This is a genomic window from Bacillus sp. SRB3LM, from assembly GCF_015712745.1.
GTDB classification, from domain to species: Bacteria; Bacillota; Bacilli; order Bacillales; family Bacillaceae_G; genus Bacillus_A; species Bacillus_A thuringiensis_K.
Genome location: NZ_VWVQ01000078.1, coordinates 57672 through 288357, shown reverse-complemented (window position 1 = coordinate 288357; position 230686 = coordinate 57672). Strand labels below are relative to the sequence as shown.

The following is a 230686-nucleotide window of genomic DNA, read 5'->3' as shown; positions in this document are numbered from 1 at the left end:
TATGAGCTGATTAAATCATTTAAAATAATATTTTGTGACCATCCATCTGTGAGGATATGATGCATTACTAATATCCAAATATATTCTTGCTCTGCTATTTTAAATAATTTTGTGCGAAAGAGAAGCTCATTGCTTAAATCAAATGGTTCTTGAACATATTCATTTAAAAGTTGTATTATTTTTATTTCTTTTTCTGCAGTTTTGCAAGTAGTTACATCAACTACTTGTAGATTTACTTCAATATCATTTTTTATTTCTTGACGGAGATCTGAATCTAGATGAAAAGTAGTTCTAAATGATGGATGTCTATTTACTAGGATGTTTAGGGCTTTCTTGAACGATGGGACATGTAAAGGTCCTTTTAGTTTTTTCGTTATATTAACGTGATAGGCTGTAGTGACAATATCATATTGTGATGCAATCCACATGCGTTCTTGAGAAAATGATACAGGATAATCTTTTGATTCTTTTATGTTTTGAAGTGGTGATAAAATTTCTTTTTTTATTTGCTTTGCATTAGATTTAATAAACTTTGCCATCTGTTCAATGGTTGGGAATTCGAATATGTGCCGTAACTCTAAATCGATTGTAAATGCGGCGTTGATTTTACTAATAATTCGTGTGGCTTTTAAAGAATGACCACCTAAAGAAAAAAAGTTATCCGTTATACTAATCTTTTTTATATCCAGTATACCTTCCCATATTTCAGAAAGTTTACTTTCCCATTTATCTCTCGGTGAAATATATTCAATAGATTCTGAAGTACTCATGCTTACGACTTTTTTAAGAGAAGAAATATCTACCTTTCCATTAGGAGTTAGTGGTATGCTATCTACAATAAAATATCTTGTGGGTATCATATAAGACGGCAATTCAGATTGTAAAAATCCTTTAAAATACATAGAAATAGAATGTTGTTCTCTAAGCATTCCTTTATTGGCAACAATATACGCTACTAACGTTTTATCACCAATGCTGTCTTCGGTAACTACAACAGCGCACTGCTGGACTGCAAGGTGTTCGTTAAGAGCAAATTCAATTTCACTTAATTCAATTCGATGACCACGTACTTTAACTTGCGAATCAATTCTTCCTCTGAATTCTATGTTCCCATTTGCAAGACATCTTGCGAAATCACCAGTTTTATATAAAATCTCATCAGAATTTGAGTTAAATACACTTCTAATAAACCTTTCTGAAGTTAAATCTTCTTGATTCAGATATCCGTTCGCAATTCCATCTCCTCCAACATATAATTCACCAATTACGCCTGTTGGAACAGGTTTTAAATTTTCATCTAAGATATATACTGTAGAGTTGGAAATAGGTTGTCCGATAGGTATATTGCCTCTTTTAGTATCGATATCATGAATTTCATAATAACAAGAAAATGTAGTGTTTTCGGTTGGACCATATCCGTTAATAAGTTTGCAATACTTGGTGTTTTTAATAAACTTCTCAACATGAGATAGCGATAAGCTTTCTCCACCAATTATTAAATATTTTAAACCTACAATATCATTTAATCTGTTTTCAACCATTTGATTAAACAGACTAGATGTTAACCATAATGTAGTTATATGATGTGAACGGATTGTTTCGCCTATTTTACCAAGTGTAGGTGTTTCCGGAGGCATAATGACTAATTTCCCCCCATTTAGTAAGCTTCCCCATATTTCAAATGTAGAAGCATCAAAAGAAATAGGTGCTAACTGTAACATAACTTCTTGTTTATCAAACTGCATATAATTAGTGTTTTTAACTAAGCGAATAACATTTCGATGGTTAATTAAAACTCCTTTAGGCATTCCAGTAGAACCAGACGTGTAAATGACATGGGATATATCAGTTGGATTGACTGTTACACGTAAAGAATTTGTAGGTTGCGATAAAATATCTTCTTGTTTTTGATCAATTGTAATAACTGTTGGATACCCAGTTTTAAATATATTATTTTTAGATTTTTGGGTAATAATCCATTTCATACGACTATCTTGAATCATAAATTCTAATCTTTTTTGTGGATAATTGGCATCTAATGGGACATATATAGCACCTATTTTTAGAATTCCTAAAAGGGTTGTAATAAGTTCATTGGATCTTTCGATACAAACACCTACAAAATCTCCTTTTGCTATCCCTAAATTTCTAAAAAGGTGTGCATATTGATTGGCTTTTTCATTAAGCTCTCGGTAGGTGATCTCCTTCTCTTTAAATGACAGAGCAATATGATTTGGTGTTTTTTGAACTTGCTCCTCAAAAACCTGATAAATAGCTTTTTCTTTAGGATAATCTGTTGTAGTTTGATTTAAAGAGCAAAGAATTTTCCGATCTGTTTCACTTAGCATTAAAAAATCGGATATATTTTGGTCAGGATTCTGTACGATTTCCCTTAAAAGAGAATGGAATTGTTGTGCCATCATAGACACAGAAGAGTGATGGAATATTTCACTAGAATAGATCCAGCGTGCTGTTAGTGCGTTATCATCTTCTAATATTTCAAGAATGATATCAAATTCAGTTCCGGATTCTTCAAATTCAATGCTATTTACTTTTAAATTAGGCAAACTAAAAGAATGATACGGATTTTTTTGATAACCCATTAATATCTGTACCACAGAATTCGAAACAGCTGCATTCTCTTTTGTAATAGCTTCAACAATCTTTTGATAAGGTACTGCTTTTCTTTTAAAAGCTTCTAAATTTGTAAGTTTTACTCGTTCTATTAATTCATTGAAGCTTGGATTATCCCATAAATTTACTCGTATAGGTAACGTATTGATAAAGCACCCAATAAGTGGTCTAGTGTCTCGACGATCACGTAAGGTAATAGGAACACCTATAATCAAGTCCTCTTGTTGGGTATAGCGATGTAAAAAAACAAAAAAAGCAGCTAATAAAGTAGTAAATGGAGTAGTACGATTTTTTCGACTGAAATTGCGTATTTGGTCAAATAATTCTTTTTCAAACTTAAAATTTAAACTCGTTCCTTTTAAAGAAGGGGCTATAGAGCGAGTATAATCAATAGGTAAATTAATACCGTCATATTTATCTGAAAATGTATTTTTCCAATAGTTTAAATTGTTTTCAAACTCAGCCGTGTTAAATTCTTTAGTGGTATCAACTACAATATCATAATGTTGCACTTTTAATTTAGGCAGCTGTATTGAATCATGTGCTATTTTCGCTGTATAGATTTGAATCAATTCTTTAATTAATATCTCCACTGAAGGGCCATCAGCAATAATGTGATGCATACTCATAATTACAGCATGTTCTTGAATATCAAATTTTAGAAAATGGACTGTAAGTAAAGGTCCATTTTCTAAATCGAATTTCTTTGATGATTGTCCTTTTGCAAATTCGATAATTTTTCTATCCCGATTTTCTCTTGCTATTTTGGTGAAATCAATTTCTTCAAATGAAATCAATACTTCATCAACTATTTCTTGATAGGGTACATGATCTTGATCATAAGAAAATTTAGTTCGGAAGGCATGTTGCCTTTGACCTAACTTCAAAAAAGACTCTTTGAGTAAAGGTATATTTAACTCACCGTGGAAATACAATCCGAATTGTATAAGGTAAGAAGGAGTGTTTGGATTTAATTTATTCATATACCACATAGATTCTTGCATAGGCGAAAGTGGATATTTTCTTGTTTTTTTAGTAGGTGCCGTATTTAATAATTTAGATTTATCTTCAGAATGCGATATATTTTTTGAATTTTTCGGTCCTCTTTCAAGCATTGTATTCCCTCCAATATAGTGAATTTAGATGTACGAAAATGATGTGGAAAATGCCTTAATATATTTCGGGATATAAAAGTTACTCTCTACCGTATTTGGTAAAGCATAAATCGCATAAATCTCCAATGGTATTGATATCAAATGTTTCTTCACTAGTTAAAAAGATCTGACCATCTGTTTCCTCTTCAATTTCTACAAGGAAATCAATTAAAGCTATAGAATCTCCACCCACTGCATAAAAATCATCATTTCTTTTCAAACTAGAAACTCCCAATAATCTTTCTAATATTTTTATTATTTTCTTTTCAAGATCAAAAAAAGCATCTTCTTTATCACAAGAGGATGAGCAAGATGTACAAGAATCTATCTCATCTTTTGATTGTTGTTCCAAGTCAAGCGCTTGTTCTCCTTTCCAATAAGATACACGCTTGAAAGGATATGATGGAAGTGGCGTTTTATAATATTTTTTCATTTTATATAATTGATTCCAATCGATGTTATTTCCATCAAGCCATTTGTGTAAAAACCGATTTAAAATTTCATCATGTTGATTTATATTGGATGGTTCTTGAATATGTGATTCATCTAAATGATTAATTAATTCTTCTATATTAGAGGCAATAGTTGCCCATCTGTATTCAAAAGCTTTCCTTCCAACATTTAAGGTATAAGAGATATCAGCTAAATTTAGATTTGTGTTTTGGATTAAATATTCTTTAAGATGTTTTTTAATTTGAATTAACTGTTCATTTGTTCTAGCTGAAAGCGTAATTAACTCAGCATTTTGTATATGATTTTTTTCCTTTTCTATATCTGGAGCTTCTTCTACGATAAGGTGTGCATTTGTACCGCCAAAACCAAATGAACTTACTGCACCACGTCTTGGACTCAATTCAGTATTTCTCCATTCAAGGGCTTCTTGAGGTACATAAAAAGGACTATTTTCAAAATCGATGTACGGATTTGGCTTGCTAAAATTAAATTGAGCAGGTAGTACTTTATTTTTTAAACACAAAACTAATTTAATTAATCCTGCAATTCCCGCTGCATGTGTTAAATGACCAATGTTACTTTTTACTGAGCCAATTGCACAATAATTTTTGTCCGATGTATATAATTGATATGCAGATTTTAATGCTTCCATTTCAATAGGGTCACCTAAAATAGTTCCTGTTCCATGAGTTTCCACATAAGATATTGTTCGAGGATCTATTTTGGATTTTTCAAGTGCACTTAAAATCACTTTTGTTTGTCCTAATTGACTAGGAGCAGTATAACTTGCTTTATCACTGCCATCATTATTTATGGCACTTCCTTTAATAACTGCATGAATAAAATCTTTATCTCTTATTGCATTTTCTAATTTTTTTAATACAACTACACCTGCACCGTTACCTTCAACAGTTCCAGTTGCTTCTGCATCAAAAGGTTTACATTCTCCATTCGAAGAATAGATTAATCCTTCCTGATAGATATATCCTTTAAACTCTGGAACATTTATGGAAACCCCTCCTGCGATAGCAATGTCGCTACTTTGATTTAACAAACTTTGACAGGCCATATGTACAGACACTAATGATGAAGAGCAGGCGGTTCCAACAGAAATACATTCTCCACGTAAGTTAAGTTTATGCCCCACTCTCGTAGCTAAAAATTCAGGAGCATTATTAATATAATTTTGAAGTGTTGTAGAGGCTGTTTGCTTTGAATCAGATTCAATAGGTTTATATTTGCTTGGACTGCAGCCAGCATATAATGAAATAATTCCTTCATAGTTAAATGGATTATACCCTGAATTTTCCAGAGATTCCCATACAACTTCTAAAAATATTCGATGTTGAGGATCTAGTGATGCAGCTTCTGTTGGTGAAATATTAAAAAATTCAGCATCAAATTTATCAATATTCCCAAGGATTCCACGTGCATTCACTAATTTTTGTTTAGAATATATTTTATTATCCGTTTGAGTGAAGTTAAAGTAAGTAATTCCATTTAATTTGTTTCGAAGTAGTTCCCAATAATGTTCTAAAGTAGGACTTTTAGGAAAGCGTCCGCCTATACCAATTATTGCAATATCTTTAGAGTCCATATAATTAGCTCCTTTATAAGTAAAATATATCTTTTTAAACAATGTTAATACTTGGTTGTATAAACCTTTTTTTATGCGATTATTAAAAAATATTTGCTTTAACAACCTATTTTATACACTTGCTAAAAATATTTTTTCAATGAATTATGCTGTAGAGTTCGAACTGCTGCTTATTGAAATAATAATCATTCAAATATTTTTCGCTTTATCTAACGATTAAAAAATATTTATAAAATGAACTTTGTTGTAATCAAATTGAAGACACGAGATTTGAATTTCATAATGCAGATTAACACTCTGAATGTATATGTATAAGAACATATGAGTTTTTTGAAAAAGTAATTGTATAAGAATTTTTCAGATTTTTATAATTTACATTAATTGAGATGTATATTTTGTACACAATGTTATAAATATAAGTGTATAGCTAGAACGCATTCTCTTAACTTAAACCATTATAAATCAAGCAAGCTAATTTTTTAGTAAGCATGTAAAATTTATGTTTAAAGTTATCATTATTAATAAAGAAATATAAAAAAATGGAGGCGTAAATTATGATAAACCTAGATTTATTTCAGGAAAAATTTAATGTACAAATTATTAAAGGCTCTTTATTAGTTCTCAAACCGAGAAAGGAGAATACTCATATACTGCAGTGGATAGAGGATCACAAAAAAGAGCTAAATAACGCATTATTACATTTTGGCGGGGTATTATTTCGTAATTGTAATATAGATTCAATTGAAACTTTTAATAATTTCATTTGTATATTCTCTGAAAATTTAGAGGAATATACAAATGCATCAACCCCAAGAAATAAAGTTAGTGGAAATATATATACCTCTACAGACTATCCAGCAGATCAAAAAATCCCACATCATTCTGAAATGTCATACACTTCTACTTGGCCAATGAAAATATGGTTTTATTGCATGACCCCGTCAAAAGAAGGAGGAGAAACTCCTATTGCTGATAATCGAGAAATTTTAAAACATATTGATTCTACTATAAAAATGAATTTTAAGGAAAAGGGTGTAAAATATGTTAGAAATTTTTACGAAGATGGTATGGGGATAAATTGGGAAAAAGCGTTTAATACGAATGATAAATCAAAAATAGAAAAGTTTTGTAGAGATAAAGGAATTAAATTTAACTGGTTTGAGGGGGGATTAACTACCGAGGAAAAAGGACCTGGTATTTATACACATCCTATAACTCGTGAGGAAATTTGGTTTAACCAAGCACATTTATTTCATATTTCTGATTTTGATTTGACCACACAAGAATTTTTATTAGAACAGTATACAGAAAAAGGGTTACCAAGAAATTCCTATTATGGAGATGGAATGAAGTTTGATGCTGCAGTGTTATCGCACATTCAAAATGCATATGCAAAATGTGAAATATCCTTTCCATGGGAGAAAGGGGACGTGTTGATGCTTGATAATATGTTAATGTCTCATTCTCGAAATCCTTTTAAAGGCGAACGAAAAGTAGTGGTAGGTATGGCAGATATGTACACTACTAAAAGATAAATAAATATTTTTGGGGGTTAAATAAATGATCGTTAATGTTACAGATTTAAGTAAAAGTTATAAGGTAAAAAGGAAGTTACCAGGATTACAAGCGAGTATTCGTAATTTAATTCATCCAAACTTTGAAACAGTAAGTGCTGTAAACAACGTTTCATTTACCATTTCAAAAGGCGAAATTGTCGCTTTTATAGGTCCTAATGGTGCTGGAAAATCTACTATTATAAAGATGTTAACAGGATTATTGTATCCAACCAGTGGGAAAATAGAAATAATGTCACTTAATCCTTGGGAAAAGAGACAAGAATTTTCATTTAAAGTAGGAACAGTTTTTGGACAAAAATCACAACTTTGGTATCACCTACCTCCGATAGAGGCATTTTCCCTTCTGTCAAAAATTTATGAGCTAGACGAAGCATCTTATCTAAAACAACTCAATAATTTAGTAGAACTGTTTAATTTGGAAAGCTTTCTCTATACTCCTGTAAGAAAACTTAGTTTGGGACAACGTATGAGATGTGAAATTGCAGCTTCTTTAATTCATCAGCCAGAACTATTGTTTCTTGATGAACCCACAATAGGTTTAGATATTGTTGGCAAAAGGAAAATTAGAGAGGCATTACTAGCGATGAATAGAGAATTTAAGACAACTATTATCCTTACCAGTCATGATTCTGGTGATATCGAACGGTTATGTAACAGAGCAGTTGTCATAAATAAAGGGAATATTATGTTTAATGATAATTTAGCTACTTTGCATTCAAATTTTTTTACACATAAAAAAATGTATGTAAGATTTTCCGATGATAACATTCCTACTTTGAATCAAGCAGGGATAGAGATAATAAAGAAGAATTTGAATGAAGTTGAATTTAAGGTGGATATAAAAAAGAATTCATGCACCCAAATCATGCGAGATATTATGGGGAAGTTTAATGTTGAGGATTTTACAATTTTTAATCCTACTATGGACGAGATTATTCATCAAATTTTCACACTTGAAAATGAAAAGATGAAAAAGGAGTGAACGCATGAAAAATCTTGAAAATGTCTTAACTAAATATTATTCCATTTTTATAACTTCAGTCAAAAGTAATTTAGCTTATGTGAAAGAAACATTGTATGGAACAACGTTTATGCTAGTGATTATGTATATTTTTATTAATTTGTGGGAAGTAGCTTTTGCTTCCAAAAGTACTAGTCTTAGTATGGATTTTGTTCAAACAGTTTGGTATCTGCTAATAGCAGAAGCAATTGTCCTAAGCTTAAACCCGGTTTATATAACGATTGGTGAGGAAGTTCAATCGGGTTCTTTGGCATATACAATAAATCGACCATATAACTATTTAGCGTATCATTTCTTCAATGGTTTAGGAGAAAGTTTACTTCGTTTTATTATTAATTTATTTTCCGGTGCGATATTGGTGTTAATACTGGTAGGGCCAATTCATGTAGAGGTCCTAAATTTAGTACCAGTCGGAATTATTATTTTTTTAGCTTTTTTGTTAAATTATTGTTTAAGTGCATTAATTGGTTTTAGTGCCTTTTTTACTGAGGATACTTCGGGGATTGCTTTTATTTATCAAAAATTTTTATTTATCCTAGGTGGAGTATTGATTCCCTTGGATTTCTTTCCCGGCTTCATGAAACAAATAACTAATTACCTTCCTTTTGCTTTTATTACATTTGCTCCATCAAAATTAGTTATTGATTTTAGTTTATTAAATTTTTATCACACGCTTAGTGGACAAGTTTTATGGATAGTCTTATTTATGCTTATTTTAAATATTGTATTTAAGATAGGAAAACGAAAACTTACAATTAATGGAGGGTAGCCTATGAACAGAGTTAAAGTGGAACTAAAATTTTTAAAGGCATTATTTTTTGTAAATTTATCATCAAACATGGAGTACCGTTTTAATTTTATATTGCAAGTTATTTTTATGTGTATTAACAATTTAGTTTATATCATATTTTGGAAATTATTTTTTGGTAATTTTAATAATATAAATGGATGGAATATGTCAGATATGTATTTACTTTTCTCCATAGTTACAACAGGCTTCGGAATAGGCATGGTTGTTTGTGGAAATTCAACACAACTTGCTAATATTATTTCTATGGGGAAATTAGATAGTTATTTGATTTTACCTAAAAATGTATTGTTACATGTGTTATGTTCGAGAATGTCAATTAAAGCCGTGGGGGATGTAATATTTGGAGTCTTAATTTTTGCTGTAAGTGGTTTTAGTAATGTTGTCTCTATGGGACTATGGATTCTATCAATAATTTGTGTGGCTATAATTTTTGTCTCGTTTACTACTCTTTTTGGCACTTTAGCCTTTTGGATTGGAAAAGCAAACATTATCCAACAACAGGTCAACAATGCTTTACTAACCTTTGCATTATACCCGCAAACCATATATAAAGGTTTTTCAAAATTGATTATTTTCACAATAATGCCAGCAGGGATTATTGGATTTATTCCAGTAGAATTAATTAAAGAATTTGATTTAACAAAATTATTATTATTAATTGGATTTTGTATTTTTATCGCTTATATATCTACTTTAATCTTCCGGTTAGGTTTAAAAAAATATGAATCAAACAATATTTTTACCTTTCGGGATTGATTGTGTATGAGGATATTTTAAAATTTCAAGAACGCTATCCTTTGACACTAGCCCCTAAAGGGGCTAGCTGACCAACTTCAGTGGGATTCTTGCTACCAAAGGCGATGTTCATTTCTGGTATTGCTGACATGCAAGAGTGCGGTGTGCCATCATCATTCCCACAACAGATTATATAGGTTCGTGGGCTAAGGTACTGTGACCACACCGTACGGATTGTTGGTTCTCAAATGGTTTTACGTCTTTTGCATGATTAGAAATAAAGTATACCATGTTTTACTATGCAAAAACGATGCTTTCATCCCAGGTCTAAAGAGGGGCTAAAGTCCTGGGTGTGCTTTCACGTATCGTAAATTCTGTAAGGAGGAACGTATAGGATATGTATACTCATAATCATATTAAAGTATCATTGGTTAAATATACGATTAAATCATGAAAAATAATTTTAAATTAGATATTGTCATAGGATCGATGTTATTCGCATTATTTTTAGGAGCTGGAAATTTAATTTTCCCTCCCCTGTTAGGACAACAAGCAGGAGATAAATTTCTGATTGCAATAAGTGGTTTTTTGGTAACAGGAGTTGGTTTACCGGTATTAGCAATAATTGTTATATCTAGTGTAGAAGGAGATTTGAAAAAATTATCCGATAGGGTCCATCCTGTTTTTTCATTTCTATTTCCAATGATTAGTTACTTATCAATTGGACCTTGTTATGCTATTCCGCGTACGGGCGTAGTTTCATTTGAAGTAGGGATCAATCCTTTTTTATCCGAAATAGGACAGACAGAGTGGTATATGTTATGTATATACACATTATTATTTTTTGGAGTTACTTTATATTTATCCTTACATCCATCTAAAATGATAGATTTATTCGGGAAAATTTTAACCCCACTATTAGTCATAATGGTTGTAATAATAGTTGTGAAGTCTATAATCAGTCCAATTGGTCCACTTAATGTATCGAATAGTTTATATGAAAACCACGCTTTTGCAGAAGGAATAATCCAAGGATATTTAACTATGGATGCGATAGGTGCATTTGTCTTTGGTATTGTTATTGTACAAGCTATTCGAGCAAAAGATGTTACAGAACCTACTCATATCAAAAAAATCACCATGGTATCAGGAATTATAGCGGCTGTAGGGTTAATATTTATTTATTTATCCCTTGCATATATCGGTGCAACCAGTGCTAAATTAGGCATTTCTAATACTGGTGCTCTTATTCTAACAAATGTTGTGAAACATCTTTTTGGTACAAGTGGACAAATTTTACTAGGATTTATTATTACATTAGCATGTTTGACAACTTCAATTGGATTGACATCAGCTTGTGCAACTTTTTTTTCAAAACAATTTACATCTATTTCATATAAAAGTGCCGTGAAAATTATATGTTTATTCAGTTTTATGATATCTAATTTAGGATTAGAACAATTGCTTAATGTCTCTTTGCCGATATTAATGATAATTTACCCTATTACCATTACACTTATTATTTTGTCTTGTTTTCATGCTTGGATTGGAAATCGTAATATGGTTTATATTTGCTCCATTATCGGTACATTGATGATAAGTCTATTGAGTAATCTTGATAGGGTGAATTTTATTGATTTATCACATATTCTAGAGCTTATTCCGCTATATAAAGAAGGGCTAGGGTGGTTAATTCCTTCATGTATTGGAGGAGTAATAGGTCTCTTTATTCATAAAACGCAAATGTGAAAATAAACAGGATAGAAATTAAAAATATCTTTCAACACAATAATCAAATATTAATTCGAATTCACTAAATTCGTCAAGGAATGAGAAGCAAGGTTTAAATTAACTCGAAGGTGCTTAAATAAATCGAAAACGTCCATCATGAAAGAAATCAGATTTATAAAGGAGTGAGAAAAATGATTCATAACATTGCTGTCATCGGTTTAGGTACAATGGGAATAGGAATTGTTCAGGCATTGGCGATGGGTGGGAAATATATAAAAATGTATAGTTCATCAGAAAAAAGTATACAAAAAGCTCACCAAACGATAGAAACCAATTTATCTCAATTAGTAAAAGCCCAACGTCTAAATACAGAACAGAAAGAATGTATTTTATCCAATCTTTGTCCTGTATATACATTAGAAGAAGCATGTAAAAATGTAGAATTAGTAATCGAAGCAATCCCTGAAAATTTACAGTTAAAAAAAGAAATGTTTAAAAAAATAGATAGATATACATCTGCATCTACAATCTTAGCAACAAATACATCTGAGCTAAGTGTTACCGCTATTGCAAGTGTTACCAATCGACCGGATAAGGTTATAGGAACACATTGGTTTAACCCAGCACATATTATGAAGCTGGTTGAAATTATTCAGGGAATAGAAACATCAGAAAAAACCATACAATTAGTAAAGGAGGTTGTACAATCTATCGGTAAGGAAAGTATTATCGTTAAAGATAAACAAGGGTTCGTTACTTCTAGAGCTATTATTATTCATTTATTAGAATGTATACGTATGTATGATGAAGGGGTCAGCAGTAAAGAAGATATTGATAAAGCTATCAAACTGGGATTAAATTATCCTATGGGACCTTTGAGATTGGCTGATTATGTTGGATTAGATACAATATTATTTGCAAGTCAAGGATTAACAGAAGCTTGGGGAGATAGATTTCGTGCCCCTCAAGCACTTGTAAAACTTGTGGAAGCAGGGCATCTGGGGCGTAAATCTGGAAAGGGATTTTATAATTATATAAGAAAGAGTTAAATAATTAAGTACCCCTATCCCTTAGAGCCTGTTTATAGTCTTATAAATATGTTAGAATGTATGCAAAAACAGGAGGTAAGTGTATGTCTTATCCAAGTGATATCAGCCGTGAAAAATTCGAGATCATTCGTGAAGAACTAGAGACATTTAGCAAATGCACGAGTCCGCGAAAGTATGACCTTTATGATGTGTTCAATGCACTACTCTATGTTCTGAGTACAGGCTGCCAGTGGCGTGCTTTACCAAGAGATTATCCCAAATGGCAAAATATTTACCGCTACTATGCAAAATGGAGTAAATCTAATGCCGAAGGCAGCAGTCTATTAGAGACCTTATAAAAAATTGTTGTGCAAATAAGGGAAGCAGTGAATCGTCCCAAAAGATTTAGCTTTAATATTGTCGATGCCCAAAGTGTTAAGAATGCAGCTACGGCTGAACAAAAAGGTTATGATGATGGTAAGAAAGTTTCTTGTATTAAACGACATATCAGTGTAGATATTCTTGGATTTCCCCATGGAAGCCATCCTCACGGATGGTGGGTACACAGGAGAAAAGTTTCAAAAAGAAATTCAAAAGCTATTGAATGCTGAAGCACAAGTTGCTAAGCGGTCAGAATTGCATCAATTTCAAATGATCCCCAAAAGATGGATTATAGAGCGCTCGTTTGCTTGGTTAGAAAAATACAGACGATTGTTCAAAAATGTAGAGAGAAAATTAGAGAAAAGTAAAAAACTGATTTTAATTATATTTATTTACTTTTTAAATAAAAGATAAGACTATAAACAGGCTCTTAACAATTGATACTCCCAAAACGGACCCTATATGTTCGTAGGCTAAGGTACTGTGACCATACCGTACAGATTGTTCGTTCTCAAATGTTGTTACATCTTTTGTATGAATATGAATAAACTGTACCATGTGTTGCTACGTAACAACGATACTTTTTCATCTCACGTCTAAAGACGGACTAAAGTCCTGCGTGGGCTTTCCCATATCGTCAATTCTGTAATAAAATTGAAGCAATATTTCCAGTTCTAAATTTTTATTTTTAGAACAGCATCATGTGTGAACTTTTCTATATGGATTCTGAATAATTAAGAAACAAGGAGGATTATATGATATTTCAGGAATTTAAAAGCGCACTTGAACAAAAAAAACTTGAATACGCGCAATGTATTTGGGAGAAAATCAAACTATTGGGAACGCCTTTAATTGAAATAATAAGTAAAGAATTTTCTCGAATAATATTTATATTTGAAGCAACTTATTCAGTAGAAAATGTATTGCTATTAACCTCAATAGGAGACTTAAATATTGAAAGTAGTACCATGAAAAATATACAAAACAGTAATTTTTGGTATCAAGAAATGATATTGAGAAATGAATTAATAATGGTGTATCAATTTTTCCCTAATGGTTTGCATGTTGAATGGAGTGAAAAAAATCGATATTCGCAGTTAGATGTAAATAATACACAGCAATATGACAAACAGTGGTCTATTTTAATTTTATCACAGTATCAACAAGATCCGTTGACAATTTCAAACTATGATGAACAAGTTATGATCGAAAAAAATATAACGGATCACCATATCTATAGTAATGCTCTTAAAGAAGACCGATTCTTTTCAGTATATACAAATAATTCTCGGATAGATAGTATATGGTTTATATTAGATGGTCATGTGTATCTGTCGTCCATTCCCGTGCCAATCATTATTGAAAATTTACACAAACAAGGAAAACCCATCAATCCATTAATAGTATTTATAGAACAAGTAGATAGACGTAGAGAATTGGGATGTTCTAAACGGTTTAGCCGATTTCTTTGTGAAGAGCTTTTCCCATGGATAGTGAAAAACTATAATATAAAGAGTTTTAACAGAAATCAATGTATGATTGCTGGGTCTAGTTTAGGTGGACTTTCCTCTATTTACACAGCTCTAACTTATCCTGAAATAATAGGAAAAGTTTTATCACAGTCAGGTGCATTTTGGTGGAAACCAGATACATCTGATGAATGGGAATGGCTAACTCATCAATCGTTTCATAAACATGAGTCTCTCCCACAAGAATTTTATTTAAGTGTGGGGTCTTATGAAGATAAACCCATAGGGGATAGTGAAGTAACAATGATTACAAGTAATCGAAAGATGGAACATAAGCTATCAGCTTCAGGATATAAGACCTTTTGGGAGGTTTTTATAGGCGGACATCATACTATCAATTGGGCAAATAATTTTAGTTCAGGAGTAAAAAAGCTTTTTGTCACTTAATATTGATTTTAAGTCTTATAAAGAGGGATCAATACTAATTTTAAATATAACGATGATCTTGATATTGTTAGGGAGATTTTTAAAATGATACATATCTATGCAATTCAACATAAAGGTTTAAATCATATCATGTTTCATCAATTACTCAAATATGTTTCTTGGAATAAAAGAGAGAAAATCAACAGATTTGCAAATATAGATGATGGAAAAAGAAGCCTTTTAGGAGAAATAGTAGTGAGAGCATTTATTAAAAAACGGTTTAATATTTCTAATGAACGAATAAAAATGGGCCATAACACATATGGAAAACCACATATATTAGGCATGCCTGATTTTCATTATAATATTTCTCACTCAAAAGATTGGATCATTGTCGGAATAAGTTCATCTTTAATAGGTGTTGATATTGAATATATGGAACCATGTAACGTTCAAATTGCTAAACGTTTTTTTTCAAAAGATGAATATCAAGCAATTCAAAAGAAAAAACATGAGGAAAGAATTAAACTTTTTTATGAGTTATGGACTGCAAAAGAATCCTATATAAAAGCTATAGGAAAAGGACTATCTGTACCTTTAAATTCATTTTCTATTCAAAATTTAGGTAGGACTCTTCGTCTACTAAACAGCACAGAACATTTTTATTTTAAAAAATATCATATTGATGATAACTATAAGTGTGTAGTATGCTCAAAACATGTAAATCATATATCAAAGCCTGTTCTTTTAGATATAAATAACATATATGAAAATATCGTAAATATAGGATCATGATGAACAATTTTATTGGAAGTTTTTAAGTATGGCTAGCACTAACGATAAGAATGGCTGAAGAAAATAAATAAAAAATATCATTGTACTTACAGAGTATTAGATAAAAACATTATTTATCTAGAAATTTTTGGATTTTGTATAAATGGGATTGATAAACACATGAGGGCCTTTTATACTAAAAGTACATTCTTTGAAAACCGCATATAAAAATGCTAGGAGAGGGAAGAGTATAACATGAAACGTTTTCAGAGAGGAGAATCATTAGCTGGGAGATTCTCTAGATAGTTATGTTAGAAGGTAGCCCTGGAGCATCTTTTCTGAACGGAATAGTTCTTATTAGGAAAAGACGGATTTATCCGTTATCAAATTAAGAGTATAAGCAAATTCTGAATTTGTTTGTAAATAAAGGTGGTACCGCGATGTCCCTCGCCCTTTTTTGGATGAGGGGCATTTTTTATTTTAAGGAGGGAAAATAATGTCAAACACGGAAAAGAATTTACCAACTAAATATGATCATATGTCCGTTGAAGAAGGCCTTTATCAATGGTGGCTTGAAGGGAAATATTTTGAAACAACAGGAGATGAGGAGAAGGAATCGTATACAATTGTACTTCCACCTCCCAATGTAACCGCTAAATTACACTTAGGTCATGCCTGGGATACGACGCTTCAAGATATTTTAACTCGCACAAAGCGTATGCAAGGATACGATGTATTATGGCTTCCAGGAATGGATCATGCCGGTATTGCAACGCAAGTAAAAGTGGAGATGAAACTTCATGAAAAAGGGGTTTCACGTTACGATCTTGGGCGTGAGAAATTCCTTGAAAAAACTTGGGAATGGAAAGAAGAGTATGCTTCTCATATTCGGCAACAATGGGAAAATATTGGCTTAGGGTTAGACTATTCTCGAGAATGTTTTACGCTTGATAAAGATGTCTCCGATGCAGTTAACAAAGTATTTGTTCAATTATACGAAAAAGGCTTAATTTACCGTGGTGAATATATTATCAACTGGGATCCAGCAACACGCACAGCTCTTTCTGATATTGAAGTAATTCATAAAGAAGTTCAAGGTGCATTCTACCATATGAACTATCCGTTAACAGACGGTTCAGGTCACATTCGCCTTGCTACTACTCGTCCAGAAACGATGCTTGGTGATACAGCGGTAGCAGTTCATCCAGAAGATGATCGTTACAAACATTTAATCGGAAAAACAGTTACACTTCCAATCGTAGGCCGTGAGATTCCGATTATTGCTGATGAGTACGTAGAAAAAGACTTCGGAACAGGCGTTGTAAAAATTACACCAGCTCATGACCCGAACGACTTTGAAGTAGGTAACCGTCATGACTTACCACACATTTTAGTAATGAACGAAGATGGATCGATGAACGAAAAAGCTGGTAAATATAACGGTATGGATCGTTTCGAATGCCGTAAAGAATTAGTGAAAGACTTACAAGAAGCTGGCGTATTAGTAGAAATCGAGCCACATATGCATTCAGTAGGTCATAGTGAGCGTAGCGGTGCAGTTGTTGAGCCTTACTTATCAACACAATGGTTCGTAAAAATGGCTCCACTTGCTGAAAAAGCAGTAGCGCTTCAACAAAAAGAAGAAGAAAAAGTAACGTTCGTACCAGAGCGTTTTGAAAACACATATTTACGATGGATGGAAAATATTCATGACTGGTGTATTTCTCGTCAATTATGGTGGGGACACCGTATTCCAGCTTGGTACCATAAAGAAACTGGTGAAGTATACGTAGGTACAGAAGCACCAGCAGATATTGAAAACTGGAATCAAGATAACGACGTACTTGATACATGGTTCAGTTCAGCATTATGGCCATTCTCAACACTTGGTTGGCCAAATGAAGATTCAGCAGACTTCAAACGTTACTATTCAACAGATGCACTAGTAACGGGTTATGACATCATCTTCTTCTGGGTATCTCGTATGATTTTCCAAGGTTTAGAGTTTACAGGCGAGCGTCCATTTAAAGATGTATTAATTCACGGTTTAGTTCGTGATGAGCAAGGTCGTAAGATGAGTAAATCTCTTGGTAACGGTATTGACCCAATGGATGTTATCGAGAAGTACGGTGCAGATGCAATGCGTTTCTTCTTATCAACAGGAAGTGCACCAGGTCAAGATTTACGTTTCAGCATGGAAAAAGTAGAATCTACTTGGAACTTCATTAATAAAATTTGGAACGCATCACGTTTCGTATTAATGAACATGGATGATATGAAGTATGAAGAAATCGATTTAACTGGTGAAAAATCAGTAGCAGATAAGTGGATCTTAACTCGCTTAAACGAAACAATCGAAAGCGTAACACGTAACATGGATAAATATGAGTTTGGTGAAGCTGGTCGTTCATTATACAACTTCATTTGGGACGATTTCTGTGATTGGTATATTGAAATGGCGAAACTTCCACTATACGGTGAAGATGAAGCAGCTAAGAAAACAACTCGTTCTATTTTAGCTTACGTATTAGATCAAACAATGCGTCTATTACACCCATTCATGCCATTCGTAACAGAGAAAATTTGGCAACATTTACCGCATGAAGGCGAGTCTATTACAGTAGCTGCGTGGCCAACAGTTCGCGAAGATTTACAAGATACGGAGGCTGCGGCAGAAATGCACCTTCTAGTTGATATCATTCGCTCTGTTCGTAACATCCGTGCAGAAGTAAATACGCCAATGAGCAAAAAAGTTCAAATGCAAATTAAAGCAAAAGATGAGGCTGTACTTGCTCAACTTACGAAAAATAGCTCTTACATTGAGCGTTTCTGTAACCCAAGCGAATTAACAATTCAAACGGACTTACAAGCGCCAGAAAAAGCAATGACTGCAATCGTAACAGGTGCAGAGTTATTCTTACCGTTAGCTGATCTTATCAATCTTGATGAAGAGAGAGCTCGTCTTGAGAAAGAACTTGAGAAGTTCGATAAAGAAGTAGAACGTGTACAGAAGAAACTTTCTAACCAAGGTTTCGTAGCGAAAGCTCCTGCAGCAGTTATTGACGGAGAGCGTGCGAAAGAGCAAGACTACCTAGAAAAACGCGAAGCAATTCGTCAACGTCTAGCTGCTCTTGAAAAATAAGGTTATAGTTTAAGCAGTTCTAAATAATTTCTGTAATTCATTGTACGTCGAAAAAGAGAAGTCTGGAATCTGACTTCTCTTTTGTTTGTATATAGCATGAATCGTCTCGATTCCTTTTAATGTACGTGAAGCATGGCGGAGATTTTGAAATCCTGCGGATGTAACAAAACGTCTCTTGATATGTCTATGATCTTGTTCGATGAGGTTATTGAGATGCTTAACGGTGCAATGTTTCGTATGCACATAAAAACCGTTCTTTTTCAGTTTTTTGAACGCACAAAGTAAGGCTGGAGCCTTGTCTGTTGTAAGAACTGTTGGTTCTCCAAAAGCTTTCACTAACCTTTTCATAAACATATAAGCGGCTTGATGATCCCTTGTTTTACGAAGTTGAATATCCAAGGTGTATCCTTCTCGATCAATCGCACGATAAAGATACCACCACTCTCCTTTGATTTTGATGTAGGTTTCATCTAAATGCCACGCTCTTATCGTACAAGTCGCTCAAACAAATCTGCGAAACTCATCCCGACATTATTCTTTCGTTTCATGTGCTTCTCAAGATAGATTTTCGTCGTTTGAACCTGTTCATGGCCAAGTGTCTGCATTAAATGGTATAAATCAGCGTTTCCTTGTTCCACAGCCATAATCGCAAACGCATGACGGAATGTATGCGCTGTTACAGGGTTTTCGCGATATTGTAGAAATTCTAAATTTGTCTTTTTTATCATATCTGTTACCTGGTTTGATAACGTTTTGGGATTATAAAAGTTTCCTCTTTGATTAATAAATACAGGACTTTCATCTCCCTGGTCCAATACAGTTTGCAATCCTCTTCTCCGTCTCATCTCACATATACATTGGAATAAATGTTCAGAAATGAAAAGTTCACGTACTTTATCCCCTTTTCCTGTGACTTTTAACCAATACTTTCCGTCATAATGTAAGTCTTTCACTCTCGCGGTGCACAATTCTTGCATTCTTGCACCGGTACTTGCTAGAGCTAGTAAAATGGTATAGTTTACTACATGCCCTTGTTCTTTATAAAACCCTAAAATTTTCATCACTTCATCATAGGATAGGTCTCGATTTGGCCGATCCTGTTCATTTACATTCGCGCGCTGCAGTTCTTCATGAAGAGGCTTTTCGATGTAAGAAAATACATGAAGATGTTTTAGAAAAGAACGAATGAGCACTGTTTTCTTTGCAAGTGTTGCAACCGCGTACGTATCCCCATTTCTACCGTTCTCTACCTGCTTCAACCAAGCATTATATTTACGAATATGCCAAGGTTGTAATGTTTTTAATAAAGAATCCTTTTTCTGTACCTCTTCCCCATTCAATTCGAATTCTTCTGCATGCTGCACCATGCACTGACAAAATGATAAGATTTCGGAAACATAACTCTTTTTCGTATCCTCTTTTCTATTCTTCTTCTCATCCATATCTTTTTGTAAATGTACGAAATGATAAATGACTTCCAGATCACTTAAATACGTATATTTACTCTTCCCCTCTTTTTCTGCAACCTCCATCTTCTCTTCTAATTTATCTACATAACGACTATCATGCAGAAATAGAACCATATCTCTTATATTTTCTACATATGTATCTATATCTTCACTTTGATTCATTGTTATAGTTAAGTTCTCTTTTTTATTTTGTTTATCCATACTTGGCATTCACCTTTCCTATTGATGATTATGAATATAACACTCTTTATTATCCTTATTTATCATTTTATTTTACTTCTATACATTATACAAATGATAATTCATATTCTTTCTGTAAGAATCCTACATTCTTCTTTATTTACTTATAATTATATTTTTTTATAATTTATTAACAAATAGATATTATTTAATAGTTAATTATTTAAAATTAATAGTGATTTTATAATAAAAATCACTATTAATTTTAATTTATATATAAATTAAATGAAAAAGGTTTTCAAACCATAATAATGAATACGATATTTAATAAAATCTATTTCTTATTTTAAATATAAATCAGATTCTGATATGATATATACATACCTAAAATATTAACAAACTATAGTTATGGAGGTGTCCTTTCATGACACAAGATTTATTGTTCATTACAAAACCTACTGTAAAGACAAAAGAAGCAGCCGACTTATTAGGAGTAACGGTACAAACAATTTTAAAAAAAGAAAAAGATGGATTAATAGAATGTGTATATAAAGATAACTGGAAGCAATTCGGTAGTAAGATTTTCTATTTAGAGGATATTGAACGTTTAAAAAATAAAAATGAGGTTAAAGGCCTTAGCACGAAAGAAGTAGCTGAAATTTTGAATGTTGCACCATCTACTATCTTTACATATATCAAATCTGGAAAATTACCTGCAACAATGGTAGAAAAAAGAGGAAAACAAGTATATCTTATCGATGAGGAAGAACTAGAGATTTTTATGCTTGATTATGAAAAAACCAAAACAAAAGAGCGAAAAACATTTATTACGAAGATTCAAGATGAAGATATATATTTATATCAATTATTAAAACATCTACACATTGGAAAAACCGCTAGGGTAATAGAGATTAATGGAGAAGACGGCAAGATTCTTACAGAGGACGAAGAAATTTTCCCTCTATCCACTTATAAGGAACATGATTACTCCTTTGAACCTTTCAATAAAAAAGCGGTAATTACTAAACGAGGGTATTTATCTTTTTCATTTAAAAAACCTCAATTATTTCATTCCATCACTTATAATCTCATAAACTTATTTTATAAAGAACTAGGTGTCACAAATATGCGATTAGATATTTCATCAGATACTATCAAATTAGAAATTAAGCCTTTCGTATTACAAGTAGATCCACTGCAATTTCAAGAAGAGGTTAAATACTTACATTCTCATATGAAATCCGGCACGATACTTCCTCATGTAGAAGGTATTTACTTTAAAAGTAATGTAGAGCCATTAACTTTTCATGCCGATCATGAATTCAAGCAAAGAGTCGTACAAATGGCAGCAGATGCGGGGCTAGGACAAGAGGAGTTTCTCTTGCAAGCTGTTCAATCTTATATAGAAGAGCGGGAACAGACGGACAATAGAACCCCATTTTCACCTATACAACAAAATAGTTTTATTCACTAGCTTCCATTACTTCAAACGGTGTTTGTTTATCATCCAACGGTAGCCTAAATCTACCATTACCGCGATCATATACATACCGATAATTTATTGACTCTATCCAAGCCTTTTCTTCATTTTTTCCTTTATATTCATCAAAAAAGCACTTCATCCAATTTAGATTACTTAGATCTAACACATTTCTAAACATTCCAATGCCTATGGAATTATCTTCAGAGGATCCATAGATGACATGATCTGCGCGGTTACTATAATTCAAATAAATAGAATTTAACAAAGGATCATAAGCCCAATAGTTCATACCAGGTTTAGTGGCATTAGTGAATTTTATTCTTATTTCATCGGTAGATTCGATGCACCCGTCTTTTCCATCTCTATGCTCAAAAATAATAGATGTTCCATTATCCATTACAGAATCCGCAAACAGAACGAAATCACCCAAGAAGCCCCAAGGTTCGAATGTGACACCACCTTTACCTGATAAATTTTTATCCTTTACATAATACGGTGTATTATATTTCAATCGTTCTCCATTTTTTGTGACAGGATCGGAATTATCTGCAGCTAACGCTGTTACTGGCAGGGAGGCTGCAGCGATTACTACAGCAAGTACACCCGTTAAACAGTTTTTCATTTTTTTACACGTTCCTTTCGTTTTTTACTCCTAAGCACTCTTACGGCTAAAATCGTAAGCTGACTAACTTTTTATTTACTACACATATATTTTTACGCAAGAATTACAGGAACATTTGGCGGATTATACATACTAGCAAACATCTGCAGAACTTTTTTTACTTTACTAAACATTCCCCTATACAGCAGAACACTTTTATTCATTAGCTTCCATTACTTCAAACGGTGTTTGTTTGTCATCTAAAGGTAGCTTAAAGTTCTCCTTATCTTGGTCATATACATGCCGAAAACTTGTAGACTCCATCCAAGATTTTTCCGCATGTTTCCCGTTGTATTCACTAAAATCAAACACTGCCGCAGCTCTCTCATTTATTACAGTCATTCCTTTTTTAAAGCTTCCTAGACCTATAGAATTATCTTCGGATGATCCATAAACAATATGGTCTGTCGTATTGTCATAATTTAAATAAACAGAGTCTAACAATTTATCACGAGCCCAATAGTGTACGCCGGGCTCATTCGATTTCGTTGATTTTATTCGTATCTTATCCATAGATTCGATGAACCCCTCTGATCCATCTCTATTCTCAAAAATAATTGGTGTTCCATTATCCGTTGCAGAATCAGCAAAAAGAACAAAATCATCTAGACCCCAACCTTCAAATGTGACACCACCTTTATCTGATAAATTTTTATCTTTTACATAATACGGTGTATTATATTTCAATCGTTCTCCATTTTTTGTGACAGGATCAGAATGATCTGCAGCTAACGCTGTTACTGGCAGAGAGGCTGCTGCAATTGTTACAATAAGTATGCTAGTTAAAGTTTTTTTCATATTTCCACACATTCTTTCTTATATATCTAAGCATAAAATAATAAACTTATACCTCTTGTTAAAAAAACTCTAGTGTAAAGTCCTCTCAAATACAAGAATCATTTATTTCACAATTAAAAGAGGGAGAAGAAATTTTGCCACTAAGCAAATCAATTCCCCTTTTAGCTTGTTCATCCCAACTTACATCAGAAACCATGAAACCGAACGATAAGGTTAAAAATGCACATATTGAAACTGTAGTAGTGACTTTTAAACGCATTAATTTGTCTCCTTTATTCTTTTTTACTACGTAACACAGGTAATTTATTATTTTATCCATAATTTATTTTATCGCATATAAAGATTAACTGTTGCGCAATATTTGTATGTTGACAAAAGACAATATACATTTTGAAATTATAAATAACCGTTGAGTTACCCTCGTTCTAATGTAAATAAAGGATATACTCTAAAAGACAATGAGGATTCCTAGCGGCATCGTTTTTTCTTTCTTTGAATTTGTGATAGCAATTGGATAAGACGGATTTTTATCAACTGTAATTACAAGAGACTTTGAAACATGAAAAGACTGCAAAGCCTTCTTGAAGAATTGCTCTTATCCCTGTCAAGCGAACAGATTCCGAGCCATATTTAGCACGTCTGCAAGAACAAATTAATAAATTTGGCTTTCAAGTAGAAGCGGTTGTTTTAGATGTAGGGGATTTTACCAATTACATTTGTAAAAAGCTAACGGAACAACGGATTTTTATGGTGATGGGCTATCGACGTTTCAGAAAATCCAAACAAGAAGTACCTAGAAGTTTTTTTCAATATGTCAAACAAATCGATAAATTTGTTTGACCAATGGGGTGTATCCTCACATATTGTACAACGGATTGTAAAGGGCAAAGGTAATACAAATCAAATCCAGCAGTCTGTTCAATTCGTTCAGGTTGTTTTTCAGCAAATCAAACATGTCGAAGAATCAATCGATATGTTTGGGAAGAATACAAAGAAATCGCTCTTGTGAATAAACGAACGAGTGCTGGAACACGTTTATATAAATTACGCAGTTCAACCATTGAACGAAGCTTTGCGGATGCTACAGAACTACATGGTTACCGGTATGCTCATTTTCGAGGGCGGGAGTCTGTCCAAATGCAGGCGTATCTTTACAGCAGCTTGCTAAAATAGGAAAAAATTGCTCTTCACCTAGCTAAAAAGAACTGGGTAAAGAGCGATTTTTTTGATATTAAATTCATACATGTAATATTTTGTCATGCATCCTATAAAAAATCATGTGTTCAGGTTTTTTTCAATACTCTGTGTACCTTAGGTACCAACGTACTGTTAGTAAAATGATATCTGGCTGGTAATGCTTCCATTTGAACATATTTTTTTATACTGATCAAGCACCTTTTATAAAGTAATCATATCAATATGTCCGAAATTTTAAGATTCATTGCACAAGTTTTATAGTTTTTGCATCAGAACCAATCTACTCAAATTAACTGTTATAGTTTTGTTAATTGTCTTCTCATATCTTTTATCACCAATTTTTTCATCGTATCTAAAATAGGAAGACTTAAGATCTATTTTCGCAAACTTAGCAATAACATTTCGAATATGCGCTTCATATCGTGAGCTATTTTCTCTTTTAAACTAATAGGTCTTTTAATTGACTGTTTATATTTTTCAACACTAACTCAATATATTGTCTGTAATTAGTATAAGGGAATAGTGGTTTCACATGATCTTCCCAACCTAAGTAAGCTAAATAGATATTTTCTCCATGCAATAATTCTTTGTGAAATATACGATTGTACATATAAACTTCCTTTTTTATGAAGCTAACCAATTGTAAAATGGGACTTTCCCTGTATATTCATGTTCGGAAAGTGTACGAGTAATTATATTTCGATCTAGCTTGTCTTTTTGTAACTGTTTTTTTGCATTCTCTTTTATTCTACGAAGCTCTAAATCTTCGATTTTATTAACTAATGCCGTAATCAAATAATCCCTAAAATTAGAGATTTTTCTTTGGTTGTATTTATCCATTACTTTTTTTAATACAGATTTAAAGCTACGATCTGTTAACTCGTCTTTTGTTGCGTCCCGAAGAGTATTTACAATTATATTTAATTGTTCTTCATTTAGGGAAAGAGAAGAGAAGCTTCGCTTATCATCATCAATTTTCGCTATATTATTTATATATATTTTGGTATTTTCTTTTTTGATATTTTTTCTTTGGTTATTTATATTGTACTGAATTTCCGAATCTTCGGAAACCATTTCCTGATTTTTAGAAATTGGTTTACCGAATTCGACCCGAACTAAATATCCTTCTGAAATTTGCTCCTGAATTGTTTCCTCTAACATCGCGGCAACATCTTCTTTAACTTGTCCGTAAATGTAAATCTGTTGTATGAACTTACCTTTTTCCAATACTTTTATACGCGCTGCATATTTGTTATATATTAATTCTTTAAGTGCGTTATAGTGTGCGTCACGTCCGTTTTTAGAACGTTGAATAATATCAGGCATGTTAACCTTCCAGGCTCCGTCACGATGTGAACAGAACTGAATTAAAAGATATTTCGCCATCCCTGTAAGATTACAATCATCAAGTAGAGTGTTCTCTACAACACTATGCCCACGTTTCCGAGCATGTTTAAAAACATCGTTAGCCATAATAAAAAATCCTCCATTTATTGCCCCGACAAAATTTAGGTACAGCGAATAGAGGATTTGTAGTTTACGTTTTTTAAAAATTATGATACTATTTAGGTATCAACTTAATTGACGTATATACAAAACCTCTGTTTCGGGTTTTTAAATGGTGTCTTGGCGACCAACCTTTCGACCATCTAAAAACTTCTGTCTGTCGGGGGTTTTTTATTTTATATAAAAGTTAGTTATTTAACAATCTATGTATCTACTCTCCATCTTAGCAGAATATTGAAGAAAATAGAAGAGTAATCGGGAATCTTAACGATTCTCGTCATAATTTAATGGTTCACAAGTGCAAAATCACATATAGCCCACTTACGGAAATAGGTAGACTATCAAAAAGACACCATAAGATGTCTTCCTCCGGCTTGAACTACTTTAATTTTAATAATATATATTAGACTCCCATCCAAATATTATTTTATCTTGTTAAATAATGTTGGTCATTAGGAAGACAACAGCTTAATAGATTGTGGAACAATGCACAATAGTGTGGTGGAGGCTATGTTAATGCGCGATGTTCCTTTATTTAACAACGGGATAGTAAAATTTCACGTATCTTATGTAACAGTAAATAGACAAATTTAGAAATAGGGAAATTCCTTCATGGCTCGATAGTTATCTTTATTATCAGCTATCGATAGGGAGACAGAAAAACAAGTTCAGAAAGAAGTAGTGAAAATACGGTTCTGTTGCAAAGTTAAAAAATCATTCGAATTTATGAATGAATCGTACAATTTTGTGTAAATCACTGAGCATGTATTCTGAATGAGTGCATGTTAATTCGTATTTTTTAAGAAATTAAAACTTTGCAACAGAACCTATTTTGTATATGGTAGCTACCTATGTATGATCTCTATCATACACAATTTGTACAATAAATAAGGACAAATTATCACTATCTAAATATAACGATAAAAGTTAAAATAGCTTTACAGATCATCTACAGGAGATAACGTACACATTTTTCTTTTGTGGTGCAGTTAAATTTCAGATTAATCTATCTAGTAGATATGCTAGTGATTTTGAGATCGTATGATAGGGAGGTGAATGACCATGAAAACAGGTGATTTTGTCCGGCATTTTCCAGAACTTGCTGAAGTCATTATTATATTACAGCAAGGGTGCTGAGTACATATGGCTAGGCGGTTCTGTAATTTTAGTATAGGCTGTACCAACCCGAAAGGAATGATTTGGAATTTTCCTCTTTCGCTCATCCATCCATATATAATCCGCTCTTTTTTTACAACGTATTCTTGTTTATGCAATACAGGCTACCCTTGTTTTTATACAGTTTGAAGGAGTCTTCTTGTTAGGAAAAAGATGCGTGTAGACGTAAGAGCCAGCAGTCACCGGTTGTAGCCATGAGAATGTCCAAAATAAAGAAAGGACAATATAAAATATGAAAAAATCTTTAGCAAGCATACTTAGTTTAGCAATTGCTGCAGATCATTCCAATCCTGTTACAAAAAATGGAGAACGATTGAAATATAATACGCCATACTATATAAAAGATAAAAATTTGCCTGATAAAGGTGGCGTCACATTCGAACGTTGGGGCTTAGATGATTTCTTACTTTTTGCGAATGCTGCAACGGATAATGGAACGCCTATTATTTTTGAACATAAATATGGAATAGATGGGTTCATCGAATCTACTAATGAAGTAAGAATAAAATCAGCTAAAGCCAATAAACCAGGTTTATACTATTGGGCTTATGATCCTTTATTCAATTCTATTTATTTGAATTATAGCAACAGCGCAGATCATGTCATTTATGGATCATCCGAAGATAATTCTATAGGTCTAGGAAGCGCTGTGAAAGGAGTCCATGAGAGTGCTACGGGGTGGTCTGATTTTAATGGATATTACGGAAACAATGTGGAAAAAGCTTGGATGGAGTCAACAAATTATCCGCATTCATACGACCCTGGTAAGGACAGATTCGCGTTACGTTTGAGTGAGTTACAAACACCTTTTGAAGTGATAGAAGCTAGCGAACAAAACGCTTCTGCCGAAAAGTTGCTGAATAAAAATCTAGTAAACAAAATGGAGTCTGTGAGGAGAACATTGGTACGATGAACAAATTTAAATATCTATTCTTAGTATTTCCTTTGGTAGGTGGGTTCAGTATGGGTACAATCTCAGCTACCACATCGTTTGCTGATTCTTACCAATCAAAAAAGAGGGTATCATCAGAGAATCCGTTTCAAGGATACCTTGTAAAAAATGGGGGCAAAACGCTTCTTCCCGAGGAACAAAATAACGTAGCCATGAACCAGGAGCAAATTCCCGTTCCTCAGCTTTCCGCTAATCCCTATGACCCTATTCCTAAGCAGGGAACGACAGTCAATGAATTTGGAAATATAGGTGATGTGCTGTATTTTAATGATGGTACCTATATGGAAAAAAGTGAGCATGGTCTCATTATCATCGGAAAATATTCTCAGACAAACACCTATAGAATGTTAGATTTAGGGAAAACTATTTCTTTCACGGCGAAATGCAATCAGGATCCAGAATTTGCGAAGCAAGTGCAATCCTTTTGGACAGAAACAAAAGTAAAACGGGCGACAAAATTTAAGCGTGTGGTATACAGTACGCAACCTGTTACAACTCTATATACTTTTAACCAAGCAGTTCAATCTGGATTATCCATAGAGAATGCCTTACATTTTGCGTTCACAATGGGGTGGAAAACTGACATGAAAGCGCTTCTCGACGGAGCGATAGCTACGTTGAGTGAATTATTGACTGCAACGTATCATCATCCCATTACTGTAACAGAAGAGGTTAGCCATACACAAAACATCCCGATAGGAGTAGATAATTCATCCTATGGGTATACAGAATATACAGCCGCAGTCTATCAAATACATTCTGTGTATACAGTAGAACCAGGTGCGGCACTTCAAAAATATTTACAAGATAATCATCTAGCTTTACAACAAACACAGTTCGAATATTTGAATTCATCTATTTTGATTATCCAGACACCAGGAAGCTATAAAACGGATTCTTGAGTTTGTAGTAGTATCGCAGTGCCGTATGTACAGAGAAAGACATTGAAATGATTCCAGTTTTTACATAAACAAAAGAGAAGTCTGGAATATGACTTCTCTTTTGTTTGTATATGGCATGAACCGTTTCGATTCCTTTCAATGTACGTGAAGCATGGCGAAGATTTTGAAATCCTGCGGATTTAACAAAACGTCTCTTGATATGTCTATGGTCTTGTTCGATGAGATTATTGAAATGCTGAACAGTACAATGTTTCGTATGCACATAAAAGCCATTATGTTTTAGTTTTTTGAACGCACAAAGTAAAGCAGGAGCCTTGTCTGTTGTGAGAACCGTTGGTTCTCCAAAAGCTTTCACTAACCTTTTCATAAACATATAGGCTGCTTGATGATCTCGCTTTTTGCGAAGTTGAATATCCAACGTGTAACCTTCCTTATCAATCGCACGATACAGATAACGCCACTCTCCCTTGACTTTGGATATAGGTTTCATCTAAATGCCATAAGGAATGTGCTGATTTATTTTTCTTCTTCCACATTTGATAAATGATATTTCCATATTCATGGACCCAACGCATAATAGTTGTAGGATGAACTGAAACACCACGCTCTCTCAAAAGTTCAGATACGTCGCGATAGCTTAAAGAAAAACGACAATAGTAGCCGACGGCTACCAAAATAATATCTTTCTTGAATTGTTTTCCTTTAAAATATCCCATATGTTATGCTCCTCATCTCATTTTTTTACAGTCTAGCTCAGCTCCAAAAACTTTGCAACAGAACCTCATTGAGCAAGATCATCGATTTATCAAAAAACGGATTCAGAATATGCTGGGATTGAAATCCTTGCAAACAGCTACAAAAATGATCGCTGGAATAGAAGCTATGCATATGATCAAAAAAGGACAAACCCTCCAAGGGGAGAAGTCTGTCCAAAAGCAAATGTATCTTATCAATGAAATCTTTGGTTTAACAGCATAAAGTTCCATTCCGCTAGGAATCTTTTTCTTTTTTTCATATCTAACTGTATTTGCACCAGAACCTATAAAACATTCATGAGTTTTGATCGTTTTTTAATTTTGTAACAGAAGGATCTGCTGTTGTATTATTTGAATAATTCGAATCAAACGTAATATGAGAGGATTTCAATGACTCTTGCATCCACCAATACGTAATAAAGCTTATTGCAATACAACCCGTTACATAATAGTAAAATAGTGACTCAGCCCCGATCTTCTTTAGCCACAATGCGATAAATTCTGCTGTTCCACCAAATATCGAAACTGTAAGTGCGTATGGAAACCCTATGCCTAGTGCACGAATTTCAGCTGGAAAAAGTTCCGCTTTTACAATTGCATTAATAGAAGTGTAACCAGTAATGATAATGAGCCCAGTCATCATCATTAGAAATGCTACGATTGGCGATGTCGTTTTTTCCATAAAGTAGAATATTGGTGCTGTTAGTAAAGTTCCAAGAATGCCGAAGGTCATTAATAGTGGACGACGTCCAATTCGGTCAGATAATAGGCCAGCAACCGGTTGAAGTAGTACGAATATAAATAGTGCGACAAAGTTAATCCAGCTTACTACTTCTTTTGGTAGACCAACTGTATTTACCATGAATTTCTGTAAATATGTTGTGTACGTATAGAATGCAACAGTACCGCCTAGTGTTAATCCGATCACAGTTAATACAGCTTTCGGATGCTTCATAAGTGTTTGAATGGTTCCTGGATTTTCACGGTTTTCGGATTTCATGTTTGAGAACTGTTCAGATTCATCCATAGTACGGCGAAGCCATAACACAGCTGTTGCTCCCATTGATCCAATAATGAATGGTATACGCCATCCCCACACTTTCATGTCTGGTTCGCTTAATATCTGTTGCAGAGCAATTTGAACGCCTAAGGCAATCATCTGCCCTGCTACGAGAGTTACATATTGAAAACTTGAATAAAAACCACGGCGATCACTACTAGCCATTTCAGATAAATAAGTTGCTGAAGTTCCATATTCTCCGCCTATTGATAATCCTTGAATCAAACGAGCAATAACTAAAATAATAGGAGCCATAATTCTGATACTATTATAACTAGGCGTACAGGCGATAATAAGAGAACCCCCAGCCATAATTGTAATAGAAAGGGTTAATGCTGTTCGACGTCCGTGGCGATCCGCATAACGTCCTATTAATAAGCTTCCAATAGGACGCATTAAAAATCCAACTGCGAAAATAGCCGCTGTATTCAGTAGTTGACTAGTTGAATCGCCTTTCGGGAAGAACTCTGCTGAAAAATAGACAGCAAAAGCAGAATAGACGTACCAGTCATACCATTCAATTAGATTACCGACAGAACCTTTAAAGATATTTTTAGTAATTTGGCTTGAGCGGGCTTGAGTTATAATAATCCCCTCCTACTAGGAATAAAAGGAAATTCTGAAAAAACATTCTTACACCAACCTTCCGAAACAAAATTCTTTATTTTCTGAATCTTTTAATATTGTTATCATTAGGACCATTAATAAATTTTACTAAAGAATGTATAGTTGGATGAGAAAATATAGCTGTTACTGGAATATCATGTTTTAATTTGTGATGTACCCGTTCTTTTAACTCCATCACTTGTAGAGAATCTCCACCTAAATCAAAAAAGTTGTCCTCCAAATGAATATTAGTTACACCTAATAATTCCTCCCAAATAAGGGTTAAAGCATGAACTAGATCAACCGGTTTTGTTTGTTCGATTCGTTCAGAGTTGTGATTAAAATATTTTGAATGAGCAATAGATGTTAATGTTTTGGTGTCTAATTTTCCATTTTCTTGAACAGGTAAATTATTCATTTGTATAAATTGATTTGGAATCATATACTCTGGAAGGCTTTTTTTCAAAAGTTCTTTAAGTTCTGAAGTGCGTATTATCTGAGATGAGACATAAAATGCGACTAACTTTTTATTACCAGAAAGATCTTTTATATCCATAACTACACATTCTGTTATAAAAGATAGATTTAACATCACTGTCTCAATTTCCCCTGGTTCTATACGAAAACCTCGAATTTTTATTTGGCGGTCTTTTCTTCCTAAGTATTCAATATTTCCATCTGGTAACCAGCGACCTAAATCTCCTGTTTTATAAAGTGTTTTTCCGAATTTTTGAAATGGGTGTTCTTGAATAAATGCTTCTTGAGTAAGCTCTTTATTATGCAGATAACCTATAGCTACCCCTTTTCCCCCTAAATAAATTTCTCCAATCGCTCCAATAGGTAATGGAGAAAGATTTTCATCTAAAATGAAAACGGATGAGTTGGTGAGAGGAGTACCAATCAAAATAGAATTTAACTTTTTATGTTTCTGGTTCATAAAATAGTAGGTTGAAAACGTTGTATTTTCAGTCGGTCCATAACCATTTATCAAATACCCTTCTTCATTAAGATATTGAAGTGCTAAGTTGGCATGTGTTAAATTTAATGCTTCTCCTCCTACAATTAAATATTTAAGTGTTGAAAGTGCTTGGGGATTTTTTTCTACAAATTTATGAAATAATGCTGTTGTAAAAAACATAATAGTAATTTCTTTATCTAAGATAAACTGACACAGTTTTTCATTATCTAGAGCTATATCTTTGGACACAATCTCTAACCTTAAACCATTTAAAAGAGCTGTCCATATTTCAAAAGTAGCTGCATCAAAACTAATAGAAGACATTTGTGTCAAAATATCTGTGTTTGTAAATTTAAAATGATCTTTATCACAGGCTAAACGTATAATGCCTCTATGTGGAACCATGATCCCTTTCGGTGTTCCAGTGGAACCTGAAGAATAAATAACATACGCTACATCCTCTGTAGTACAAGTGTGATTAGGATTTGTATTATGCACATTGGATTCCAATATTTTTGAGATTGTTTGAATAGTTCCCGCATAGGTGGACGGAAGTATATGTTGAAACGATTCATGAGTAATGACCATCGCAGGATTACTATTTTTTAACATAAATACTAATCGTTCTTGGGGGTATGTGGCATCTAAGGGAACATAAGTACATCCTGATTTTAAAATTCCTATTATAGAGACAATAGCTTCAATTGAACGTTCTAACATGATGCCAATATGAGAACCTGTTTGAACACCCCTAGATAATAAATAATTAGCGACTCTATTTGCTTGTGCATTAACCTCTCTATACGTTAAGTTTTTTCCATTATAGCTTACAGCAATATGTGAGGGAGTATTTACAACTTGTTCTTCAAAAATTTTATGAACACATTTACATTGTTGTTTTGAATAACTTTGAGGAGTATCATTAAATATTTCAGTCACTGTGTTTTGTTCTGACGGACTAGTAATATTTATATCTAAAGGTGTCAATTCTGACTTAGTTTCAAAAGTATCTAAAAAAATCTTTAAATTATTTAACAGGTTTTCAAGAATTCCTATATGATAAGTAGAAGAATTAAAATAGGCTTGAATATTAAATTCATCGTTTAAATGATTTTCTTCAAAGGAAATAAAAACTACATCTTTAGAAAAAGTATGAAAAAACGACTCAATATGCGCTACATTACCATTAGAATTTACCAGTGCCGTATCATATTGCAGTTTATCGTTATATGACACCATGGTTGGTGGTTGCATATAAATATCGTGTAACAGAGTTTTTACTGTAGCATTTTTTTGAATTTTTATATTATAATTATCTATATTGTTTTTTTGAAGATTATAAAATCCGAAACCAACTTCTGTTTCTGCACTGTATTTATATAAAATAATTGTCCAAGCACACTTAAAAAGTGTACATAGATCAACGTCAAATTTTTGAGCAATGTCTTTTAACATGGATAACTTCTGTTTCATTGTAATTGTAATATATTTTTGGTCTATGTTCATATTTTTTTGTTTGGGAAGAAAGTCTTTATTTAACATAATCCTAAATATACCTCCTCATACTAAAGTGTGCCATACTGCTCTCTTATAGAACGGTATTGATAACTACATACTTCTTCAGTTAATGCTTCTTTATCATATTGAAATTGGAATTTTTTATTTTCTAATATGATATCTGTTTCTTTAATTAGTTCTTCTGCTATTCTAATGTTCGGTTTTCGCATTATTTCTAGCATCAGTTGTTTTGTCATACTATTGAAATAATCTAAATCATTTAAATTTTGGCTACTCCAATGTATTACTGGTACCCATTGATTTTGTAATACAAAGAATAACTTAATAAGTATCTGTAGAGATTTTGCTACACATAGACGAGTATTTAATTCATCTCCACGAAGTAATAATTTTCTAGTTCGTTGTATACAAAATAAAAATTCGAAATAATGTAATTTAGCTCTTTGATCTCCTAGCATAGGAGGCATATGTTTGATCTGTGCTATTTCTTGATACAAAATTCTATTGGGATCATAAAGTATTTCACAAAATTCATATGGCCAATGGTCAATATCTGCGGGAGAATCTTTTTTAGCTTTAAAGTCGGATTCGGGTAGCAATAAGATTTCAATCTTGCCGTCCATTGATCTCTCGAAAAGATTATTTGTTGCAAGGGAATTATAGTAAGAATCCGTTACAATTACTTCTACATCAAAATCAGATAACGTATCTTGATAACCCCGTGAACTAGAACCTACTAGTACAATCCCTATTGTATCTTTGTTCTTTTTAAATTGAGATATAAGATCATTTAATAGAGTTTTCATTCATGCTCCACCTTTCGTTTCGAAGTTTTAATAGCCATATAAATTTAGATCTTATCCTGAGTTAATTGCCGTATGAATTCGGAAACATCTGTCACCTCTGTTAATATGAGTTTTGTTAAATGAGTTATAGTAGGATTGATAAGAAAGGATCGAATGGAAATGGGAACGTTTAATTCTTTTCTTACCCAGTTCATTAAAGATATAATTTGCAAAGAGGATCCTCCTATATCAAAAAAGTTATCATCCTTCTGTACATCTTGTATACGTAATACTTGCGCCCATTTTTTTTGTAAATATTTAGAAATAATTTCACTTGTGTCTTCATTTTGATATTTTACATTTTCTTTTTCGAACATTCGCTCAGCCGTTGTTAATACATTTTGCTTAGATTCATGATTGATCATAAAGTGGTACAATGTATCGACAGTAGGATTAGCCAAAAAGGATCGAATGGAAATAGGAATATGGAAGGTATCTCTGATCCAAGAAATCAATTGAATAGCTTGAAGAGAGCTACCACCTATATCAAAAAAATTGTCCGTAATGGTTATATGTTTGTTATTTATTAATGTTCCTAAATAATTAAGAAGTACTTGATGGAGCTTTGAATATTGAGCTTGCTTTTTCTCAGGTAATGCTGTTAAAAATTTATTTAATATTTTTTTGTTCACTTTCCCATTTGCATCCAAAGGAATAGCATCCACAATAATAATGCTAGGAATCATATAGGAAGGAAGAGTTTCTTTTAAAAAATTTTTCAAGTTGCTTTCATCAATTGGAGCATTTTTTACAGAAACAAAGGCAATTATTTCTTTTTCTACATTATTTTTATCATTAACGTGGACATATACATTTTGAACATTAGTGTAATGGAAAATAGCTTTTTCAATTTCTGCTAATTCTACTCTATATCCTCTTATTTGTATTTGGTCATCAATTCGACCTATTATTTCAATACTATCGTCGGATAAATATCGCCCAATATCACCCGTTTGATAAGCCTTTTTCCCATTTATAGATAAATATCCTGATTTTTGAGGGCCAGTGACTTTTTCGAGATAGCCTCTCCCTACGTTTTCACCTATAACGCATAATTCTCCAATCGTACCTTGTTTGCTCAGGTTTTTATCTTTATCAAATATGACGATTTGATTATTACGAATCGCCTTTCCAATGGGAACACTTTTGGTTTCTGTTTCAAGGTTATCGTCTATATCTACATTCATTGCAACACCAATTGTAGTTTCAGTCGGCCCATAATGATTTACTATTTTACAGGCTCCTGCCCGTTTTTTTATTTCTTGATAGATTTCCCATTTTAACAATTCGCCTCCCAGTATCAAATACTGTTTTGGAAAGATATTTTCTTCTGCAGAATGTAGTAAAGTATAGAAATGGGAAGGCGTAATTTTCAAACAATCTACTGAATGCGTAGAAAAATAATTCGAAAATTCGTCAGGTTGTAACATTTGTTCTTTAGATAAAATATGCAATGTTCCAGCTGAAGCTAGAGCTCCAAAGATAGATGTATTCCCTAAGTCTGCTGATAATGTAGATACACTCGCAAAGTTTGTTTTATCATTTATATTTAAACACTCCATAAGAGATACAATATAATTTGTTACATTTTTATGTTCGATTAGTACTCCTTTTGGATTTCCGGTAGACCCTGAGGTGAACATGACGTACATCAGTTGATGTAAAGGAATTGAAATATTTAAATTTTCAATTCCATATGTTTTTGTCTTAGGGTCATCTACTGTAATGATAGGTCGATCTACCAAAGGATAAGTTGATTTTGATTTTTTTGAGCTGAGTATCAAACTACAGTTAGCAGAGTTTACTATATATTCTATTCGGTCTTTAGGAAGTTCGGTTTCTAAGGGGACATAAGTGGCACCCGATTTTAAAATTCCCAATAACCCAATAATCATTTCAACAGATCGCTCAATATATAGACCTATAAAATCTCCGATACCTCTCCCTTGTTCTTTTAACAGATTAGCTACTTGATTTGCAGATACATTCAATTCTTTATATGTTAGTTGTTTATCATCAGCTATCACAACTATTTGTTCGGGCGTATGATCTGCATGAAATTCAACAATTTGGTGTAAGCACATGTGAGCCAGTTGTTCTAACGTTAACTTTCTTATAGAGCTTGTCTTTTTGTGATTTAAATTCATGATGTACCATCCTCAATAGTAATAGTTTTTTAGTTAATCTGTTCATCAATAATAGTAGCTAATGTTTGCTCAGGTTTAGTAATTACGCTTTCTAATAATGTTTTATATACCTTTAGCATGGAAAGAACTGTATCGTGTTTGAATAATGCAGTATTGTATTCTAAAAAACCTGTGACTTGAGAGTTTTTAGTGAAAAACCCCATATTTAAATCAAATTTAGCACTTTGTGTATCAGAAAAAATATCTTCCATTATTATATCGTTCATTTCGATAGCGCTATTACTGACATCATTTAATGAGAACCATACGTCAAATAAGTTGTCTTGGGTTAAATTTTTATGTTCTCTTATTTTAGAAATGAGTAGATCAAAAGGATATTCTTGGTTACTGTCAGCTTCCAGGACCATAGATTCGGTTTCTTTTAAAAATTGTAAGAATGTACTTTCTAAATTTAATGAACTTGTTAATGTTAATGTATTGACAAAACAGCCTACGATATTTTGCACGTCTAAATTCTTACGATTAGCTGTTGGTGTTCCAATTACAATTTGTCGACTCTTTGAATATTTGGATAAAAATAATATATAGACTGACAATAATGTTAAATACGATGTACTACTGTATAATCCATTAAATTCTTGTAGCTTTTTCTGAAGTTCATCATTAAAATTAAATTTAATAGATGCCCCTTTTTGCGTCTCTAAGTTAGATCGTTTAAAGTCTAATGGTAACGTTCCTTTATTTTGAATATTTTCTAATTTGTTTAACCAATATTGTAATTGAGAATCTAGGAACCCTTTATTTACAATTGCTCTCTGCCAAATTGAATAGTCAACATAAGTAAATTTAATATTAGATAAAAGAGGTGACTCTCCTTGTGAAATCGCATTATATGAGCTGATTAAATCATTTAAAATAATATTTTGTGACCATCCATCTGTGAGGATATGATGCATTACTAATATCCAAATATATTCTTGCTCTGCTATTTTAAATAATTTTGTGCGAAAGAGAAGCTCATTGCTTAAATCAAATGGTTCTTGAACATATTCATTTAAAAGTTGTATTATTTTTATTTCTTTTTCTGCAGTTTTGCAAGTAGTTACATCAACTACTTGTAGATTTACTTCAATATCATTTTTTATTTCTTGACGGAGATCTGAATCTAGATGAAAAGTAGTTCTAAATGATGGATGTCTATTTACTAGGATGTTTAGGGCTTTCTTGAACGATGGGACATGTAAAGGTCCTTTTAGTTTTTTCGTTATATTAACGTGATAGGCTGTAGTGACAATATCATATTGTGATGCAATCCACATGCGTTCTTGAGAAAATGATACAGGATAATCTTTTGATTCTTTTATGTTTTGAAGTGGTGATAAAATTTCTTTTTTTATTTGCTTTGCATTAGATTTAATAAACTTTGCCATCTGTTCAATGGTTGGGAATTCGAATATGTGCCGTAACTCTAAATCGATTGTAAATGCGGCGTTGATTTTACTAATAATTCGTGTGGCTTTTAAAGAATGACCACCTAAAGAAAAAAAGTTATCCGTTATACTAATCTTTTTTATATCCAGTATACCTTCCCATATTTCAGAAAGTTTACTTTCCCATTTATCTCTCGGTGAAATATATTCAATAGATTCTGAAGTACTCATGCTTACGACTTTTTTAAGAGAAGAAATATCTACCTTTCCATTAGGAGTTAGTGGTATGCTATCTACAATAAAATATCTTGTGGGTATCATATAAGACGGCAATTCAGATTGTAAAAATCCTTTAAAATACATAGAAATAGAATGTTGTTCTCTAAGCATTCCTTTATTGGCAACAATATACGCTACTAACGTTTTATCACCAATGCTGTCTTCGGTAACTACAACAGCGCACTGCTGGACTGCAAGGTGTTCGTTAAGAGCAAATTCAATTTCACTTAATTCAATTCGATGACCACGTACTTTAACTTGCGAATCAATTCTTCCTCTGAATTCTATGTTCCCATTTGCAAGACATCTTGCGAAATCACCAGTTTTATATAAAATCTCATCAGAATTTGAGTTAAATACACTTCTAATAAACCTTTCTGAAGTTAAATCTTCTTGATTCAGATATCCGTTCGCAATTCCATCTCCTCCAACATATAATTCACCAATTACGCCTGTTGGAACAGGTTTTAAATTTTCATCTAAGATATATACTGTAGAGTTGGAAATAGGTTGTCCGATAGGTATATTGCCTCTTTTAGTATCGATATCATGAATTTCATAATAACAAGAAAATGTAGTGTTTTCGGTTGGACCATATCCGTTAATAAGTTTGCAATACTTGGTGTTTTTAATAAACTTCTCAACATGAGATAGCGATAAGCTTTCTCCACCAATTATTAAATATTTTAAACCTACAATATCATTTAATCTGTTTTCAACCATTTGATTAAACAGACTAGATGTTAACCATAATGTAGTTATATGATGTGAACGGATTGTTTCGCCTATTTTACCAAGTGTAGGTGTTTCCGGAGGCATAATGACTAATTTCCCCCCATTTAGTAAGCTTCCCCATATTTCAAATGTAGAAGCATCAAAAGAAATAGGTGCTAACTGTAACATAACTTCTTGTTTATCAAACTGCATATAATTAGTGTTTTTAACTAAGCGAATAACATTTCGATGGTTAATTAAAACTCCTTTAGGCATTCCAGTAGAACCAGACGTGTAAATGACATGGGATATATCAGTTGGATTGACTGTTACACGTAAAGAATTTGTAGGTTGCGATAAAATATCTTCTTGTTTTTGATCAATTGTAATAACTGTTGGATACCCAGTTTTAAATATATTATTTTTAGATTTTTGGGTAATAATCCATTTCATACGACTATCTTGAATCATAAATTCTAATCTTTTTTGTGGATAATTGGCATCTAATGGGACATATATAGCACCTATTTTTAGAATTCCTAAAAGGGTTGTAATAAGTTCATTGGATCTTTCGATACAAACACCTACAAAATCTCCTTTTGCTATCCCTAAATTTCTAAAAAGGTGTGCATATTGATTGGCTTTTTCATTAAGCTCTCGGTAGGTGATCTCCTTCTCTTTAAATGACAGAGCAATATGATTTGGTGTTTTTTGAACTTGCTCCTCAAAAACCTGATAAATAGCTTTTTCTTTAGGATAATCTGTTGTAGTTTGATTTAAAGAGCAAAGAATTTTCCGATCTGTTTCACTTAGCATTAAAAAATCGGATATATTTTGGTCAGGATTCTGTACGATTTCCCTTAAAAGAGAATGGAATTGTTGTGCCATCATAGACACAGAAGAGTGATGGAATATTTCACTAGAATAGATCCAGCGTGCTGTTAGTGCGTTATCATCTTCTAATATTTCAAGAATGATATCAAATTCAGTTCCGGATTCTTCAAATTCAATGCTATTTACTTTTAAATTAGGCAAACTAAAAGAATGATACGGATTTTTTTGATAACCCATTAATATCTGTACCACAGAATTCGAAACAGCTGCATTCTCTTTTGTAATAGCTTCAACAATCTTTTGATAAGGTACTGCTTTTCTTTTAAAAGCTTCTAAATTTGTAAGTTTTACTCGTTCTATTAATTCATTGAAGCTTGGATTATCCCATAAATTTACTCGTATAGGTAACGTATTGATAAAGCACCCAATAAGTGGTCTAGTGTCTCGACGATCACGTAAGGTAATAGGAACACCTATAATCAAGTCCTCTTGTTGGGTATAGCGATGTAAAAAAACAAAAAAAGCAGCTAATAAAGTAGTAAATGGAGTAGTACGATTTTTTCGACTGAAATTGCGTATTTGGTCAAATAATTCTTTTTCAAACTTAAAATTTAAACTCGTTCCTTTTAAAGAAGGGGCTATAGAGCGAGTATAATCAATAGGTAAATTAATACCGTCATATTTATCTGAAAATGTATTTTTCCAATAGTTTAAATTGTTTTCAAACTCAGCCGTGTTAAATTCTTTAGTGGTATCAACTACAATATCATAATGTTGCACTTTTAATTTAGGCAGCTGTATTGAATCATGTGCTATTTTCGCTGTATAGATTTGAATCAATTCTTTAATTAATATCTCCACTGAAGGGCCATCAGCAATAATGTGATGCATACTCATAATTACAGCATGTTCTTGAATATCAAATTTTAGAAAATGGACTGTAAGTAAAGGTCCATTTTCTAAATCGAATTTCTTTGATGATTGTCCTTTTGCAAATTCGATAATTTTTCTATCCCGATTTTCTCTTGCTATTTTGGTGAAATCAATTTCTTCAAATGAAATCAATACTTCATCAACTATTTCTTGATAGGGTACATGATCTTGATCATAAGAAAATTTAGTTCGGAAGGCATGTTGCCTTTGACCTAACTTCAAAAAAGACTCTTTGAGTAAAGGTATATTTAACTCACCGTGGAAATACAATCCGAATTGTATAAGGTAAGAAGGAGTGTTTGGATTTAATTTATTCATATACCACATAGATTCTTGCATAGGCGAAAGTGGATATTTTCTTGTTTTTTTAGTAGGTGCCGTATTTAATAATTTAGATTTATCTTCAGAATGCGATATATTTTTTGAATTTTTCGGTCCTCTTTCAAGCATTGTATTCCCTCCAATATAGTGAATTTAGATGTACGAAAATGATGTGGAAAATGCCTTAATATATTTCGGGATATAAAAGTTACTCTCTACCGTATTTGGTAAAGCATAAATCGCATAAATCTCCAATGGTATTGATATCAAATGTTTCTTCACTAGTTAAAAAGATCTGACCATCTGTTTCCTCTTCAATTTCTACAAGGAAATCAATTAAAGCTATAGAATCTCCACCCACTGCATAAAAATCATCATTTCTTTTCAAACTAGAAACTCCCAATAATCTTTCTAATATTTTTATTATTTTCTTTTCAAGATCAAAAAAAGCATCTTCTTTATCACAAGAGGATGAGCAAGATGTACAAGAATCTATCTCATCTTTTGATTGTTGTTCCAAGTCAAGCGCTTGTTCTCCTTTCCAATAAGATACACGCTTGAAAGGATATGATGGAAGTGGCGTTTTATAATATTTTTTCATTTTATATAATTGATTCCAATCGATGTTATTTCCATCAAGCCATTTGTGTAAAAACCGATTTAAAATTTCATCATGTTGATTTATATTGGATGGTTCTTGAATATGTGATTCATCTAAATGATTAATTAATTCTTCTATATTAGAGGCAATAGTTGCCCATCTGTATTCAAAAGCTTTCCTTCCAACATTTAAGGTATAAGAGATATCAGCTAAATTTAGATTTGTGTTTTGGATTAAATATTCTTTAAGATGTTTTTTAATTTGAATTAACTGTTCATTTGTTCTAGCTGAAAGCGTAATTAACTCAGCATTTTGTATATGATTTTTTTCCTTTTCTATATCTGGAGCTTCTTCTACGATAAGGTGTGCATTTGTACCGCCAAAACCAAATGAACTTACTGCACCACGTCTTGGACTCAATTCAGTATTTCTCCATTCAAGGGCTTCTTGAGGTACATAAAAAGGACTATTTTCAAAATCGATGTACGGATTTGGCTTGCTAAAATTAAATTGAGCAGGTAGTACTTTATTTTTTAAACACAAAACTAATTTAATTAATCCTGCAATTCCCGCTGCATGTGTTAAATGACCAATGTTACTTTTTACTGAGCCAATTGCACAATAATTTTTGTCCGATGTATATAATTGATATGCAGATTTTAATGCTTCCATTTCAATAGGGTCACCTAAAATAGTTCCTGTTCCATGAGTTTCCACATAAGATATTGTTCGAGGATCTATTTTGGATTTTTCAAGTGCACTTAAAATCACTTTTGTTTGTCCTAATTGACTAGGAGCAGTATAACTTGCTTTATCACTGCCATCATTATTTATGGCACTTCCTTTAATAACTGCATGAATAAAATCTTTATCTCTTATTGCATTTTCTAATTTTTTTAATACAACTACACCTGCACCGTTACCTTCAACAGTTCCAGTTGCTTCTGCATCAAAAGGTTTACATTCTCCATTCGAAGAATAGATTAATCCTTCCTGATAGATATATCCTTTAAACTCTGGAACATTTATGGAAACCCCTCCTGCGATAGCAATGTCGCTACTTTGATTTAACAAACTTTGACAGGCCATATGTACAGACACTAATGATGAAGAGCAGGCGGTTCCAACAGAAATACATTCTCCACGTAAGTTAAGTTTATGCCCCACTCTCGTAGCTAAAAATTCAGGAGCATTATTAATATAATTTTGAAGTGTTGTAGAGGCTGTTTGCTTTGAATCAGATTCAATAGGTTTATATTTGCTTGGACTGCAGCCAGCATATAATGAAATAATTCCTTCATAGTTAAATGGATTATACCCTGAATTTTCCAGAGATTCCCATACAACTTCTAAAAATATTCGATGTTGAGGATCTAGTGATGCAGCTTCTGTTGGTGAAATATTAAAAAATTCAGCATCAAATTTATCAATATTCCCAAGGATTCCACGTGCATTCACTAATTTTTGTTTAGAATATATTTTATTATCCGTTTGAGTGAAGTTAAAGTAAGTAATTCCATTTAATTTGTTTCGAAGTAGTTCCCAATAATGTTCTAAAGTAGGACTTTTAGGAAAGCGTCCGCCTATACCAATTATTGCAATATCTTTAGAGTCCATATAATTAGCTCCTTTATAAGTAAAATATATCTTTTTAAACAATGTTAATACTTGGTTGTATAAACCTTTTTTTATGCGATTATTAAAAAATATTTGCTTTAACAACCTATTTTATACACTTGCTAAAAATATTTTTTCAATGAATTATGCTGTAGAGTTCGAACTGCTGCTTATTGAAATAATAATCATTCAAATATTTTTCGCTTTATCTAACGATTAAAAAATATTTATAAAATGAACTTTGTTGTAATCAAATTGAAGACACGAGATTTGAATTTCATAATGCAGATTAACACTCTGAATGTATATGTATAAGAACATATGAGTTTTTTGAAAAAGTAATTGTATAAGAATTTTTCAGATTTTTATAATTTACATTAATTGAGATGTATATTTTGTACACAATGTTATAAATATAAGTGTATAGCTAGAACGCATTCTCTTAACTTAAACCATTATAAATCAAGCAAGCTAATTTTTTAGTAAGCATGTAAAATTTATGTTTAAAGTTATCATTATTAATAAAGAAATATAAAAAAATGGAGGCGTAAATTATGATAAACCTAGATTTATTTCAGGAAAAATTTAATGTACAAATTATTAAAGGCTCTTTATTAGTTCTCAAACCGAGAAAGGAGAATACTCATATACTGCAGTGGATAGAGGATCACAAAAAAGAGCTAAATAACGCATTATTACATTTTGGCGGGGTATTATTTCGTAATTGTAATATAGATTCAATTGAAACTTTTAATAATTTCATTTGTATATTCTCTGAAAATTTAGAGGAATATACAAATGCATCAACCCCAAGAAATAAAGTTAGTGGAAATATATATACCTCTACAGACTATCCAGCAGATCAAAAAATCCCACATCATTCTGAAATGTCATACACTTCTACTTGGCCAATGAAAATATGGTTTTATTGCATGACCCCGTCAAAAGAAGGAGGAGAAACTCCTATTGCTGATAATCGAGAAATTTTAAAACATATTGATTCTACTATAAAAATGAATTTTAAGGAAAAGGGTGTAAAATATGTTAGAAATTTTTACGAAGATGGTATGGGGATAAATTGGGAAAAAGCGTTTAATACGAATGATAAATCAAAAATAGAAAAGTTTTGTAGAGATAAAGGAATTAAATTTAACTGGTTTGAGGGGGGATTAACTACCGAGGAAAAAGGACCTGGTATTTATACACATCCTATAACTCGTGAGGAAATTTGGTTTAACCAAGCACATTTATTTCATATTTCTGATTTTGATTTGACCACACAAGAATTTTTATTAGAACAGTATACAGAAAAAGGGTTACCAAGAAATTCCTATTATGGAGATGGAATGAAGTTTGATGCTGCAGTGTTATCGCACATTCAAAATGCATATGCAAAATGTGAAATATCCTTTCCATGGGAGAAAGGGGACGTGTTGATGCTTGATAATATGTTAATGTCTCATTCTCGAAATCCTTTTAAAGGCGAACGAAAAGTAGTGGTAGGTATGGCAGATATGTACACTACTAAAAGATAAATAAATATTTTTGGGGGTTAAATAAATGATCGTTAATGTTACAGATTTAAGTAAAAGTTATAAGGTAAAAAGGAAGTTACCAGGATTACAAGCGAGTATTCGTAATTTAATTCATCCAAACTTTGAAACAGTAAGTGCTGTAAACAACGTTTCATTTACCATTTCAAAAGGCGAAATTGTCGCTTTTATAGGTCCTAATGGTGCTGGAAAATCTACTATTATAAAGATGTTAACAGGATTATTGTATCCAACCAGTGGGAAAATAGAAATAATGTCACTTAATCCTTGGGAAAAGAGACAAGAATTTTCATTTAAAGTAGGAACAGTTTTTGGACAAAAATCACAACTTTGGTATCACCTACCTCCGATAGAGGCATTTTCCCTTCTGTCAAAAATTTATGAGCTAGACGAAGCATCTTATCTAAAACAACTCAATAATTTAGTAGAACTGTTTAATTTGGAAAGCTTTCTCTATACTCCTGTAAGAAAACTTAGTTTGGGACAACGTATGAGATGTGAAATTGCAGCTTCTTTAATTCATCAGCCAGAACTATTGTTTCTTGATGAACCCACAATAGGTTTAGATATTGTTGGCAAAAGGAAAATTAGAGAGGCATTACTAGCGATGAATAGAGAATTTAAGACAACTATTATCCTTACCAGTCATGATTCTGGTGATATCGAACGGTTATGTAACAGAGCAGTTGTCATAAATAAAGGGAATATTATGTTTAATGATAATTTAGCTACTTTGCATTCAAATTTTTTTACACATAAAAAAATGTATGTAAGATTTTCCGATGATAACATTCCTACTTTGAATCAAGCAGGGATAGAGATAATAAAGAAGAATTTGAATGAAGTTGAATTTAAGGTGGATATAAAAAAGAATTCATGCACCCAAATCATGCGAGATATTATGGGGAAGTTTAATGTTGAGGATTTTACAATTTTTAATCCTACTATGGACGAGATTATTCATCAAATTTTCACACTTGAAAATGAAAAGATGAAAAAGGAGTGAACGCATGAAAAATCTTGAAAATGTCTTAACTAAATATTATTCCATTTTTATAACTTCAGTCAAAAGTAATTTAGCTTATGTGAAAGAAACATTGTATGGAACAACGTTTATGCTAGTGATTATGTATATTTTTATTAATTTGTGGGAAGTAGCTTTTGCTTCCAAAAGTACTAGTCTTAGTATGGATTTTGTTCAAACAGTTTGGTATCTGCTAATAGCAGAAGCAATTGTCCTAAGCTTAAACCCGGTTTATATAACGATTGGTGAGGAAGTTCAATCGGGTTCTTTGGCATATACAATAAATCGACCATATAACTATTTAGCGTATCATTTCTTCAATGGTTTAGGAGAAAGTTTACTTCGTTTTATTATTAATTTATTTTCCGGTGCGATATTGGTGTTAATACTGGTAGGGCCAATTCATGTAGAGGTCCTAAATTTAGTACCAGTCGGAATTATTATTTTTTTAGCTTTTTTGTTAAATTATTGTTTAAGTGCATTAATTGGTTTTAGTGCCTTTTTTACTGAGGATACTTCGGGGATTGCTTTTATTTATCAAAAATTTTTATTTATCCTAGGTGGAGTATTGATTCCCTTGGATTTCTTTCCCGGCTTCATGAAACAAATAACTAATTACCTTCCTTTTGCTTTTATTACATTTGCTCCATCAAAATTAGTTATTGATTTTAGTTTATTAAATTTTTATCACACGCTTAGTGGACAAGTTTTATGGATAGTCTTATTTATGCTTATTTTAAATATTGTATTTAAGATAGGAAAACGAAAACTTACAATTAATGGAGGGTAGCCTATGAACAGAGTTAAAGTGGAACTAAAATTTTTAAAGGCATTATTTTTTGTAAATTTATCATCAAACATGGAGTACCGTTTTAATTTTATATTGCAAGTTATTTTTATGTGTATTAACAATTTAGTTTATATCATATTTTGGAAATTATTTTTTGGTAATTTTAATAATATAAATGGATGGAATATGTCAGATATGTATTTACTTTTCTCCATAGTTACAACAGGCTTCGGAATAGGCATGGTTGTTTGTGGAAATTCAACACAACTTGCTAATATTATTTCTATGGGGAAATTAGATAGTTATTTGATTTTACCTAAAAATGTATTGTTACATGTGTTATGTTCGAGAATGTCAATTAAAGCCGTGGGGGATGTAATATTTGGAGTCTTAATTTTTGCTGTAAGTGGTTTTAGTAATGTTGTCTCTATGGGACTATGGATTCTATCAATAATTTGTGTGGCTATAATTTTTGTCTCGTTTACTACTCTTTTTGGCACTTTAGCCTTTTGGATTGGAAAAGCAAACATTATCCAACAACAGGTCAACAATGCTTTACTAACCTTTGCATTATACCCGCAAACCATATATAAAGGTTTTTCAAAATTGATTATTTTCACAATAATGCCAGCAGGGATTATTGGATTTATTCCAGTAGAATTAATTAAAGAATTTGATTTAACAAAATTATTATTATTAATTGGATTTTGTATTTTTATCGCTTATATATCTACTTTAATCTTCCGGTTAGGTTTAAAAAAATATGAATCAAACAATATTTTTACCTTTCGGGATTGATTGTGTATGAGGATATTTTAAAATTTCAAGAACGCTATCCTTTGACACTAGCCCCTAAAGGGGCTAGCTGACCAACTTCAGTGGGATTCTTGCTACCAAAGGCGATGTTCATTTCTGGTATTGCTGACATGCAAGAGTGCGGTGTGCCATCATCATTCCCACAACAGATTATATAGGTTCGTGGGCTAAGGTACTGTGACCACACCGTACGGATTGTTGGTTCTCAAATGGTTTTACGTCTTTTGCATGATTAGAAATAAAGTATACCATGTTTTACTATGCAAAAACGATGCTTTCATCCCAGGTCTAAAGAGGGGCTAAAGTCCTGGGTGTGCTTTCACGTATCGTAAATTCTGTAAGGAGGAACGTATAGGATATGTATACTCATAATCATATTAAAGTATCATTGGTTAAATATACGATTAAATCATGAAAAATAATTTTAAATTAGATATTGTCATAGGATCGATGTTATTCGCATTATTTTTAGGAGCTGGAAATTTAATTTTCCCTCCCCTGTTAGGACAACAAGCAGGAGATAAATTTCTGATTGCAATAAGTGGTTTTTTGGTAACAGGAGTTGGTTTACCGGTATTAGCAATAATTGTTATATCTAGTGTAGAAGGAGATTTGAAAAAATTATCCGATAGGGTCCATCCTGTTTTTTCATTTCTATTTCCAATGATTAGTTACTTATCAATTGGACCTTGTTATGCTATTCCGCGTACGGGCGTAGTTTCATTTGAAGTAGGGATCAATCCTTTTTTATCCGAAATAGGACAGACAGAGTGGTATATGTTATGTATATACACATTATTATTTTTTGGAGTTACTTTATATTTATCCTTACATCCATCTAAAATGATAGATTTATTCGGGAAAATTTTAACCCCACTATTAGTCATAATGGTTGTAATAATAGTTGTGAAGTCTATAATCAGTCCAATTGGTCCACTTAATGTATCGAATAGTTTATATGAAAACCACGCTTTTGCAGAAGGAATAATCCAAGGATATTTAACTATGGATGCGATAGGTGCATTTGTCTTTGGTATTGTTATTGTACAAGCTATTCGAGCAAAAGATGTTACAGAACCTACTCATATCAAAAAAATCACCATGGTATCAGGAATTATAGCGGCTGTAGGGTTAATATTTATTTATTTATCCCTTGCATATATCGGTGCAACCAGTGCTAAATTAGGCATTTCTAATACTGGTGCTCTTATTCTAACAAATGTTGTGAAACATCTTTTTGGTACAAGTGGACAAATTTTACTAGGATTTATTATTACATTAGCATGTTTGACAACTTCAATTGGATTGACATCAGCTTGTGCAACTTTTTTTTCAAAACAATTTACATCTATTTCATATAAAAGTGCCGTGAAAATTATATGTTTATTCAGTTTTATGATATCTAATTTAGGATTAGAACAATTGCTTAATGTCTCTTTGCCGATATTAATGATAATTTACCCTATTACCATTACACTTATTATTTTGTCTTGTTTTCATGCTTGGATTGGAAATCGTAATATGGTTTATATTTGCTCCATTATCGGTACATTGATGATAAGTCTATTGAGTAATCTTGATAGGGTGAATTTTATTGATTTATCACATATTCTAGAGCTTATTCCGCTATATAAAGAAGGGCTAGGGTGGTTAATTCCTTCATGTATTGGAGGAGTAATAGGTCTCTTTATTCATAAAACGCAAATGTGAAAATAAACAGGATAGAAATTAAAAATATCTTTCAACACAATAATCAAATATTAATTCGAATTCACTAAATTCGTCAAGGAATGAGAAGCAAGGTTTAAATTAACTCGAAGGTGCTTAAATAAATCGAAAACGTCCATCATGAAAGAAATCAGATTTATAAAGGAGTGAGAAAAATGATTCATAACATTGCTGTCATCGGTTTAGGTACAATGGGAATAGGAATTGTTCAGGCATTGGCGATGGGTGGGAAATATATAAAAATGTATAGTTCATCAGAAAAAAGTATACAAAAAGCTCACCAAACGATAGAAACCAATTTATCTCAATTAGTAAAAGCCCAACGTCTAAATACAGAACAGAAAGAATGTATTTTATCCAATCTTTGTCCTGTATATACATTAGAAGAAGCATGTAAAAATGTAGAATTAGTAATCGAAGCAATCCCTGAAAATTTACAGTTAAAAAAAGAAATGTTTAAAAAAATAGATAGATATACATCTGCATCTACAATCTTAGCAACAAATACATCTGAGCTAAGTGTTACCGCTATTGCAAGTGTTACCAATCGACCGGATAAGGTTATAGGAACACATTGGTTTAACCCAGCACATATTATGAAGCTGGTTGAAATTATTCAGGGAATAGAAACATCAGAAAAAACCATACAATTAGTAAAGGAGGTTGTACAATCTATCGGTAAGGAAAGTATTATCGTTAAAGATAAACAAGGGTTCGTTACTTCTAGAGCTATTATTATTCATTTATTAGAATGTATACGTATGTATGATGAAGGGGTCAGCAGTAAAGAAGATATTGATAAAGCTATCAAACTGGGATTAAATTATCCTATGGGACCTTTGAGATTGGCTGATTATGTTGGATTAGATACAATATTATTTGCAAGTCAAGGATTAACAGAAGCTTGGGGAGATAGATTTCGTGCCCCTCAAGCACTTGTAAAACTTGTGGAAGCAGGGCATCTGGGGCGTAAATCTGGAAAGGGATTTTATAATTATATAAGAAAGAGTTAAATAATTAAGTACCCCTATCCCTTAGAGCCTGTTTATAGTCTTATAAATATGTTAGAATGTATGCAAAAACAGGAGGTAAGTGTATGTCTTATCCAAGTGATATCAGCCGTGAAAAATTCGAGATCATTCGTGAAGAACTAGAGACATTTAGCAAATGCACGAGTCCGCGAAAGTATGACCTTTATGATGTGTTCAATGCACTACTCTATGTTCTGAGTACAGGCTGCCAGTGGCGTGCTTTACCAAGAGATTATCCCAAATGGCAAAATATTTACCGCTACTATGCAAAATGGAGTAAATCTAATGCCGAAGGCAGCAGTCTATTAGAGACCTTATAAAAAATTGTTGTGCAAATAAGGGAAGCAGTGAATCGTCCCAAAAGATTTAGCTTTAATATTGTCGATGCCCAAAGTGTTAAGAATGCAGCTACGGCTGAACAAAAAGGTTATGATGATGGTAAGAAAGTTTCTTGTATTAAACGACATATCAGTGTAGATATTCTTGGATTTCCCCATGGAAGCCATCCTCACGGATGGTGGGTACACAGGAGAAAAGTTTCAAAAAGAAATTCAAAAGCTATTGAATGCTGAAGCACAAGTTGCTAAGCGGTCAGAATTGCATCAATTTCAAATGATCCCCAAAAGATGGATTATAGAGCGCTCGTTTGCTTGGTTAGAAAAATACAGACGATTGTTCAAAAATGTAGAGAGAAAATTAGAGAAAAGTAAAAAACTGATTTTAATTATATTTATTTACTTTTTAAATAAAAGATAAGACTATAAACAGGCTCTTAACAATTGATACTCCCAAAACGGACCCTATATGTTCGTAGGCTAAGGTACTGTGACCATACCGTACAGATTGTTCGTTCTCAAATGTTGTTACATCTTTTGTATGAATATGAATAAACTGTACCATGTGTTGCTACGTAACAACGATACTTTTTCATCTCACGTCTAAAGACGGACTAAAGTCCTGCGTGGGCTTTCCCATATCGTCAATTCTGTAATAAAATTGAAGCAATATTTCCAGTTCTAAATTTTTATTTTTAGAACAGCATCATGTGTGAACTTTTCTATATGGATTCTGAATAATTAAGAAACAAGGAGGATTATATGATATTTCAGGAATTTAAAAGCGCACTTGAACAAAAAAAACTTGAATACGCGCAATGTATTTGGGAGAAAATCAAACTATTGGGAACGCCTTTAATTGAAATAATAAGTAAAGAATTTTCTCGAATAATATTTATATTTGAAGCAACTTATTCAGTAGAAAATGTATTGCTATTAACCTCAATAGGAGACTTAAATATTGAAAGTAGTACCATGAAAAATATACAAAACAGTAATTTTTGGTATCAAGAAATGATATTGAGAAATGAATTAATAATGGTGTATCAATTTTTCCCTAATGGTTTGCATGTTGAATGGAGTGAAAAAAATCGATATTCGCAGTTAGATGTAAATAATACACAGCAATATGACAAACAGTGGTCTATTTTAATTTTATCACAGTATCAACAAGATCCGTTGACAATTTCAAACTATGATGAACAAGTTATGATCGAAAAAAATATAACGGATCACCATATCTATAGTAATGCTCTTAAAGAAGACCGATTCTTTTCAGTATATACAAATAATTCTCGGATAGATAGTATATGGTTTATATTAGATGGTCATGTGTATCTGTCGTCCATTCCCGTGCCAATCATTATTGAAAATTTACACAAACAAGGAAAACCCATCAATCCATTAATAGTATTTATAGAACAAGTAGATAGACGTAGAGAATTGGGATGTTCTAAACGGTTTAGCCGATTTCTTTGTGAAGAGCTTTTCCCATGGATAGTGAAAAACTATAATATAAAGAGTTTTAACAGAAATCAATGTATGATTGCTGGGTCTAGTTTAGGTGGACTTTCCTCTATTTACACAGCTCTAACTTATCCTGAAATAATAGGAAAAGTTTTATCACAGTCAGGTGCATTTTGGTGGAAACCAGATACATCTGATGAATGGGAATGGCTAACTCATCAATCGTTTCATAAACATGAGTCTCTCCCACAAGAATTTTATTTAAGTGTGGGGTCTTATGAAGATAAACCCATAGGGGATAGTGAAGTAACAATGATTACAAGTAATCGAAAGATGGAACATAAGCTATCAGCTTCAGGATATAAGACCTTTTGGGAGGTTTTTATAGGCGGACATCATACTATCAATTGGGCAAATAATTTTAGTTCAGGAGTAAAAAAGCTTTTTGTCACTTAATATTGATTTTAAGTCTTATAAAGAGGGATCAATACTAATTTTAAATATAACGATGATCTTGATATTGTTAGGGAGATTTTTAAAATGATACATATCTATGCAATTCAACATAAAGGTTTAAATCATATCATGTTTCATCAATTACTCAAATATGTTTCTTGGAATAAAAGAGAGAAAATCAACAGATTTGCAAATATAGATGATGGAAAAAGAAGCCTTTTAGGAGAAATAGTAGTGAGAGCATTTATTAAAAAACGGTTTAATATTTCTAATGAACGAATAAAAATGGGCCATAACACATATGGAAAACCACATATATTAGGCATGCCTGATTTTCATTATAATATTTCTCACTCAAAAGATTGGATCATTGTCGGAATAAGTTCATCTTTAATAGGTGTTGATATTGAATATATGGAACCATGTAACGTTCAAATTGCTAAACGTTTTTTTTCAAAAGATGAATATCAAGCAATTCAAAAGAAAAAACATGAGGAAAGAATTAAACTTTTTTATGAGTTATGGACTGCAAAAGAATCCTATATAAAAGCTATAGGAAAAGGACTATCTGTACCTTTAAATTCATTTTCTATTCAAAATTTAGGTAGGACTCTTCGTCTACTAAACAGCACAGAACATTTTTATTTTAAAAAATATCATATTGATGATAACTATAAGTGTGTAGTATGCTCAAAACATGTAAATCATATATCAAAGCCTGTTCTTTTAGATATAAATAACATATATGAAAATATCGTAAATATAGGATCATGATGAACAATTTTATTGGAAGTTTTTAAGTATGGCTAGCACTAACGATAAGAATGGCTGAAGAAAATAAATAAAAAATATCATTGTACTTACAGAGTATTAGATAAAAACATTATTTATCTAGAAATTTTTGGATTTTGTATAAATGGGATTGATAAACACATGAGGGCCTTTTATACTAAAAGTACATTCTTTGAAAACCGCATATAAAAATGCTAGGAGAGGGAAGAGTATAACATGAAACGTTTTCAGAGAGGAGAATCATTAGCTGGGAGATTCTCTAGATAGTTATGTTAGAAGGTAGCCCTGGAGCATCTTTTCTGAACGGAATAGTTCTTATTAGGAAAAGACGGATTTATCCGTTATCAAATTAAGAGTATAAGCAAATTCTGAATTTGTTTGTAAATAAAGGTGGTACCGCGATGTCCCTCGCCCTTTTTTGGATGAGGGGCATTTTTTATTTTAAGGAGGGAAAATAATGTCAAACACGGAAAAGAATTTACCAACTAAATATGATCATATGTCCGTTGAAGAAGGCCTTTATCAATGGTGGCTTGAAGGGAAATATTTTGAAACAACAGGAGATGAGGAGAAGGAATCGTATACAATTGTACTTCCACCTCCCAATGTAACCGCTAAATTACACTTAGGTCATGCCTGGGATACGACGCTTCAAGATATTTTAACTCGCACAAAGCGTATGCAAGGATACGATGTATTATGGCTTCCAGGAATGGATCATGCCGGTATTGCAACGCAAGTAAAAGTGGAGATGAAACTTCATGAAAAAGGGGTTTCACGTTACGATCTTGGGCGTGAGAAATTCCTTGAAAAAACTTGGGAATGGAAAGAAGAGTATGCTTCTCATATTCGGCAACAATGGGAAAATATTGGCTTAGGGTTAGACTATTCTCGAGAATGTTTTACGCTTGATAAAGATGTCTCCGATGCAGTTAACAAAGTATTTGTTCAATTATACGAAAAAGGCTTAATTTACCGTGGTGAATATATTATCAACTGGGATCCAGCAACACGCACAGCTCTTTCTGATATTGAAGTAATTCATAAAGAAGTTCAAGGTGCATTCTACCATATGAACTATCCGTTAACAGACGGTTCAGGTCACATTCGCCTTGCTACTACTCGTCCAGAAACGATGCTTGGTGATACAGCGGTAGCAGTTCATCCAGAAGATGATCGTTACAAACATTTAATCGGAAAAACAGTTACACTTCCAATCGTAGGCCGTGAGATTCCGATTATTGCTGATGAGTACGTAGAAAAAGACTTCGGAACAGGCGTTGTAAAAATTACACCAGCTCATGACCCGAACGACTTTGAAGTAGGTAACCGTCATGACTTACCACACATTTTAGTAATGAACGAAGATGGATCGATGAACGAAAAAGCTGGTAAATATAACGGTATGGATCGTTTCGAATGCCGTAAAGAATTAGTGAAAGACTTACAAGAAGCTGGCGTATTAGTAGAAATCGAGCCACATATGCATTCAGTAGGTCATAGTGAGCGTAGCGGTGCAGTTGTTGAGCCTTACTTATCAACACAATGGTTCGTAAAAATGGCTCCACTTGCTGAAAAAGCAGTAGCGCTTCAACAAAAAGAAGAAGAAAAAGTAACGTTCGTACCAGAGCGTTTTGAAAACACATATTTACGATGGATGGAAAATATTCATGACTGGTGTATTTCTCGTCAATTATGGTGGGGACACCGTATTCCAGCTTGGTACCATAAAGAAACTGGTGAAGTATACGTAGGTACAGAAGCACCAGCAGATATTGAAAACTGGAATCAAGATAACGACGTACTTGATACATGGTTCAGTTCAGCATTATGGCCATTCTCAACACTTGGTTGGCCAAATGAAGATTCAGCAGACTTCAAACGTTACTATTCAACAGATGCACTAGTAACGGGTTATGACATCATCTTCTTCTGGGTATCTCGTATGATTTTCCAAGGTTTAGAGTTTACAGGCGAGCGTCCATTTAAAGATGTATTAATTCACGGTTTAGTTCGTGATGAGCAAGGTCGTAAGATGAGTAAATCTCTTGGTAACGGTATTGACCCAATGGATGTTATCGAGAAGTACGGTGCAGATGCAATGCGTTTCTTCTTATCAACAGGAAGTGCACCAGGTCAAGATTTACGTTTCAGCATGGAAAAAGTAGAATCTACTTGGAACTTCATTAATAAAATTTGGAACGCATCACGTTTCGTATTAATGAACATGGATGACATGAAGTATGAAGAAATCGATTTAACTGGTGAAAAATCAGTTGCAGATAAGTGGATCTTAACTCGCTTAAACGAAACAATCGAAAGTGTAACACGTAACATGGATAAATATGAGTTCGGTGAAGCTGGACGTTCATTATACAACTTCATTTGGGACGATTTCTGTGACTGGTACATTGAAATGGCGAAGCTTCCACTATACGGTGAAGATGAAGCAGCTAAGAAAACAACTCGTTCAATTTTAGCTTACGTATTAGATCAAACAATGCGTCTATTACACCCATTCATGCCATTCGTAACAGAGAAGATTTGGCAACATTTACCGCATGAAGGTGAATCTATTACAGTAGCTGCGTGGCCAACAGTTCGCGAAGATTTACAAGATACGGAAGCTGCGGCAGAAATGCACCTTCTAGTTGATATCATTCGCTCTGTTCGTAACATCCGTGCAGAAGTAAATACACCAATGAGCAAAAAAGTTCAAATGCAAATTAAAGCAAAAGATGAGGCTGTACTTGCTCAACTTACGAAAAATAGCTCTTACATTGAGCGTTTCTGTAACCCAAGCGAATTAACAATTCAAACGGACTTACAAGCGCCAGAAAAAGCAATGACTGCAATCGTAACAGGTGCAGAGTTATTCTTACCGTTAGCTGATCTTATCAATCTTGATGAAGAGAGAGCTCGTCTTGAGAAAGAACTTGAGAAGTTCGATAAAGAAGTAGAACGTGTACAGAAGAAACTTTCTAACCAAGGTTTCGTAGCGAAAGCTCCTGCAGCGGTTATTGAAGGAGAGCGTGCGAAAGAGCAAGATTACCTAGAAAAACGCGAAGCAGTTCGTCAACGTCTAGCAGATCTTGAAAAGTAAAAATGTTTTTAGAGACTCACTATATTGGTGAGTCTCTTTTCTTTGCGTATAATAGAACTATGAAAGTTGTCTTTTGAAAGGGGAAAAGCATACGTGATACATACATACGAAGAAGCGATAGGGTGGATTCATAGCCGATTGAAATTTGGAATTAAGCCAGGATTAGAAAGAATGAGATGGATGCTAGAAGAACTTGGAAATCCAGAGCGTCATATAAAATGTGTTCATCTTGCTGGTACAAATGGAAAAGGTTCAACTTTAACATATATGCGTTACATGTTAGAAGGCGCGAAATATAAGGTAGGAACGTTTACCTCTCCTTATATAGAAACATTTAATGAGCGCATTAGTGTGAATGGAACACCAATTGCAGATGAAGAGATTATTGAACTTGTAAAAATGGTAAAACCAGTCGTTGAAAAACTAGACGAGACAGATTTAGGGGAAGCAACGGAGTTTGAAATTATTACTGTTATGGCGATTTGCTATTTCGGTAAAGTCAATTTCTGTGATGTTGTATTATTTGAAACAGGGCTTGGTGGACGTTTTGATTCTACCAATGTTATACACCCTGTTCTCACAATTATTACGAATATCGGTCACGATCATATGCATATTTTAGGAAATACACTAGGAGAAATTGCATATGAAAAGGCGGGGATTATTAAGTCTGGCGTGCCTGTAATTACTGGTGTACAAGATGAAGAAGCTTTGCAAGTCATTCAAAATGTTGCAAAGGAAAACCATGCAAACTTATACGAACTTGGCAAGCATTTTACAGCGCTACATAAACAGTCTAACGAAGATGGAGAACAGTTTGATTTTACTTGTCCTTTTTCCACATTTGAAGATTTGCAAATCTCAATGAAAGGCATTCATCAAGTAGGAAATGCAGCGCTAGCACTTATGGCAGTAATGTATGTAAAAACATATGTATCATTTTTAATTGAGGAAGAGGAAATAAGAACGGGATTACAGGAAGCATATTGGATTGGGCGCTTTGAAAAGCTACAAAGTAACCCGGATATTATTATAGATGGTGCTCATAATCCAGAAGGTATCGAAAGCCTTGTGAAGACAGTAGAAGCGCATTACAAAGCTAAAAATGTAATAGTATTATTTACTGCTCTTGGTGATAAACAATTGCATAACATGGTAGGCCAATTAGAAACCATTGCAGATGAAATTATTTTTACAACATTCGCCTTTGATCGTGCTATTTCTGCTGATAAGCTTGCATCATATTCACAGAAAGAATCAAAATTAGTTTTTGAAAATTGGAAAGAGGCAATTGATACAAAAGTTGAAATGATAGCAGAAAATGATGTTTTTATCACAACAGGTTCTCTTTATTTCATTTCTGAAGTACGAAAATATATTTGCGAGAAAAACTAGATAGTCTTTGCTATCTAGTTTTTTGTTCTACAAATGAAGTCAAATGCATACATATAAGATAAATATATAGGGTTATTTGGCGAATTCCTCTGACAAATATCTCGTTTTTTTGTGAAATGAATATGATATGATGCGGACAACGATAAGAGGTGAGGTGTGAGTGTATGGACAAGCAATCACGAACGATCTCAGTGAAAGTGAATGGAACAGAAGCGAAGTATGAGGAAAAGAAGAAAGATGAATTTGAATGGATGGTAGTAGAAAGTGAACGACCGAAAAATGTTGTTCCGTTTCAAAAAGCGAAATCAATGTCTGTGGAAAAATACAGAAAGAAGTGGAGTAATACATTAATTGTAATCGTTGCAACCGCAATTATTATCGGTACGGCGTTTGGAATGGGGATGCTTCATTTACTTACTGGACAAGGAACGACAGGAGGAAGTGAAGTAACTGCTTCAAGGCCGACTGGAAATGGAGAATCAAAGGTGGGTGGAACGGCAGAACAAACACCAGCACCGAAAGAAGAAAAACAACAGGCGCAGGCAGGAACGTCATTGGATCCGATGAAATTATTTTTTGTTCAAGGGGGGCTTTATTCTTCTGAAGAAAAGGGACAGGCAGCTCTTGAAGAATGGAAAGGCAATGGGGGTATTGGTGCTTTGAGACCGAGCGGTGATAAGTATGCAATAGTTTTTGGTATTGCTAGCGATGAACAGTCTATAAATCAATTAATGACTAAGTATAAAAATGATGGTGTCTCCGTTTTAAAAAAGAACTGGGATATAACAGATAAAGCATTGCTGAAAGATGATAAAGAAGTAGGAATATTTTTAACAAAAGTGCAGCCATTATACACTTATTTAGCAAAATATGCTTCTAGCGTACAAGTTGGTGGAAAAAGCAGCGCAAAAGATATAGAAGTAATTGAAAAAGAATGGAAAAAGGTTGAAAAAGAAGGGAAAAGTATGAAACAAGAAGAAGCAAAGAAACTGTATATGTATACGTCGGTAGCTGTACAAACAGTAAAAGATGGGAAGATGGATAAGGAATCTTTGGCGAAATTAAATCAAGTTATTATTGATGGTTTACTCTCGTATGAAAAAATTGTTTCGTAGAAAGTGAAATGATAGGATAATAAAATGAGTAAGAAAGAAGTACATGTACTTCTTTCTTTTCTTTTGAATTTAGAGCAAAGTGCTTTCTCTATGACAGGAATATAATCGTATGCAATAAAGAAGTGTTATTTTAGTTAGAGAAATTAATATTTCTTTCATTTGTGGACAAACTATTCCTTTGATACGATTAATATAAATTGTTCTGCTTCATGTGAGAAAGGAAGGAGAAAATATGAGAAAAATAATTTTAGCTTCAGGGTCACCTCGGAGGAAGGAATTGCTTGAGTTAGCTAGTGTGCCATTTGAAATCGTTGTAAGTGAAGTAGAGGAAACAATTGGTGCATATTCATCGCCTTCTGATATTGTAATGTCGCTTGCCTTGCAAAAAGCATCAGCGGTGGCAGAAAATAATAGTGATTACATTGTGTTAGGTGCAGATACAATTGTTACATATGAGTCGCGTATTCTTGGTAAGCCTTCTAATGAGGATGAGGCGAAAGAGATGTTGCAATTACTATCAGGGAAAACACATGAAGTGTATACAGGTGTTGCAATTATAGCAAAAGAAAAAACGGTTACTTTTTATGAGCGTACAGAAGTTACATTTTGGGAGTTAACAGAAGAGGAAATTGATACATACGTCGCGTCGAAAGAACCTCTTGATAAAGCCGGTAGTTATGGGATTCAAGGTAAAGGATCTATTTTCGTTCAAAATATTCAAGGGGACTACTATAGTGTAGTTGGCTTACCAATTGCACGTCTCGTTCGGGAATTAAAACAATTTGATATTGATGTAACCCATGCGTAAAATTGCATGGGGTTTTCTTTGAGAGAACAAATAAAGGGGTGGAGAGATGAACGGTATTCGTGATGTTGTAAGAGAAGAACAGCCACGGGAGCGTTTATTGTTAGAAGGTGCTGGAAGTTTATCAAATCGAGAGCTTCTCGCAGTGTTACTCAGAACAGGTTCTAAAGAAGAAACAGTTTTAAAGTTGTCAGATAAAATTTTACATCAATTTGATGGCTTACGTATGTTGAAAGATGCAACATTAGAAGAGCTAATTAGTATACATGGTATTGGGATTTCAAAGGCATCGCAACTTATGGCAGCCTTTGAACTAGGCAGAAGAATGGTACGTTTAGAATATCAAAATAGATATAGTATTCGAAGTCCAGAAGATTGTGCGAAATACATGATGGAAGAAATGCGTTTTTTACAACAAGAGCATTTTGTTTGTTTATATTTAAATACAAAAAATCAAGTTATACATAGGCAAACGATCTTTATTGGAAGTTTAAACACGTCAATTGTACACCCGAGGGAAGTTTTTAAAGAAGCCTTCCGTCGTGCAGCAGCCTCTATCATATGTCTTCATAACCATCCCTCAGGAGATCCCACGCCGAGCCGTGAAGATATTGCAGTAACAAAACGCTTAGTAGAATGCGGCCAGATTATCGGAATTGAAGTGCTTGATCATATTATAATAGGTGACCATAAATTCGTGAGTTTAAAGGAAAAAGGTCATATTTAAGACTATGCTTTTTACTTATTTTGTTTTATAATGTGATTTATGAGTTTTTTGTAGAAATTTATCTACAAAAAGGATAAAGATATAAAAAACGTACTGTTTTTATAATATAAAGTAAGAAAAAATGAGTCCGTGAAAACAAGAAAGGAAGATAAATAATATGTTTGGATTTGGTGGATTTACTCGCGATCTTGGAATAGACTTAGGAACTGCGAACACGCTTGTATATGTAAAAGGAAAAGGTGTAGTTTTACGTGAACCTTCAGTAGTTGCGTTACAAACTGATACGAAACAAATCGTTGCTGTAGGTAGCGATGCAAAACAAATGATTGGTCGTACACCAGGGAACGTTGTGGCACTTCGCCCGATGAAAGACGGTGTAATTGCTGATTATGAAACAACTGCAACAATGATGAAATATTACATTCAACAAGCTCAAAAATCAAACGGTTTCTTCTCACGTAAGCCGTATGTAATGGTATGTGTACCATCTGGTATTACAGCTGTAGAAAGACGTGCAGTAATCGATGCGACTCGTCAAGCGGGTGCTCGTGATGCTTATCCTATCGAAGAGCCATTTGCAGCAGCAATTGGTGCAAACTTACCTGTTTGGGAACCAACTGGTAGTATGGTTGTTGATATCGGTGGTGGTACAACAGAAGTTGCAATTATTTCTCTAGGTGGTATTGTAACAAGCCAGTCAGTCCGTGTTGCTGGTGATGATATGGACGATTCAATCATTCAGTACATTAAGAAAAGCTATAACTTAATGATCGGTGAAAGAACAGCTGAAGCATTAAAATTAGAAATTGGTTCTGCAGGCGAGCCAGAAGGTATCGAGCCTATGGAAATTCGCGGTCGTGATTTAGTAAGTGGTTTACCAAAAACAGTACTAATTCAGCCAGAAGAAATTGCAGATGCATTAAAAGATACAGTAGATGCGATTGTAGAATCAGTTAAAAATACGTTAGAAAAAACTCCACCTGAATTAGCGGCTGATATTATGGACCGCGGTATCGTATTAACAGGTGGCGGGGCATTACTACGTAATTTAGATAAAGTAATTAGTGAAGAAACGAAAATGCCAGTTCTTGTTGCAGAAGATCCATTAGATTGCGTAGCAATTGGAACAGGTAAAGCATTAGACAATATCGATCTTTTCAAAACTGCTGCTCGATAATATTGCAAAATAAAAATCAGTGAAATTAAGAGGGTGTGAACGTGCCACAGTTTTTCTTAAACAAAAGATTAATTGTTTTGTTGGTTAGTATTATTCTTCTCGTGGCATTGATTGGAATCTCATTGAAAGAACGGAACAGTTTAACATGGCCAGAGCAGTTTGTTAAAGATACTGTCGGTGTTGTAGAACGTGTATTCCAAAAGCCAGCGAAATACGTAGCTGGATTCTTCGAAAATGTAGAGGATGTAAAGCGCACGTATGAAGAGAATAAAGAATTAAAAGCAAAATTAGATAATTATGCAGGTCTATCAGGGAAAGTAAAACAATTAGAAGATGATAACAAGAAGCTACAAGAGCTAACTGGTAAAAAAGAGTTAAATAGTGGGTATACTGAAATTCCAGCTACTGTTGTTTCTCGTAATCCAGATAAATGGTACGATTTAATTGGAATTGATAAAGGGGCACAGCAAGGAATTAAGAAAGATATGGCGGTAGTAACTTCACAAGGGTTAGTTGGAAGAGTGAAAAGTGTATCTCAGTTTACATCATCAGTAGAATTACTAAGTTCTATGAGCCGAACAAATCGCGTTTCTGCTATTGTACAAGGGCAAGAGAAAATCTTTGGATTGATTGAAGGTTATGACAAAGAAAAGCAATTACTTCTTTTCACAAAGATTGGCTCTGATGCACCGGTAGAGAAAGATCAACTAGTTGTAACATCTGGACTGGGTGATATTTTCCCGAAAGGTCTTGTAATTGGAAAAATCGTTGAAGTTCAGCCGGATGCATATGGCTTAACAAAAACAGCTTATGTAAAACCTTCCGCTGATTTAAATGACGTAGAGCATATTACGGTTGCTAAACGTGCAACACCTTCAGCGCCATTAGAATAGGAGGAGAAGAAGAGATGATGAAGATATTAAAAAGAGCAGCTCTTCCTCTTTTGCTCCTTTTTGTGTTTCTATTTGAAAATATGTTTGCTACTTTTGTTCCAACGGATGTGTTTTGGAAAGACAGCATAGTAGCACCGCATTTCTTTATAATCGTCTTATGTTTTATTACAGTGTATTATAGTCCGGTTCAAGGGATTTATTACGGACTATTATTTGGCTTCTTATTTGATACCGTATACACAGAGCTTGTCGGGATATATATTTTTGCTTATCCGATTTTAGCCTATTTAGTTTATAGTGTGATGAAAGTACTACAATTGAATTTATTTATTGTTGTTTCTATCATATTAGCTAGCGTTGTAGCACTAGAGTATTATGTGTATGGATTCTTAACTTTGTTAGGACGTACTCATATGCCAGCGTATGTCTTTTTCACAGATCGTCTCCTTTCTACTTTATTGTTAAATGCTATTTTCTTATTGATAGTTTGTTTCCCACTGAGACGATATATAGTGCGTCTTTCAAAAGCGATGGAAGAAAAAGAAAAAAGGATTTTCTAATTTTATGTCGAATTGAATCGGTGGGGTGAACTTTAGTGGAAGAAAAAAAGCAACAAAATGTAACGATAAAAGGGACAAAAGATGGGATAACGCTTCATTTAGATGATTGTTGTTCATTCTCAGAATTATTGATGGAATTAGAAGAAAAACTTTCTACACATTACTACGATGGTGATGGGCGCTCTTTAATTGAAGTGCATGTGAAAGTAGGAAATCGTTATTTAACAGAAGTCCAACAAGAAGAGATTCGTACGTTAATTCGTAATAAAAAGAATCTTGTTGTGGATTCAATTGAAAGTGATGTTATCACTAAAGCAGAAGCAATAGCTTGGAAAGAAGAAACAGAAATTGTCCCTATTTCCAAAATTGTTCGCTCTGGACAAGTTTTACATGTAAAAGGAAATTTGTTGTTAATTGGTGATGTTAATCCAGGCGGAACGGTTATCGCTGGGGGGAATATTTTTGTCGTAGGATCATTAAGAGGAATTGCACATGCTGGGTATTATGGGGATTCGGATGCTGTAATTGCTGCATCTGTTATGAACCCGATGCAACTTCGAATTAGTGATGTGGCAATGCGGGCTCCGGAAGAGAAAGAAGACGGAGCGGAGGCGGCAGAATGTGCGTATATTAATGAGAACAATCACATTGTTGTCGATCGCCTGCAACTTCTCACTCATCTTAGACCTAATTTAACAAAGTTAGAAAGGGGAATTGTATAGCTGTGGGAGAGGCAATAGTAATTACATCTGGAAAAGGCGGAGTAGGTAAAACTACTACATCTGCGAACATTGGTACGGCCCTAGCGTTATCTGGAAAGAAAGTGTGCTTAATTGACACAGATATCGGTCTTCGAAATTTAGACGTAGTAATGGGGCTGGAAAATCGTATTGTATTTGATCTTGTTGATGTCGTTGAAGGGCGTTGCCGTTTACCTCAGGCTCTTATTAAAGACAAACGTTTTGATGATCTTTATTTATTACCTGCAGCACAAACGAGTGATAAATCAGCGGTAACACCTGAACAAATGGATGAATTAATACAAGTATTACGTCAAGATTATGATTACATATTAATCGATTGTCCTGCGGGGATTGAGCAGGGATTTAAAAATGCGGTAGCTGGTGCGGATAAAGCAATCGTTGTTACGACTCCAGAAGTATCCTCAATGCGCGATGCGGATCGTATTATTGGGCTTTTAGAAAAAGAGGATATTGAACCACCGAAACTTGTTATTAACCGTGTACGTAGTCATATGCTTCATGAACAGGATATGTTAGATGTTGATGAAATTGTACGTACATTGTCAATCGAGCTTCTTGGTGTTGTCGAAGATGACGATGAAGTTATTCGAGCTACAAATACAGGTGAACCTGTGGCGTTGCAACCAAGCGGAAAAGCAGCGTTGGCTTATCGTAATATTGCAAGACGCTTGTTAGGTGAGAATGTACCATTACAAGCATTTGAACAAGAAAAGGTATCGGTATTTGCAAAGGTGAAAAACTTCTTTGGAATCCGTTAAGAGCACTTCGCACATATGCGAAGTGCTTTCTTTTTTCTTCATACGAATATCTTTCTTTCTTAGCTCATACATATGTACAAACTGTATACAACTGTTTCTATTGAAATTAGCTTAACGAAAGAAAGGAGACAGTATGAAGAATAGACGCGTAGAAGAAATTAAAAAGCGGATTGCAAAAAGGAAGGCCGAGCAAGAAAGGATGGAGGAAGAGCAGTATTTTAACGGAGGGAATTTTGATAGTGAAGCGGTATTTATTGAAGATGGAGAAAAGGAAATGCATCCTTTATTTCGAAAGGAAGTCTTTTTCTTCAAAGTTTTATTATCAGCAATATTAGTTCTTTCGGTTGCTATTTTATATAAGAATGCTCCTTCTTCATTTAATGGAGCTAAAGCTGTTACGGAAAAAGTGATGAAAGAGGAATTTCAGTTTGCTACTGTAGCGAAATGGTACGAAAAGCAATTTGGAAAACCGCTTGTATTCTATTCGCCGAACGAGAAAAAAGAAGGAAGTATTCAGCAAAAAGATTATGCAATTCCTGCTTCTGGAAAGGTAATGCAAGGGTTTCAAAAAAATGGCCAAGGTGTATTTGTCCAAACAGCTACAAATGCAAAAGTGGAATCAGTGAATGAAGGGTTAGTTGTTTTTGCAGGCAAGAAAGAGGAACTTGGAAATACAGTTCAAATTCAACATGCAGATGGTACGGAGTCATGGTATGCAAACTTAAATGATATGTCAGTGAAATTATATGATTACGTTTCAAAGAAACAAAAAATTGGAACGGTGAGTAATGATACAAATGATAAAAATGGAAAGTTTTATTTCGCGATAAAAAAGAATGAAAAATTTATTGATCCGATCCAGGTGATCTCATTTGATTAAATATAGGGACGTTTTAACGAAAATTTCCGTGCATCCATTATTTTGGGTTATTATTGTCATTGGTATTTTTACTGCGCGTTTTAAAGAGTTACTACTGTTATTTTGTATTGTTCTTATTCATGAACTTGGGCATGCTTTTGCAGCAGCACACTATAATTGGCGTATAAAAAGAATTCAGCTTTTGCCGTTTGGTGGCGTTGCCGAGCTTGAGGAACATGGTAATAAGTCATTGAAAGAGGAACTTGTTGTCGTAATTGCAGGACCGATTCAACATGTTTGGATGATGCTGGTAGGTTATATGTTGTTCGAAGCCGGTTGGCTGAATGCAGATTTATATTATTTCTTTATGTGGAATAATATAATTATTTTAGCATTTAATTTACTCCCTATTTGGCCGTTAGATGGCGGGAAAGTATTGTTTAATGTATTATCATATCGTTTCCCTTATTTACAAGCACATGAAAAGATGATGAAATTGTCATGTGTTTTTTTTGGTGTAATATTAGGATGGCAGTTACTCTGGAATAGTAACAATATTATGATGTGGGTACTACTCGTATTTTTAGCAGTGTCATTATATCGAGAGTGGAAACAAAGACGGTATGCATTTATGCGTTTTTTATTAGAACGTTATTATGGAAACAAAAGAGGAATCGAAAAGATTGCACCTATTGAAGTGCAAACGGAAGATCGTTTATATACGATATTCACAAAATTTCGTAGAGGATATAAGCATTCTATTATCGTCCGTGGAAAATATAAAGAGCATTACACATTGGATGAAAATGAATTGCTCTATGCATATTTTACTGAAAAACGAACAACTTCATCAGTTGAAGAATTAATCGGTTAGTGTTGACGATAGCACTAACCTTTTATTATTGTAAAAGCAAAGAAGATTATAAAGTGAGGAAATAATTTTGAAAACGTTATATGTAAATTACGCTGGTTCGGAAAAGCGCGTTGCAATTGAAGAGAAGAAAAAGATTGTTGAATTTTTATGGAAACGTAATGAAGAGCAAGAGATTGTTGGGCATATTTATGTTGGGCGTGTCGTAAGAACAATTGCTGGAATGAATGCAGCTTTTGTAAACATCGGTTTAGAAAAGCATGCTTACCTTTCGTACGATGATGTACCATCTTCTTATCGTATACATGAAGGGCAAGCGATACTCGTACAAGTTGTGAAAGAGGCAATTGATACGAAAGGGCCTAAATTGACAGCGAATATAGAATTTACCGGGAAATATGTCGTTTATATGCCGTTTGATGAGATGCGCGCTGTTTCTCGAAAAATAAAAAATAATAAAAGAAGACAACAGTTACTCCAAATTGAAATAGAGGGAACGGGGGGATACATTTTCCGCTCTGCTTCTGAAAAAGGAGAAATTGAAGAAATACAAGCTGAAATGCAAAGGTTACAGCAGTTATATGAAGAGTTAAAAAGAAAAGAGAGCCAAGGAAAGGCACCGTTACTACTTCATCGACCGGCAACTTTTTTAGATCGTGTATTTCAAGAAAATCCGATTGAGACGATTGAAAAAGTAGTTGTAGATACAAGGAGTATAGTAAAAGAATTAGAAGAAAAGGTCGGTAAAGAGAAAGTATCTTTTTATAATGAAAAGTCTTCGATGTTTAACCATTTTGGAATAGAGCGTGAAATTGAGAAAGCACTCCAAAAAATTGTTTGGCTTCCAAATGGTGCTTATTTAATTGTAGAACAAATGGAGACGATGACTGTAATTGATGTGAATACGGGCAAGTTTACGGGAAAACAAAGTTTACAAGATACAGTACTTCGCACAAATGAGATGGCAGCTGAAGAAATTGCACGCCAATTAAGACTTCGTGATATTGGTGGTATGATATTAATTGATTTTATTAATATGAAAAAAAGAGAAGATAAAGAAAAGGTAAGAGAATGTCTCATAGCTGCTATGCAAGATGACCGCACATATACAAGGGTGCTCGGCTTTACGGAGCTAGGGATTTTGGAAATGACACGTAAACGTAAAAAGCATTCTTTACGGGACGTATTATTAAAAGAGTGTGTACCTTGCAAAGCGACGGGTTATGTGATGTCGTATGAAACAATTGCATATGAGTTAGAGAGAGAACTAATCACATATGGCAATATAGAAGATGAAGCAGTATTAATCGCTGCGCCTAAAGAACTGCAAAAACAGTTTTTGCAAAAAGAATTACAAAAAAATATTCCATTTGAAATTTATTTCAAAGATGATAATATCGAAAAGTATGCTATCGTTCGTTTTGGAAGTAAAAAAGAAATTGTAGAACGGAAAAAATAGTTAGCAGAACATTTATTGACAACTGTCTATGATTCATGATAACATCTTTATGTTATAGTTTATAGCACCTAAACGGCTATATGCTACAACCGCACAAGACAGGTTCCCTAAAGGCATTTATGTCTACCTCGTTTTTGGCGAGTCTTAGTAATTAAGAGGAGGTGCAAGTATGTACGCAATTATCGAAACAGGTGGAAAACAAATTAAAGTTGAAGCTGGTCAAGCAATCTACATTGAAAAATTAGATGTTGAAGCTGGTGAAACTGTTACTTTTGACAAAGTTCTTTTCGTTGGTGGCGAAAACGTTAAAGTTGGTAGCCCAGTTGTAGAAGGTGCAACAGTTACTGCGAAAGTTGAAAAACAAGGTCGCGCTAAGAAAATTATCGTTTTCAAATACAAAGCGAAAAAGAACAATCGTAAGAAACAAGGTCATCGTCAACCTTACACTAAGCTAGTTGTTGAAGCTATCAACGCTTAATTCTGGTTAACATGATTAAAATTACGATAAGTCGCACGAAATTAGGAAGTATCCAATCATTTAAAATGACTGGACATGCCGATTATGCGCCACATGGACAAGACCTTGTCTGTGCTGGAACTACAGCGGTTGTGTTTGGTTCTATAAATGCAGTGGAACAACTTTGTAATGTGCAAGCAACTATTGAACTCGGAAGTGATGGCGGATTCTTAACGTATGAATTGCCTAATGATTTAGACGTTCATGCAGCAGAAAAAGCACAAACGCTTTTAGAAGGATTAGTTGTTTCGCTTAAGACGATCGAACTTGATTACGGAAAGTATATCCGTTTAATAGAAAAAGTGCAGGAGGTGTAACGTATGTTAAGATTAGATCTTCAGTTTTTCGCATCTAAGAAAGGTGTAGGTAGTACAAAGAACGGTCGTGACTCTCAGTCAAAACGTCTTGGTGCTAAACGCGCAGATGGTCAAACGGTTACAGGTGGTTCAATTCTTTACCGTCAACGCGGTACAAAAATTTATCCAGGTGTTAACGTTGGTCGTGGTGGCGATGACACTTTATACGCGAAAGTTGACGGCGTAGTACGCTTTGAGCGTCTTGGCCGTGACCGCAAACAAGTGAGCGTATATCCTGTTGCTCAAGAAGCATAAGAACTCACGGAAAACTCTAACCTGAGTGCAGGTTAGAGTTTTTCTATATTAAGGGGTATCTAAATGAATGAAAAATGGACAATTATAGATGCATTGCGCCATTCAAGACATGATTGGCTCAATCGTATGCAGATGGTGAAAGGAAACCTTTCCCTTGGAAAAGTGGAAGAAATTCATAGTCTCATCGATCGTTTTGTCCAAGAAGCGAGACAAGAATCCAATCTGATGGGGCTATCAATGCCTTTATTTTCAGAGTGGATTTTAACATATAATTGGAAACAGCAGCCGTGCTTATTGGAGTACGAAGTATTAGGGAAATTACATAACTTATCTCACTTAGATGAGACTGTATGTACATGGACGAACCAATTTTTCTCGATGCTTCAGCATAGTTTAGACGTATATGTTGAAAATTATGTTTGTATCACAATTGAATGTGACGCGGATAATGCTCGTTTCTTTTTTGATTTTCGTGGTAAGCTAACGAGTGTAGAAGAACTACAGAATTGGCTTGCGACCCAAAACAATAAATGGTATTCCATTTCTTATACAGTGCGAGACGAAGAAGTCTCAGTTATATTACAACCAATTGAAAAAAGTGTGGTGAAATAATGTTTGTAGATCAGGTCAAGATATATGTAAAAGGCGGCGACGGTGGTAACGGTATGGTTGCGTATCGTCGTGAGAAGTATGTACCAAAAGGTGGCCCAGCAGGTGGCGACGGCGGTAAAGGTGCAGATGTTGTTTTCGTAGTTGAGGAAGGCTTACGTACATTAATGGACTTCCGCTACCAACGTCATTTCAAAGCTGATCGCGGTCAGCACGGAATGAGTAAAGGTCAGCACGGACGTAAATCTGAAGATTTACTTGTAAAGGTTCCGCCAGGAACAGTAGTAAAAGATGAAAAAACTGGTCAAATTCTTGCCGATTTAGTAACGCATGGACAAACTGCTGTAATTGCAAAAGGTGGCCGCGGTGGCCGTGGTAACTCACGTTTCGCAACAGCTACGAACCCAGCGCCAGAAATCGCTGAGAACGGGGAACCAGGTCAAGAGCGTGATGTTATTCTAGAACTTAAAGTACTAGCAGACGTTGGACTCGTTGGATTCCCAAGTGTAGGTAAATCTACATTATTATCTGTTGTATCATCAGCGCGTCCGAAAATTGCAGAGTATCACTTCACAACAATCGTTCCAAATCTTGGTGTTGTTGAAACTGGTGATAACCGCAGCTTCGTTATGGCTGACCTTCCAGGACTAATTGAAGGCGCACATGCTGGCGTCGGACTTGGACACCAATTCTTACGTCATATTGAGCGTACACGTGTAATCGTGCATGTTATTGATATGTCTGGTTTAGAAGGCCGTGATCCATATGAAGATTACGTAACGATTAATAATGAATTAAAAGAATACAATCTTCGCTTAACTGAGCGTCCACAAGTTGTTGTTGCAAACAAAATGGATATGCCAGATGCAGAAGAAAACTTACAAGCATTTAAAGAGAAAGTGGGAGACGAAGTAAAAATCTTCCCAATCTCAGCTGTAACAAGACAAGGTGTTCGTGACTTACTGTTTGAAGTAGCGAACTTAATAGAAACAACACCAGAATTCCCAATACATGAAGTTGCGGATGAGTCTGATACAAGTGTAATGTATAAATTTGATACTGAAGGTGTTAAATTTGAAATTACACGTGAAAGTGATGGCACGTTTGTTATCTCTGGTTACGATATCGAGAAAACATTCAAGATGACAGACTTCTCACGTGATGAATCTGTACGTCGTTTCGCTCGTCAAATGCGCGGAATGGGTATTGATGAAGCGCTTCGTGCACGTGGCGCGAAAGACGGAGATATTGTAAAAATTCTTGAATATGAATTTGAATTTATCGATTAAGACTGCCGAAATACGGCAGTCTTTTTTATATCGCAAAAATCGGATTTGTACAGGAAAAAATCCCCACTAATTAAATTTTCAATTTATAATAAAAAGGGGAGTGGTTTTAGAAGAATTTTTTTATGGGGAGAAAACGAACATGTATAAAATATTAATTGTAGAAGATGATGAGAAAATCGCGGGAATATTAGAAGAGCATTTAGAAAGGTATGGCTATCAATCATTTAGAGCAAGTGATTTACGTCAAATAAAAGATGAGTTTGTAAAAGTGAATCCTCATCTCGTGTTACTTGATATTAATTTACCGTACTTTGACGGTTTTTATTGGTGTCGTCAAATTCGTACTGTATCGAATGCGCCAATTATTTTTGTTTCTGCAAGAACAGGAGAAATGGATCAAGTAATGGCGATTGAAAATGGCGGCGATGATTATATTACAAAGCCATTCCATTTAGATATCGTAATGGCAAAGGTGAAGAGTGCACTTCGCCGTGGTTATGGAGAGTATGCTTCTGCTGCTGAGAATGATTGTTTAGGTGTAAATGGACTGTTGTTATTCCCGTCTCAGCATATTGTTGAGTGGCAGGGACAACAAACTGAACTGACAAAAAATGAGTTCTACTTATTAGAGTGTTTAATGAAACAAGTGAATCAATATGTAACGCGCGAAGAACTGTTAGAAGCTCTATGGGATGAAGTAGCATTTGTGGATGATAATACATTAACCGTAAATGTAAAACGTGTAAGGAAGAAACTAGAGGAGTTAGGCATTAAAAATGCAATTGTAACGAAACGTGGATATGGTTATGCGCTTCTTACGGAGTGGGGCGAAGGGCATGAAGGTTAAAAATTACTTCATGGACCGCTTTTCTTTAATTCTTTCTTATATTGTTAGCCTTTGTTTATTTGGGCTCGTTTTGCAGTTGCAAAGTCTTTTAGAAAAGGAATCCATTGATTGGAGTACGTGGTTATATGGACTTTTATTAGGAACTGTTGTATTTACTGTATACCTCATTTACGATTACCGAAAACGGAGTGTGTTTTTAAAGAGGATCGAAAAGTACGTTACTGGCGGAAATACATTACATGACTCTTTACTTATTGATGAATCTTATACATCAGAGCAAGAAATGGTCGTTGAATCTTTTACGTTATTAAGACAGCAATATATGAATGAAGTTCATAAACAGCATGCGAAAGAGCAACAGCAAATGATATTTATGAACCAATGGATTCACCAAATGAAAACACCAGTATCTGTTATTGAATTATTGTTGCAGAAGTTTGGCAAAGAGCATCGTGAGGCAAGAGTAACAGTTGAAAGTATCCGTGAAGAAAATAACCGCATACTAAATGGTTTAGATTTAGCGTTACATATGGCAAGACTAGAACAGTTTGCGAAAGATTATAAGGTAGAAGTAGTAAATGTTATAGATGTAGTGCGAGGTATTATTAATGAAAATCGAAAATCCTTCATTCAATCGTCTGTATTTCCGAAAGTGATGTTTCAAGAAGATACTTGTATGGTTGCATCTGATAGAAAATGGCTCAGTATTGCTATAGGTCAAATCGTTGTAAATGCAATTAAGTATACGAAAATTTCAGAAGCAGAGAAAAAGGAAATTCAATTTCAAATTGAAGAGAAAGATCAAAAAGTGTTATTACATATTAAGGACAATGGAATCGGTATTCCAGAGCAAGATGTAAAGCGTATATTTGATCCATTCTTTACGGGGATAAATGGCCGTAAAACGAGAGAAGCGACTGGGATGGGTTTATATATTACGAAGGAAATTTGCGATAATTTACATCACGGTATTTATGTGCAATCGGTTGAAGGAGAAGGGACGACATTTACGTTCCAATTTGCAAAAGATGAAGAATATCATACATTAATGAGAAAAATGACAAAACTGTAAGATAACAAAACGTTTTGTAAGGGAAATCACTCGTTTCTTTTTCTTATTTTTCTTATAGTAAATGTAAGAAGAAAACACATAGGGGGATTAGAAATGAGTGTTCTTGAAGTAAAAGGATTAACGAAGGTGTACCAATCAAAAGGTTCAGTAGCGACGACTGCTTTAAATGATATAAATTTTAAAATAGAAGAAGGCGAATTTGTAGGGATTATGGGTCCTTCGGGAAGCGGGAAAACAACGCTTTTAAATTTATTGGCGACAATTGATAAGCAAACTTCAGGTCATGTGCTTGTAAATGGGGAAGAAATTAATCAAATGCGTGCTGCAAAATTAGCGGAGTTTCGCCGTACACATTTAGGGTTCATCTTCCAAGATTTTAACTTACTTGATACGTTATCCATTAAAGAAAACATTATTTTACCACTTGTAATGGCGAAGAAATCTGTAAATGAAATCGATGCGAAAGTACTGGAAATTGCGAAGTTTTTAAACATCGAAGAAATTTTAAATAAAAAAGTATACGAAGTATCAGGCGGACAACAGCAACGTGCAGCAGCTGCGAGAGCGATCATTCATGAGCCTACGTTAATTTTAGCAGATGAGCCGACTGGAAACTTAGATTCGAAGTCAGCAAAATCATTAATGAGCGCGTTGCAAGACTTACATGAACAAAAGAAAGTGACAATTGCAATGGTAACGCATGATCCAGTAGCAGCGAGTTATTGCGAACGTATTCTATTCATTCGCGACGGAGAAATTTTCTCAGAAATACATAAAGGAAGAACGAAACAAGCCTTTTTCCAAGAAATTCTGGACGTACTTGCGATGCTAGGAGGAGAATATCATGAACTTTCGCCAGCTCGCGCTTAATAACGTAAAAGGAAATTGGCGTAACTATAAAGCGTTTCTTATAAGTAGTTGTTTATCGATTGTCGTATTTTTCATGTATGCTTCTTTTATTTATCATCCAGATGTCGTAAGCGGTAATATTAGTATGAGAAAGATGATCACAAAAGGATTAGAATCGATGAATTATATTGTGGTCATCTTCTCGGCACTCTTTATTTTATATGCAAATTCAACGTTTTTACGAGCAAGAAAAAAAGAGTTTGGCCTACTAACATTAATAGGCGGAACGAAATCGCAGCTCGGCCGAATGATTATATTAGAGCAACTGATGTTAGGTAGTATTGCAATTGTAGTTGGTATTGGGGTTGGAATGCTTTGTTCAAAATTATTTTTCCAAGCGTTAAGCGTATTATTAAAAATAGATAAGACACTTCCACTCGTTTGGAATAGTAAAGCAGTTCTTATTACAGCTGGTGTATACTTTATTCTATTTTTAATCCTGTCATTGTTTAGTGTTTGGACAGTAGGACGCTTGCAAATTATTGATTTATTAAGAGAGGCAAGAAAGCAAAAAGTAGAGCCGTTTGCATTTACATGGTTAAGTATAGTTGGTATAGGATGTATTATTGCTGCATATGTACTTAGCTTCCAAGTAACGTTTCTGAATTTCCTCATCCTCTTTTTACCGGTGGTAGGACTGACAATTGGCGGAACGTATTTACTATTTACACAAGGTAGTACAGTTGTATTAAAAGCATTACAAAAAAGAAAGCAATCTTTCTATACATATCCAAATATGTTTGTTCTTAGCAACCTTATTTATAAAATGAAAGATAATGCTCGTTTTCTATTTGTAATTTCTATTATTACGGCGATTGTATCCTCGGCCGTTGGCACGCTTTACGTATATTTTGAGGATATGAGTTATAAAACGGTAGTCAAAACTCCACATGCTATTTCATATGAGGAAAAGGGGTTAAATACGCATAGCCTTATTAATGAAGAAAAGGTACAGGAGCTTGTGAAGAGACACGGGTTTGAAGATGCGCGAAAAGTAACATACATAAAACTACCGGCAACACAGAAAGTAACTTTTTTTAACGGTGAACATGAAGTGCCGATCACGATTATTTCAGAAAAAGAATATAATGCAGAAGTGCGCAAACAAAAGAGAGAGCAAGTTACAGAAGTTCATAATGTACCAGGTAGTGCAACGATGGTTATGGTCGATATGGCAAATGAACTGATGAAGATAGATCGTACGAAACCGTATGAATTTACAATGAACGGACAAAAGCAGTCTGTTCAGCTAAATAGCCCAACTTCATTTTCTGTTTTTAATGATAGTGAATATCTCGTTGTAAATGATCAAGATTTTGAGAAATATGCAAAACTCGTACCAGATGAAGAAAAGACGAAATATTATGGTTATTATATTGAGGATTGGAAAAGTACAGAAGATCTTGTATTAGATTTGAAAAATGAAATTGCACCAGAAAAGCAAGGGGAATTGAGAAATTCAGTGTTTGCGTATAAGGATATAAGAGAAGGTGGAGCAATTACAATGTTCATCGGTTTCTTCGTAGCGGTACTGTTCTTCTTCTTCGCTTGTAGTATGACATACTTTAAATGGTTTAACGATAAAGAACAAGATCGTATTCAATTTAAATCGTTAAAGAGAATCGGTATGACAGATAAAGAAATTCGCAAAATTGCGATTCGACAAATGGGAGTTATCTTCTTTATCCCAATTTTAATCGGTTCCATTCATAGTGGAGTTGCTCTTCATACGTTAGGGAAAATGCTTTATATTGATTTGTGGAAATCAGGTGCGCTTGTAATTGGAGCATACATTTTAGCTTCTGCCATTTACTTTATGATCGCGCAAAGAGGATATTTAAAACACGTAAAAAGCTAGGGGAATCTCTAGCTTTTTGCCTATGTAGTAAGTTACAGGAGGACGATAGATGAACATTCGGCAACTAGCGCTGCAAAATATAAAAGGAAATTGGCGTAATTATAAAGTGTTTTTCTTAAGTAGTTGTTTTGCAATATTTGCTTCTTACGCATATATGTCTGTCATTGTGCATCCATATATGCAAGAGACGATGTGGTATCAAAACGTACGCTGGGGACTTATCATATGTAATGTTATAATCATTTCTTTTTTCGTCATATTTATTTTGTACTCTACTTCTATTTTCATAGAAGCACGTAAGAAAGAATTAGGGTTATATATGTTAATGGGAGCAACGAAGTCTAACGTAATAGGAGTGATTATGACCGAGCAAATTTTAATCGGGGTCTTCGCGAATATTTTCGGTATTGGGCTTGGTATGATATTTTTAAAACTCTTTTTTATGGTATTTAGTATGTTACTGGGGCTTCCGAAAGAACTACCTGTTATATTTGACGTAAGGGCGATTGGTGTAACATTTATTACATATATGGTCGTTTTTATTTTGTTATCTTTTATAAGTGCTTTACGTATATGGAATATAAAAATCATTCGGTTATTGAAAGAATTTCGAACAGATAAAAAAGAGAAAAAAACATCAAAGTGGCTTTGTTTATTCGGTTTTGCTTGTTTAGTGGGCGGGTATGCGTTGGCGCTACAAGTGACGATGGCTACGATAGTGATATACTTTTTCCCTGTGTCTATACTTGTCTTTTTTGGAACGTACTTTTCTTTCGCGCATGGAGCTACCCAAGTGTTAGAAATGATAAAGCGAAATAAAAAGATTATGTATACATATCCATATTTATTTATAGTGAATCAATTGTCACATCGAATGAAGGAAAATGGTCGCTTTTTCTTTCTGATGTCTATGGCAACGACGTTTGTAGTTACAGCAACAGGTACGGTGTTTTTATATTTTTCTAGCATGCAAGATATGTGGCGAACTGGAGGGGTACACTCGTTTTCGTACATAGAAAAAGGTATTTCTACTCATGAGGTCTTTGAGGAAGGTGCGGTTGAAAAATTACTGCATCAATATGAGTATGACGATTTTCAATATATGAGTTTTGTTGGAGTGTATGCATCCTTTCAGTCTAATAAGGGAGAAACAACAATAGTACCGCTTATAAAAGAAAGTGAATATAACCAAGAAGCGAGGAAACAAAAACAGAAAACGTATCGGCCTAAAAAAGGTACAGTGACACTCGTTTATTATAATAAATACAATAATTCGAATGTATATAATCAAAAAGAGATTCAATTGCAAGTAATGAATCAACCATATCAATTCGTATTTAACGGTCAGAAAGAAGGGATTCAATTTAACTATCATCCTTCGTACATTAATGGTCTGTTCTTCGTTATGAATGATGAAGATTTTGATAGTATAGCAAATCAGGTTCCTGATTCTGAAAAAATGATATATAGAGGCTATACATTACCAAATATCGAAAATACGAAGAAATTAAATGAAGATTTACGGAAACATATGAAACAAGATAATAATGCATTTCGAAGCAATATGGAGTTATATGTAAATATGAAAGAAGGCGGCGATATTACTCTATTTGTAGGCTCATTTATTAGTATATTGTTCTTTCTTACTTCATGTAGTATCGTGTATTTTAAATGGTTCCATAATATTGCATCGGACCGAAAGCAGTATGGTGCACTCTCTAAACTTGGAATGACGAAGGAAGAAGTGTGGAAAATTTCTCGTTGGCAATTATGTATGTTATTTTTTGCGCCAATTCTAGTTGGGAGTATGCATAGTGCAGTTGCGTTATATACGTTTCATAATACGCTTTTTATGGATGGATCATTAAGAAAAGTAGGTTTGTTCATTCTGTTTTATATCATAGCATGTATCATTTATTTCTTCTTCGCTCAAAGAGAATATAAGAAACATTTAGACTAGCGAATGCTAGTCTTTTTTTAATATTCGAAATTCACATAGAAGAATATAAAAAAGTATGGTATAACAGTAAGAAAACGAAAAAGAGGGGAAAAGACGATGATTCGAGTAGGATATTTAGGACCAGAAGCAACATTTACAAATATGGCGGTGAGTCGTTTTTTTCCGGAAGCAGAGCATGTACCGTATCGAACGATTCCAGATTGTATAGATGCAGCTGCAAATGAAAATGTAGACTTCGCAGTTGTACCGTTAGAAAATGCAATAGAAGGTTCAGTGAATATAACGGTTGATTACCTTGTACATGAGCAGCCGCTTTCCATTGTAGGAGAAATTACAGTACCAATTCAGCAGCATTTACTTGTACATCCGGAGTATGCAGAAGTGTGGGATGAAGTATATGCAGTGCATTCTCATCCGCATGCCATTGCACAGTGCCATAAATTTTTAAATGAAGAATTAAAAGGAGTAACTGTTCGAGATATGACATCTACAAGTGCTGCTGCGCAATATGTGAAAGAACATCCTGAAGAGAAAATTGCCGCTATTGCAAATGAAGCGGCTGCAGAAAAATACGGATTAACAATTGTGAGACGTAGTATTCATACGCATAAAAATAATCACACACGTTTCCTAGTACTCCATAAGAAAAAGAAAGCAGTACTCCCGAATAACGGAGAGAACCGCGGAGAGAAAACGACGCTTATGATAACGTTACCTGCAGATTATGCAGGTGCCCTATATCAAGTGTTATCAGCTTTCGCATGGAGAAAATTAAACTTATCAAAAATCGAATCGCGTCCGATGAAAACAGGTCTTGGAAATTACTTTTTCTTAATCGATGTCGATAAAGCATATGATGACGTATTATTGCCAGGCGTAACGATGGAACTTGAAGCACTCGGTTTTTCTGTTACTGTGTTGGGGAGTTATTCTTCTTATTGGTTGTAGAGGGGAGCTGTTGTTAAAGTTGTTTGAAATGAAAAGCTGTTTCTCGGTTTGAGGCAGAGTAAGCTATCGATTCTATTGAAGTAAGTGATTAATTAAGCTAGCAAAATAAAGAAGCCGTCCTAAAAGATATTTAGGACGGCTTCTGTTAGGAATAGATAACTCTTTTGTCGGGTTTTTAGTACGCATCATTACAACTATTATAATAATAGGATTCATCATTGTTCGAATTACTGCAGCAAATACAATTCGTTTGTTGTATGAATAGATTGAGTGTAGATGGAGCTACAGTATCTGAGAAAGTAATACTCTCAACATCTTCTACTAAAAATGTTTTAATATCTCCTGGTGTTAAGGTAAATGTAAGTGGAGAGCGATGGTTTAATCTTGCAATTGTTAATCTAATCGTTGTTGCAAATGCAGGACTGAAACTAAATTTAATAAGTGTCTTATTATGATTTTTAGTGAAGTTTTCAAATACAGTTCGAGGAATTCCAGTTGTTATATCAAGATCTTGAGGGGTATTTCCCGTACCGAAAATAGTATAGTTCTGTATAAAACAGTTATTTGAATCTGAATTTGAAGAATTACATGGGCGATCATTTTTCTTATAATATTTTTTTCCATTTTTTAAGAAGTAATCCGCCATAATTAATCACTCCCTTCACATATAAGAATTAAAGGTTGTCCATATATAATATGAAATATATTTTTATATGTTTGGACGTGAAGGAAGAGAAAATAAAAACAGTCCATCTGGTATGATGGACTCAATACTGTTTTACATGGTGTGATTCTTTATTTTAACTTCGCAAGACGATCTTCTAACTGACCACGCCAAATATCAGCTAGTTCTGGAACGGCAAGAATTTTTTCAATGCCATCTTTATCTTTTCTATTATGAAAATAAATTTCGTTAGAGAACAAAACAGAAACATTGCTCGGTTGACGTTCTAGTAATGTAATTTTAGAATCTTTACGTACAGTACCTTCTTGAAGAACGCGGCATAGGTAGCCAGTAAATCCAGTTGCTACAATGCGCGGCAAAATGCCAGGAATACCGAGGCGTTTTGAAATAGTGCTACAAGGTACTCTTGCTTGTGTTACTTGAATGATTGCTGCACCTAGTTGATATGTATCTCCGATGCAAACATCACGCTCTAACATATTTGTTACGGTAATGTTTTCGCCAAATGTGGAAGCTGGAAGCGTAGTTTGAAACTCCTCTTCCCATAGTGCGTAATGCTCGTGTGGGTATACACAAACAGCGCGATCAGGACCGCCGTGATGTTTTAAATCCGCTACGTCATCACCACGAAATCCGTCTTTTGAGAGAAAGGCCTCTTCTGTAGGGTCTTTACATATACCTGTTATCATTTCTTTATCTTCGCTATATTTCATTTGTTTCGGCTTGCCAATGCTAAAGTGAACGAGTTCAATTCCCATATTTGATCTCCTTTACGATTGATTACAATATTATAGCATTAAAAAAGCACAGAGAATGATAAAAACTCTGTGCTTTACATTAATAAACGAGAAATCCTGCTTTATCTAACGCCTCACAAGCAGCATCTAACTTTTCTTTAGAATCTGCCTCAATTGTATGTAAGTGAATACCATCTGTTAGTTGTGAAAGATAGGAAGCATTTGTGTTTTCGATTTTTTGTAAATATTGCTCTACATCAAAGCGATTGCTTACCATGATGGATGCTGTTAAGTCACCGTATACAGGATGCTCAACTTTTACATCTTTAATCGTAACGCCGTGGTCAACAAGCATTGTAAGTTCTTGACGTACTTCTGCTGGTTTGTGCTGGCATACGATTACGCGTTCAAAAGCTTGTTGTTTCTCTTGTGGTTTTAGATATAAATAGCCTTGGGCAGTCGCAATAATTGGTTCGTTTCGTGCTTTAAGCAAGGAAATATCTTGCACGATAACTTGCCTACTTACGTTTGTCTTCTTCGATAGTTCATTCCCAGATAACGGCTCATTTGCAGCGAGAAGCCACTGAAGGATAAGCTGTCGTCTTTCTTCACCTAAAATCTTTTTTTGGTCATTTTGTTTCATTATGATTTAACACCTCTATAAAATTGATTTCCAATTGTGTGTAGTGCATGAATAGTAGTATCAATTTGATCTTTCGTTGTTTGTTGTCCGAAAGAGAAGCGGACATATTGTTTGGCCTCTTCATACGTTTTTCCAATTGCAAGCATAGTTTTCGAAGGTTCTTGTTTACCGACTTGGCAAGCACTTCCGGTGGAAATGGCGATACCATGGCGATTACATTCTAGCATAGTATATTGACCTTCTATTCCTTTTATTGTAACCCCAACAATATGTGGTAAACAAGAAGTAGAATGACCTTCTACTTCAATTTCTAGCGGAAGGGTTTGTATTTGCCCTAAAAAGTAGGAGCGTAACTCTTTAAAACGTAAACTTTCTTCCCATTGAGTTTTTAATATATTTTCAGCAGCTGTTAAAAAAGATGCGATGCCGGGAACGTTCACTGTACCTGGGCGAAATCCCTTTTCGTGAGAAGTTCCCGGAAATACTTGCTCCCAGCGAGATTGCGGATTTATGTAGCAAGCGCCGACACCTTTTGGTCCGTATATTTTATGTGCTGAAACAGAAAGACTATCAATGCCCATCTCAAAAACATGGATAGGCAGTTTACCAAACGTTTGCACACAATCTGTATGAAATAAAACATTATATTTTTTAAAAAGTGCCCCGATTTCTGTAATGTTTTGAACGGTTCCGATTTCAGAGTTTCCATGCTGTATACTTGCTAGCACAGTATCTTCTGTAATAGCTGCCTCTAAATCTACTAAACAAAGGAGTCCGCTTTTATCAACAGGAATTTCAGTGATCGTATAGCCTTTTGATTTTAGAGATTGAAAATAACTTCGAATGGATGCATGTTCCATAGGTGTCGTAATAATATGCTTCTTAGTTTGGGCATTTAGAAGTGATTGAATCGCAAGATAGTTTGATTCCGATCCGCCACTTGTGAAAAATACTCCTTGTTCTTTTCCTCCAATCATTTCCGCAAATGTTTTTCGGCAAACTTGTAATAAAGAAGCAGCTGTTCCTCCAATATCATGTAAACTTTGTTCATTTCCGAAGTATTGCGACGCTGCTTTCATATATGTTTGTAACGCTTCCTCGCTCATAGGTGTAGTAGCTGCATAGTCAAGATATATCATCATGTAAGTTCCTCTCTCTAGTAAGAGTTACAGTTCTTTTACTTTTTAAATGGTAGTGAAAATAAGAATTATAAAAAAACTCTTGTCATTATTTTAAAACTATGTAAATATAGGTGTCAAGACAGTTGAAAAGTGTAAAGTAGGAGGCAACAATTATGCCAAGTGCAGATGTCTTAATTATTGGAAGTGGTGTTGCGGCACTTCGTGTAGCAAAAGAGATTTGTCACGAAAAGAATGTGATTATTATCACAAAGGAGACGAAACGTAATAATAATACACATTTAGCTCAAGGTGGAATTGCCGCAGCAGTAGCTACATACGACAATCCTAATGATCATTTTGAAGATACGTTAGTAGCAGGGTGTCATTATAACAATGAAGAAGTGGTCCGTTATTTAGTTGAGGAAGGACCGAAAGAAATTAATAACCTTATTGAAAATGGGATGAAATTTGATGGAGATGAAACAGGTCCTCATCTTGGAAAAGAAGGAGCGCATCGAAAACGTCGTATTGTACATGCAGGTGGCGATGCAACAGGAAAGAATTTATTAGAGCATCTTATTCAAGAAGTAGCTCCATATGTTACGGTAGTGGAACAGGAAATGGTGCTCGATTTTATTATAGAAAAAGATAAATGTGTTGGGGCTTTAACTCGCAACAATAAAGGCGAATTGAAACGTTACAATGCAGATTATACGGTGTTAGCTTCAGGTGGTATTGGCAGTTTATACGCCTTTACTTCTAATGATGAGACGATTACAGGCGATGGACTTGCAATGGTGTACCGTGCAGGTGGAGAGCTTGTAGATTTAGAGTTTATACAATTTCATCCGACGATGTTATACGCGGGTGGGCGTTGTTCTGGTCTTGTGTCCGAAGCTGTTCGCGGAGAAGGAGCTGTCCTTATAAATGGAAAAGGGCAGCGTTTTATGATGGATATACATTCCGAACAGGATTTAGCGCCTCGTGATGTAGTCGCAAGGGCTATTCATGAACAGCTACTTGCGGGTGAAAAAGTGTACTTAAACATCGAAATGATTCAAAACTTTGAACAACGCTTTCCGACCGTGTCATCGATATGTAAAACAAATGGAGTCGATATAAATAAAAAACTTATTCCAGTCGTGCCTGGTACTCATTTTCACATGGGCGGCGTGAAAACGAACTGTGATGGAGAGACGTCTATTTCGAACTTATACGCAGTCGGTGAAGTAGCTTGTAACGGGGTTCATGGTGCAAATAGATTAGCGAGTAATTCATTATTAGAAGGTCTTGTGTTTGGAAAAAGAATCGGACGACATATTTTATCTAGAGAGACAAAAGAAAAGGTGAATATGCTAGCCGAAAAGGAAGCAACGTTTATCGTTCTGAATCATTTACCGACGAAAGAAGAAATACAAAAATGCATGATGAAATATGTTGGGATTGTGCGAACAGAGCAAAGTTTATCTTATGCGAAGAGATGGCTTAGTAAGTATGGTGTTCGAAATATGATATTACAACATGATGTTCTTACGAATGAAGAGATAACGCTTATTAATATGTTAACGGTTTGTGAGCTTATAGTTGTGTCAGCCTTGCAAAGAGAAGAAAGTATTGGCGGGCATTACCGGAGTGATTATCCAGATAGAAATATAGGAAAGAAAGAGATTGTTCGAGTAAAGAGAAAACGACAACTTGTGTGATGAGGGGAAGAGGGGCTTTATGAACACGATAAAAGTTAAAGAAGCATTAAATCGATTTTTTTTAGAAGATATAGGGGAAAGAGATGTAACATCTCAGGTTATTTTTCCAGATAATTTGCTTTCGAAAGGAACGTTTCTTGCGAAGGATACAGGGGTCTTTGCAGGACGTTTAGTAATTGAATCAGGATTTAAATTAATTGATGAGAGAATTGAAGTAGAGCTTCATAAAAAAGATGGGGACCTTGTAGAAAAAGGCGAAATCATTGCAACTGTGCAAGGTCCAATTGCATCGTTATTAACAGCAGAGCGCGTTATATTAAACGTTATTCAGCGTATGAGCGGAATAGCGACGATGACGCATAAAGCGGTTCTTGCTTTAGATAGTAGTCATACTCGCATTTGTGATACGCGAAAAACGATGCCAGGACTACGTATGTTTGATAAGCATGCAGTCGTGTGCGGCGGTGGATTTAATCATCGCTTCGGTTTATATGATGGGGTCATGATTAAAGACAATCATATTGCGTTTGCTAGTTCTATTACAAAAGCTGTTACATCAGTGAAAGAAAAGTTAGGACATATGGTGAAAGTAGAAGTAGAAACAGAAACTGAGGAACAGGTGAGAGAGGCTGTTGCTGCTGGTGCGGATATTATTATGTTCGATAATCGTACGCCAGATGAAATTCGGGAGTTTTCAAAAATTGTACCAAGCGCTATCGTTACAGAAGCTTCAGGTGGCATCACAATTGAAGATTTATCGAAATACGGAAAAACAGGGGTAGATTATATTTCACTTGGAGCGTTAACACATTCAGTGAAAGCACTTGATATTAGTTTCAATATTGAAGGGTAAGGAAAGTGGCTTAGAGGGGGAGAAACGTATATGAGTATTTTAGAACAAGTACAGCCAATTGAAACGATGTTACCAGAGCGTTATTACACGATGTCAACGGAAGATATGGAAAATCGGGTTCGTGAAATTAAAGAGAAAATGGGGAAAATGTTATTCATTCCAGGGCATCATTATCAAAAAGATGAAGTGGTACAATTTTCAGATGCAGCAGGGGATTCACTTCAGCTTGCGCAAGTTGCAGCGAGCAATAAAGACGCAAAATATATTGTGTTTTGCGGGGTGCACTTTATGGCGGAAACAGCAGATATGTTAACGACAGATGATCAAGTTGTCATCTTACCAGATATGCGTGCAGGTTGTTCGATGGCGGATATGGCAGATATTGAACAAACAGAAAGAGCGTGGAAAGAGCTCACAAAATTATTTGGAGATACGATGATTCCGTTAACGTATGTTAACTCTACAGCTGCAATTAAAGCGTTTTGCGGTCGTAATGGCGGAGCAACAGTAACTTCTTCTAATGCAAAGCAAATGGTATCTTGGGCGTTTACTCAAAAAGAACGTCTCGTCTTTTTACCAGACCAACATTTAGGGAGAAATACAGCGTACGATTTAGGTATCCCGTTAGATAAAATGGCAGTATGGGACCCACACACAGATTCATTAGAGTACGATGGAGATATAGAAGAAATTCAAGTGATTTTATGGAAAGGACATTGTTCTGTTCATCAAAACTTTACAGTGAAAAACATTGAGAACGTACGGAAAAATCATCCGGACATGAACATTATTGTACATCCAGAATGTTGCTACGAAGTTGTAGCTGCTTCGGATTATGCAGGTTCAACGAAATATATTATTGATATGATTGAAGCGGCTCCATCTGGAAGTAAATGGGCGATTGGTACAGAAATGAATTTAGTGAATCGAATTATTAAGCAACATCCAGATAAAGAAATTGTTTCACTTAATCCATTTATGTGTCCGTGTTTAACGATGAACCGAATTGATTTGCCGCACTTATTATGGGCACTTGAAATGATAGAAAGAGGAGAAGTAATTAACGTTATTAGCGTAGATAAACAAGTGACTGAAGAGGCAGTTCTTGCATTAAATCGTATGTTAGAGCGTGTGTAAAGCAGCGGATTCCCGTTGCTTTTTTTCGTACATATAATCATAACGAGAACAAAATGGGCATACATTGTTTTGAAGAAATCATTGTGGTTCTTTATGCTTATTCCGCTTCTAATGATATTGAAAATCGAAGAAGTGATAAAAGTGAAAAGAAGTTAATGTTATTTAGAAAAAGAGTTACTTCATGAGATTTGTTACTTATAGATAAGTTATACAGGAGGGGGAAAATTTGAAAATTCATATCGTGCAAAAAGGGGATACCCTTTGGAAAATTGCGAAAAAGTACGGAGTGGATTTTGACACGTTGAAAAAAACAAATACACAACTTAGTAATCCAGATTTAATCATGCCAGGTATGAAAATTAAAGTGCCATCAAAGAGTGTTCACATGAAACAACAGGCTGGAGCAGGTTCAGCGCCTCCAAAGCAATACGTAAAAGAAGTGCAGCAAAAAGAATTTGCAGCAACACCAACTCCGCTTGGAATAGAAGATGAGGAAGAAGTTACGTATCAATCAGCACCAATTACACAGCAGCCAGCTATGCAACAAACACAAAAAGAAGTGCAAGTAAAATCGCAGAAGGAGATGCAGGTAAAGCCGCAAAAAGAAGTACAGGTGAAACCGCAAAAAGAGGTACAGGTGAAACCGCAAAAAGAAGTGCAAAAAGAACAGCCAATTCAAAAAGAAAAACCAGTTGAAAAACCGTCTGTTATTCAAAAACCACCTGTGATAGAAAAACAAAAACCGGCGGAAAAAGAAAACACGAAGTTTTCGGTAAATGTATTACCGCAGCCGCCACAACCACCAATAAAACCGAAAAAAGAATATAAAATTTCAGATGTAATAAAAAAAGGAAGCGAGTTAATTGCTCCTCAAATTAGTAAAATGAAACCTAACAATATCATTTCTCCGCAAACGAAAAAAAACAATATAGTATCGCCACAAGTGAAGAAAGAAAATGTAGGAAATATAGTATCGCCGCAAGTGAAGAAAGAAAATGTAGGAAATATAGTATCGCCGCAAGTGAAGAAAGAAAATGTAGGAAATATAGTATCGCCGCAAGTGAAGAAAGAAAATGTAGGAAATATAGTATCGCCGCAAGTAAAGAAAGAAAATGTAGGGAATATAGTATCACCACAAGTAAAGAAAGAAAATGTAGGGAATATAGTATTACCACAAGTGAAGAAAGAAAACATAGGAAATATAGTATCACCACAAGTGAAGAAAGAAAACGTAGGAAATATAGTATCACCGCAAGTAAAGAAAGAAAACGTAGGAAACATAGTATCACCGCAAGTGAAGAAAGAAAACGTAGGAAACATAGTGTCGCCAAATGTATCGAAAGAAAATGTAGTGATTCCGCAAGTAATACCGCCAAATATTCAAGTGCCAAACATTATGCCGATTATGGATAACAATCAACCACCAAACATTATGCCGATCATGGATAACAATCAAATGCCAAATATGATGCCGATCATGGATAACAATCAACCACCAAATATGATGCCGATCATGGATAATAATCAACCACCAAATATGATGCCGATCATGGATAATAATCAACCACCAAATATGATGCCGATCATGGATAACAATCAATCACCAAATATGATGCCAATTATGGATAACAATCAACCACCAAATATGATGCCGATCATGGATAATAATCAACCACCAAATATGATGCCGATTATGGATAACAATCAAATGCCGAATATGATGCCGAATATGATGCCGATTATGGATAACAATCAACCACCAAATATGATGCCCTATCAAATGCCGTATCAACAGCCCATGATGCCGCCGAATCCGTATTATCAACAACCAAATCCATATCAAATGCCATATCAGCAAGGAGCGCCGTTTGGACCGCAATATACGTCTATGCCAAACCCGAATATGATGCCAATGGATAATAATATGCCGCCGCTTGTGCAGGGTGAGGAAGATTGTGGATGCGGAGGAGAAAGTAGACTATATAGTCCACAACCAGGCGGTCCGCAATATGCGAATCCTTTATATTACCAACCAACTCAGTCTGCATATGCACCACAGCCAGGAACGATGTATTATCAACCAGATCCACCGAATGTATTTGGAGAGCCCGTTTCAGAAGAAGAGGACGAAGAAGAAGTTTAAAAAGGCGGGAGTATTCCCGCCTTTTTTACATTCCTGTTAATTAAGAAAATGAAGTTTTTTTATGAAGTGCTAGAAAATTCCCAGTGAAATATTAACAGTGTAAAAACCTTCTCGGTTACTCATCATAAGAGGGAGCTTTTCAGTAGAGAAGCTCATTCTAACAGAGGGGGTTTTTGTATTGAATACGAAAGTAAAAGTGATTGCTGCTTCTTTGTTAGTTACCAGTGCATTAGCTGCATGTGGTACACCGAAAGATAACAATGCAATGGATGGACGTAACTACAATTACGAGCGTACATCTTATAATGATACACACCAGTATCGTGATAATGTGACACGTAATGATCGTTATACAGATTATGTAACATATAGAAATGGTCGTAACGATACAGGATACAATTATTATCGAGATGTAAATTACAATGGACAAATTGCTAATCCGCATCCAACTCGTAATATTACAATGAACAATTCATACATTAACAATGATGGTAAAACAGCTGAAAGAATAACAAATCGTGTGAAACGTATGAATAACGTAGACCGTGTGTCTACAGTTGTATATGGAAACGATGTAGCGATTGCGGTAAAACCACGTAACACAGTGACAAATGAAACGGCGATGGCTAACGAAATTCGTCAAGCTGTTGCAAATGAAGTTGGAAACAGAAACGTATATGTTTCTGTAAGAAATGATATGTTTACTCGTGTCGATGCAATGAGTACGCGTCTACGTAACGGTACAGTTACAAACGATTTTAATCGTGACATAGTGAATATGTTCCGAGACATTCGTTACGGTTTAACTGGTACAGTGCGATAACAAAACAAAAGAGGAAGGGATAGCCCTTCCTCTTTATTCATCGTTGTCTTGTAAGCGACGTTTTTTAATAAAATAACTAACGGAATAAGAAACTAAAAAGCATATGAAAAGAATACTACCTGTTGAAATAGCTTCAAATAGAGGTCTTTCTGGACTGAAAATAATATAAATAATAGCCGTAACGATTCCTACAATAAGGGAGTGGAAGACAAGTTTGTAATAAGGAGTTAACTGTATTTCCTTTTCGCCTTCTTCTACATCGATTGAAACACTTAACTGTAAATAAGCAAGTAAAATACTTGTAAACATAAATAATAGCCACAATGGAGATTTCGTAATTTGATCAATGCCTTCAGTGAATCCGATATAGCCTAAAATTCCAACTACGCCAATGTATTGAAAAAGAAAGACAATACGTATGTTTTTTAACATTTGAAGAATGAGGCGTTCATCCTTTATTTTTTTCATAATATTCATCCCCTGCTTATTATGATTTCGCTGTCACATTAATTGTAACATATATATTGCAATTATCAATTTATAATTTACATAAAATAATTTGGATGAAAGAGGAAATAAAATATTTTTATAAACATGTTGCACTTATACTTTATTAATGTTATATTAGCAAAGCGATGAGCTAATTTACGTAAGACGAGAGATATGCTTAAGTGCTAAACACGCGAATGTGGTCGCCTGGTCTCTCGCCGTAAACGCATCAAGACGCCTGCTTTGCAGGCGTCTTTCATTTTATATAAAAGTAAATGATACATGCAGATGAGGTAAACCCTTATCTGCATTTTTTATTTTTCGAAAGAAATGTAATATGGATAAAACCCCCATTTCCGGAAAAACTACTAATGAAAGTATGATCTTGCCTAAAAGAGGTGAACGGAAATGAAATGGATACTGATTGCGATGCAAGCTTTCGTTATGATGTTTTGTTTCGTTTATGGAACGAATGTGAAGGCGGAAGGGCCAGTACCAGAAGTAACGAAAAAAGAACCTGAGGTTACAATTTTATTAGAGCGTATGTATGTTGATGGCGAAGTAAGCGAAGAAATACTTACAGAAAAAGTGACGGATTTAGAAAAGTTTTTACAGCAGTATAAAGAATGGCAGCTCGTTGATCGTGATGATGTACAAATTGTATTGCAAAAGAAAGTTGATGATATTTCTCCGTTATTGAAAACGAGCGGGTATTTTGGTGTTTCAGAGGAAGGGATATTACAAATTTTCAAAGGTGTACCGAAAAGTGATAATGCGATCCATTCTTTCTTTCAAATTGATATGAAAAAGCTTGAGAGCTATGAACGTGCGAAATTGAAACGTGGCATTCGTATTAAATCAAAAGAAGGTTTTGTGAAGACGATTGAAAAAATGAAGCAATACGCAGTTCAGAGTAAGAAAAAAAGCAGCTCATGGTGAGCTGCTTTTTTTCTTATTTGTTTTTAGCTAAAATTTCTTTTGCGATTTCATCAATTAGCATATCTTTTCCGATTGGATTGAATGCTTTCGTATTGAAGACTTCATTTGATACTTCATATACGTGATTATTTTTAACTGCTTTATTGTCTTTCCAAACGGCACTGTTTTTGTAGTCTTCGTAAACTTTATCAGCTTCGCCGCCGAAGTTTACAATAAACATTTGGTCAGGCTGGAATGCAACTAGACCTTCTAGTGATACTTGCGCCATCGTTTGTTTTAAATCCGTACCTTTTGTTGCTGGAAGTTTTAAGTCATTAAAGATGATGTCACCGTATCCGAAGCTACCGTATACACGGAAGTTTTGTGGTGTAACTGCAACGAACATAAAGTTCTCATCTTTTGTTTTCTCTTTAATTTTTTTAGATAAAGAGTCTGCTTTCTTATCGTAGTCTGCAATCCATTTGTCTGCTTTCTTCTCTTCGTCAAATAGCTTACCTACTTCTTTAAACTTACCACGCCAGTCTTCTAAGTTTGTTTCTAGAACAACTGTAGGTGCAACCTTTTCTAGTTGATCATAAATTTTTAATTGACGGTTGTTTAAAATAATTAAGTCTGGTTTTAAAGCAGTAACAGCTTCTAAATCAACTTTAGGTGCCCAGTACCAACCTACTGCTTTTACTCCATCTAACTTGTCTGTTAAGTGAGTTTGGATTTTATCTTTATATGTATTTGCTGTACCAACAGGTTTGTGTCCAAGAAGTAATAGTTCTTCTGTTGATCCAGATAAGTCAACAATTCTCTTTGGATTTACTGGAATTGTAGCTTCACCTTTAGCATGTTTTACAACTTTTGTTTTCGGTTGTTCTTTTGCCTTCGATTCTTCTTTTTGAGAAGAACAGCCAACGATAGAAAGAACAACGAGCATAATAGTAAATAAAATAAATAGCTTACGTTTCATCCTGATGCAACCCCTTTAATTAGTATTGATAATCATTATCGACTTCTGTATATTAAGGTGCTTTAACCTTTCTGTCAATGGAAAATAACAGAAGTTTCAAGTGGAGAACATTTGTTGGGGCAGTCTCGCTTTTCTATCATTAAATATGTTAAAATGGAATACATGATTTAAGAGGGAGAGATCGTATTTTGTTTGAATATGTTACAGGTTACGTGGAGTATGTAGGGCCGGAATATGTCGTAATTGATCATAATGGAATTGGTTATCAAATTTTCACACCAAATCCGTATGTATTTCAAAGAAGTAAGCAAGAAATCCGTGTCTATACATATCATTATGTGAGAGAAGATATTATGGCACTTTACGGGTTTAAAACACGTGAAGAGCGTTTATTATTTACAAAGTTGTTAGGCGTGTCTGGCATTGGGCCAAAAGGAGCTCTTGCAATTTTAGCTTCTGGTCAAACAGGACAGGTCGTTCAAGCGATTGAGCATGAAGATGAGAAGTTTTTAGTGAAATTCCCAGGCGTCGGAAAGAAAACAGCACGCCAAATGATTTTAGATTTAAAAGGAAAACTAGCAGATGTCGTACCAGATGCATTTGTTGATTTATTCTCAGACACAGAACGTTTTGATGAGAATAAAGGTTCATCAGCTGAGCTTGATGAGGCACTGGAAGCTCTCCGCGCACTTGGATACGCAGAACGCGAAGTTTCTCGTGTTGTACCAGAGTTATTAAAAGAATCATTAACGACGGATCAGTATATTAAAAAGGCACTTAGTCTTTTACTAAATGGTAAGAGGTGAGTATAATGGACGAACGTCTCCTTTCAGGGGAATCTGCATATGAAGATGCGGATTTAGAATATTCATTACGGCCACAGACGCTCCGTCAGTATATTGGCCAAGATAAAGCAAAACATAATTTAGAAGTATTTATTGAAGCGGCGAAAATGCGTGAAGAAACGTTAGATCACGTGCTTTTATATGGACCACCAGGTCTTGGTAAAACGACGCTTGCGAATATTATTGCCAATGAGATGGGCGTTAATGTTAGAACAACTTCAGGTCCCGCAATTGAAAGACCAGGAGATTTAGCTGCTGTATTAACAGCGCTTCAGCCAGGGGATGTATTATTTATTGATGAAATTCATCGTTTGCATAGATCAATTGAAGAAGTATTGTATCCTGCGATGGAAGACTTTTGCCTTGATATTGTAATTGGAAAAGGGCCTTCAGCACGTTCTGTACGCCTAGATTTACCGCCATTTACATTAGTTGGAGCAACAACACGTGCTGGAGCATTATCGGCACCGCTTCGTGACCGCTTCGGTGTACTTTCAAGGTTAGAGTACTACACAGTAGATCAGCTTTCTGCGATTGTTGAACGTACAGCAGAAGTATTTGAAGTTGAAATCGATTCGTTAGCTGCATTAGAAATTGCAAGACGTGCTCGTGGTACACCTCGTATTGCGAATCGTCTTTTAAGACGTGTACGTGATTTCGCGCAAGTTCGTGGTAACGGAACGGTTACGATGGAAATTACACAAATGGCATTAGAGCTACTGCAAGTAGATAAATTAGGTCTAGATCATATTGATCATAAATTACTGCTTGGTATTATTGAGAAATTCCGTGGCGGTCCAGTTGGATTAGAAACGGTTTCAGCAACAATTGGAGAAGAATCTCATACGATTGAAGATGTGTATGAGCCGTATTTATTACAAATTGGCTTTTTACAACGAACGCCAAGGGGCCGAATTGTAACGCCGCTTGCGTATGAACATTTCGGAATGGAGATACCAAAAGTATGACGGAGATGCCAAAGCTGCTTATTACAGCCGGGATCTTACTCATCGTTGTTGGATTAGCTTGGAAGTTCATTGGAAGGCTTCCAGGCGATATTTTTGTGAAAAAAGGAAACGTTACCTTTTATTTTCCTATCATTACATGTATTGTGTTAAGTATTGTATTATCTTTTATTATGTATATAATAAATCGATTTAAATAAGAAATAGGTGGATATAGCTATGGATATAAATCTGTTTGATTTTCATTTACCAGAAGAACTTATTGCACAAGTCCCGTTAGAAGATCGTGAAACATCAAGATTAATGGTGTTAGACCGTGAAACAGGTGATATTGAGCATAAACATTTTACGGATATTCTTTCTTACTTACATGAGGGGGATTGCTTAGTTTTAAATGAAACGAAAGTTATGCCTGCTCGTTTGCACGGTGTGAAAGAAGATACAGGCGCGCACATTGAAGTACTTCTTTTAAAACAAGAAGAAGGTGATAAGTGGGAAACGCTTGTAAAGCCAGCGAAACGTGTAAAAGAAGGAACTGTTATCTCTTTTGGCGAAGGGAAATTAAAAGCAACTTGCACAGGAACTGCAGATCAAGGTGGACGCCAGCTTGAATTTTCATATGACGGCATCTTCTATGAAATTTTAGATGAACTTGGGGAAATGCCACTTCCTCCATATATTAAAGAGACGCTAGAAGATCGCGATCGCTATCAAACAGTATATGCGAAAGAAATCGGTTCAGCAGCAGCGCCGACTGCGGGACTTCACTTTACAGAAGAGTTACTGGAGAAGTTAAAACAAAAAGGCGTTCAGTTAGCATTTATTACACTTCACGTAGGGCTTGGAACATTTAGACCAGTTTCTGCTGATACGATTGAAGAACACCATATGCACGCAGAATATTACCATATGTCTGAAGAGACAGCGGCATTATTAAATCGTGTGAAAGAGAATGGTGGACGTATTATTACTGTAGGTACGACATCAACTCGTACGTTAGAAACAATTGCAACAGATCATGAAGGTAAGCTTTGCGCCGCTTCTGGATGGACAGATATTTTCATGTATCCGGGATATGAATTTAAAGCAATTGATGGTTTAATTACAAACTTCCATTTACCGAAATCAACATTAATTATGCTTGTAAGTGCATTTGCAAATAGAGATAATGTACTTCATGCTTATAATGAAGCAGTAAAAGAAAAATATCGTTTCTTTAGCTTCGGTGATGCAATGTTCGTTGCATCTCACGCTAAAATGAGAAACAAATAAAAGGAGTAAGTTATGACAGCAATTCGTTATGAATTTATTAAGACATGTAAACAAACGGGTGCCCGTTTAGGTCGTGTGCATACGCCGCACGGTTCATTTGATACACCAACATTTATGCCAGTTGGTACACTTGCAACAGTTAAGACAATGTCACCAGAAGAATTAAAAGCAATGGATTCTGGCATTATTTTAAGTAATACGTATCATTTATGGCTACGTCCAGGTCATGAAATTATTCGTGAAGCAGGCGGCTTGCATAAATTTATGAACTGGGATCGTGCAATCTTAACAGACTCTGGTGGTTTCCAAGTATTCAGTTTAAGTGACTTCCGTCGTATTGAAGAGGAAGGCGTTCACTTCCGTAATCACTTAAATGGAGATAAATTATTCTTATCACCAGAAAAAGCGATGGAAATCCAAAATGCATTAGGTTCAGATATTATGATGGCATTTGATGAGTGTCCACCATTCCCGGCTACTTTTGAATATATGAAGAAATCTGTAGAGCGTACGAGCCGCTGGGCAGAACGTTGCTTAAAAGCGCATGAACGTCCGCAAGATCAAGGTTTATTCGGTATTGTACAGGGCGGGGAGTACGAAGAGCTTCGTCGTCAAAGTGCGAAAGACCTTGTTTCAATGGACTTCCCTGGTTACGCTGTAGGTGGTTTATCTGTTGGTGAACCGAAAGATATTATGAACCGTGTTCTTGAGTTTACAACACCACTTCTTCCAGATAATAAGCCTCGTTACTTAATGGGTGTAGGTTCTCCTGACTCGTTAATCGATGGCGCAATTCGTGGTATTGATATGTTTGACTGCGTACTTCCAACTCGTATCGCTCGAAATGGTACATGTATGACAAGTGAAGGTCGCCTCGTTGTAAAAAATGCGAAATTCGCAAGAGACTTCGGTCCGCTTGATCCAAACTGTGATTGCTACACATGTAAAAACTACTCACGTGCGTACATTCGTCACTTAATGAAATGTGATGAAACGTTCGGAATTCGTTTAACGTCTTATCACAACCTTCATTTTCTGTTAAACTTAATGGAGCAGGTGAGACAAGCTATTCGTGAAGACCGTCTTGGCGATTTCCGCGAAGAGTTCTTTGAACAGTATGGCTTTAATAAACCGAATGCTAAAAACTTCTAATACATAATTTAAAAGGAGGAACAAAAGATGAATGCAGGTATGATGAATATCGTTATGATCGTTGCGATGTTTGCGATTTTCTATTTCTTATTAATTCGCCCGCAACAAAAACGTCAAAAAGCAGTTGCTCAAATGCAAAGTGAGTTAGCAAAAGGTGATGCTATCGTAACAATCGGTGGTTTACACGGTACAATCGAATCAGTAGATGAGACGAAAATCGTTATTAAATCTGGTGGTTCACACTTAACTTTCGATCGCAATGCGATTCGTGAAGTTGTGAAAAACTAATGTGGAAGGCCCTGCATGAAATGTGCAGGGCCTTTTTTAGTTACTTTGCTTTGACATATTTACACCGAAAATACCACCGAGTGTACTCGCCCCCATTAATGCTAATTGATATAGTAATTGTGAGTTCGATAAGGTTTGAGAAAAGCCTAAATAGTTAACTAGAAAGACGAGTATAGTGAACGTGAGCCCTGTTGTGAAACCTACTAGCCAACCTTTTCCTTGAGCCTTTTTGCCGGCAGTAAATCCAGACATAAGCATAGATAAAAGAGCGAGTATAAAAATAGTAACGGTTAATGTCCCTTCATTTATATTCGTAAACTTTAATAAAAGAGCCATAATCATACTAGTAATAGATGCGAGAATTAGTAGCGTAACAATACCGAAGCCAATTGCAGTTGATAATTTTTTCGTTCCATCCATTTATGCATTCCCCCTTTTTAATACAAGCATATTTTCCTTTTGCTCAAGTTAGACTAGTTTCTTTTTTATAGGGGAGTCTATACGTAAAAAAGGAGATGTAGAAGTGGAATGGATATCGGTAATTGGACGGACAATGCTTTTGTATATCATCATCTTAATTATTTTTCGTCTTATGGGTAAACGTGAGATAGGAGAGCTAAGTGTATTAGATTTAGTCGTATTTATTATGCTTGGAGAAATGGCTGTAGTAGCAATTGAAAATACTGATAAATCACTTTGGCATCAATTAGTTCCGATGACTTTTCTTATGTGCATACAAATCATTTTGTCAGTCATTTCATTAAAGTTTCAACGATTTCGGCATTTAATAGAAGGTGAACCAGCAATTATTATTAATGCGGGAAAGATTGATGAAAAAAAGATGAGAAACCAACGATATAATATTGATGATTTAATGATGCAATTAAGGGAACAAGGAGTTGGAGATATTCGGGATGTAGAATATGCTATTTTGGAACCGTCTGGGAAGTTATCTGTCTTTCAAAAACAAAAAAATAAACAAGATACATTGCAGTTTACGCTTCCTCTTATTATTGATGGAGAAATTCAATCTAGTCATTTACAAATGATTGAGCATACAGATGAATGGCTTATTGAGAAATTAAAAAACTTAGGTTATAACGATATAACACAAATTTTATACTGTAGTTTTCAAAATGGACAATTTTTTGTTGATGTAAAAGAAAATTAGAGACTTATCCTTTGGAAGAGTAAGAATGATTAGTATAACTAATAATCAGTGGAGATTACCCCACTGATTAAAGTTTCACCTTATTTCAAAAATGAAAGCTTACGAATGATAGGGAGACGACTTAACTCTTCTTTTCGAATGAGTTTGAAAGTGAAGAGAAGTACGATATAAACAATTGTTGTTAAAGTGATTTCCCATAATGTTTGTATGCCAAGGGAATGAGAGAAAATAATATATTTATGAAGATAAAAACCGAAGGCGCCTGCGATACCGATGGCAAGTCCGCCGAAAATATAGTCTTTTGCGTAAATGGTAAATGTAATCTTTTTTAAAACAGTAGCGTAGTGAAGAAATGTTACTGTTACAATATTTGCAGCAATAGCAAGTGCAACCCCCATCATTTGAAACTCTGGCCTTGAGGCTAGTACAAAAATAACGATTAATTTCACGATGGCACCAATAAATGTATTCATCATTGCAGCTCTTGCTAAGTTTAAAGCTTGCAAAACAGAGGTAAGTGGACTTTGGAAATAATGAAATAAAAAGCAAGGCGCAAGAAGTTGAATGAATGCTGTTGCGCTGTCTGATCCATACATAAGAGTTAAAACAGGAGAAGCGAATACGTATAATATAACGACAGACCATCCGCCGGTAATTAATGAAATTCGAAGTGCTTGTTGTAAACGGTGCTCCACTAATTTATGTTGTCTTTTTGCCATTGCTTCACTAATAGAAGGGACGAGCGCTGTAGAGAGAGCGTATGTAATAAAGGCGGGTAGTGATAGGAGCGGGAATGCATAACCGTTTAATATACCGTATTGCTGGGTTGCAACAGAAGCAGCGACACCAGCGATTGCTAAGCTTTGCATAACGACAATAGGTTCAAAAAAATATGAAACGGAGCCGATTAAACGACTTCCTGTAGTTGGAAGGGCAATATCCATCAGAGAATAAAATGTCCCTTTGCTTTCCTTTACAGTAGTGAAAAATCCAGAGCGTATTGATAAATGTTTTTCTCGCTGAAATAACGTGAGTAAAAATAATAACGATGCAACTTCACCGAGAACAGCTGATAACATAGCGCCGGCTGCAGCATATTCTATGCCGTAAGGTAAAAATAATTGAATGCATATAGCAATAATGGTAATGCGGACGACTTGTTCTAGAACTTGCGCATAAGCGCTAGGTTTCATGTTTTGTTTCCCTTGAAAGTAACCACGCAAAACAGAAGAAACAGCAATAACAGGAACAACGGGCAAAATGGCCATTAATGGGTAGTACGTTCTTTCGTCGGTTAATAATGTTTTTGCTAAAATAGGTGTGAGGAACATAATTCCGATTGTTAAAATGATACTAATAACGGATGTAACAGCTAGTGATACGGTTAATATTTTTTTAACTCTTTGTTTATCGTTCACAGCTTCCGCTTCTGCTACAAATTTTGCGATTGCGACAGGAAGACCAATTTGTGTCAATGTAATTGCTAAAATGAATGTAGGAACGGCCATCATATAAAGACCAACGCCTTCTTCTCCTAAAATACGTGCCATTACTATGCGGTTGATAAAGCCGAGTATTTTTGTAATAAAGCCGGCTATCATTAAAATAAATGCGCCTTTTAAAAAGCTTTGTCTCGTCATGTTCTTCTCCTACCTTCTCAAAATCAATGGAATGATTTACAATAATTTATATGCACGTACGAGACAAGAATGACAAGCATTTAAGAGAGTGAAGTATGATAGTGCTCTTGAAAGTAGTTATTGCTGTCCATTAGAGCGGGATTAAAGCGACTTTTTCGTGCTGAAATAAGAAGGAGATGTTTATAGATGTTAGATAGAGAGGCTTTGGTAGAATCATACCGCGGACAGTTACAAGTCGTTTTAGAAAGTAAAGTAGAAGAGTTTCAAATGTTCGGTTACGACCGAGTGACAGATGATGACATTTGGAAGTTTCTTAAAGTGAAAAAGTGGAAGAAGATAGACAGCGATGTTAGATTGTATGAATTAGTTAATGACGTATTAACAGTAAGTGCTAATGAATATATGACATATTTAACTGTTGAAGCTTACCAAGCGCCACTTTGGTCATTTGATGAGTACGAAAATAAATAACCGACTGCAATTGGTTTGTTCTTCCTTTTGCAGTATAATGATATGTATTGATAAAGAGGAAATAATTATGTCTAAGATTATATATAAAGGAGGTAGTGAAGAGGAAAATAAATGATGGAAGTGTAGGTAGTGTAAAAGCTTACCTATAGAGCTAGTGATGAACTAGCAAAAATTATAGAAAGGAAGTCTACTAACTAGGCGTATGCACACGTATAGCAGTGAATCGTAAGAGATTTATTGAAAGTGTTAGTAGCAGAAAGAGGGTACATATGGCAAAGCGTGGTACGAGAATTGCCGCCTTTTTCCTCATCGTCTTATTAATCGGTGGAGTAATTGGTGCGGCAGGAAAAGACATAGCAAAAGGAATTAGTCTAGGACTAGACCTTCGCGGTGGTTTTGAAATTCTGTATGAAGTAAAACCAGCCAAAAAAGGTGATAAAATCGATCGAGATGTACTTGTAAGTACAGTAGGTGCTCTTGAAAATCGTGTCAATGTTCTCGGTGTAAGTGAGCCGAACATTCAAATCGAAGGGCAAGATCGAATTCGTGTACAGCTTGCTGGTGTACAAGATCAGCAAAAAGCACGTGAAATGTTATCAACACAAGCGAAATTAACATTCCGTGATGTAGATGATAATCTTCTTATGGACGGAACGGATTTAAAAGGCGGCGGAGCGAAGCAAACATTTGATGAGCAAGGCCGTGCGAGCGTAGGTCTTACACTAAAGAGCGCTGAAAAATTCCGTGAAGTAACTGAAAAAATTTCAAAAATGCCACCACCAACGAATTTAATGGTAATTTGGCTTGATTTTGAAGAAGGAAAAGATTCGTACAAAGCAGAATCTGCAAAACCGAATCCGAAGTTCTTATCAGCAGCAACAGTAAACCAAGTATTTAACCAAGCTGAAGTATCTATCGTAGGTGGAAACTTCACAGTTGAAAGTGCGAAACAACTTTCATCTTTATTAAATGCAGGTGCACTTCCTGTTGATTTAAAAGAAATGTATTCAACATCTGTTGGAGCGAAGTTTGGTCAACAAGCGTTAGAGCAAACGATTTTCGCTAGTGCGATTGGTATCGCTCTTATTTTCTTATTTATGCTTGTATTCTACCGTTTACCAGGACTTGTAGCGGTTATTATGTTAGGTTTATACATTTTCGTTACGTTACTTGTCTTTAACTGGATGCATGCAGTTCTTACGCTGCCGGGTATTGCGGCGTTAGTGCTCGGGGTAGGTATCGCTGTTGATGCGAATATTATTACGTACGAGAGACTGAAAGAAGAGCTGAAAATTGGTAAGTCAATGATGTCAGCATTCCGTGCTGGTAACCATCGTTCATTAGCAACAATTTTAGATGCAAACGTTACAACACTTGCAGCAGCTGGTGTGTTATTCGTGTATGGTAATAGCTCTGTAAAAGGATTCGCAACAAGTTTAATCGTAAGTATTTTAGTTGGTTTTATTACGAACGTATTCGGTACTCGTTTCTTATTAGGTTTACTTGTAAAGAGCCGTTACTTTGATAAAAAACCAGGATATTTTGGTGTGAAACAAAAGGATATTATTCCATTAACAAAAGGTGTAGTACATCCACCGACAAGATTTGATCGTATTAACTTCGTAAATATCGGTCATAAATTCCTTATTTTCTCGATTGTAGTTGTAATTGCAGGAGCAATTATTTTACCAATTTTCAAATTGAATCTTGGTATTGACTTTGCGAGTGGTACACGTATTGACTTGCAATCAAAACAAGCCGTTACTGTGTCTGATGTTCATAAAGATTTTAAAGAATTGAACATTGATGTGAAGGAAGAAAATATTGTACCGACTGGAGATGACAATAAAGGTTTCGCAGTTCGTACATTAGGTGTTTTATCAAAAGATGAAATTGCGAAAACAAAAACATTCTTCCACGATAAATATGGTACAGATCCAAACGTAAGTACAGTTTCACCGACAATCGGTAAAGAAATTGCACGAAATGCATTTATCGCTGTACTGATTGCTTCTGCGGTTATCATTTTATACGTAAGTATTCGTTTCCGATTTACGTATGCGTTATCTGCAGTACTTGCATTATTACATGACGCATTCGTTATGATTGTTATGTTTAGTATTTTCCAACTAGAGGTAGACTTGACGTTTATCGCTGCAGTATTAACAATCATCGGTTATTCTATTAATGACTCGATTGTTACATTTGATAGAAACCGTGAATTATACAAACAGAAAAAACGAGTGCGCGATATAAAAGACCTAGAAGAAATCGTAAATGCAAGTATTCGCCAAACGCTTGGTCGTTCGATTAACACCGTATTAACAGTGTTATTCCCAGTAATTGCACTGCTTATCTTCGGTAGTGAGTCACTACGTAACTTCTCGTTTGCGTTACTTGTTGGATTAATTGTAGGTACGTACTCTTCTGTTTTCGTTGCCTCTCAAATTTGGTTAATGCTTGAAAACCGTCGTTTGAAAAAGGGAAGAAACAAGAAGAAGGTTGAGAAAGTAGAATCTGAACCGCAAGTATAGAAAAGATGATGTCTCTTTATGAGGCATCTCTTTTTTCGTTTGTGGATACAATAAGATAGCAACTTTTTTACAGAAAGAAGATGGAAGAAAGTGGTGGTGTTATCACTGTATTTGTTAAAATAAAAAGATAGGTTAAGAAAAGAAGGGATTTTAATTATGGAAAAAGATGAACGTTTTAAACAGGCCGAGTTTGGTGCTATTGTCGGGATCGTTGGTAATATTATATTAGCGATTGTAAAGGCGGTAATTGGTTATATTGGGAACAGTAAAGCACTGTTAGCGGATGCTGTGCATTCTGCATCAGATGTAATTGGTTCGCTAGCTGTACTTTTTGGATTGCGAGCGGCAAAGCAGCCACCTGATGAAGATCATCCGTATGGTCATGGTAAAGCGGAATCGATTTCAGCGATTATTGTTGCGGTATTATTATTTATTGTGGGACTCGAGATAGCGATTTCGTCTATAAAAGCTTTTTCGCAAGAACTAGAACCGCCAAAAGGAATTACGATTTTTGCTGTTGTTCTTTCAATCGTCGTGAAAGAAGGAATGTTTCAATATAAATTCCGATTAGGGAAAAGAGTAAACAGTGATGCAATTATTGCAAATGCATATGAGCACCGTTCGGATGTATTTTCTTCAATTGCAGCTTTAATCGGTATTTGTGCAGCTATAATCGGTGGTAAGCTTGGTATAGACTGGCTTGTATATGCCGATCCGATTGCGGGATTAGTTGTTTCACTTCTTGTTGTAAAAATGGCATGGAGCATTGGAGCGGAAGCAATTCATGCAACGCTTGACCATGTTCTTCATGAGGAGGATGTTATTCCGCTTAGGGAAGCAGTTCTTCAAGTAGATGGTGTGAAAAAAATTGGTTCTTTATATGCACGGGAGCATGGTCATTATGTTATTGTCGATATTAAAGTGTCTGTAGACCCATACATTACCGTAGAAGAAGGACACCGTATTGGAAAACATGTGAAAGAAATACTTATGAAACAAGATAATGTACAAAATGTATTCGTACATATAAATCCGTATTCTCCAAATTAAACATCATTAACATTTTAGTATATAGATATTGCATCGTAGTTTGCATTATATTGTCACCCCTTAATCTGTCTTGTATAATGAACAGGTTAAGGGGTGATTTCGTGTTACAACCGAAGACGCGTTGGAAAGAAAAAGAATATAATGACGAGCGAGTGAGTGAATTAGCAAGTAAATTACAGTTATCGCCACTTGTCGTTTCATTATTCCTCGGTAGAGGACTAGATACAGAAGATAAGATTTTAGATTTTTTAAATACAGAAAATCAAGAATTTCATGATCCATTTTTATTAGAAGGAATGGATAGAACGGTAGAACGTGTAAATAAGGCGATTCAAAATGGAGAGCAAATATTAATATTTGGTGATTACGATGCGGACGGAGTAAGTAGTACGACGGTTTTATATCTTGCTCTTCAAGAATTAGGTGCAGAAGTAGAATTTTACATTCCAAATCGTTTTACAGAAGGGTATGGACCGAACGAAGAAGCGTTTCGTTGGGCGCATAGCGCAGGGTTCTCACTGATTATTACGGTCGACACGGGCATCGCAGCAGTACATGAAGCGAATGTAGCGAAGGAGCTTGGAATAGATCTAATTATTACAGATCACCATGAGCCACCGCCAGAATTGCCAGAAGCACTTGCGATTATACATCCGAAATTAGAAGGTGGCGTATATCCGTTTCACTATTTAGCTGGTGTAGGTGTTGCGTTTAAAGTTGCGCATGCATTATTAGGCCGTGTACCAGAACATTTATTAGAGATTGCAGTAATCGGTACAGTAGCCGATTTAGTATCACTTCATGGTGAAAATAGGTTGCTAGTGAAACGTGGTTTAAAACATATGCGTATGACGAGAAATATTGGTTTGAAGGCATTGTTTAAAGTTGCTAACGTTTCGCAAAGTGAAATTACAGAAGAGAGTATTGGCTTCTCAATTGCACCGCGTATTAATGCGGTCGGGCGTTTAGAAGATGCAGCGCCGGCTGTACACCTTTTATTATCAGATGATCCAGAGGAAGCGAAGGAGCTAGCTGAAGAAATTGATGAGCTGAACAAACTGCGAAAAGATATTGTAAAGCAAATTACAGAAGAGGCTATCGCTGAAGTTGAAAATAACTTCCCGCCAGAAGAAAACAAAGTATTAGTACTTGCAAAAGAAGGCTGGAACCCAGGGGTAATTGGAATTGTTGCTTCTAAATTAGTTGAACGTTTTTATCGTCCGACGATTGTATTAAGCATTGATCCTATAAAAGAAACAGCAAAAGGCTCAGCACGTAGTATTGCAGGATTTGATTTGTTTGCAAATTTATCAGATTGTAGAGAGTTATTACCACACTTCGGAGGGCATCCGATGGCAGCGGGAATGACGCTACATATGAATGATGTAGATGAATTACGTCGCCGCTTAAATGAACAAGCAGATGCAATTTTAACAGAAGAAGATTTTATTCCAATTACAGCAGTTGATGTTTTTTGTAAAGTAGAGGATGTAACGCTAGCGGCAATTGAAGATATGCAAAAACTAGCTCCATTTGGTGTTGGAAATCCGAAACCACGTATTGCAGTAAAAGATGCAGAGTTAGAAAGCATTCGCGCAATCGGATCAGATGGCTCTCATTTAAAAATGGCTCTTCGTGATGGACAAGCAACACTGGATACAATTGGATTTGGTTTTGGTGCATATGCGAAAGAAATCTCTCCAGTTGCAAAAGTATCTGTAATAGGAGAAGCGTCCATTAATGAATGGAATAATTTTAAGAAGCCACAACTAATGGTACAAGATATTGCTGTAGAGGCGTGGCAATTATTTGATTGGCGTAGTATGCGTAATGCAGAAGCAAATTTAGCAGAACTTCCGAAAGAAAAAATAACAATGGTGTATTTTTCTGAAGAGGTATTGAATAAATTTTCTTTAGAGAGCTATAAAGAAAAGCTCATGCATGCTTCAGAAGTAACGCATTTAGATGATCAATATATCGTGTTACTTGATTTACCAAAAGGAACAGATGAATTACGTGAGCTATTTAAGGTAGGATTCCCAGCGCGAATTTATACGCTATTTTATCAAGAGAATAACCATTTATTTAGTACAGTTCCGACGAGAGAACACTTTAAATGGTACTATTCTTTCTTAAGCCAAAAAACACCATTTTCTTTAAGACAATATGGAGAACAACTATGTCGTCATAAAGGTTGGTCAAAAGATACAGTAAATTTTATGACACAGGTGTTTTTTGAGTTAGAATTTGTTACAATAAAAGATGGCGTCATTTTTATGGCAGACAAAAAACAAAAGCGTGATTTAATTGAATCGAACACATATCGTGAGAAAATGAACCACTTACAATTAGAAAAAGAATTGGTTTATAGCACATATCAGCAACTATATACATGGTTTGAAACGATTCGTAATCATAAAGAAGTAGAACAGTTAGGGTAAAGGATTTGTATTTACAAACCTTTTAGATCTGAGGAGGATTCAGAAATATGGATTTCAAGCAACATATCGCAATTGTACCGGATTATCCGAAAGAAGGTATTGTGTTTAAAGACATTACACCTTTAATGAATGACGGTAAAGCATACAAAGCAGCAACAGATGCAATCGTTGAGTACGCAAAAGAAAGAGATATCGATGTTGTAGTAGGACCAGAAGCTCGTGGTTTCATTATCGGTTGCCCAGTTTCTTATGCGTTAGAAGTAGGATTTGCACCAGTTCGTAAATTAGGAAAATTACCACGTGAAGTAATTACAGTTGACTACGGTAAAGAATACGGTAAAGATGTTTTAACAATCCATAAAGATGCAATTAAGCCAGGTCAACGCGTATTAATTACAGATGATCTATTAGCTACAGGTGGAACAATCGAAGCGACAATTAAGTTAGTTGAAGAACTTGGCGGAGTTGTAGCAGGGATTGCATTCTTAGTAGAACTTACTTACTTAGATGGTCGTAAAATGTTAGATGGTTACGATGTATTAGTATTAGAAAAATACTAATCACTATATAGGTAAAACTACGGTGATAAAAAGTACCCGTGAATCTCTTGGAGAGGAGCGGGTACTTTTGTATAATTGAACAAAAAATCATGGTGAAATGTCAGTAAAATCTTTTCCTTTTCACAATTCACAATCATTGGGTTATAATGATAGAATATAATTTATTCTATTAAATAAAGATAAAGTCAATTTTCAATAAAAGGTGATTCGATGGCAAATGAGCAGGTACTAACAGCTGAACAGGTACTCGAGAAAGCAAGTCAATATTTAGCGGATGAAGATATTGAGCTAGTGGCACGTGCCTATGAATATGCACGTGATGCGCATAGCGAACAATATAGAAAATCGGGTGAACCGTATATTATTCATCCGATTCAAGTTGCAGGTATTTTAGTTGATTTACACATGGATCCAGCTACGGTATCAGCAGGTTTCTTACATGATGTAGTGGAAGATACAGAGATTACGTTAGAAGATATTGAACGGGAATTTAACAAAGAAATTGCTATGCTTGTTGATGGTGTTACAAAGCTTGGGAAGATTAAATATAAATCTCACGAACAACAACAAGCAGAAAACCATCGCAAAATGTTTATTGCAATGGCTCAAGATATTCGAGTTATTTTAATTAAACTAGCTGATCGTCTTCATAACATGCGTACATTGAAACATTTGCCTCAAGAGAAGCAGCGTCGCATAGCGAATGAAACGTTAGAAATCTTTGCACCTTTAGCACATAGACTCGGAATTAGTACTATTAAGTGGGAGCTAGAGGATACGTCACTTCGCTATTTAAATCCACAACAATATTATCGTATTGTAAATTTAATGAAGCGTAAACGTGCAGAACGTGAAGAATATTTAGAGGAAGTAATGACTGGTATTCGTGAGAAATTAGACGAAGTTGCGATACAACCTGAGATTTCTGGAAGACCGAAACATATTTACAGTATTTATCGTAAAATGGCACTGCAAAATAAGCAGTTCAATGAAATTTACGATTTATTAGCTGTACGTGTCGTTGTAAATAGTATTAAAGATTGTTATGCGGTGCTTGGAATTATTCATACGTGCTGGAAGCCGATGCCAGGTCGTTTTAAAGATTATATTGCAATGCCAAAAGCAAATCTATATCAATCTCTTCATACGACTGTAATTGGACCGAAAGGTGATCCACTTGAAGTGCAAATTCGAACGAAAGAAATGCACGAAATTGCAGAATTCGGGATCGCGGCACACTGGGCGTACAAAGAAGGAAAAACCGCAGAAACAACAGGTACATTAGAGAAGAAACTCACATGGTTCCGTCAAATATTAGAATGGCAAAATGAAGCTTCTAATGCAGAAGAATTTATGGAGTCATTAAAAATTGATTTATTCTCTGACATGGTGTTCGTCTTTACACCGAAAGGCGATGTAATGGAATTACCACTTGGATCGGTTCCGATTGATTTCGCGTATCGTGTCCATTCGGAAATTGGGAATAAAACAATTGGTGCAAAAGTAAACGGGAAAATGGTGACGCTGGATTATAAATTAAAAACAGGCGACATCATTGAAATTTTAACGTCGAAACATTCATATGGCCCAAGTCAAGATTGGGTAAAACTTGCTCAAACATCTCATGCGAAAAATAAAATTCGTCAATTTTTTAAGAAACAACGTAGAGACGAAAATATTGAAAAAGGCCGTGAACTTGTTGAAAAGGAAGTACGTGGTCTAGAGTATGAGATGAAAGAAGTATTAGCGCCTGATAACTTAAAACGCGTCGCTGAAAAATTTAACTTTGCAAATGAAGAAGATATGTTTGCAGCAGTTGGATATAGTGGAATTACAGCTTCGCAAATTGTTACGCGACTAACGGACAAGTTCCGCAAACAACGCGAAGAAGAAGAAATTGTTGAAGTTAAAGAAGTTCGTAAACCGATGAAAATTCGAAAATGGGATTCTGGTGTAAAGGTAAGCGGTGCTGATAATTTATTAATCCGTTTATCGAAATGCTGTAACCCAGTTCCAGGTGATGATATCGTTGGGTATATTACGAAAGGTCGAGGTGTATCGATTCACCGCCGTGATTGTGTAAACGTTCATACAGAAGAAGCTGTAGAACGATTATTAGAAGTAGAGTGGGAAGGTAGCCCTGAAAAAGAAATTGAGTATAACGTTGATATTGAAATTTCAGGTTACGATCGCCGTGGTTTATTAAATGAAGTACTGCAAGCTGTTACAGAGACGAAAACGTACATTTCAGCTGTTTCTGGTAGAAGTGACCGTAATAAGATGGCAACAATTAATATGTCAATCTCGATTCGTAACTTACAACACTTGAAAAAAGTAGTAGAACGCATTAAACGCGTTCCAGAAATTTATGCAGTACGACGCATGATGCATTAATAGGGAGTGTAGAAAGATGAGAGTTGTTTTACAACGATCAAAGAAAGCGTCTGTCACAGTAGACGGTGAGATCGTAGGACAAATTCCGTTCGGTTTAACATTACTAGTTGGCATTACGCATGAAGATACAGAAAAAGATGCAACTTACATTGCAGAAAAAATTGCGAACTTACGTATTTTTGAAGATGAGAGCGGAAAGATGAATCATTCTGTACTTGATGTAGAAGGACAAGTTCTATCTATTTCGCAATTCACATTATACGGAGATTGCCGCAAGGGAAGACGTCCAAACTTTATGGATGCTGCGAAACCTGACTATGCAGAGCGTTTATACGATTTCTTTAATGAAGAAGTTCGTAAACAAGGATTACATGTGGAAACAGGAAAGTTCGGAGCAATGATGGATGTTTCTTTGATCAATGATGGTCCGGTGACCTTAATTGTAGAAAGTAAATAGTGTTGATAAAAAAGAGAGGGTTATATAATCCTCTCTTTTTTATACATTGTTGTATGTTTTGTTCATTTATCATAGGATTAATTTAAAGGGGAATAAAAGGAAAAGAAGGTGTAGTATGCTTCAAGAATTTAATATAGCTTTACGTTTTATGCTAGAGTTATGTATTCTTGGGATTGTTGGATACTGGGGGTTTCGAGTAGGAACAACAATGGCTATAAAAATTACACTTGCTATTATAATTCCAATTGTTTTTGCTGTCATTTGGGGGCTATTTGGAGCTCCACATGCAGAATGGGAAGTACAAGGTATATTACATGTATTACTAGAAATTATCGTATTTGGAGTAGGTATTGTAGCGTTATATCATTTGAAGCATCATATGCTAGCAAGTGGACTGGCTATTGTTATTGTTGTAAATCGAATACTAATGTTTATTTGGAATCAATAGCAGTTTCGGTTATGTATAACTCTCTCATCAATATGGAACAATAAAAAGTAAAACATCCATATTGAATGTGAGGGATATACGTATGCGTATGAATGAAAAAGGGCATTCTGTTACAAATGGTGCAAATCAGCTATTTAACGTGAATTTTCATGATTTTATTTCAAAAGAGCAAAACAATACTTCAATGGAGCTTGCTTCCGAGTTTGGGATTTCTCTTCAAGATGTAAAGCGTTTAAAGAAGCAGATTGAACGCTCTTAGAGCACTTGACAATCCTACTGAACAAACGTATAGTAATTTTATATTTACATATGAATATAACCGTTGATAGAGAAGAGTAAATGAGACACACATGGAAAGAGAAGAAATGTCTTAGGCTGAAAACATTTCTACATGATGACTGATTGAATGACACTCTAGAGGTTTCAACTTGAACGGCATATACGCTTAGTAGGGATGAACGCACATTTAAGCGTTATTAAAAAAGTGGAAGCATACGTGCTTCAATTAGGGTGGCACCACGGGTATAATACTCTCGTCCCTACTGTTCAAACAGTAGAGGCGGGAGTTTTTTTATTTTTATTAAGATTAAAACAATTTGAGGAGGAACTGAATATGTCTATTCAAATCCCACGGGGAACGCAAGATATTCTTCCAGGCACTGTTGAGTTATGGCAGTATATCGAAGGGCAAGCACGCGAAATTTGCCGTCGTTACAATTATAAAGAAATTCGTACACCGATTTTTGAACACACTGAGTTATTTTTACGTGGTGTTGGTGATACGACAGATATCGTACAAAAAGAAATGTACTCATTCCAAGATCGTGGAGAGCGCAGCTTAACATTACGTCCAGAAGGCACTGCACCTGTTGTACGTTCTTACGTTGAAAATAAAATGTTCGGTGACGCAACACAACCAACGAAATTATATTATATCGGTCAAATGTTCCGTTATGAAAGACCACAAGCGGGTCGCTATCGTCAATTCGTACAATTCGGTATCGAAGCAATCGGCAGTAATGACCCTGCAATTGATGCAGAAGTAATTGCACTTGCTGTTGAATTTTACCGCGGCATGGGCTTAAAAAATATTAAAGTTGTATTAAACAGTTTAGGTGACACAGCAAGCCGTCAAGCACACCGTGATGCATTAATCGCACACTTTGAGCCACGTATCGGTGAGTTCTGTTCTGACTGTCAATCTCGTTTAGAAAAGAACCCTCTTCGTATTTTAGATTGTAAGAAGGACCGTAACCATGAATTAATGGGAACAGCACCATCTATTACAGAATACTTAAACGAAGATTCAGCAGTATACTACGACAAAGTTCAAGAACTATTAACGATGATGGATGTTCCATTTGAAAAAGATCCGAACTTAGTACGTGGTTTAGACTACTACCAACACACTGTATTTGAAATTATGAGTGAGGCAGAAGGTTTCGGTGCTATCACTACATTAAGTGGTGGTGGACGTTACAACGGACTTGTACAAGAAATCGGTGGACCAGAAATGCCAGGTATCGGTTTTGCGATGAGTATTGAACGTTTAATTATGGCGCTAAAAGCTGAAAATATTGAATTACCAATTGAACATAGCATTGATTGTTACGTTGTAGCGCTTGGTGAAAAAGCAAAAGATCATGCTGCAAAAGTTGCGTTTGATCTTCGAAAAGCTGGATTATCAGTTGAGAAAGATTATTTAGACCGCAAAATGAAAGCACAATTTAAATCAGCAGATCGTCTAAAAGCGAAATTTGTAGCTGTATTAGGGGAAGATGAGCTAGATAAAGGCATCATTAACTTAAAAGATATGGCAACGGGCGAACAAGAAGAAGTAGCATTAGATGTATTTGCTTCATACGTAGCAGAGAAATTAATATAGGGGGAACTTACAGTGGCTGAAAGAACACATTCATGTGGAAAAGTAACAGTAGAAGCAGTTGGACAGACGGTTCAATTAAAAGGTTGGGTACAAAAACGCCGTGACTTAGGTGGATTAATCTTTATCGATTTACGTGACCGTACAGGTATCGTACAAGTTGTATTTAACCCAGAAACATCAAAAGAAGCGTTAGAAGTAGCAGAAACAATCCGTAGCGAATACGTATTACACGTAGAAGGTACAGTTGTTGAACGTGGTGAAGGCGCAATTAATGACAATATGGCGACTGGTCGTATTGAAGTACAAGCAATAAAAGTAAATGTACTAAATGCAGCGAAAACAACGCCAATTATCATTGCTGATGATACAGATGCATCAGAAGATGTGCGTTTAAAATATCGTTATTTAGATTTACGTCGTCCCGTAATGTTCAACACATTCAAAATGCGTCACGACGTAACAAAAACAATTCGTAACTTCCTAGATACAGAAGAGTTCTTAGAAGTAGAAACACCAATTTTAACGAAAAGCACGCCAGAAGGAGCTCGTGACTATTTAGTACCAAGTCGTGTACATGATGGTGAATTTTATGCGTTACCACAGTCTCCACAGCTATTTAAACAGCTTCTTATGGTCGGCGGATTTGAGCGCTACTATCAAGTAGCACGCTGTTTCCGTGACGAAGATTTACGTGCAGACCGTCAACCTGAATTCACGCAAATCGATATCGAAGCTTCATTCTTAACACAAGATGAAATTTTAGATATGATGGAGCGTATGATGACGAAAGTTATGAAGGATGCAAAGGGTGTAGAAGTTAGTGCACCATTCCCTCGTATGAAATATGCTGATGCAATGGCTCGCTACGGTTCTGATAAGCCAGATACACGCTTTGAAATGGAACTAACAGACTTATCTGAGTTTGCAGCAGGTTGTGGCTTTAAAGTGTTTACAAGTGCTGTAGAAAGCGGCGGACAAGTAAAAGCAATTAATGCAAAAGGCGCTGCGAGCAAATACTCTCGCAAAGACATCGATGCATTAACTGAATTCGTGAAAGTATACGGTGCGAAAGGTTTAGCTTGGCTTAAAGTGGAAGAAGACGGCCTAAAAGGACCGATTGCGAAATTCTTCAGTGAAGAAGATGCAAATGTGTTAATGAGCACATTAGAAGCTACTGCTGGCGACTTATTACTATTCGTAGCAGATAAGAAGAGCGTTGTTGCAGATAGCTTAGGCGCACTTCGTTTACGTCTAGGTAAAGAGCTTGAGCTAATTGACGAAAGTAAATTTAACTTCCTATGGGTAACGGATTGGCCACTTCTTGAGTACGATGAAGATGCAGATCGTTACTTCGCAGCTCACCACCCATTCACAATGCCATTCCGTGAAGACGTTGAGTTACTAGAAACAGCACCAGAAAAAGCACGTGCACAAGCATATGACCTTGTATTAAACGGTTATGAGCTTGGTGGTGGATCACTTCGTATTTACGAGCGTGACGTACAAGAAAAAATGTTCAAAGCACTTGGATTCTCACAAGGAGAAGCGCAAGAGCAATTCGGATTCTTATTAGAAGCATTCGAATACGGTACACCACCACACGGCGGAATCGCATTAGGTTTAGATCGTCTCGTTATGTTACTTGCAGGCCGTACGAACCTTCGTGATACAATTGCATTCCCGAAAACAGCAAGCGCAAGCTGCTTATTAACAGAAGCTCCAAGCCCAGTTGCAGAAGCGCAGCTTGAAGAGTTAAACTTAAAATTAAAATTAAGCTTAAAAGAAGAGAAGTAAGAATAGGGTCTAGATGGTTATACTAATACCATCTAGACTTTTTTTTGGAAGGAAGTTAAAAAAGTCCGGTTCAGATAACTGTCGCATCTCATCGTTATGTATGCTAGTCCGGTGCTCGAGTAGTAACTCTACACTACGCTTCTCCTATCATACGTGCCTCGATCTGTTCGGTTCTCTGAATCAAACGTGTATTTAGGAAGAAAGAAAATTCTGGTCTATGTTTTCATTCTCGAAATATGTATTTTTAGGAATTCTATAACTTTTTCTATACAAATAGTCGGAAAAACGCTAGAATACATGGTAGACCATTTTTGTAATAGGAGTGTAGAGCTGAATGTTACATCAATTTTCACGTAATGAATTAGCCTTCGGTAAAGAAGGACTTGAAATATTAAAAAATAGTACAGTCGGTATTTTAGGAATTGGCGGCGTAGGTTCTTTTGCAGCTGAAGCGTTAGCACGTTCTGGCGTAGGACGTCTCGTATTAGTTGATAAAGACGTTGTAGATATTACAAACGTAAACCGTCAAATTCACGCTTTAGTATCTACTGTAGGACGTTCAAAAGTAGAATTAATGAAAGAGCGTATCGCAGACATTAACCCAGAGTGTGAAGTAATTGGACTAGAAATGTTTTATACAGATAAAACATATGAAGAGTTCTTTAAGCACGGTTTGGACTTCGTAGTGGATGCATCTGATACGATTACGTTCAAAATTCATTTAATTAAACAGTGCTTACGTCGCAAAATTAAAATTATCTCAAGTATGGGTGCTGCAAATAAAATGGACCCAACTCGTTTCCGTATTGCAGATATCTCTAAAACACATACAGATCCAATTGCGAAAGTCATTCGTACGAAGCTTCGTAAAGAGGGTATTAAAAAAGGTGTAAAAGTTGTCTTTTCTGACGAAAACCCAATCGTAATTCGTGAAGAGGTACGTAAAGAAATTGTACCAGACGAAAATGCAAAAATTCGTAAAGCGAAATTACCGCCTTCATCAAATGCATTCGTACCATCAGTGGCAGGCCTAATTATGGCAAGTCACGTTGTACGTGAACGTATTAAAAACGTAGAAGTGAAGCGTGTAGGGCAAGAATAAAGTGAAAGCATATATCCATTTCGGATATATGCTTTTTTATATGTATTAAAGAAATATGGATATTTGCATCACTACTAGTTCAAATGTAAGTAAGGTTAGTAAGTAATAATCATATTTATCTGATTTATAGGCGGACGTCTTGTGTAGACTTTTAATGGTGAAAAGAGCTAAAGTCAGGATGAGAAGGCCAAGAGTTATTTTGAAGATTATGAATGAAATAGCAACCATCTCCCTTTAAAGATATATGTTTACAATAACATTTTAGTAAAAATTATCTAATAAACATTAGGAGTTTCCTTGTATGACAGGGAGGAGTGTTATTGTCAATCTTTGTCGAATCGTTGATATATTGCAAGTTGTGATAGAAATATTTGAAAAATCGTTAATATAATTTCATTTACCGACACGCGCATATATATGTACGCTTCACCAAAAACAAACAGGGATGTCACTCAGTTAAAAAAGTGACATCCCTGTTTTTAATTCTCTGCAGAATAAATAATATCTAAATTCCCGTTTTGATCAGTTTTGAAAATCGGGGCAATTTGCTCTTCTTGCTCTTCGACTGAAACAAGTTTTCGAGCACGATCCATAATTCGAACAAGCATCGCGTAATCTTCTTCGATTGCTTGTTGTTTTTTTGTGAGTACCGCTAATTTCGTTTCAAGTTCATGATTCGTTTTTTGCAGAGAAGTGAGCTGAGCTTGTAATACATCATTTTCAGTTTGCAACTTTGCAAGTGAAGGATTGTTATGTTCTAAATTTTGTAAAAATGAGATGACATTTTGCATTGTAAGATCTTGTTTACTTGGCGTAATATCTTCAGAAAACTCAGCATCGATTACGAGTTGTTTCGTTTTCGTGAACTGATTTTTTTCTATTTTAGCTTCAGAGCGCTTTAATTCTTTACGTTGTTTCTTCGCAAGCTGCACAGCATCTTCGTAATTCGGTCTTACTTCAGCATTCCATCTAAAGCCGCAAGCTGCTGAAGTCCGGTTCAACGTATCGCCGACTTCATCAAATGCTTTTATTTGTGTACTTCCACTGCGAATATGTCGTAAAACAGTTTCTGCTAAAAGGAGATCATCTTCTTTTGTCCATGCATCTTGACGTGTTTTCATAAGCGAAGCCTCCATAATGGTGACGTTTTCGTTTATGTTACCCTTTATTTTTCGTTTTATTCGAAGTTTGTAATCTTTCATAAACAGTAGAAAGTGCTTGCTCAAATTTCCCTGTCGTTTTCGGTTTATAATATTGCTTGCTTTTTATTTTATCAGGTAAGTATTGTTGCCTTACCCAGCCGTTTGGATGGTCGTGTGGATATAAATATCCAATGCCTCTTCCAAGTGATTCTGCGCCTTTGTAATGACTATCTTTTAAATGGCTTGGAATGTCACCTGTTTGACCGTTGCGTAAATCGTGTAATGCAGCATCCAGTGCTTTATAAGCTGAATTTGATTTTGGTGATAAGCATAGCTCGATAACGGCATTTGCAAGTGGGATGCGTGCTTCTGGGAATCCAACTCGTTCAGCTGATTCAATTGCAGCTAGTGTACGTGGTCCAGCTTGTGGGCTAGCAAGTCCAATATCTTCATAAGCCATAATAAGAAGGCGTCTGCCAATACTTTGTAAATCACCTGCTTCAATAAGGCGTGCTAAATAATGGAGCGCTGCATTTACATCACTTCCGCGCACTGATTTTTGAAATGCTGATAATACGTCATAATGAGCATCGCCGCCTTTGTCGTGAACGAAGCTCTTCTTTTGTAAGCATTCTTCCGCAATCTCGAGTGTGATTTCAGCCGCTTGATCGTCTGTAGTAAAGCTAGATAATACAGCAAGCTCAAGTGCGTTATAAGCGGAACGCATATCACCACCAGAGGCGTTTGCAAAGTGATGTAGTGCTTCATCTGTTACCGTTACAGCATATTCTCCAAGGCCTTTTTCTTTATCTTCTAAAGCTCTTTTTAACCCAATTAAAATATCATCTTCTGTTAGTGCGTGTAATTCGAAAATTTGACACCTGCTTCGAATAGCGGAGTTTATTGCATGGAATGGATTACTTGTCGTTGCACCAATTAAAGTAAGAAGTCCGCTTTCTAAGTGAGGTAATAGAAAGTCTTGCTTTGCTTTATCTAGACGGTGAACTTCATCTAAAATTAAAACGAGGTGTCGATGCATCTTCGCTTCTTGCACGACAACTTCCATATCTTTTTTATTGTGAGTAACAGCGTTCAATAGACGAAACGGGGTACCGGTACTTCCAGCAATTGCACTGGCAATGGATGTTTTTCCTGTACCTGGAGGACCGTATAAAATCATAGATTGAAAATGATTGGCTTGGACCATTCGCCATAAAATCTTTCCTTCACCAACTAAATGTTGTTGCCCAATAATTTCTTGAATATTTGTAGGGCGCATTCGATGTGCGAGTGGTTGTTTCATTTGGACCGTCTCCCTTAATATATAATCTCGTTCTATCGTATCATTTTTTTCTACGAAATTTGAAATAGGATGCTGTTTTATGGGAAAAATGAAGGATAATATTTTCATTTTTCTTTCAATTGTAATAATTTCCGAGTTTTTCAATGTGATTTTATGTTATCATTTTGATACACAAGTTGAAATTTCTTATAATACTATATTATGCTATAATTTCATAGGATTTTAAATTGTGTTCTTTTTATAAATAAGATATAACCAATAGAAGTGAAAATTTGAAACGAGGTGCAAAATAGATGAAGATTTCAACAAAAGGCCGCTATGGCTTAACAATTATGATTGATCTTGCAAAAAAGTTTGGTGAAGGTCCGATTTCATTAAAATCAATTGCGCAGGCGCATGACTTATCCGAGCATTACTTAGAGCAATTAATTTCACCGCTTCGTAACGCTCGTCTTGTAAAGAGTACGCGCGGGGCATATGGCGGATATGTATTATCTGATCAACCGGCTAACATTACAGCTGGTGATGTAATACGTGTATTAGAGGGACCGATTAGTGTTGTAGAAATGATAGAAGAAGAAGAGCCAGCACAGCGCCAGTTATGGATGCGTGTTCGTGATGCGGTGCAAGAAGTGTTAGATAGTACAACGTTAGAAGATTTAGTACGTTATGAGGAAGAAAATCACGGGGGCTATATGTTTTACATTTAATTCCTTGTGAAACGATTTGGAAAGAAGGAGATTTAATGGAACGCATTTACTTAGATCATGCTGCGACATCTCCGACTCACCCAGAAGTGGTCGAAAAGATGATTCCATATATGACAGAAATATTCGGGAACCCGTCTAGTATTCACTTTTATGGACGTCAAACTCGTCACACAGTAGATGAGGCGAGACGAGTGTGTGCACGCAGCATTCATGCGAATCCGAATGAAATTATATTTACGAGCGGTGGTACAGAAGCTGATAATTTAGCGCTTATAGGTGTAGCACGTGCGAATCGTCATAAAGGTAACCACATAATAACGACGCAAATTGAACATCATGCGATTTTGCATACGTGCGAATTGTTAGAGCGTGAAGGGTTTGAAGTGACATATTTACCTGTCGATGAAACAGGGCGCATTCAAGTTTCTGACATACAAAAGGCATTAACAGAAAAGACGATTCTTGTATCTGTTATGTTTGGGAATAATGAAGTAGGGACGATGCAACCGATTGTGGAAATAGGAAAGCTGTTAAAAGAGCATCAAGCGTATTTCCATACAGATGCGGTACAAGCTTACGGTTTAGTAGAAATTAATGTGAAAGAGTTTGGTATTGATTTATTATCAATTTCAGCTCATAAAATTAATGGGCCAAAAGGTATAGGTTTCTTATACGCTGGTGCAAATGTGAAATTTGAACCGTTATTAATAGGCGGAGAGCAAGAAAGAAAACGCCGTGCTGGTACGGAAAATGTTCCTAGTATTGCTGGGCTTCAGCATGCAATTCTTATAGCTGAAAAAACTCGTGAGCAAAAAAATGCCCAATATGAAGAGTTTAAAGATATAATGGTATCTGTCTTCAAAAATGAAGGCATTACTTTCGAGGTAAACGGAAACTTAGAACATCGCTTACCGCATGTACTTAATATAAGTTTTACAGGAATGAACATTGAACCGTTTCTTGTGAACTTAGACCTAGCTGGCATTTCAGTATCAAGTGGTTCTGCTTGTACAGCTGGTTCGATTGATCCATCACATGTATTAGTAGCGATGTTTGGGAAAGACTCCGATCAAATACGTTCATCCGTACGCTTTAGTTTTGGACTTGGAAATACGAAAGAGCAAATTGAAAAAGCGGCGTACGAAACAGTGAAAATCGTGAAGCGATTAACACAAAATTAGCATGGGAGGTGACATGATGAACAAACTACCTCACGAAACACGCGTTGTCATCGGAATGTCCGGTGGCGTCGATTCATCTGTAGCAGCACTTTTATTAAAAGAGCAAGGTTATGATGTAATCGGAATTTTTATGAAAAACTGGGATGATACAGATGAGAATGGTGTCTGCACAGCAACAGAAGATTACAATGATGTAATTGAAGTGTGTAACCAAATTGGTATTCCGTATTATGCAGTAAACTTTGAAAAACAATACTGGGATAAAGTATTTACGTACTTCTTAGATGAGTACCGAGCTGGTCGTACACCAAACCCAGATGTAATGTGTAATAAAGAAATTAAATTTAAAGCATTTTTAGAGCATGCAATTGCGCTTGGTGCGGATTATGTGGCAACAGGCCATTATGCACGCGTTGCTTATATGGACGGCGAATATAAAATGCTTCGCGGTGTTGATGATAATAAAGATCAAACATATTTCTTAAATCAATTAAGCCAAGAGCAATTATCAAAAACAATGTTCCCGTTAGGTGAATTAAAGAAACCGCAAATTCGTGAAATGGCGAAAGAAGCTGGTTTAGCGACAGCGGCGAAAAAAGATAGTACAGGTATTTGCTTCATTGGTGAGCGTAACTTTAAAGATTTCTTAAGTAACTACTTACCGGCACAACCAGGTGTAATGCAAACATTATCTGGTGAAGTGAAAGGGAAGCATGACGGTTTAATGTATTATACAATTGGACAACGTCATGGCCTTGGAATTGGTGGTAATGGTGATCCATGGTTTGCTGTTGGGAAAAACCTAAAAGAAAACATTTTATATGTTGATCAAGGATTCCATAACGAACTTCTATATGGTGATGAAGTTATTGCCACCAATGTAGGATGGGTAAGTAACAAAGAAAAAGAAACAGAATTTAAGTGCACGGCGAAATTCCGTTATCGTCAAGAAGACAATAAAGTAACGGTTCAAATCGTTGATGAAAATACAGTTCGTATTCTTTGTGATGAGCCAATTCGTGCAATTACACCAGGACAAGCAGTCGTTTTCTATGATGGAGATGAGTGCTTAGGCGGTGCTACAATTGATGAAGTATACCGTAGCGGTAAGAAATTGGATTATTTAGGATAAACGAGAAGCCTCTGCCGATTAGCGGTTAGAGGTTTCTTTTACATAAAGCGAATTTTCGTTCGCTTGGAAAATACATTCTTTGTTATAATTTGTTGTAGAGGTGAAGGACATGTCAAACAAACTTGAAACAGGTATTCAATATATGCAAGAAGGAAATTGGGAAGAAGCAGCTAAAAATTTTACAGAAGCAATCGAAGAAAATCCGAAAGATGCGCTGGGATACATTAATTTTGCAAATTTATTAGACGTATTAGGTGATAGTGAGCGAGCGATTTTATTTTATAAACGTGCACTAGAGTTAGATGATAAATCTGCAGCTGCCTATTATGGTTTAGGAAACGTATATTACGGCCAAGAGCAATTTAATGAGGCGAAAGCTGTATTTGAACAAGCAATGCAAGCTGGGTTACAATCAGCTGATGTAACATTTATGGTAGGTATCACACATGTGCAGCTTGGAAATGATCGTCTTGCACTACCATTCTTACAAAGAGCAACAGAATTAGATGAAAACGATGTAGAAGCTGTATTCCAGTGTGGACTTTGCTTCGCGCGACTAGAACACATTCAAGAGGCGAAACCTTATTTTGAAAAGGTATTAGAAATGGATGAAGAGCATGCAGATGCGTATTACAATTTAGGTGTTGCGTACGTATTTGAGGAAGATAATGAGAAGGCTCTCGCTTTATTTAAGAAAGCAACTGAAATTCAGCCAGATCACTTTTTAGCGGGGAATGGCATTCGTTTATTAGAGCAAGAAGCTGAATAAGATAAAAATATAGTTTAATGGGTAGTTATCCCTCATCTAAAAAGGTGGGGGATGTACTGCTCATTAAAGTGAAAATATCGGAAAGGAGAGGAAAGATGGGAAATCAACATGCAATGGATTTGTTTGAGGAAGAGAAAAAGTTTATAAAAGCGCAAGTTCTTCATACCATTTTCCACAACGAAGAAAACCTCTATTCCGTTGTCAGTATGAAAGTCATTGAAACGAATGAAACATATGACGAAAAGAAAGTAATGATAAACGGTCATTTTCCCCGCATGCATGAAGATGAAGTGTTTACATTAACAGGTCACTTTAAGGACCATCCAAAGTATGGAAAACAATATATGGTTGAAACATTTAAAAAAGAATTGCCGCAAACAAAAGCAGGTATGGTGCAATATTTAGCGAGTGATTTATTTAAAGGGATAGGAAAGCGTACAGCTGAAAAAATTGTGGACCATCTCGGAGAACATGCTATTTCGAAAATTATGGATGACCCTGAGGCATTAAATGGTGTTGTTAATAAACAAAAGGCTCAGGAAATATATGAGACAATTGTTGAACATCAAGGGCTAGAGAAAGTAATGAGCTTTTTAAATGGCTACGGTTTTGGAACGAAACTTTCTATTAAGATTTACCAGCAATATAAAGAGATGACATTAGAAGTGATTCGTAATAATCCGTATCAACTTATCGAAGAAGTGGATGGGATTGGTTTTGGAAGAGCAGATGATATAGGGCGTGCGTTAGGGATATCGGGTAATCATGACGACCGTGTACGCGCAGGATGTTTTTACACATTAGAGAATGTCTCATTACAACTTGGTCACGTTTATATGAGGAAAGATCAACTTGTAAGAGAAACGATGTCACTTTTAAACAATCAAGAAGGAAGAGTGACTGAGGAAGATATTATAGGTTGTATTGAAACGATGCAAAGCGAAGGGAAAGTCATCATAGAAGAAGAACGAGTGTATTTAGCAACGTTATTCTACTCTGAGAAAGGTGTTGTAAAGTCTATTCGCAGGCTTATGAATCAAGAAGAAACACCTTCATTTCCAGAAGCAGAAGTGTTAAAAACGTTAGGTGAAATTGAAGAACAACTGAACGTACAATATGCACCGTTTCAGCAAGAAGCAATTCAAATGGCACTTCATAAACCGATGATGTTATTGACAGGTGGACCAGGAACAGGGAAAACAACAGTTATTAAAGGGATTGTTGAAATGTATGCATCACTACACGGGTTATCGTTAAATCCGAATGAATACAGTGATGATAATCCATTTCCAATACTATTAACAGCTCCAACAGGAAGAGCAGCGAAGCGAATGAGTGAATCAACAGGACTTCCAGCTTGCACAATTCACCGTTTACTTGGTTGGACGCCAGAAGGATCGTTCCAGCGTAATGAAACGGATCCTGTCCAAGGTAAGCTCCTTATTATCGATGAATTTTCAATGGTTGATATTTGGCTTGCAAATCAGCTATTTAAGTCGTTGCCGACGAACATTCAAGTTATCGTTGTAGGTGATGAAGATCAGTTGCCATCTGTAGGACCTGGACAAGTATTAAAAGATTTATTAAATGCAGGCGCAGTTCCGACAGTGAAGCTTACTGAAATTTATCGTCAAGCGGAAGGCTCATCAGTGATTCAACTTGCCCATGCGATAAAAAATGGAACTCTACCACCAGATTTAGCACAAAATCAAAAAGATCGTTCATTTATCGGCTGTACAGGAGCTCAAATTGTTGAGGTTGTGAAAAAAGTTTGTGAAAATGCTAAAACAAAAGGCTTTAGCGCAAGAGATGTACAAGTATTAGCACCGATGTACCGCGGGCCTGCTGGTATTAATGTATTAAACGAAGCGCTGCAACAAGTATTTAATCCGAAGAGGGAAAAGAGTAAAGAAATTGCTTACGGTGATGTTGTGTACCGAAGAGGCGATAAAGTACTGCAACTCGTGAATCAGCCGGAGAGCCAAGTGTTTAATGGTGATATTGGGGAAATTGTTTCGGTGTTTTATGCGAAAGAAAACGTTGAGCAACAAGATATGATTATCGTTTCGTTTGATGGAATTGAGGTAACGTATACGAAGCCCGATTTAAATCAAATTACGCATGCATATTGTTGTTCCATTCATAAATCACAAGGTAGTGAATTTCCGATTGTTATTATGCCAATCGTGAGGAGTTACAACCGTATGTTACGTCGTAATTTAATTTACACGGGCATTACAAGAAGTAAGAAGTTCCTTATTATTTGCGGAGAGGAAGCAGCTTTCCAATCTGGTGTAAATCGCCTTGATGATGCAATGCGTCAAACAACCTTAGCTAGTCGCTTGCAAGAATCACAAGGAGAAGTACAGATGGTCACAGTTAATGGCGAGGAAATGGACGTGGAAAACATTTCACCGTATGATTTCATGTAACAAGGTGAAATTATATAGTGAAACTTTCAAACGCATAGCGTTGAAAGGCTCCAGCAATGTATAAATGAATGCAGTTTGGACATAATGGCGAATAGAATCTGGGAGACTGTAAGGAGATGAAAGCCATATGTTCATTTGTCCAAATTGCAAAGGGAAAGACATTGGAAAAATAGGTGTCAACCAATTTTATTGCTGGAATTGTTATATCGAATTATCGGTTTCAAAGGGGAAAATCCATACACATCAAGTTGAGGAAGACGGTTCATTAAGCTCTCTTGATGATTTATTTGATGAGAATGAAAGAACGATCGGATAACGAAAAGGGGGATTTACTTTGAATCTACGCAATTCATTAATCGCATTAGGTGTTGGAGCTGCAGCATATCAATATGCTCGTAAACAAGATGTATTTTCAAAACGCAATATGAAAAAAGCACGTAAGATGATTAAGTCTTACTTATAATCATTTCGATAAAGTGAAAAACTCCCTTATAGACAAGGGAGTTTTTTTATGCACTCATATGTAAATAAAAAAGTCCGATTTCTGAGAAAAGATAAGATAGACCGTAGCAGCCAACGCCAAGTATTCCATACTGCCATAATTGCTTCGCTTTTTCTTTACGTGAGGAATGAATAAAGAACCCCTTCCAAATACCGAACCCGATACAAATCCATTCAAGAATCATAAAAAGTGCTGATAATCCAAGCATAAACAAAACCATAATTAGCCCTCCTGATTATATTAATTCATGCTGTATTCTCAGGGTGGTTGTCCTTGTTATGTTATTTATATGTACGTCTTTAAAAAACAGTATGGTCCGTATGAAAAGATTTTAAAAGTTTCGCACATAACCTACCCCATTTATTTTCAAAATAAAGGTGGAGGAGGTTTTTCATGTGAAGAATCTTAAAATCATTTGGATATATCGTTTAGGATTATTGTTACTTGTTTTTCTTTGTCTGCTCGTCTTTTTAAAAATTAAGCCGCTATGGGCACCGATTATTTTTGTATTTAAAGTAGCAATCACGCCGTTTCTTATCGCGTGTTTTATTGCGTATTTATTGCACCCTTTAATTGAAAAAATTCATAAGGAAGGGATGCCCCGTACACTTGCTATTTTGCTCATTTATATCCTTTTCTTTGGCGGAATTGGTTATGGGATTTATAAAGGAACACCAGTCGTTATTAAACAGTTACAAGAGATTAATGAACAATTTCCCCAGTTTACAAAGATGTACGATTCGTGGATGGATGGCGTTACAGAACAAACAGCGAATTTCCCTTCGTTCATTCATGAAAAGGTGAAACAACTTTTTGTAGGTGTGGAAACGAAGATTCAAGCGCTTTTAAATAAAGTGATGAGTACAGCTCGTGGTGTACTCGATTCATTGCTCATTATTTTCTTAATACCGTTCATTGTATTTTACATATTAAAAGATTATGGTGAGTTTTATCATATCTTTTGGAAACTAGTCCCAAGTAAATGGCGAGGTACGGGGCAAATGCTTGCGAAAGAAATTGATAAGTCACTTGGAAGTTATATTCGAGGACAGTTATTTGTTTGTTTAGTATTAGGGGGAGTATCAGCTCTTTCTTTTTGGTTTATCGGTATGAAATATCCATTATTGCTTGGCATTATTATTGGGGTAACGGATATAATCCCATACTTCGGTCCTATTTTAGGAGCGATCCCGACGTTAATGATTGCAGCAACAGTATCAACGAGTTTACTTATTAAGGCGGGGATCACGATTGCGATTTTGCAATTTGTGGAGAGTAACATTTTATCGCCTTACATCGTTGGTAAGTCACTTCGTATGCATCCCGTTATTATTATGCTTGCCTTACTAGTTGGGGGAGAGGTAGCTGGGATTGTAGGATTGCTAATATCGGTTCCGATTTTAGCAGTTATTCGCACTGTCATTGTTCATGTGAGACCGCTCTTGAAAAAAGAAGATGTGTAAGTATAGAAGCCCTCTATGTAAGAAATAGAGGGCTAATCATATATTTATTTAGAAAGTTGCTCGTGTATTTTTTGAATGAGGGAGCTCACATCATTTGTTTGAATATGTTTTATTTTTTTCCATTCGTTATCATACATAAATATAATTTGATTGTTGAAAAGACGCTTTTGTTCTTTTAGATTAGAAATTTTTGCGAAAGAGTACTCTTCAAATATTGGATTCTTACTTACATCTGGCCCATAAAAGAATAGTCTTTTGTTCGTTAAAATTAGCAATCCTGGCCTTGCGACGGAAGGATAAATAAATATGTCTAATGAACATGCTGCGTAAAATAATATCGTTTCGTCAGTCGCTAATATGTTTTTAGCTTTGTTAAGTAAGGTTGTCATTGTGATCGCTCCTTTATTTTATTAACAATAATTTAATTGTAGCAAAAAAAGTAATATTTAGAAATTTTTATAAATCATTCTTATAAGGAGATTCCGATTTGTTAATAAACGCATAATATATGAAAAGGCTGTTAAGAATGAATAGTAGAATACCTATGATTAATAAGCAATTAATACAATATAAATGATTATCTACATTGACAAACTTAAGAGAATTCTATTATATTTAGTCATATAATACATTAAATCAATGACGGAACAAGTACGTTACAGTCCATTTATAGAGAGAAGCTTCCATATGGCTGAAAGAAGCTTTAAATGAAGGGTAACAGAAAGCTAATCCTGAGAGCAGCTAATCACTGCCGTCTTGCCACGTTACGGCACCATGAGGTGATGAATTGATTGTTATTGTAATCAATTCATAATTAGGGTGGTATCGCGAGTTAACTCTCGTCCCTTTTATAGGGACGGGAGTTTTTTATATTTAAGGAGGAAAATACAATGAAACAACTAACAGGCGCACAAATTCGTCAAATGTTTTTAGACTTTTTCCAAGAAAAAGGACATGCAGTAGAACCTAGTGCATCACTAGTTCCACATGAAGATCCATCTCTTCTATGGATTAATAGTGGTGTAGCTACATTAAAAAAATATTTTGATGGACGTGTAATCCCACAAAATCCACGTATTACAAATGCTCAAAAATCAATTCGTACAAACGATATTGAAAACGTAGGGAAAACAGCTCGTCACCATACATTCTTTGAAATGTTAGGAAACTTCTCAATTGGTGATTACTTCAAAGAAGAAGCAATTACATGGGCTTGGGAATTCTTAACGAGCGACAAATGGATCGGATTCGATAAAGAATTACTATCAGTTACAATCCATCCAGAAGATGAAGAAGCATTCACAATTTGGAATGAGAAAATGGGCGTTCCAAAAGAGCGTATTATCCGCTTAGAAGAAAACTTCTGGGATATCGGTGAAGGGCCAAGTGGACCGAATACAGAGATTTTCTATGACCGCGGAGAAGCTTACGGTAATGACTTTAGTGACCCAGAATTATATCCAGGCGGAGAAAACGAGCGTTACTTAGAAGTATGGAACCTTGTATTCTCTCAATTTAACCATAATCCAGACGGTTCATATACACCACTTCCTAAGAAAAACATTGATACAGGGATGGGTCTAGAGCGTATGACATCTATCGTTCAAGATGTACCTACGAACTTTGATACAGACCTATTCATGCCGATGATTGGTGCAACAGAAACAATTTCTGGTGAAAAATATCGTAATGGCGATTTAGAAAAAGATATGGCATTCAAAGTAATTGCTGACCATATCCGTACAGTAACATTCGCTGTTGGTGACGGTGCTCTTCCATCTAACGAAGGCCGTGGTTATGTATTACGTCGTTTATTACGCCGTGCGGTTCGTTATTCGAAGAAATTAAACATCAACCGTCCATTCATGTTTGAATTAGTAACGGTTGTTGGAGAAGTAATGAAAGACTTCTATCCAGAAGTACTTGAAAAGAAAGATTTCATCGCAAAAGTTGTGAAAAATGAAGAAGAGCGTTTCCACGAAACACTTCATGATGGTGAAGCAATTTTAGCTGAAGTTATCGCAAAAGCTAAAGAAGAAAAAACAACTGTTATTTCTGGAGTAGATGCGTTCCGTCTATATGACACATACGGTTTCCCAATTGAATTAACAGAAGAATATGCAGAAGAAGCTGGTATGACTGTTGATCATGAAGGCTTTGAAAATGAAATGGAAAAACAACGTGAGCGCGCACGTGCTGCTCGTCAAGATGTTGATTCTATGCAAGTTCAAGGCGGTGTCCTTGGAGAAGTGAAAGTAGCGAGTGAATTCGTTGGTTACGGTACAGTTGCAACAGAAAGTAACGTTGTTGCACTTGTGAAAAATGGCGAATACACAGACAGCTTACAAACAGGTGAAGAAGGACAATTAATGCTTGATGTAACACCATTCTATGCTGAGAGCGGTGGACAAATTGCAGACCGTGGTTACCTTCTTGCTGATGGCGTGAAAGTTCTTGTAAAAGATGTACAAAAAGCACCAAACGGACAAAACTTGCACAAAGTTGTTGTTGAAGAAGGTACATTAACGAAAGATGCAGCTGTGAAAGCTATTATCGATACGAAAAACCGTAGTAGCGTTGTGAAGAACCATACAGCAACTCACTTACTACACCAAGCATTAAAAGACGTACTTGGAACACACGTTAACCAAGCAGGTTCTCTTGTAACTTCTGAACGTCTACGCTTTGACTTCTCTCACTTCGGTCAAGTACAAGCTGACGAATTAGAAAAAATTGAGCGTATGGTAAACGAAAAAATTTGGGAAAGTATTGATGTTGAGATTTCTCAAAAAGCAATCGAAGAAGCGAAAGAAATGGGCGCAATGGCATTATTCGGTGAAAAATACGGAGATGTTGTACGCGTTGTACAAGTTGGCGATTACAGCTTAGAGCTTTGTGGTGGTTGTCACGTTGATAATACAGCTTCTATCGGTATTTTCAAAATCGTTGCTGAGTCTGGTATTGGTGCAGGAACTCGTCGTATTGAAGCAGTAACTGGTAAGTCTGCATACGAATTAATGAACGATCAAGTAGGTTTATTAAAAGAAGCAGCAGGAAAAATGAAAACAAATCCGAAAGATATTTTAACAAGAGTTGATGGTCTATTTGCTGAAGTGAAACAACTGCAAAAAGAAAATGAATCTCTTGCTGCGAAATTAAGCAATATCGAAGCTGGAAACTTAACTGATTCTGTAATGACAGTTGATGGCGTAAACGTATTAGCGGCAAAAGTAAATGTTGCAGATATGAACAACTTACGTACGATGATGGATGACCTAAAAAATAAATTACAATCTGCAGTTGTCGTATTAGCGTCTGTAAATGATGACAAAGTAAACATCTTAGCTGGCGTAACGAAAGATTTAATTAGCCAAGGATACCATGCTGGTAAACTTGTGAAAGAAGTAGCTTCTCGTTGTGGCGGTGGCGGTGGTGGTCGTCCTGATATGGCACAAGCGGGCGGTAAAAACCCAGCGCAAGTTGAGGAAGCTTTAGCATTTGTACAAGAGTACGTTAAATCTGTTTCAAAATAAAGAGATAGTAGTGTACAATGGTAGGGAGAGGAGAAGTTCTTCTCCCTATACTTACTATATAAGTGAGGTGCTTGAAATGGACGGTTTTGATAAAACAATGAAGTTTAGCATTCAAGATGAAAAACAGAGTGTCCATGTAAATGATGTACTTTTAACTGTGTATGATGCACTTCAAGAAAAAGGCTATAATCCGATTAACCAAATCGTCGGTTATTTATTAAGTGGAGACCCAGCATACATACCTCGCCATAAAGATGCACGTAGCATCATTCGCAAGCTTGAACGTGATGAGTTAATTGAAGAGCTTGTGAAGTCTTACTTGAAACATCATCGTGAGGAGTAGTTTATGCGGATATTAGGTTTAGATGTAGGTACAAAAACAGTCGGAGTTGCAATTAGCGACGAAATGGGCTGGACAGCACAAGGATTAGAAACAATTAAGATTAACGAAGAACGAGGTCACTTTGGTTTTGATCGTATTTCTGAGTTAGTAAAGCAGTACAATGTGGACAAAATAGTAGTAGGTTTACCTAAAAATATGAATGGTACAATTGGCCCACGTGGCGAAGCGTGCCAACAATTTGCAGAAAACCTACGAGAGCTGTTACAATTAGACGTTGTAATGTGGGACGAGCGTTTGTCAACAATGGCAGCGGAACGTCTACTCATTTCAGCTGATGTAAGTCGTAAGAAGCGAAAACAAGTAATCGATAAGATGGCTGCAGTCGTAATCTTACAAGGATTTTTAGATAGAAAATAAGAGGTGACCAAAATGGAAGAACGTCAAATTACAATTGTAGACGAAAAAGGTAACGAACATTTATGTGAAATTATTTTCACTTTTGATGCTGACAAATTTGGTAAAAAATCATACGTAATCTTCTCTCCAATCGGTGAAGTAGATGAAGATGGAGACCCAATTTATGATGCAATGGCCTATGAGCAAAATGAAGAAGAGGGCGGAGTTTTACTTCCAATCGAATCAGAAGAAGAGTGGGAAATGGTACAAGAAACGTTTAACACTATTGCTGATGAGCAAGAAGCTGAATAATAAGTACTGAAAAGATGGACGACATACAGTCCATCTTTTTTTGTATTTATATGTAAAATGAAAGATTTTTTGTCGAAACTGTGTAAGTCTTTGTAGTATAATGAGACGGATTGTAGAAAAATAAAGTGTCAATTAAAAAAGATAAGTGAATTTGTTGCGTTTTTACATCGTGCTGTATAGAAAGGTGTACATACGGTTTACAATTAAGTAAGGAGGAAATGTTTTGATAGAGAATCAAGTGAAAAAGAAGCGTAGACGCATCTTTTTATTTTCGATTATTGCACTGCTTTTAGTTTGTGGTTCAGTCTATGCGTATATTTCATCCGCATTAGGACCAGTTGATAGCGGGAATAAAAAAGAGATTGAAGTAGAAATTCCGAAAGGATCATCTACAAGTAAAATTGGAGAAATTTTAGAAGAAAAAGGCGCTGTAAAAAACGGTACAGTTTTTAGTTTTTATACAAAGGCTAAATCGAAAAGTTTACAAGCAGGTACATATTTATTAAATCCTTCAATGAATGCTGAAGATGTGATCGAACAAATGTCATCTGGCAACGTGCATCGTCCAGCTCTTTATAAAGTGACGATTAAAGAAGGGGCGCAAGTAACTGAAATTGCAGAAACGATTGCGACAGAACTAAAGTGGAATAAAGATGATGTTACGCGTCAATTAAACGATAAAGCATTTATTCAAAAAATGCAGCAAAAGTATCCGAAGTTATTAACGGATAAAATCTTTGATAGTAATATTAAATACCCATTAGAAGGTTATTTATATCCTGCAACGTATTCGTTTTATAAGAAAGATACAACGTTAGAAGAAATTGTAATTCCAATGCTTGAGAAAACAAATGCAATCATTGTTCAAAATGAGGCGAAAATGAAAGCGAAGAATTGGGATGTTCATCAGCTTTTAACATTATCTTCACTTATTGAAGAAGAGGCAACTGGTTTTACAGATCGTCAAAAGATCTCTAGTGTCTTTTATAATCGTTTAGCAAAAGGTATGCCGCTTCAAACGGATCCAACGGTATTATATGCACTTGGAAAGCATAAACAACGTGTATTATACGAAGATTTAAAGGTCAACTCACCGTACAATACGTATGTTGTAAAAGGATTGCCGGTAGGGCCAATCGCAAACTCTGGTAAACATTCAGTAGAAGCTGCGTTAGAACCTGCGCAAACAGATTATTATTATTTCTTAGCCGCACCAAGTGGTGAAGTGTACTATGCGAAAACATTAGAAGAGCATAATGCATTAAAGCAAAAATACATTACGAAAAAATAGTGAAATGGGGAGGGATAGCGAAAAAAGTCGCACATCCCTCTTTTTTGTGGTAAAATATATCGGGTTAAAAACTGGCAGAAGAATCGTTTTTAATATCAAAACGGGACGTACAAGCTAAGGATAAAGCTGGCTTGTATTTTTATTGCATTCTATGTGTGAAAAGACGTCATAGAGGCACTTCTCCATGTAAATAAGGAGGACCATTTATGGAGGATGCAGTTAACGAGTACCTATTATCATTTATTGATCCGAAAGATAAATTAATTCTTGAAATGGAAGAATATGCAACAGAAAATCATGTGCCGATTATGGATCGACTTGGAATGGAATTTATGCTGCAATTTTTACGTTTAATTGGACCGAAAAGCATTTTAGAACTTGGAACAGCAATCGGTTATTCTAGTATTCGTATGATGCAAGCTATTCCAAATTCACGTATTGTGACAGTTGAGCGCAATCGTGAGCGATATGAAAAAGCACTTGAATATATAGAACGTTCCCCAGTAACAGATCGTATTTCAGTTATTTACGGTGATGCGTTAGAGACAGGTGAACAAGTAAAAGAACACGGGACATTTGACGTTATTTTTATTGATGCAGCAAAAGGACAGTATCGTCGCTTTTTTGACTTATATGAACCGTTATTAAATCCTGGTGGCGTAATTATTTCAGATAATGTTATGTATCACGGTCTTGTAACGACAAAAGAGAAAATTGAAAACAGACGTACACGAGGTTTAATCCGTCGTATTAAGACGTACAATGAGTGGCTTATGAACCATGAAGGATACGATACAACGATTTTCCCAATTGGTGATGGAGTAGCTGTTAGTAAAAAGAGAGGGTGACCAAGGTATGAAGAAACCTGAATTGTTAGTAACGCCAAGAGCGGTGGCGGATATCGAACAACTTGCGAAAGCAGGAGCAGATGCGGTAATGATCGGTGAGCAAAAGTTTGGTTTACGTTTAGCAGGGGAGTTTTCACGTGAAGATGTAAAACAAACTGTGAAGATTGCACATGAAAATGGTGTGAAAGTATACGTAGCCATGAACGCTATGTTCCACAACGATAAAGTAGAAGAATTAACAGATTACGTTTCATTTTTAAACGAAGTAAATGTAGATGCAATTGTTTTCGGAGATCCAGCGGTATTAATGGCTGTTCGCGAAGTAGCGCCAAATATGCAGTTGCACTGGAATACAGAAACGACAGCAACAAACTGGTTCACTTGTAATTACTGGGGACAAAGAGGAGCGAAGCGTGCTGTATTAGCTCGTGAGCTGAGCTTAGATGAAATTGTTGATTTAAAAGAAAATGCTGAAGTGGAACTGGAAGTACAAATTCACGGTATGACTTGTATGTTCCAATCGAAGCGTTCATTAGTAGGAAACTACTTTGAGTATCAAGGACGTAATCTAGACATTGAAAAGAAAAAATATGAAGAGAATATGTTCTTATATGACCCAGAGCGTAACAATAAATATCCAATTTATGAAGATGAAAATGGTACTCACATTATGAGTCCGAACGATATTTGTTTCATCGATGAATTAGAGGAACTAATCGAAGCTGAAGTTGATAGCTTAAAAATCGACGGAGTACTAAAAACCTCTGAATACATTATTGAAGTAACGAAAAAATATCGTAAAGCAATTGATTTATGCGTAGAAGATCGTGATGCATATTATGACGTGAAAGATGATCTATATAAAGAAATAGAAGAAATGCAACCAGTAAATCGTCCGTTAGATACAGGATTCTTCTTTAAAGAAACGGTTTACTAAACGAGGAGGGTGTAGGAAATGACTGTACAAGAAATTTCACGAGTAATCGATGGCAAACGTGTTATTGTGAAGAAACCTGAACTGTTAATCCCTGCGGGTAACTTAGAAAAATTAAAAGTAGCTATCCATTACGGGGCAGATGCTGTATATTTAGGTGGACAAGAATTTGGTCTTCGTTCGAATGCAGGTAACTTTACGCTAGAAGAAATGGCAGAAGGCGTTGAGTTTGCAAAGAAGTATGGAGCAAAAATATACGTAACAACAAATATCTTTGCACATAATGAAAATATGGACGGGCTAGAGGAATATTTAAAAGGGATTGAAAAAGCTGGCGTAACGGGAATTATCGTTGCTGATCCGCTTATCATTGAGACTTGTAAACGCGTAGCGCCTTCTGTTGAGGTGCATTTAAGCACACAGCAATCACTATCCAACTGGAAAGCAGCACAGTATTGGAAAGAAGAAGGTTTACATCGTCTTGTATTAGCTCGTGAAGCAAGCTATGAAGAAATGAAAGAAATTAAAGAAAAAGTGGATATTGAAATTGAAGCATTCGTACATGGTGCAATGTGTATCGCATATTCAGGAAGATGTACATTAAGTAACCATATGACAGCGCGTGATTCTAATCGTGGTGGTTGTTGCCAATCTTGCCGCTGGGATTATGATTTAGTTCAAACAGTATCACAACATAAAGATGCAAAAGAGCTTCCTCTATTCCAAGAAGGAGATGCTCACTTTGCGATGAGTCCAAAAGATTTAAATTTAATTTTATCAATTCCGAAAATGATTGAAATCGGAATCGATAGCTTAAAGGTAGAAGGACGTATGAAATCAATCCATTACGTAGCGACTGTAGCAACTGTATATCGTAAAGTAATTGATGCTTATTGTGCTGATCCAGATAACTTTGAGTTTAAACAAGAATGGTTAGATGAGCTTGATAAATGTGCAAATCGTGATACAGCTCCTGCATTCTTTGAAGGGGTTCCAGGACATCAAGAGCAAATGTTTGGAAATCATAGTAAGAAAACAACGTATGATTTTGCTGGTTTAGTGTTAGATTATAATGAAGAAACGGGCATCGTAACGATTGAGCAACGTAATCATTTCAAACCAGGACATGAAGTGGAGTTCTTTGGACCAGAAATAGAAAACTTTACGCAAACGGTGGAGAAAATTTGGGATGAGGATGGAAACGAATTAGATGCAGCGAGACATCCGTTGCAAATCGTGAAATTCAAAGTGGATCAACGAGTGTATGTGAATAATATGATGCGCAAAAGCATACTTCAATAAGAAAGAGTGATAGTCGAATGGGGACGAATAAGCCTGTTGTAATTGGAATTGCTGGTGGTTCGGGATCAGGTAAAACGAGTGTAACGAAAGCGATTTTTGACCATTTTAAAGGTCATTCTATTTTAATCTTAGAGCAAGATTATTATTACAAAGATCAAAGCCATTTACCAATGGAAGAGCGTTTAAAAACAAATTATGATCATCCGCTTGCGTTTGATAATGATCTGTTAATTGAACATTTGCAGCAGTTGCTTGCATATGAGCAAATTGATAAGCCTGTATATGACTATACATTGCATACGCGTTCAGAAGAAATTATTCCGGTTGAGCCGAAAGATGTAATTATTTTAGAAGGAATTCTTATTTTAGAAGACCCACGTCTTTGCGAGTTAATGGACATTAAATTATTCGTTGATACGGATGCTGACCTTCGTATTCTGCGCCGCATGCAACGTGATATTAAAGAGCGCGGTCGTACGATGGATTCTGTTATCGATCAGTACGTAAATGTTGTACGTCCAATGCACAATCAATTTATTGAGCCTTCTAAGAAATTTGCGGATATTATTATCCCTGAAGGTGGACAAAACCACGTTGCAATTGATATTATGGTGACAAAAATTGCAACAATTCTTGAACAAAAAGTAAATTTGTAATAGCATAGTAAAAGATATACGGTAGGAAGGGATTTTTTCCCTTCTTATCGAATACAATGAAACATGCAACCTCATCTATATATAGGTGAGGGCATATTTATATCAACTTTCCATACATATCTTCTTTATATAAAGAAGAATTGGAAATACGGGGTTGTATGTGACAACTCCGCTAGTGCAAGGGTACTAGAAACCTCCGCTAACAATGGAAGCGGAGGAGTTTTCATATGGAACTCCTCTTTTTTTCAGGGGATTGGTATATAAAAGGAGTGGAAAATATGTCAACAGAAAAAACATACCCTATGACGCAAGAGGGTAAGCAAAAACTAGAGAACGAACTTGAGCAATTAAAAACAGTAAGACGTAAAGAAGTAGTAGAACGTATTAAAATCGCACGTAGCTTCGGGGATCTTTCTGAGAACTCTGAGTACGATGCAGCGAAAGATGAGCAAGCGTTCGTAGAAGGACGTATTACACAATTAGAAAATATGATTCGTAACGCAGTTATCATTAAAGATACTGGCGAAGTATCTACTGTTGTTACATTAGGTAAAACAGTAACATTTAAAGAATTACCAAACGGAGATGAAGAAGCGTATACAATCGTAGGTAGCGCGGAAGCTGATCCATTTGAAGGAAGAATTTCTAACGATTCTCCAATCGCAAAAAGCTTATTAGGTAAGCAAATTGGTGAGAAAGTAACAATCCAAACACCAGGCGGAGAAATGCAAGTAGAGATTGTCTCTGTAAAATAAAAAAAAGATTCTCCTATCGGGAGAATCTTTTTTTTCTGTAGAATGAAAAAAATTGTGTAAACCTTAGAGTGATTCGACAAAAAATGTCAAAAAAACACTTTAAGATTTGATATCATAATTGGAGAATATAGGTTTTAAAAGGGAAAAGGGGCTAATTATGAAACATAAAATCTTTACAGGATTGGTGTGTAGTATATCCATATTAGGACTTGCTGCATGCGGAACGAATGAAGAAACTACATCATCAAAGGGAGAAAAAGTAAAGCAAGAAGAAAAAAAGGATATTAAAGCAACTGAGAGTTCAAAAACCTTAGAAAATCCACAAGATAAAAAGGAATTTAATGATTTTGATGTAGCGTATCAATTAGCTATTGTCATGAAAATATTTCAAGATGTAACGATTAAGTATGATTACGCAATTGGGAATCCAGATTATTTATTGCGAGATTCGATGGATCAAAAAACAATAGATGATATGAAGAATATGTTACAAGAACAGGCGAAGAATAATGATAAAATTTTAAAAGATGAAGTGAATCAAGCATATACATATTTAAAACAATCGAAAGTAAGTAATAAAGATGATATTCAAAAAATAATAGATGCACAAAATAATTATTTACATATTGTAGATAAGATGATTACTTGTATTGATTCTGTAACAGTTGAGAATGCAAAAGAAAAAAGAAATGAAATGGATAATCTTAGTAAGGATTATTTAAAAATAACGGCTAATGTAACAACCACTGTAATTGAAGTTGCTAAAAACACTGGAGTGAATGAAACTGAATTTAGATCGCTTCTTATGAAATTTTTAGAGAAGCCAAAGAAACAATAATAGCCTTATATAATATCTGTTTTTGTTTTGGAGATTGTATAAATAAAATAGTACCTCGTCTAAACTACAATAGACGAGGTGTTTTTTATGAAAATAAAACGGAGAATTACAATTGTTTTAATTTGTTTTATGTGCGTTATGTTTGTATTGCTTTGTCGTTTAATCCAAATTCAAATTATAGATACAGAATCATTTACTGATCGCAAAATAAATTTAATTGAAAAAAGTGTTACGCAACGCACACAATCCATTACAGTAGACGATGGACGTGGGCAGTTTATAGATCGTAATGGTAAAAAAATAGGTGAGGAAAAATATCCTGTTTTAATTATTTTTCCATTTTTACAAATAAAAAATGACATGTTAGAGAAAATCGCGCATATCATTGGTGTGTCGAGACAAGAGATTAGAAGACAAATGAAAAATAATAAAAATGCATTTACACTACAAGGAGAAACTGCTCCATTTCGAGTGACACGAGAGCAGATGGAGAAGGTAAATGAATTACATGTATTAGGTATTGTAGCAGCTGAAGTGCGATTAAAACAAACTGGAGAGATAAATCATTTAATTGGTGATGTAGGGGAGAACGAAAGGGAGTTTCAAAAGCGATATGGAGAATTGAAAAGAATCTCAAAACAAACGCCGATAGGTATTTCAGGATTACAGCAATCATTTGATGAATTTCTATTGACTGATGGAGAGGCAAAAGTATTATATCAAGTAGATCGGCAAGGAGAACCAATTTTCGGAAAGCAAGCGAAATACACTTCACCAGGAAATCCATTTTATCCAGTTAGGATTCAAACTACTTTACATAAAGAGTTGCAGCAAAAAGCAGAAGAAGTGATTGAAGCGAACGAAATAAAGAAGGGGGGACTAGTATTACTAGATGTAAAGACAAATGAAATATTAGCGATGGCTAGTAAGCCGTCTTTACAAGTAAGGGATGAGAATTTATATAAAACTACACTTGAAAATCAAATGTTAACGCCACATTTTCCAGGCTCTGTTTTTAAAACAGTAGTTGCAGCTGCAGTCATTGATCAAAAAGTAAATTTGTTTAATCGGACATTTAACTGTAATAAAGATTTATATGGTGAAAACGACCCGCAAGTTAGGATGGGTACACTTAACTTTAAAGAGAGCTTTGCTAGGAGTTGTAACAGGACATTTTCCGAGTTAGGTAACGAGCTATTACAAAAGGATAAGACGGTGCTAGAAACATACGTAGCAGCTTTAGGAGCAAATGAAAAGGTTGGATGGAAAGGTTCTGTATTTCATACACCTCATTTTGAGCAAATGCCAGAAGAAAAGGGTACTACTATTTGGGGGAATGAAGAAAATAAAAATAGTAAAAAAGCGGTAGAACAAACAGCAATTGGACAGAAAGATGTACGTATATCACCTCTAGCAATTGCAAATATGATGGCGACGATTGCGAGGAATGGAGAAAAGATGGAAGTGAAAGCAGTTGAAAAAATAGTATATAAAAATGGAGCGGATTTTTTTACATTTGAGAGCCATACGTTAAATGGAAAACAGCTTTCGTATGAAACAGTGAAAACATTACAAGAGTTATTAAGAGGCGTTGTAACAAGGGAGAAAGGAACAGGAACGGCATTCCGTTCGTTGCCACTAAGTGTCGCTGGAAAATCCGGGACAGCGCAAACAGGGAAAGGGACGAGGGTGAATCGCTGGTTTGCAGGTTATTTTCCGTATGAGAATCCAAGATATGCTTTAGTTGTTGTTGATCTAGAGACTGATAGCAAAGTGAATAAAGTTACACCTATTTTTAAAGATATGGTGGGAGCAATCTATCAATTGGAGAATGAAAAGTAATCTTGCAATTTATAGTGAAATGTCTTCATTTCATGAAAATATCATTGTAAATGTTCAACCTTTCTAGATTTAATGTTACAATAGCAATTAGGAAAAACTGCATGGAGGTTTGGAGAATGGCAGGAGGATCAAGATTCCAACAGAAACAACAAAAACGTCGTCAAAACGGTGTTTTAAATATTGCAATCGCTATTGTATTACTATTAGTAGCTATTGTAGCATATCAATTGTTCGTTCCTAGTACGAAAGAGCAAGCATCTTCTACTGATAAGAAAGTCTCTCAACAAACAACAAAGAATGAGAAAGCTGGAAAATCAGAAGATAAAGAATCTGCTAAGAAAAAAGAAAAAGAACAAGAGCAAGCAGAAGCTAAGCAAAAAGCTGAAGAAGAGAAGTTAAAGGCTGAAGAAGAACAGAAAAAAGCTGAAGAAGAAGCGAAAGCTAACGAGAAAGTATCAGCTGAAAAAACTGTATCCAAGGCAAAAGAGGCTTACACAAAACCTTCTTGGAAAGCTGTAGGAACAGAACAAGGTTCATCACCGGCGATGACGTTTAAACAGGGGTCATCAGATTGGAATGAGATGCAAAGTGCAATTGCTGCGGGTATTGAAGTACCGAAAGAGCAATTAGTATTCCATTTTGTTGGAAGAGACAAAACTGGAAAGAGCAAAGCTTATGGTGATGTTCAAGATAAGCAAAGTGGGAAAAGATATTATGTAAATATTGATTGGGTAGACAATGAGGGCTGGAAACCAGTACTTGTTCAAACTCTAAACTAAAAAAGAGAGGCTCCTTAGGAGCTTCTCTTTTTTGTTAACGCAATTTCTTTAATTTAAAATGAACAACCGCGCTATAATACGGTCTTTTGCTTTCAGGATCCATAACCATTTGATGTGAGATGTGATGAACTTCAAGCATAAGTGCTTTATTATTATCAATTTGTTCACTAATTTTTCGTTCTAAAGAAGCTAAGTCTCCCGCTTCAAAAAACTCTACTTTATCTTCTAACATTTCAAAGGTAAATGACATGAAGACGGCCCCTCTCCTATGTAATCAACTATAGTGTAACAAAGAAAAGAAGGAAATACCATGTACATTTCAATTGACATTTTTAGAAAGAGGGAATATCATACTGATAAAACCGATAAGAAAAAGGGGAATTTTTATGGGTACAGAATTTAATGGTTTATTTGATGAGTGGGCTCATACGTACGACTCATTTGTACAAGGCGAAGATATACAATATAAAGAAGTTTTCGCCCATTATGAGGACATTCTAGAGGATGTAGTTAACAAGTCATTTGGTAATGTATTAGAATTTGGTGTCGGTACAGGTAATTTAACAAATAAATTATTACTTGCTGGCCGCACAGTTTACGGTATAGAACCGTCGCGTGAAATGCGCATGATTGCAAAAGAGAAATTGCCAAAAGAATTTTCAATTACAGACGGTGATTTTCTTTCATTTGAAGTTCCAAATTCAATTGATACCATTGTAAGCACCTATGCATTTCATCATTTAACAGATGATGAAAAAAATGTAGCGATTGCGAAGTATAGTCAATTGCTAAACAAAGGTGGTAAAATAGTGTTTGCTGATACGATATTTGCAGATCAAGATGCATATGATAAAACTGTTGAAACAGCAAAACAAAGAGGTTTCCACCAGTTAGCAAACGATTTGCAAACGGAATACTATACACGTATTCCAGTTATGCAGACTATTTTTGAAAACAATGGCTTCCATGTAACGTTCACGAGATTAAATCATTTCGTTTGGGTAATGGAGGCAACTAAGCAATAGAAAGAGGGATTAGATTGAGAATTGCTGTAATTGGAGCAATGGAAGAAGAAGTACGTATTTTACGTGACAAATTAGAACAAGCAGAGACAGAAACGGTTGCAGGTTGTGAATTTACGAAAGGGCTATTAGCAGGGCATGAAGTAATCTTGTTAAAGTCTGGTATTGGTAAAGTAAATGCAGCGATGTCAACGACAATTTTATTAGAAAAATATAAGCCTGAAAAAGTAATTAATACTGGTTCAGCAGGTGGATTCCATCACTCTCTAAACGTTGGTGATGTAGTTATTTCCACTGAAGTTCGTCACCATGACGTAGATGTAACAGCATTTAACTATGAATATGGTCAAGTACCAGGAATGCCGCCTGGATTTAAAGCTGATGAGGCGTTAGTTGCATTAGCTGAGAAATGTATGCAGGCTGAAGAAAATATTCAAGTTGTAAAAGGTATGATTGCAACAGGTGATTCATTTATGAGTGATCCGAACCGCGTTGCAGCCATCCGTGATAAATTTGAAAATCTTTATGCGGTAGAAATGGAAGCAGCAGCTGTTGCACAAGTATGCCACCAATATGAAATTCCGTTTGTTATCATTCGCGCACTTTCTGATATTGCTGGTAAAGAATCAAATGTTTCATTTGATCAGTTTTTAGATCAAGCAGCTCTTCATTCTACAAACTTTATCGTAAAAGTGTTAGAAGAGTTAAAGTAATGTAACAAAAAGGCAACTGTCTCATATAAAGAAAATACATACAGTTGCCTTTTCTTTATTGGCAAACAAGGGGGAGAACACGATGAATGTATATCGTGGAGTTCATGAGTTAATTGGTCATACACCAATTGTAGAAATTACTCGTTTTCCACTTCCGAAAGGGGTCCGTTTATTTGCAAAGCTTGAATTTTATAACCCAGGCGGAAGCGTTAAGGATCGTTTAGGAAGAGAATTAATCGAAGATGCGCTAGAAAAAGGGCTTGTTACCCAAGGTGGAACAATTATTGAACCCACTGCTGGGAATACTGGTATTGGACTGGCACTTGCAGCATTAGAATATGATTTACGTGTTATTGTTTGTGTACCAGAGAAATTTAGTATTGAAAAACAAGAATTAATGAAAGCGCTAGGTGCAACGGTCGTGCACACACCGACTGAGCAAGGAATGACCGGTGCAATTGCAAAAGCAAAAGAGTTAGTAAATGAAATACCGAATTCATACTCTCCAAGTCAATTTGCAAATGAGGCAAATCCTCGTGCATATTTTAAAACATTAGGACCTGAATTGTGGGACGCATTGAATGGAGAGATTAACATATTTGTTGCTGGAGCAGGAACTGGCGGTACGTTTATGGGGACTGCATCTTATTTGAAAGAAAAAAATATAGATATTAAAACAGTTATCGTAGAGCCAGAAGGATCTATTTTAAATGGTGGTAAGGCTGGTTCACATGAGACCGAAGGAATTGGACTGGAATTTATCCCGCCATTTTTGAAGACATCTTATTTTGATGAAATTCATACGATTTCTGATCGAGATGCATTTTTACGAGTGAAAGAATTAGCGCAAAAAGAAGGACTTCTCGTTGGGAGCTCTTCAGGAGCAGCATTTCATGCGAGCTTACTGGAGGCAGAGAAGGCACCACCAGGTACAAATATTGTAACCATTTTTCCTGATAGCAGTGAGCGCTATTTAAGTAAAGACATATACAAAGGATGGGAATAAAAAATGAGAGCAAAGACAAAGTTAATTCATGGTATTCGCATAGGAGAACCTTCAACTGGATCTGTAAACGTACCGATTTATCAAACAAGTACGTACAAACAAGAAGCAGTTGGTAAGCATCAAGGATATGAATATTCACGTACAGGTAACCCAACACGTGCAGCTTTAGAAGAAATGATTGCTGTATTAGAAAACGGGCATGCTGGATTTGCATTTGGTTCAGGAATGGCTGCTATTACAGCGACAATTATGTTGTTCTCAAAAGGTGACCACGTTATTTTAACAGATGATGTTTATGGTGGAACATACCGCGTTATTACGAAAGTATTAAACCGTTTCGGTATTGAGCATACATTTGTAGATACAACAAACTTAGAGGAAGTTGAAGAAGCAATTCGTCCAAATACGAAAGCAATTTATGTGGAAACACCAACGAACCCACTACTAAAAATTACTGATATTAAGAAAATATCTACTCTTGCTAAAGAGAAAGACCTATTAACAATTATTGATAACACATTCATGACGCCATATTGGCAGTCGCCGATTTCTTTAGGAGCAGATATTGTGCTTCATAGTGCAACGAAATATTTAGGAGGTCATAGTGACGTAGTTGCAGGTTTAGTAGTTGTAAATAGCCCACAACTAGCAGAAGATCTTCATTTTGTACAAAACTCAACAGGAGGTATTCTTGGGCCACAAGATAGCTTCTTACTACTTCGCGGTTTAAAAACATTAGGAATTCGTATGGAAGAACATGAAACGAATTCACGTGCTATTGCTGAGTTCTTAAATAATCATCCAAAAGTAAATAAAGTATATTACCCAGGTCTTGAATCACATCAAAATCATGAATTAGCAACAGAACAAGCAAACGGATTTGGTGCTATTATCTCATTTGATGTAGATAGTGAAGAAACATTAAATAAAGTACTTGAGAAACTACAATACTTTACACTTGCTGAAAGCTTAGGAGCGGTAGAAAGTTTAATTTCTATTCCATCTCAAATGACACATGCATCAATCCCAGCGGATCGCCGCAAAGAATTAGGAATTACAGATACATTAATTCGTATTTCTGTCGGTATTGAAGATGGTGAAGATTTAATTGAAGATTTAGCACAAGCGCTAGCATAATACAAAATGCACTGCTAATATTAGCAGTGTATTTTGTATTATGTTATTTTGTGAAACATTTCACAAAATAGACATACACAAACGAAATGATTTCGTGTATATTGAATTCAGGAAATGTTACTCACAAATAAACTTGTGAAATATTTCACAAACAATGAAATTCATGTAGGAAAGCATCTCTATTTTTTTGTGTTAATTGGGACTTATTTTGACCTACAGGGACATATAAGGACCGTAATAGTAGAATAGGAGGAAATTCACATGGTAGTCAAAGAGAAAGTTGTAAATGAAATGCAGGAAGTAAAAAAGATGATTGATACGCTAGTAAATAATGGTCAACAAGCTTTACAAGCATTAGAAAGTTTTACACAAGAAGAAATTGACAACATTGTTCATGAAATGGCATTAGCAGGTGTTGATCAACATATGCCGCTAGCAAAATTGGCAGTTGAAGAAACTGGCCGTGGTGTATATGAAGACAAATGCATTAAAAATATTTTTGCCACTGAATATATTTGGCATAGTATAAAGCAAGATAAAACGGTAGGGATTATTCACGAAGATCCTCATGAAGAAATAATAGAAATCGCGGAACCTGTCGGTGTAGTAGCTGGAGTAACACCAGTAACGAATCCAACGTCGACAACAATGTTTAAAGCGTTAATTGCGATAAAAACAAGAAATCCAATTATTTTCGCATTTCATCCTTCCGCACAAAAATGTTCTGTGGCAGCAGCGAAAACCGTATATGATGCAGCGATGAAAGCTGGTGCCCCAAAACACTGTATTCAATGGATTGAAAGACCGTCTGTTGAAGCGACGAAACAATTGATGAACCATGATGGTGTAGCACTCGTTCTAGCAACTGGAGGCGCTGGTATGGTGAAATCAGCTTACTCTACTGGAAAACCAGCGTTAGGCGTTGGTCCTGGTAATGTACCGTGTTATATAGAAAAATCAGCACATGTAAAACGAGCTGTTAATGATTTAATTTTATCAAAAACATTTGATAACGGTATGATTTGTGCATCGGAACAAGCAATCATTGTCGATAAAGAAATTTATGATGATGTTAAAACAGAAATGATTGAAAACAGTTGTTACTTTGTAACAGAAGAAGAAAGAAAAAAATTAGAAAAGCTCGTTATAAATGAAAATACATGTGCAGTAAATAGTGATATTGTAGGGAAATCAGCACAGTATATTGCCGGTTTAGTTGGGATCACTGTTCCTGGACATACAAAAATGCTTGTAGCTGAAATTCAAGGTATCGGAGCAGCATATCCGTTATCCCGTGAGAAACTGAGTCCAGTATTAGCTTGTGTGAAGGCAAATTCATTAGAAGAAGGATTTACATATTGCGAAGAAATGTTGAACCTCGGTGGTTTAGGACATTCAGCAGTTATCCATTCTACAAATAAAGATGTGCAAAAGCAATTTGGGTTACGTATGAAAGCTTGCCGTCTCATTGTAAATGCACCTTCATCACAAGGTGGAATAGGGGATATATATAATGGATTTATTCCATCACTTACACTTGGTTGTGGTTCATACGGAAAGAATTCAGTTTCCCAAAATGTAACAGCGACTCATTTATTAAATATAAAAAGGCTGGCAAATAGAAAAAAGAATATGCAGTGGTTCAAACTGCCACCAAAAATTTATTTTGAAAAACATGCTACAGCTTATTTAGCAAATATGCCTAACATTTCACGTGCATTTATTGTAACGGACCCCGGAATGGTTGAACATGGCTATGTCGATACAGTCGCGCACTATTTAAACAAGCATGCAAATGATGTGAAAGTTGAAGTTTTCTTTGAGGTCGAAACAGATCCATCAGATGAAACTGTTTTCAAAGGTGCGGAAATGATGAAAAGCTTTAAACCAGATGTAATTATCGCACTTGGTGGTGGTTCAGCTATGGATGCAGCAAAAGGAATGTGGTTATTCTATGAGCATCCAGAAACGACATTCTATGGCATTAAACAGAAATTTTTAGATATAAGAAAACGTACATGTAAATATCCGGAATTAGGAAATAAGGCGCAGTTTGTTGCGATTCCAACGACATCAGGAACGGGATCAGAAGTGACACCATTTGCGGTTATTACAGATAAGAAAAATAATATAAAGTATCCGCTCGCAGATTATGAATTAACACCAGATGTAGCAATTGTTGATCCACAATTTGTAATGACAGTACCACCAAATGTAACAGCAGATACTGGTATGGATGTTTTAACACATGCAATTGAGGCGTATGTGTCTGTTATGGCAAATGACTATACAGATGGATTAGCATTAAAAGCTATTGATCTCGTATTCAAATATTTACTGAGAGCATATAAAGATGGAAATGATGAAGAAGCAAGAGAAAAAATGCATAACGCTTCTGCAATTGCAGGGATGGCATTTGCAAATGCTTTCCTCGGTATTAATCACAGCTTAGCACATAAGATTGGACCAGAATTCCATATTCCGCACGGACGCGCAAATGCCATTCTAATGCCGCACGTAGTCCGCTATAATGCTATTAAGCCAAGAAAACACGCATTGTTCCCAAAATATGAGCACTTTGTGGCAGATGAAAGATATGCACATATAGCGAGAATGCTCGGGCTTCCAGCAAGTTCGGTAGCAGAAGGGGTGGAATCACTCGTCCAAGCAATTATTGAGCTTGGAAAAAGCTTAAATATTAATATGAGTATTGCGGGACAAGGAGTCGATAAAGAGCAATTTGAAGAGGTTGTTGGAGTATTAGCAGAAAGAGCTTTTGAAGATCAATGTACAACTGCTAATCCAAAGTTACCGCTTATTTCAGAGCTGAAAGAAATTTATATGGAAGCATATAAAGGTGAATAATGATAAAAAAAGAGCCGCAGTAAAAGCGGCTCTTTTTTTATTGGAAAACATCTCCCAGAATGGCTGTATTTACTGGTCTTTCAGTTTCATAGAATATGATACAGTGAAATGGAGGAGTGAGAATATAATGAAAGAATTAAAAGGAAAAATAGAAGATTATACTCGGTTTGGACAAATGCTTCTCGCTGTAAGTACATTGTTAATGGTTGGCTTATTGATTCCGAGTGGAGCAAAAGAGACAATCCAATTTTTTGTTATGATGGGGAGCATCGTTATATTTTTAAGTTTATCGTTCTTTTTCTTTCAGCGTGTGAAAGTGATGCGTGAACAGCTAGAGGAAAATGAATGTGAATAATATTGTTAACTAGAGCGCGGCGAAAAGAAAAAATCTTTTTGTCACGCTTTTTGTTTTTTGTAGAAAAATGTATGCGTTTCGTGTTGACAATGATAATCCTTATCAATTAAAGTAGAGTAGTGGTTAGTGATTATCATTATCAATTAGAGGTGAAGAAATGAAAAAATCTATTACGCTATTTACAGCGATTTTATCTATTTTTTTCTTGTTAATAGGTTGCAGTGCCAAAGGGGACGGAAAAGCGTCTGCAACCAAAACAGAAAAAGGAAAAAAGAAAATCGAAATTACCGACCTATCAGGAAGAAAGGTAACATTCGATAAAGTGCCAGAAAGTTTTGCAACATTAAGTATGGGAGACATGGATATTATTCATGCTTTAGGTGGAAACATAGTAGGTCGCCCAGATACGAAATTAACTCTTCCAGAGGAGTTAAAGAAAGCACAAGTAATTGGGAATGCACATCAACCGAACTTTGAGCAAATTGCTAGTTTAAAGCCCGATGTACTTGTTGCTAACAATGGATTCCAAAAGAATGTGCCAACGGTTGAAGGACAAGGAACACAAGTTATCATTTCTTCTGCGAATTCTGTACAAGATATTCAAAAAAATATTGAATTATATGGAATGGTAATGAAGAAAGAAGATAAAGCAAAAGAAATTAATCAAAAAATGAATGATCAAATGAAGAAATATGAGAAAAAGAGCGATGTGAAAGCCTTGCTAGTGTATGGCGCACCAGGAACTTATTTAGCGGCATTACCAACATCTTTATCAGGTGATATTTTAGAAAAAACAGGCGGAAAAAATATTGCTTCTGATTTTCCAGAAACGAAAGAATACCCGCAATATGCACAGCTAAGTGTAGAACGTATTATTGAGGCGAATCCAGATGTGATTTATTTAATTACACACGGAGATCCAAAAAGTGTGAAAAAAGCATTCGAAGGCGAAATGATGAAAAATGAAGCGTGGAAAAATTTAGAGGCAGTAAAACAAAACCGCGTAGTTATTTTGCCACCTGATTTATTTGGATCTAATCCTGGTACAAAAGTTACAGAAGCAATGGACTTTATGTATAAAAGTATACAAGATGTAAGGAAATGATACGTATGGAAAGTAGTGAAGTAGTAAGAGAAAAGGAACATCCTTTTGCGAAAAAAAGATGGATAATAGCAGTTACTTTAGTTGTATTAACAATCCTAGGTCTCTTTTACGGTCTTTTCGCAGGAAGTTTATCCTTTTCTGTACGAGATATTTTAACAGGTATACAAGATGAAGGTTCGACAGTTCATCGAATTGTATGGGATCTTCGCATACCGAGAGTGCTCATTGGGTTTATAGTAGGAACATGTTTAGCTGCATCTGGTACACTGCTACAAGGAGTTATGAGAAACCCTCTTGCAGATCCTGGTATTATCGGAGTTTCATCTGGAGCAGGCCTTGTAGCAATTGTCATCATGATTTTATTCCCACAGCATCTAGCTTTTTTACCACTAGGGGCGTTTTTAGGAGCTTTCATAACAGCGATGGTTATTTATGCTTTATCATGGCAAAAAGGGGCACCACCTTCAAGAATCGTCTTAGTAGGGGTGTCGATCAATGCATTAATTGGTGCAGCAACGTCAGCATTAATGTTATTACATAGTGACAAAGTACAATCGGTGTTACCGTGGCTAGCGGGCGGTATTGGTGGTGTAAGTTGGGCACATTTAAACATAATTATTTATTATGCAATATTCGCCATTATATTAGCTTTCTTTGGTATTAAGCATATTCGAGTGTTAATGCTTGGAGATGAAATGGCAAAGTTATTAGGACATAATGTGGAAAAAAGTCGGTTTTATTTAATCGTAGTAAGTACATTATTAGCTGGAATTGCAGTAAGTGTGTCTGGTCTTATTGGATTTGTCGGTCTTGTCGTACCACATATGCTACGTTTATTAGTTGGAAATGATTATAGATATTTGCTACCTTTATCATGCCTTGGCGGCGGGGTATTACTTGTTTTTGCGGATGCAATAGCTCGAAGTTGGTTTGACCCAATCGAATTGCCTGTTGGTATTTTACTGTCCTTCTTAGGTGGTCCGTTCTTCTTATATTTAATTCATAGAGGAGGAAAACAAAGTGATTTCCGTTAACAAAGTGTTTTACGCACACTCTGAAAGATTTCAAATGCAAAATATGAATGTACATATTAAGGCTAGAGAAATCGTTAGTTTAATTGGTCCGAATGGATCGGGAAAATCTACTTTGCTTCGTTTAATAGCAAGGCTACTGAAACAAAGCGAAGGGGACATCATTTTAGATGGGAAAAATATTCATATGATGAAGAGTGCTGATGTAGCGAAGCAATTAGCAATGTTACCACAAATGCATGATCATCAATTAGATTTAACAGTGAAAGAACTAATTGAGTTCGGAAGAGGTCCACATAAATCATGGAGTAGCCGCTTAAATAAAGAAGATGAAGAAATTGTTGATTGGGCATTGTCTGTTACAAATCTTGAAGGGTATGAATATCGTCTTTTACATTCTTTATCAGGAGGGGAACGGCAACGTGCTTGGATTGCGATGACGCTAGCGCAACGTACAAATGTCTTATTATTGGATGAACCAACAACCTTTTTAGATATCGTTCACCAGTTGGAAGTAATGGAACTTGTGAAACGATTAAATGAGGAGTTTGGAATGACAATTATAATGGTTTTACATGACATTAACCAAGCTGCTCAATATAGCGATCGTTTACTTGTATTAAAGCGAGGAAAAATTCAGTATGATGGTATACCAGAAGAAGTACTATGCCATGAAATGTTTCAACATGTATTTGGCATAGATGTAGATATTTTTCAGGGAAGTGACAAGCCTTTTTTTACACCGAAACGAATTTTTAAAAGGGGAGAAGAGCGATGCAAACAGAAGAGCGTATTACCACTGAATTAGTAAGAGAATTTGTTATGGCAGCTCACGGGGATTTAGAGAAAGTACAAGAGCTATTGGTTGAATCACCAAGCTTACTTCACGCCTCTTATAATTGGGGTGGATCAGATTGGGAAAGTGCGTTAGGCGCATCGGCACATGTAGGTCGTAAAGATATTGCTCTTTATTTACTAGAAAAGGGTGCTCGTATGGATATTTTCGCGGCAGCTATGCTTGGGGAATTAGAAGTCGTACAAGCTATTTTAGTAGCTCAACCAGAAGCATTACGTGCATCTGGTCCTCATGGTATTTCTCTTCTTCAGCATGCACGAATGGGTGGAGAGAAAGCTAAGCGTGTATATGATTATTTAGCAATACTATCTTAATGAACGAAGGAAGTTCTTATGTGCGGTAAACTTTTCACTTGAAAAAATTGGAAAGTTTACCGCCCGTTAGAACGGGATAAGTATCTAGTATATTTGAAAATCCTACACCCCCCTCAATTGTAGTTTTCTTTATGCTAGTTATGATATGGATGCAGTAGACAATATTTGTCTACTGCTTTTTTTGTTTCTATAAGATTGAATATTCTGCGTTATGTAGTTGATTCATTTATAATAAATGGTAACATTTATTGTGCATACAAAATATGATCGTGAAATTAAGAAGAAATTAGTAGAAAGGAGTGAAGGAATGTTTCATACAGACCGTTTACAAATTCGTAAATATACAATGGATGATTTACAGTTCTACGCTTCACTATGGGGAAACGAAAAAGTAATGCGCTATATTGGAAATGGGACGTTAAAAACATATATGCAATGTAAAAAAAGTTTGGAGGAGTGGGTAATTCCTAGCTATAAAAATGGCCTCGGTTTATTTGTATTAATTGAAAAGGAAACGAGGATACGGATTGGTCATGCAGGATTAGTAAAGCAGCAGATAGATGGAAAAGAGGAAATTGAAATTGGTTATTGGTTATTACCTCAGTATTGGGGAAAAGGCTATGCGAAAGAAGCAGCGGCAGCATTTCGAGACTATGGCTTCCAAGCGTTACGAATGAATAAATTAATTTCTCTTATTAATCCGGACCACCCCGCCTCAATCTTTGTTGCTAGAAAAACGGGGCTTAGTTATGAGAAAACAACTTCATTTCATGGGATGGATGTTCTCGTTTATTCCATTAGGCGCATTGGATGAAAAAAGGTTAATTTCATTTTTTGAAGAATGGTATATAAAAATAAAGGGGGGATTACATGTACATTTATCATAATGGACTTATTATTCGTGAGGGAACGAATGGTGTACCTGCATATGCAATTAAGACTTTATTCGAAGATGCCGGTTGGAGCAATGATAATATCCCTTCTTGGCAAATTGAAAAATTCACGATAGCATTTGAAAATTCAACATGGGCATTCACAATTTGGGATGAAGAAGAGATGGTTGCGATGGTTAGAGTCATTTCTGATGGAATCATGGTCGCGAACATAGTAAATTTAGTTGTGAAATGTGAATATAGAGGGAAGGGATTAGGTAAGAAACTTGTCGCTCTTTGTTTGCAAAAGCTACCACATGGTGACTGGTTTGCACATACTTCTGCGAACAATTTTGATTTTTATAGAAGCTGTGGATTTGAAGTTAGAGAGCTATCGAGAAATGGAACATGTGCGTATTATGGATATCAAGTCGCGAGAAGAGATGGTCACCGATAAATGAATGAAAAGTAAAAAGTTTAGCGAGGTAATTTTGAGGCTATTGATAATAGAGAATGGATTGAGGCTCATTTTATGATAAAATAAAAGAAAATTCTGTTTATTGTTAGGGGGATAAAAATGAGCATAAAAGTTGGGGATGTATTTAAATATGAAAGAAGATTTACTGAGGAAGAGGTTTTTGAATTTGCAAATATTACCGGAGATAAAGGCAGACACCATGTGGAATATGATGAAAATGGAAGATTAATGGTCCATGGTTTATTGACTGCTAGCATTGGAACGAAAGTAGGCGAAGAATTACATTACATAGCAAGAGAATTAGTAAGTGAGTTTATTAGACCAGTTTTCACAGGAGATACAATCACTTGTGAATTAACTTTAACAAATGTTGAGCAAATGGAAGGCTATAAAAAAGTTTCAATCGAGTCAGTTTATCGCAATCAACACGAAAAGACTGTACTAGTGGGGACAAGTTATGGAATTATAAGGGGATAAAAAAGAAGCCTGTTTAGCAGGCTTCTTTTTTATTATTTAGTAAACACGTTTTCGATTTTCCGCATAACTAGAGATGAGTAGTAATGCAGTTTCTTCTCCTATATTACGAACAATATGAGGAACGCATGCATTCCATGAGAAAGAATCACCTTCTTCTACGATTGCAATATCTTCACCGTGCTGAACTTCTAGTTTTCCGCGTAATACAAGGTGACATTCTTCCCCTTCATGGGCATTTGGTGAGTTTTCTTTCGGGAATCCAGTAGGTATTTCTACTAAAGATAGGCGAAGGCCCCCTTGCTCAGCGACATGTTCAATTCTTTGTTCATCTTTTCCGTATACACTGTATTTCCGTTCTTCTTTTTTGACAATTTTTAATCGATCTTTTTGCTCTAACAATAAATAGGGAAGGGGAACGTTTAAAAAGTTGGAGATCGTTTCTAAAGTTGAAATAGATGGTGATGTTTTATTATTTTCAACCTGACTCATAAATCCTTTAGAAAGACCTGTTCCCTCGCAAATTTGTGCGATTGTTATGCCTCTACGTTGACGAATTTCACGTATTGCAGAACCAATATTCATAAAATCAAGCTCCTTTTTGTAAACAACTATTTGTATCATAGCAAAAAAAATATATATTTTCCCAGTGAAAATGAATTGACGAATAAAAAAAATTAGTGTATTTTTTGTAATGTAAATAAAAGTTTTGTATAAGAAAACTATAAAGGAGAGAAAGAAATGAATCAACATATTGGTAACTTAATTATTCGTATCGTGTTAGGGGTAACATTCTTCATGCACGGTTTAACAAAATTCCAATCAGGAATTGACAATATTGCAGGGTGGTTTACAAGCATTGGTTTACCAGGAGGACTTGCATACGGTGTAGCAACATTTGAATTAGTTGGAGGCCTATTATTAATTCTAGGTTTAGGTGTAAGATATATTGGATTATTATTTGCACTTGTTATGGTTGGAGCAATCGTAAAAGTGAAATGGTCAGCTGGTTTATTGGGAGATGGAAAAAATCCTGGTTTCGAATTAGAACTTGCATTATTAGCAATGGGTGCATACTTATTTGTTGCAAAAGCTGATGGTTTTGTAGATAATTTCTTAAAAGAAAAAATGTCAAAGAAGAACTAATTTAAATGGGGGCTAACAAGATGAGTTTTCAACTTCATCCCGATACAACACTTGATGTTGTTCATTTATACGTATCTAATGTAAAGAAATCACTAGAGTTTTATACGGAAGTACTAAGTATGAAGGTGCTAAAAGAAGAAGAAGCAGTCGTTACATTTGGGAATGAAAATGATGAACCACTTCTTATCATTGAAGAAAAGAAAGAAGCTTTTCCGAAGCAAAGAGCAAGAACAGGGTTATATCATTACGCAATTTTATTACCAAGTAGACAGGATTTAGCGAATGTTCTTCGTCATCTTGTAGAGATGGTATATCCACTACATGGCGGAGCCGATCATTACTTTAGTGAAGCTCTTTATTTAGCTGATCCAGATGGAAACGGGATTGAAATTTATCATGATCGACAAAAAGAAGTTTGGCGTGATGAGAATGGAGAACTCCCATTTGTTAGTAACCCGTTAGCTGGTGAAGAATTATTACAGCAAGGAAGTACATGGAATGGATTTCCATCTGGTACTGTGATGGGGCATATTCATTTCCATGTAGCTGATTTAGAGGAAGCGAAACGTTTCTATGTTGATGGTCTTGGTTTTGAAGTAACGATCCCAGCTCGTAATGGAGCGTTGTTCGTATCAGCAGGTGGTTATCATCACCATATCGGCTTAAATACGTGGCAAGGTGAAGGGGTGCCACCGCAAATGCCAGGTTCTGTTGGTTTAAAATATTTCACAATTGTACTAGCGGATGAAAAACAAAAAGAGCAAGTATGTGAAAGCTTAAAAAATATTGGCAAGATTGCTACGTACAAAGATGGAATATTACAAGTCGAGGATCCATTTGGACATTGTATCCATTTCAAAATAAAAGGAGAAGCCTAAAAAGGCTTCTCTTTTTTATTTTCTTATAATTGCATTTTCGTTTTGTAAAAATAGTTCATCAAATTGTTTTGCAAGCTCAAAATCTAGTTTCGTTAAACCTTTTGCATTCCAAGATGACAAAGTAATAATAACTGCTTTATACTGGATAAGGATAAATGGATGGTGATTATGTTCTTCTGATAGTTTGGCGGCTTCAGAGACAAATTCGACTCCTTTTAAGTAGTCGGAAAACATATATTTTCGTTCAATCCATTTCTCATCTTTTACCATCCATTTATCTACCTTCAATAATTCCTCGTGAACTTCTTCTTCAGTTAATCTTAGCATCATTTTTCACATCCTTTACTGGAAGTAACGCAAGACCATTGTTAATAAGGCGTGTTACAGCTTCGTCAGTTGTGAAAGTAGAAAGTTGATGTAGTAATGCTGCCGATGTTTCATGCCCTTTGTTATGCTCTAAAAGTAACTCTAATACTTCAAGGCGCAGCAACCATTCTTTCGCATAAAATTTATTTAATACTTCTTGAATTGCTACTAATTGATCGATATGCGCGTCATGTAAAATCCCCTCACTTCGAATATCTCGAACTGTTTGATACATACGTTCAAGTTCATTCAGTACAAGTGGAGCAGGAATTTCTTGAACTTTTTCATCCATTGGGAAAAATGCTGCTGCATCTGCGGCACCTGGGAAGACTGAAGTGATTTGTGAGCCAACAGCCATATCAAATGCGCCCCATGAAGCATCAAATAAAACGCGGGCGTTATAAGTAACTGTACAATCGATAAAGGAAATAAGGGCAATTTTCTTATCGTTTTTCACAATATCTGTTACTGTTCCTTTTACATGAATACCACTTGCAAAAGTAAACTCAGCGATAGTTCCAATTGTAACTCCTAATGATTGTAGTTGTTCGTCTGTACAATTTTCTAATGCAATATTTTCAGTGAGTAATCCAATTGGTGTTCCAAATCCGTCACTGTGTACAGAAGTAGAATGATTCGCTAACTGTTTATTATGAAGCGCTAATGCTGTTGGCGAATTTGTTCGCATGTAAATTAATTCACCTGCATCGTTTTCAATTGTCTCGCTAAATGTACCTGTAATTTGTAATCCGCTATTTAGCTCAGCTGTTGCATAGTTCTCAGAGCGAATTGCTTTTTCTAAACCTTCTTTTCCACCTGTTTTAAAGGCCATTGTTTTAGAAAATGTTTCAAGCGCATCTGTTAATTCTTCAAAGGACTTACAAACAAATAGTTGTGGTTGCATTTTTGTTACGTCATAAGTTGTCCCTGTACATGCTTCGATAGAAAATGGAACTTTTTCTACAGCGTCTGTTAAGCAATGTTTGCTTTCGCCAACAGAAGAAAGGAGACCAGCACCATATATTTTTGGATCATCTATATTTCCAATCAATCCATATTCTACTGTCCACCAGAAAAGACGTGAAATTTGTTCAGCTTCTGATAAACCAGAAACTAAGTTTTGTTTTTCAATTACAGCATTTTCAGCAGCCTTAACTTCATCAGGAGTAGAAGTAGGACTTTCTTTTACTATCGTTAATGTACGAACAGCTTCAAATGCATCATGTTCTTCTTTTGTAGAGAAAGCTTTTGCACCAATTTGCCCAAAACGTTTCACATATTTTGCATATGTAGGATCAAGTAAAATCGGTGCGTGTCCTGCGGCTTCGTGTACGATATCTGGAGCTGGTGTGTACTCGATATTTTCTACTTTCCGAATATCTGTTGCGATTGGTAGTAATCCGTGTCCTTGAAAATCGAAGAATGCTACGCCGGGAATAAGTCCGTCAATCGTTACAGCGCCCCAGCCACTTGGTGCCAAACACTCATTCATTTCTTCTACTTTTGGAATTGAATCTATATTAATACCAGATGATTGTAGTCCGTTCACATAGGCTGGATGAGCAACGTCTTTTAAGAAGCTATGATTTTGTCTCATAATATAACGCCACACAGCGTGATTCACCGGTGTGTATTGATCATAATGTTGTGTGGATACGAATGGTTTTAAATGCGATGGAATTTCTGTTTTCTTTGTCATTTAGACATCCTCCTTTTTTTCAATAAAATTGAATATCGATTTCGTATAGCTTGTATCACCTCCTTTCATTTTTGTAAGCGCTTATAAAATTTTATCATAAGATTCGGAATTATTTAACATATGTTTCTATGAGAAATAGAAAAAGCCCCTATCGGAAAATCCGATAGGGGCGAAAGAATCGCGGTACCACCCTATTTGTAAGTGAAAATATACTTACATCTCAATTAATGATAACGGAAAAATTCCGTCTTTTCCTTCATACATAAAAGCACTACGAAAAAGAAGCTCCAGAATTGTAATTCATACTTATATATGTGCTAATTTCCACCGACCATTAGCTCTCTGTAACAGGGATATAAGATACTACTGCGATTCTTTCAACGCGTATATATGAAATTGTGTAAGAGGATGGATGCAAAAAAGTCCCTATCGGAAAATCCGATAGGGACGATAAAAATCGCGGTACCACCCTATTTGTAAACAACTAATTGTTTACCACTCACTTTACGATAACGGAAAGATCCGTCTTTCTCTTCATGCATAAAAAGCATTACGGGAAAGAAGCTCCAGAATTGTAATTCACGCTTGTATATGTACTGATTCGCACCAACCATCAGTTCTCTGAGACAGTGATATAAGTCGCTACTAGTATTCCTTCAAAGCCGATATATAATTCGTTCAACTAAACTATGTTTTGTATTATAAAACTATATTAAAAAAATTGTCAACAAAAATTTTTTATCCCGTGTTAATGAGCAGTAAAATTCCTACCTCAAAATTCAGTGGAAGTAAAGAAGTAAGATGGGAGCCTAACTGCTCGTGAACCCCCGATTGGTGAAGGCTAATAATCAGTGGGGATGAATGAAATCTCCACTGATTAAAGTTTCACTTTATTTCACTTCTAAATTAACAGTTAAATTAGAGGTATTGCCAGCTGCATCAGTTGCTACAATGTGAATAGTATTTTTTCCTTCTTGTAATTGAGTACGATCGAAATAAATGTCATAGCTTTTCTCCCAAGGGTTCAGGAATGCCTGTTCCCATACACCATTTCCGTTAGTTTCATATTGCATTCTCACTGGAATGCCAGGTGCTATCCAACCAGATTCTGACATCCAATCTAGTAGAATATCATCAACTTTTCCTCTAATTACGAGATTTTCTTGGTCAACTTCGTATGTTAACTTAGGTGCAGTTCGATCAAGAAATACAGCAGCTGTTTGTTTTGTTTCTCCGCCAGAATTAGAAGCAACTGCTTCGATTTGATATAGCCCGTCAGCTAAAGGAGTGCCATCTGCTTTTGTACCATTCCATTTGAAAGGTTTGTATCCAGGAGTTGCATTTTTAGCTTGATGGATAATCCCTTGATACGTTACACGTTCTTTCGTAACTAAATTTGCATGCAATGTTACATCATCCACAGGCGCAACTAAATAGTAGTTGATGAGATTATCATCTAGTACGTGGTCGCCATTTGGGCTAAAAGTAGAATTAATAATTTCAAGTCCATCGATACGTTTATAATCTTTAGGCTCGATACTAAATGTGAATGGAATTCGAATTTCTTCTTTTGCCCCTTGTTCTTTTACATATACATTTCCAGTATACACACCTTGTGGTAGTGAGCTATCTACAGTGATAGTAAATGGTTTTTCGGTACTACTATTCGGTTGAATGCTAATCGATGAAGGGACAGAAGCTTTTACTTTTGTGTTTGTGTTTGCATCTAGTAACTCCACACGAGTTGAAAAACTTTTCTTTTTACTAGAAAGGTTTTGTAATGTAACATTTTGCGTCAGTTTTACTTTTCCGCTATTTGGCTTAATAAGACCAAAGCTGACATTGTTAGGTTTTACTAATACATTTGTTTGAGCTGCTTTCGGAATGTTAATTAAACCAGATCCTTGTGCCATAACAGGATACGTATTTTCATTAACATCTTTTAAAGTTTTTGCTGTATTGGCAAGTGATGCTTTTAATTGTTCCGTCGTCCAATCAGGGTGCATTTGACGCAGGAGGGCAACCGCTCCAGCTACTTGCGGAGCAGCCATACTTGTTCCGTTATGCGATTCATAGCCGCCTCGCGGTACTGTACTAGTAATTTGTACTCCAGGTGCAACAACATCAGGCTTTATTAGCCAACTTCCTTGTGATGGTCCTCTTGAACTAAAGTTACTGATAAGTTCTGTTTGCTTTGGTTGTCCAATTTTTATATTTTTCTTTCGTTTTGTAATTAAAGTTTTTAATTCTTCCCCATTTGTATTTGATAATTGCATTACTGGGACAGCTAGATGTTCACGTGAAAAATATTCCAGCATCATATTAATTTCTTTTTCGCTAGAGATTAATAACACACCAAGTGCACCAGCTTGTTTCGCTTGTTCTGCCTTTACTAATGTACTAGAAGTACCTTGTAAAATAAGTGCGAATTTCCCTTTCACATCTTGTTTTGCATAATCACTTGGATTGCCATAACCAACGTATACAAGAGGGGAATCATTTCCTATTGGAAAATCGGATTTTGATAACGGTAACCCTTGATATATTTTGCTGGAACCAGCTACTTGGAATGTTGGAAACGGGATAGAAACCGTAGATGCTCCAACAGAAATGACACTACTTGCGTTACCGGGAGCATCAACAGACCAAGGTTTTGGTCCGTCATTTCCATTTGAAACGACAGTAGTAACACCAAGTTTCGCTGCTCGTTCTAACGTTAATGTTACAGGCTGATCAGGTACATTTAAATCCTGCCCAAGGGAGAGGTTTAACACATCCGCACCATCTTGAATCGCTCGCTCAATCCCTTGGATAATATCATCTGTTGTACCAGTTCCACCGTCATTCATTACACGATAGGCTAGAATAGAAGCGTTTGGAGCAACGCCTTTAATTTTTCCATTACCCGCAATAATTCCAGCTACATGAGTACCATGTACGTTACCATCCATTGGATCGCTATCTTCATCAACCGTGTCATATCCACCGATATAATTTGCCTTTAAGTCAGGGTGTGTATAGTCTACGCCAGAGTCGATAATGGCTACTTTCATGCCTTTTCCATCAAGCGGTTTGCCAGATGGATCTTTTAAATTCCACGCGTCAGGTGCACCAATTGTCGGTCCACCGATATTTGGTGCTTCTTCGTTAGTAGTACTTTTTGATGTTTCATGCAATTTATATGTTAAGTTCGGATAGACTGCTTTTACTTCAGGTAAAGAGGCAAGAGAGGTAATTTGATCTCCAGGAACTGAAATAGAGAATCCGGAAAATAACGTATTATACACTTCTTTAATTTTTGCACCAGGTGCTTTTTCTTTTATTTTCTTAGTCGTATCTTCTTGTGCTTTTTTTAGCTCAGCATGATAAGGCTGCGCATTACTATTTTGTAAATCTGGAGCATGCTGAATATTACTTTGAGCAGCGAGAGGTGCATGTTGCAATTCTACAATTACTGATATTTCTTTTGTTGTTTTCGTTTCAACATTTTGAGCAATTTTATGTTCTCCCCACTGTTCAATCGTTGTTTTTAATTGTGGACTAAATTGCTTCTCCTTTTGTAGTGATTCAGCATGAGCGCTTAAAGCTCCAAAACTAGAAAAGACAAGCGCCATGCTTAATAGTGTAGATGTAGTTTTTTTCATTGATACTCCCCCTAATAAAAAAGTGCCAATATTCAGAAATGTAATCTTACATTTTAGTTAGAACTTATAAATATAAATGTTGGCTAAACTATACTTTCGACATAATTCATACCAATCCTCTATGAATTGAAAATTTCTTGGGGAATTTTTTCTGATTATGTCGAATCGATATTTTTCACATATTGTAGGAAGAAAGTGAGGAATGCTATGAGGGAAATGGAGTGATGGTATGAAAAGGCTAATGGTAAGTGGTAGTGTAGTGTTGTTTATGTTTTTATGTTCTATCACTATTACTAGTGCAGAAAATAATAGTGTGAAAGTTGCTTTTATTCGTCATCATAACCTTTGGATTAAAGTTGATGGGAAAGAAATACAGATTACAAAAGGAGAGTACATAACAGGGCCGAAGTGGTCATATGACGGGGAGTGGCTAGCATATGTAAAAGGGAAGAAACAAAGTATTCTTGAGTTATATCGGCTGAAAGATGGAAAAAAAGTTACGCCGTTTCACTCAGAAGCATCGAATTATCAATGGTCACCAACAGAAAATATAATTGCATTTATATTTACAGGTACATTAAATACATTTGATGTAGAAAAAAAGAATGCAGATTTTGAAAATGTATCGGCTGGTGTAGGGGATTATGCATGGTACCCTGATGGAAAGAACTTTCTTGTATCCTCTGAAGCGAACTTACTTCCAACAGGATGGACAGGGGCTCAGCTATATGAAGTGCAAAAAGATGCACATATGAATCCTCACAAAATGAAGCATTTGTATGCATTGCCAAATGAACATGATGATTTTCTAGCGCTAGTAGCAAGTGGCTTTAAGTGGTCACCAGATCAAAAGTGGATTTCATTTTTAGCGGTACCGACAGCTTCATGGTCAGCTGATAGTAATACGCTTTGCTTAGTTCGTGCAGATGGAAGTCGGTTTGAAAAAGTAGATCAAATGTTATTAAACGAACAATGGTTTCAATGGGCACCATCAAAAAATATATTAGCTTATATTGAAGGGAGCGGAAGAGTTACATTAGAAAATAAACATTTAAAAGTAAAGGAATTGCCAGCACTTCAGCAGAACATATTTACGCCGAAAGGATATGTTGATTGGGATTTTGTATGGAAGAACGATAGAGTAATTATCGTTTCACGAGCAAAAGAGGCAGGAATAGAAACTCCACCAGAAAAAAGGCCACTACCATCTTTATATGAGGTCGATAGTACAAGTAATGCACAGCATCAAATCACAAAGAAAACGAACAAACAAGGGGATTACCACCCGATCTTCATGAAGAAGAGTAATCAATTAATTTGGATACGTTCAGACCGTAAGAAAGCGGATGTATGGCTTGCTCATAAAGATGGGAAACAGGAAAAGAAGTGGATTGAAAATATAGATGTACCAGCGTGGTATTATGAGAAATGGAATTGGGGAAATGTTATCTCGGTGAAATAACAATAAAAAAACTGCCTAAAAAATCATTTTAGGCAGTTTTTTATTGTTATTTATGTGTTTTATTTGGCTTTTTTTTCGCTGGGTTTCCGTTCCCTTGTCGCTTTCTATTTTGTTCATCTTTTGCTTGTTTTTCATGTAGTGTATCTAAAAATTCATTCGAGTTACTCATGTTTATATCTCTCCTTTCATTTTGTCATGATTACTATAACCATTTAGGAGGATAATCATGAGTTAGAAATTAGGCACTTAATTTTCTTCGATAATGTAAGTAAAATATTCCATACATAACAAATAGCATGAGTAAAACTTGTATCTCTACATTTTCTTTTAAAAAAGCTGCGATAGGGTCTGGTAAGTACGGTGATTTATCGTTTGTGCTTAAACCTAACCATTTATTTAAGAGGCTAATAGTACAAAACATAAAAACACCGGACCAGCTTGCCGTAATTGCTTTTTGTTTAATTTTTGTTTCACGTTCATCATCTGCAATCCAAGGATTAGCAGTTTTATCACTACTAAAGAAGCCGTTTATATATCCCCATACAATCATTCCAATAAAGACAATTATCCATTTCATATATGTAATTCTCCTTTCGGTGTAAAAAGTATTTTACATGTAATATTGTAATATTTTACAAACCTTCGTGTCAAACCTTTTTTACATATCGGTTTTTATACAGCAGGAATAAAGAATGCAATAGGGAAGAAATATGTGTGAGGATTTTATAGTAAGAGGAGACTGAATATGAAAATCGTTTTTGTTCGGCACGGTGAAGGAGAACATACAAAGGACTTGCCGTCAAGTTTACAAGTGTTGCATCCCCCATTAACGGATGAGGGAAGGAATCAGGCTAAATTACTTCAATGCAATGTGCCATTGCAAGAAACGGATATATTAATTGCTAGTCCTACACTTAGAACTTTACAAACGGCGACAATATGGAGTGAGAAGGTAGCTTGTCAAAAAATCGTCCATCCATATGTATCCCCGCGTATTTTTCCTTATCGAGAAGAAGCGAGAACATTACCGTGCGATTATATAGTAGATCAGGGAATGATAACAAAGTTATTTCCGCATTTTTCGATAGAGAAAAGCTCAAATAATCAGTTATGGAAGGAAGGTATAAACACTATTTCAAAGAATAGTTTTCAGCAAATAGTAGATGAATTTCTTCTTTGGTGTTATGAACTGAGTGTTGAAAGAATTTGCATTGTATCCCACGATGGAACAATTACAGCATATAGGCAATATTTACAGAAAGTCGTTTTAACTAGATCAGATTTTTTGCAGGAAACGGGCATATATGAAATGGATTTATACAATAAAATTCTGATTGATAAGGGCTGATTATAGGATGGGGTTGTATGTTGAATATTGCATTAGTAGTTGGTTTTAATTCGGATTTAGAGGCGCAATCAATCCGAGCATCTCTTGAATATTTTGGTGCAAGGGTTGTGACATATTGGATTGGTAGACCGAAAGATTTTGTGGAAGTTCTTTCTGGAAAGAACTTATTTAATGGTATTAATTATATTATTTTTTGCTTTCATGGTGAAGAAGGGAAGTTTGTCATGGAAGAGTTACGCGAAGAAGTATATGAACAAGATGAACCGAGAGGGTATTTTGGTACAGAAGAAATTTATGAATATGCAAAATTGCATAATACACATATTGTAAATAGCGGGTGCACGTTAGGGGAGCAAAATCTAGCAAAATCTTTTTTACATAGTGGTGCCAAATCGTATATTGGATCGATTGATTATGTAGATGGAAATGCAGCACTTATGTTTACTATACGCTTATTTTATGGGGTTATTAACCATGGGAAAACGTTAGAAGAAGCGTTTCAAGAAGCAAGTTTAATTGATGAGGAGACACATACATTTCGATTCTATAATTAGTGTGAAACACGTTTATTCTATATTCGAATAAACGTGTTTCACATTTAACTCACATTTTTTTTACAATTTTTTCAATGAAAATGATTATCACCTGTGGTATGATATGTTCAAGTTTTTACAGGTAATAAAAGTTACTATATAAACGTTAGTTTTTAATGTTTCATACACATGTCACGAATTATTCATAATTAACGTTTGAAAAATAAGTAACTAATGTTATTATATTATCTGTAACTAATTTAATTACAACTTTAGGAGGAAGATATGGTTATTCAATTTTTAAGAGAAAACAAAGCAGTTTCTTTTGTATTAGCAGTAATTCGAGTATATCTTGGTTACACATGGTTAATGGCTGGAATCGGTAAACTACAAGGGAAAGGATTCGATGCAACAGGTTATTTGCAAGGTGCAATTGAAAAATCTAAAGGTGCACAACCGGCTGTTCAATCTTGGTGGGCATCATTCTTACAAGAATTTGCAATTCCAAATGTAGATTTGTTTAATACACTTGTAACATGGGGAGAAATTTTAGTAGGAATTGGTTTAATTGTAGGCTGTTTAACAAAAACAGCGGTCTTTTTTGGTCTTGTAATGAACTTTTCCTATATGTTTAGTGGGTCAATTGGAGTGAATCCTGAAATGGTTATCTTATCTATGTTCGTTCTGGTTTCTGGTATGAATGCTGGTAAATTTGGAATTGACGGCTTCGTTATCCCAAAAGTATTAGGATCAAAAACTCAAAAACGCCAAAAGCAAGCTGCTTAATATATGAAAACGGGTATCTCAAAATGAGATACCCGTTTATGTTATTTTTCAGATTGTATCGGATTGTTTTTAAAGAATTCTTTTACATAACCAACAAATTCTTGTGGCTCTTGACGAAACGGTGCATGATAACCTTTTTCGATAATATGGAAGGTACTATTCTTTAAGAATTGATGATACGTTTCTCCTTCTTTCCATGAAACGCTACTATCATTTCTTCCCCATATAATTAAAGTTGGCTGTTTCATTTCATTTGCATTAATTTTAAGACGCCTAGGCCATAATTTCATTTTATTATAATGCTCTTCATCATTACGTTTGAATTTCACTTTGCTTTTATCATAATCTGCAATAGAAGAAACGGCATTTAAATCAGTCGACAATTGTGGTTTTGGTGAGCCTTGTTTATTAACGAATGTATGAGGGCCACCTGTAGCATCAGTTAAAATAAGGTGAGTAACTGCTTCAGGATATAAATATGTTAAATTTAGAGAAATTTCTCCCCCCATGGAATGACCCAGTATTGCGAATGAATCATACCCTAGTTTTTTCATTAATTTATAATACAAATTTGCATGAGTTGGAAAAGAATAATAAAAATCCATTGGTTTAGATGAGCGCCCGAATCCTAAAGCATCTACAGAAATAATTGTATGATCTTTTGCTAAATCGGAGTAAATCTTTTGAAAACCATCTGATGACCCTCCAAAGCCATGAATCATAAGTAAAGGTGGTTTTTCATTACCAATTTTTTTAAAGTAAATGGTTTGACCATCTATTTCTACCATTTTTTCCTCGGTAGCTAGTTTCGCTGTAATTGTATTTTTCACTTGCTTTACTTGTTCTACTGGCTTTTCTGTTGCACTACATCCTACTAATAGTGTAAGAGTAAGACAACCTACCATAAAATAGCTAAATCGCTTCAATTAGGTGTCTCCTTTCTAACATAACGCTGTATCTATCATAGCAAATAGCATATTACGATTTCCAGGAAGTCGGCTACCATTTTTTATCATAAGCGGTGAAAGGAGCGTTTCTTGGAAATTTTCTGTTTGAAGAAATTTACGAAATGTAAATTGTGAGTGTGGGACATCAATTCGTACTATACCATTCCAACATTCACATATCTTTTTTAATAATTGAATAGCATCTTTTTCTTGCTTGGCGATAAGTGGATTGATACATAATATATTGCCCTTTTGTATGCATAATGAAAAAGCTTCTATACAGTTATTTCTTTCAATTTTAAAAGAGTGTACGGCCCTTGGTAGTAGCAAAGAGTAAAGTAGAGAACGATTCATACCAGTTGCAATTTGATCGAGAGAAGTAAGAGATATAAGGTCTTCTTCTTGTACTTCTTGTAAGTGAGAAGGGTCCGTCTTAATAGTTTGCTTTTCAAAACGATGAATCTTTGTTGCTGTTTGAAATCCGCATGATGTGTATAGAGGTTCGCCAGCTTTTGTCGCAATAAGTGCAATGGGTTGTTTTGGATGAATTTGTTCCAAGCAATGATTTAGCAACATGCGCCCTATTCCTCGTTCTTGAAAATTAGGGTGAACGATTAACATACCAATGGAAGCGAAGTTACGTGTAAAGGGAAATACTCCTCCAGTCGCAATGAGTTTGTTTTCATGAATGTAACCTACAAGTGTGCCGATAGAAAGATACATTTCGAATTGTTTTTTCATAAAAATTTCATCGTGTAACCATCCAACAGATTTGCAAAGATTAAGTAATTCAAAAATAAAAGACTCATTTAGCTTTACTATTTTCATAAAGGCTCACCGCATTTCTATTTATTTTCATAAAAATAGAGTCAAAATGTAAAAAAGAGATTTAGGTTAATAAATGAAATCCAACTTGTTTATATTTAAATTGTAAAGGGCGGGATGATTGATACCAAAAGACAAAGTTATACAAATTATAACTGATATTTACATAAGTTAACAAAAAATTTACATACAGCTAATTTTCTCTTAATAGTCTTCCATTAAATTTGATAGTGGGAAATGAATAACCTAATTAGGGGGACAAGACAGTGAAAAAGTTTGTGAAAAAAGCATGGCCATTTGCAGTTGTGGCATCATTAGCAGTTACTTCGGTAGCAACATGGAATTTTACTCGTTCTAGTGAGGTTAATGCAGATGAGAACGGAAGCAATGCAAAGATTAAAAATGTTATCGTATTAATTGGGGATGGTATGGGCCCTTCATATATGACGGCTCACCGTTATATGAAAGATAATCCGAAAACCTTTGAAATGGAATCTACAGAATTTGATAAGCATCTTGTAGGAACACAAAAAACATACCCAGAAGATGAACATGAAAATATTACAGACTCTGCATCGGCAGCAACAGCTATGTCAGCAGGGATTAAAACATATAATGCTGCAATTGCAGTTGATAATGATAAAGCGGAAGTGAAAACAGTTCTTGAGCAAGCGAAAGAAAAAGGGAAATCAACGGGACTCGTTGCAACTTCTGAAATTACACATGCAACACCAGCTGCTTTCGGTGCGCATGACATTAGCCGTAAAAATATGGACGCAATTGCAAATGATTATTTTGATGAGAAAATTAAAGGGAAGCATAAGGTAGATGTTATGCTTGGCGGCGGCGTAAAGAACTTTGTTAGAAAAGATCGTAATCTTACAGAAGAGTTTAAGAAATCTGGTTATAGCTATGTAACGGATAGAGATCAATTGTTAAATGATAAAAATAATCAAATTCTTGGTTTATTTGCACCAGGTGGATTAGATAAAATGATTGACCGTAATGAAAAAACACCTTCATTAGAAGAAATGACTAATGCAGCAATTGAGCGTTTGAACAAAAATAAAAATGGTTTCTTCTTAATGGTGGAAGGAAGTCAAATCGACTGGGCTGGACATGATAATGATATTGTTGGTGCAATGAGTGAAATGGAAGACTTCGAAAAAGCTTTCAAAGCAGCGATTGAGTTTGCGAAAAAAGATAAAAATACGTTAGTTGTTGCAACGGCAGATCACGCTACTGGTGGCTTATCTTTAGGTGCCAATGGCGAGTATAACTTTAAAGTAGAACCAATTAAAGCTGCAAAGCGCACACCAGACTTTATGGCAAATGAGATTGCAAAAGGTGCAAATGTAGAAGAAACATTGAAAAAGTATATTGATTTACAATTAACTCCAGAAGAAATTCAAGCTGTAAATGATATAGCTCCGTCAAAAGATGTAACAAAGATTGATAATGCAATTGAAGATATTTTCAATAAGCGCTCGGTTACAGGCTGGACAACGGGTGGACATACAGGGGAAGATGTGAACGTGTATGCATTTGGTCCAGGTAAATACTTGTTCTCTGGCGTTCAAGAGAATACAAATATAGCGAAACGTGTCTTTGATATTGTTGGCGGTGGCGATCCGAATAAAGGAAGACGCTAATTAAGAGCGAAAGTGAGGCGAAATGCCTCACTTTTCTTTTTAGGAGTTGGGAATATGGAAAAATTATTTAGAAAATTAAGGTTCCTTTTAGTATTTGTAGTATTACTAGTTGGATGTCAACAAGAAGAGAATAACGTAGAACAAAAATCTACTACTAAAAAAACTGAGGAAAAGGTACAAATACCAAAAGAAGAAGAGAGATCTATTCAAGATGTTATTAATGCATTTGTGCGAACGACGAATGAAAAAAATCTTGCAGAACATATGGAGTTATTTTCAAAGAAGATGCCTAGTGCCGAAGACTTAAAAATACAAAAAGAAGCCGCATTTCAAAAGGGAAATAAGAAAATTGAATTGGAACATATAGATATGAAAGTTAGTAAAGTAGGGTATGTTATTGTTGAAACGAAAGAAAAGGAAGTAGACGACAGCATTACTCTTCAAAAGAAAGTACAGTATGCCCTTGGAAAAGAAGAGGATAAATGGAAGATTGAAGAGGTTCGAATAATAGAGAAAAAATAACGTGAAACTTTAATAAGTGTAGGAGTCATATTTCCCAAAATGGTATAAAAAAAGGTTCTCATTGGCGAGAACCTTTTTTTATAGTGGTAGCATAATTTGATTTGAGCATGCCTCAATATCATCAATATCTTGACGAATTGTGGCCATTTTATTATCAAGATCTTCAGCTTTCATTGCTGCATCATGTAGTTCATCTTTTAAATACTCCGGTATTTTCCCTTCATATTTATAATAAAGTTTGTGTTCTAAACTTGCCCAAAAGTCCATTGCCAGTGTACGTAACTGAATTTCTGCAAATACATCTTTTGTACCAGAATTTAATGATAAAGGGTATTTAATAATCATGTGTAAACTTTTATATCCGTTTCGTTTTGGGTTAGCGATATAATCTTTTACTTCTATGACTTCCATATCTTCGCGTTTTTGAATGACTTCTTTCAAATGATAGATATCTTCTACGAAGCAACATGTAATACGAATACCAATAATATCTTGTAAATGTGTTTGAGCGTTTTCAACTGTTGGTAATAAGCTTTTGCGCTCTAGTTTTTTAATAATACTCTCAGGTTGTTTTAGTCTTGTTTTTATATGTTCAAACGGGTTGTAATCCTCTAGAAATTGAGCTTCCCGGTTCATAATTTCAAATTTAGTTTTTAACTCTTCTAAAGCAAATGTATATGGTAATACAAAAGCTTTCCAGTAGTTAACTGTTGATTGATTATATTCCATTTATATACACACCTTTTCCTATTTGCAAGTGAGGTCGTTATTATACTAAATACCAAATCATATAAGCGCAAGCAGCAAATGATGAGATCATAAAGCGATATTTAGTTTTCATACTTTCAACTCCTTTCGAGTAAGATTTTATATAAATAAACGTGATTGTTAATAAGTTCACTATGTACAGTTTCTATAGTAATAGATTCGTGTGAATTTCGTATGAACTAATTGTTTCAGCTTTTTGTCTTTTTTGCTGTTAATCATAATTATTATTCGAATTTAAAGTGTTTTTATTTTATTTATCTATTTGTATAAATTAATGTATATTTAAATTTATAGTTAAATTTATAGTTATTGAGGAGGATATATGGTGAACTTTGAAGAATTAGCAATTGCTAGACGTTCTGCAATGAAATTTATACAAGGTATAGAAATCTCTAATGAGGACTTTAAAAAAATATTTGAGTTAACTAAGCTTTCTCCATCTTGCTATAATTTGCAGCACACACATTATGTTGTAATTCGTGATCAAGAGCGAAAAGAAAGATTAAAAGAATTAGCTTTCGGTCAATATAAAGTATCGAGTGCATCAGCGGTAGTGCTCGTTTGTGGTGATAAAAAAGCATACCAAAATGTTGAAAATATTTACTTCGGTATGAAAGTTTTAAAAATGATTGATGAATGTGAATATGAAGATACAATTAGGCAAACGAAAGGTTTATATGAAGGAAAAGGAGAGCGTTTCATGGAGGATGAAGCGATTAGAAATGCTTCGTTAAGCGCGATGACTTTTATGTACGCAGCTAAATATTATGGCTATGATACATGTCCAATGATTGGTTTCGATGAAAAAGCAGTACAAAGTGAATTAAATATGCCGGAGCATATAGTACCTGTTTTAATGATTACGATAGGAAAAAGTGATACGACTAAAACTCGCCCACGAGGATATCGAAAGCCGATTAGTGAGTTTGTTACATACGAAACATTTTAATACAAAGCATAGATTACTTAAACAAAAGGGTTCTATTTAGACCCTTTTGTTTTGTAATTGACAAATAGAATGAAGTTATATAATATATAAATCGTAATCATTACGTTTTAGTTTGCAATCTTAAAAAGAAAGGAGAATTACATATGCGTGTAAATATTACACTAGCTTGTACGGAGTGCGGTGATCGTAATTACATTTCTAAAAAAAATAAACGAAACAATCCAGAGCGCATCGAACTAAAAAAATATTGTCCACGATTAAAGCGAGTAACGTTGCATCGTGAGACGAAGTAGAAGACTAGAGATATCTCTAGTCTTTTTTTGTTTATATTTTTTGGTTGTGTTTGTTATAATTACCTTAAATTGTAATAAAGGGAGCGGTATGATGAATCAAAAAGATAAAGAAAGAAAAGAGCAGGTGGCTCATATTATTAACATTCCAGATGATTATAGGCTTGTTGTAGATGATCAAGAAGGTGTGGATGACCCATATCATCTATTATGGTGGGAGCATAAAGCGGATGAGGAGAGAACAATACAGATTACGTTGAATAGACATACTGGTAGTTTAGTTGACCTTAGGATAGAGGATGAAAAAGCTTTTTCGAGCGGTGAGGAAGCGATAGAGGAAAATAAAGCAAGAGCGATTGCAAATACATTCTTAAAAAATATACAAAAGAAGGATCTGAATTTTATACATATGTAACTGTTAAGGATGACAGGCGCAGTTGGAAAGAAGTAAATTATATGCAAGAAGTGAATGGCTATCCATTGCCGAATACAGGGTGTGTTGTGCGAGTTCATCCTCCAGGAAATATTGTGAATTTCCATTATAATGGACAAAAAGCGATAGAGAAAAAGCCGTCATGGCCAAGTGAAATTGTTGAGGAGAATGTCGTTTTAGAAAATTTGAAAGCTAGACAAGATATGAGACTTGTATTTGTAGATTTAACATACTCTTCGTGGGAGTATGAAAACGGGGAAGAAGTAAAAGGGTACCATCTTGTATATGAACCAGAGCCTAGTCATGCATTTATTGATGCAAGTACAGGCAAAGATTTATACGGGCCAGAACATTATAAATTACCTTCTACAGTACTTGTTGATAAACCGCTAAAGAGTAGTCAAAAAAAAGATGTGTTTGATTTATTTGATTGGGGCAAGGGGAAGTTTGTCAAAATAGATGAAAAAGTAGATGAGGATGAAGTCCGGATAAAATTTGTATTAAAAGAAGAATTACAAAAAGAAATAGAAGAGAAGGATTCATATTCAATGGATGAGTTTTATAAAAAACATTTTCCAATGTTGAAACATGATGAATTCGTTGTAATTACTCTAGATAAAGAAACAAATCAATTGCTTTCTTTTTTTATGTGGAAGGATGAGAAAAAAAGGAAAACAATCTTATCAAGAGAGCAATGTTTAAGCAAGGCACTTCAATTTTTAGAGCATATTATCCCAGATGCGACAAAGTATGTTCAACTTTGGGATAATTATGAGGAGGAAGAGGGGATAGAGAGGTTTTCCTTTTCAATCTATGTAAATGACATTCATGTAGAGCGGAAATATATTATGATCAACATCAATGCAGAAAATGGTGCTGTGATGCACTACTCTGGAGAGTGTGGCAACTTTATAAAAGAATTACTTACATATGAAACAACACCAAAAGTAACAAAAGAAAAAGCATTAGAAATATACAGAGAGGCTATCCGAGTTAAATTAGAATGGTTTGTAGATCATGATGCAGAGGAAACGGTATATCAATTGCTGTATAAACAAACAACGGATGAGAATTATAAAGAGTTCTTCGACGGTAGTCGAGAAATTCGTTATATTGATGCCAAAACTGGGAGAAAGATTTGGAGTAAGTAAAATAAAAAGAGTTATTTTTCAAAGAAAATAACTCTTTTTATTTTTATACTTTGCCTGTTCGTTTTTCAAAAGTAAATGTGATAGGAAGATGGGAAGAAGAATTATCACTTTTAAATATTACGTTCCATTCTTTAGTATGGGCTTTAATTTCAAAATTAAGAAGATTCATCGCTCTACGTTTATCTATTTCTAAAAACATATTATGAATTTCTGGTTCTTGCTGTAAATTAAAAGCTTTTAGTGTGACTGTAAATGTGAAGAAATTCTGCCCTTCATATACAATTTTTGATATTTTTGTTTTTTGTGTATTTAACAGTATATAAAAACGGTCTGATGGAGTTAATTGTACAGAGTCATCAGTAATTTCATTCTCGCTATTATGAAGTTCAACTAAGAAAGATGTACTATGGGAAGAATCTTTTTTGCTTGTAATCTGTAATTCAGTAGGAATCATCGGTATTTCATAAAAATCATTCCTTATTATGTTATTATAATCCTCTGAAAATTTACGGACTTCTTTTGGAAAAGAGTCTTCTTGTGTACTTAAAAAAGTTTTATGTTGATTTGGAGTTTTTTTACTAAAATTTAATGTTTCTTTAAAGTAATAATTGGAACCAGTTAAAAATAAAAAACTACAAATTAATAAAAAAATTCGATACGGATTTTGAAAGTGAAAGAACAGTAGTATACATGTAATAATTCCAATTACATAGAAAATAAAGAAAAGTAGTTCTAGTTTTGAGTGAAACGAGAAACCATAGTTATGAAAAAAATTTATTCCAGTTATAATTTGAGCTCCAAAAAATAAAGAAATTCCAAATTGAAAAAATAATAAATCCGGCCCTCTTTTAATAACAAAAGTAATGAACGAAATGAAAAGTAAAAATACCCCTAAATAAATTGTTACATTTAATAATCTATCTAATGTAATCATGAATAGTGTCCCCTTTAATAGCATATTCATATAAATAACAATTTTATTTAATTATAATATAACGATAAAATATTTTAAATGTTGGAAGTGTTGAGTTTTATAAATAAACTGTACAGACACAAACAACCTCACGCCCACATACACATAATAAAGACCACTATTTTGGCGGAGGTGAAAGGTTTGAGTCTATTCGCCGCAATTGGATACATGGTTCGAGAAGTGTTTGTCTTTGTTTCTTATGTAAAGAATAATGCGTTCCCGCAGCCGTTATCATCAGATGATGAGAGAAAGTACTTAGAGTTAATGGAGCAAGGTGATGCTCAAGCGAGAAATCTTTTAATTGAACATAATTTACGGCTTGTAGCTCATATCGTTAAAAAATTTGAGAACACAGGAGAAGATGCAGAAGATTTAATTTCAATTGGTACGATCGGGCTCATTAAAGCGATCGAGAGCTATTCTGCAGGAAAGGGAACGAAGCTTGCGACGTATGCAGCACGCTGTATTGAAAATGAAATTTTGATGCATTTACGTGTACTAAAGAAAACGAAAAAAGATGTTTCACTTCATGATCCAATCGGGCAAGATAAAGAGGGCAATGAAATATCGCTTATTGATATATTAAAATCAGAGTCTGAAGATGTAATTGATATGATTCAGCTTAGTATGGAGTTAGAAAAAATTAAAGAGTATATCGATATTTTAGACGAAAGAGAAAAAGAAGTGATTGTGAAACGTTTTGGACTTGGGCTAGATAAGGAGAAAACACAGCGGGAAATCGCTAAGGCACTTGGTATTTCTAGAAGCTACGTATCACGGATCGAAAAGCGTGCTTTAATGAAAATGTTCCACGAGTTTGTAAGGGCAGAGAAAGAGAAAAAAGCGAAAGAGTAAAGTGTATTAGAAGCAGCCATATTTTAAAATGGGCTGCTTTTCTTATTGTAAATAAGAAAAGAAAACGCGTTATGCTAAGAAGAAATACATGTTCACTGTTGAAAATGACGGATTCTATCTGTAATATTAGAAGGTGCTAAATAATTTAAGAATAATACCATACTTAGTTTTCTGTATGTATAATAAGGCTGCTTTATATGATATGTGGGAATAAGAACCAATTTTACATATGATATAGAAAGAAAAGAAGGGAAAACTAAAGTTATAGACTGATTAGGGGGTTTCGCAATTTGCGACGTACATTATATCGACTTATGATAGAACTTACAAATGGTCGCTTTACTTCTTATATATTACGTAAATTTGCACAATCTCGTTTGAGCTCTATCATTATTCCATCGTATGCGAAAGTTTTTCAAATTAATCAAGATGAGATGGAAAAGGGTTTGAAGGAATATAGAACATTGCATGAATTATTTACGCGTAAGCTAAAAGAAGGAAAGCGTAGCATTGATGCAGATGCATCGAGTATCGTTAGTCCTGTTGATGGTGTTTTTGCAGATCATGGTCCTATTGAGGATACAAAAACATTTGATATTAAAGGAAAGCGTTATTCGATTGTGGATATGCTAGGTAATGAAGAACGTGCACAGCGATATGCAGGTGGTACATATATGGTTATTTATTTAAGCCCAAGTCATTATCATCGTATTCATAGTCCGCTTTCTGGTTCTGTGACTGAAAGATTTGTACTCGGTAGAAAATCATATCCGGTAAATGCAGCTGGTATGGAATACGGGAAAGAACCACTGTCAAAAAATTATCGTTCTGTTACAGAAGTAAGCAGTGATGGCGAGCATATGGCTCTTGTAAAAGTAGGTGCCATGTTTGTTAATAGTATTGAGCTTTTGCATGAGAGAGACACTGTTCAAAAAGGTGAAGAAATGGCATACTTTACATTTGGTTCAACAGTTGTGTTATTGTTTGAAAAAGATATGATAGAAGTAGTGCAGGAATTAAAGAGTGGACAAGAGCTTCGTCTTGGTGAAAAAATAGCTACTCGCTTAGCTCATAAATAAAGAAAAGCTTTTATAACCGTAAGTAAGAGTTATGGGCAAAGATACTTAATGATGAAATCCCCTAGATGGGAGTACTTGTTTATTCGAGAGCCATCGTAGGATGGCTCTTTTTACAGGGCATCCAATAATGTATCCTTTAACTGTTTAACTGGTACGGGCTGATTAAACTTTCACTCTATATGTAATCAAGATGATTTGACAAGCTTGTCCTCTAATGAGCGTCTAATGATTTCTTGTTTTATAAGTAAAATGAAGTCGGGATTTAATTTTAGTTCTTTTGCTTTATAATAAGACTCAGTGAGTAACTCAGTGGATAACTGTTCCATATGTTTTGTTTTCAAGGTGAGTCACCTCCTAATAATATAAGGATTGATTCGTTGATGCATTTAATGTACCAAAAAAATATGACAGCCACAAACGAGTGGTTATCCACATACCTAGGTGGATAAAGTGTGTATAGTTTGTTAGTAAATTCCAAATTAACTGAAAAATTAATGTGGAAAATGTGTACAATTTTATCCACAGGTTATATATCGAAAAATGTTGTCGAAAAATTTTATGAAAAATCCTCAAAGAGGTGAAAGAAATTGAAACTATTTTTACCAAATGAATATGTAAAAAATGTATATCATGTTCAACCAGAAGATTTAAAAAAACGTGGGATTAAAGGCGTTATTACTGACTTAGATAACACTTTAATTGAATGGGATCGTCCTAATGCAACGCCGCAACTTGAAAAATGGTTCTTGGAGATGAAAGAGCAAGGCATCCAAGTAACGGTCGTTTCAAATAATAATGAGCAACGTGTGAAAGATTTTGCTGATCCATTAGGTATTCCATTTATTCATAGTGCACGTAAACCATTTGTTCGCGCATTTAAGCGTGCGATACAAGAGATGCGTTTGCAGCCAGATGAAGTTGTAGTAATTGGAGATCAGTTACTGACTGACGTGCTTGGTGGAAACCGAGTAGGCCTTCATACAATTTTAGTTGTACCGGTGGCACAAACGGACGGATTAGTAACGCGCTTTAATCGAAAAATCGAACGAAGAATTATGAAAAACATGAAGAAAAAAGGTTTAATTAACTGGGAGGAATAAAGTTTGACTGAAACAATTAAATGTATTGGTTGCGGTGTAGAAATTCAAACAGAAAATAAAAACGAAGTGGGGTATGCTCCTGCCTCATCTTTAGAAAAAGAACAAGTCATTTGCCAACGCTGTTTTCGCTTGAAACATTATAACGAAATTCAAGATGTATCGTTAACAGATGATGACTTCCTACGCATTTTAAATGGAATTGGAAAATCAGATGCATTAGTAGTCAAAATTGTAGATATTTTTGATTTTAATGGTAGCTGGTTACCTGGCTTACATCGTTTCGTAGGAAATAATAAAGTATTACTTGTTGGAAATAAAGCTGATTTAATTCCAAAGTCAGTAAAACATGATAAAGTAAAGCATTGGATGCGCTATAGTGCAAAGCAGCTAGGATTAAAACCAGAAGATGTCTTTTTAATTAGTGCAGCGAAGGGACAAGGAATTGCTGAACTAGCAGAGGCTATTGAGTATTATCGCGGCGGCAAAGATGTTTATGTTGTTGGATGTACGAATGTAGGGAAATCGACATTTATTAATCGTATGATTAAAGAATTTAGTGATGAGACTGAAAATGTAATTACAACATCTCATTTCCCAGGAACAACACTTGATTTAATTGATATCCCGTTAGATGAAGAATCTTCTTTATATGATACGCCAGGTATTATTAACCACCATCAAATGGCTCACTATGTTGGAAAACAAAGCTTAAAGCTTATTACACCAACAAAAGAAATTAAGCCGATGGTGTTCCAATTAAATGAAGAACAAACATTGTTCTTTAGTGGACTGGCACGTTTTGATTATGTAAGTGGTGGTCGTCGTGCATTTACTTGTCACTTCTCGAATCGTTTAACAATCCATCGTACAAAGCTTGAGAAAGCAGATGAATTATATAAAAATCATGCTGGAGATTTACTAAGCCCGCCAACACCAGAAGAATTAGAAAATATGCCAGATCTAGTGAAATACGAGTTTAATATTCGTGAACCAAAAACGGATGTTGTATTCTCTGGATTAGGATGGGTTACTGTGAACGAACCGGGAGCAAAAATTGTTGCACACGTACCAAAAGGAGTAAGTGTTTCATTGCGTAAATCTTTAATTTAATATGGAGAGGGATTTATGAAACAATTATATGGTGTAATCGGAAATCCAATTGGACATTCACTATCACCCGTTATGCATAACGATGCATTTGAACACTTGAATATGGATGCCCATTATCATGCCTTTCTTGTTAAAGAGGAAGAGCTAGGGGAAGCAGTAAGAGGTTTAAAAGCATTAGGTATTTCAGGATTTAATGTAACAACTCCGCACAAAGTTGCGATTATGGATTATTTGGATGAGATTGACCCGCTAGCAAAACAAATTGGTGCGGTAAATACAGTGGTTCATAAGGGTGGAAAGTTGATTGGCTACAATACAGATGGAATTGGTTTTGTCCGAGCATTGCAGTCCGTTAGTAGTGAACCACTTCAAGAGAAACGTATTTTATTGCTTGGCGCAGGTGGTGCTAGTCGAGCGATTTATTTTTCTCTTGCCGATGTAGGTGTGAAAGAGATTGATGTAGCCAATCGTACAGTAGATAAGGCGAAAGAACTTATTGTTGCATGTACGGCTACTGTTCATTCTGTTCCTTTATCTTTAGAAAAAGCAACAGAAGAGCAAGGGAATTATGATATTATCATTCAGACGACAACGATAGGTATGCATCCACGCGTTGAACATACGCCGTTACAAATTTCTTCGTTAAAAAAAGGAACGATTGTATCAGATATAATTTATAACCCATTTGAAACGAAAATTTTATGCGAGGCGAAAGAGCAAGGTGCAATCATTCAAAATGGTATTGATATGTTTGTTTATCAAGGTGCACTTGCGTTTGAAATGTGGACAGGCCGCGCACCAAATATCGAACGAATGAAACAATTAGTTATAGAAAAGCTTGGAGGCTAACATATATGTTAACAGGAAAACAAAAAAGATTTTTACGTGCACAAGCACATCATTTAACACCAATTTTTCAAGTAGGAAAAGGCGGAGTAAATGAAAATATGATTAAACAAATCGCAGATACTTTAGAAGCTCGTGAGCTATTTAAAGTAAGTGTGCTACAGAACTGTGAATTCGATCGCCGTGAGGTTGCAGAAGAACTTGCAAAAGGTGCACGTGCTGAAATCGTTCAAGTAATTGGAAGCACAATCGTTTTATACAAAGAATCAAGAGAAAATAAACAAATTAAGCTTCCTCGATAAAAAGACTAGCATGCGCTATTTTTATTGCTGATGCGTAATGATGTACAGAGCGAAACCAATTGAACTTTTATTAATAGCAACTCTCTTCATTCCTAACCGAGGAGAGTTGCTGTATGTAAAAGGAAGGGGCGTTTCTTTTGAGGAAAATTGGCATCATTGGCGGTACATTTGATCCGCCTCACTATGGACATTTGCTAATTGCAAATGAAGTATATCACGCTTTGAACTTGGAAGAAGTATGGTTCTTGCCAAACCAGATTCCGCCACATAAACAAGGGCGGAATATTACAAGTGTGGAAAGTCGTTTACATATGTTAGAGCTCGCGACTGAGGCAGAAGAACACTTTTCTATTTGTTTAGAAGAGCTAAGTAGGAAGGGCCCATCTTATACGTATGACACTATGTTACAATTGACGAAGAAGTATCCGGATGTGCAGTTTCACTTTATTATTGGTGGGGATATGGTTGAGTATTTACCGAAGTGGTATAACATTGAAGCTTTACTTAATCTTGTAACGTTTGTTGGAGTTGCAAGACCTGGGTATACATTGCATACACCATATAAGATTACTACAGTGGAAATTCCGGAATTTGCAGTTTCTTCATCCTTATTACGTGAGAGATATAAAGAGAAGAAAACGTGTAAATATTTACTTCCTGAAAAAGTACAGGTATATATCGAGAGGAATGGGTTGTATGAATCGTGAGAATGCACTGCATATTGTCAAACAACAAATGCATGAAAAACGTTATATACACACAATTGGTGTAATGGAGACAGCGATTGAGCTTGCTAAGTTATACGGTGTGGACGAGAAAAAAGCAGAGATGGCAGCTATATTCCATGATTATGCGAAATGTAGAGCAATTTCAGAAATGGAAGAGATTATTAAACGTGAAGATTTGCCGAAAGATTTACTTTGCTATAACAAAGAGTTATGGCATGCACCTGTTGGGGCATACTTAGTAGAAAAAGAAGTAGGCATTACGGATTCTGAAATTTTGCAAGCTATTACATATCATACAAGTGGTCATGAGAATATGACGATGTTAGATAAAGTGATTTATGTAGCTGATTACATTGAACCTGGGCGAAAGTTTCCAGGAGTGGAAGAGGCTCGTAAACTCGCATATACGGATATAAATCAAGCTTTATTATTTGCGTTAAAGAGAACAATTCAATTTTTAATGGAAAAAGATCAGACGATTTATCCATTAACATTCCAAACATACAATGCAGTTATCAAGGAGGAAATGAGTAAATGAACGATAAAGATTTATTAGTATTAGCGGCAAAAGCAGCTGATGATAAGAGAGCAGAAGATATGGTTGTCCTAAATATGCAAGGTATTTCACCAATTGCAGATTATTTCATTATTTGTCACGGAAATTCAGACAAACAAGTGCAAGCAATTGCACGTGAAATTAAATCAAAAGCACATGAGTTCCAAATCGACGTACAACGTATGGAAGGATTTGACGAAGCACGTTGGGTATTAGTTGATCTTGGAGATGTAGTTGCTCATGTATTCCATAAAGATGAGCGTAATCACTATAATTTAGAGCGTCTATGGGGCGATGTGCCACGTGAAGATATTACAGAAGAGTTAGGCAAATGAAATACGAACAATTTGCATTGTTGTACGACGAACTAATGAATGATGTCCCTTATGATAAATGGGTGGAATTTACAGAGGAAAGTTTACAGCAGGCAGATATGAAAGAGGCAAAAATTCTTGATGTAGCATGCGGTACGGGTAATGTAACCCTGCCGCTTGTGCAAAAGGGTTACGATTTAATAGGTGTCGATCTTTCGGAAGAAATGTTAACAGTCGCTCAGCAAAAACTAGGAGGAGAGGGATACTTTATTCCTTTTTATCAACAAGACATGCGCGAGCTTGATGTTCCAGGTGAGTTTGATTGTGTAACCATCTTTTGTGATTCATTAAATTATGTATTGCAAGAAGATGGAGTACAAGAAACATTTAGAAGAGTATCTCACCATTTACGTCAAGATGGTTTGTTTTTATTTGATGTACATTCTTTATATAAAATACATCATGTATTTCAAAATGAAACGTATACAGTAAATGGAGAAGAAATATCTCTTATTTGGAATTGCTTCCCTGGTGAAGAATCAAATAGTGTAGAGCATGATTTAACATTCTTTGTTCAAGATCCGGAAGAAGATGTGTACCATCGGTTTGACGAATGTCACGTGCAACGTGCATATCAAGTGGAAGAGTTAACGAAATGGCTTGAAGAAGCAGGTTTTACAGTGCTTCGTGTAACAGGTGATTTTGAGCGACTTGAAGTTACAGAACAAACAGAGCGTATTTTCTTCATGGCGAAGAAAAACGGATAAAACAAAAGCAACCGAGAAGGTTGCTTTTGTTTTATAAAGAAGATGTATTTTTAGTTCTAGCATAATCTGAAGATTGTATGCGTAAAGTGTGGGAATAGTAGTTGAAGTGAAAATGTATTGTAAAAAAGTAAGTATTTATAAAAAGGATTTGGAATGAAAATGACGTATTTATTATGTGTGTTTATTGAATTGCTGATCAACGCATTCTAAATCTTCATCAAATTTTTCATGTGTTCGCTCAATTAACTTATGGAACATATCTCCAACGTGTTCTTCTAAAACCCGGATGCCTTCCCCAGTAACGCCGCCTTTCACGCAAACCTTTTCTTGTAAGGTAGGTAATGTGAAGATTTCTTTTTCAAGTAATTTCCCCATCCCCACGACCATTTCACTTACTAAAGTAGTAGCCTCTTCGTGTGTAATATTTGTTTTATCTACAGCAGCGTTAATGAAGCATTGTAGTAAATAACTAAAGAAAGCAGGACCGCAACTTGCTATATCAGATGAAACGCGCGTTATATCTTCTTCTATTACAAGAGGTGTCGAAATATTTTTGAATAGACGAAGTAGTTTTTGTTGCCATTCTTCAGAGCAATTATCTCCAAATGTAAATAGTGAGGCGCCAGAGAGCGCGCGATTTGTGATACTTGGAATGATACGCGCGACGTGGCAAGGTACGAGAGTCTCTAATTGTGATGGAGATATTGGACTTGTAATAGAAACTAAGCACGTGTCATCAGAAAAATGTTCAGTGTATTTTTTTAGGATAGGGTATATATCTATCGGCTTAACACAAATAAAGATCAGTTGTGATTGTTCGATTATTTCCGGGATAGTTTTTGCTATATGAACAGAAGGGTATTTTTCTTTTATATGATATGCTTTGGCAGGCGTCCGATTAATGATTGTAAGGCACGAAGGTTTGACAGCACGGGTTTCTAAAAATGCATCGATTAGTATATTCCCCATGTTTCCTGTCCCTATAATTCCTATGTTCAAAGTTTCATCCCTCCTTCGTAACAGCTTTCTCCTAAACAATATGAATGATGTTATAAATTTATGATTAGAGGTGTAAAATGATGTGGGATTTTCCGAAAAAGTGGTTAGGTTTAGTAGCTATTATTGGAACTTTACTTTTTCTTGTTTTTTGGAAAACGAATCAGAGTGTAGAACGAACGCCTATTACAATGAATGTACAAGAGAAGGATATAGAAAAAAAGAGTAAACCGAAAATGTCGGATACAAAGGAACAGAAAAGAACAATTATAATTGATGTGAAAGGAGCGGTTAATAAAGAAGGGGTATATGAAATGGAGGAAGGAGATCGCGTAAAGGATGCGGTTCAAAAGGCTGGTGGTTTTTTATCAGAGGTAGATATGAAAAAAGTGAATTTAGCACAAATTGTACAAGATCAAATGCTTCTTTATATACCGAGTAAAAATGAGTCAGAACAAGGGATGCTTACTTCTTCTAAGGAAGATGGCAAGATTCGAATAAATACAGCGGCGAAAGAGCAATTAGAAAAAATTACAGGGATTGGCTCTAGAAAGGCAGAAAGTATTTTGAAATATCGAGAAGAGCATGGTCCGTTTCAGAAAATAGAAGATTTATTAGAGATTGATGGGATTGGTGCGAAATCTCTTGAAAAGATAAAAGATCAAATTATTATTCCGTAAAAGATTGACGAAGTTTTTCTTCTTTCGCTACACTACAAGTAGACAAAAAAGTAGGTGAAAATATGGAACGAATTTCATGGGATCAATATTTTATGACGCAAAGCCATCTACTATCGTTACGTAGTACATGTACAAGGCTTGCGGTAGGAGCAACAATCGTTCGCGATAAACGAATTATTGCGGGTGGATATAATGGTTCAATTAAAGGTGGTGTACATTGTATAGATGATGGTTGTTACGTAATCGATAATCATTGTGTTCGGACAATTCATGCCGAAATGAATGCTTTATTACAATGTGCCAAGTTTGGTGCGAAAACAGAGGAAGCAGAAATTTACGTTACGCATTTCCCTTGTTTACAATGTTGTAAGGCAATTATTCAAAGTGGTATTACAGCGGTTTATTATGCGCAGGATTATAAAAATCATCCATACGCCATAGAATTATTCGAACAAGCGAATGTAACAGTGAAGCACGTTCCGCTAGAATATGATATTGCTGCATTAGAGGAGCAAAAACGTTATAAGGAGTTAAAAGAATTATTTGCGCCTTTAGAAAAAGATAATTTATCAATGGAAGAATTACAGCATGTATTCACGAAAGCAAAAATGATGCTATAAGGAGTGAGTATAAGTTGCAGGAACAATGGGGGTATGTTGCAATCTCGTTTATAATAGGGGTTGCAATTGCCTTTTCCTCGTCACTTTTATTGATAGTTTTTTGCCTCTTTTTAAATGTTTTCTTCTGTTTATATCGCACTTCGCGTAAAACCTTCATTTTTTGTATTGTAGCGTGCTTTAGTAGCGCTATATACACTTCCTATGTTCAAACGTGGAATAAGCCTCTAGGGGAGTCCTATGGAGTTACAAGAGGGGTTATACAAAATACACCGCTTGTTAATGGGGATCGCCTATCTTTTCAATTTGAAGATCAGAATAAAAATATAGTGCAGTTAAGTTATAGAATCAAATCAGCCTTGGAAAAGAAAAAAATGCAACAATTATACATAGGGATATCATGTGTATTCGAGGGTGAGAGGAAAGAACCGGAAACAGCTCGGAATTTTCATGGTTTTAATTACCGTGATTATTTATACAAACAACATATTTATTTCACATTTGAGGCTACATATATTTCTGAATGCTATAAAACATCACTATCGCTCACGCAATGGATTCTTCTTTTGAGGCAACAAGCAATCTCGAAAGTTACAGAAATGTTTCCAGAGCAATCAGGTGCTTTTATGAATGCATTACTATTTGGTGATAGACAACAAATGACGTTTAAAGTGGAAGAGCAATATCAACAATTTGGTCTTGTACATTTGTTAGCAATTTCAGGTTCGCACATTGTATTGTTAATGGTGATAGTATATTTTATTTTGCTAAGAAGCGGTGTGACAAGGGAGGTAGCAACAATTTGCCTTATCGTTTGTATTCCTTTGTATATGGTTTTAGCAGGGGCGTCACCCTCTGTTATAAGAGCTTCTATAACAGGAGTTTTGATGTTGATTGCTTTTATGTGCTCGATTCGTTTATCTAGTTTAGATGCTTTAAGTGTAACAGCTATATGTATGCTTATATATGACCCTTATCTTGTTTTTAATATTGGATTTCAGTTTTCTTTTGTAGGTAGCTTCGCTTTACTTTTGTCTGCTCCGTTATTGTTAGGGAGTAGCAACGGAGTAATCCGAAATTCTATTTATATTTCTATCATTTCACAGCTCGTTAGTACTCCGATTTTGTTATATCACTTTGGTTATTTTTCTCCATATAGCATTCTCCTCAATCTCTTATACGTTCCGTTTTTATCTATCATTGTATTACCATGTAGCATTATTATTTTACTGTGTATGCCAATTGTCCCGTTTCTCGCAAAAGAATTTGCGGATATATTATCAATAGGCTTGAGTATGTCTAATGATTTTCTGAGTTATTGTGAAAGTTTACCATTTACCCAGCTTATTTTCGGGAAAACGCCCTTCAATCTTGTAGCTGTATATTGCGCGAGTATTGTCAGTATATTGATGGTTTGGGAAAGGAGAGCGCCGAAAAAAATAGTTTGTATAGTTGCCAGTGTATTTCTTTTTATTAGCACATGTCATTATGTATATCCATATTTTAGAGGAAGCGGAAGTGTAACATTTATTGATGTTGGACAAGGTGATGCAATATTAATTCGCCTTCCGTATGATAATGGAATTTATCTTATTGATACAGGTGGAACGCTTCGTGTGAATAAGGAAGAATGGCAGCAAAAAAAGCATGAATTTTCTGTTGGGAATGATATTTTAATACCCTATTTACAAAAAGAAGGTATTAAAACAATTGATAAATTAATCGTAACGCATGGAGATGCAGATCATATAGGTGCTGCGCAAGAATTATTATCATATATACCTGTAAAAGAAGTGGTATTTGGCCGGAAGGGAAAAGATGCAGTATTAGAAAAAGTAGTAAAGAAACAGGCATTAGAAAAGGAAATGAAAATAACTGAAGTGGGGGAAGGGGAGAATTGGAGTGTAAATGAAGCAGAATTTTTCGTTTTAGCTCCAAAAGGAAAAGAAAAAAGCGAAAATAACGCTTCAATTGTAATATGGGCAAAATTTGGAGGGCTGAAGTGGCTATTTACAGGCGATTTGGAAGAAGACGGGGAGAAGATTTTAGTAGAGGCATATCCAGATTTACGAGTAGATGTTTTAAAAGTTGCTCATCATGGGAGTAATACGTCATCTATAGAGCCTTTTTTGAACGTCATACAGCCTCGTGTAGCGATTATATCTGTTGGTAAGCAGAATAGGTATGGACACCCGCATAAAGAAGTGATAGAGCGTTTTGAGAAGATGGGGAGTGCGATATGGCGCACGGACGAGCAAGGTGCTATTTCCTATGTTTTTAAAGGGAAAAATGGAACCTTTAAAAGTAAAATCACATATGATAAAACACATAATAGATGAAAAAGAGAAGACTGCCATGAAGTGGCAGTCTTTAAGAACCGATAAATTTAATAACAGTTGCAATGATGAAAAGTGTTGCGAAAAAACCAAATGAGACGATAAATCCTACCCCTGAATCAATAGCGTCATTGCGTTTACTTTGAACGTTTTGTTCAAAATCATTCATTTAGAATCCCTCCCCAACATTCCACTTTAGTATAAAATATTGTCAGAAAAAAATCTACAATTTCCATATGAAGAGAAAACGAGCTTTTTTGTTACTTTTAAATCATGAAGTAATGTGAGTTTTTCGTTTCCAAGCATGTTAACAGTTGGCACTTATACTCAAATTTTTATTGTGAATAATAAAGGGAAGGTGATTACCGCACACCAATAAGAAACCCGGGGCTTATTGCGTGGCGTTTAATATAAATAAAGGGACGGGTTATAAAGCCTGTTCCTTTGTACTTGTAAAACAAAAGCTAGGGCATTAGTATAAATATATATTGCCAAGTTAGGGAGTAGGAAAAAGTATGAGTGATATACATAAAAAAATTAAAAAGAAACAGTTTGCTCCGTTATATTTACTATATGGAACGGAAGCTTTTTTTATAAATGAAACGATAAAGCTTATTACGACAGAAGCACTTGAAGAAGAAGATCGAGAGTTTAATGTTGTGACATACGATTTAGAAGAAGCGTATTTAGAAGATGTGGTTGAGGATGCGCGTACGCTTCCTTTCTTCGGAGAACGGAAAGTACTGTTAATAAAGTCACCGCTATTTTTGACTTCGCAAAAAGAAAAGTTAGAGCAAAATATAAAAATTTTAGAAGAATACATTGGTGAACCTTCCCCATTTTCTATTCTTGTTTTTGTTGCGCCTTACGAAAAACTTGATGAGCGAAAAAAAATTACAAAACTATTAAAGAAAACAGCAGATGTAGTAGAAGCAAATGCGATGCAAGTGCAGGATGTTCAGAAGTGGATTGTTGCTCGTGCAGATGAAGTACATGTGCATATTGATAACGCGGCTGTTAGTTTGTTGCTAGAGCTTGTGGGGAGTAATGTAACAATGTTGGCGAAGGAAATGGACAAGTTAACGTTATACGTTGGTATGGGCGGAGAGATTACGACGAAACTTGTTGCAGAGCTTGTGCCAAAATCAGTTGAGCAAAATGTATTTGCTTTGACAGAAAAAGTGGTGAAAAAAGATATTGCAGGTGCAATGCAAATTTTGGATGGATTATTTACGCAGCAGGAAGAACCGATTAAATTGCTTGCGTTATTAGTGAGTCAATTCCGCTTGCTCCATCAAGTGAAAGAGCTACAGCAACGTGGTTATGGCCAAAATCAAATTGCATCTCATATTGGTGTACATCCGTATCGTGTAAAGTTGGCAATGAATCAAACGAAGTTTTTCTCTTTTGAAGAATTAAAAAAAGTGATTATAGAATTAGCGGAAGCTGATTATAGTATGAAGACGGGAAAGATGGATAAGAAGCTTGTGCTCGAGTTTTTCTTAATGCGATTAAATCATATGTGATGACACAAAAAAGTTCATGTACTAAGTATATGAACTTTTTTGTATATAAAAAAACGATCCAAATGGATCGTTTTTTAAACGCCTTACGCGTTTACTTGTTTCGCTAAGCGAGATTTTTGACGAGCTGCAGCGTTTTGGTGGATAAGACCTTTGCGAGCTGCTTTGTCAAGTTTTTTAGAAGCAGTTTTGAAAGCTTCTTTAGCATTTTCAAGATCGTTATTAGTAACTAAAGCTTCTACAGTTTTAACAGCAGAACGCATGTCAGACTTGATAGAAGCGTTATGTGCACGACGCTCTTCGCTAAGTTTAGCGCGTTTGATAGCAGATTTGATGTTTGCCATACTTTTCACCTCCCTGGTGCAATCGAATGACTCGATTCTTACATAGAACAAGTGATATTCTATCAAACGGTGAAGAGAATTGCAATAGTATATCCATGAAATTTCACGTAAAGGAAAGAATGACCTTATATAACTTTGGGAAATCTAACGATATTTACTATGAATTACGGAGGAGATACGATGAAAGAACCATTAGATTTAAGTAAATATAGCATTAGAACTGACCTAGCTGTAGAAGCTCATCAAATGTTGCAAGAAAGCCAAGAAGAACAAAAAGGGATACAGGGAGTTATTGTAAAAGAGAGGGAAGAAGAAGGTACTATAATTACAAAAGTAACAATTGATGAGGCTGCCTCTGAAGCGATGGGTAAAAAGCCTGGAAATTATTTAACGCTTGAAGTTCAAGGTATACGTCAGCAAGATACAGAACTTCAACAAAAAGTGGAGCGTATTTTTGCAAAAGAATTTTCTTATTTCTTAGAAGAGATTGGCGTTACAAAAGAAGCAAGCTGTTTAATTGTAGGTCTTGGGAATTGGAATGTAACACCAGATGCTCTTGGACCGATAGTTGTAGAAAATGTATTAGTAACGAGACATTTGTTTCAATTACAGCCTGAAAGTGTAGAAGAAGGGTTTAGGCCTGTTAGTGCAATTCGGCCGGGGGTAATGGGGATTACAGGGATCGAAACGAGCGATGTTATTTATGGGATTATTGAGAAGACGAACCCGGACTTTGTAATTGCGATTGACGCATTAGCTGCCCGTTCTATTGAACGAGTAAATAGCACGATACAAATTTCTGATACTGGAATTCATCCCGGATCGGGGGTTGGGAATAAACGTAAAGAACTAAGTAAAGAAACATTAGGTATCCCTGTTATCGCAATTGGTGTTCCGACTGTGGTCGATGCTGTTTCGATTACAAGTGATACGATTGATTTTATTTTGAAACATTTTGGCCGGGAGATGAAAGAAGGAAATAAACCTTCACGATCTTTGTTACCAGCGGGATTTTTATTTGGAGAAAAGAAAAAATTAACAGAAGAAGATATGCCGGATGAAAAGAGCAGAAATATGTTTTTAGGTGCTGTTGGTACGTTAGAAGAAGAAGAAAAAAGAAGGCTGATTTATGAGGTGCTATCTCCTCTTGGTCATAATTTAATGGTAACCCCAAAAGAAGTAGATACTTTTATTGAGGATATGGCGAATGTAATAGCGAGTGGTTTAAATGCGGCGCTGCATCATCAAATTGATCAAGATAATACAGGAGCATATACACATTGAGGGGAACAGATGATTATCGTTTGAGTCGCTTTACGCTTTTGTGTATATGTAGTGTAGCTTTATGTTTACTTATGATGATAGCAGGAGTGGCACTTACTAATCATGGTTTGAAAAGTATGAAAGGCTATCAGCAATTGTCATATGAACAAATCGCTCATATGACAGGGACAGAAAGTACAGGTGCTGAATCAGAAATTTTGGGTAGCTCGTTTTCGGCCTCAGAAAAACAACAACAATTAGAACGTTTAAGAAGTTTTAATGTTGTAGAAGGAATTGGGATGGCTGTAGCAAGTGTAGCTTATGAAATGACGAAGTTCGGAACGGATATAGTTGTTGGGAAAATAAAAGAAATTTTTAGCTAAGAGTAACATGGGAGAAGGTTGTTTTACTGATTTGTAAGACAGCCGTTTTAAAATTTGAAAAGGGTTTGTCTCTTATGGTTTATTCGCATAAGATATAGATAGAATGATTTGTATCGTAAGCAGCACGAGTTTTCATTGAATCTTTGTTGCTCTATTGATATAATCAGTGCTAGTGTATATTGGCGAGACTATTAGGAGTTGAGAACATAGATGAATAAAGAAGAAAGAGCAAAAAGACAGTCCAAAATTCGTAATTTCTCTATTATTGCTCATATTGACCACGGAAAATCAACGTTAGCAGACCGTATTTTAGAGAAAACAAACGCGTTAACACAACGCGAAATGAAAGCTCAGTTGCTTGACTCTATGGATTTAGAGCGTGAGCGTGGTATTACAATCAAATTAAACGCAGTACAATTAAACTATAAAGCAAAAGATGGTGAAGAGTATATTCTTCATTTAATTGATACACCAGGACACGTCGACTTTACGTACGAAGTATCACGTAGTTTAGCGGCTTGTGAAGGCGCGATTCTTGTAGTAGATGCAGCGCAAGGTATTGAAGCGCAAACGTTAGCAAACGTATACTTAGCGCTTGATAATAATTTAGAAATTTTACCAGTTATTAATAAAATCGACTTACCAAGTGCGGATCCGGAACGTGTACGTCAAGAGGTGGAAGACGTAATTGGTTTAGATGCATCAGAAGCGGTACTTGCTTCTGCGAAAGCTGGAATTGGTATTGAAGAAATTTTAGAGCAAATTGTTGAAAAAGTACCAGCTCCGGCGGGTGATTCAGAAGAGCCGTTACAATGTATGATTTTCGACTCTTTATATGATCCGTACCGCGGTGTAATTGCTTATATCCGTGTTGTAAATGGAACAGTAAAAGTTGGCGATAAAGTACGTATGATGGCAACGGGTAAGGAATTTGAAGTAACAGAAGTAGGTGTATTTACACCGAAAACTACACAACGTGACGAGTTAACAGTAGGTGATGTAGGTTTCTTAGCAGCATCGATTAAAAATGTTGGTGACACACGCGTTGGTGATACGATTACACATGCGAAACGTCCAGCTGCAGAGCCGTTAGCAGGTTACCGTAAGTTAAACCCGATGGTATTCTGTGGTCTGTATCCAATTGACTCTGCTCGTTATAACGATTTACGTGATGCATTAGAAAAATTAGAGTTAAACGATTCTGCTCTTGAGTTTGAACCAGAAACATCTCAAGCGCTAGGATTTGGTTTCCGTTGTGGTTTCTTAGGACTTCTTCACATGGAAATCATTCAAGAACGTATTGAACGTGAATTTAAGATTGACTTAATTACAACAGCGCCAAGCGTTATTTATAAAGTTTATTTAACTAACGGTGAAGATGTTATAGTTGATAACCCATCTAATATGCCAGATCCACAGTCTATCGATCGTGTAGAAGAGCCGTTTGTGAAGGCTTCAATTATGGTTCCGAATGACTATGTTGGAGCTGTAATGGAGATTTGCCAAGGTAAACGTGGAACGTTTATTGATATGCAATATTTAGATGAAACGCGTGTTACATTAACATATGAAATCCCGTTATCAGAAATCGTATATGACTTCTTCGATCAATTGAAATCAAATACGAAAGGGTATGCATCATTTGACTACGAGTTAATTGGCTATAAACCATCTAAACTTGTGAAAATGGATATTCTTTTAAATAATGAACAAGTGGATGCTTTATCATTTATCGTACACCGTGATTCAGCGTATGACCGTGGTAAAGTAATCGTAGAGAAATTAAAAGAATTAATTCCGAGACAACAGTTCGAAGTGCCAATTCAAGCGACTATCGGAAATAAAGTTGTAGCACGTTCTACAATTAAAGCGATGCGTAAAAACGTACTTGCAAAATGTTACGGCGGTGACATTTCTCGTAAGCGTAAACTTCTTGATAAGCAAAAAGAAGGTAAAAAACGTATGAAGTCTGTTGGTTCTGTAGAAGTACCACAAGAGGCATTCATGGCTGTACTGAAAATGGATGACAACTAATATTTGAAATAAAAAAGAAGTCGTTTGTGCGGCTTCTTTTTTCTGTATAATTACTTTTTAGACATCTGAGCAGCTCTCATTTACAATAATGAGAGAGCTTTTTAGTTCATATAGAGTTAGGAGACTGTTAATGTCCGAAAATATTCGAAAAGATATTCAAGATAAAATACAAAATGGTAATTTTAATTGTGAAAAGGAATTGACGCTTTCTATTATTAGTGGAAAGTGGAAAGTTGTGATACTGTGGCATCTTGGTGTGGAAGGGCCGCATCGTTTCAGTGAATTACAACGGTTATTCCCAAGCATTTCTCATAAAGTTTTGTCGAACCAATTAAAAGAGTTAATGGAAGATGGGATTGTTGATCGGACAGTATATCCCGAAATTCCTCCTCGCGTTGAGTATTATATGACGGAACTAGGCATGTCACTTTTACCGATCGTTGAAATGATGTATGATTGGGGAAAAATGCGAATGGAACAAATTCGTAATACGTTAGAGAAGTAGAGAACCCTCCGGAGTGCGGAGGTTTTCTTTTTAGAAAGGTAGGAGTTATATTTGGTACAAGCTGCATATATTCATATTCCGTTTTGTCAGCACATTTGTCACTATTGTGATTTTAATAAAGTGTTTATTGAACGCCAACCGGTTGATCAATATTTAGATTATCTAGAGAAGGAAATAATAAATACGGTTCAAAAAGTTCCGTTTGATAGTATGAAAACGATTTTTGTGGGCGGGGGAACTCCGACAGCGTTAAATATGGAGCAGACAAAAAAATTACTCGAGATTATTAATCGTCATTTGCGTCCGTTCGCCCCGAATTGTGAATTAACATTTGAAGCGAATCCAGGAGATCTACCGAAAGAGAAGTTGAATGTACTGCTAGAAGGTGGAGTGAATCGAATTAGTTTTGGTGTGCAAACGTTCCGTGATGAACTGCTTGAGAAAATTGGGCGCAAGCATACGAGGGAAGATGCATTCCTAGCGATTCGAGAAGCACAGGAAGTAGGCTTTAAAAATATTAATGTAGATATTATTTATGCTTTGCCAGGACAGACGATAGAAGATGTAAAAGAAACATTAGATATTGCTTTTACGCTTGGTGTACAACATTTCTCGGCATATTCATTAATTGTGGAACCAAAAACAGTGTTTTATAACTTAATGAACAAAGGGAAATTGCGTCTTCCGGGTGAAGACCATGAAGCGAAAATGTATGAAATAGTAATGGATGAAATGGAGAAACACGGTTATAACCAGTATGAAATTAGTAATTTCTCAAAAGGTGACAATAAAAGTAGACATAATCTCACATACTGGAATAATGAAGAGTATTATGGATTTGGAGCTGGAGCTCATAGTTATGTGAACGGGGAACGTATTCAAAATGTAGGTCCCCTGAAGCAATATTTTAATAAAATTGATGAAACAAGATTTCCGTATTTAGATGTTCACAAAGTGACGGAGAAAGAAAGAATGGAAGAAGAACTGTTCTTAGGGCTTCGAAAAACAAAAGGTGTTTCTAAAACGTCGTTCCGCAATAAATTTAATGTGGAGATGGATCAAGTTTTCGCGAAGCAGTTACAAAGCAATCAAGAGCAGGGATTGCTTGAAGAGGAAGATGGACATGTACGTTTAACGCGAAAAGGAAAATTATTAGGGAATGAAGTATTCCAATCATTTTTGATTGACTAATTAAATGTTCCATAGGTGTGAAAAATTTTCATTATTTCGTGACGTTTCCGTTGACAATTGAATGTCAATTTTGGTAAGTTATTAATAGATTTAGCACTCAAAGACAAAGAGTGCTAACAGAGGTGATGATGAGATGCTTACGGAACGTCAGCTCTTAATTTTACAAACAATTATTGATGACTTTATTGGATCAGCGCAGCCCGTTGGGTCTAGAACGTTGGCTAAAAAAGATGAAATTACATTTAGTTCAGCTACTATTCGAAATGAAATGGCGGACTTAGAAGAATTAGGTTTTATTGAAAAAACGCACAGTTCTTCTGGACGTGTTCCTTCTGAGAAAGGCTACCGATTTTATGTAGACCATCTTTTAGCGCCGCAAAACTTACCAAATGCTGAAATTGTACAAATTAAAGATTTATTTGCCGAAAGAATTTTTGAAGCGGAAAAAATTGCACAGCAATCTGCTCAAATTTTATCAGAACTTACGAATTATACGGCCATTGTTCTTGGACCGAAGTTAAGTACAAATAAACTTAAAAATGTACAAATTGTGCCGCTTGATCGTCAAACTGCAGTCGCTATTATTGTAACTGATACAGGGCATGTACAAAGTAAAACGATTACCGTTCCGGAATCTGTTGATTTATCAGATTTAGAAAAAATGGTTAATATTTTAAATGAAAAGCTATCTGGCGTACCGATGGAAGAACTTCATAATAAAATCTTTAAAGAGATTGTTACAGTTTTACGTGGGTATGTTCATAATTACGATAGTGCAATAAAAATGTTGGATGGTACATTTCAAGTTCCGTTATCGGAAAAGATATACTTTGGAGGAAAAGCAAATATGCTTTCGCAGCCAGAGTTCCATGACATTCAAAAGGTTAGATCTTTACTTACCATGATTGATAATGAAGCCGAATTTTATGACATTTTGCGTCATAAACAAGTCGGGATTCAAGTGAAAATTGGTAGGGAAAATTCTTCGACGGCTATGGAGGATTGTAGTTTAATTTCTGCAACATATTCGATCGGCGAAGAGCAACTTGGAACAATTGCTATTTTAGGTCCTACGAGAATGCAATATTCTCGTGTAATTAGTTTGTTACAGTTATTTACGAGACAATTTACTGATGGGCTTAAAAAGTAAATGAGAGTAATACATTCGCTCAAGTGATGAAATTTTCATTGCTGTGTGTAATATATAATCCTTAGGTAATCATGCTATGCATGATACCTAATACCTTTTAAGGAGGTGAATATTGTGGAAGAGCGTAACGAACAAGTGGTAGAAGAAGTAAAAGAAGCGCAAGTTGAAGAAGCTGTCACGCCAGAAAACAGTGAAGAAACTGTAGAAGAAAAAAGTGAGGCTGCTCTTTTACAAGAAAAAGTAGATGAGTTACAAGCGAAACTAACGGAAACGGAAGGTCGCACATTACGTCTACAAGCTGATTTTGAAAATTATAAGCGCCGTGTCCAAATGGATAAACAGGCTGCTGAAAAATATAGAGCACAAAGTCTAGTTTCAGACATCTTGCCAGCTCTTGATAATTTTGAAAGAGCGATGCAAGTGGAAGCGACTGATGAGCAAACGAAATCCTTGTTACAAGGTATGGAAATGGTGCATCGTCAATTGTTAGAAGCACTGAATAAAGAAGGTGTGGAAGTGATTGAAGCTGTTGGTAAACAGTTTGATCCTAATGAACACCAAGCTATTATGCAAGTGGAAGATAGTGAATTTGAATCAAACGCGGTTGTAGAAGAATTCCAAAAAGGTTATAAACTAAAAGACCGTGTGATTCGCCCATCAATGGTAAAAGTAAATCAATAATTTACATAAAACTAGGAGGATTCGCCATGAGTAAAATTATCGGTATTGACTTAGGTACAACAAACTCTTGTGTAGCTGTTATGGAAGGTGGAGAACCAAAGGTTATCCCAAATCCAGAAGGAAATCGTACAACACCTTCTGTTGTAGCTTTCAAAAATGAAGAACGTCAAGTTGGGGAAGTTGCAAAGCGCCAAGCAATTACAAACCCAAATACAATCATGTCTGTTAAACGTCATATGGGTACAGACTACAAAGTAGAAGTTGAAGGTAAAGATTATACACCTCAAGAAATTTCTGCAATCATTTTACAAAACTTAAAAGCTTCTGCTGAAGCATACTTAGGTGAAACAGTAACGAAAGCTGTTATTACAGTACCTGCATACTTCAACGATGCAGAGCGTCAAGCAACGAAAGATGCTGGTCGTATCGCTGGTTTAGAAGTTGAGCGTATCATTAACGAGCCAACAGCAGCAGCACTTGCTTACGGTTTAGAAAAACAAGATGAAGAACAAAAAATCTTAGTATATGACTTAGGTGGCGGTACATTTGACGTATCTATCCTTGAGTTAGCAGACGGCACATTCGAAGTTATTTCAACTGCTGGTGACAACCGTCTTGGTGGCGATGACTTTGACCAAGTTATCATCGATCACTTAGTAGCTGAGTTCAAAAAAGAAAATAACATTGATTTAAGCCAAGATAAAATGGCGCTTCAACGCTTGAAAGATGCAGCTGAAAAAGCGAAAAAAGATCTTTCTGGTGTAACACAAACTCAAATTTCATTACCATTCATTAGTGCTGGAGCTGCTGGTCCATTACACTTAGAATTAACGTTAACAAGAGCGAAATTCGAAGAGCTTTCAGCAGGTCTTGTTGAAAGAACATTAGAGCCAACTCGTCGTGCATTAAAAGACGCTGGTTTTGCTCCAAGCGAATTAGATAAAGTTATTCTTGTTGGTGGATCTACTCGTATCCCAGCTGTACAAGAAGCTATTAAACGTGAAACTGGTAAAGAGCCATATAAAGGTGTAAACCCTGATGAAGTTGTAGCATTAGGTGCTGCAGTTCAAGGTGGCGTACTTACTGGTGATGTAGAAGGCGTTCTATTATTAGACGTAACTCCACTTTCTTTAGGTATTGAAACTATGGGTGGCGTGTTCACGAAATTAATCGAGCGTAACACTACAATTCCAACAAGTAAGTCACAAGTATTCTCAACAGCTGCTGATAATCAACCAGCAGTAGACATTCACGTATTACAAGGTGAGCGTCCAATGTCAGCTGACAACAAAACGTTAGGTCGTTTCCAATTAACTGACCTTCCACCAGCACCACGTGGTATTCCACAAATCGAAGTAACATTCGATATTGATGCGAACGGTATCGTTAACGTACGTGCGAAAGACTTAGGAACAAGCAAAGAGCAAGCTATTACAATCCAATCTTCTTCAGGTCTTTCTGATGAAGAAGTAGAACGTATGGTACAAGAAGCGGAAGCAAATGCTGACGCTGACCAAAAACGTAAGGAAGAAGTTGAACTTCGTAACGAAGCTGACCAACTTGTATTCCAAACAGACAAAGTTGTAAAAGATTTAGAAGGTAAAGTAGATGCAGCTGAAGTTGCAAAAGCAACAGAAGCAAAAGAAGCATTACAAGCTGCAATTGAGAAAAACGAGCTTGAAGAAATTCGTGCGAAAAAAGATGCTTTACAAGAAATCGTACAACAGTTAACTGTTAAATTATACGAGCAAGCTCAAGCTGCTGCTGGTCAAGCAGAAGGTGCGCAAGGTGCACAAGACGCTGGCGCGAAGAAAGATAATGTAGTTGACGCTGAGTTTGAAGAAGTAAAAGAAGACAAGTAATTCAACTGTAAACATAATAAGTAAGATGACAAAAAGTCAAAGTCAAGCGTGCCTTGACTTTGGCTTTTTTCACGAATGAGAAGCGATGTGTGAGGATCTTAAGTTTTTCGCTTTGCATACTGTAAGTGAGGAAACTTTGTTGCAAAGCACTTTCTTTCGGTGTTAAAATTACGTTTATGTGAAAGATTCGGGGGTTGTAAATTTATGAGTAAACGAGACTATTATGAGGTCCTTGGACTTAGCAAGGGCGCTGCAACAGATGAAATTAAAAAAGCGTATCGTCGTTTGGCTAAAAAATACCATCCAGACGTAAGTAAAGAAGAAAATGCAATTGAAAAGTTTAAAGAAGTACAAGAAGCATACGAAGTGTTAAGTGATGATCAAAAGCGTGCGCAGTACGATCAATTTGGTCATGCTGGTGCAAATCAAGGATTCGGTGGATTTGGCGGCGGAGGAGACTTCGGCGGTGGCTTCGGTTTTGAAGATATATTTAGTTCTTTCTTTGGCGGTGGCGGCGGCAGACGTCGTGATCCAAATGCTCCGCGCCAAGGTGCTGACTTACAATATCAAGTCACTTTAGATTTTGAAGAAGCTATTTTTGGTAAGGAATTAAATGTGGAAATTCCAGTAGAAGATCCATGTGATACTTGTAAAGGTAGTGGAGCAAAACCAGGAACTTCAAAAGAAACATGTAAACATTGTTCAGGTTCTGGTCAAGTGAGTGTTGAACAAAACACACCATTTGGTCGTATCGTAAACCGTCAAGCTTGTGGTCATTGTTCAGGAACTGGACAAATTATTAAAGAAAAATGTACGACATGTCACGGTTCAGGTAAAGTTCGTAAACGTAAAAAAATTAATGTTAAAATTCCAGCGGGTATTGATAATGGTCAACAAATTCGTGTGTCTGGAAAAGGTGAAGCCGGCGTAAATGGCGGACCAGCAGGAGACTTATATGTTGTCGTTCATGTAAGAAATCATGAATTCTTCGAGCGTGAAGGAGATCACATTATTTGCGAAATGCCATTAACATTTGCGCAAATGGCGCTTGGTGATGAAGTGGAAGTTCCTACTGTTCATGGTAAAGTGAAGCTGAAAATTCCAGCAGGAACACAAACTGGAACTGAATTCCGCTTAAAAGGAAAAGGTGCTCCGAACGTACGTGGATACGGCCAAGGAGATCAATATGTAGTCGTTCGTGTTGTTGTACCAACGAAATTGACTTCACAGCAAAAAGATTTATTACGTGAATTTGCAGGACAAGAAGAGCAGGATGATAGTTTGTTCGGAAAGCTTAAACGTGCTTTCAAAGGGGAATAATGGAAATAAAAAATGGAGTTGGTAAATTGTGAAATGGTCAGAAATTAGTATTCATACAACAGAAGAAGCAGTAGAAGCTGTCTCTCATATTTTACACGAAGCTGGTGCTAGCGGAGTTGCGATTGAGGACCCAGCGGAGTTAACGAAAGAGCGCGAGCAACAATATGGTGAAATTTATGCATTGAATCCCGATGAATATCCAGCGGAAGGTGTATTAATAAAAGCATATTTCCCGCAAACCGATTCTTTACATGAAACGATTGCAGGTGTAAAATCATCTATTGATGTGCTTCCATCTTACGACATCGAAATTGGTACTGGAAATATTACCGTTAACGAAGTCAATGAAGAAGATTGGGCTACTGCTTGGAAAAAATATTACCATCCAGTACAAATTTCTGATACATTCACAATCGTACCGACTTGGGAAGAATATACACCATCTTCTCCTGATGAAAAAATCATTGAATTAGACCCGGGTATGGCGTTTGGTACAGGAACTCATCCAACAACAACGATGTGTATACGTGCTTTAGAAAAAACAGTACAGCCAGGTGACACTATTATTGATGTAGGAACAGGTTCTGGTGTACTTAGTATTGCAGCGGCAAAATTAGGTGCGTCTTCTGTTCAAGCATATGATTTAGATCCGGTTGCGGTTGAAAGTGCAGAAATGAATGTACGTTTAAATAAAACAGATGATATCGTGTCTGTTGGACAAAATAGTCTTTTAGAAGGTATTGAAGGTCCTGTTAATTTAATCGTAGCTAACTTATTAGCAGAAATCATTCTATTATTCCCTGAAGATGCAGCAAGAGTTGTGAAATCAGGTGGATTATTTATTACATCGGGCATTATTGCTACGAAGGAAAAAGTAATTTCTGAGGCGCTAGAAAAAGCTGGATTTACAATTGAAGAAGTGTTACGAATGGAAGATTGGGTAGCAATTATTGCACGAAATGCGTAATATAGATTTTAGTCTATAATGAAAAGGGGAGTCTCTCACTATAAGGTGAGGGACTTGCCGTTTGTTATATGAAAAATGATAACGTTTCGTTCTTTTCGTAAGTGTTGACTTACGAAAGGAACGAAACTCTACTAAGGTGATTATATGCAACGTTATTTTGTAGAAGAGAAATATGTAAATGAGACAAGTATTCGTATTGTAGGTGATGACGTACATCATATCGCAAGAGTGATGCGTATGTCAGCTGGAGATCATATTTATTGCTGTGTAAACGGAAAAACAGCAGTATGTTCAATTGATGAAATTACCAGTGAATTTATTAATACGACTATTGTAGAATGGGTAGAGGCGTCAAGTGAACTTCCTGTTTTCGTGACGATTGCAAGTGGACTGCCAAAAGGAGACAAGCTAGAGTTAATTTTTCAAAAAGGAACTGAGCTTGGGGCAGCTGCATTCTTACCATTTCAAGCATCTCGCTCTATCGTAAAATGGGATGCGAAAAAAGCTGATAAAAAAGTTGAGCGTTTAAGAAAAATTGTGAAAGAAGCTGCGGAACAATCACATAGAAGTGAAATTCCAGAAGTACATGCTCCGGCATCATTTAAGCAATTGCTTTCAATGAGTGGTGAGTATGATGTTTGTCTTGTTGCTTACGAAGAGGAAGCAAAACAAGGCGAGAAATCTAATTTTGCGAAAGCTTTAACGACAATGAAACCAGGTCAAAAGCTATTGATTGTATTTGGCCCAGAAGGCGGTTTAGCTGAGGAAGAGATTACAGCGCTTCGTGAACATAAATTTGTACCATGTAGTTTAGGACCAAGAATTTTAAGAACAGAAACGGCGCCATTATACGCGTTAAGTGCTGCTTCGTATCATTTTGAATTGATGGGGTGATGATCAATGTCAACTGTTGCGTTCCATACGTTAGGTTGTAAAGTAAACCACTATGAAACAGAAGCCATTTGGCAATTGTTTAAACAAGGTGGTTATGAAAGAACAGAATATGAAAAGAAAGCTGATGTATATGTTATTAACACATGTACAGTAACGAATACTGGGGACAAAAAAAGTCGTCAAGTAATTAGACGTGCTGTGCGTCAAAATCCAGATGCAGTTATTTGTGTAACGGGATGTTACGCACAAACATCTCCAGCGGAAATTATGGCAATCCCAGGTGTGGATATTGTAGTTGGTACACAGGATCGTGAAAAGATGTTAGGTTACATCGAAGAATTTCGTAAAGAGCGTCAACCAATTAATGCTGTCCGCAATATTATGAAAACACGCGTGTACGAAGAACTTGATGTACCTTATTTCACGGATCGTACACGTGCGTCTTTAAAAATACAAGAGGGTTGCAATAACTTCTGTACATTCTGTATCATTCCTTGGGCGCGTGGTTTAATGCGTTCTCGTGATGGAAAAGAAGTTATTAAACAAGCACAACAATTAGTGGATGCAGGCTATAAAGAAATCGTATTAACGGGTATTCATACAGGTGGATACGGCGAAGACATAAAAGATTATAACTTAGCTGGATTACTTCGTGATATGGAAGCGGAAGTAGGCGGATTAAAACGTCTTCGTATTTCTTCTATTGAAGCGAGTCAAATTTCAGATGAAGTAATTGAAGTGTTAGATAAATCTGAAGTAGTTGTACGCCACTTGCATATTCCGTTGCAATCTGGTTCTAATACTGTATTAAAACGTATGCGTCGTAAATATACGATGGAGTTCTTCCAAGAGCGTTTAGATCGTTTGAAAGAAGCGTTACCAGGCCTTGCGATTACATCTGATGTAATCGTTGGTTTCCCAGGTGAAACAGAAGAAGAATTCATGGAAACATACAATTTCATTAAAGAGAACCGCTTCTCTGAGTTACATGTGTTCCCTTACTCAAAACGTACAGGAACACCTGCAGCACGCATGGAAGATCAAGTTCCTGAAGATGTGAAGAACGATCGTGTTCATCGTTTAATTGAGCTATCTAATCAATTAGCGAAAGAGTACGCATCAGGGTTTGAAGGTGAAGTGCTTGAAATCATTCCGGAAGAGCAATTTAAAGAGGGCGACCGTGAAGGGTTATATGTAGGTTATACAGATAACTACTTGAAAATTGTATTTGAAGGATCAGAAGAATTAATTGGTAAGCTAGTGAAAGTGAAAATTACGAAAGCTGGTTATCCATATAACGAAGCGCAATTTGTTCGTGTTCTTGAAGATGATGTAAAAAAAGAATCAGCTAGTGCATAAAAAGAGCGTGCAACCGGAAACGGTTTGCATGCTTTCTTTATTTGAATCGGTTAAGTACTAGAGGGCGTGGAGGCGTTTCATGCATCCCTGTATGAAAAAAGATGAAATGATAAAAATATAGTTGTCTTCATCAGTGAAGGATACTAGCTATTTGCCATAACTTTTGAAAAGGAAATGCTTCTATTCTTCTTTTATTCTGCCAAATAGTTGACCTGAAGTGATAAAATGTATTATAATCGTAAAAGACATGCTGAAGAAGTGTTTCTTTTTGCATGCTGAAGTTAGTATGTAAGTGTGATGTTTCGGAGGGAGGGAAAGAGAATGTCAAAAACAGTCGTTCGTAAAAACGAGTCTTTGGAGGATGCACTTCGCCGTTTTAAAAGATCGGTTTCTAAAACTGGTACACTTGCTGAAGCAAGAAAGCGCGAGTTTTATGAAAAACCAAGTGTAAAACGTAAGAAGAAATCTGAAGCGGCAAGAAAGCGTAAATTCTAAGAGAGGGTGTAAGTTATGAGTCTTCTCGGTCGTTTAAACGATGATATGAAACAAGCGATGAAGAATAAACAAAAAGAAAAATTAACCGTTATTCGTATGGTTAAGGCTGCTTTACAAAATGAAGGTATTAAACTGCAACATACTCTTACTGAAGAAGAGGAAATAACAGTTTTAGCTCGTGAAGTAAAACAGTATAAGGACTCCCTCCTTGAATTTAAAAAAGCTGGTCGTGAAGACCTTGTTAATAAACTGCAAAGTGAAATTCAGATTTTAAGCGCATATTTGCCAGAGCAATTAACTGAAGAAGAACTAGTTGATGTAATCAAGCAAGTTATTTCTGAAGTTGGTGCGACTTCTAAAGCAGATATGGGTAAGGTGATGACTGCTGTTATGCCGAAAGTAAAAGGTAAAACAGACGGATCACTTGTGAATAAGCTGGTTATCCAGCTATTAGCATAAAAAAACGTCTCATTTCGTATGAGACGTTTTTTTATTGTTCTTATTAAGGACGAAACGCTATATTGCTTAAAAGCGTTTCTGTAAGTGATAGAAACCCCTCTAGTTAAAGTTTCAATTTATTATTTCCTTGTATAATTCTGATTCTACACCTGTTCTTACTTCCTTGACTAAAACTTCTTTCGCAAATAAAAGCTAAGTACCGAGCCTTCTGAAACTCAGATTGAAGTTTTATAGCGTGCTCTTCAGCATAATCCTCGAAGGTAACAAAAGAGATTCTAACTATATTAGATTTTGCATCAGTTGCATAAAATGGCCGGATATGACTGTCGATAACTTGTTTTATAGCATTCAAAATTTCTTGACCAAAGCCAATTTACTTTCGTATTTCCTCATTTATTAATTCATCTTTTAATGAACCCTAATATTTTTTGAAATTCATATAACAACCATCTATAAAATATTCTTACTTACAACGTAACATTCAGAGCGGGGAAATTTTCTTTTTTGAATTTTATCCCGCATTAACAGGCAACCCGATTGGTGAGGGTTGATTAAAGTTTCACTTTATCTCATTTGTCCAATAAATGACAACTACTTATTCTATGGTCAGTATGTCACGTCCAGAACGAATTGTAACAGGTTTTTTCAAGTTTCCAACTTCTCGCTAGGCTCAATTTCTTAATGTAACTTGTACTGATATCCTGTAGGGGCGCATATTCTTGTATTAATACTTCTATTATTAAAGGTAATATCCTCTGATCCATCATTGTCCTGACAAATATGATTTCATATAGCGACTGTTTTAATTAACATGATATGAACTCTTACAGAATATAGTTATGTTAGTGAAGTCGTTATAACACGATAGGCACTTGTGAAGAAATACATATATATATGGGATGAGGAGGGGGTCTTTCGAGATGAAGAAATTAGAACAAATGAAAAATTGGTTAACAAAACAAGTAGATCTACCAGTGGATGTATTAATGGATCTGCCTCGGATTACTCTTGTTGGGCAAATACATATTTATATAGAAAATCATCGGGGGTTATTAGTGTTTTCAGATAAAGAAGTGCGATTACTTTTAAAAAATGGTCAATTATTAATTAAAGGACAATCCTTTGTTATTAAAACGATTCTTCCAGAAGAGCTTTTACTCGAAGGTATAATTGAGCAAGTAACATTTTTAGAAAATGAAAAAAAAGGTGATTGAAGTGAAACTTCCATTTGTGAAGTTTTTCTTCTTTATCCTGTAAAAGTTCCGTTGATAGAGACTGATTACAGTTTTACTCTGTTTCATTTTAGTACGAGCTATTTTAATGCTTCAAATAAAAAGTCGTATACCTACTTTTAGAAAGGTAGTGAAGGTGGTAAATGAAAAATAAATGGTTTATAAAGTGGCTTGGGTATGTAAAAGTGCGAATTGAAGGTAGAGGGGCAGAACGGTTTGTTAATGAATGTGTACGGAGGAATTTATTAGTTTGGGATGTTAAGAAGATAGCTGATGAAACGTTAGTTTTTTGTATATTGTTACGCGATGTGAAAAAAATAAAACCAATTTATAGAAAAAATGAATGTAAATTATATTTTATTGGACGTTATGGTTTTCCTTTTTGGAATAAGCGTTTAATTAAAAATAGTGGATTTTTAATTGGGTTTTTAATTTTCTTTTTTGGTGTGATTGCAATGTCAAATATGGTTTGGAAAATTGAAATTACAGGAGCAAAACCTGAAACAGAATATATATTAATGAAAGAATTGGATAAAATGGGTATTAAAAAAGGGAAACTACAGTTTCAAATGCCGAATGTAGAGGATGTACAACGCCATTTGACAGATAATATTAATGCCATTACTTGGGCGGGACTAGAAGTAAGAGGAACGACGTATCATTTTAAAATTGTTGAAAAAAACGAACCGAAAAAAGAAAAGGAACAAAGGCCACAAAATTTAGTAGCAAAAAAAGAAGCGATTATTACAAAAACGTTTGTAGAAGTTGGAAAACCGGTTGTACTGAAAAATGATCATGTGGAAAAAGGGCAGATTCTCGTATCTGGAATATATGGTAATGAGGAAAGCCCGACAATTGTTTCAGCGAAAGGTATTGTGTATGGCGAAACGTGGTATACCTCTAAAGTGAATGTCCCGTTAAAGACGCAATTTCAAGTGTATACTGGTAATGTATACAATGAACATTTTCTTAAATTTGGGGATACGAAAATAAAAATATGGGGATTTCAACATGATAAGTATAAACGCTCTCGTACTGAAAGTGTAAAGCACGATGTGAAATTATTTGGTTTTACACTGCCGATTGCATATGAAAAAGATGTTGTGAGAGAAGAGGAAGAAGCGAATCGAGAATATACAGAAAAGCAAGCGTTAAAAGTAGCGAAAGAGATGGCCGAAAAAGAACTAAAGAAAAAATTGGATGAACATGCTATGATTGTAAGTGATAAGATTTTGAGTAAAGAGGTTGAGGCGGATCAACTAAAGGTCACATTGCATTATACTGTAGTTGAAAATATTGCAGAGCCACAACCAATATCTGAATCCGATATTCAAGGAGACTGAGTAATGGCAGAACAATTAGTAGAAATGAACCAACAATTGGAAAATACTAACGAAGCAATCGCTCTTTTTGGAGTCAATGATGCGCATTTAAAAGTAATTGAACGAGAACTCAATGTATCGATCGTAACTAGAGGAGAAACTGTTCATGTATCTGGGGCAGTTGAAACGGTAACACTCGTAGAAAAAATCTTACAGCAATTACTTGTTGTAATTCGTAAAAGTATATCAATTTCGGAGAGAGATGTTGCGTATGCAATTCAGCTCGCACAACAAGGGAAAATTGCTCAATTTGAAGAGTTATATGAAGAAGAAATTTTCAAGACTGCAAAAGGTAAATCCATTCGTGTAAAAACAATGGGGCAAAGACGATATATTCATGCGATGAAGAAGAATGATATTGTCTTTGGAATAGGGCCAGCAGGAACTGGAAAAACATACTTAGCTGTAGTAATGGCTGTGAGGGCTTTAAAACAAGGATATGTAAAGAAAATTATTTTAACAAGACCTGCTGTAGAAGCTGGAGAAAACTTAGGTTTTTTACCAGGGGATCTGAAAGAGAAGGTTGATCCATACTTACGTCCATTATATGATGCCTTACATGATATTCTTGGACAAGAATATACGCAGCGTATGATGGAGCGAGGAGTAATTGAAATCGCGCCACTTGCTTATATGAGGGGACGTACGCTTGATGATTCATTTGTTATTTTAGATGAGGCTCAAAATACAACGGGTGCTCAAATAAAAATGTTTTTAACGAGATTAGGTTTTAGTTCTAAAATGGTTATTACAGGGGATCCTTCACAAGTAGACTTGCCAAAAGGGGTAAAATCAGGGCTATCTATAGCCTCTAATATTTTATCTGGTGTATCAGGTCTGTCATTTATTACATTAGAACAAACAGACGTTGTGAGACATCCATTGGTGCAACGTATTATTGAGGCATATGATAAAATGGAATGATCCTATTTGTCAGGATCATTTCTTTTTGTATGATAAGGTTGGCGAACGTCATATTTTTTACTATCATGAAAGATAAGGAAAATAAACTATAGGTACTGGTGTATAAAATGTTGCCTCAAAGTATCGTTGGGTAGAAGAAATGAAAGCTATAAATAGTTTCACTTTATTTCTGGAGAGGAGAAGTATTGAAATCATGTCAAGATCTCAAGAAATTTCTAAGTGGTTTCGTAATTTACAACATTCGAAAAAACTAAGTTGGATTTCTTACGTTGTATTAGGAGCAGTGCTGTTTTTTGCGCTTATGAATAATGTAAAACCAGAGCAATTAGATGTTAACATGTATTCTATTGCGAAAAAGACAATCCATTCTCCTATAAAAATTGAAGATAAAGTTACAACGGATAAAAAGAAAAAAGAAGCCGCTACAAAAGTTGAAGATCAATATACATATAAAAGTGAGTATAAACAAAATAAAGTTGATATTGTGAATGACGTCTTCGCTAAAGTGGATGAAGTGGTGCAAGAGATTAAAGCTGTTGGACCGGATGATCAAAAAAAGATTACTGATGCTGAGAAAGTGGATAAGTTAAAAAAGAAACTACCTGCTGACTTAACGAAAGAATTATCTGATTCAAACTTACTAAATTTGATTAATGCAGATTCGGGCCAATTAGTATTAGCGAAAGATGCTGCGGTCACAGCGATTAATAGTATCATGACTGAGCATATTAAAATGGACGAATTGAAAGATGCGAAAGAACGATATGTAAGTGAGATGAATAGTGTTAATGTTGATAATGGTTTAAAAGAGTCAATTAAGGCGCTAGGAAGATATGCAATTTCAGCGAACTATTTTTATGACCCGATCTTAACGAAAGAGAAGAGAAAAGCAGAGGAAGATTTAGTTCCACCTGTTTATATTCTTCAAGGACAAGTTCTTGTTAGAGAAGGTGAAACAATTTCAAGTGATGTGTATAATCAGTTGAAATTAGTTGGTTTGTTAGAAAAAGGGAATGGCTTTCAACCTTATGTTGGATTAGCGGTACTCATTAGTGTGTTACTATACTTTATGCATAAACAATTTGAATTGTTTTTAAAGAGAAAAAGAGAAGATAGACCGTATGTTTTAGCGTATATTACAATTTTGTCTATCACAATCGTCTTAATGAAAATCATTAGTTTGTTTCAAAAACTTGAATACGCAGGGATTGCATATGTTGTCCCAGTTGCGATGGGAACATTACTTGTAAAACTAATGATTGGTGATCGATTTGTCTTTTTAACGAGTATGATTTTTTCTGTATGCGGAAGTATTATGTTTAATGAAGGAGTAACGAGTACGTTAAATTATAGTGTAGGGATTTACGTATTGTTAAGTTCATTATCGGTTAGTATTTTCTTGCGAGAAAAAAATCGTCGTACAATGATCTTACAAGCTGGTATACTCGTTTCTGTATTAAATGTAGTCGTATTGGCGGCGCTCTTATTATTACGTAATGGGAATTTTTCGCCTCTTGAAATTGGTACGCAATTATTAATGGCTTCACTTTCAGGGATTATATCGTCCGTTTTGGCTATGGGGATTTTACCATATTTAGAAAGTGGACTTGGAATCGTATCAAGTATGAAGCTTATGGAACTATCAAGTCCAAATCATCCGCTTTTACGTAGAATTTTGTTAGAAGCGCCAGGGACATATCATCATAGTGTAATGGTAGCGAATCTTTCTGAGGCTGCGTGTGAAGCAGTCGGGGCAAATGGTGTATTAGCACGTGTAGGTGCATATTATCATGATGTAGGAAAAACAGTACAACCGCAATTCTTTATTGAAAACCAAATGGGAATTGAAAACCCGCATGATAAATTAGATCCTGTAACGAGTAAAGATATTATAATTGCTCACGTAACGGATGGAGTAAGAATGCTCGAAGAATATCATATTCCACAAGAAATTATTGATATCGCTGGGCAACATCACGGTACAACGTTACTGAAATATTTTTATTATAAAGCAATTAAAGAAGATAAAGAAAAATATACAGAAGAGATGTTCCGTTATCCAGGTTCAAAAGCAACTTCGAAAGAATCGGCAATTGTTGGTATTGCTGATAGTGTAGAAGCTGCGGTACGTTCTATGAATCACCCAACGCCAGAACAAATTAATAATTTAGTGCAAAGTATTATTAAAGATCGATTGCAAGACGGTCAATTTAGTGAATGTGATTTGACGTTTAAAGAACTACAAATCGTTGGGAAAACGTTGTGTGAAACGTTAAATGGTATTTTCCATTCGCGTATTACATATCCGGAACTTCCGGAAGAAAAGGAGAAAGAATGAGTTTGTTAATTGATTTTATTGATGAAACAGAAGAAGTAAAAGAAGCGTATATGAGTTTAATTCGTGAAGTGTTAGAAAAAGCAGCTCAAATGGAAAATATCGAGGATGGCGTGGAGGTATCGGTGACATTTGTAGATAATGAGCGCATTAGAGAAATTAATCGTGATTACCGAGATAAAGATCAACCTACAGATGTAATATCTTTTGCCATGGAAGAGATGGGAGAAGGAGAAATGGAGATCGTTGGTGCAGAGATGCCGCGCATGTTAGGTGATCTTATTATCTCTATTCCAAGGGCGAAAGAGCAAGCTGAAGAGTACGGACATTCTTTCGATCGTGAACTTGGATTTTTGGCGTTACATGGCTTTTTACATTTACTTGGTTATGATCACATGACGGAAGAAGATGAAAAAGAAATGTTCGGAAGACAAAAAGAAATTTTAGAAGCTTTTGGATTAGGAAGATGAAAAAAGGAAAACTTATAGATAGTTTTGGATATGCTATAGCTGGTATATTCTTTTGTTTTCGTCATGAACGAAATATGAAAATCCATTATTTAGCCGCAGTCATTGTTATATGCTGCGGCTTTTATTTCCATATTACGAAAATAGAGTGGATGATATTACTTATTGTAATAGGGATTGTAATGAGTTTAGAGATGGTAAATACGGCTGTGGAAAAAACGGTAGATTTAGCGACTGCCGATATTCATCCGTTTGCAAAAATTGCAAAGGATGTTGCGGCAGGAGCGGTTTTATTATTTACAATTATAGCTGTTATAATTGGTGCTATTATCTTTTTACCGTATATGGTATAGTTGCATTCCGAAGCTTTTATTAAGCTTTGGAAGTGCCGTAAGGGCCTTTAATGAGAGAGTGTATCTCTTCATAGCTGTGAACAGGAAGGATGCGGGAATATGAATAGTAAACAATTAATTCTAGAAGCAATCGAAGCGCGTAAACAAGCGTACGTACCATATTCTAAATTTCAAGTAGGTGCAGCATTATTAACGCGCGGTGGAAAAGTATATCGTGGGTGTAATGTTGAGAATGCATCATATGGCTTATGTAATTGTGCTGAAAGAACAGCTTTATTTAAGGCGGTTTCTGAAGGAGATAAAGAATTTGTAGCCATTGCGGTTGTAGCAGATACAAAGCGCCCAGTACCTCCTTGTGGAGCATGTCGACAAGTTATGGTAGAATTATGTAAACAGGATACGAAAGTATACTTATCAAATTTACATGGTGACGTTCAAGAGACGACAGTCGGAGAATTGTTACCAGGAGCATTTTTAGCGGAGGATTTACATGAATAGAAAAGGTTATAAATCAGGTTTTGTCTCTATTATTGGCAGACCGAATGTTGGAAAATCTACATTTTTAAATCGTATTATCGGCCAGAAAATTGCTATTATGAGTGATAAGCCACAAACGACTCGTAATAAAATTCAAGGTGTATATACAGAAAATGATGCACAAGTTATTTTCATTGATACACCAGGAATACATAAACCTAAACATAAACTAGGCGACTTCATGGTGAAGATGGCGCAAACGACATTAAAAGAAGTTGATATCGTTCTGTTTATGGTTAATGCTGTCGAAGGCTTTGGTCGTGGTGAGGAATTCATCATTGAGAAATTAAAAGAAACGAAACAACCAGTATTTTTAGTAATTAATAAAATTGACCAACTTCATCCAGAGCAATTACTAGAGTTAATTGATCAATATCGTAAACTACATGAGTTTGCAGAGATTGTACCAATTTCTGCGTTAGACGGTAATAATGTGGACGCTTTAATTGGAACAATTAAAAAGTATTTACCAGAAGGACCACAATACTATCCAGATAATCAAGTAACGGATCATCCGGAGAGATTTATTATTGCAGAGCTTATTCGTGAGAAAGTACTACATTTAACACGTGAAGAAGTACCGCATTCTGTGGCTGTTGTTATCGATGCGATTCAAAAGCGTGAGGGTGGGGCAGTTTATATAAATGCAACGATTGTTGTTGAACGTGCATCACAAAAAGGAATCATCATCGGAAAACAAGGAAAAATGTTAAAAGAAGTTGGTAAACGAGCTCGTTTTGATATTGAAGCGCTACTTGGTTCTAAAGTATTTTTAGAAGTATGGGTAAAAGTGCAAAAAGATTGGCGTAATAAAATGTCTCAGCTTCGTGACCTAGGTTTCCGCGAGGATGAGTACTAAAATAGAGTCAAGCTGTAATCAGTGGATGGTTGGTTCATCCGCTGATTATTGGTTTTTATGAACTTTGATAAATTAGGAAAAATTTTTCTCACATGAAAATGGACAAAATGGGTCAATTTAATAACAACAAAGGAAATTGGTTTATAGGCTACGCTTATTGAGAAAGGTGGATTCTTATGCTAGATTTTACCTGGAAGTTTTTCTCCAAAACAGGAAGCATTGAAACGTACTTGCTTTTGAAAGAAATGGAAAAAGACGTAAACGATGAGATGGATCAACATGAAGAGGAGCTAGCGCATCTAGACTCTCCAATTTCTTGACCCGTTTTGTTCAAACCTTGGATGGTGACGAACATGTTTCAAAAAGTTGAGGGCATCGTTATCCGTACGACAGATTACGGAGAAACGAACAAGATTGTTACAATATTCTCAAGAGAACTTGGTAAGGTAAGTGCAATGGCACGAGGAGCAAAAAAACCGAAAAGCCGATTAGCATCTGTGTCGCAATTAATGACACATGGCCATTTTCTTATTCAAATGGGATCTGGGCTTGGAACATTGCAACAAGGCGAGATTATTTCAACTATGAAAGAAATTCGCGAGGATATATTTTTAACTGCTTATGCATCATTTATTGTTGAGTTAACTGATAAAGCAACAGAAGATAAAAAACATAATCCGTACTTATTTGAAATGTTATATCAAACGTTGCATTATATGTGTGAGGGTGTTGATTCAGAAGTATTATCATTAATTTATCAAACGAAAATGCTTCCAGTATTAGGGATGCGCCCGTACTTTGATACTTGTGCGATTTGTCATCAAGAAACAGACTTTGTCGCCTTCTCCGTCAGGGAAGGCGGTTTTCTGTGCTCACGTCATGCAGAGCAAGACCCATATCGTATACCGGTAGGAGAAGCTGTTCATAAATTATTACGTCTTTTCTTCCATTTCGATTTACATAGGCTCGGAAATGTATCGGTAAAGGATAGCACAAAAAAACAAATGCGTTTAGTATTGAATACATATTATGATGAATATTGCGGAATTTATTTGAAATCAAGACGTTTTTTAGAACAACTTGATAAGTTTCAAATATAATTTTGGACCGTATACGGTCCTTTTTACATACTTTCTTTTTCGAATAGCATATTTAGTATATAATATTTAAGAGATAGTATAACTTTTTTCGTTGTGCATTAAAGGTGGTGATTATCATAGAGCTGAATAAACGGCAAGAACATATCATTCAGATTGTAAAAGATCACGGTCCTATTACAGGGGAATCAATTGCAGCACAATTGGGTCTAACACGTGCGACGCTAAGGCCAGACTTAGCAATTTTAACGATGGCTGGTTATTTAGAAGCACGTCCACGCGTAGGTTATTTTTATACGGGTAAAACTGGGGGGCAGCTATTATCTGAAGCTGTTAAGAAAATTAAAGTACAAGATTATCAATCTAGACCGGTTGTAATTGATAAAAATGTTTCCGTATACGATGCAATTTGTACGATGTTTTTAGAGGACGTTGGTACATTGTTCGTTGTAGATCAGATGACTCTATTAGTTGGTGTTGTGTCTCGTAAAGATTTATTAAGAGCGAGCTTAGGAAAGCAGGATTTAACCTCTCTTCCGGTTAATATTATCATGACAAGGATGCCAAACATTGCGATGTGTCGTAGAGAGGATTCTTTATATGATATTGCGATGGAATTAATAGAAAGACAGATTGATGCAATGCCAGTTGTAAAAGATACGAAACAAGGTTTAGAAGTGATTGGGCGAATTACAAAAACAAATATTACACGTGCGTTTGTAAATTTAGTAAATAACGAATAAGTGTAATTTGTTTAAAGTGAGGTAATGTAATGGATAATAAAATCGTATATGTCGTATCTGACTCTGTAGGGGAAACGGCTGATTTGGTTGTTCGAGCAGCAATGGGGCAATTCCCGTTTGCTCCTGATATTAGACGTGTACCGTATGTAGAAGATACAGGGACATTAAAAGAAGTGATTTCGATTGCTAAGAGTAATCAAGCACTTATATGTTTTACGTTAGTTAAGCCTGATATGCGCCAGTATTTAGTAACAGAGGCTGCAAAAGAAGGGGTAGAGGCATACGATATTATTGGCCCTCTTATTGATCAAATTGAAGAAATTACGGGGCAAGTGCCGAGATATGAGCCAGGTGTTGTCCGTAGGTTAGATGAAGAATACTTTAAAAAGATTGAAGCGATTGAGTTTGCTGTGAAATATGATGACGGCAGAGATGCACGAGGTATTTTAAAAGCAGATATCGTGTTGATCGGTGTTTCGCGTACATCAAAAACACCACTTTCCCAATATTTAGCTCATAACAAACGCTTGAAAGTTGCGAATGTACCACTCGTGCCAGAAGTTGACCCACCTGAAGAACTATATCAAGTGGCAAAAGAAAAATGTTTCGGTTTGAAAATTACGCCAGATAAGTTAAATCATATTCGAAAAGAGCGATTAAAATCACTTGGATTAAGTGACGGAGCAACATATGCAAATATTAATCGTATTCAAGAAGAAATTGATCACTTTGAGGAAGTAATTAGTAAAATAAATTGCCAAGTAATCGATGTATCGAATAAAGCGATTGAAGAAACAGCAAATATTATTGTGAATGCAGTGCAAAACCAAAAAATGTTTTAGCACATTTACCAAAGGTGAATGTGCTTTTTTCGCTCGTGTGAAATATGACACCTATGGATTTTGTAATAGATTGTATTGTAATGGTTATACTTATACTCCTTTGTCTTTTAGTATATTCAAGGTGTGAGTTTGTCATCCTGAAATGTAAGATGAAAAAATAAAGGGATATGTAGCGTAGTTGAAGAAAATATATTATAATAAAAAATTGTGATAAAAACCTATATTTTACGTTTAGACTTTAATTTTTCAGAATAAACTAGGGATAGGATTTACGAAAAAGACATGTAATTACGTTAAATCGACAAAATCTATACAAGAAAACGCACATTATGGAAGGATTCACAGAAGGGATGTAGAATACAGAAATATGCAAAACATCAACAACATATCAGTTGGTGTATATGTATGTCCCGTGAAGGCTGAAGTTGTGCAAGTTGGAGCGGAATTTCATGTCGGAATTTTGTTTGTCGCATCATATGCTCATCCTTTTGGAAAATAGCAAGGCAATTGGATCTTTGTAGATACTGAACAAAATGTAGTTGATTGTTATATGGATCAACATGAAAAAGTTACAGATCTCAAGGTCAAACAGTATATGTGGCTTGCTACTGTTCTTGTAAAAAGGTCTATATGTATTGTTTCTAAGAGATACATTTGTAACAGATGAGCAAATGTATACAATTTTATATAGCAAGTATGTATATGCGATTTATGCATATAAAGGACCTGTAGGAAGGTTCAAAATCGTTTATACAATGTAATCGGCAACACTTTCTAACAAGTTTAGAAAAATATTGTCGAATTATAAAGGAATTTTTTAATTTATATCGAATACAAAATACGACACGGAGATGGAGTTATGGGGAACAGAATTCCCGAAGAAGTTGTTGAACAAATTCGGACATCATCCGATATTGTAGAAGTCATTGGTGAATACGTTCAACTTAGAAAACAGGGGCGTAACTATTTCGGCCTTTGTCCATTTCATGGTGAGAACTCTCCTTCATTCTCTGTTTCATCCGATAAGCAAATTTTTCATTGCTTCGGATGTGGAGAAGGTGGAAATGTATTTTCCTTTCTAATGAAAATGGAAGGACTGGCTTTTACCGAGGCTGTTCAAAAGCTAGGCGAAAGAAATGGAATTGCGGTTGCAGAGTACACATCAGGGCAAGGACAACAAGAAGACATATCTGATGACACTGTCATCATGCAGCAAGCTCATGAATTATTGAAAAAGTATTATCATCATTTATTAGTAAATACGGAAGAGGGAAATGAAGCACTTTCATATTTATTAAACCGTGGTATTACGAAAGAAATGATTGAGAAGTTTGAAATTGGTTATGCATCACCTGCTTGGGACGCAGCGACGAAAATTTTACAAAAAAGAGGTTTATCGCTGTCTAGTATGGAACAAGCTGGCCTTCTAATAAGAAGTGAGAAGGATGGTAGTCATTACGATCGCTTCCGCGGAAGAGTTATGTTCCCGATCTATACGTTACAAGGTAAGGTAATAGCATTTAGTGGAAGGGCGTTAGGAGATGACACTCCGAAATATTTAAATAGCCCTGAAACGCCGATTTTTCACAAAAGTAAATTGTTGTATAACTTTCACCAAGCAAGACCGTTTATTAGAAAGCGTGGGCAGGTGGTTCTTTTTGAAGGATATGCCGATGTGCTAGCTGCGGTAAAAAGTGGTGTGGAAGAAGCTGTTGCGACAATGGGAACAGCTTTAACTGAAGAACAAGCAAAACTTCTGCGACGTAACGTTGAAACTGTTGTTCTTTGCTATGATGGTGATAAAGCAGGGCGAGAAGCGACGATGAAAGCAGGGCAATTATTGCTAAAAGTTGGTTGCCAAGTGAAAGTCACATCCTTGCCAGATAAGCTTGATCCTGATGAATATGTGCAACAATATGGCACTACTGCTTTTGAAAATCTTGTGAAATCAAGTGTGAGTTTTGTTGGTTTTAAAATAAATTATTTGCGTTTAGGGAAAAATTTGCAAGATGAGTCTGGCAAAGAAGAATATGTGAAAAGTGTTTTAAAAGAGTTATCGTTGTTACAAGATGCGATGCAGGCAGAGTCATATTTGAAGTCATTATCGCAAGAATTTTCGTATTCAATGGAAACACTTTTGAACCAATTGCACCAATATCGCAAAGAACAAAAGGTACAGCAAAAACAAATAAAGCAGGTTGCTAAACCGTCTCAAGTCGTTCAAACAAAACCTAAGTTAACAGGTTTTGAAAGAGCGGAAAGAGAAATTATTTACCATATGTTGCAAAGTGCAGAAGTAGCTGTTCGTATGGAATCCCATATAGAAGATTTTCATACAGAAGAACATAAAGGGATTTTATATGAACTATACGCATATTATGAAAAGGGAAATGAACCTTCAGTCGGAACATTTTTAAGTTGGCTCTCTGATGAAAAGTTGAAAAATATTATCACTGATATTTCGACGGATGAATTTATTAATCCAGAATACACTGAAGAAGTGTTGCAAGGCCATTTGGAGACGCTTAGACGGCATCAGGAAAAACTTGAAAAGATGGAGATCATCTTTAAAGTGAAACAAATGGAAAAAACAGATCCTGTAGAGGCTGCTAAATATTATGTAGCATATTTACAAAATCAAAAAGCGAGAAAATAGCTTTTTTGATAAATTTTTAGTATAATGAATGTTTGTATCTCGCGTAAGGAGGGGAACAGATGGCTGACAAACCAGCTCGTTCTAAACAAATTGAAACTGAAATGACCCTTGAGCAAGTGAAAGAACAACTCACTGAGCTCGGAAAAAAACGTGGCGTTCTTACATATGAAGAGATTGCAGAACGCATGAATGGATTTGAAATTGAATCCGATCAAATGGATGAATACTATGAATATTTAGGTGAACAAGGCATTGACTTAGTTGGTGATAATGACAACGAAGAAGGCCCTAATAATCGCCAAATTTCAAAAACAGAAGAAGAGTTTGACCTCAATGATTTAAGTGTACCACCTGGGGTTAAAATCAACGATCCTGTTCGTATGTATTTAAAAGAAATTGGTCGTGTAGACTTACTATCTGCAGAAGAAGAAATTCGACTTGCAACGCGTATTGAAGAAGGCGATGAAGAAGCGAAACGTCGTCTTGCAGAAGCAAATTTACGTCTTGTAGTAAGTATTGCAAAGCGCTATGTAGGCCGTGGTATGCTTTTCTTAGACTTAATTCAAGAAGGTAATATGGGTCTAATTAAAGCTGTTGAAAAGTTCGATTATCGTAAAGGTTTCAAATTTAGTACGTATGCAACTTGGTGGATTCGCCAAGCTATTACACGTGCCATTGCAGACCAAGCGCGAACAATTCGTATTCCAGTTCATATGGTTGAAACGATTAATAAGTTAATTCGTGTACAACGTCAATTATTACAAGATTTAGGTCGCGAACCGTCTCCTGAAGAGATTGGTGAGGAAATGGATCTTGCTCCAGAAAAAGTACGTGAAATCTTAAAAATTGCACAGGAGCCAGTTTCTCTTGAAACACCAATTGGTGAAGAAGATGACTCCCATTTAGGTGACTTTATTGAAGACCAAGAAGCAACATCGCCTGCGGACCATGCAGCCTATGAATTGCTAAAAGAACAATTAGAAGATGTGTTAGATACGCTAACAGATCGTGAAGAAAATGTTCTACGTCTTCGTTTCGGTTTAGATGATGGACGAACTCGTACGCTTGAAGAAGTTGGGAAAGTATTCGGCGTAACGAGAGAGCGTATCCGTCAAATTGAAGCAAAAGCACTTCGCAAATTAAGACATCCAAGCCGTAGTAAGCGTCTTAAGGATTTCTTAGAATAGGTTATTTTTTAAGTTTACTTCACCTTTGTGAAGTAAACTTTTTTATTTTGTTAATTTTTGTTAAAATTTAGCTGTGGGCAACGATTACAATTTCTTGTAATTTATTTTACAGAATTGTCTTTTGATTTGCAAATGCTCATTTTTCGATTTTTCGATTAATTTTGTTTATTATATACAAAAATATATGTAGAAAAGCGAAAAATATGATGAGAAACGTTAATAATTATCGAAATAATAAGCGATATGACAATAAAAAACAATAAACTGAATTTATGGAATATTTTTAACAAGTAGTAGTTTGCTCTTTTCTGATAGAGCGTTTTCAAGTACAATATAAATGACTGAATCATCTAACTATTTAGGGGTATAGAGGGGGGAGAAGAGATATGAAACGTAATCCGCTGATTCCGTTCGCTCTTATTGCAGCATTGGGTATTATCGTTATGTTTGTATTTTCATTTCAGGGGCTAAATAAATCTAAAGAGTTAGCTGATGCAAAAAATGGTGGGAAGCCAGCACAAACAGCATCAAAACCAGAGGATATTGTGAAGCAAAGCTGTACGAGCTGCCATGGTGATCAGTTACAAGGGGCAGTTGGACCTAACTTACAAAAAATTGGTGGGAAACTTTCAAAGGATGAAATTAAAGAAATTCTTTCGAAAGGAAAAGGCAATATGCCTGCCAATATAGTTCCAGCTGATCAAGCTGCTAAAGTAGCTGATTGGTTATCGAAGAAAAAATAAAGTTCCGTATGACAAGCCTTTTGCTTATGCAAAGGGCTTGTTTTTCTATATTTTCTAAAATACGATGAATGATAGAGTGATGAATTGTTGTTATGGGCTTGCAACAACTACTATAAATTCATTATCATGGAGACAGACTGACAAGAGAAGGAGTAATGGAAATACATGAATGAAGTAAAGCTTTCAAAACGATTAGAAGAAGTTGTGCGTGAAATACCAGTAGGATCTACAGTTGCTGATATTGGATCGGATCATGCGTATTTACCGTGTTATACAATTATAAATAATATTGCTACAAAAGCAGTTGCAGGAGAAGTTGTAGATGGACCATTCCGCTCTGCACAAGCAACTGTAGCTGAAAGTGGCTTACAAGATAAGATAGATGTGCGTAAAGGGAATGGATTAGCTGTTATCGCGCCAGGAGAAGTAGATGTAATTACGGTTGCTGGGATGGGTGGAGCGTTAATTCGTGATATTTTAGAAAGTGGTAAAGAAAAATTAAAAGGTGTAACGCGTTTAATTTTACAGCCGAATATTGCAGCGCATCACATTCGTGAATGGTTTATTGAGAATGGATGGGAGCTTATCCATGAAAAAATCGTAAAAGAAGATGGAAAAATTTATGAAATTCTAGTAGGGGAGCGGGGAAACATCGCGTTGCCTTATTCTGAAAATAAACAAGCTGAATTGTTTATGGGACCATTTTTAATAAAAGAAAAAAGTGAAGCTTTTGTTGAAAAATGGGAAGGAGAATTAAAAAACTTCCAAAATATTTTAAAACAGTTAGAACGTGCGACTGATTCTGAAGAAACAAAAGCGAAACGTGAAGAAGTAGAAGCGAAAATGAAAATGATAGGGGAGATTTTATCATGAGTAAAATTCCGAATGGTCATGAAATAATTTCTTTATTTGAAAGTATGTATCCAAAGCATTTAGCGATGGAAGGTGATAAGATTGGTTTGCAGATTGGAGCGCTTAATCAACCTGTGCAGCACGTATTGATTACTTTAGATGTAACGGAGGAAGTTGTGGAAGAAGCGATTCAATTAGGGGCAAATGTCATTATTGCTCATCACCCTTTAATTTTTAACCCGTTAAAAGCGATTCATACAGATAAGGCGTATGGGAAAATTATTGAAAAGTGTATTAAAAATGATATTGCAATCTATGCAGCGCATACAAATGTGGATGTTGCTAAGGGCGGGGTAAATGATTTACTTGCTGAGGCGTTAGGATTGCAAAATACAGAAGTTTTGGCACCAACATATGCAGAAGAAATGAAAAAAGTTGTTGTGTTTGTGCCAGTCACTCATGCAGAAGAAGTAAGGAAAGCATTAGGAGACGCAGGTGCTGGTCATATCGGCAATTATAGCCACTGTACGTTTAGTAGCGAGGGTACAGGCACATTTGTACCTCAAGAGGGGACAAATCCTTATATCGGGGAAACTGGACAGTTAGAACGTGTAGAAGAAGTGCGAATCGAAACGATTATTCCAGCTTCATTACAGCGAAAAGTGATTAAAGCAATGGTAACGGCGCACCCTTATGAAGAAGTAGCATACGATGTGTATCCGCTTGATAATAAAGGTGAAACGTTAGGCTTAGGAAAAATAGGATATTTACAAGAAGAAATGACGCTTGGTCAATTTGCAGAACATGTGAAACAATCATTAGATGTTAAGGGTGCAAGAGTTGTCGGTAAGTTAGATGATAAAGTGCGTAAAGTAGCTGTACTTGGTGGAGATGGTAATAAATATATAAACCAAGCGAAATTTAAAGGAGCAGATGTATATGTAACTGGTGACATGTACTATCATGTTGCTCATGATGCGATGATGCTTGGTTTAAATATAGTTGACCCAGGACATAATGTTGAAAAAGTAATGAAGCAAGGTGTACAAAAGCAACTGCAAGAAAAAGTAGATGCAAAGAAATTCAATGTTCAAATTCATGCTTCGCAGTTACATACAGATCCATTCACATTTGTATAAGAAAAATAAAAACCGTTGCTCCATTAGGGCAACGGTTTTTATTATTGTTCTTTTTTCACCTTTACGCGAGGTAATATCTTTTGTAACGGTACTTTTCGAACTCTTTCCCATGTAGCGGGATTCATTGGATTATATTGCTCTAAGAACGCGATAACTTCTTTTGTAATCGGCGTTGGTGTAGAAGCACCTGCTGTGACAGCTACGTTTTCTACACCTTGTAGCCACTCTAATTGAATTTCGCTTACATCAGCAACTCGATATGCTTTTGTACCCGCGATTTCTTGTGATACTTGTGCTAGGCGATTTGAATTGTTACTTTTCGGATCACCAACAACAATTGTTAAGTCTGCAACATCAGCTTGTTTAGCGACAGCTTCTTGGCGAACTTGAGTTGCTAAACAAATTTCTTTATGGAATTCTGCTGTTGGGAATTTTTTTTGAATGTCCTCCATTAAATGTTGAACATCCCATTGACTCATCGTTGTTTGATTCGTTACTAAAATTTTATCTGTTGGGATTTCTAATGTTTTTAAATCATCGGCTCTTTCGATAAGGTGAACGATGTCAGGTGCAATACCAACTGCGCCTTCTGGCTCAGGATGATTTTTTTTACCGATATAAATGACATGATATCCTTCCGCTTTTTTAGCTTCGATAAGATCATGCGTTTTGGTAACATCTGGGCAAGTGGCATCGATTGTTGTTAAACCTTTTTCTTTTGCGCGTTGTTTAACTTCTGGAGAAACACCGTGTGCTGTGAAAATAACAGTACCAGAATCAATCTTATCTAAAATTTCTAAGCGACTTGGACCGTCTAATGTGATGATTCCATCTTCTTCAAAAGCGTCTGTAACATGTTTATTGTGAACAATCATACCTAAAATATAAATGGGTCTCGGCAATGATTTATCTAATGCGGCGTTACGTGCAATTACCATTGCATCGACAACACCGTAGCAATAACCACGAGGGGAAATTTTAACAATTTTCATATGAGTAATCCTCTCCTTCTAAACAAGGGATACTTTTGTGCATAGTCTTTTACATTATAAAGGAGGAGTGGATAGAAAACAAAGGATTGTTACACATATAGTTTTGGTTTTGTTGCTGTTTGTTGAACTGGTTCTTTCGGTAACTCTTTTTGTATTACAGGTTCAATCACTATTTTCTTTCGTTTTCGTTTCTTTTTTTGACGTGCAGGAGGCGGACTTTCTACCTCAACTGGCTCTGTTACATTTTCTGTTTGATTTTCTTCCGTGCTTTTTCCAGAGGTGAGGATTTTAACAATGCTTGGTAGACTACGCATAATAGGACCGTACTGTTCGACAACAGGACCTACAGATTGAACGACTTGGGATACTTTTTCGATGTTATTTATCATATTAGTTGGATTCGAAATTAAGTTCGAAAAAAAACTGCCGATGCCACTGCTTGCTGTTGCCGCAGCTGTAGTTGCGCCGCCGCGCGTTTCATTTGATTCATACATTTGAGGCGGTATCATTTGCTCAGGGTGTTGCTGCATGTATGGTTGATATTGTGGATGTTGCTGCGGATATTGTTGGTGGTATTGCTGCTGATATTGCTGTTGATATTGCGGCGGCGACGGTGGTTGCTGATGCATCATCGGTTGCCCTTCCATTTGTCGGTAAGGTGGAACCATTTGCATAAAAGGCTCGGTTGGATCGTGTTTTTTAAAAAGCTTGGCAAGAAAACCTTTCTTTTTTTGTGCCATTGGTGGTAGTTGTGGAATTGGATATGGTGTATAAGGTTGCTGCCCTGGATTCGGATACATTTGCCTTGTAGGGGATTTCGGAAACATGTGAGAAATCCTCCTTTCTTCAGTTAGGTATATACACATACAATATGCAATAAAAGGGAAGAAGGTTAGTTTTTGAAGTGAAAACCTAAAGGTTCTGGTGCAAATAAATGATAAATGAAACAAAAAGCTAGGATTCCTACCGGAATCTTTTTTATGCTGTTAATCCAAACAGTTGATTAATAAAGATATTCTGTTTTTGGACAGACCTCGCCCCTTGATAAGTTTGTCCTTTTTTGATCATATACATAGCTTCTATTCCGTCTATCATTTTTCTAGCTGTTTGGTATGATTTTAATCCAAGCATATTTCGGATGCGTTTTTTGATAAACCGATGGTCCTGTTCAATGATGTTATTTAAATATTTTTTCACACGAAGTGGAATATCGTGTGGTAGGTACTTGTCTTCTTTTAATTTCCATATCGCAACTGGGTAAGCTTTATCGCCATCGGCCGTAATTGTACGAGGTTTTTTCGCATGACAAGCTGCCAAAGCTTTCTTTAGAAAACGTTTGGCAGCTTTTGCATTTCGTCTCTGACTTAAGTAAAAATCAATTGTGTTTCCTTCGGAATCCACCGCACGATATAAATACATTTTCTTTCCTTTGATTTTTAGATATGTTTCATCCACTCTCCAGGAATCATTTGTTGGCTTCAAATGTTTTCGAATACGCTCATTTAACTCTGGCCCATACTGATGAACCCAACGCATAATCGTTGTATGAGAAAGGGATAAACCCCTTTCCTCCATCATTTCCACCAAATCGCGAAAGCTAAGATTGTACCGCAGGTACCAACGTATCGTTAACAAAATAATATCCGGTTGATAATGTTTCCACTTAAACATATTTTCTTTTTCCATACTAATCACGCACCTTTTTTAAAGTCGTAGTACCAGTATGACCAAGTTGGGAAGATCGTTTTCAAATATTTTAAAAATTTTGCACCAGAACCCGGAAATATCATAACGTGCAGCGTTTACGTCAGAAAAGGGATAGGTGGCATAAAGAACATATTTTATCTATTCATCGTCAGCACCCTTACTATGGGTATAAACGTATGACTCGTGCTTTGGCTCGAGAAGGAATGGTAATGAATCATAAACGTGTTCGTCGTCTTATGAGAGAGCTGGGTATTCAATCTATCATTCGAAAAAAACGTCCGTTTTATGGAAGAAAAACATCTGTGGTATTTAAAAATCATTTGAATCGAGAGTTTCAAGCTGAAAAGCAAAACCAAAAATTCGTAACAGATATTACTTATGTACGAATCGGAGAACAATTTGCCTATTTGTCAGCTGTGTTAGATCTATACAACAATGAAATTGTTGCCTGGAAGCTATCTTCAAGAAATGATTTAGATTTGGTTTTAACTACATTACGTCAATTAGAAGGGAAGTCATTAACTACTAAGCCCCTTTTCCATTCAGATCAAGGGTTTCAATATACATCTAAATCCTACGCAAAACAGTTAGAGAAATTAGGATTTGTCGGTAGTCATTCTAGACGTGGAAACTGTTTTGATAATGCGTGTATCGAATCATTCTTCTCACATTTAAAAACAGAGAAGTTGTATTTAGTGCGCCCAAAAACATATGAAATGGCCTACCGAGCAATTCAAGAATATATTCAGTTTTATAATACAGAAAGATTCCAAGAAAAACTTCACGGCCTTTCCCCGATAGAATATCGGGAAAAGGCCGTGGCATAATACTCTTTTTATTACTGTCTACTTGACAGGGAGATGACCATCTTCCTTTTTAAAAATGCATGTAAGTACTATTTATAGATGTCACCACGATTTCCAATGGCTTGTATGTATATGTCTTTCTCATCATGATTTATTTCAAATAAAATTCGAAAGGTTCCAACCCGTAATCGATATAGATCTGTGTAACCCTTCATACTTTTAATATCTCCTTCAGGAGGGATTTCAAGAAGCCCCTTCAATCCTTCAGCAATTCTTTTTTGTATTCCTTTTTCTTGCTTTGCAATAAATTTCACCGCGGACTTATGGTAAATCAATTTGTAGTCCGAATTCACGTTTTGCGTCCTCCCCTGATACATATCCTTCTTCACTATTTAGTTGTTCTATTTCTTGTGTAGACAATGGTTCATGATCTGAATCCGCCATATCAATTTTTTCCCAATCGTTAGGTTTCTTTTTTGAGCGTTGAACAAGAAATTCTAAAAAATCAAACGCTGCTTTTTCATCTTGTCGGTCAAGACGATCTATCAATTGATACAACTCATCTTTACGAATAGCCATGTGGTGCACCTACCTTCAGTTTTATTTTGAATGTCCACTAATTAATATTAGTGGACATGAAGTGTGGGAAAATAAATGTTTGATGTCCGCTAATATAAATTGATAAGATTAAAATAGCATGTCCGCTAATGTAAGTCAATAAAAGAGGAGGTATTTATGCATTCTATTAAAACAATTTCTATACAAGCAACATCTTTGATTTCCGATTTTATTTCTAGCTTATCTCAAGAAGGAGATTTGCATACAAAAACACTAAAAGAATATACGAGTGATTTAAAAGATTTTGTATTTTGGTTTGAAAATGTGTGGGGAAAACATGCTGAGGATACTCTTTTTCATCCAATAGAAGTTACCGCTCGCACTATCGCTCGATATCGAGAGCATATGCAAGTTACAAGATTACTAAAACCTTCTACGATTAACCGGCGCATTAATTCAATCAAACGTTATTTTGACTGGGCTAAGCAAAAAGGACTGGTACAAACAAATTATTCAAAATCAATTAAGTTTGTACCAACAGAAAAAACGAGTCCCAAACGCATGTCAGATAAAGAAGAAGCCACTTTAATGCATGCCGTTGAAAAATACGGCACACTACGTGACAGGACAATGATTATTTTTATGCTTCATACTGGCCTTCGTTCAATGGAAGTTTGTGATGTTCAAATAGAGGATGTTATCATGAAAAAAAGAGGCGGCTATGTTGTTGTTCGATCTGGAAAACGAAATAAACAGAGGGAAGTGCCTTTGAATAGTACAGCTCGTTGTGCACTAGAAGAACATATCAGATTAAGTGAGATTTCACAGAGTTATTTGTTTCCTTCTTCTAAAACAGGAAAACGCCTACAAGAAAGAGCGATCCGCCATATTCTTCAGAAGTATATTAGACTTGCAAAGTTAGAAGGATTTAGTGCCCATGATTTAAGGCATCGCTTTGGTTATGTGATGGCTGAACGCACACCATTACATCGTCTTGCACAAATTATGGGACACGATAACTTGAATACCACGATGATTTATGTAAGAGCTACACAAGAAGACTTACAGGGAGAAGTAGAAAAAATTGCCTGGCACTAAAGAATGCACATCATCCTATTCATTTGGTCATGTGATACAAACTAAGAATTGTAACAGGAGGAACAAGGGTTATGCCTGTAGATTTTTTAACACCTGAACAAGAAGAAAAATATGGTTGTTTTTGTGTCCCCCCCAACATCAGAGCAGTTAGCAAAATATTTTGGGTTAGATGATACAGACAAAGAACTGATATGGAATCGTCGTGGAGAGCATAATCAACTTGGTTTCGCTGTTCAATTAGGAACCGTTAGGTTCTTAGGAACATTTTTATCTGATCCTACAAATGTACCACAATCGGTTATTACATATATGGCAAATCAACTTCATCTAGATGCTCAAAGCTTTTCTCGTTATCGAAATAAACGAAGTCAATGGGAAACCAACTATGTTAGGGCGAGCAATTGGAGAATTGGGGAGCCTCTTTAAAACACGTTATTTACTCTTATATTTACATGATGAAAATTATCGTCTTAAAATTTTAAATCAACTCAATAGAGGAGCAGCAAGGCATAGTTTAGCGAGGGCTGTATTTTACGGCAAACATGGAGAACTTCATCAACCCTATCGAGAAGGACAAGAAGAGCAATTAGGCGCATTAGGTTTAGTAGTAAATGCAATTATTGTATGGAATACACGATATATAGAATCTGCGTTACAAGTACTCCGAAATCGCGGTTATACAATTGATAATGATGATATATCTAGACTTTCACCATTAAGCCATAAACGCATTAACATAGTAGGTCGGTATTCATTTGTTCTCCCAGAAGAAGTAAAAGATGGGCAATTACGTACATTAACATATGAAGAAACAAACAAAAAGGAACCTAATTCTTTATACGAATAGGTTCCTAATATCCGCTAATGCTTGTTGCGTGATTTTGTTCCATTGCTACACATATCCCATATATTATAGTTTCTTGATAGTAAAACTATCATGTATATAAATGAACCAGTTCCTAAACCTGTATGCAGTCGATTTTTTAGTTTCAATAAAGTCTTTCCCTTCTTTTTTTATGATTTTAAGATAAGGTTATTTAATTTTGATTGTATATAAAATGTGTAGAATATTCCTCCAAAAAATAAGCCTACAGATAGTCCACTTATGGCAGAATAAATTATATTAAACGAAATATTTTTATAATATGATGAACAAATTCTTAAAGTTACATTTAAGAGATATTTTACAAAGAAATTAATCAATATAATTATTAATGGAAGGTAACATTTCTTCCTGAATGTAACCGTCTCTTGCTTGAATAAAATTTGATATTTTGCATATAACAAATAGCAAATCAAAATGCCTGGAAGAATGAAAATCGTATAGCTTATTAAACAATATCCTAAGTAAGAAAATTTAGTGATAATTTTATCTATCCCCATATCATAAAGATCCTGGGAACAAGGAACATTTTAGATAAATTAATTGGTCTTTCTTGAGAAATAGCAATACCCCTTTTTATTAAAATGAATAATAATATCCATACCCATAATGGAGTTCTTATAAATATTTCTTTAATCATAGTATACATTGTATATCTCCTTTTTTTTATTAATATTTACATCAAAGGAGATATAAAGAAATGCTTTTAAACATAAGTAGTTATTGGGAATGTTTTTTTTATGAAGAAACATATTTTCTTGACACAAATACTTTTTCTTTTTCGTCTTAAGATACTAACCGAAAAACTTATCAAAACCCTTATAAATTAACAATGATTTACTTTATGTTTTTTACTGTTACGGATTAAAAAAGTTACAAAATGATTAGTATGTGGGCAAATTGTGGGCAGCCCCATTATTAGAAAGTCACTTATGTATGATGTATTCCTACAAGGTTAAATTTTAATAATAAAAAGTACAGCGTATATGTACAGTGCGACCCACACTATATATACCATTCACCTGACACAACCAGGTAAACACTGGCCATACTCTCATGAATTATTGTACATCATGTAGGGTTTCTTTAGCAACGTTTACCAAATTATTGGTGACGTTGCTTTTTGTTTATACAAAGGAGCTCTTAGTCTATGAAAAAGACAATCAATGTTATCGCAACGAAAGAAACCTTCCACAACCTTTCTACATTCAAAGAAGTAGAAGAACTAAACAAACCTATACGTGCATACAGAGATAATATCCGTATGTCCATTAAGCGTACCGACGTACAATTTAAACTCATTACATTACTTGAAATTTTAAAACGCCACAGCTGTAAATATGTAAGTGTTAGTTTCCTATGCAAAAATTCAATTGCTGACATAATGGAAGTTTCATATAAAACTGTACAACGTTTAATGAAGAATCTTGACCTGGTCAAGAAAAACTGGAACATGAAATAGATTATGCAATTGATTTTGAATACTGATACGGAGTCATTCCATTTAATGATGAGTGCGGACGAATGGAATGGTAATACATATAAATAAATTCAGCTACTAACTGAGTTACTTGAGCGAGAGAAATCAGTTTTTCTCCATGCAAACATTCACGTTTAAAGATGCTAAAAAATGATTCGATCACAGCGTTATCCCAACAGTTCCCCTTGCGGGACATACTTTGTTGAATCTTTTGTTGCTTACAAAAATCAGTAACTGTATAACTGGCAAACTGGGATCCTTGATCACTATGAAATAAAATCTTTTTGTGACTTCCATAAACATTTTTAACTTGCTGAATTGTGTCCTTTACTAATTGCGCATCTTGGTGAGTATCCAAAGAGTAACCAAGCACCCGCCGGGTGCTAATGTCTAATGCAGCACAAAAATACACTTTCAATCCATTTACTAAACGAAATTCTGTAATATCACATACAACTGTTGGAACGTCTTTCTTACCAGGTTTAAAGGAGCGCTCTAGTACATTTGGGAATGTATAATGGTCTTGCTTTCTTTTTTTATAATACGTGACAACTTTTGACTTTAATCCAGCTCGACATAAAGCTTGTCTTACTTGAGATAAGCTCACCATAACATCTCTATTTATAAGATAACGGTACAGTTTTCGATACCCCATTCTACCTTTTAAACGTTTAAATTGCATGACAATATAAGCCGCTGTCTTTTTACGTTGTTTCTGACCTTCAGTGGCTTTACGATGAAAATAGTCGTAAAAACCACTCGCAGACACTTGTAATCGATAGCAAAGCCAGCGCACTCCAAATATGTGGTGATATTGTTTGATAAACTGAAAACGTGTTAGTTTTGGTTTTTGGCAAAGAAGGTTGCCGCCTTTTTTAAAAATTCATTTTCCTTTTTTAATGCCTGGATTTCTCTTCGTAAAGAACGTAGTTCTGCCATATCAGTTCCCTTACTATCTAAAAGTGGAGAAGAATATTTTTTTATCCATGAATTAAGAGTCCCATGTCCTAGATCAAATTCTCTTTGAATACTGGAAATTGTACGCCCTTCTTTGATTACCAATTCAACACATTGTTTTTTAAACGTTTCATCATACTGTTTTTTCATCTGAAACACCTCTTATATAGAATAATTTATCTCTATACTGTGTTCCAGTTTTACTGTACCACCTCAAGTAGCAATGAAACGTAAAAAAGATATGCTTCAAACTTCTAATGCTATTATCATTCAACCAATTGTGGAAGAAGTGTCCGACAAGGTAGATACAAAAATTCCTACAAAGTTTCCTACCATTAAAACAAAATATAAAAGATATAAACAAACGTAATAGTAATAAGCATAGCAATACTCCACAAGAGAATATTGAACAAGCTGATTTCGTTGCTCACTAGGTACCAGAGCGTTTTGTTTCTTTAGCCTCTGCTTTTTATTCAAAAGCGAAAAACATTCAAGAATTTTGGAAAGTAGTGAAGCATTGTAAACGTGTAGTGAATCATATAACAGGGCAAACCGCTTTTGATAAAGAACAAGAATTACATATTGGTGTAAAGGCTACGAACGAATTTGCGATGAAAATAAAAGCTGAGGTCCGCATAAAAAAGAAAAATTTCCCTATTTCAATGGTATCGTGAATAATTTTATGGATAAGCTGTATTTTGATGATGAAATTTATAATAGGGACTAAAGAAATGATAAGTTACGGAATCATTCCAATACATCATTTCTCAAAACATTAACTGTGGATTCAAAAAAATGTGGAACATCATACTTTCCAATAAATTCAACCCTGCCATCAAAGACGGCAGAGCCGAATTGTCTAAGTTTCCCCACTACCAATTTAAATTTTCATACAAACTATCATTTGGGAGCGGTTAAGCCCGATTTCTCATTACATTTTGATACAATTTCTTGTTCTTGTTCACCCAAGGCTTGATAACAAAGAGCCAATTGCTGATGTAGAATCCATATATGATATGCTTAATCTGCCACCAACCAGACATATTGCTCTAATAACGACTGTGTATACAACGTTTTATACAAAAAATCATCGCTTCATGTGGTCACGTATTCTGCTTTTGGTTGCCATACCTCTATCTAATTTTCATTATACGTAACGTAGCCGCTGGAGTGGCACCCTGCACTACAACTAAATCATAAGTTCCACCCACCTGAGGACCCGAATTTACTAATGAAAGTGCAGCTGCAGGAGTTGTAATTATAGTTCCTCCAGATATTGAGAAAACGTCTGTTGTAGAAAGCGAATGGACTGATATTCTATTACGTCCAAATACATTGTTACCGTCACGCAGGCCTATCTGAGGTATTTGTGTTGTCCCAGCGTTCCCTCTTATATTTGCATTGTACTCAATAAAATAAGTTCCAGCAGTTACAGTTATGAGACCTGTTGCTGGGTTATATGTGATATCTGATCCAATATTTACAGATTGATCATCAAACTTAATAGCGGCATTTCCACCTGCTACTGTCTGATTTGAATTTAGGGCAAAAAATGCAGCGGAATTCATAAAAGTTCCCGTTGGACCCGTATCTCCCGTAGGACCCGTATCTCCGGTTGGGCCTGTGTCTCCAATAGGCCCTGTGTCTCCCGTAGGTCCCATAGCCCCAATTTGTTGCCATGGATTCCATGTGCCATTTGTCTGACTTCGTACATAAATAGATGGATTTGAAATAAATAATTGTAGAATAGAAGGACTTCCCACTCCTGGCGTAATCGCAGATACATATACAGTCCAGATTGAATTGGTATTATGGGCATTAATTGGTGGACCAGCTGCCCCATTGGAACTATAGACACCTGGTGTTGTCAACGTATTCAAATCTGTATTGGAAGGAACTGCTGTATAAGGAAAAGCACCTACTTAACTGGCTGTTAACACAACATTTCCGGTCGGTCCTGCTGTAACACCATTTATACTTAAAACGTCACCGGCTGCACCAGTAGGACCAGTGGGTCCTTGTAATGTTGGAATATTCGCAGCTGCTTTCATTTTAGATTCTAGCATCATTTCTTTTTTGAAAAGGGTCTCCATCATGCTTTGCGTACTTTCATTTACGGCTAAAATATCTTGTAAGGTACCTGCCGGACCTGTTTGGCCTGGTAACGTTCCTAAAGCAAATTGAATTTTTTCTCCTTCTGCGTTAATAATATGGGATAAACCCATTTCTTCCATGGCAATAGAAGCCAATAATAAATTGACTACATCATCTCTTGTTAATGATATATTGGGGGTAATATTCGGCATATTGGGTTGTGACATAAATTCTCCTCCTTTTCTTTAACGTTTTCATTCTTACTTACACCAAAATATATTTTGGTTCTATACACCATATGATAAGAGAAATGGTTCTGGTGCAAAAAAACAAAATGTTTGAAATGTGTTTTTTAAATTTGGCTATACTGGTACTACTACTACTTCAAAAAGGTGTGTGATCAGTATGGGCCCAGAAAATTTATTTAAGTGGAAACATTATCAACCAGATATTATTTTATTAACAGTACGTTGGTACCTGCGGTACAACTTAAGTTTTCGTGATTTGGTAGAAATGATGAAGGAACGAGGGTTATCTTTGTCTCATACAACGATTATGCGTTGGGTTTATCAATACGGACCGGAACTGGATAAACGTATTCGACGTCATCTGAAACAAACAAATGATTCATGGCGAGTGGATGAAACATATATAAAAATAAAAGGGCAATGGATGTATTTATACCGTGCGGTTGATTCTAAGGGAAATACGATTGACTTCTATCTCAGCAAAACTAGAAATCATAAGGCTGCAAAGCGATTCTTTAAGAAAGCTTTGCAGTCTTTTCATGTCTCAAAACCTCGTACCATCACAATTGATAAAAATCCTGCTTATCCAGTTGCCATCACCAAATTAAAAAAAGAGAAAAAAGTGCCGTTAGGCACTCAAATTCGACAGATAAAATATCTAAATAACGTAGTGGAGCAAGACCACCGGTTCATTAAAAAACGTGTACGCTCTATGTTAGGATTTAAATCTTTTGCCACAGCGACATGTATTCTTGCAGGAGTAGAAGCCATGCATATGATAAAAAAAGAACAGGTTGATTTACGGAATCAGTCTGTTCAAAATCAAAAAGAATTTATTCATCAATTATTTGGATTAACAGCGTAAAGAATGATCCCAGTAGGAATCCTCATTCTTTCTTGGGAACATATCCTTTCTTTGCACCAGAACCCAATTCTCTGATCATAAAAAATTCCCCAATCTTGACCATAGCTTCTCCACTCCATCATTGTCGTTTTGAAACCATTGTCCGTTATTTTTGGGGAATTTGGAACCGTTGTTATAAAGGATTTTACCACCGTTACTAACAGATATGTCAATATGAAGTACGTCTGCGATTTCTTTGTATTGAAAACCAGAAAATTTCATTAACAATATGGTTCGATCTCGTTCATTCATATGACTAAGTACGTTTTGTACTTTTGTAATCTCTTCTTTTCTAATCCAATCATCATCTAATGATGAGATAGGTTGAACCTCATGGTGTTGTATCGTTTTATCTATTCTCGCCTGATGCCTTTTTTCGGATCGTAAATATTTATATGCAACATAAGTAGAAGATTTTATGAGCCAACCAGATACATTTTCAATTGTCTTCCAATCATTTCTATATAGCTGTAAAAATACTTCTGGTGCTAATTCTTCAGCAATAGGTTGTTTTTTCACAATCCATAGAATTTGTTTCACAACATAAACGTAATATTGCTTAAATAAATCTTCAAATGTCAGATCCGAGACAGGCTTTTCTTCCTTTTTTATCTTTAACATGTCAGTTAAAACCTCACTCTCATTTGATGCCTGTATTATAAAGAACCCAGAAAGACGAGTTTTGTGACAAAAATGTTTTATTTTTTTATTATGTACGAAAAAAAGCATTCATCTTTCAAGTAGATGAATGCAAAAATTAGAATCATTTTGAGTTTTTCTTCCTATCCTTATCAAAAGATATATGAATTCAAAACAAAAGTAATTTATCCTATTTTCTTTTAAAACCGTAAAAGGAGGTATCCTCTGGAGATAAAAATAGTATTTGAAATTTAATGTGTTTTTTATAAGTGGCCCCAAAAAGAAGGAATCGTTGCCGTTCCCCAAAAAGGGCTAAAAACAACGTGATGATTTTTTATTTTTAAAAATATTCATAATTATAATGCCGTTTTTAACCTATCCAATTATTCTATTGTATTCTTCTTGGATGGTTTGTAGTTGTAGACTTAAACACTTTGCAAGTGATGCCATTTTGGGCTCTTGTTCCAACGTGAGTAACAATTGAGATACTTCTATCAACATTTGATGGACCTCATATGCTTCTTCTGTAGGCACATGCCCACATGCCCAGAAATATAACGAAGGATAAGCATAGACTCAATTATCCTCATTTTCTGATCGATTTCTTGTAATAATTGATTAGAACCACTAGACAATGATTTGTTCAATATACCAATCCTCTCCTATATTTTTTACGGGAAGAAGACAGTTATACAATAGATTCTTTTTGTACAAGTTAAAAGAAAAATGATTTTTTGTATTCTATACCAATTATAATACTTACACAAAGACATTTGTGATTTTTATTTTAAAAAAAGCCAAATGTATATACAGTTCGAATTTTTTCATTGAATTTGTTCTGTTTGGGTTTCTACCTGAACTAGTTTTTTATTTGATTCAAATGAATTGACCCATGTTAACTAGGTTAACCTAAGTTGTATCAAAGTTTTTTAAGTATTCAGGTTAACTTTAAAGGAGATTTGTATGGGGAGGAATGCAATTGAAAATGAACAACAACAGAACCGTTTTGATCATGTTGATACAACCAATCTATATGAAACGAATGGTTTTGTGTACCAACTGTATACGAACTCACTTGAAACAAACTCTTCAGATTGACTAGTAAACGTTTTTAATTTATGCGGAGTAGGAAAAGCATGTGAACGAATTAAAACGAGTACACAACCCTATAAGAACCTTTAAAATAATTGAAGGTGTTTTTCTAATAAAAGAGCATTGTATTTTTAATATAATTCCCGTAAAGTAAGCGCATACCATACAAAATATACAACTAGGAGTGTGATACACAATGAAACCCATTTTCAAAACAAGTATAGCTCTAACACTTTTTTCTCTTTCTCTTATAGGGTGTCAGTCACCACAAACACAGCCGAAACAACCATTTTCACTAACCGAACAACAAGTGATGGCAGATGCTTGGTATCAAACCGCTGGAGAAGTCAAAGCGCTCTATCATCAAGGATATAATATCGGAAAGATGAAATTAGACGCAGCACTTGCCAAAGGTACCGAGAAAAAGG

Annotated in this window: 213 protein-coding genes, 15 pseudogenes and 7 other annotated features (2 of these 235 only partly in view); of the genes and pseudogenes, 173 read left to right on the top strand and 55 right to left on the bottom strand. The window is 35.4% G+C overall.

Going from position 1 to position 230686, the window contains the following annotated elements; all coding sequences use genetic code 11:
- Together F3I02_RS25070 and F3I02_RS25065 are read right to left on the bottom strand one after the other, a co-directional pair.
- Window positions 1–3749, bottom strand: the 5' portion of a protein-coding gene (locus tag F3I02_RS25070; protein WP_196477974.1) for a non-ribosomal peptide synthetase. Its footprint begins 862 nt before the window's first position; 3749 of the gene's 4611 nt are visible here — the first part of the coding sequence; the start codon lies at window positions 3747–3749; its stop codon lies beyond the left edge, outside the window.
- A 79-nt stretch (window positions 3750–3828) separates the two neighbouring features.
- Window positions 3829–5838, bottom strand: coding sequence for a type I polyketide synthase (locus F3I02_RS25065; RefSeq protein ID WP_196477975.1), 2010 nt, complete (start codon window positions 5836–5838; stop codon window positions 3829–3831).
- Window positions 5839–6392: 554 nt separating this feature from the next.
- Between F3I02_RS25065 and F3I02_RS25060 the strand changes: the two genes are divergently transcribed.
- The 10 genes and pseudogenes from F3I02_RS25060 to F3I02_RS25015 all read left to right on the top strand — a co-directional run bounded on the left by F3I02_RS25060 (window position 6393) and on the right by F3I02_RS25015 (window position 18933).
- The gene (locus F3I02_RS25060) at window positions 6393–7373 is read left to right on the top strand and encodes a TauD/TfdA family dioxygenase (protein ID WP_196477976.1); all 981 of its coding nucleotides are present in this window, start codon (window positions 6393–6395) and stop codon (window positions 7371–7373) included.
- Window positions 7374–7398: 25 nt separating this feature from the next.
- The gene (locus tag F3I02_RS25055) at window positions 7399–8397 is read left to right on the top strand and encodes an ABC transporter ATP-binding protein (protein ID WP_196477977.1); all 999 of its coding nucleotides are present in this window, start codon (window positions 7399–7401) and stop codon (window positions 8395–8397) included.
- A 4-nt stretch (window positions 8398–8401) separates the two neighbouring features.
- Entirely contained in the window at window positions 8402–9205 is an 804-nt protein-coding gene (locus tag F3I02_RS25050; protein WP_196477978.1) for an ABC transporter permease, read from the top strand.
- A 3-nt stretch (window positions 9206–9208) separates the two neighbouring features.
- Window positions 9209–10003: an ABC transporter permease gene (locus F3I02_RS25045; protein WP_196477979.1), complete on the top strand. Its 795-nt coding sequence runs from the start codon at window positions 9209–9211 to the stop codon at window positions 10001–10003.
- Window positions 10004–10432: 429 nt separating this feature from the next.
- Window positions 10433–11731 (top strand): branched-chain amino acid transport system II carrier protein, encoded by a 1299-nt coding sequence (brnQ, locus tag F3I02_RS25040; protein WP_196477980.1) that lies wholly within the window; start codon window positions 10433–10435, stop codon window positions 11729–11731.
- Between the two features lie 173 nt (window positions 11732–11904).
- Window positions 11905–12762, top strand: a complete 858-nt coding sequence (locus F3I02_RS25035) for a 3-hydroxyacyl-CoA dehydrogenase family protein (protein ID WP_196477981.1) — start codon at window positions 11905–11907, stop codon at window positions 12760–12762.
- Between the two features lie 83 nt (window positions 12763–12845).
- Window positions 12846–13536, top strand: a pseudogene (locus F3I02_RS25030) (transposase).
- A 341-nt stretch (window positions 13537–13877) separates the two neighbouring features.
- Window positions 13878–15038 carry an alpha/beta hydrolase gene (locus F3I02_RS25025; protein WP_196477982.1) on the top strand — a complete coding sequence of 387 codons (1161 nt, stop codon included), beginning with the start codon at window positions 13878–13880 and terminating at the stop codon, window positions 15036–15038.
- 84 nt (window positions 15039–15122) lie between these two features.
- Window positions 15123–15812 (top strand): 4'-phosphopantetheinyl transferase family protein, encoded by a 690-nt coding sequence (locus tag F3I02_RS25020; protein WP_196477983.1) that lies wholly within the window; start codon window positions 15123–15125, stop codon window positions 15810–15812.
- A 205-nt stretch (window positions 15813–16017) separates the two neighbouring features.
- Window positions 16018–16249, top strand: a binding site (T-box leader).
- Between the two features lie 38 nt (window positions 16250–16287).
- Window positions 16288–18933, top strand: a complete 2646-nt coding sequence (locus tag F3I02_RS25015) for a valine--tRNA ligase (RefSeq protein ID WP_196478529.1) — start codon at window positions 16288–16290, stop codon at window positions 18931–18933.
- A gap of 9 nt (window positions 18934–18942) precedes the next feature.
- On the opposite strand, the pseudogene F3I02_RS25010 reads toward F3I02_RS25015, so the two are convergent.
- Together F3I02_RS25010 and F3I02_RS25005 are read right to left on the bottom strand one after the other, a co-directional pair.
- Window positions 18943–19416: pseudogene (locus F3I02_RS25010) on the bottom strand (IS6 family transposase); the annotation flags it as partial.
- 2 nt (window positions 19417–19418) lie between these two features.
- The gene (locus F3I02_RS25005; protein WP_196477880.1) at window positions 19419–20603 is read right to left on the bottom strand and encodes a tyrosine-type recombinase/integrase; all 1185 of its coding nucleotides are present in this window, start codon (window positions 20601–20603) and stop codon (window positions 19419–19421) included.
- Between the two features lie 403 nt (window positions 20604–21006).
- Between F3I02_RS25005 and F3I02_RS25000 the strand changes: the two genes are divergently transcribed.
- Window positions 21007–22056, top strand: coding sequence for a helix-turn-helix domain-containing protein (locus F3I02_RS25000; protein ID WP_196477879.1), 1050 nt, complete (start codon window positions 21007–21009; stop codon window positions 22054–22056).
- Here the strand turns inward: F3I02_RS25000 and F3I02_RS24995 are convergent.
- The 4 genes and pseudogenes from F3I02_RS24995 to F3I02_RS24980 all read right to left on the bottom strand — a co-directional run.
- Window positions 22046–22687 (bottom strand): hypothetical protein, encoded by a 642-nt coding sequence (locus F3I02_RS24995; protein ID WP_196477878.1) that lies wholly within the window; start codon window positions 22685–22687, stop codon window positions 22046–22048. The two genes, F3I02_RS25000 and F3I02_RS24995, sit on opposite strands and share 11 nt — an antisense overlap.
- Before the next feature lie 195 nt (window positions 22688–22882).
- Window positions 22883–23524, bottom strand: coding sequence for a hypothetical protein (locus F3I02_RS24990; RefSeq protein ID WP_196477877.1), 642 nt, complete (start codon window positions 23522–23524; stop codon window positions 22883–22885).
- Between the two features lie 85 nt (window positions 23525–23609).
- On the bottom strand, window positions 23610–23783 hold the full coding sequence (locus tag F3I02_RS24985) for a hypothetical protein (RefSeq protein ID WP_196477876.1): 174 nt from the start codon (window positions 23781–23783) through the stop codon (window positions 23610–23612).
- Between the two features lie 204 nt (window positions 23784–23987).
- A pseudogene (locus F3I02_RS24980) lies at window positions 23988–24119 on the bottom strand (IS6 family transposase); the annotation flags it as partial.
- 20 nt (window positions 24120–24139) lie between these two features.
- Between F3I02_RS24980 and F3I02_RS34160 the strand changes: the two are divergent.
- Window positions 24140–24697 (top strand): annotated as a pseudogene (locus tag F3I02_RS34160) (transposase); the annotation flags it as partial.
- A gap of 133 nt (window positions 24698–24830) precedes the next feature.
- On the opposite strand, the pseudogene F3I02_RS24970 reads toward F3I02_RS34160, so the two are convergent.
- Window positions 24831–24896: pseudogene (locus F3I02_RS24970) on the bottom strand (IS6 family transposase); the annotation flags it as partial.
- A gap of 449 nt (window positions 24897–25345) precedes the next feature.
- Complete coding sequence (locus F3I02_RS24965) at window positions 25346–26194, bottom strand: hypothetical protein (protein ID WP_196477875.1); 849 nt, start codon at window positions 26192–26194, stop codon at window positions 25346–25348.
- 1441 nt (window positions 26195–27635) lie between these two features.
- On the opposite strand from F3I02_RS24965, the gene F3I02_RS24960 reads away from it, so the two are divergent.
- Window positions 27636–28316, top strand: a complete 681-nt coding sequence (locus F3I02_RS24960; RefSeq protein WP_196477874.1) for a hypothetical protein — start codon at window positions 27636–27638, stop codon at window positions 28314–28316.
- Between the two features lie 50 nt (window positions 28317–28366).
- Window positions 28367–29257, top strand: a complete 891-nt coding sequence (locus F3I02_RS24955; RefSeq protein ID WP_196477873.1) for a hypothetical protein — start codon at window positions 28367–28369, stop codon at window positions 29255–29257.
- A 70-nt stretch (window positions 29258–29327) separates the two neighbouring features.
- Here F3I02_RS24955 and F3I02_RS24950 read toward each other — a convergent pair.
- A pseudogene (locus F3I02_RS24950) lies at window positions 29328–29973 on the bottom strand (IS6 family transposase); the annotation flags it as partial.
- A 61-nt stretch (window positions 29974–30034) separates the two neighbouring features.
- Here F3I02_RS24950 and F3I02_RS24945 point away from each other — a divergent pair.
- Window positions 30035–30235, top strand: a pseudogene (locus F3I02_RS24945) (DDE-type integrase/transposase/recombinase); the annotation flags it as partial.
- 72 nt (window positions 30236–30307) lie between these two features.
- Here F3I02_RS24945 and F3I02_RS24940 read toward each other — a convergent pair.
- The 6 genes from F3I02_RS24940 to F3I02_RS24915 form a co-directional block, all read right to left on the bottom strand.
- Complete coding sequence (locus F3I02_RS24940; RefSeq protein ID WP_374058642.1) at window positions 30308–31663, bottom strand: MFS transporter; 1356 nt, start codon at window positions 31661–31663, stop codon at window positions 30308–30310.
- 70 nt (window positions 31664–31733) lie between these two features.
- Window positions 31734–34178 carry a non-ribosomal peptide synthetase gene (locus F3I02_RS24935; RefSeq protein ID WP_196477971.1) on the bottom strand — a complete coding sequence of 815 codons (2445 nt, stop codon included), beginning with the start codon at window positions 34176–34178 and terminating at the stop codon, window positions 31734–31736.
- A gap of 23 nt (window positions 34179–34201) precedes the next feature.
- Entirely contained in the window at window positions 34202–34960 is a 759-nt protein-coding gene (locus tag F3I02_RS24930; protein ID WP_196477972.1) for a hypothetical protein, read from the bottom strand.
- A 44-nt stretch (window positions 34961–35004) separates the two neighbouring features.
- Window positions 35005–37146, bottom strand: a complete 2142-nt coding sequence (locus tag F3I02_RS24925) for a non-ribosomal peptide synthetase (protein WP_196477973.1) — start codon at window positions 37144–37146, stop codon at window positions 35005–35007.
- A gap of 29 nt (window positions 37147–37175) precedes the next feature.
- Window positions 37176–41786 carry a non-ribosomal peptide synthetase gene (locus F3I02_RS24920; RefSeq protein ID WP_196477974.1) on the bottom strand — a complete coding sequence of 1537 codons (4611 nt, stop codon included), beginning with the start codon at window positions 41784–41786 and terminating at the stop codon, window positions 37176–37178.
- 79 nt (window positions 41787–41865) lie between these two features.
- Window positions 41866–43875 (bottom strand): type I polyketide synthase, encoded by a 2010-nt coding sequence (locus F3I02_RS24915; RefSeq protein WP_196477975.1) that lies wholly within the window; start codon window positions 43873–43875, stop codon window positions 41866–41868.
- Window positions 43876–44429: 554 nt separating this feature from the next.
- On the opposite strand from F3I02_RS24915, the gene F3I02_RS24910 reads away from it, so the two are divergent.
- The 33 genes and pseudogenes from F3I02_RS24910 to pheA all read left to right on the top strand — a co-directional run bounded on the left by F3I02_RS24910 (window position 44430) and on the right by pheA (window position 78973).
- Window positions 44430–45410, top strand: coding sequence for a TauD/TfdA family dioxygenase (locus F3I02_RS24910; RefSeq protein WP_196477976.1), 981 nt, complete (start codon window positions 44430–44432; stop codon window positions 45408–45410).
- Window positions 45411–45435: 25 nt separating this feature from the next.
- Window positions 45436–46434 (top strand): ABC transporter ATP-binding protein, encoded by a 999-nt coding sequence (locus F3I02_RS24905; RefSeq protein WP_196477977.1) that lies wholly within the window; start codon window positions 45436–45438, stop codon window positions 46432–46434.
- A 4-nt stretch (window positions 46435–46438) separates the two neighbouring features.
- Window positions 46439–47242, top strand: coding sequence for an ABC transporter permease (locus F3I02_RS24900; protein ID WP_196477978.1), 804 nt, complete (start codon window positions 46439–46441; stop codon window positions 47240–47242).
- 3 nt (window positions 47243–47245) lie between these two features.
- Window positions 47246–48040: an ABC transporter permease gene (locus tag F3I02_RS24895; RefSeq protein ID WP_196477979.1), complete on the top strand. Its 795-nt coding sequence runs from the start codon at window positions 47246–47248 to the stop codon at window positions 48038–48040.
- Window positions 48041–48469: 429 nt separating this feature from the next.
- Window positions 48470–49768: a branched-chain amino acid transport system II carrier protein gene (brnQ, locus tag F3I02_RS24890; RefSeq protein ID WP_196477980.1), complete on the top strand. Its 1299-nt coding sequence runs from the start codon at window positions 48470–48472 to the stop codon at window positions 49766–49768.
- 173 nt (window positions 49769–49941) lie between these two features.
- Window positions 49942–50799 carry a 3-hydroxyacyl-CoA dehydrogenase family protein gene (locus F3I02_RS24885; protein WP_196477981.1) on the top strand — a complete coding sequence of 286 codons (858 nt, stop codon included), beginning with the start codon at window positions 49942–49944 and terminating at the stop codon, window positions 50797–50799.
- Between the two features lie 83 nt (window positions 50800–50882).
- Window positions 50883–51573 (top strand): annotated as a pseudogene (locus F3I02_RS24880) (transposase).
- 341 nt (window positions 51574–51914) lie between these two features.
- Window positions 51915–53075, top strand: coding sequence for an alpha/beta hydrolase (locus tag F3I02_RS24875; protein ID WP_196477982.1), 1161 nt, complete (start codon window positions 51915–51917; stop codon window positions 53073–53075).
- An 84-nt stretch (window positions 53076–53159) separates the two neighbouring features.
- On the top strand, window positions 53160–53849 hold the full coding sequence (locus F3I02_RS24870; RefSeq protein ID WP_196477983.1) for a 4'-phosphopantetheinyl transferase family protein: 690 nt from the start codon (window positions 53160–53162) through the stop codon (window positions 53847–53849).
- Between the two features lie 205 nt (window positions 53850–54054).
- Window positions 54055–54286, top strand: a binding site (T-box leader).
- Between the two features lie 38 nt (window positions 54287–54324).
- Window positions 54325–56970 carry a valine--tRNA ligase gene (locus F3I02_RS24865; RefSeq protein ID WP_196478528.1) on the top strand — a complete coding sequence of 882 codons (2646 nt, stop codon included), beginning with the start codon at window positions 54325–54327 and terminating at the stop codon, window positions 56968–56970.
- A 93-nt stretch (window positions 56971–57063) separates the two neighbouring features.
- Window positions 57064–58365 (top strand): bifunctional folylpolyglutamate synthase/dihydrofolate synthase, encoded by a 1302-nt coding sequence (locus F3I02_RS24860; RefSeq protein ID WP_196478527.1) that lies wholly within the window; start codon window positions 57064–57066, stop codon window positions 58363–58365.
- A gap of 164 nt (window positions 58366–58529) precedes the next feature.
- A complete protein-coding gene (locus F3I02_RS24855; protein WP_196478526.1) occupies window positions 58530–59480 on the top strand; it encodes a stage II sporulation protein B in 951 nt (316 codons plus the stop codon).
- A gap of 232 nt (window positions 59481–59712) precedes the next feature.
- Window positions 59713–60288: a Maf family protein gene (locus tag F3I02_RS24850; RefSeq protein WP_001226294.1), complete on the top strand. Its 576-nt coding sequence runs from the start codon at window positions 59713–59715 to the stop codon at window positions 60286–60288.
- Window positions 60289–60334: 46 nt separating this feature from the next.
- Window positions 60335–61012: a RadC family protein gene (gene radC, locus F3I02_RS24845; RefSeq protein WP_001013390.1), complete on the top strand. Its 678-nt coding sequence runs from the start codon at window positions 60335–60337 to the stop codon at window positions 61010–61012.
- Window positions 61013–61169: 157 nt separating this feature from the next.
- A complete protein-coding gene (gene mreB, locus F3I02_RS24840) occupies window positions 61170–62189 on the top strand; it encodes a cell shape-determining protein MreB (protein WP_000466736.1) in 1020 nt (339 codons plus the stop codon).
- A gap of 41 nt (window positions 62190–62230) precedes the next feature.
- Window positions 62231–63082: a rod shape-determining protein MreC gene (mreC, locus tag F3I02_RS24835; protein WP_001135489.1), complete on the top strand. Its 852-nt coding sequence runs from the start codon at window positions 62231–62233 to the stop codon at window positions 63080–63082.
- Between the two features lie 14 nt (window positions 63083–63096).
- Window positions 63097–63642: a rod shape-determining protein MreD gene (gene mreD / locus F3I02_RS24830; RefSeq protein ID WP_000975748.1), complete on the top strand. Its 546-nt coding sequence runs from the start codon at window positions 63097–63099 to the stop codon at window positions 63640–63642.
- A 35-nt stretch (window positions 63643–63677) separates the two neighbouring features.
- Window positions 63678–64364, top strand: a complete 687-nt coding sequence (gene minC / locus F3I02_RS24825; protein WP_000391523.1) for a septum site-determining protein MinC — start codon at window positions 63678–63680, stop codon at window positions 64362–64364.
- A gap of 2 nt (window positions 64365–64366) precedes the next feature.
- Entirely contained in the window at window positions 64367–65164 is a 798-nt protein-coding gene (minD, locus tag F3I02_RS24820; protein ID WP_000503309.1) for a septum site-determining protein MinD, read from the top strand.
- 133 nt (window positions 65165–65297) lie between these two features.
- On the top strand, window positions 65298–66044 hold the full coding sequence (gene spoIVFA, locus F3I02_RS24815; RefSeq protein WP_000797471.1) for a stage IV sporulation protein SpoIVFA: 747 nt from the start codon (window positions 65298–65300) through the stop codon (window positions 66042–66044).
- A complete protein-coding gene (gene spoIVFB / locus F3I02_RS24810; RefSeq protein ID WP_000599053.1) occupies window positions 66037–66897 on the top strand; it encodes a stage IV sporulation intramembrane metalloprotease SpoIVFB in 861 nt (286 codons plus the stop codon). The genes spoIVFA and spoIVFB overlap by 8 nt, the downstream gene beginning before the upstream one ends.
- A gap of 67 nt (window positions 66898–66964) precedes the next feature.
- Window positions 66965–68353, top strand: a complete 1389-nt coding sequence (locus F3I02_RS24805; RefSeq protein WP_196478525.1) for an Rne/Rng family ribonuclease — start codon at window positions 66965–66967, stop codon at window positions 68351–68353.
- Between the two features lie 77 nt (window positions 68354–68430).
- Window positions 68431–68508 (top strand) — a sequence feature (ribosomal protein L21 leader region).
- A 14-nt stretch (window positions 68509–68522) separates the two neighbouring features.
- Entirely contained in the window at window positions 68523–68831 is a 309-nt protein-coding gene (rplU, locus tag F3I02_RS24800) for a 50S ribosomal protein L21 (protein ID WP_000270907.1), read from the top strand.
- 11 nt (window positions 68832–68842) lie between these two features.
- The gene (locus F3I02_RS24795; RefSeq protein WP_002164192.1) at window positions 68843–69187 is read left to right on the top strand and encodes a ribosomal-processing cysteine protease Prp; all 345 of its coding nucleotides are present in this window, start codon (window positions 68843–68845) and stop codon (window positions 69185–69187) included.
- A 3-nt stretch (window positions 69188–69190) separates the two neighbouring features.
- Window positions 69191–69481, top strand: coding sequence for a 50S ribosomal protein L27 (gene rpmA, locus F3I02_RS24790; RefSeq protein ID WP_000944958.1), 291 nt, complete (start codon window positions 69191–69193; stop codon window positions 69479–69481).
- A gap of 63 nt (window positions 69482–69544) precedes the next feature.
- Complete coding sequence (locus F3I02_RS24785) at window positions 69545–70093, top strand: sporulation initiation phosphotransferase B (RefSeq protein ID WP_001003584.1); 549 nt, start codon at window positions 69545–69547, stop codon at window positions 70091–70093.
- Window positions 70093–71379 carry a GTPase ObgE gene (gene obgE, locus F3I02_RS24780; RefSeq protein ID WP_000497128.1) on the top strand — a complete coding sequence of 429 codons (1287 nt, stop codon included), beginning with the start codon at window positions 70093–70095 and terminating at the stop codon, window positions 71377–71379. Before F3I02_RS24785 ends, obgE begins: the two co-directional genes overlap by 1 nt.
- 139 nt (window positions 71380–71518) lie before the next feature.
- Window positions 71519–72226 carry a response regulator transcription factor gene (locus tag F3I02_RS24775; RefSeq protein WP_002164191.1) on the top strand — a complete coding sequence of 236 codons (708 nt, stop codon included), beginning with the start codon at window positions 71519–71521 and terminating at the stop codon, window positions 72224–72226.
- On the top strand, window positions 72216–73298 hold the full coding sequence (locus F3I02_RS24770; protein WP_000865388.1) for a HAMP domain-containing histidine kinase: 1083 nt from the start codon (window positions 72216–72218) through the stop codon (window positions 73296–73298). The genes F3I02_RS24775 and F3I02_RS24770 overlap by 11 nt, the downstream gene beginning before the upstream one ends.
- A 93-nt stretch (window positions 73299–73391) precedes the next feature.
- Window positions 73392–74168: an ABC transporter ATP-binding protein gene (locus tag F3I02_RS24765; RefSeq protein WP_000114530.1), complete on the top strand. Its 777-nt coding sequence runs from the start codon at window positions 73392–73394 to the stop codon at window positions 74166–74168.
- A complete protein-coding gene (locus F3I02_RS24760; protein WP_001011427.1) occupies window positions 74143–76065 on the top strand; it encodes an ABC transporter permease in 1923 nt (640 codons plus the stop codon). The genes F3I02_RS24765 and F3I02_RS24760 overlap by 26 nt, the downstream gene beginning before the upstream one ends.
- A gap of 49 nt (window positions 76066–76114) precedes the next feature.
- Entirely contained in the window at window positions 76115–78025 is a 1911-nt protein-coding gene (locus tag F3I02_RS24755) for an ABC transporter permease (protein ID WP_196478524.1), read from the top strand.
- Window positions 78026–78121: 96 nt separating this feature from the next.
- On the top strand, window positions 78122–78973 hold the full coding sequence (pheA, locus tag F3I02_RS24750; protein ID WP_000621698.1) for a prephenate dehydratase: 852 nt from the start codon (window positions 78122–78124) through the stop codon (window positions 78971–78973).
- A 175-nt stretch (window positions 78974–79148) separates the two neighbouring features.
- On the opposite strand, the gene F3I02_RS24745 is transcribed toward pheA, so the two are convergent.
- The 4 genes from F3I02_RS24745 to F3I02_RS24730 all read right to left on the bottom strand — a co-directional run bounded on the left by F3I02_RS24745 (window position 79149) and on the right by F3I02_RS24730 (window position 82180).
- The gene (locus tag F3I02_RS24745) at window positions 79149–79619 is read right to left on the bottom strand and encodes a hypothetical protein (protein WP_000796369.1); all 471 of its coding nucleotides are present in this window, start codon (window positions 79617–79619) and stop codon (window positions 79149–79151) included.
- A gap of 149 nt (window positions 79620–79768) precedes the next feature.
- The gene (locus tag F3I02_RS24740) at window positions 79769–80416 is read right to left on the bottom strand and encodes an MOSC domain-containing protein (RefSeq protein ID WP_000510679.1); all 648 of its coding nucleotides are present in this window, start codon (window positions 80414–80416) and stop codon (window positions 79769–79771) included.
- A 79-nt stretch (window positions 80417–80495) separates the two neighbouring features.
- The gene (locus F3I02_RS24735; RefSeq protein WP_000812240.1) at window positions 80496–81038 is read right to left on the bottom strand and encodes a transcription repressor NadR; all 543 of its coding nucleotides are present in this window, start codon (window positions 81036–81038) and stop codon (window positions 80496–80498) included.
- The gene (locus F3I02_RS24730; protein WP_131251109.1) at window positions 81038–82180 is read right to left on the bottom strand and encodes an IscS subfamily cysteine desulfurase; all 1143 of its coding nucleotides are present in this window, start codon (window positions 82178–82180) and stop codon (window positions 81038–81040) included. Before F3I02_RS24730 ends, F3I02_RS24735 begins: the two co-directional genes overlap by 1 nt.
- Before the next feature lie 152 nt (window positions 82181–82332).
- Between F3I02_RS24730 and nadB the strand changes: the two genes are divergently transcribed.
- The 5 genes and pseudogenes from nadB to F3I02_RS24705 all read left to right on the top strand — a co-directional run bounded on the left by nadB (window position 82333) and on the right by F3I02_RS24705 (window position 88818).
- Entirely contained in the window at window positions 82333–83862 is a 1530-nt protein-coding gene (nadB, locus tag F3I02_RS24725) for an L-aspartate oxidase (RefSeq protein ID WP_001138534.1), read from the top strand.
- Between the two features lie 19 nt (window positions 83863–83881).
- Window positions 83882–84715 carry a carboxylating nicotinate-nucleotide diphosphorylase gene (nadC, locus tag F3I02_RS24720; RefSeq protein ID WP_001092248.1) on the top strand — a complete coding sequence of 278 codons (834 nt, stop codon included), beginning with the start codon at window positions 83882–83884 and terminating at the stop codon, window positions 84713–84715.
- Between the two features lie 30 nt (window positions 84716–84745).
- Complete coding sequence (gene nadA / locus F3I02_RS24715; protein WP_000025343.1) at window positions 84746–85852, top strand: quinolinate synthase NadA; 1107 nt, start codon at window positions 84746–84748, stop codon at window positions 85850–85852.
- A gap of 226 nt (window positions 85853–86078) precedes the next feature.
- Window positions 86079–86235 (top strand): annotated as a pseudogene (gene safA, locus F3I02_RS35040) (SafA/ExsA family spore coat assembly protein); the annotation flags it as partial.
- A gap of 1938 nt (window positions 86236–88173) precedes the next feature.
- Window positions 88174–88818 (top strand): YhcN/YlaJ family sporulation lipoprotein, encoded by a 645-nt coding sequence (locus tag F3I02_RS24705; RefSeq protein ID WP_001093536.1) that lies wholly within the window; start codon window positions 88174–88176, stop codon window positions 88816–88818.
- A gap of 33 nt (window positions 88819–88851) precedes the next feature.
- Here the strand turns inward: F3I02_RS24705 and F3I02_RS24700 are convergent, their stop codons facing one another.
- Window positions 88852–89286 carry a hypothetical protein gene (locus F3I02_RS24700; protein ID WP_000721223.1) on the bottom strand — a complete coding sequence of 145 codons (435 nt, stop codon included), beginning with the start codon at window positions 89284–89286 and terminating at the stop codon, window positions 88852–88854.
- A gap of 429 nt (window positions 89287–89715) precedes the next feature.
- Between F3I02_RS24700 and F3I02_RS24695 the strand changes: the two genes are divergently transcribed.
- Complete coding sequence (locus tag F3I02_RS24695; protein ID WP_000871192.1) at window positions 89716–90246, top strand: BofC C-terminal domain-containing protein; 531 nt, start codon at window positions 89716–89718, stop codon at window positions 90244–90246.
- A 13-nt stretch (window positions 90247–90259) separates the two neighbouring features.
- On the opposite strand, the gene F3I02_RS24690 is transcribed toward F3I02_RS24695, so the two are convergent.
- Window positions 90260–91204, bottom strand: coding sequence for an iron-hydroxamate ABC transporter substrate-binding protein (locus tag F3I02_RS24690; protein ID WP_000823612.1), 945 nt, complete (start codon window positions 91202–91204; stop codon window positions 90260–90262).
- 188 nt (window positions 91205–91392) lie between these two features.
- Here F3I02_RS24690 and ruvA point away from each other — a divergent pair, with 188 nt between their 5' ends.
- Genes ruvA through yajC form a run of 6 tightly spaced genes read left to right on the top strand, consistent with a single transcriptional unit; the run spans window position 91393 to window position 95726 of the window.
- On the top strand, window positions 91393–92010 hold the full coding sequence (ruvA, locus tag F3I02_RS24685; protein ID WP_196478522.1) for a Holliday junction DNA helicase RuvA: 618 nt from the start codon (window positions 91393–91395) through the stop codon (window positions 92008–92010).
- A gap of 5 nt (window positions 92011–92015) precedes the next feature.
- Window positions 92016–93017, top strand: coding sequence for a Holliday junction branch migration DNA helicase RuvB (gene ruvB, locus F3I02_RS24680; RefSeq protein ID WP_000344449.1), 1002 nt, complete (start codon window positions 92016–92018; stop codon window positions 93015–93017).
- Entirely contained in the window at window positions 93014–93214 is a 201-nt protein-coding gene (locus F3I02_RS24675) for a DUF2905 domain-containing protein (protein ID WP_000138162.1), read from the top strand. Before ruvB ends, F3I02_RS24675 begins: the two co-directional genes overlap by 4 nt.
- 19 nt (window positions 93215–93233) lie before the next feature.
- Window positions 93234–94286 (top strand): tRNA preQ1(34) S-adenosylmethionine ribosyltransferase-isomerase QueA, encoded by a 1053-nt coding sequence (gene queA, locus F3I02_RS24670; RefSeq protein WP_000354015.1) that lies wholly within the window; start codon window positions 93234–93236, stop codon window positions 94284–94286.
- 12 nt (window positions 94287–94298) lie between these two features.
- Complete coding sequence (gene tgt, locus F3I02_RS24665) at window positions 94299–95438, top strand: tRNA guanosine(34) transglycosylase Tgt (protein ID WP_000125365.1); 1140 nt, start codon at window positions 94299–94301, stop codon at window positions 95436–95438.
- Window positions 95439–95465: 27 nt separating this feature from the next.
- On the top strand, window positions 95466–95726 hold the full coding sequence (gene yajC, locus F3I02_RS24660) for a preprotein translocase subunit YajC (RefSeq protein ID WP_000991115.1): 261 nt from the start codon (window positions 95466–95468) through the stop codon (window positions 95724–95726).
- Between the two features lie 36 nt (window positions 95727–95762).
- On the opposite strand, the gene F3I02_RS24655 is transcribed toward yajC, so the two are convergent.
- The gene (locus F3I02_RS24655; RefSeq protein ID WP_000349148.1) at window positions 95763–96146 is read right to left on the bottom strand and encodes a TIGR04086 family membrane protein; all 384 of its coding nucleotides are present in this window, start codon (window positions 96144–96146) and stop codon (window positions 95763–95765) included.
- Window positions 96147–96249: 103 nt separating this feature from the next.
- Between F3I02_RS24655 and F3I02_RS24650 the strand changes: the two genes are divergently transcribed.
- Window positions 96250–96897 carry a DUF421 domain-containing protein gene (locus tag F3I02_RS24650; RefSeq protein ID WP_000454838.1) on the top strand — a complete coding sequence of 216 codons (648 nt, stop codon included), beginning with the start codon at window positions 96250–96252 and terminating at the stop codon, window positions 96895–96897.
- An 80-nt stretch (window positions 96898–96977) separates the two neighbouring features.
- On the opposite strand, the gene spoVB is transcribed toward F3I02_RS24650, so the two are convergent.
- Complete coding sequence (gene spoVB, locus F3I02_RS24645; protein WP_000198301.1) at window positions 96978–98537, bottom strand: stage V sporulation protein B; 1560 nt, start codon at window positions 98535–98537, stop codon at window positions 96978–96980.
- 186 nt (window positions 98538–98723) lie between these two features.
- Between spoVB and F3I02_RS24640 the strand changes: the two genes are divergently transcribed.
- The 12 genes from F3I02_RS24640 to F3I02_RS24585 all read left to right on the top strand — a co-directional run bounded on the left by F3I02_RS24640 (window position 98724) and on the right by F3I02_RS24585 (window position 113673).
- Entirely contained in the window at window positions 98724–99008 is a 285-nt protein-coding gene (locus tag F3I02_RS24640) for a post-transcriptional regulator (RefSeq protein WP_000886978.1), read from the top strand.
- A 269-nt stretch (window positions 99009–99277) separates the two neighbouring features.
- Window positions 99278–101542, top strand: a complete 2265-nt coding sequence (secDF, locus tag F3I02_RS24635) for a protein translocase subunit SecDF (RefSeq protein ID WP_001119067.1) — start codon at window positions 99278–99280, stop codon at window positions 101540–101542.
- 156 nt (window positions 101543–101698) lie between these two features.
- Complete coding sequence (locus F3I02_RS24630) at window positions 101699–102592, top strand: cation diffusion facilitator family transporter (protein ID WP_000409743.1); 894 nt, start codon at window positions 101699–101701, stop codon at window positions 102590–102592.
- Window positions 102593–102693: 101 nt separating this feature from the next.
- Window positions 102694–105033, top strand: coding sequence for a single-stranded-DNA-specific exonuclease RecJ (recJ, locus tag F3I02_RS24625; RefSeq protein ID WP_000941239.1), 2340 nt, complete (start codon window positions 102694–102696; stop codon window positions 105031–105033).
- 47 nt (window positions 105034–105080) lie between these two features.
- Complete coding sequence (locus tag F3I02_RS24620; RefSeq protein ID WP_000346215.1) at window positions 105081–105593, top strand: adenine phosphoribosyltransferase; 513 nt, start codon at window positions 105081–105083, stop codon at window positions 105591–105593.
- A 210-nt stretch (window positions 105594–105803) separates the two neighbouring features.
- Window positions 105804–107987, top strand: coding sequence for a GTP diphosphokinase (gene relA, locus F3I02_RS24615; protein WP_001262803.1), 2184 nt, complete (start codon window positions 105804–105806; stop codon window positions 107985–107987).
- Between the two features lie 16 nt (window positions 107988–108003).
- Complete coding sequence (locus tag F3I02_RS24610) at window positions 108004–108444, top strand: D-tyrosyl-tRNA(Tyr) deacylase (RefSeq protein ID WP_001266965.1); 441 nt, start codon at window positions 108004–108006, stop codon at window positions 108442–108444.
- 115 nt (window positions 108445–108559) lie between these two features.
- The gene (locus F3I02_RS24605) at window positions 108560–108892 is read left to right on the top strand and encodes a YrdB family protein (RefSeq protein ID WP_000938749.1); all 333 of its coding nucleotides are present in this window, start codon (window positions 108560–108562) and stop codon (window positions 108890–108892) included.
- An 82-nt stretch (window positions 108893–108974) separates the two neighbouring features.
- A complete protein-coding gene (locus tag F3I02_RS24600) occupies window positions 108975–109151 on the top strand; it encodes a hypothetical protein (RefSeq protein ID WP_001242605.1) in 177 nt (58 codons plus the stop codon).
- A gap of 54 nt (window positions 109152–109205) precedes the next feature.
- Window positions 109206–109436, top strand: a binding site (T-box leader).
- Between the two features lie 69 nt (window positions 109437–109505).
- Window positions 109506–110777 carry a histidine--tRNA ligase gene (gene hisS, locus F3I02_RS24595; RefSeq protein ID WP_033673109.1) on the top strand — a complete coding sequence of 424 codons (1272 nt, stop codon included), beginning with the start codon at window positions 109506–109508 and terminating at the stop codon, window positions 110775–110777.
- Between the two features lie 12 nt (window positions 110778–110789).
- A complete protein-coding gene (gene aspS, locus F3I02_RS24590) occupies window positions 110790–112571 on the top strand; it encodes an aspartate--tRNA ligase (RefSeq protein WP_196478521.1) in 1782 nt (593 codons plus the stop codon).
- 334 nt (window positions 112572–112905) lie between these two features.
- Window positions 112906–113673, top strand: coding sequence for a tRNA threonylcarbamoyladenosine dehydratase (locus F3I02_RS24585; RefSeq protein ID WP_196478520.1), 768 nt, complete (start codon window positions 112906–112908; stop codon window positions 113671–113673).
- A gap of 479 nt (window positions 113674–114152) precedes the next feature.
- Here the strand turns inward: F3I02_RS24585 and F3I02_RS24580 are convergent, their stop codons facing one another.
- Both F3I02_RS24580 and F3I02_RS24575 read right to left on the bottom strand, forming a co-directional pair.
- The gene (locus F3I02_RS24580) at window positions 114153–114794 is read right to left on the bottom strand and encodes an RsfA family transcriptional regulator (RefSeq protein ID WP_196478519.1); all 642 of its coding nucleotides are present in this window, start codon (window positions 114792–114794) and stop codon (window positions 114153–114155) included.
- Between the two features lie 37 nt (window positions 114795–114831).
- Window positions 114832–116118, bottom strand: coding sequence for a replication-associated recombination protein A (locus F3I02_RS24575; RefSeq protein ID WP_000812921.1), 1287 nt, complete (start codon window positions 116116–116118; stop codon window positions 114832–114834).
- Between the two features lie 293 nt (window positions 116119–116411).
- Here F3I02_RS24575 and cymR point away from each other — a divergent pair, with 293 nt between their 5' ends.
- From cymR to F3I02_RS24540, 7 genes are all read left to right on the top strand, one after another.
- Complete coding sequence (gene cymR / locus F3I02_RS24570) at window positions 116412–116828, top strand: cysteine metabolism transcriptional regulator CymR (RefSeq protein ID WP_000704116.1); 417 nt, start codon at window positions 116412–116414, stop codon at window positions 116826–116828.
- Between the two features lie 35 nt (window positions 116829–116863).
- A complete protein-coding gene (locus F3I02_RS24565) occupies window positions 116864–118009 on the top strand; it encodes a cysteine desulfurase family protein (RefSeq protein WP_000439895.1) in 1146 nt (381 codons plus the stop codon).
- 16 nt (window positions 118010–118025) lie between these two features.
- The gene (gene mnmA, locus F3I02_RS24560) at window positions 118026–119141 is read left to right on the top strand and encodes a tRNA 2-thiouridine(34) synthase MnmA (RefSeq protein WP_001038010.1); all 1116 of its coding nucleotides are present in this window, start codon (window positions 118026–118028) and stop codon (window positions 119139–119141) included.
- Window positions 119142–119250: 109 nt separating this feature from the next.
- Window positions 119251–119910: a tetratricopeptide repeat protein gene (locus F3I02_RS24555; protein ID WP_000066404.1), complete on the top strand. Its 660-nt coding sequence runs from the start codon at window positions 119251–119253 to the stop codon at window positions 119908–119910.
- 95 nt (window positions 119911–120005) lie between these two features.
- Window positions 120006–122342: an SF1B family DNA helicase RecD2 gene (gene recD2 / locus F3I02_RS24550; RefSeq protein ID WP_196478518.1), complete on the top strand. Its 2337-nt coding sequence runs from the start codon at window positions 120006–120008 to the stop codon at window positions 122340–122342.
- 127 nt (window positions 122343–122469) lie between these two features.
- Window positions 122470–122658 carry a hypothetical protein gene (locus tag F3I02_RS24545; RefSeq protein WP_000469281.1) on the top strand — a complete coding sequence of 63 codons (189 nt, stop codon included), beginning with the start codon at window positions 122470–122472 and terminating at the stop codon, window positions 122656–122658.
- 18 nt (window positions 122659–122676) lie between these two features.
- Entirely contained in the window at window positions 122677–122805 is a 129-nt protein-coding gene (locus tag F3I02_RS24540) for a YrzQ family protein (protein ID WP_001053553.1), read from the top strand.
- A gap of 46 nt (window positions 122806–122851) precedes the next feature.
- On the opposite strand, the gene F3I02_RS24535 is transcribed toward F3I02_RS24540, so the two are convergent.
- Window positions 122852–123064, bottom strand: a complete 213-nt coding sequence (locus F3I02_RS24535) for a hypothetical protein (protein WP_000242536.1) — start codon at window positions 123062–123064, stop codon at window positions 122852–122854.
- Between the two features lie 175 nt (window positions 123065–123239).
- Here F3I02_RS24535 and F3I02_RS24530 point away from each other — a divergent pair, with 175 nt between their 5' ends.
- Entirely contained in the window at window positions 123240–124307 is a 1068-nt protein-coding gene (locus tag F3I02_RS24530) for an AI-2E family transporter (RefSeq protein WP_000793128.1), read from the top strand.
- Between the two features lie 44 nt (window positions 124308–124351).
- Here F3I02_RS24530 and F3I02_RS24525 read toward each other — a convergent pair whose 3' ends face one another.
- The gene (locus F3I02_RS24525; RefSeq protein ID WP_196478517.1) at window positions 124352–124696 is read right to left on the bottom strand and encodes a PH domain-containing protein; all 345 of its coding nucleotides are present in this window, start codon (window positions 124694–124696) and stop codon (window positions 124352–124354) included.
- A gap of 241 nt (window positions 124697–124937) precedes the next feature.
- Window positions 124938–125157 (top strand) — a binding site (T-box leader).
- A gap of 40 nt (window positions 125158–125197) precedes the next feature.
- On the opposite strand from F3I02_RS24525, the gene alaS reads away from it, so the two are divergent.
- From alaS to F3I02_RS24460, 13 genes are all read left to right on the top strand, one after another.
- Window positions 125198–127840 (top strand): alanine--tRNA ligase, encoded by a 2643-nt coding sequence (alaS, locus tag F3I02_RS24520; RefSeq protein WP_131251098.1) that lies wholly within the window; start codon window positions 125198–125200, stop codon window positions 127838–127840.
- A 76-nt stretch (window positions 127841–127916) separates the two neighbouring features.
- On the top strand, window positions 127917–128183 hold the full coding sequence (locus F3I02_RS24515) for an IreB family regulatory phosphoprotein (protein WP_000348590.1): 267 nt from the start codon (window positions 127917–127919) through the stop codon (window positions 128181–128183).
- A 3-nt stretch (window positions 128184–128186) separates the two neighbouring features.
- Entirely contained in the window at window positions 128187–128600 is a 414-nt protein-coding gene (gene ruvX / locus F3I02_RS24510) for a Holliday junction resolvase RuvX (protein ID WP_001221192.1), read from the top strand.
- A 12-nt stretch (window positions 128601–128612) separates the two neighbouring features.
- Complete coding sequence (locus F3I02_RS24505; RefSeq protein ID WP_000392730.1) at window positions 128613–128891, top strand: DUF1292 domain-containing protein; 279 nt, start codon at window positions 128613–128615, stop codon at window positions 128889–128891.
- A gap of 223 nt (window positions 128892–129114) precedes the next feature.
- A complete protein-coding gene (gene mltG, locus F3I02_RS24500) occupies window positions 129115–130182 on the top strand; it encodes an endolytic transglycosylase MltG (protein ID WP_000572137.1) in 1068 nt (355 codons plus the stop codon).
- A gap of 206 nt (window positions 130183–130388) precedes the next feature.
- On the top strand, window positions 130389–131030 hold the full coding sequence (locus F3I02_RS24495) for an O-methyltransferase (RefSeq protein WP_000389102.1): 642 nt from the start codon (window positions 130389–130391) through the stop codon (window positions 131028–131030).
- A gap of 7 nt (window positions 131031–131037) precedes the next feature.
- On the top strand, window positions 131038–131967 hold the full coding sequence (locus F3I02_RS24490; RefSeq protein ID WP_000742808.1) for a peptidase U32 family protein: 930 nt from the start codon (window positions 131038–131040) through the stop codon (window positions 131965–131967).
- A gap of 18 nt (window positions 131968–131985) precedes the next feature.
- Entirely contained in the window at window positions 131986–133266 is a 1281-nt protein-coding gene (locus tag F3I02_RS24485) for a peptidase U32 family protein (protein WP_000217974.1), read from the top strand.
- 17 nt (window positions 133267–133283) lie between these two features.
- Window positions 133284–133922, top strand: a complete 639-nt coding sequence (gene udk, locus F3I02_RS24480) for a uridine kinase (protein WP_000537078.1) — start codon at window positions 133284–133286, stop codon at window positions 133920–133922.
- A gap of 278 nt (window positions 133923–134200) precedes the next feature.
- Window positions 134201–134677, top strand: a complete 477-nt coding sequence (greA, locus tag F3I02_RS24475; protein WP_000102591.1) for a transcription elongation factor GreA — start codon at window positions 134201–134203, stop codon at window positions 134675–134677.
- Between the two features lie 157 nt (window positions 134678–134834).
- On the top strand, window positions 134835–135515 hold the full coding sequence (locus F3I02_RS24470; protein ID WP_196478516.1) for a hypothetical protein: 681 nt from the start codon (window positions 134835–134837) through the stop codon (window positions 135513–135515).
- 87 nt (window positions 135516–135602) lie between these two features.
- The gene (locus F3I02_RS24465) at window positions 135603–137357 is read left to right on the top strand and encodes a peptidoglycan D,D-transpeptidase FtsI family protein (RefSeq protein WP_000695140.1); all 1755 of its coding nucleotides are present in this window, start codon (window positions 135603–135605) and stop codon (window positions 137355–137357) included.
- Window positions 137358–137473: 116 nt separating this feature from the next.
- Window positions 137474–138136 (top strand): YrrS family protein, encoded by a 663-nt coding sequence (locus F3I02_RS24460; RefSeq protein ID WP_000897101.1) that lies wholly within the window; start codon window positions 137474–137476, stop codon window positions 138134–138136.
- Window positions 138137–138170: 34 nt separating this feature from the next.
- On the opposite strand, the gene F3I02_RS24455 is transcribed toward F3I02_RS24460, so the two are convergent.
- Entirely contained in the window at window positions 138171–138386 is a 216-nt protein-coding gene (locus tag F3I02_RS24455) for a YrzA family protein (RefSeq protein WP_000010984.1), read from the bottom strand.
- Between the two features lie 136 nt (window positions 138387–138522).
- Here F3I02_RS24455 and F3I02_RS24450 point away from each other — a divergent pair, with 136 nt between their 5' ends.
- The 13 genes from F3I02_RS24450 to F3I02_RS24390 all read left to right on the top strand — a co-directional run bounded on the left by F3I02_RS24450 (window position 138523) and on the right by F3I02_RS24390 (window position 150367).
- On the top strand, window positions 138523–139161 hold the full coding sequence (locus F3I02_RS24450; RefSeq protein ID WP_000536315.1) for a class I SAM-dependent methyltransferase: 639 nt from the start codon (window positions 138523–138525) through the stop codon (window positions 139159–139161).
- A gap of 14 nt (window positions 139162–139175) precedes the next feature.
- Window positions 139176–139871 carry a 5'-methylthioadenosine/S-adenosylhomocysteine nucleosidase gene (gene mtnN / locus F3I02_RS24445; RefSeq protein WP_001217024.1) on the top strand — a complete coding sequence of 232 codons (696 nt, stop codon included), beginning with the start codon at window positions 139176–139178 and terminating at the stop codon, window positions 139869–139871.
- 82 nt (window positions 139872–139953) lie between these two features.
- Window positions 139954–140877 (top strand): O-acetylserine dependent cystathionine beta-synthase, encoded by a 924-nt coding sequence (locus F3I02_RS24440; protein ID WP_001103851.1) that lies wholly within the window; start codon window positions 139954–139956, stop codon window positions 140875–140877.
- A gap of 3 nt (window positions 140878–140880) precedes the next feature.
- Window positions 140881–142014, top strand: a complete 1134-nt coding sequence (locus F3I02_RS24435) for a bifunctional cystathionine gamma-lyase/homocysteine desulfhydrase (protein ID WP_001201908.1) — start codon at window positions 140881–140883, stop codon at window positions 142012–142014.
- A gap of 261 nt (window positions 142015–142275) precedes the next feature.
- Window positions 142276–144879, top strand: coding sequence for a bifunctional acetaldehyde-CoA/alcohol dehydrogenase (gene adhE, locus F3I02_RS24430; RefSeq protein WP_196478515.1), 2604 nt, complete (start codon window positions 142276–142278; stop codon window positions 144877–144879).
- Between the two features lie 127 nt (window positions 144880–145006).
- Window positions 145007–145234 (top strand): YrhC family protein, encoded by a 228-nt coding sequence (locus F3I02_RS24425; RefSeq protein WP_000661266.1) that lies wholly within the window; start codon window positions 145007–145009, stop codon window positions 145232–145234.
- Window positions 145235–145391: 157 nt separating this feature from the next.
- The gene (locus F3I02_RS24420) at window positions 145392–146339 is read left to right on the top strand and encodes an ABC transporter substrate-binding protein (protein ID WP_000748477.1); all 948 of its coding nucleotides are present in this window, start codon (window positions 145392–145394) and stop codon (window positions 146337–146339) included.
- 5 nt (window positions 146340–146344) lie between these two features.
- Complete coding sequence (locus F3I02_RS24415; RefSeq protein WP_196478514.1) at window positions 146345–147373, top strand: FecCD family ABC transporter permease; 1029 nt, start codon at window positions 146345–146347, stop codon at window positions 147371–147373.
- Window positions 147360–148178, top strand: coding sequence for an ABC transporter ATP-binding protein (locus F3I02_RS24410; protein ID WP_196478513.1), 819 nt, complete (start codon window positions 147360–147362; stop codon window positions 148176–148178). The genes F3I02_RS24415 and F3I02_RS24410 overlap by 14 nt, the downstream gene beginning before the upstream one ends.
- Complete coding sequence (locus F3I02_RS24405) at window positions 148145–148540, top strand: ankyrin repeat domain-containing protein (protein WP_001192765.1); 396 nt, start codon at window positions 148145–148147, stop codon at window positions 148538–148540. Before F3I02_RS24410 ends, F3I02_RS24405 begins: the two co-directional genes overlap by 34 nt.
- A 235-nt stretch (window positions 148541–148775) precedes the next feature.
- The gene (locus F3I02_RS24400) at window positions 148776–149354 is read left to right on the top strand and encodes a GNAT family N-acetyltransferase (protein ID WP_000256013.1); all 579 of its coding nucleotides are present in this window, start codon (window positions 148776–148778) and stop codon (window positions 149352–149354) included.
- Window positions 149355–149410: 56 nt separating this feature from the next.
- Entirely contained in the window at window positions 149411–149869 is a 459-nt protein-coding gene (locus F3I02_RS24395) for a GNAT family N-acetyltransferase (RefSeq protein WP_000276119.1), read from the top strand.
- A 120-nt stretch (window positions 149870–149989) separates the two neighbouring features.
- Window positions 149990–150367, top strand: coding sequence for a hotdog family protein (locus tag F3I02_RS24390; protein WP_000025015.1), 378 nt, complete (start codon window positions 149990–149992; stop codon window positions 150365–150367).
- Window positions 150368–150403: 36 nt separating this feature from the next.
- Here F3I02_RS24390 and F3I02_RS24385 read toward each other — a convergent pair whose 3' ends face one another.
- Window positions 150404–150949 (bottom strand): helix-turn-helix domain-containing protein, encoded by a 546-nt coding sequence (locus F3I02_RS24385; protein WP_001020693.1) that lies wholly within the window; start codon window positions 150947–150949, stop codon window positions 150404–150406.
- 156 nt (window positions 150950–151105) lie between these two features.
- Between F3I02_RS24385 and F3I02_RS24380 the strand changes: the two genes are divergently transcribed.
- Both F3I02_RS24380 and F3I02_RS24375 read left to right on the top strand, forming a co-directional pair.
- Window positions 151106–151510 (top strand): DoxX family protein, encoded by a 405-nt coding sequence (locus tag F3I02_RS24380; protein WP_001071553.1) that lies wholly within the window; start codon window positions 151106–151108, stop codon window positions 151508–151510.
- A 20-nt stretch (window positions 151511–151530) separates the two neighbouring features.
- Complete coding sequence (locus tag F3I02_RS24375) at window positions 151531–152388, top strand: VOC family protein (RefSeq protein ID WP_000009836.1); 858 nt, start codon at window positions 151531–151533, stop codon at window positions 152386–152388.
- Between the two features lie 15 nt (window positions 152389–152403).
- On the opposite strand, the gene F3I02_RS24370 is transcribed toward F3I02_RS24375, so the two are convergent.
- From F3I02_RS24370 to F3I02_RS24360, 3 genes are all read right to left on the bottom strand, one after another.
- A complete protein-coding gene (locus tag F3I02_RS24370) occupies window positions 152404–152718 on the bottom strand; it encodes a 4a-hydroxytetrahydrobiopterin dehydratase (protein WP_000979538.1) in 315 nt (104 codons plus the stop codon).
- Window positions 152699–154453: an aromatic amino acid hydroxylase gene (locus F3I02_RS24365; protein ID WP_196478512.1), complete on the bottom strand. Its 1755-nt coding sequence runs from the start codon at window positions 154451–154453 to the stop codon at window positions 152699–152701. Before F3I02_RS24365 ends, F3I02_RS24370 begins: the two co-directional genes overlap by 20 nt.
- A 162-nt stretch (window positions 154454–154615) precedes the next feature.
- Window positions 154616–154843: a binding site (T-box leader), on the bottom strand.
- A gap of 50 nt (window positions 154844–154893) precedes the next feature.
- Window positions 154894–155122, bottom strand: a binding site (T-box leader).
- A 221-nt stretch (window positions 155123–155343) separates the two neighbouring features.
- Window positions 155344–158097 carry a S8 family peptidase gene (locus tag F3I02_RS24360; RefSeq protein ID WP_196478511.1) on the bottom strand — a complete coding sequence of 918 codons (2754 nt, stop codon included), beginning with the start codon at window positions 158095–158097 and terminating at the stop codon, window positions 155344–155346.
- 229 nt (window positions 158098–158326) lie between these two features.
- Between F3I02_RS24360 and F3I02_RS24355 the strand changes: the two genes are divergently transcribed.
- The gene (locus tag F3I02_RS24355) at window positions 158327–159559 is read left to right on the top strand and encodes a TolB family protein (RefSeq protein ID WP_000826290.1); all 1233 of its coding nucleotides are present in this window, start codon (window positions 158327–158329) and stop codon (window positions 159557–159559) included.
- Window positions 159560–159605: 46 nt separating this feature from the next.
- Here F3I02_RS24355 and F3I02_RS24350 read toward each other — a convergent pair whose 3' ends face one another.
- Together F3I02_RS24350 and F3I02_RS24345 are read right to left on the bottom strand one after the other, a co-directional pair.
- Window positions 159606–159728, bottom strand: a complete 123-nt coding sequence (locus tag F3I02_RS24350; protein ID WP_000071866.1) for a DUF4023 domain-containing protein — start codon at window positions 159726–159728, stop codon at window positions 159606–159608.
- Between the two features lie 69 nt (window positions 159729–159797).
- Complete coding sequence (locus F3I02_RS24345) at window positions 159798–160136, bottom strand: hypothetical protein (protein WP_000871144.1); 339 nt, start codon at window positions 160134–160136, stop codon at window positions 159798–159800.
- A gap of 168 nt (window positions 160137–160304) precedes the next feature.
- Between F3I02_RS24345 and F3I02_RS24340 the strand changes: the two genes are divergently transcribed.
- From F3I02_RS24340 to F3I02_RS24330, 3 genes are all read left to right on the top strand, one after another.
- Window positions 160305–160907 carry a histidine phosphatase family protein gene (locus F3I02_RS24340; protein ID WP_196478510.1) on the top strand — a complete coding sequence of 201 codons (603 nt, stop codon included), beginning with the start codon at window positions 160305–160307 and terminating at the stop codon, window positions 160905–160907.
- Between the two features lie 17 nt (window positions 160908–160924).
- Complete coding sequence (locus tag F3I02_RS24335; RefSeq protein WP_196478509.1) at window positions 160925–161461, top strand: delta-aminolevulinic acid dehydratase; 537 nt, start codon at window positions 160925–160927, stop codon at window positions 161459–161461.
- Between the two features lie 264 nt (window positions 161462–161725).
- Window positions 161726–162226 (top strand): DoxX family protein, encoded by a 501-nt coding sequence (locus F3I02_RS24330; RefSeq protein WP_000236609.1) that lies wholly within the window; start codon window positions 161726–161728, stop codon window positions 162224–162226.
- A gap of 41 nt (window positions 162227–162267) precedes the next feature.
- On the opposite strand, the gene F3I02_RS24325 is transcribed toward F3I02_RS24330, so the two are convergent.
- The gene (locus F3I02_RS24325) at window positions 162268–163152 is read right to left on the bottom strand and encodes an alpha/beta fold hydrolase (protein ID WP_000819833.1); all 885 of its coding nucleotides are present in this window, start codon (window positions 163150–163152) and stop codon (window positions 162268–162270) included.
- A 15-nt stretch (window positions 163153–163167) separates the two neighbouring features.
- Window positions 163168–164001, bottom strand: a complete 834-nt coding sequence (locus F3I02_RS24320) for a GNAT family N-acetyltransferase (protein ID WP_000706690.1) — start codon at window positions 163999–164001, stop codon at window positions 163168–163170.
- A gap of 263 nt (window positions 164002–164264) precedes the next feature.
- Between F3I02_RS24320 and F3I02_RS24315 the strand changes: the two genes are divergently transcribed.
- Both F3I02_RS24315 and F3I02_RS24310 read left to right on the top strand, forming a co-directional pair.
- Window positions 164265–165650 (top strand): alkaline phosphatase, encoded by a 1386-nt coding sequence (locus F3I02_RS24315; RefSeq protein WP_196478508.1) that lies wholly within the window; start codon window positions 164265–164267, stop codon window positions 165648–165650.
- A 54-nt stretch (window positions 165651–165704) separates the two neighbouring features.
- Entirely contained in the window at window positions 165705–166172 is a 468-nt protein-coding gene (locus F3I02_RS24310; RefSeq protein ID WP_000413043.1) for a hypothetical protein, read from the top strand.
- Window positions 166173–166250: 78 nt separating this feature from the next.
- On the opposite strand, the gene F3I02_RS24305 is transcribed toward F3I02_RS24310, so the two are convergent.
- Window positions 166251–166901 (bottom strand): GTP pyrophosphokinase, encoded by a 651-nt coding sequence (locus tag F3I02_RS24305; RefSeq protein ID WP_000456230.1) that lies wholly within the window; start codon window positions 166899–166901, stop codon window positions 166251–166253.
- A 361-nt stretch (window positions 166902–167262) separates the two neighbouring features.
- Here F3I02_RS24305 and F3I02_RS24300 point away from each other — a divergent pair, with 361 nt between their 5' ends.
- The 4 genes and pseudogenes from F3I02_RS24300 to F3I02_RS35030 all read left to right on the top strand — a co-directional run bounded on the left by F3I02_RS24300 (window position 167263) and on the right by F3I02_RS35030 (window position 169763).
- Complete coding sequence (locus tag F3I02_RS24300) at window positions 167263–167889, top strand: nitroreductase family protein (RefSeq protein WP_000245986.1); 627 nt, start codon at window positions 167263–167265, stop codon at window positions 167887–167889.
- A gap of 143 nt (window positions 167890–168032) precedes the next feature.
- Entirely contained in the window at window positions 168033–168182 is a 150-nt protein-coding gene (rpmG, locus tag F3I02_RS24295) for a 50S ribosomal protein L33 (RefSeq protein ID WP_001265617.1), read from the top strand.
- 88 nt (window positions 168183–168270) lie between these two features.
- Window positions 168271–168668, top strand: a pseudogene (locus tag F3I02_RS35035) (YcdB/YcdC domain-containing protein); the annotation flags it as partial.
- A gap of 147 nt (window positions 168669–168815) precedes the next feature.
- On the top strand, window positions 168816–169763 hold the full coding sequence (locus tag F3I02_RS35030; RefSeq protein ID WP_374058661.1) for a YcdB/YcdC domain-containing protein: 948 nt from the start codon (window positions 168816–168818) through the stop codon (window positions 169761–169763).
- Window positions 169764–169806: 43 nt separating this feature from the next.
- On the opposite strand, the gene F3I02_RS24285 is transcribed toward F3I02_RS35030, so the two are convergent.
- Window positions 169807–170727: a hypothetical protein gene (locus F3I02_RS24285; RefSeq protein WP_080345733.1), complete on the bottom strand. Its 921-nt coding sequence runs from the start codon at window positions 170725–170727 to the stop codon at window positions 169807–169809.
- Between the two features lie 150 nt (window positions 170728–170877).
- Here F3I02_RS24285 and sigK point away from each other — a divergent pair, with 150 nt between their 5' ends.
- Window positions 170878–171591, top strand: coding sequence for an RNA polymerase sporulation sigma factor SigK (gene sigK, locus F3I02_RS24280; protein WP_000051382.1), 714 nt, complete (start codon window positions 170878–170880; stop codon window positions 171589–171591).
- Window positions 171592–171881: 290 nt separating this feature from the next.
- Window positions 171882–172670 (top strand): phosphatidylserine decarboxylase, encoded by a 789-nt coding sequence (locus tag F3I02_RS24275; RefSeq protein ID WP_001254988.1) that lies wholly within the window; start codon window positions 171882–171884, stop codon window positions 172668–172670.
- 185 nt (window positions 172671–172855) lie between these two features.
- On the opposite strand, the gene sda is transcribed toward F3I02_RS24275, so the two are convergent.
- Window positions 172856–173011, bottom strand: a complete 156-nt coding sequence (sda, locus tag F3I02_RS24270; RefSeq protein WP_000850094.1) for a sporulation histidine kinase inhibitor Sda — start codon at window positions 173009–173011, stop codon at window positions 172856–172858.
- A 246-nt stretch (window positions 173012–173257) separates the two neighbouring features.
- Here sda and F3I02_RS24265 point away from each other — a divergent pair, with 246 nt between their 5' ends.
- The 8 genes from F3I02_RS24265 to F3I02_RS24230 all read left to right on the top strand — a co-directional run bounded on the left by F3I02_RS24265 (window position 173258) and on the right by F3I02_RS24230 (window position 178393).
- Window positions 173258–173770 (top strand): YqeG family HAD IIIA-type phosphatase, encoded by a 513-nt coding sequence (locus F3I02_RS24265; RefSeq protein ID WP_000765314.1) that lies wholly within the window; start codon window positions 173258–173260, stop codon window positions 173768–173770.
- A 3-nt stretch (window positions 173771–173773) separates the two neighbouring features.
- Window positions 173774–174880, top strand: a complete 1107-nt coding sequence (gene yqeH / locus F3I02_RS24260; RefSeq protein WP_196478507.1) for a ribosome biogenesis GTPase YqeH — start codon at window positions 173774–173776, stop codon at window positions 174878–174880.
- A gap of 15 nt (window positions 174881–174895) precedes the next feature.
- Window positions 174896–175729: a shikimate dehydrogenase gene (aroE, locus tag F3I02_RS24255; protein WP_196478506.1), complete on the top strand. Its 834-nt coding sequence runs from the start codon at window positions 174896–174898 to the stop codon at window positions 175727–175729.
- Between the two features lie 5 nt (window positions 175730–175734).
- Window positions 175735–176028: a ribosome assembly RNA-binding protein YhbY gene (gene yhbY, locus F3I02_RS24250; RefSeq protein ID WP_000955224.1), complete on the top strand. Its 294-nt coding sequence runs from the start codon at window positions 175735–175737 to the stop codon at window positions 176026–176028.
- A 137-nt stretch (window positions 176029–176165) separates the two neighbouring features.
- Window positions 176166–176735 (top strand): nicotinate-nucleotide adenylyltransferase, encoded by a 570-nt coding sequence (nadD, locus tag F3I02_RS24245; RefSeq protein ID WP_001226048.1) that lies wholly within the window; start codon window positions 176166–176168, stop codon window positions 176733–176735.
- Window positions 176725–177294 carry a bis(5'-nucleosyl)-tetraphosphatase (symmetrical) YqeK gene (gene yqeK, locus F3I02_RS24240; protein ID WP_001078477.1) on the top strand — a complete coding sequence of 190 codons (570 nt, stop codon included), beginning with the start codon at window positions 176725–176727 and terminating at the stop codon, window positions 177292–177294. The genes nadD and yqeK overlap by 11 nt, the downstream gene beginning before the upstream one ends.
- Window positions 177291–177647 carry a ribosome silencing factor gene (gene rsfS / locus F3I02_RS24235; protein WP_196478505.1) on the top strand — a complete coding sequence of 119 codons (357 nt, stop codon included), beginning with the start codon at window positions 177291–177293 and terminating at the stop codon, window positions 177645–177647. Before yqeK ends, rsfS begins: the two co-directional genes overlap by 4 nt.
- A complete protein-coding gene (locus F3I02_RS24230; protein WP_196478504.1) occupies window positions 177644–178393 on the top strand; it encodes a methyltransferase domain-containing protein in 750 nt (249 codons plus the stop codon). Before rsfS ends, F3I02_RS24230 begins: the two co-directional genes overlap by 4 nt.
- Window positions 178394–178564: 171 nt before the next feature.
- On the opposite strand, the gene comER is transcribed toward F3I02_RS24230, so the two are convergent.
- The gene (comER, locus tag F3I02_RS24225) at window positions 178565–179392 is read right to left on the bottom strand and encodes a late competence protein ComER (protein WP_001020553.1); all 828 of its coding nucleotides are present in this window, start codon (window positions 179390–179392) and stop codon (window positions 178565–178567) included.
- Between the two features lie 77 nt (window positions 179393–179469).
- Between comER and F3I02_RS24220 the strand changes: the two genes are divergently transcribed.
- The 3 genes from F3I02_RS24220 to F3I02_RS24210 all read left to right on the top strand — a co-directional run bounded on the left by F3I02_RS24220 (window position 179470) and on the right by F3I02_RS24210 (window position 183025).
- Entirely contained in the window at window positions 179470–180069 is a 600-nt protein-coding gene (locus F3I02_RS24220) for a helix-hairpin-helix domain-containing protein (protein WP_000989933.1), read from the top strand.
- Window positions 180070–180131: 62 nt separating this feature from the next.
- On the top strand, window positions 180132–180689 hold the full coding sequence (locus F3I02_RS24215; protein ID WP_000439771.1) for a ComE operon protein 2: 558 nt from the start codon (window positions 180132–180134) through the stop codon (window positions 180687–180689).
- Between the two features lie 14 nt (window positions 180690–180703).
- On the top strand, window positions 180704–183025 hold the full coding sequence (locus tag F3I02_RS24210; RefSeq protein WP_196478503.1) for a DNA internalization-related competence protein ComEC/Rec2: 2322 nt from the start codon (window positions 180704–180706) through the stop codon (window positions 183023–183025).
- A 31-nt stretch (window positions 183026–183056) separates the two neighbouring features.
- On the opposite strand, the gene F3I02_RS24205 is transcribed toward F3I02_RS24210, so the two are convergent.
- Window positions 183057–183191: a YqzM family protein gene (locus F3I02_RS24205; protein WP_000997609.1), complete on the bottom strand. Its 135-nt coding sequence runs from the start codon at window positions 183189–183191 to the stop codon at window positions 183057–183059.
- A 346-nt stretch (window positions 183192–183537) separates the two neighbouring features.
- On the opposite strand from F3I02_RS24205, the gene holA reads away from it, so the two are divergent.
- On the top strand, window positions 183538–184548 hold the full coding sequence (gene holA, locus F3I02_RS24200) for a DNA polymerase III subunit delta (RefSeq protein ID WP_001279922.1): 1011 nt from the start codon (window positions 183538–183540) through the stop codon (window positions 184546–184548).
- 83 nt (window positions 184549–184631) lie between these two features.
- Here the strand turns inward: holA and rpsT are convergent, their stop codons facing one another.
- Window positions 184632–184889, bottom strand: coding sequence for a 30S ribosomal protein S20 (gene rpsT / locus F3I02_RS24195; protein WP_001274011.1), 258 nt, complete (start codon window positions 184887–184889; stop codon window positions 184632–184634).
- A 180-nt stretch (window positions 184890–185069) separates the two neighbouring features.
- Here rpsT and gpr point away from each other — a divergent pair, with 180 nt between their 5' ends.
- The 31 genes from gpr to F3I02_RS24040 all read left to right on the top strand — a co-directional run bounded on the left by gpr (window position 185070) and on the right by F3I02_RS24040 (window position 216800).
- Window positions 185070–186173 (top strand): GPR endopeptidase, encoded by a 1104-nt coding sequence (gene gpr / locus F3I02_RS24190; RefSeq protein WP_000662622.1) that lies wholly within the window; start codon window positions 185070–185072, stop codon window positions 186171–186173.
- Complete coding sequence (locus tag F3I02_RS24185) at window positions 186170–186535, top strand: YqxA family protein (RefSeq protein WP_196478502.1); 366 nt, start codon at window positions 186170–186172, stop codon at window positions 186533–186535. The genes gpr and F3I02_RS24185 overlap by 4 nt, the downstream gene beginning before the upstream one ends.
- 210 nt (window positions 186536–186745) lie before the next feature.
- Window positions 186746–188569: an elongation factor 4 gene (lepA, locus tag F3I02_RS24180; RefSeq protein WP_001030949.1), complete on the top strand. Its 1824-nt coding sequence runs from the start codon at window positions 186746–186748 to the stop codon at window positions 188567–188569.
- Window positions 188570–188699: 130 nt separating this feature from the next.
- Window positions 188700–189074 carry a winged helix-turn-helix transcriptional regulator gene (locus F3I02_RS24175; protein WP_001293539.1) on the top strand — a complete coding sequence of 125 codons (375 nt, stop codon included), beginning with the start codon at window positions 188700–188702 and terminating at the stop codon, window positions 189072–189074.
- Between the two features lie 51 nt (window positions 189075–189125).
- Window positions 189126–190265 (top strand): radical SAM family heme chaperone HemW, encoded by a 1140-nt coding sequence (gene hemW, locus F3I02_RS24170; RefSeq protein WP_000249434.1) that lies wholly within the window; start codon window positions 189126–189128, stop codon window positions 190263–190265.
- 133 nt (window positions 190266–190398) lie between these two features.
- Window positions 190399–191415 (top strand): heat-inducible transcriptional repressor HrcA, encoded by a 1017-nt coding sequence (gene hrcA / locus F3I02_RS24165; RefSeq protein ID WP_000954941.1) that lies wholly within the window; start codon window positions 190399–190401, stop codon window positions 191413–191415.
- A gap of 114 nt (window positions 191416–191529) precedes the next feature.
- Complete coding sequence (gene grpE, locus F3I02_RS24160) at window positions 191530–192096, top strand: nucleotide exchange factor GrpE (protein WP_000392710.1); 567 nt, start codon at window positions 191530–191532, stop codon at window positions 192094–192096.
- A gap of 26 nt (window positions 192097–192122) precedes the next feature.
- Window positions 192123–193958 carry a chaperone protein DnaK gene (dnaK, locus tag F3I02_RS24155; protein ID WP_000034700.1) on the top strand — a complete coding sequence of 612 codons (1836 nt, stop codon included), beginning with the start codon at window positions 192123–192125 and terminating at the stop codon, window positions 193956–193958.
- 204 nt (window positions 193959–194162) lie between these two features.
- Complete coding sequence (gene dnaJ / locus F3I02_RS24150) at window positions 194163–195278, top strand: chaperone protein DnaJ (protein ID WP_000043934.1); 1116 nt, start codon at window positions 194163–194165, stop codon at window positions 195276–195278.
- Window positions 195279–195306: 28 nt separating this feature from the next.
- The gene (prmA, locus tag F3I02_RS24145; protein WP_196478501.1) at window positions 195307–196245 is read left to right on the top strand and encodes a 50S ribosomal protein L11 methyltransferase; all 939 of its coding nucleotides are present in this window, start codon (window positions 195307–195309) and stop codon (window positions 196243–196245) included.
- A 144-nt stretch (window positions 196246–196389) separates the two neighbouring features.
- On the top strand, window positions 196390–197139 hold the full coding sequence (locus tag F3I02_RS24140) for a 16S rRNA (uracil(1498)-N(3))-methyltransferase (RefSeq protein ID WP_001190164.1): 750 nt from the start codon (window positions 196390–196392) through the stop codon (window positions 197137–197139).
- A gap of 6 nt (window positions 197140–197145) precedes the next feature.
- Window positions 197146–198498, top strand: coding sequence for a tRNA (N(6)-L-threonylcarbamoyladenosine(37)-C(2))-methylthiotransferase MtaB (gene mtaB, locus F3I02_RS24135; protein ID WP_000108683.1), 1353 nt, complete (start codon window positions 197146–197148; stop codon window positions 198496–198498).
- A 321-nt stretch (window positions 198499–198819) separates the two neighbouring features.
- Entirely contained in the window at window positions 198820–198993 is a 174-nt protein-coding gene (gene rpsU / locus F3I02_RS24130) for a 30S ribosomal protein S21 (protein ID WP_000048061.1), read from the top strand.
- A gap of 15 nt (window positions 198994–199008) precedes the next feature.
- Entirely contained in the window at window positions 199009–199452 is a 444-nt protein-coding gene (locus tag F3I02_RS24125) for a GatB/YqeY domain-containing protein (RefSeq protein WP_000054562.1), read from the top strand.
- A 920-nt stretch (window positions 199453–200372) separates the two neighbouring features.
- The gene (gene yqfC, locus F3I02_RS24120) at window positions 200373–200666 is read left to right on the top strand and encodes a sporulation protein YqfC (protein WP_089148281.1); all 294 of its coding nucleotides are present in this window, start codon (window positions 200373–200375) and stop codon (window positions 200664–200666) included.
- 161 nt (window positions 200667–200827) lie between these two features.
- The gene (gene yqfD / locus F3I02_RS24115; RefSeq protein WP_000792494.1) at window positions 200828–202027 is read left to right on the top strand and encodes a sporulation protein YqfD; all 1200 of its coding nucleotides are present in this window, start codon (window positions 200828–200830) and stop codon (window positions 202025–202027) included.
- A 3-nt stretch (window positions 202028–202030) separates the two neighbouring features.
- Window positions 202031–202990 carry a PhoH family protein gene (locus tag F3I02_RS24110; RefSeq protein ID WP_000840521.1) on the top strand — a complete coding sequence of 320 codons (960 nt, stop codon included), beginning with the start codon at window positions 202031–202033 and terminating at the stop codon, window positions 202988–202990.
- 193 nt (window positions 202991–203183) lie between these two features.
- Entirely contained in the window at window positions 203184–205328 is a 2145-nt protein-coding gene (locus F3I02_RS24105; protein ID WP_000091508.1) for an HD family phosphohydrolase, read from the top strand.
- Window positions 205325–205795 (top strand): rRNA maturation RNase YbeY, encoded by a 471-nt coding sequence (ybeY, locus tag F3I02_RS24100; RefSeq protein ID WP_000054682.1) that lies wholly within the window; start codon window positions 205325–205327, stop codon window positions 205793–205795. The genes F3I02_RS24105 and ybeY overlap by 4 nt, the downstream gene beginning before the upstream one ends.
- On the top strand, window positions 205792–206145 hold the full coding sequence (locus tag F3I02_RS24095) for a diacylglycerol kinase family protein (RefSeq protein WP_000715462.1): 354 nt from the start codon (window positions 205792–205794) through the stop codon (window positions 206143–206145). The genes ybeY and F3I02_RS24095 overlap by 4 nt, the downstream gene beginning before the upstream one ends.
- A gap of 99 nt (window positions 206146–206244) precedes the next feature.
- Window positions 206245–206643 (top strand): cytidine deaminase, encoded by a 399-nt coding sequence (locus F3I02_RS24090; RefSeq protein ID WP_001086285.1) that lies wholly within the window; start codon window positions 206245–206247, stop codon window positions 206641–206643.
- A complete protein-coding gene (era, locus tag F3I02_RS24085) occupies window positions 206636–207541 on the top strand; it encodes a GTPase Era (RefSeq protein ID WP_001080229.1) in 906 nt (301 codons plus the stop codon). The genes F3I02_RS24090 and era overlap by 8 nt, the downstream gene beginning before the upstream one ends.
- Before the next feature lie 176 nt (window positions 207542–207717).
- Entirely contained in the window at window positions 207718–207861 is a 144-nt protein-coding gene (locus F3I02_RS24080) for a YqzL family protein (protein WP_000883924.1), read from the top strand.
- A gap of 33 nt (window positions 207862–207894) precedes the next feature.
- Complete coding sequence (gene recO / locus F3I02_RS24075; protein WP_000487011.1) at window positions 207895–208641, top strand: DNA repair protein RecO; 747 nt, start codon at window positions 207895–207897, stop codon at window positions 208639–208641.
- A gap of 107 nt (window positions 208642–208748) precedes the next feature.
- Complete coding sequence (ccpN, locus tag F3I02_RS24070; RefSeq protein ID WP_000583756.1) at window positions 208749–209381, top strand: transcriptional regulator CcpN; 633 nt, start codon at window positions 208749–208751, stop codon at window positions 209379–209381.
- A gap of 29 nt (window positions 209382–209410) precedes the next feature.
- Entirely contained in the window at window positions 209411–210223 is an 813-nt protein-coding gene (locus tag F3I02_RS24065; RefSeq protein ID WP_000368944.1) for a pyruvate, water dikinase regulatory protein, read from the top strand.
- Window positions 210224–211082: 859 nt separating this feature from the next.
- Window positions 211083–212879: a DNA primase gene (dnaG, locus tag F3I02_RS24060; RefSeq protein WP_000528221.1), complete on the top strand. Its 1797-nt coding sequence runs from the start codon at window positions 211083–211085 to the stop codon at window positions 212877–212879.
- Between the two features lie 59 nt (window positions 212880–212938).
- Complete coding sequence (rpoD, locus tag F3I02_RS24055) at window positions 212939–214066, top strand: RNA polymerase sigma factor RpoD (protein WP_000764065.1); 1128 nt, start codon at window positions 212939–212941, stop codon at window positions 214064–214066.
- Window positions 214067–214452: 386 nt separating this feature from the next.
- Entirely contained in the window at window positions 214453–214809 is a 357-nt protein-coding gene (gene cccA, locus F3I02_RS24050) for a cytochrome c550 (RefSeq protein WP_000828141.1), read from the top strand.
- Between the two features lie 165 nt (window positions 214810–214974).
- A complete protein-coding gene (locus tag F3I02_RS24045; RefSeq protein WP_001006535.1) occupies window positions 214975–215682 on the top strand; it encodes a tRNA (adenine(22)-N(1))-methyltransferase in 708 nt (235 codons plus the stop codon).
- The gene (locus F3I02_RS24040; protein ID WP_196478500.1) at window positions 215679–216800 is read left to right on the top strand and encodes a Nif3-like dinuclear metal center hexameric protein; all 1122 of its coding nucleotides are present in this window, start codon (window positions 215679–215681) and stop codon (window positions 216798–216800) included. The genes F3I02_RS24045 and F3I02_RS24040 overlap by 4 nt, the downstream gene beginning before the upstream one ends.
- A 41-nt stretch (window positions 216801–216841) precedes the next feature.
- On the opposite strand, the gene F3I02_RS24035 is transcribed toward F3I02_RS24040, so the two are convergent.
- The 3 genes from F3I02_RS24035 to F3I02_RS24025 form a co-directional block, all read right to left on the bottom strand.
- The gene (locus F3I02_RS24035; RefSeq protein ID WP_000706662.1) at window positions 216842–217792 is read right to left on the bottom strand and encodes a 4-hydroxy-3-methylbut-2-enyl diphosphate reductase; all 951 of its coding nucleotides are present in this window, start codon (window positions 217790–217792) and stop codon (window positions 216842–216844) included.
- An 89-nt stretch (window positions 217793–217881) separates the two neighbouring features.
- Window positions 217882–218619 carry a VrrA/YqfQ family protein gene (gene vrrA, locus F3I02_RS24030; protein WP_196478499.1) on the bottom strand — a complete coding sequence of 246 codons (738 nt, stop codon included), beginning with the start codon at window positions 218617–218619 and terminating at the stop codon, window positions 217882–217884.
- 151 nt (window positions 218620–218770) lie between these two features.
- Window positions 218771–219478, bottom strand: coding sequence for an IS6 family transposase (locus tag F3I02_RS24025; RefSeq protein ID WP_196478272.1), 708 nt, complete (start codon window positions 219476–219478; stop codon window positions 218771–218773).
- Between the two features lie 92 nt (window positions 219479–219570).
- Here F3I02_RS24025 and F3I02_RS24020 point away from each other — a divergent pair.
- Window positions 219571–220326 (top strand): annotated as a pseudogene (locus F3I02_RS24020) (IS3-like element ISBth8 family transposase); the annotation flags it as partial.
- Window positions 220327–220394: 68 nt separating this feature from the next.
- Here F3I02_RS24020 and F3I02_RS24015 read toward each other — a convergent pair.
- Both F3I02_RS24015 and F3I02_RS24010 read right to left on the bottom strand, forming a co-directional pair.
- Window positions 220395–220658: a type II toxin-antitoxin system RelE family toxin gene (locus F3I02_RS24015; protein ID WP_196478498.1), complete on the bottom strand. Its 264-nt coding sequence runs from the start codon at window positions 220656–220658 to the stop codon at window positions 220395–220397.
- Complete coding sequence (locus F3I02_RS24010; RefSeq protein WP_196478497.1) at window positions 220627–220884, bottom strand: hypothetical protein; 258 nt, start codon at window positions 220882–220884, stop codon at window positions 220627–220629. Before F3I02_RS24010 ends, F3I02_RS24015 begins: the two co-directional genes overlap by 32 nt.
- 156 nt (window positions 220885–221040) lie before the next feature.
- On the opposite strand from F3I02_RS24010, the gene F3I02_RS24005 reads away from it, so the two are divergent.
- The 4 genes and pseudogenes from F3I02_RS24005 to F3I02_RS23990 all read left to right on the top strand — a co-directional run.
- Window positions 221041–221961 (top strand): tyrosine-type recombinase/integrase, encoded by a 921-nt coding sequence (locus F3I02_RS24005; protein ID WP_196478496.1) that lies wholly within the window; start codon window positions 221041–221043, stop codon window positions 221959–221961.
- 71 nt (window positions 221962–222032) lie between these two features.
- A pseudogene (locus F3I02_RS24000) lies at window positions 222033–222336 on the top strand (DUF4158 domain-containing protein); the annotation flags it as partial.
- Window positions 222329–222808 (top strand): annotated as a pseudogene (locus tag F3I02_RS23995) (Tn3 family transposase); the annotation flags it as partial. The pseudogenes F3I02_RS24000 and F3I02_RS23995, both read left to right, overlap by 8 nt.
- Before the next feature lie 1186 nt (window positions 222809–223994).
- Window positions 223995–224273: pseudogene (locus tag F3I02_RS23990) on the top strand (hypothetical protein); the annotation flags it as partial.
- 34 nt (window positions 224274–224307) lie between these two features.
- Here F3I02_RS23990 and F3I02_RS23985 read toward each other — a convergent pair.
- Both F3I02_RS23985 and F3I02_RS23980 read right to left on the bottom strand, forming a co-directional pair.
- The gene (locus F3I02_RS23985) at window positions 224308–225207 is read right to left on the bottom strand and encodes an IS3 family transposase (protein WP_196477923.1); all 900 of its coding nucleotides are present in this window, start codon (window positions 225205–225207) and stop codon (window positions 224308–224310) included.
- On the bottom strand, window positions 225162–225431 hold the full coding sequence (locus F3I02_RS23980) for a transposase (RefSeq protein WP_230876755.1): 270 nt from the start codon (window positions 225429–225431) through the stop codon (window positions 225162–225164). Before F3I02_RS23980 ends, F3I02_RS23985 begins: the two co-directional genes overlap by 46 nt.
- A 64-nt stretch (window positions 225432–225495) precedes the next feature.
- Here F3I02_RS23980 and F3I02_RS23975 point away from each other — a divergent pair.
- Window positions 225496–226008, top strand: a pseudogene (locus tag F3I02_RS23975) (helix-turn-helix domain-containing protein); the annotation flags it as partial.
- A 406-nt stretch (window positions 226009–226414) separates the two neighbouring features.
- Here the strand turns inward: F3I02_RS23975 and F3I02_RS23970 are convergent.
- Complete coding sequence (locus F3I02_RS23970; protein WP_196477837.1) at window positions 226415–227152, bottom strand: hypothetical protein; 738 nt, start codon at window positions 227150–227152, stop codon at window positions 226415–226417.
- A gap of 51 nt (window positions 227153–227203) precedes the next feature.
- Window positions 227204–227602 (bottom strand): alpha-helical endospore appendage domain-containing protein, encoded by a 399-nt coding sequence (locus tag F3I02_RS23965; RefSeq protein ID WP_196477838.1) that lies wholly within the window; start codon window positions 227600–227602, stop codon window positions 227204–227206.
- Window positions 227603–227780: 178 nt separating this feature from the next.
- On the opposite strand from F3I02_RS23965, the gene F3I02_RS23960 reads away from it, so the two are divergent.
- Window positions 227781–228488 carry an IS6 family transposase gene (locus F3I02_RS23960; protein ID WP_196477570.1) on the top strand — a complete coding sequence of 236 codons (708 nt, stop codon included), beginning with the start codon at window positions 227781–227783 and terminating at the stop codon, window positions 228486–228488.
- A gap of 75 nt (window positions 228489–228563) precedes the next feature.
- Here the strand turns inward: F3I02_RS23960 and F3I02_RS23955 are convergent, their stop codons facing one another.
- Both F3I02_RS23955 and F3I02_RS34490 read right to left on the bottom strand, forming a co-directional pair.
- Complete coding sequence (locus F3I02_RS23955) at window positions 228564–229148, bottom strand: RNA polymerase sigma factor SigX (RefSeq protein ID WP_230876756.1); 585 nt, start codon at window positions 229146–229148, stop codon at window positions 228564–228566.
- Window positions 229149–229541: 393 nt separating this feature from the next.
- Window positions 229542–229667 carry a hypothetical protein gene (locus F3I02_RS34490; RefSeq protein ID WP_269061756.1) on the bottom strand — a complete coding sequence of 42 codons (126 nt, stop codon included), beginning with the start codon at window positions 229665–229667 and terminating at the stop codon, window positions 229542–229544.
- A 462-nt stretch (window positions 229668–230129) separates the two neighbouring features.
- Here F3I02_RS34490 and F3I02_RS34485 point away from each other — a divergent pair, with 462 nt between their 5' ends.
- Window positions 230130–230264, top strand: a complete 135-nt coding sequence (locus F3I02_RS34485; protein WP_269061755.1) for a hypothetical protein — start codon at window positions 230130–230132, stop codon at window positions 230262–230264.
- A gap of 190 nt (window positions 230265–230454) precedes the next feature.
- On the top strand, window positions 230455–230686 hold the 5' end (the start) of the coding sequence (locus F3I02_RS23945; protein WP_196477520.1) for a 5'-nucleotidase, lipoprotein e(P4) family. The gene runs 584 nt beyond the window's last position; the window shows 232 of its 816 coding nt (coding positions 1–232); its start codon is at window positions 230455–230457; the stop codon falls past the right edge of the window.

Coding starts and splice junctions, on each gene's coding strand:
- F3I02_RS25065 (WP_196477975.1), bottom strand. CDS start 5,838: ATGGACTCTAAAGATATTGCAATAATTGGTATAGGCGGACGCTTTCCT.
- F3I02_RS25060 (WP_196477976.1), top strand. CDS start 6,393: ATGATAAACCTAGATTTATTTCAGGAAAAATTTAATGTACAAATTATT.
- F3I02_RS25055 (WP_196477977.1), top strand. CDS start 7,399: ATGATCGTTAATGTTACAGATTTAAGTAAAAGTTATAAGGTAAAAAGG.
- F3I02_RS25050 (WP_196477978.1), top strand. CDS start 8,402: ATGAAAAATCTTGAAAATGTCTTAACTAAATATTATTCCATTTTTATA.
- F3I02_RS25045 (WP_196477979.1), top strand. CDS start 9,209: ATGAACAGAGTTAAAGTGGAACTAAAATTTTTAAAGGCATTATTTTTT.
- brnQ (WP_196477980.1), top strand. CDS start 10,433: ATGAAAAATAATTTTAAATTAGATATTGTCATAGGATCGATGTTATTC.
- F3I02_RS25035 (WP_196477981.1), top strand. CDS start 11,905: ATGATTCATAACATTGCTGTCATCGGTTTAGGTACAATGGGAATAGGA.
- F3I02_RS25025 (WP_196477982.1), top strand. CDS start 13,878: ATGATATTTCAGGAATTTAAAAGCGCACTTGAACAAAAAAAACTTGAA.
- F3I02_RS25020 (WP_196477983.1), top strand. CDS start 15,123: ATGATACATATCTATGCAATTCAACATAAAGGTTTAAATCATATCATG.
- F3I02_RS25015 (WP_196478529.1), top strand. CDS start 16,288: ATGTCAAACACGGAAAAGAATTTACCAACTAAATATGATCATATGTCC.
- F3I02_RS25005 (WP_196477880.1), bottom strand. CDS start 20,603: ATGGATAAACAAAATAAAAAAGAGAACTTAACTATAACAATGAATCAA.
- F3I02_RS25000 (WP_196477879.1), top strand. CDS start 21,007: ATGACACAAGATTTATTGTTCATTACAAAACCTACTGTAAAGACAAAA.
- F3I02_RS24995 (WP_196477878.1), bottom strand. CDS start 22,687: ATGAAAAACTGTTTAACGGGTGTACTTGCTGTAGTAATCGCTGCAGCC.
- F3I02_RS24990 (WP_196477877.1), bottom strand. CDS start 23,524: ATGAAAAAAACTTTAACTAGCATACTTATTGTAACAATTGCAGCAGCC.
- F3I02_RS24985 (WP_196477876.1), bottom strand. CDS start 23,783: ATGCGTTTAAAAGTCACTACTACAGTTTCAATATGTGCATTTTTAACC.
- F3I02_RS24965 (WP_196477875.1), bottom strand. CDS start 26,194: ATGGCTAACGATGTTTTTAAACATGCTCGGAAACGTGGGCATAGTGTT.
- F3I02_RS24960 (WP_196477874.1), top strand. CDS start 27,636: ATGAAAAAATCTTTAGCAAGCATACTTAGTTTAGCAATTGCTGCAGAT.
- F3I02_RS24955 (WP_196477873.1), top strand. CDS start 28,367: ATGGGTACAATCTCAGCTACCACATCGTTTGCTGATTCTTACCAATCA.
- F3I02_RS24935 (WP_196477971.1), bottom strand. CDS start 34,178: ATGTTAAATAAAGACTTTCTTCCCAAACAAAAAAATATGAACATAGAC.
- F3I02_RS24930 (WP_196477972.1), bottom strand. CDS start 34,960: ATGAAAACTCTATTAAATGATCTTATATCTCAATTTAAAAAGAACAAA.
- F3I02_RS24925 (WP_196477973.1), bottom strand. CDS start 37,146: ATGAATTTAAATCACAAAAAGACAAGCTCTATAAGAAAGTTAACGTTA.
- F3I02_RS24920 (WP_196477974.1), bottom strand. CDS start 41,786: ATGCTTGAAAGAGGACCGAAAAATTCAAAAAATATATCGCATTCTGAA.
- F3I02_RS24915 (WP_196477975.1), bottom strand. CDS start 43,875: ATGGACTCTAAAGATATTGCAATAATTGGTATAGGCGGACGCTTTCCT.
- F3I02_RS24910 (WP_196477976.1), top strand. CDS start 44,430: ATGATAAACCTAGATTTATTTCAGGAAAAATTTAATGTACAAATTATT.
- F3I02_RS24905 (WP_196477977.1), top strand. CDS start 45,436: ATGATCGTTAATGTTACAGATTTAAGTAAAAGTTATAAGGTAAAAAGG.
- F3I02_RS24900 (WP_196477978.1), top strand. CDS start 46,439: ATGAAAAATCTTGAAAATGTCTTAACTAAATATTATTCCATTTTTATA.
- F3I02_RS24895 (WP_196477979.1), top strand. CDS start 47,246: ATGAACAGAGTTAAAGTGGAACTAAAATTTTTAAAGGCATTATTTTTT.
- brnQ (WP_196477980.1), top strand. CDS start 48,470: ATGAAAAATAATTTTAAATTAGATATTGTCATAGGATCGATGTTATTC.
- F3I02_RS24885 (WP_196477981.1), top strand. CDS start 49,942: ATGATTCATAACATTGCTGTCATCGGTTTAGGTACAATGGGAATAGGA.
- F3I02_RS24875 (WP_196477982.1), top strand. CDS start 51,915: ATGATATTTCAGGAATTTAAAAGCGCACTTGAACAAAAAAAACTTGAA.
- F3I02_RS24870 (WP_196477983.1), top strand. CDS start 53,160: ATGATACATATCTATGCAATTCAACATAAAGGTTTAAATCATATCATG.
- F3I02_RS24865 (WP_196478528.1), top strand. CDS start 54,325: ATGTCAAACACGGAAAAGAATTTACCAACTAAATATGATCATATGTCC.
- F3I02_RS24855 (WP_196478526.1), top strand. CDS start 58,530: ATGGACAAGCAATCACGAACGATCTCAGTGAAAGTGAATGGAACAGAA.
- F3I02_RS24850 (WP_001226294.1), top strand. CDS start 59,713: ATGAGAAAAATAATTTTAGCTTCAGGGTCACCTCGGAGGAAGGAATTG.
- radC (WP_001013390.1), top strand. CDS start 60,335: ATGAACGGTATTCGTGATGTTGTAAGAGAAGAACAGCCACGGGAGCGT.
- mreB (WP_000466736.1), top strand. CDS start 61,170: ATGTTTGGATTTGGTGGATTTACTCGCGATCTTGGAATAGACTTAGGA.
- mreD (WP_000975748.1), top strand. CDS start 63,097: ATGATGAAGATATTAAAAAGAGCAGCTCTTCCTCTTTTGCTCCTTTTT.
- spoIVFA (WP_000797471.1), top strand. CDS start 65,298: ATGAAGAATAGACGCGTAGAAGAAATTAAAAAGCGGATTGCAAAAAGG.
- rplU (WP_000270907.1), top strand. CDS start 68,523: ATGTACGCAATTATCGAAACAGGTGGAAAACAAATTAAAGTTGAAGCT.
- F3I02_RS24795 (WP_002164192.1), top strand. CDS start 68,843: ATGATTAAAATTACGATAAGTCGCACGAAATTAGGAAGTATCCAATCA.
- rpmA (WP_000944958.1), top strand. CDS start 69,191: ATGTTAAGATTAGATCTTCAGTTTTTCGCATCTAAGAAAGGTGTAGGT.
- F3I02_RS24785 (WP_001003584.1), top strand. CDS start 69,545: ATGAATGAAAAATGGACAATTATAGATGCATTGCGCCATTCAAGACAT.
- obgE (WP_000497128.1), top strand. CDS start 70,093: ATGTTTGTAGATCAGGTCAAGATATATGTAAAAGGCGGCGACGGTGGT.
- F3I02_RS24775 (WP_002164191.1), top strand. CDS start 71,519: ATGTATAAAATATTAATTGTAGAAGATGATGAGAAAATCGCGGGAATA.
- F3I02_RS24770 (WP_000865388.1), top strand. CDS start 72,216: ATGAAGGTTAAAAATTACTTCATGGACCGCTTTTCTTTAATTCTTTCT.
- F3I02_RS24765 (WP_000114530.1), top strand. CDS start 73,392: ATGAGTGTTCTTGAAGTAAAAGGATTAACGAAGGTGTACCAATCAAAA.
- F3I02_RS24760 (WP_001011427.1), top strand. CDS start 74,143: ATGAACTTTCGCCAGCTCGCGCTTAATAACGTAAAAGGAAATTGGCGT.
- F3I02_RS24755 (WP_196478524.1), top strand. CDS start 76,115: ATGAACATTCGGCAACTAGCGCTGCAAAATATAAAAGGAAATTGGCGT.
- pheA (WP_000621698.1), top strand. CDS start 78,122: ATGATTCGAGTAGGATATTTAGGACCAGAAGCAACATTTACAAATATG.
- F3I02_RS24745 (WP_000796369.1), bottom strand. CDS start 79,619: ATGGCGGATTACTTCTTAAAAAATGGAAAAAAATATTATAAGAAAAAT.
- F3I02_RS24740 (WP_000510679.1), bottom strand. CDS start 80,416: ATGGGAATTGAACTCGTTCACTTTAGCATTGGCAAGCCGAAACAAATG.
- F3I02_RS24735 (WP_000812240.1), bottom strand. CDS start 81,038: ATGAAACAAAATGACCAAAAAAAGATTTTAGGTGAAGAAAGACGACAG.
- F3I02_RS24730 (WP_131251109.1), bottom strand. CDS start 82,180: ATGATGATATATCTTGACTATGCAGCTACTACACCTATGAGCGAGGAA.
- nadB (WP_001138534.1), top strand. CDS start 82,333: ATGCCAAGTGCAGATGTCTTAATTATTGGAAGTGGTGTTGCGGCACTT.
- nadC (WP_001092248.1), top strand. CDS start 83,882: ATGAACACGATAAAAGTTAAAGAAGCATTAAATCGATTTTTTTTAGAA.
- nadA (WP_000025343.1), top strand. CDS start 84,746: ATGAGTATTTTAGAACAAGTACAGCCAATTGAAACGATGTTACCAGAG.
- F3I02_RS24700 (WP_000721223.1), bottom strand. CDS start 89,286: ATGAAAAAAATAAAGGATGAACGCCTCATTCTTCAAATGTTAAAAAAC.
- F3I02_RS24695 (WP_000871192.1), top strand. CDS start 89,716: ATGAAATGGATACTGATTGCGATGCAAGCTTTCGTTATGATGTTTTGT.
- F3I02_RS24690 (WP_000823612.1), bottom strand. CDS start 91,204: ATGAAACGTAAGCTATTTATTTTATTTACTATTATGCTCGTTGTTCTT.
- ruvB (WP_000344449.1), top strand. CDS start 92,016: ATGGACGAACGTCTCCTTTCAGGGGAATCTGCATATGAAGATGCGGAT.
- F3I02_RS24675 (WP_000138162.1), top strand. CDS start 93,014: ATGACGGAGATGCCAAAGCTGCTTATTACAGCCGGGATCTTACTCATC.
- queA (WP_000354015.1), top strand. CDS start 93,234: ATGGATATAAATCTGTTTGATTTTCATTTACCAGAAGAACTTATTGCA.
- tgt (WP_000125365.1), top strand. CDS start 94,299: ATGACAGCAATTCGTTATGAATTTATTAAGACATGTAAACAAACGGGT.
- yajC (WP_000991115.1), top strand. CDS start 95,466: ATGAATGCAGGTATGATGAATATCGTTATGATCGTTGCGATGTTTGCG.
- F3I02_RS24655 (WP_000349148.1), bottom strand. CDS start 96,146: ATGGATGGAACGAAAAAATTATCAACTGCAATTGGCTTCGGTATTGTT.
- spoVB (WP_000198301.1), bottom strand. CDS start 98,537: ATGACGAGACAAAGCTTTTTAAAAGGCGCATTTATTTTAATGATAGCC.
- F3I02_RS24640 (WP_000886978.1), top strand. CDS start 98,724: ATGTTAGATAGAGAGGCTTTGGTAGAATCATACCGCGGACAGTTACAA.
- secDF (WP_001119067.1), top strand. CDS start 99,278: ATGGCAAAGCGTGGTACGAGAATTGCCGCCTTTTTCCTCATCGTCTTA.
- F3I02_RS24630 (WP_000409743.1), top strand. CDS start 101,699: ATGGAAAAAGATGAACGTTTTAAACAGGCCGAGTTTGGTGCTATTGTC.
- F3I02_RS24620 (WP_000346215.1), top strand. CDS start 105,081: ATGGATTTCAAGCAACATATCGCAATTGTACCGGATTATCCGAAAGAA.
- relA (WP_001262803.1), top strand. CDS start 105,804: ATGGCAAATGAGCAGGTACTAACAGCTGAACAGGTACTCGAGAAAGCA.
- F3I02_RS24610 (WP_001266965.1), top strand. CDS start 108,004: ATGAGAGTTGTTTTACAACGATCAAAGAAAGCGTCTGTCACAGTAGAC.
- F3I02_RS24605 (WP_000938749.1), top strand. CDS start 108,560: ATGCTTCAAGAATTTAATATAGCTTTACGTTTTATGCTAGAGTTATGT.
- F3I02_RS24600 (WP_001242605.1), top strand. CDS start 108,975: ATGCGTATGAATGAAAAAGGGCATTCTGTTACAAATGGTGCAAATCAG.
- hisS (WP_033673109.1), top strand. CDS start 109,506: ATGTCTATTCAAATCCCACGGGGAACGCAAGATATTCTTCCAGGCACT.
- F3I02_RS24585 (WP_196478520.1), top strand. CDS start 112,906: ATGTTACATCAATTTTCACGTAATGAATTAGCCTTCGGTAAAGAAGGA.
- F3I02_RS24580 (WP_196478519.1), bottom strand. CDS start 114,794: ATGAAAACACGTCAAGATGCATGGACAAAAGAAGATGATCTCCTTTTA.
- F3I02_RS24575 (WP_000812921.1), bottom strand. CDS start 116,118: ATGAAACAACCACTCGCACATCGAATGCGCCCTACAAATATTCAAGAA.
- cymR (WP_000704116.1), top strand. CDS start 116,412: ATGAAGATTTCAACAAAAGGCCGCTATGGCTTAACAATTATGATTGAT.
- F3I02_RS24565 (WP_000439895.1), top strand. CDS start 116,864: ATGGAACGCATTTACTTAGATCATGCTGCGACATCTCCGACTCACCCA.
- mnmA (WP_001038010.1), top strand. CDS start 118,026: ATGAACAAACTACCTCACGAAACACGCGTTGTCATCGGAATGTCCGGT.
- F3I02_RS24555 (WP_000066404.1), top strand. CDS start 119,251: ATGTCAAACAAACTTGAAACAGGTATTCAATATATGCAAGAAGGAAAT.
- recD2 (WP_196478518.1), top strand. CDS start 120,006: ATGGGAAATCAACATGCAATGGATTTGTTTGAGGAAGAGAAAAAGTTT.
- F3I02_RS24545 (WP_000469281.1), top strand. CDS start 122,470: ATGTTCATTTGTCCAAATTGCAAAGGGAAAGACATTGGAAAAATAGGT.
- F3I02_RS24535 (WP_000242536.1), bottom strand. CDS start 123,064: ATGGTTTTGTTTATGCTTGGATTATCAGCACTTTTTATGATTCTTGAA.
- F3I02_RS24525 (WP_196478517.1), bottom strand. CDS start 124,696: ATGACAACCTTACTTAACAAAGCTAAAAACATATTAGCGACTGACGAA.
- alaS (WP_131251098.1), top strand. CDS start 125,198: ATGAAACAACTAACAGGCGCACAAATTCGTCAAATGTTTTTAGACTTT.
- F3I02_RS24515 (WP_000348590.1), top strand. CDS start 127,917: ATGGACGGTTTTGATAAAACAATGAAGTTTAGCATTCAAGATGAAAAA.
- ruvX (WP_001221192.1), top strand. CDS start 128,187: ATGCGGATATTAGGTTTAGATGTAGGTACAAAAACAGTCGGAGTTGCA.
- F3I02_RS24505 (WP_000392730.1), top strand. CDS start 128,613: ATGGAAGAACGTCAAATTACAATTGTAGACGAAAAAGGTAACGAACAT.
- F3I02_RS24495 (WP_000389102.1), top strand. CDS start 130,389: ATGGAGGATGCAGTTAACGAGTACCTATTATCATTTATTGATCCGAAA.
- F3I02_RS24490 (WP_000742808.1), top strand. CDS start 131,038: ATGAAGAAACCTGAATTGTTAGTAACGCCAAGAGCGGTGGCGGATATC.
- F3I02_RS24485 (WP_000217974.1), top strand. CDS start 131,986: ATGACTGTACAAGAAATTTCACGAGTAATCGATGGCAAACGTGTTATT.
- udk (WP_000537078.1), top strand. CDS start 133,284: ATGGGGACGAATAAGCCTGTTGTAATTGGAATTGCTGGTGGTTCGGGA.
- greA (WP_000102591.1), top strand. CDS start 134,201: ATGTCAACAGAAAAAACATACCCTATGACGCAAGAGGGTAAGCAAAAA.
- F3I02_RS24470 (WP_196478516.1), top strand. CDS start 134,835: ATGAAACATAAAATCTTTACAGGATTGGTGTGTAGTATATCCATATTA.
- F3I02_RS24465 (WP_000695140.1), top strand. CDS start 135,603: ATGAAAATAAAACGGAGAATTACAATTGTTTTAATTTGTTTTATGTGC.
- F3I02_RS24460 (WP_000897101.1), top strand. CDS start 137,474: ATGGCAGGAGGATCAAGATTCCAACAGAAACAACAAAAACGTCGTCAA.
- F3I02_RS24455 (WP_000010984.1), bottom strand. CDS start 138,386: ATGTCATTTACCTTTGAAATGTTAGAAGATAAAGTAGAGTTTTTTGAA.
- F3I02_RS24450 (WP_000536315.1), top strand. CDS start 138,523: ATGGGTACAGAATTTAATGGTTTATTTGATGAGTGGGCTCATACGTAC.
- F3I02_RS24440 (WP_001103851.1), top strand. CDS start 139,954: ATGAATGTATATCGTGGAGTTCATGAGTTAATTGGTCATACACCAATT.
- F3I02_RS24435 (WP_001201908.1), top strand. CDS start 140,881: ATGAGAGCAAAGACAAAGTTAATTCATGGTATTCGCATAGGAGAACCT.
- adhE (WP_196478515.1), top strand. CDS start 142,276: ATGGTAGTCAAAGAGAAAGTTGTAAATGAAATGCAGGAAGTAAAAAAG.
- F3I02_RS24425 (WP_000661266.1), top strand. CDS start 145,007: ATGAAAGAATTAAAAGGAAAAATAGAAGATTATACTCGGTTTGGACAA.
- F3I02_RS24420 (WP_000748477.1), top strand. CDS start 145,392: ATGAAAAAATCTATTACGCTATTTACAGCGATTTTATCTATTTTTTTC.
- F3I02_RS24415 (WP_196478514.1), top strand. CDS start 146,345: ATGGAAAGTAGTGAAGTAGTAAGAGAAAAGGAACATCCTTTTGCGAAA.
- F3I02_RS24405 (WP_001192765.1), top strand. CDS start 148,145: ATGCAAACAGAAGAGCGTATTACCACTGAATTAGTAAGAGAATTTGTT.
- F3I02_RS24400 (WP_000256013.1), top strand. CDS start 148,776: ATGGTAACATTTATTGTGCATACAAAATATGATCGTGAAATTAAGAAG.
- F3I02_RS24395 (WP_000276119.1), top strand. CDS start 149,411: ATGTACATTTATCATAATGGACTTATTATTCGTGAGGGAACGAATGGT.
- F3I02_RS24390 (WP_000025015.1), top strand. CDS start 149,990: ATGAGCATAAAAGTTGGGGATGTATTTAAATATGAAAGAAGATTTACT.
- F3I02_RS24385 (WP_001020693.1), bottom strand. CDS start 150,949: ATGAATATTGGTTCTGCAATACGTGAAATTCGTCAACGTAGAGGCATA.
- F3I02_RS24380 (WP_001071553.1), top strand. CDS start 151,106: ATGAATCAACATATTGGTAACTTAATTATTCGTATCGTGTTAGGGGTA.
- F3I02_RS24375 (WP_000009836.1), top strand. CDS start 151,531: ATGAGTTTTCAACTTCATCCCGATACAACACTTGATGTTGTTCATTTA.
- F3I02_RS24370 (WP_000979538.1), bottom strand. CDS start 152,718: ATGATGCTAAGATTAACTGAAGAAGAAGTTCACGAGGAATTATTGAAG.
- F3I02_RS24365 (WP_196478512.1), bottom strand. CDS start 154,453: ATGACAAAGAAAACAGAAATTCCATCGCATTTAAAACCATTCGTATCC.
- F3I02_RS24360 (WP_196478511.1), bottom strand. CDS start 158,097: ATGAAAAAAACTACATCTACACTATTAAGCATGGCGCTTGTCTTTTCT.
- F3I02_RS24355 (WP_000826290.1), top strand. CDS start 158,327: ATGAAAAGGCTAATGGTAAGTGGTAGTGTAGTGTTGTTTATGTTTTTA.
- F3I02_RS24350 (WP_000071866.1), bottom strand. CDS start 159,728: ATGAGTAACTCGAATGAATTTTTAGATACACTACATGAAAAACAAGCA.
- F3I02_RS24345 (WP_000871144.1), bottom strand. CDS start 160,136: ATGAAATGGATAATTGTCTTTATTGGAATGATTGTATGGGGATATATA.
- F3I02_RS24340 (WP_196478510.1), top strand. CDS start 160,305: ATGAAAATCGTTTTTGTTCGGCACGGTGAAGGAGAACATACAAAGGAC.
- F3I02_RS24335 (WP_196478509.1), top strand. CDS start 160,925: ATGTTGAATATTGCATTAGTAGTTGGTTTTAATTCGGATTTAGAGGCG.
- F3I02_RS24330 (WP_000236609.1), top strand. CDS start 161,726: ATGGTTATTCAATTTTTAAGAGAAAACAAAGCAGTTTCTTTTGTATTA.
- F3I02_RS24320 (WP_000706690.1), bottom strand. CDS start 164,001: ATGAAAATAGTAAAGCTAAATGAGTCTTTTATTTTTGAATTACTTAAT.
- F3I02_RS24310 (WP_000413043.1), top strand. CDS start 165,705: ATGGAAAAATTATTTAGAAAATTAAGGTTCCTTTTAGTATTTGTAGTA.
- F3I02_RS24305 (WP_000456230.1), bottom strand. CDS start 166,901: ATGGAATATAATCAATCAACAGTTAACTACTGGAAAGCTTTTGTATTA.
- F3I02_RS24300 (WP_000245986.1), top strand. CDS start 167,263: ATGGTGAACTTTGAAGAATTAGCAATTGCTAGACGTTCTGCAATGAAA.
- rpmG (WP_001265617.1), top strand. CDS start 168,033: ATGCGTGTAAATATTACACTAGCTTGTACGGAGTGCGGTGATCGTAAT.
- F3I02_RS35030 (WP_374058661.1), top strand. CDS start 168,816: ATGAGACTTGTATTTGTAGATTTAACATACTCTTCGTGGGAGTATGAA.
- F3I02_RS24285 (WP_080345733.1), bottom strand. CDS start 170,727: ATGAATATGCTATTAAAGGGGACACTATTCATGATTACATTAGATAGA.
- aroE (WP_196478506.1), top strand. CDS start 174,896: ATGAAACAATTATATGGTGTAATCGGAAATCCAATTGGACATTCACTA.
- yhbY (WP_000955224.1), top strand. CDS start 175,735: ATGTTAACAGGAAAACAAAAAAGATTTTTACGTGCACAAGCACATCAT.
- yqeK (WP_001078477.1), top strand. CDS start 176,725: ATGAATCGTGAGAATGCACTGCATATTGTCAAACAACAAATGCATGAA.
- rsfS (WP_196478505.1), top strand. CDS start 177,291: ATGAACGATAAAGATTTATTAGTATTAGCGGCAAAAGCAGCTGATGAT.
- F3I02_RS24230 (WP_196478504.1), top strand. CDS start 177,644: ATGAAATACGAACAATTTGCATTGTTGTACGACGAACTAATGAATGAT.
- F3I02_RS24220 (WP_000989933.1), top strand. CDS start 179,470: ATGATGTGGGATTTTCCGAAAAAGTGGTTAGGTTTAGTAGCTATTATT.
- F3I02_RS24215 (WP_000439771.1), top strand. CDS start 180,132: ATGGAACGAATTTCATGGGATCAATATTTTATGACGCAAAGCCATCTA.
- F3I02_RS24205 (WP_000997609.1), bottom strand. CDS start 183,191: ATGAATGATTTTGAACAAAACGTTCAAAGTAAACGCAATGACGCTATT.
- holA (WP_001279922.1), top strand. CDS start 183,538: ATGAGTGATATACATAAAAAAATTAAAAAGAAACAGTTTGCTCCGTTA.
- rpsT (WP_001274011.1), bottom strand. CDS start 184,889: ATGGCAAACATCAAATCTGCTATCAAACGCGCTAAACTTAGCGAAGAG.
- gpr (WP_000662622.1), top strand. CDS start 185,070: ATGAAAGAACCATTAGATTTAAGTAAATATAGCATTAGAACTGACCTA.
- lepA (WP_001030949.1), top strand. CDS start 186,746: ATGAATAAAGAAGAAAGAGCAAAAAGACAGTCCAAAATTCGTAATTTC.
- F3I02_RS24175 (WP_001293539.1), top strand. CDS start 188,700: ATGTCCGAAAATATTCGAAAAGATATTCAAGATAAAATACAAAATGGT.
- hrcA (WP_000954941.1), top strand. CDS start 190,399: ATGCTTACGGAACGTCAGCTCTTAATTTTACAAACAATTATTGATGAC.
- dnaK (WP_000034700.1), top strand. CDS start 192,123: ATGAGTAAAATTATCGGTATTGACTTAGGTACAACAAACTCTTGTGTA.
- dnaJ (WP_000043934.1), top strand. CDS start 194,163: ATGAGTAAACGAGACTATTATGAGGTCCTTGGACTTAGCAAGGGCGCT.
- F3I02_RS24140 (WP_001190164.1), top strand. CDS start 196,390: ATGCAACGTTATTTTGTAGAAGAGAAATATGTAAATGAGACAAGTATT.
- mtaB (WP_000108683.1), top strand. CDS start 197,146: ATGTCAACTGTTGCGTTCCATACGTTAGGTTGTAAAGTAAACCACTAT.
- rpsU (WP_000048061.1), top strand. CDS start 198,820: ATGTCAAAAACAGTCGTTCGTAAAAACGAGTCTTTGGAGGATGCACTT.
- F3I02_RS24125 (WP_000054562.1), top strand. CDS start 199,009: ATGAGTCTTCTCGGTCGTTTAAACGATGATATGAAACAAGCGATGAAG.
- yqfC (WP_089148281.1), top strand. CDS start 200,373: ATGAAGAAATTAGAACAAATGAAAAATTGGTTAACAAAACAAGTAGAT.
- yqfD (WP_000792494.1), top strand. CDS start 200,828: ATGAAAAATAAATGGTTTATAAAGTGGCTTGGGTATGTAAAAGTGCGA.
- F3I02_RS24110 (WP_000840521.1), top strand. CDS start 202,031: ATGGCAGAACAATTAGTAGAAATGAACCAACAATTGGAAAATACTAAC.
- F3I02_RS24105 (WP_000091508.1), top strand. CDS start 203,184: ATGTCAAGATCTCAAGAAATTTCTAAGTGGTTTCGTAATTTACAACAT.
- ybeY (WP_000054682.1), top strand. CDS start 205,325: ATGAGTTTGTTAATTGATTTTATTGATGAAACAGAAGAAGTAAAAGAA.
- F3I02_RS24095 (WP_000715462.1), top strand. CDS start 205,792: ATGAAAAAAGGAAAACTTATAGATAGTTTTGGATATGCTATAGCTGGT.
- F3I02_RS24090 (WP_001086285.1), top strand. CDS start 206,245: ATGAATAGTAAACAATTAATTCTAGAAGCAATCGAAGCGCGTAAACAA.
- era (WP_001080229.1), top strand. CDS start 206,636: ATGAATAGAAAAGGTTATAAATCAGGTTTTGTCTCTATTATTGGCAGA.
- F3I02_RS24080 (WP_000883924.1), top strand. CDS start 207,718: ATGCTAGATTTTACCTGGAAGTTTTTCTCCAAAACAGGAAGCATTGAA.
- recO (WP_000487011.1), top strand. CDS start 207,895: ATGTTTCAAAAAGTTGAGGGCATCGTTATCCGTACGACAGATTACGGA.
- F3I02_RS24065 (WP_000368944.1), top strand. CDS start 209,411: ATGGATAATAAAATCGTATATGTCGTATCTGACTCTGTAGGGGAAACG.
- dnaG (WP_000528221.1), top strand. CDS start 211,083: ATGGGGAACAGAATTCCCGAAGAAGTTGTTGAACAAATTCGGACATCA.
- rpoD (WP_000764065.1), top strand. CDS start 212,939: ATGGCTGACAAACCAGCTCGTTCTAAACAAATTGAAACTGAAATGACC.
- cccA (WP_000828141.1), top strand. CDS start 214,453: ATGAAACGTAATCCGCTGATTCCGTTCGCTCTTATTGCAGCATTGGGT.
- F3I02_RS24045 (WP_001006535.1), top strand. CDS start 214,975: ATGAATGAAGTAAAGCTTTCAAAACGATTAGAAGAAGTTGTGCGTGAA.
- F3I02_RS24040 (WP_196478500.1), top strand. CDS start 215,679: ATGAGTAAAATTCCGAATGGTCATGAAATAATTTCTTTATTTGAAAGT.
- F3I02_RS24035 (WP_000706662.1), bottom strand. CDS start 217,792: ATGAAAATTGTTAAAATTTCCCCTCGTGGTTATTGCTACGGTGTTGTC.
- vrrA (WP_196478499.1), bottom strand. CDS start 218,619: ATGTTTCCGAAATCCCCTACAAGGCAAATGTATCCGAATCCAGGGCAG.
- F3I02_RS24025 (WP_196478272.1), bottom strand. CDS start 219,478: ATGGAAAAAGAAAATATGTTTAAGTGGAAACATTATCAACCGGATATT.
- F3I02_RS24010 (WP_196478497.1), bottom strand. CDS start 220,884: ATGGCTATTCGTAAAGATGAGTTGTATCAATTGATAGATCGTCTTGAC.
- F3I02_RS24005 (WP_196478496.1), top strand. CDS start 221,041: ATGCATTCTATTAAAACAATTTCTATACAAGCAACATCTTTGATTTCC.
- F3I02_RS23980 (WP_230876755.1), bottom strand. CDS start 225,431: ATGAAAAAACAGTATGATGAAACGTTTAAAAAACAATGTGTTGAATTG.
- F3I02_RS23965 (WP_196477838.1), bottom strand. CDS start 227,602: ATGTCACAACCCAATATGCCGAATATTACCCCCAATATATCATTAACA.
- F3I02_RS23960 (WP_196477570.1), top strand. CDS start 227,781: ATGGGCCCAGAAAATTTATTTAAGTGGAAACATTATCAACCAGATATT.
- F3I02_RS23955 (WP_230876756.1), bottom strand. CDS start 229,148: ATGTTAAAGATAAAAAAGGAAGAAAAGCCTGTCTCGGATCTGACATTT.
- F3I02_RS34490 (WP_269061756.1), bottom strand. CDS start 229,667: ATGTTGATAGAAGTATCTCAATTGTTACTCACGTTGGAACAAGAGCCC.
- F3I02_RS34485 (WP_269061755.1), top strand. CDS start 230,130: ATGGGGAGGAATGCAATTGAAAATGAACAACAACAGAACCGTTTTGAT.